Source organism: Bradyrhizobium diazoefficiens (assembly GCF_016612535.1).
GTDB classification, from domain to species: domain Bacteria; phylum Pseudomonadota; class Alphaproteobacteria; order Rhizobiales; family Xanthobacteraceae; genus Bradyrhizobium; species Bradyrhizobium diazoefficiens_C.
Genome location: NZ_JAENXS010000002.1, coordinates 1,181,361 through 1,405,505, shown reverse-complemented (window position 1 = coordinate 1,405,505; position 224,145 = coordinate 1,181,361). Strand labels below are relative to the sequence as shown.

General features: G+C 62.9%; 230 protein-coding genes, 2 pseudogenes and 1 riboswitch (2 of these 233 running past the window's edge). Of the genes and pseudogenes, 119 read left to right on the top strand and 113 right to left on the bottom strand.

Features of this window, described 5'->3' with window-relative positions:
• The 7 genes from JJE66_RS23620 to JJE66_RS23590 form a co-directional block, all read left to right on the top strand.
• Window positions 1-1,847 carry the 3' portion of an FdhF/YdeP family oxidoreductase gene (locus JJE66_RS23620; RefSeq protein WP_200516878.1) on the top strand. 475 nt of this gene lie to the left of the window's left edge, so only the last 1,847 of its 2,322 coding nucleotides appear in the window; its start codon lies beyond the left edge, outside the window; the stop codon is at window positions 1,845-1,847.
• 27 nt (window positions 1,848-1,874) lie between these two features.
• Entirely contained in the window at window positions 1,875-2,309 is a 435-nt protein-coding gene (locus JJE66_RS23615) for a PPC domain-containing DNA-binding protein (RefSeq protein WP_200516877.1), read from the top strand.
• Between the two features lie 14 nt (window positions 2,310-2,323).
• A complete protein-coding gene (locus JJE66_RS23610) occupies window positions 2,324-2,515 on the top strand; it encodes a hypothetical protein (protein WP_200516876.1) in 192 nt (63 codons plus the stop codon).
• Between the two features lie 14 nt (window positions 2,516-2,529).
• On the top strand, window positions 2,530-2,910 hold the full coding sequence (locus tag JJE66_RS23605) for a hypothetical protein (protein WP_246756519.1): 381 nt from the start codon (window positions 2,530-2,532) through the stop codon (window positions 2,908-2,910).
• A gap of 112 nt (window positions 2,911-3,022) precedes the next feature.
• A complete protein-coding gene (locus tag JJE66_RS23600) occupies window positions 3,023-3,748 on the top strand; it encodes a gluconate 2-dehydrogenase subunit 3 family protein (protein WP_200516875.1) in 726 nt (241 codons plus the stop codon).
• A gap of 9 nt (window positions 3,749-3,757) precedes the next feature.
• Window positions 3,758-5,536 (top strand): GMC family oxidoreductase, encoded by a 1,779-nt coding sequence (locus JJE66_RS23595; RefSeq protein ID WP_200516874.1) that lies wholly within the window; start codon window positions 3,758-3,760, stop codon window positions 5,534-5,536.
• The gene (locus JJE66_RS23590; protein WP_200516873.1) at window positions 5,529-6,758 is read left to right on the top strand and encodes a cytochrome c; all 1,230 of its coding nucleotides are present in this window, start codon (window positions 5,529-5,531) and stop codon (window positions 6,756-6,758) included. Before JJE66_RS23595 ends, JJE66_RS23590 begins: the two co-directional genes overlap by 8 nt.
• Before the next feature lie 3 nt (window positions 6,759-6,761).
• On the opposite strand, the gene JJE66_RS23585 is transcribed toward JJE66_RS23590, so the two are convergent.
• From JJE66_RS23585 to JJE66_RS23565, 5 genes are read right to left on the bottom strand one after another with little or no spacing between them, the layout of a single operon-like run.
• The gene (locus JJE66_RS23585; RefSeq protein ID WP_200516872.1) at window positions 6,762-7,037 is read right to left on the bottom strand and encodes a cytochrome C oxidase subunit IV family protein; all 276 of its coding nucleotides are present in this window, start codon (window positions 7,035-7,037) and stop codon (window positions 6,762-6,764) included.
• Window positions 7,034-7,678: a cytochrome c oxidase subunit 3 gene (locus JJE66_RS23580; RefSeq protein ID WP_200516871.1), complete on the bottom strand. Its 645-nt coding sequence runs from the start codon at window positions 7,676-7,678 to the stop codon at window positions 7,034-7,036. The genes JJE66_RS23585 and JJE66_RS23580 overlap by 4 nt, the downstream gene beginning before the upstream one ends.
• A complete protein-coding gene (gene ctaD / locus JJE66_RS23575) occupies window positions 7,671-9,278 on the bottom strand; it encodes a cytochrome c oxidase subunit I (protein WP_200516870.1) in 1,608 nt (535 codons plus the stop codon). Before ctaD (JJE66_RS23575) ends, JJE66_RS23580 begins: the two co-directional genes overlap by 8 nt.
• A complete protein-coding gene (gene coxB / locus JJE66_RS23570; RefSeq protein ID WP_200516869.1) occupies window positions 9,275-10,216 on the bottom strand; it encodes a cytochrome c oxidase subunit II in 942 nt (313 codons plus the stop codon). Before coxB (JJE66_RS23570) ends, ctaD (JJE66_RS23575) begins: the two co-directional genes overlap by 4 nt.
• A 26-nt stretch (window positions 10,217-10,242) precedes the next feature.
• Entirely contained in the window at window positions 10,243-10,596 is a 354-nt protein-coding gene (locus JJE66_RS23565; RefSeq protein ID WP_200516868.1) for a hypothetical protein, read from the bottom strand.
• 122 nt (window positions 10,597-10,718) lie between these two features.
• Between JJE66_RS23565 and JJE66_RS23560 the strand changes: the two genes are divergently transcribed.
• Genes JJE66_RS23560 through JJE66_RS23535 form a run of 6 tightly spaced genes read left to right on the top strand, consistent with a single transcriptional unit; the run spans window position 10,719 to window position 17,768 of the window.
• Window positions 10,719-11,375, top strand: a complete 657-nt coding sequence (locus JJE66_RS23560; protein WP_200516867.1) for a cytochrome c3 family protein — start codon at window positions 10,719-10,721, stop codon at window positions 11,373-11,375.
• Window positions 11,372-14,257, top strand: a complete 2,886-nt coding sequence (locus JJE66_RS23555) for a TAT-variant-translocated molybdopterin oxidoreductase (protein WP_200516866.1) — start codon at window positions 11,372-11,374, stop codon at window positions 14,255-14,257. Before JJE66_RS23560 ends, JJE66_RS23555 begins: the two co-directional genes overlap by 4 nt.
• The gene (gene nrfD / locus JJE66_RS23550) at window positions 14,254-15,609 is read left to right on the top strand and encodes an NrfD/PsrC family molybdoenzyme membrane anchor subunit (RefSeq protein ID WP_246756518.1); all 1,356 of its coding nucleotides are present in this window, start codon (window positions 14,254-14,256) and stop codon (window positions 15,607-15,609) included. Before JJE66_RS23555 ends, nrfD begins: the two co-directional genes overlap by 4 nt.
• Window positions 15,602-16,132, top strand: a complete 531-nt coding sequence (locus JJE66_RS23545; protein ID WP_200516865.1) for a DUF3341 domain-containing protein — start codon at window positions 15,602-15,604, stop codon at window positions 16,130-16,132. Before nrfD ends, JJE66_RS23545 begins: the two co-directional genes overlap by 8 nt.
• Window positions 16,129-16,659 (top strand): cytochrome c, encoded by a 531-nt coding sequence (locus JJE66_RS23540; protein WP_200516864.1) that lies wholly within the window; start codon window positions 16,129-16,131, stop codon window positions 16,657-16,659. The genes JJE66_RS23545 and JJE66_RS23540 overlap by 4 nt, the downstream gene beginning before the upstream one ends.
• Window positions 16,656-17,768, top strand: coding sequence for a hypothetical protein (locus tag JJE66_RS23535; RefSeq protein ID WP_200516863.1), 1,113 nt, complete (start codon window positions 16,656-16,658; stop codon window positions 17,766-17,768). The genes JJE66_RS23540 and JJE66_RS23535 overlap by 4 nt, the downstream gene beginning before the upstream one ends.
• Here JJE66_RS23535 and JJE66_RS23530 read toward each other — a convergent pair.
• Window positions 17,704-18,459: an SCO family protein gene (locus JJE66_RS23530; RefSeq protein WP_200516862.1), complete on the bottom strand. Its 756-nt coding sequence runs from the start codon at window positions 18,457-18,459 to the stop codon at window positions 17,704-17,706. The two genes, JJE66_RS23535 and JJE66_RS23530, sit on opposite strands and share 65 nt — an antisense overlap.
• A gap of 193 nt (window positions 18,460-18,652) precedes the next feature.
• Here JJE66_RS23530 and JJE66_RS23525 point away from each other — a divergent pair, with 193 nt between their 5' ends.
• The gene (locus JJE66_RS23525) at window positions 18,653-18,982 is read left to right on the top strand and encodes an isochorismatase family protein (RefSeq protein WP_246756517.1); all 330 of its coding nucleotides are present in this window, start codon (window positions 18,653-18,655) and stop codon (window positions 18,980-18,982) included.
• Here the strand turns inward: JJE66_RS23525 and JJE66_RS23520 are convergent, their stop codons facing one another.
• The 4 genes from JJE66_RS23520 to JJE66_RS23505 form a co-directional block, all read right to left on the bottom strand.
• A complete protein-coding gene (locus JJE66_RS23520; protein ID WP_200516861.1) occupies window positions 18,983-20,188 on the bottom strand; it encodes an oxalate decarboxylase family bicupin in 1,206 nt (401 codons plus the stop codon).
• A gap of 13 nt (window positions 20,189-20,201) precedes the next feature.
• Window positions 20,202-21,137 carry an NADP-dependent oxidoreductase gene (locus JJE66_RS23515; RefSeq protein WP_200516860.1) on the bottom strand — a complete coding sequence of 312 codons (936 nt, stop codon included), beginning with the start codon at window positions 21,135-21,137 and terminating at the stop codon, window positions 20,202-20,204.
• A 277-nt stretch (window positions 21,138-21,414) separates the two neighbouring features.
• On the bottom strand, window positions 21,415-23,652 hold the full coding sequence (locus JJE66_RS23510) for a carboxypeptidase-like regulatory domain-containing protein (RefSeq protein ID WP_200516859.1): 2,238 nt from the start codon (window positions 23,650-23,652) through the stop codon (window positions 21,415-21,417).
• A gap of 8 nt (window positions 23,653-23,660) precedes the next feature.
• Window positions 23,661-24,059, bottom strand: coding sequence for a cytochrome c family protein (locus JJE66_RS23505; protein ID WP_200516858.1), 399 nt, complete (start codon window positions 24,057-24,059; stop codon window positions 23,661-23,663).
• 159 nt (window positions 24,060-24,218) lie between these two features.
• Between JJE66_RS23505 and JJE66_RS23500 the strand changes: the two genes are divergently transcribed.
• On the top strand, window positions 24,219-24,905 hold the full coding sequence (locus JJE66_RS23500; RefSeq protein WP_200516857.1) for a hemerythrin domain-containing protein: 687 nt from the start codon (window positions 24,219-24,221) through the stop codon (window positions 24,903-24,905).
• 139 nt (window positions 24,906-25,044) lie between these two features.
• On the opposite strand, the gene JJE66_RS23495 is transcribed toward JJE66_RS23500, so the two are convergent.
• The 3 genes from JJE66_RS23495 to JJE66_RS23485 all read right to left on the bottom strand — a co-directional run bounded on the left by JJE66_RS23495 (window position 25,045) and on the right by JJE66_RS23485 (window position 27,384).
• Entirely contained in the window at window positions 25,045-25,233 is a 189-nt protein-coding gene (locus tag JJE66_RS23495; RefSeq protein WP_200516856.1) for a hypothetical protein, read from the bottom strand.
• A gap of 367 nt (window positions 25,234-25,600) precedes the next feature.
• Window positions 25,601-26,041 (bottom strand): CBS domain-containing protein, encoded by a 441-nt coding sequence (locus JJE66_RS23490; RefSeq protein ID WP_200468512.1) that lies wholly within the window; start codon window positions 26,039-26,041, stop codon window positions 25,601-25,603.
• A gap of 848 nt (window positions 26,042-26,889) precedes the next feature.
• Window positions 26,890-27,384 carry a hypothetical protein gene (locus JJE66_RS23485; RefSeq protein WP_200516855.1) on the bottom strand — a complete coding sequence of 165 codons (495 nt, stop codon included), beginning with the start codon at window positions 27,382-27,384 and terminating at the stop codon, window positions 26,890-26,892.
• A 21-nt stretch (window positions 27,385-27,405) separates the two neighbouring features.
• On the opposite strand from JJE66_RS23485, the gene JJE66_RS23480 reads away from it, so the two are divergent.
• From JJE66_RS23480 to JJE66_RS23465, 4 genes are all read left to right on the top strand, one after another.
• Window positions 27,406-28,482 (top strand): flavodoxin family protein, encoded by a 1,077-nt coding sequence (locus tag JJE66_RS23480; protein ID WP_200516854.1) that lies wholly within the window; start codon window positions 27,406-27,408, stop codon window positions 28,480-28,482.
• Between the two features lie 70 nt (window positions 28,483-28,552).
• Complete coding sequence (locus tag JJE66_RS23475; protein WP_200516853.1) at window positions 28,553-29,506, top strand: cation diffusion facilitator family transporter; 954 nt, start codon at window positions 28,553-28,555, stop codon at window positions 29,504-29,506.
• A gap of 116 nt (window positions 29,507-29,622) precedes the next feature.
• On the top strand, window positions 29,623-29,952 hold the full coding sequence (locus JJE66_RS23470; protein ID WP_200516852.1) for a four-helix bundle copper-binding protein: 330 nt from the start codon (window positions 29,623-29,625) through the stop codon (window positions 29,950-29,952).
• Window positions 29,953-29,962: 10 nt separating this feature from the next.
• Window positions 29,963-30,136, top strand: coding sequence for a hypothetical protein (locus JJE66_RS23465; RefSeq protein WP_200516851.1), 174 nt, complete (start codon window positions 29,963-29,965; stop codon window positions 30,134-30,136).
• Here the strand turns inward: JJE66_RS23465 and JJE66_RS23460 are convergent.
• Complete coding sequence (locus tag JJE66_RS23460; RefSeq protein ID WP_200516850.1) at window positions 30,099-30,866, bottom strand: DUF72 domain-containing protein; 768 nt, start codon at window positions 30,864-30,866, stop codon at window positions 30,099-30,101. The two genes, JJE66_RS23465 and JJE66_RS23460, sit on opposite strands and share 38 nt — an antisense overlap.
• A gap of 288 nt (window positions 30,867-31,154) precedes the next feature.
• Here JJE66_RS23460 and JJE66_RS23455 point away from each other — a divergent pair, with 288 nt between their 5' ends.
• Genes JJE66_RS23455 through JJE66_RS23445 form a run of 3 tightly spaced genes read left to right on the top strand, consistent with a single transcriptional unit; the run spans window position 31,155 to window position 35,289 of the window.
• A complete protein-coding gene (locus JJE66_RS23455; RefSeq protein WP_200516849.1) occupies window positions 31,155-32,549 on the top strand; it encodes a cytochrome c in 1,395 nt (464 codons plus the stop codon).
• Window positions 32,546-33,040: a (2Fe-2S)-binding protein gene (locus JJE66_RS23450; RefSeq protein WP_200516848.1), complete on the top strand. Its 495-nt coding sequence runs from the start codon at window positions 32,546-32,548 to the stop codon at window positions 33,038-33,040. The genes JJE66_RS23455 and JJE66_RS23450 overlap by 4 nt, the downstream gene beginning before the upstream one ends.
• Window positions 33,037-35,289, top strand: coding sequence for a molybdopterin cofactor-binding domain-containing protein (locus JJE66_RS23445; RefSeq protein WP_200516847.1), 2,253 nt, complete (start codon window positions 33,037-33,039; stop codon window positions 35,287-35,289). The genes JJE66_RS23450 and JJE66_RS23445 overlap by 4 nt, the downstream gene beginning before the upstream one ends.
• 93 nt (window positions 35,290-35,382) lie before the next feature.
• Here JJE66_RS23445 and JJE66_RS23440 read toward each other — a convergent pair whose 3' ends face one another.
• Window positions 35,383-36,123: a spermidine synthase gene (locus tag JJE66_RS23440; protein WP_200516846.1), complete on the bottom strand. Its 741-nt coding sequence runs from the start codon at window positions 36,121-36,123 to the stop codon at window positions 35,383-35,385.
• Window positions 36,124-36,362: 239 nt separating this feature from the next.
• Here JJE66_RS23440 and JJE66_RS38180 point away from each other — a divergent pair, with 239 nt between their 5' ends.
• Window positions 36,363-36,686, top strand: coding sequence for a helix-turn-helix transcriptional regulator (locus JJE66_RS38180; protein WP_246756516.1), 324 nt, complete (start codon window positions 36,363-36,365; stop codon window positions 36,684-36,686).
• A 139-nt stretch (window positions 36,687-36,825) separates the two neighbouring features.
• Here JJE66_RS38180 and JJE66_RS23435 read toward each other — a convergent pair whose 3' ends face one another.
• The 10 genes from JJE66_RS23435 to JJE66_RS23390 form a co-directional block, all read right to left on the bottom strand.
• Window positions 36,826-37,383: an NADH-quinone oxidoreductase subunit B family protein gene (locus JJE66_RS23435; RefSeq protein ID WP_200516845.1), complete on the bottom strand. Its 558-nt coding sequence runs from the start codon at window positions 37,381-37,383 to the stop codon at window positions 36,826-36,828.
• A 9-nt stretch (window positions 37,384-37,392) separates the two neighbouring features.
• Window positions 37,393-38,904 (bottom strand): NADH-quinone oxidoreductase subunit C, encoded by a 1,512-nt coding sequence (locus JJE66_RS23430; RefSeq protein WP_200516844.1) that lies wholly within the window; start codon window positions 38,902-38,904, stop codon window positions 37,393-37,395.
• Window positions 38,905-38,921: 17 nt separating this feature from the next.
• Window positions 38,922-40,373: a hydrogenase 4 subunit F gene (locus JJE66_RS23425; RefSeq protein WP_200516843.1), complete on the bottom strand. Its 1,452-nt coding sequence runs from the start codon at window positions 40,371-40,373 to the stop codon at window positions 38,922-38,924.
• Window positions 40,370-41,032, bottom strand: a complete 663-nt coding sequence (locus tag JJE66_RS23420; RefSeq protein ID WP_200518709.1) for a hydrogenase-4 component E — start codon at window positions 41,030-41,032, stop codon at window positions 40,370-40,372. The genes JJE66_RS23425 and JJE66_RS23420 overlap by 4 nt, the downstream gene beginning before the upstream one ends.
• Window positions 41,033-41,037: 5 nt before the next feature.
• Window positions 41,038-41,994, bottom strand: coding sequence for a respiratory chain complex I subunit 1 family protein (locus JJE66_RS23415; protein ID WP_200516842.1), 957 nt, complete (start codon window positions 41,992-41,994; stop codon window positions 41,038-41,040).
• Window positions 41,985-44,000, bottom strand: coding sequence for a hydrogenase 4 subunit B (hyfB, locus tag JJE66_RS23410; RefSeq protein WP_200518707.1), 2,016 nt, complete (start codon window positions 43,998-44,000; stop codon window positions 41,985-41,987). The genes JJE66_RS23415 and hyfB overlap by 10 nt, the downstream gene beginning before the upstream one ends.
• The gene (locus JJE66_RS23405) at window positions 44,000-44,320 is read right to left on the bottom strand and encodes a DNA-binding transcriptional regulator (protein WP_200516841.1); all 321 of its coding nucleotides are present in this window, start codon (window positions 44,318-44,320) and stop codon (window positions 44,000-44,002) included. Before JJE66_RS23405 ends, hyfB begins: the two co-directional genes overlap by 1 nt.
• A 687-nt stretch (window positions 44,321-45,007) precedes the next feature.
• The gene (locus JJE66_RS23400) at window positions 45,008-45,313 is read right to left on the bottom strand and encodes a hypothetical protein (RefSeq protein ID WP_200516840.1); all 306 of its coding nucleotides are present in this window, start codon (window positions 45,311-45,313) and stop codon (window positions 45,008-45,010) included.
• Window positions 45,314-45,532: 219 nt separating this feature from the next.
• Window positions 45,533-45,754 (bottom strand): pyocin activator PrtN family protein, encoded by a 222-nt coding sequence (locus tag JJE66_RS23395; protein ID WP_200516839.1) that lies wholly within the window; start codon window positions 45,752-45,754, stop codon window positions 45,533-45,535.
• Window positions 45,755-46,709: 955 nt separating this feature from the next.
• On the bottom strand, window positions 46,710-46,877 hold the full coding sequence (locus JJE66_RS23390) for a hypothetical protein (RefSeq protein ID WP_200516838.1): 168 nt from the start codon (window positions 46,875-46,877) through the stop codon (window positions 46,710-46,712).
• 170 nt (window positions 46,878-47,047) lie between these two features.
• Between JJE66_RS23390 and JJE66_RS23385 the strand changes: the two genes are divergently transcribed.
• Both JJE66_RS23385 and JJE66_RS23380 read left to right on the top strand, forming a co-directional pair.
• On the top strand, window positions 47,048-47,245 hold the full coding sequence (locus JJE66_RS23385; RefSeq protein WP_200516837.1) for a hypothetical protein: 198 nt from the start codon (window positions 47,048-47,050) through the stop codon (window positions 47,243-47,245).
• A gap of 459 nt (window positions 47,246-47,704) precedes the next feature.
• Entirely contained in the window at window positions 47,705-47,890 is a 186-nt protein-coding gene (locus JJE66_RS23380; protein WP_200516836.1) for a hypothetical protein, read from the top strand.
• 254 nt (window positions 47,891-48,144) lie between these two features.
• On the opposite strand, the gene JJE66_RS23375 is transcribed toward JJE66_RS23380, so the two are convergent.
• From JJE66_RS23375 to JJE66_RS23365, 3 genes are read right to left on the bottom strand one after another with little or no spacing between them, the layout of a single operon-like run.
• A complete protein-coding gene (locus JJE66_RS23375) occupies window positions 48,145-48,477 on the bottom strand; it encodes a response regulator (protein WP_311979949.1) in 333 nt (110 codons plus the stop codon).
• Window positions 48,478-48,512: 35 nt separating this feature from the next.
• On the bottom strand, window positions 48,513-51,656 hold the full coding sequence (locus tag JJE66_RS23370) for a CheR family methyltransferase (RefSeq protein WP_200516834.1): 3,144 nt from the start codon (window positions 51,654-51,656) through the stop codon (window positions 48,513-48,515).
• Window positions 51,653-51,886: a type II toxin-antitoxin system ParD family antitoxin gene (locus tag JJE66_RS23365; RefSeq protein ID WP_200516833.1), complete on the bottom strand. Its 234-nt coding sequence runs from the start codon at window positions 51,884-51,886 to the stop codon at window positions 51,653-51,655. The genes JJE66_RS23370 and JJE66_RS23365 overlap by 4 nt, the downstream gene beginning before the upstream one ends.
• 188 nt (window positions 51,887-52,074) lie before the next feature.
• On the opposite strand from JJE66_RS23365, the gene JJE66_RS38980 reads away from it, so the two are divergent.
• Window positions 52,075-52,572, top strand: a complete 498-nt coding sequence (locus JJE66_RS38980; protein WP_409362841.1) for a DUF6894 family protein — start codon at window positions 52,075-52,077, stop codon at window positions 52,570-52,572.
• On the opposite strand, the gene JJE66_RS23355 is transcribed toward JJE66_RS38980, so the two are convergent.
• Complete coding sequence (locus tag JJE66_RS23355) at window positions 52,569-53,522, bottom strand: Crp/Fnr family transcriptional regulator (RefSeq protein WP_311979948.1); 954 nt, start codon at window positions 53,520-53,522, stop codon at window positions 52,569-52,571. The two genes, JJE66_RS38980 and JJE66_RS23355, sit on opposite strands and share 4 nt — an antisense overlap.
• A gap of 236 nt (window positions 53,523-53,758) precedes the next feature.
• Between JJE66_RS23355 and JJE66_RS23350 the strand changes: the two genes are divergently transcribed.
• Entirely contained in the window at window positions 53,759-54,016 is a 258-nt protein-coding gene (locus tag JJE66_RS23350) for a DUF6894 family protein (protein WP_311979947.1), read from the top strand.
• Between the two features lie 334 nt (window positions 54,017-54,350).
• Here JJE66_RS23350 and JJE66_RS23345 read toward each other — a convergent pair whose 3' ends face one another.
• The 16 genes from JJE66_RS23345 to JJE66_RS23270 form a co-directional block, all read right to left on the bottom strand.
• Window positions 54,351-54,524, bottom strand: coding sequence for a hypothetical protein (locus tag JJE66_RS23345; protein WP_200516831.1), 174 nt, complete (start codon window positions 54,522-54,524; stop codon window positions 54,351-54,353).
• A gap of 335 nt (window positions 54,525-54,859) precedes the next feature.
• Complete coding sequence (locus tag JJE66_RS23340) at window positions 54,860-55,927, bottom strand: UDP-glucuronic acid decarboxylase family protein (protein WP_200516830.1); 1,068 nt, start codon at window positions 55,925-55,927, stop codon at window positions 54,860-54,862.
• Between the two features lie 11 nt (window positions 55,928-55,938).
• Window positions 55,939-57,063, bottom strand: coding sequence for a glycosyltransferase (locus tag JJE66_RS23335; RefSeq protein ID WP_200516829.1), 1,125 nt, complete (start codon window positions 57,061-57,063; stop codon window positions 55,939-55,941).
• On the bottom strand, window positions 57,060-58,148 hold the full coding sequence (locus JJE66_RS23330; RefSeq protein WP_200516828.1) for a glycosyltransferase: 1,089 nt from the start codon (window positions 58,146-58,148) through the stop codon (window positions 57,060-57,062). Before JJE66_RS23330 ends, JJE66_RS23335 begins: the two co-directional genes overlap by 4 nt.
• Window positions 58,145-59,275, bottom strand: a complete 1,131-nt coding sequence (locus JJE66_RS23325; RefSeq protein WP_200516827.1) for a glycosyltransferase — start codon at window positions 59,273-59,275, stop codon at window positions 58,145-58,147. Before JJE66_RS23325 ends, JJE66_RS23330 begins: the two co-directional genes overlap by 4 nt.
• Complete coding sequence (locus JJE66_RS23320; RefSeq protein ID WP_200516826.1) at window positions 59,272-60,372, bottom strand: glycosyltransferase family 4 protein; 1,101 nt, start codon at window positions 60,370-60,372, stop codon at window positions 59,272-59,274. The genes JJE66_RS23325 and JJE66_RS23320 overlap by 4 nt, the downstream gene beginning before the upstream one ends.
• Window positions 60,369-61,655 carry a TIGR04295 family B12-binding domain-containing radical SAM protein gene (locus JJE66_RS23315; protein WP_200516825.1) on the bottom strand — a complete coding sequence of 429 codons (1,287 nt, stop codon included), beginning with the start codon at window positions 61,653-61,655 and terminating at the stop codon, window positions 60,369-60,371. The genes JJE66_RS23320 and JJE66_RS23315 overlap by 4 nt, the downstream gene beginning before the upstream one ends.
• The gene (locus tag JJE66_RS23310) at window positions 61,652-62,716 is read right to left on the bottom strand and encodes a GDP-mannose 4,6-dehydratase (protein WP_200516824.1); all 1,065 of its coding nucleotides are present in this window, start codon (window positions 62,714-62,716) and stop codon (window positions 61,652-61,654) included. The genes JJE66_RS23315 and JJE66_RS23310 overlap by 4 nt, the downstream gene beginning before the upstream one ends.
• Window positions 62,716-63,828: an NAD-dependent epimerase/dehydratase family protein gene (locus tag JJE66_RS23305; RefSeq protein WP_200516823.1), complete on the bottom strand. Its 1,113-nt coding sequence runs from the start codon at window positions 63,826-63,828 to the stop codon at window positions 62,716-62,718. The genes JJE66_RS23310 and JJE66_RS23305 overlap by 1 nt, the downstream gene beginning before the upstream one ends.
• A 207-nt stretch (window positions 63,829-64,035) precedes the next feature.
• A complete protein-coding gene (locus JJE66_RS23300; RefSeq protein ID WP_200516822.1) occupies window positions 64,036-65,241 on the bottom strand; it encodes a phosphopentomutase in 1,206 nt (401 codons plus the stop codon).
• Window positions 65,229-66,182, bottom strand: coding sequence for a beta-xylosidase (locus JJE66_RS23295; RefSeq protein ID WP_200516821.1), 954 nt, complete (start codon window positions 66,180-66,182; stop codon window positions 65,229-65,231). The genes JJE66_RS23300 and JJE66_RS23295 overlap by 13 nt, the downstream gene beginning before the upstream one ends.
• Window positions 66,179-66,946 (bottom strand): TIGR04290 family methyltransferase, encoded by a 768-nt coding sequence (locus tag JJE66_RS23290; RefSeq protein ID WP_200516820.1) that lies wholly within the window; start codon window positions 66,944-66,946, stop codon window positions 66,179-66,181. The genes JJE66_RS23295 and JJE66_RS23290 overlap by 4 nt, the downstream gene beginning before the upstream one ends.
• Window positions 66,943-67,752 carry a nucleotidyltransferase family protein gene (locus JJE66_RS23285; RefSeq protein WP_200516819.1) on the bottom strand — a complete coding sequence of 270 codons (810 nt, stop codon included), beginning with the start codon at window positions 67,750-67,752 and terminating at the stop codon, window positions 66,943-66,945. Before JJE66_RS23285 ends, JJE66_RS23290 begins: the two co-directional genes overlap by 4 nt.
• Before the next feature lie 2 nt (window positions 67,753-67,754).
• On the bottom strand, window positions 67,755-68,858 hold the full coding sequence (locus JJE66_RS23280) for a glycosyltransferase (protein ID WP_200516818.1): 1,104 nt from the start codon (window positions 68,856-68,858) through the stop codon (window positions 67,755-67,757).
• Window positions 68,855-69,451 (bottom strand): histidine phosphatase family protein, encoded by a 597-nt coding sequence (locus JJE66_RS23275; RefSeq protein WP_200516817.1) that lies wholly within the window; start codon window positions 69,449-69,451, stop codon window positions 68,855-68,857. The genes JJE66_RS23280 and JJE66_RS23275 overlap by 4 nt, the downstream gene beginning before the upstream one ends.
• Window positions 69,451-70,551, bottom strand: coding sequence for an inositol-3-phosphate synthase (locus JJE66_RS23270; RefSeq protein WP_200516816.1), 1,101 nt, complete (start codon window positions 70,549-70,551; stop codon window positions 69,451-69,453). Before JJE66_RS23270 ends, JJE66_RS23275 begins: the two co-directional genes overlap by 1 nt.
• Before the next feature lie 329 nt (window positions 70,552-70,880).
• Here JJE66_RS23270 and JJE66_RS23265 point away from each other — a divergent pair, with 329 nt between their 5' ends.
• On the top strand, window positions 70,881-71,165 hold the full coding sequence (locus tag JJE66_RS23265; RefSeq protein WP_200516815.1) for a hypothetical protein: 285 nt from the start codon (window positions 70,881-70,883) through the stop codon (window positions 71,163-71,165).
• Window positions 71,166-71,329: 164 nt separating this feature from the next.
• Window positions 71,330-72,097 carry a hypothetical protein gene (locus tag JJE66_RS23260; protein WP_311979946.1) on the top strand — a complete coding sequence of 256 codons (768 nt, stop codon included), beginning with the start codon at window positions 71,330-71,332 and terminating at the stop codon, window positions 72,095-72,097.
• Between the two features lie 6 nt (window positions 72,098-72,103).
• On the opposite strand, the gene JJE66_RS23255 is transcribed toward JJE66_RS23260, so the two are convergent.
• The 3 genes from JJE66_RS23255 to JJE66_RS23245 form a co-directional block, all read right to left on the bottom strand.
• Window positions 72,104-72,946, bottom strand: a complete 843-nt coding sequence (locus JJE66_RS23255) for a Crp/Fnr family transcriptional regulator (protein ID WP_246756514.1) — start codon at window positions 72,944-72,946, stop codon at window positions 72,104-72,106.
• 374 nt (window positions 72,947-73,320) lie between these two features.
• Window positions 73,321-73,602 (bottom strand): hypothetical protein, encoded by a 282-nt coding sequence (locus tag JJE66_RS23250; protein ID WP_246756512.1) that lies wholly within the window; start codon window positions 73,600-73,602, stop codon window positions 73,321-73,323.
• 173 nt (window positions 73,603-73,775) lie between these two features.
• On the bottom strand, window positions 73,776-74,639 hold the full coding sequence (locus JJE66_RS23245; protein WP_200516813.1) for a formate/nitrite transporter family protein: 864 nt from the start codon (window positions 74,637-74,639) through the stop codon (window positions 73,776-73,778).
• A gap of 142 nt (window positions 74,640-74,781) precedes the next feature.
• Between JJE66_RS23245 and JJE66_RS23240 the strand changes: the two genes are divergently transcribed.
• Window positions 74,782-76,551 (top strand): SDR family oxidoreductase, encoded by a 1,770-nt coding sequence (locus JJE66_RS23240; protein ID WP_200516812.1) that lies wholly within the window; start codon window positions 74,782-74,784, stop codon window positions 76,549-76,551.
• Between the two features lie 11 nt (window positions 76,552-76,562).
• Here the strand turns inward: JJE66_RS23240 and JJE66_RS23235 are convergent, their stop codons facing one another.
• The 11 genes from JJE66_RS23235 to JJE66_RS38505 form a co-directional block, all read right to left on the bottom strand.
• Window positions 76,563-76,940 carry a cytochrome c family protein gene (locus tag JJE66_RS23235; protein ID WP_200516811.1) on the bottom strand — a complete coding sequence of 126 codons (378 nt, stop codon included), beginning with the start codon at window positions 76,938-76,940 and terminating at the stop codon, window positions 76,563-76,565.
• A 20-nt stretch (window positions 76,941-76,960) separates the two neighbouring features.
• A complete protein-coding gene (locus JJE66_RS23230) occupies window positions 76,961-77,596 on the bottom strand; it encodes a cytochrome c (protein ID WP_200518699.1) in 636 nt (211 codons plus the stop codon).
• On the bottom strand, window positions 77,596-78,432 hold the full coding sequence (locus JJE66_RS23225) for a substrate-binding domain-containing protein (protein ID WP_200516810.1): 837 nt from the start codon (window positions 78,430-78,432) through the stop codon (window positions 77,596-77,598). Before JJE66_RS23225 ends, JJE66_RS23230 begins: the two co-directional genes overlap by 1 nt.
• Entirely contained in the window at window positions 78,416-80,251 is a 1,836-nt protein-coding gene (locus tag JJE66_RS23220; protein ID WP_200516809.1) for a PQQ-dependent dehydrogenase, methanol/ethanol family, read from the bottom strand. The genes JJE66_RS23225 and JJE66_RS23220 overlap by 17 nt, the downstream gene beginning before the upstream one ends.
• 112 nt (window positions 80,252-80,363) lie before the next feature.
• Window positions 80,364-81,101: a heme-binding protein gene (locus JJE66_RS23215; RefSeq protein WP_246756641.1), complete on the bottom strand. Its 738-nt coding sequence runs from the start codon at window positions 81,099-81,101 to the stop codon at window positions 80,364-80,366.
• A 138-nt stretch (window positions 81,102-81,239) separates the two neighbouring features.
• On the bottom strand, window positions 81,240-82,151 hold the full coding sequence (locus tag JJE66_RS23210; RefSeq protein WP_200516807.1) for a cytochrome c oxidase assembly protein: 912 nt from the start codon (window positions 82,149-82,151) through the stop codon (window positions 81,240-81,242).
• Window positions 82,139-82,492 (bottom strand): hypothetical protein, encoded by a 354-nt coding sequence (locus tag JJE66_RS23205; protein ID WP_200516806.1) that lies wholly within the window; start codon window positions 82,490-82,492, stop codon window positions 82,139-82,141. The genes JJE66_RS23210 and JJE66_RS23205 overlap by 13 nt, the downstream gene beginning before the upstream one ends.
• Window positions 82,489-83,088: a cytochrome c oxidase subunit 3 gene (locus tag JJE66_RS23200; protein ID WP_200516805.1), complete on the bottom strand. Its 600-nt coding sequence runs from the start codon at window positions 83,086-83,088 to the stop codon at window positions 82,489-82,491. The genes JJE66_RS23205 and JJE66_RS23200 overlap by 4 nt, the downstream gene beginning before the upstream one ends.
• Window positions 83,085-84,998, bottom strand: coding sequence for a cytochrome c oxidase subunit I (gene ctaD, locus JJE66_RS23195; protein WP_200516804.1), 1,914 nt, complete (start codon window positions 84,996-84,998; stop codon window positions 83,085-83,087). Before ctaD (JJE66_RS23195) ends, JJE66_RS23200 begins: the two co-directional genes overlap by 4 nt.
• Window positions 84,995-85,978, bottom strand: a complete 984-nt coding sequence (gene coxB / locus JJE66_RS23190) for a cytochrome c oxidase subunit II (RefSeq protein WP_409362840.1) — start codon at window positions 85,976-85,978, stop codon at window positions 84,995-84,997. Before coxB (JJE66_RS23190) ends, ctaD (JJE66_RS23195) begins: the two co-directional genes overlap by 4 nt.
• Window positions 85,979-86,120: 142 nt before the next feature.
• A complete protein-coding gene (locus JJE66_RS38505; protein WP_283818513.1) occupies window positions 86,121-86,243 on the bottom strand; it encodes a hypothetical protein in 123 nt (40 codons plus the stop codon).
• Between the two features lie 140 nt (window positions 86,244-86,383).
• Here JJE66_RS38505 and JJE66_RS23185 point away from each other — a divergent pair, with 140 nt between their 5' ends.
• Window positions 86,384-87,241 (top strand): SDR family oxidoreductase, encoded by an 858-nt coding sequence (locus tag JJE66_RS23185; RefSeq protein WP_200516802.1) that lies wholly within the window; start codon window positions 86,384-86,386, stop codon window positions 87,239-87,241.
• A gap of 86 nt (window positions 87,242-87,327) precedes the next feature.
• On the opposite strand, the gene JJE66_RS23180 is transcribed toward JJE66_RS23185, so the two are convergent.
• Both JJE66_RS23180 and JJE66_RS23175 read right to left on the bottom strand, forming a co-directional pair.
• The gene (locus JJE66_RS23180) at window positions 87,328-88,602 is read right to left on the bottom strand and encodes a DUF892 family protein (RefSeq protein WP_200516801.1); all 1,275 of its coding nucleotides are present in this window, start codon (window positions 88,600-88,602) and stop codon (window positions 87,328-87,330) included.
• 70 nt (window positions 88,603-88,672) lie between these two features.
• The gene (locus JJE66_RS23175) at window positions 88,673-90,271 is read right to left on the bottom strand and encodes an alpha-amylase family glycosyl hydrolase (RefSeq protein ID WP_200516800.1); all 1,599 of its coding nucleotides are present in this window, start codon (window positions 90,269-90,271) and stop codon (window positions 88,673-88,675) included.
• A 192-nt stretch (window positions 90,272-90,463) separates the two neighbouring features.
• Between JJE66_RS23175 and JJE66_RS23170 the strand changes: the two genes are divergently transcribed.
• The 3 genes from JJE66_RS23170 to JJE66_RS38500 all read left to right on the top strand — a co-directional run bounded on the left by JJE66_RS23170 (window position 90,464) and on the right by JJE66_RS38500 (window position 92,155).
• Window positions 90,464-90,961 carry a ferritin-like domain-containing protein gene (locus JJE66_RS23170; RefSeq protein WP_200516799.1) on the top strand — a complete coding sequence of 166 codons (498 nt, stop codon included), beginning with the start codon at window positions 90,464-90,466 and terminating at the stop codon, window positions 90,959-90,961.
• 104 nt (window positions 90,962-91,065) lie between these two features.
• On the top strand, window positions 91,066-91,911 hold the full coding sequence (locus JJE66_RS23165) for an NAD(P)/FAD-dependent oxidoreductase (protein ID WP_246756640.1): 846 nt from the start codon (window positions 91,066-91,068) through the stop codon (window positions 91,909-91,911).
• A 109-nt stretch (window positions 91,912-92,020) separates the two neighbouring features.
• Complete coding sequence (locus JJE66_RS38500; RefSeq protein ID WP_283818512.1) at window positions 92,021-92,155, top strand: hypothetical protein; 135 nt, start codon at window positions 92,021-92,023, stop codon at window positions 92,153-92,155.
• A 794-nt stretch (window positions 92,156-92,949) separates the two neighbouring features.
• Here the strand turns inward: JJE66_RS38500 and JJE66_RS23160 are convergent.
• Both JJE66_RS23160 and JJE66_RS23155 read right to left on the bottom strand, forming a co-directional pair.
• Complete coding sequence (locus JJE66_RS23160) at window positions 92,950-93,249, bottom strand: hypothetical protein (RefSeq protein ID WP_200516797.1); 300 nt, start codon at window positions 93,247-93,249, stop codon at window positions 92,950-92,952.
• Window positions 93,250-93,339: 90 nt separating this feature from the next.
• A complete protein-coding gene (locus tag JJE66_RS23155) occupies window positions 93,340-93,507 on the bottom strand; it encodes a flavin reductase (protein WP_246756509.1) in 168 nt (55 codons plus the stop codon).
• Between JJE66_RS23155 and JJE66_RS23150 the strand changes: the two are divergent.
• The 3 genes and pseudogenes from JJE66_RS23150 to dusA all read left to right on the top strand — a co-directional run.
• Window positions 93,490-93,813 (top strand): annotated as a pseudogene (locus JJE66_RS23150) (acyl-CoA dehydrogenase family protein); the annotation flags it as partial. The gene JJE66_RS23155 and the pseudogene JJE66_RS23150 sit on opposite strands and share 18 nt — an antisense overlap.
• Window positions 93,814-93,857: 44 nt before the next feature.
• Window positions 93,858-95,054, top strand: a complete 1,197-nt coding sequence (locus JJE66_RS23145) for a CaiB/BaiF CoA-transferase family protein (RefSeq protein WP_200518687.1) — start codon at window positions 93,858-93,860, stop codon at window positions 95,052-95,054.
• Between the two features lie 653 nt (window positions 95,055-95,707).
• Window positions 95,708-96,694: a tRNA dihydrouridine(20/20a) synthase DusA gene (gene dusA / locus JJE66_RS23140; RefSeq protein WP_200516796.1), complete on the top strand. Its 987-nt coding sequence runs from the start codon at window positions 95,708-95,710 to the stop codon at window positions 96,692-96,694.
• 48 nt (window positions 96,695-96,742) lie between these two features.
• Here the strand turns inward: dusA and JJE66_RS23135 are convergent, their stop codons facing one another.
• From JJE66_RS23135 to JJE66_RS23110, 6 genes are all read right to left on the bottom strand, one after another.
• Window positions 96,743-97,408, bottom strand: a complete 666-nt coding sequence (locus JJE66_RS23135) for an outer membrane protein (RefSeq protein ID WP_200516795.1) — start codon at window positions 97,406-97,408, stop codon at window positions 96,743-96,745.
• 188 nt (window positions 97,409-97,596) lie between these two features.
• Window positions 97,597-98,151: a TIGR02281 family clan AA aspartic protease gene (locus tag JJE66_RS23130; RefSeq protein WP_200516794.1), complete on the bottom strand. Its 555-nt coding sequence runs from the start codon at window positions 98,149-98,151 to the stop codon at window positions 97,597-97,599.
• A 28-nt stretch (window positions 98,152-98,179) separates the two neighbouring features.
• On the bottom strand, window positions 98,180-98,383 hold the full coding sequence (locus tag JJE66_RS23125) for a DUF1289 domain-containing protein (protein ID WP_200516793.1): 204 nt from the start codon (window positions 98,381-98,383) through the stop codon (window positions 98,180-98,182).
• A gap of 44 nt (window positions 98,384-98,427) precedes the next feature.
• Window positions 98,428-100,023, bottom strand: a complete 1,596-nt coding sequence (locus tag JJE66_RS23120) for a HAMP domain-containing sensor histidine kinase (RefSeq protein WP_200516792.1) — start codon at window positions 100,021-100,023, stop codon at window positions 98,428-98,430.
• Between the two features lie 138 nt (window positions 100,024-100,161).
• Window positions 100,162-101,439 carry a sodium:proton antiporter NhaD gene (nhaD, locus tag JJE66_RS23115; protein WP_200516791.1) on the bottom strand — a complete coding sequence of 426 codons (1,278 nt, stop codon included), beginning with the start codon at window positions 101,437-101,439 and terminating at the stop codon, window positions 100,162-100,164.
• Window positions 101,440-101,461: 22 nt separating this feature from the next.
• Window positions 101,462-102,334, bottom strand: a complete 873-nt coding sequence (locus JJE66_RS23110; RefSeq protein ID WP_200516790.1) for an NAD(P)-dependent oxidoreductase — start codon at window positions 102,332-102,334, stop codon at window positions 101,462-101,464.
• Window positions 102,335-102,520: 186 nt separating this feature from the next.
• Here JJE66_RS23110 and JJE66_RS23105 point away from each other — a divergent pair, with 186 nt between their 5' ends.
• From JJE66_RS23105 to JJE66_RS23045, 13 genes are all read left to right on the top strand, one after another.
• The gene (locus JJE66_RS23105) at window positions 102,521-102,958 is read left to right on the top strand and encodes a VOC family protein (protein WP_200516789.1); all 438 of its coding nucleotides are present in this window, start codon (window positions 102,521-102,523) and stop codon (window positions 102,956-102,958) included.
• A 53-nt stretch (window positions 102,959-103,011) separates the two neighbouring features.
• Window positions 103,012-104,148 (top strand): Mrp/NBP35 family ATP-binding protein, encoded by a 1,137-nt coding sequence (locus JJE66_RS23100; RefSeq protein WP_200516788.1) that lies wholly within the window; start codon window positions 103,012-103,014, stop codon window positions 104,146-104,148.
• 194 nt (window positions 104,149-104,342) lie between these two features.
• Window positions 104,343-105,434, top strand: coding sequence for a TRAP transporter substrate-binding protein (locus JJE66_RS23095; protein ID WP_200516787.1), 1,092 nt, complete (start codon window positions 104,343-104,345; stop codon window positions 105,432-105,434).
• 258 nt (window positions 105,435-105,692) lie between these two features.
• A complete protein-coding gene (locus tag JJE66_RS23090) occupies window positions 105,693-106,076 on the top strand; it encodes a hypothetical protein (RefSeq protein WP_200516786.1) in 384 nt (127 codons plus the stop codon).
• A gap of 191 nt (window positions 106,077-106,267) precedes the next feature.
• A riboswitch (ZMP/ZTP riboswitch) is annotated at window positions 106,268-106,347 on the top strand.
• 37 nt (window positions 106,348-106,384) lie between these two features.
• Window positions 106,385-106,786, top strand: coding sequence for a dihydroneopterin aldolase (gene folB / locus JJE66_RS23085; protein WP_200516785.1), 402 nt, complete (start codon window positions 106,385-106,387; stop codon window positions 106,784-106,786).
• Between the two features lie 54 nt (window positions 106,787-106,840).
• Window positions 106,841-107,329 carry a GNAT family N-acetyltransferase gene (locus tag JJE66_RS23080; RefSeq protein ID WP_200516784.1) on the top strand — a complete coding sequence of 163 codons (489 nt, stop codon included), beginning with the start codon at window positions 106,841-106,843 and terminating at the stop codon, window positions 107,327-107,329.
• 47 nt (window positions 107,330-107,376) lie between these two features.
• Window positions 107,377-108,033, top strand: a complete 657-nt coding sequence (locus JJE66_RS23075; RefSeq protein ID WP_200516783.1) for a glutathione S-transferase family protein — start codon at window positions 107,377-107,379, stop codon at window positions 108,031-108,033.
• Window positions 108,034-108,212: 179 nt separating this feature from the next.
• Complete coding sequence (locus JJE66_RS23070) at window positions 108,213-108,710, top strand: GDSL-type esterase/lipase family protein (RefSeq protein ID WP_311979944.1); 498 nt, start codon at window positions 108,213-108,215, stop codon at window positions 108,708-108,710.
• 235 nt (window positions 108,711-108,945) lie between these two features.
• Window positions 108,946-109,941 (top strand): ABC transporter substrate-binding protein, encoded by a 996-nt coding sequence (locus tag JJE66_RS23065; protein ID WP_200516781.1) that lies wholly within the window; start codon window positions 108,946-108,948, stop codon window positions 109,939-109,941.
• A 796-nt stretch (window positions 109,942-110,737) separates the two neighbouring features.
• A complete protein-coding gene (locus JJE66_RS23060) occupies window positions 110,738-111,826 on the top strand; it encodes a TRAP transporter substrate-binding protein (protein WP_200516780.1) in 1,089 nt (362 codons plus the stop codon).
• Between the two features lie 313 nt (window positions 111,827-112,139).
• The gene (locus JJE66_RS23055; RefSeq protein ID WP_200516779.1) at window positions 112,140-112,703 is read left to right on the top strand and encodes a DinB family protein; all 564 of its coding nucleotides are present in this window, start codon (window positions 112,140-112,142) and stop codon (window positions 112,701-112,703) included.
• A 138-nt stretch (window positions 112,704-112,841) separates the two neighbouring features.
• Window positions 112,842-113,516: a response regulator transcription factor gene (locus JJE66_RS23050; RefSeq protein ID WP_200516778.1), complete on the top strand. Its 675-nt coding sequence runs from the start codon at window positions 112,842-112,844 to the stop codon at window positions 113,514-113,516.
• Between the two features lie 76 nt (window positions 113,517-113,592).
• On the top strand, window positions 113,593-114,903 hold the full coding sequence (locus JJE66_RS23045; protein ID WP_210349937.1) for an ATP-binding protein: 1,311 nt from the start codon (window positions 113,593-113,595) through the stop codon (window positions 114,901-114,903).
• Between the two features lie 4 nt (window positions 114,904-114,907).
• On the opposite strand, the gene JJE66_RS23040 is transcribed toward JJE66_RS23045, so the two are convergent.
• From JJE66_RS23040 to JJE66_RS23020, 5 genes are all read right to left on the bottom strand, one after another.
• Window positions 114,908-116,563, bottom strand: coding sequence for a TRAP transporter large permease subunit (locus JJE66_RS23040; RefSeq protein ID WP_200516776.1), 1,656 nt, complete (start codon window positions 116,561-116,563; stop codon window positions 114,908-114,910).
• A gap of 28 nt (window positions 116,564-116,591) precedes the next feature.
• A complete protein-coding gene (locus tag JJE66_RS23035) occupies window positions 116,592-117,173 on the bottom strand; it encodes a TRAP transporter small permease subunit (protein ID WP_200516775.1) in 582 nt (193 codons plus the stop codon).
• 176 nt (window positions 117,174-117,349) lie between these two features.
• Window positions 117,350-118,384, bottom strand: coding sequence for a GTP 3',8-cyclase MoaA (gene moaA / locus JJE66_RS23030; RefSeq protein ID WP_200516774.1), 1,035 nt, complete (start codon window positions 118,382-118,384; stop codon window positions 117,350-117,352).
• Window positions 118,385-118,503: 119 nt separating this feature from the next.
• A complete protein-coding gene (locus tag JJE66_RS23025) occupies window positions 118,504-119,004 on the bottom strand; it encodes a hypothetical protein (RefSeq protein WP_200516773.1) in 501 nt (166 codons plus the stop codon).
• Window positions 119,005-119,136: 132 nt separating this feature from the next.
• On the bottom strand, window positions 119,137-119,850 hold the full coding sequence (locus JJE66_RS23020) for an HAD-IA family hydrolase (protein ID WP_200516772.1): 714 nt from the start codon (window positions 119,848-119,850) through the stop codon (window positions 119,137-119,139).
• A gap of 159 nt (window positions 119,851-120,009) precedes the next feature.
• On the opposite strand from JJE66_RS23020, the gene rpiA reads away from it, so the two are divergent.
• From rpiA to gor, 3 genes are read left to right on the top strand one after another with little or no spacing between them, the layout of a single operon-like run.
• Entirely contained in the window at window positions 120,010-120,735 is a 726-nt protein-coding gene (gene rpiA / locus JJE66_RS23015; RefSeq protein ID WP_200516771.1) for a ribose-5-phosphate isomerase RpiA, read from the top strand.
• A gap of 2 nt (window positions 120,736-120,737) precedes the next feature.
• The gene (locus JJE66_RS23010; protein WP_200516770.1) at window positions 120,738-121,280 is read left to right on the top strand and encodes a DUF2059 domain-containing protein; all 543 of its coding nucleotides are present in this window, start codon (window positions 120,738-120,740) and stop codon (window positions 121,278-121,280) included.
• Window positions 121,281-121,337: 57 nt separating this feature from the next.
• Window positions 121,338-122,726 (top strand): glutathione-disulfide reductase, encoded by a 1,389-nt coding sequence (gene gor / locus JJE66_RS23005; RefSeq protein ID WP_200516769.1) that lies wholly within the window; start codon window positions 121,338-121,340, stop codon window positions 122,724-122,726.
• A 52-nt stretch (window positions 122,727-122,778) separates the two neighbouring features.
• On the opposite strand, the gene JJE66_RS23000 is transcribed toward gor, so the two are convergent.
• The 3 genes from JJE66_RS23000 to JJE66_RS22990 all read right to left on the bottom strand — a co-directional run bounded on the left by JJE66_RS23000 (window position 122,779) and on the right by JJE66_RS22990 (window position 126,397).
• Entirely contained in the window at window positions 122,779-124,422 is a 1,644-nt protein-coding gene (locus tag JJE66_RS23000; protein WP_200516768.1) for a porin, read from the bottom strand.
• A 227-nt stretch (window positions 124,423-124,649) separates the two neighbouring features.
• On the bottom strand, window positions 124,650-124,883 hold the full coding sequence (locus JJE66_RS22995; RefSeq protein WP_200516767.1) for a hypothetical protein: 234 nt from the start codon (window positions 124,881-124,883) through the stop codon (window positions 124,650-124,652).
• Window positions 124,884-125,257: 374 nt separating this feature from the next.
• The gene (locus JJE66_RS22990; protein WP_200516766.1) at window positions 125,258-126,397 is read right to left on the bottom strand and encodes a hypothetical protein; all 1,140 of its coding nucleotides are present in this window, start codon (window positions 126,395-126,397) and stop codon (window positions 125,258-125,260) included.
• A 321-nt stretch (window positions 126,398-126,718) separates the two neighbouring features.
• On the opposite strand from JJE66_RS22990, the gene JJE66_RS22985 reads away from it, so the two are divergent.
• From JJE66_RS22985 to JJE66_RS22955, 7 genes are all read left to right on the top strand, one after another.
• A complete protein-coding gene (locus tag JJE66_RS22985; RefSeq protein WP_246756507.1) occupies window positions 126,719-127,027 on the top strand; it encodes a hypothetical protein in 309 nt (102 codons plus the stop codon).
• Between the two features lie 500 nt (window positions 127,028-127,527).
• Entirely contained in the window at window positions 127,528-128,763 is a 1,236-nt protein-coding gene (gene nhaA / locus JJE66_RS22980) for a Na+/H+ antiporter NhaA (protein WP_200516765.1), read from the top strand.
• 90 nt (window positions 128,764-128,853) lie between these two features.
• Window positions 128,854-129,234, top strand: a complete 381-nt coding sequence (locus JJE66_RS22975; protein WP_200516764.1) for a nuclear transport factor 2 family protein — start codon at window positions 128,854-128,856, stop codon at window positions 129,232-129,234.
• 303 nt (window positions 129,235-129,537) lie between these two features.
• Complete coding sequence (locus tag JJE66_RS22970) at window positions 129,538-130,005, top strand: TerB family tellurite resistance protein (RefSeq protein WP_200516763.1); 468 nt, start codon at window positions 129,538-129,540, stop codon at window positions 130,003-130,005.
• Window positions 130,002-130,364 (top strand): hypothetical protein, encoded by a 363-nt coding sequence (locus JJE66_RS22965; RefSeq protein WP_200516762.1) that lies wholly within the window; start codon window positions 130,002-130,004, stop codon window positions 130,362-130,364. Before JJE66_RS22970 ends, JJE66_RS22965 begins: the two co-directional genes overlap by 4 nt.
• A complete protein-coding gene (locus tag JJE66_RS22960; protein ID WP_200516761.1) occupies window positions 130,361-130,996 on the top strand; it encodes a TerC family protein in 636 nt (211 codons plus the stop codon). The genes JJE66_RS22965 and JJE66_RS22960 overlap by 4 nt, the downstream gene beginning before the upstream one ends.
• A 33-nt stretch (window positions 130,997-131,029) precedes the next feature.
• The gene (locus tag JJE66_RS22955) at window positions 131,030-131,611 is read left to right on the top strand and encodes a TIGR00645 family protein (protein WP_200516760.1); all 582 of its coding nucleotides are present in this window, start codon (window positions 131,030-131,032) and stop codon (window positions 131,609-131,611) included.
• A gap of 24 nt (window positions 131,612-131,635) precedes the next feature.
• On the opposite strand, the gene JJE66_RS22950 is transcribed toward JJE66_RS22955, so the two are convergent.
• Complete coding sequence (locus JJE66_RS22950; RefSeq protein ID WP_200516759.1) at window positions 131,636-132,574, bottom strand: LysR family transcriptional regulator; 939 nt, start codon at window positions 132,572-132,574, stop codon at window positions 131,636-131,638.
• A gap of 160 nt (window positions 132,575-132,734) precedes the next feature.
• Between JJE66_RS22950 and JJE66_RS22945 the strand changes: the two genes are divergently transcribed.
• Window positions 132,735-133,313: a hypothetical protein gene (locus JJE66_RS22945; RefSeq protein ID WP_200516758.1), complete on the top strand. Its 579-nt coding sequence runs from the start codon at window positions 132,735-132,737 to the stop codon at window positions 133,311-133,313.
• Window positions 133,314-133,365: 52 nt separating this feature from the next.
• Here JJE66_RS22945 and JJE66_RS22940 read toward each other — a convergent pair whose 3' ends face one another.
• Window positions 133,366-133,812, bottom strand: coding sequence for a hypothetical protein (locus JJE66_RS22940; RefSeq protein ID WP_200516757.1), 447 nt, complete (start codon window positions 133,810-133,812; stop codon window positions 133,366-133,368).
• A 14-nt stretch (window positions 133,813-133,826) separates the two neighbouring features.
• Window positions 133,827-134,201, bottom strand: coding sequence for a winged helix-turn-helix domain-containing protein (locus JJE66_RS22935; RefSeq protein WP_200516756.1), 375 nt, complete (start codon window positions 134,199-134,201; stop codon window positions 133,827-133,829).
• A gap of 316 nt (window positions 134,202-134,517) precedes the next feature.
• Here JJE66_RS22935 and JJE66_RS22930 point away from each other — a divergent pair, with 316 nt between their 5' ends.
• Entirely contained in the window at window positions 134,518-134,781 is a 264-nt protein-coding gene (locus tag JJE66_RS22930) for a hypothetical protein (protein ID WP_200516755.1), read from the top strand.
• A 7-nt stretch (window positions 134,782-134,788) separates the two neighbouring features.
• Here JJE66_RS22930 and JJE66_RS22925 read toward each other — a convergent pair whose 3' ends face one another.
• The 3 genes from JJE66_RS22925 to JJE66_RS22915 form a co-directional block, all read right to left on the bottom strand.
• Entirely contained in the window at window positions 134,789-135,580 is a 792-nt protein-coding gene (locus JJE66_RS22925) for a hypothetical protein (protein WP_200516754.1), read from the bottom strand.
• Window positions 135,581-135,598: 18 nt separating this feature from the next.
• Complete coding sequence (locus tag JJE66_RS22920; protein WP_409362850.1) at window positions 135,599-135,937, bottom strand: hypothetical protein; 339 nt, start codon at window positions 135,935-135,937, stop codon at window positions 135,599-135,601.
• 126 nt (window positions 135,938-136,063) lie between these two features.
• On the bottom strand, window positions 136,064-136,813 hold the full coding sequence (locus tag JJE66_RS22915; RefSeq protein WP_200516753.1) for a hypothetical protein: 750 nt from the start codon (window positions 136,811-136,813) through the stop codon (window positions 136,064-136,066).
• A 236-nt stretch (window positions 136,814-137,049) separates the two neighbouring features.
• On the opposite strand from JJE66_RS22915, the gene JJE66_RS22910 reads away from it, so the two are divergent.
• Together JJE66_RS22910 and JJE66_RS22905 are read left to right on the top strand one after the other, a co-directional pair.
• Complete coding sequence (locus JJE66_RS22910) at window positions 137,050-137,712, top strand: response regulator transcription factor (RefSeq protein ID WP_200518683.1); 663 nt, start codon at window positions 137,050-137,052, stop codon at window positions 137,710-137,712.
• Entirely contained in the window at window positions 137,709-139,019 is a 1,311-nt protein-coding gene (locus JJE66_RS22905; protein ID WP_200516752.1) for an ATP-binding protein, read from the top strand. The genes JJE66_RS22910 and JJE66_RS22905 overlap by 4 nt, the downstream gene beginning before the upstream one ends.
• 3 nt (window positions 139,020-139,022) lie before the next feature.
• Here JJE66_RS22905 and JJE66_RS22900 read toward each other — a convergent pair whose 3' ends face one another.
• On the bottom strand, window positions 139,023-139,919 hold the full coding sequence (locus JJE66_RS22900; RefSeq protein WP_200516751.1) for an alpha/beta fold hydrolase: 897 nt from the start codon (window positions 139,917-139,919) through the stop codon (window positions 139,023-139,025).
• Between the two features lie 181 nt (window positions 139,920-140,100).
• Between JJE66_RS22900 and JJE66_RS22895 the strand changes: the two genes are divergently transcribed.
• The 3 genes from JJE66_RS22895 (at window position 140,101) to JJE66_RS22885 (ending at window position 143,837) form a co-directional block, all read left to right on the top strand.
• Window positions 140,101-141,489 (top strand): class II 3-deoxy-7-phosphoheptulonate synthase, encoded by a 1,389-nt coding sequence (locus tag JJE66_RS22895; protein WP_200516750.1) that lies wholly within the window; start codon window positions 140,101-140,103, stop codon window positions 141,487-141,489.
• Between the two features lie 4 nt (window positions 141,490-141,493).
• Window positions 141,494-141,847, top strand: a complete 354-nt coding sequence (locus tag JJE66_RS22890; RefSeq protein ID WP_200516749.1) for a diacylglycerol kinase — start codon at window positions 141,494-141,496, stop codon at window positions 141,845-141,847.
• Between the two features lie 232 nt (window positions 141,848-142,079).
• Complete coding sequence (locus JJE66_RS22885; protein WP_200516748.1) at window positions 142,080-143,837, top strand: NAD+ synthase; 1,758 nt, start codon at window positions 142,080-142,082, stop codon at window positions 143,835-143,837.
• 219 nt (window positions 143,838-144,056) lie between these two features.
• On the opposite strand, the gene JJE66_RS22880 is transcribed toward JJE66_RS22885, so the two are convergent.
• From JJE66_RS22880 to JJE66_RS22870, 3 genes are all read right to left on the bottom strand, one after another.
• A complete protein-coding gene (locus JJE66_RS22880) occupies window positions 144,057-145,028 on the bottom strand; it encodes an IS110 family transposase (protein ID WP_200513218.1) in 972 nt (323 codons plus the stop codon).
• Between the two features lie 330 nt (window positions 145,029-145,358).
• Window positions 145,359-146,525, bottom strand: a complete 1,167-nt coding sequence (locus JJE66_RS22875; RefSeq protein WP_200516747.1) for a DUF2865 domain-containing protein — start codon at window positions 146,523-146,525, stop codon at window positions 145,359-145,361.
• Window positions 146,526-146,666: 141 nt separating this feature from the next.
• Window positions 146,667-146,972 carry a hypothetical protein gene (locus tag JJE66_RS22870; protein WP_200516746.1) on the bottom strand — a complete coding sequence of 102 codons (306 nt, stop codon included), beginning with the start codon at window positions 146,970-146,972 and terminating at the stop codon, window positions 146,667-146,669.
• Between the two features lie 289 nt (window positions 146,973-147,261).
• Here JJE66_RS22870 and cysS point away from each other — a divergent pair, with 289 nt between their 5' ends.
• The 4 genes from cysS to JJE66_RS22850 are packed head-to-tail and all read left to right on the top strand — an operon-like array spanning window position 147,262 to window position 151,171.
• The gene (gene cysS, locus JJE66_RS22865; RefSeq protein ID WP_200516745.1) at window positions 147,262-148,659 is read left to right on the top strand and encodes a cysteine--tRNA ligase; all 1,398 of its coding nucleotides are present in this window, start codon (window positions 147,262-147,264) and stop codon (window positions 148,657-148,659) included.
• Window positions 148,659-149,150 (top strand): GNAT family N-acetyltransferase, encoded by a 492-nt coding sequence (locus tag JJE66_RS22860; RefSeq protein WP_200516744.1) that lies wholly within the window; start codon window positions 148,659-148,661, stop codon window positions 149,148-149,150. The genes cysS and JJE66_RS22860 overlap by 1 nt, the downstream gene beginning before the upstream one ends.
• Window positions 149,147-150,745, top strand: a complete 1,599-nt coding sequence (gene cimA / locus JJE66_RS22855; protein WP_200516743.1) for a citramalate synthase — start codon at window positions 149,147-149,149, stop codon at window positions 150,743-150,745. Before JJE66_RS22860 ends, cimA begins: the two co-directional genes overlap by 4 nt.
• 48 nt (window positions 150,746-150,793) lie before the next feature.
• A complete protein-coding gene (locus JJE66_RS22850) occupies window positions 150,794-151,171 on the top strand; it encodes a VOC family protein (protein WP_200516742.1) in 378 nt (125 codons plus the stop codon).
• On the opposite strand, the gene JJE66_RS22845 is transcribed toward JJE66_RS22850, so the two are convergent.
• A complete protein-coding gene (locus tag JJE66_RS22845) occupies window positions 151,172-151,777 on the bottom strand; it encodes a TIGR00730 family Rossman fold protein (RefSeq protein ID WP_200516741.1) in 606 nt (201 codons plus the stop codon). It lies immediately after the preceding gene.
• Window positions 151,778-151,978: 201 nt separating this feature from the next.
• On the opposite strand from JJE66_RS22845, the gene JJE66_RS22840 reads away from it, so the two are divergent.
• The 12 genes and pseudogenes from JJE66_RS22840 (at window position 151,979) to JJE66_RS22785 (ending at window position 166,131) form a co-directional block, all read left to right on the top strand.
• Complete coding sequence (locus JJE66_RS22840) at window positions 151,979-153,934, top strand: ABC transporter ATP-binding protein/permease (RefSeq protein ID WP_200516740.1); 1,956 nt, start codon at window positions 151,979-151,981, stop codon at window positions 153,932-153,934.
• Between the two features lie 57 nt (window positions 153,935-153,991).
• Window positions 153,992-154,717 (top strand): annotated as a pseudogene (locus tag JJE66_RS22835) (phosphatidylserine decarboxylase); the annotation flags it as partial.
• 77 nt (window positions 154,718-154,794) lie between these two features.
• Window positions 154,795-155,667: a phosphatidylcholine/phosphatidylserine synthase gene (locus JJE66_RS22830; protein ID WP_200516738.1), complete on the top strand. Its 873-nt coding sequence runs from the start codon at window positions 154,795-154,797 to the stop codon at window positions 155,665-155,667.
• 121 nt (window positions 155,668-155,788) lie between these two features.
• Window positions 155,789-156,508, top strand: coding sequence for an RraA family protein (locus JJE66_RS22825; RefSeq protein ID WP_200516737.1), 720 nt, complete (start codon window positions 155,789-155,791; stop codon window positions 156,506-156,508).
• Window positions 156,509-156,522: 14 nt separating this feature from the next.
• Window positions 156,523-157,347, top strand: a complete 825-nt coding sequence (locus JJE66_RS22820) for an SDR family NAD(P)-dependent oxidoreductase (RefSeq protein ID WP_200516736.1) — start codon at window positions 156,523-156,525, stop codon at window positions 157,345-157,347.
• Window positions 157,348-157,560: 213 nt separating this feature from the next.
• Window positions 157,561-158,334, top strand: a complete 774-nt coding sequence (locus JJE66_RS22815) for a motility protein A (RefSeq protein ID WP_200516735.1) — start codon at window positions 157,561-157,563, stop codon at window positions 158,332-158,334.
• Between the two features lie 23 nt (window positions 158,335-158,357).
• Window positions 158,358-159,185 (top strand): flagellar motor protein MotB, encoded by an 828-nt coding sequence (locus JJE66_RS22810; RefSeq protein ID WP_200516734.1) that lies wholly within the window; start codon window positions 158,358-158,360, stop codon window positions 159,183-159,185.
• Between the two features lie 173 nt (window positions 159,186-159,358).
• Window positions 159,359-161,257, top strand: coding sequence for a potassium transporter Kup (locus tag JJE66_RS22805; RefSeq protein ID WP_200516733.1), 1,899 nt, complete (start codon window positions 159,359-159,361; stop codon window positions 161,255-161,257).
• A gap of 141 nt (window positions 161,258-161,398) precedes the next feature.
• Complete coding sequence (locus JJE66_RS22800) at window positions 161,399-163,327, top strand: potassium transporter Kup (RefSeq protein WP_200516732.1); 1,929 nt, start codon at window positions 161,399-161,401, stop codon at window positions 163,325-163,327.
• Window positions 163,328-163,496: 169 nt separating this feature from the next.
• A complete protein-coding gene (locus tag JJE66_RS22795; RefSeq protein ID WP_200516731.1) occupies window positions 163,497-163,823 on the top strand; it encodes a rhodanese-like domain-containing protein in 327 nt (108 codons plus the stop codon).
• A 7-nt stretch (window positions 163,824-163,830) separates the two neighbouring features.
• Window positions 163,831-165,009 (top strand): aminotransferase, encoded by a 1,179-nt coding sequence (locus JJE66_RS22790; protein ID WP_200516730.1) that lies wholly within the window; start codon window positions 163,831-163,833, stop codon window positions 165,007-165,009.
• Window positions 165,010-165,015: 6 nt separating this feature from the next.
• Window positions 165,016-166,131: a polyamine ABC transporter substrate-binding protein gene (locus JJE66_RS22785; RefSeq protein WP_200516729.1), complete on the top strand. Its 1,116-nt coding sequence runs from the start codon at window positions 165,016-165,018 to the stop codon at window positions 166,129-166,131.
• Between the two features lie 345 nt (window positions 166,132-166,476).
• On the opposite strand, the gene JJE66_RS22780 is transcribed toward JJE66_RS22785, so the two are convergent.
• The 3 genes from JJE66_RS22780 to JJE66_RS22770 form a co-directional block, all read right to left on the bottom strand.
• Window positions 166,477-167,340, bottom strand: a complete 864-nt coding sequence (locus JJE66_RS22780) for an outer membrane beta-barrel protein (RefSeq protein ID WP_311979943.1) — start codon at window positions 167,338-167,340, stop codon at window positions 166,477-166,479.
• 81 nt (window positions 167,341-167,421) lie between these two features.
• Entirely contained in the window at window positions 167,422-167,841 is a 420-nt protein-coding gene (locus tag JJE66_RS22775) for a hypothetical protein (protein ID WP_200516728.1), read from the bottom strand.
• A 2-nt stretch (window positions 167,842-167,843) separates the two neighbouring features.
• A complete protein-coding gene (locus tag JJE66_RS22770; RefSeq protein WP_200516727.1) occupies window positions 167,844-168,845 on the bottom strand; it encodes a hypothetical protein in 1,002 nt (333 codons plus the stop codon).
• Window positions 168,846-169,282: 437 nt separating this feature from the next.
• Here JJE66_RS22770 and JJE66_RS22765 point away from each other — a divergent pair, with 437 nt between their 5' ends.
• Entirely contained in the window at window positions 169,283-173,488 is a 4,206-nt protein-coding gene (locus JJE66_RS22765; protein ID WP_200516726.1) for a winged helix-turn-helix domain-containing protein, read from the top strand.
• A gap of 317 nt (window positions 173,489-173,805) precedes the next feature.
• Here the strand turns inward: JJE66_RS22765 and JJE66_RS22760 are convergent, their stop codons facing one another.
• The 6 genes from JJE66_RS22760 to JJE66_RS22735 form a co-directional block, all read right to left on the bottom strand.
• Window positions 173,806-174,738, bottom strand: a complete 933-nt coding sequence (locus JJE66_RS22760; protein WP_200516725.1) for a lipid A biosynthesis lauroyl acyltransferase — start codon at window positions 174,736-174,738, stop codon at window positions 173,806-173,808.
• Between the two features lie 8 nt (window positions 174,739-174,746).
• On the bottom strand, window positions 174,747-176,024 hold the full coding sequence (locus JJE66_RS22755; RefSeq protein ID WP_200516724.1) for a beta-ketoacyl-ACP synthase: 1,278 nt from the start codon (window positions 176,022-176,024) through the stop codon (window positions 174,747-174,749).
• A 20-nt stretch (window positions 176,025-176,044) separates the two neighbouring features.
• Complete coding sequence (locus tag JJE66_RS22750; protein WP_200516723.1) at window positions 176,045-177,247, bottom strand: beta-ketoacyl-ACP synthase; 1,203 nt, start codon at window positions 177,245-177,247, stop codon at window positions 176,045-176,047.
• Window positions 177,244-177,714 carry a 3-hydroxyacyl-ACP dehydratase FabZ family protein gene (locus JJE66_RS22745; RefSeq protein ID WP_200516722.1) on the bottom strand — a complete coding sequence of 157 codons (471 nt, stop codon included), beginning with the start codon at window positions 177,712-177,714 and terminating at the stop codon, window positions 177,244-177,246. The genes JJE66_RS22750 and JJE66_RS22745 overlap by 4 nt, the downstream gene beginning before the upstream one ends.
• 10 nt (window positions 177,715-177,724) lie before the next feature.
• Window positions 177,725-178,012, bottom strand: coding sequence for an acyl carrier protein (locus JJE66_RS22740; RefSeq protein ID WP_007592476.1), 288 nt, complete (start codon window positions 178,010-178,012; stop codon window positions 177,725-177,727).
• A 248-nt stretch (window positions 178,013-178,260) separates the two neighbouring features.
• Entirely contained in the window at window positions 178,261-178,602 is a 342-nt protein-coding gene (locus JJE66_RS22735; RefSeq protein ID WP_200516721.1) for a hypothetical protein, read from the bottom strand.
• A gap of 315 nt (window positions 178,603-178,917) precedes the next feature.
• On the opposite strand from JJE66_RS22735, the gene JJE66_RS22730 reads away from it, so the two are divergent.
• Complete coding sequence (locus JJE66_RS22730; RefSeq protein ID WP_200516720.1) at window positions 178,918-179,544, top strand: ParB-like protein; 627 nt, start codon at window positions 178,918-178,920, stop codon at window positions 179,542-179,544.
• 15 nt (window positions 179,545-179,559) lie between these two features.
• Here the strand turns inward: JJE66_RS22730 and JJE66_RS22725 are convergent, their stop codons facing one another.
• A complete protein-coding gene (locus JJE66_RS22725; protein ID WP_200516719.1) occupies window positions 179,560-179,715 on the bottom strand; it encodes a hypothetical protein in 156 nt (51 codons plus the stop codon).
• Between the two features lie 276 nt (window positions 179,716-179,991).
• Here JJE66_RS22725 and JJE66_RS22720 point away from each other — a divergent pair, with 276 nt between their 5' ends.
• On the top strand, window positions 179,992-180,135 hold the full coding sequence (locus JJE66_RS22720) for a hypothetical protein (protein ID WP_200516718.1): 144 nt from the start codon (window positions 179,992-179,994) through the stop codon (window positions 180,133-180,135).
• A 3-nt stretch (window positions 180,136-180,138) separates the two neighbouring features.
• Here JJE66_RS22720 and JJE66_RS22715 read toward each other — a convergent pair whose 3' ends face one another.
• Entirely contained in the window at window positions 180,139-180,351 is a 213-nt protein-coding gene (locus tag JJE66_RS22715) for a hypothetical protein (protein WP_200516717.1), read from the bottom strand.
• Window positions 180,352-180,512: 161 nt separating this feature from the next.
• Between JJE66_RS22715 and JJE66_RS22710 the strand changes: the two genes are divergently transcribed.
• The gene (locus tag JJE66_RS22710; protein WP_200516716.1) at window positions 180,513-181,244 is read left to right on the top strand and encodes a Crp/Fnr family transcriptional regulator; all 732 of its coding nucleotides are present in this window, start codon (window positions 180,513-180,515) and stop codon (window positions 181,242-181,244) included.
• 267 nt (window positions 181,245-181,511) lie between these two features.
• The gene (locus JJE66_RS38175; RefSeq protein ID WP_246756506.1) at window positions 181,512-181,709 is read left to right on the top strand and encodes a hypothetical protein; all 198 of its coding nucleotides are present in this window, start codon (window positions 181,512-181,514) and stop codon (window positions 181,707-181,709) included.
• A gap of 66 nt (window positions 181,710-181,775) precedes the next feature.
• On the opposite strand, the gene JJE66_RS22705 is transcribed toward JJE66_RS38175, so the two are convergent.
• Entirely contained in the window at window positions 181,776-182,354 is a 579-nt protein-coding gene (locus JJE66_RS22705; protein ID WP_200516715.1) for a peroxidase-related enzyme, read from the bottom strand.
• Between the two features lie 105 nt (window positions 182,355-182,459).
• Window positions 182,460-184,199 (bottom strand): ATP-binding protein, encoded by a 1,740-nt coding sequence (locus JJE66_RS22700; protein WP_200516714.1) that lies wholly within the window; start codon window positions 184,197-184,199, stop codon window positions 182,460-182,462.
• A 479-nt stretch (window positions 184,200-184,678) separates the two neighbouring features.
• On the opposite strand from JJE66_RS22700, the gene JJE66_RS22695 reads away from it, so the two are divergent.
• Complete coding sequence (locus tag JJE66_RS22695) at window positions 184,679-185,647, top strand: catechol 2,3-dioxygenase (protein WP_200516713.1); 969 nt, start codon at window positions 184,679-184,681, stop codon at window positions 185,645-185,647.
• Here JJE66_RS22695 and JJE66_RS22690 read toward each other — a convergent pair.
• Together JJE66_RS22690 and JJE66_RS22685 are read right to left on the bottom strand one after the other, a co-directional pair.
• On the bottom strand, window positions 185,644-189,162 hold the full coding sequence (locus JJE66_RS22690) for a molybdopterin cofactor-binding domain-containing protein (RefSeq protein WP_200516712.1): 3,519 nt from the start codon (window positions 189,160-189,162) through the stop codon (window positions 185,644-185,646). The genes JJE66_RS22695 and JJE66_RS22690 overlap by 4 nt on opposite strands.
• A complete protein-coding gene (locus JJE66_RS22685; protein WP_200516711.1) occupies window positions 189,162-189,644 on the bottom strand; it encodes a (2Fe-2S)-binding protein in 483 nt (160 codons plus the stop codon). Before JJE66_RS22685 ends, JJE66_RS22690 begins: the two co-directional genes overlap by 1 nt.
• A 259-nt stretch (window positions 189,645-189,903) precedes the next feature.
• Here JJE66_RS22685 and JJE66_RS22680 point away from each other — a divergent pair, with 259 nt between their 5' ends.
• The 8 genes from JJE66_RS22680 to JJE66_RS22645 all read left to right on the top strand — a co-directional run bounded on the left by JJE66_RS22680 (window position 189,904) and on the right by JJE66_RS22645 (window position 198,096).
• Window positions 189,904-191,361 (top strand): 6-hydroxynicotinate reductase, encoded by a 1,458-nt coding sequence (locus JJE66_RS22680; protein ID WP_200518679.1) that lies wholly within the window; start codon window positions 189,904-189,906, stop codon window positions 191,359-191,361.
• A complete protein-coding gene (locus JJE66_RS22675; protein ID WP_200516710.1) occupies window positions 191,358-192,251 on the top strand; it encodes a UPF0280 family protein in 894 nt (297 codons plus the stop codon). The genes JJE66_RS22680 and JJE66_RS22675 overlap by 4 nt, the downstream gene beginning before the upstream one ends.
• Window positions 192,252-192,278: 27 nt before the next feature.
• A complete protein-coding gene (locus JJE66_RS22670; RefSeq protein WP_200516709.1) occupies window positions 192,279-192,863 on the top strand; it encodes an amino acid synthesis family protein in 585 nt (194 codons plus the stop codon).
• A gap of 31 nt (window positions 192,864-192,894) precedes the next feature.
• Window positions 192,895-194,097, top strand: coding sequence for an ABC transporter substrate-binding protein (locus JJE66_RS22665; protein WP_200516708.1), 1,203 nt, complete (start codon window positions 192,895-192,897; stop codon window positions 194,095-194,097).
• A gap of 150 nt (window positions 194,098-194,247) precedes the next feature.
• Window positions 194,248-196,137, top strand: a complete 1,890-nt coding sequence (locus JJE66_RS22660) for an ABC transporter permease (RefSeq protein WP_200516707.1) — start codon at window positions 194,248-194,250, stop codon at window positions 196,135-196,137.
• Window positions 196,134-196,925, top strand: a complete 792-nt coding sequence (locus JJE66_RS22655) for an ABC transporter ATP-binding protein (RefSeq protein WP_200516706.1) — start codon at window positions 196,134-196,136, stop codon at window positions 196,923-196,925. Before JJE66_RS22660 ends, JJE66_RS22655 begins: the two co-directional genes overlap by 4 nt.
• Window positions 196,922-197,626 (top strand): ABC transporter ATP-binding protein, encoded by a 705-nt coding sequence (locus JJE66_RS22650; RefSeq protein WP_200516705.1) that lies wholly within the window; start codon window positions 196,922-196,924, stop codon window positions 197,624-197,626. Before JJE66_RS22655 ends, JJE66_RS22650 begins: the two co-directional genes overlap by 4 nt.
• Window positions 197,627-197,640: 14 nt before the next feature.
• Window positions 197,641-198,096 carry a MarR family winged helix-turn-helix transcriptional regulator gene (locus JJE66_RS22645; protein WP_200516704.1) on the top strand — a complete coding sequence of 152 codons (456 nt, stop codon included), beginning with the start codon at window positions 197,641-197,643 and terminating at the stop codon, window positions 198,094-198,096.
• 165 nt (window positions 198,097-198,261) lie between these two features.
• Here JJE66_RS22645 and JJE66_RS22640 read toward each other — a convergent pair whose 3' ends face one another.
• Window positions 198,262-199,458, bottom strand: coding sequence for an amidohydrolase family protein (locus JJE66_RS22640; RefSeq protein WP_200516703.1), 1,197 nt, complete (start codon window positions 199,456-199,458; stop codon window positions 198,262-198,264).
• A gap of 157 nt (window positions 199,459-199,615) precedes the next feature.
• Here JJE66_RS22640 and JJE66_RS22635 point away from each other — a divergent pair, with 157 nt between their 5' ends.
• The 8 genes from JJE66_RS22635 (at window position 199,616) to JJE66_RS22600 (ending at window position 203,378) form a co-directional block, all read left to right on the top strand.
• The gene (locus JJE66_RS22635) at window positions 199,616-200,389 is read left to right on the top strand and encodes a ferredoxin--NADP reductase (RefSeq protein ID WP_200516702.1); all 774 of its coding nucleotides are present in this window, start codon (window positions 199,616-199,618) and stop codon (window positions 200,387-200,389) included.
• A gap of 94 nt (window positions 200,390-200,483) precedes the next feature.
• Window positions 200,484-200,807, top strand: coding sequence for a hypothetical protein (locus tag JJE66_RS22630; RefSeq protein ID WP_200516701.1), 324 nt, complete (start codon window positions 200,484-200,486; stop codon window positions 200,805-200,807).
• Between the two features lie 92 nt (window positions 200,808-200,899).
• Window positions 200,900-202,171, top strand: coding sequence for a cytochrome P450 (locus JJE66_RS22625; protein WP_200516700.1), 1,272 nt, complete (start codon window positions 200,900-200,902; stop codon window positions 202,169-202,171).
• Between the two features lie 147 nt (window positions 202,172-202,318).
• Entirely contained in the window at window positions 202,319-202,504 is a 186-nt protein-coding gene (locus tag JJE66_RS22620) for a hypothetical protein (protein WP_200516699.1), read from the top strand.
• Window positions 202,505-202,518: 14 nt separating this feature from the next.
• On the top strand, window positions 202,519-202,716 hold the full coding sequence (locus JJE66_RS22615) for a hypothetical protein (RefSeq protein ID WP_200516698.1): 198 nt from the start codon (window positions 202,519-202,521) through the stop codon (window positions 202,714-202,716).
• Window positions 202,717-202,722: 6 nt separating this feature from the next.
• Window positions 202,723-202,956 (top strand): hypothetical protein, encoded by a 234-nt coding sequence (locus JJE66_RS22610; RefSeq protein ID WP_200516697.1) that lies wholly within the window; start codon window positions 202,723-202,725, stop codon window positions 202,954-202,956.
• Window positions 202,953-203,117, top strand: a complete 165-nt coding sequence (locus JJE66_RS22605; RefSeq protein ID WP_200516696.1) for a hypothetical protein — start codon at window positions 202,953-202,955, stop codon at window positions 203,115-203,117. The genes JJE66_RS22610 and JJE66_RS22605 overlap by 4 nt, the downstream gene beginning before the upstream one ends.
• 30 nt (window positions 203,118-203,147) lie before the next feature.
• Window positions 203,148-203,378, top strand: a complete 231-nt coding sequence (locus JJE66_RS22600; RefSeq protein ID WP_200516695.1) for a hypothetical protein — start codon at window positions 203,148-203,150, stop codon at window positions 203,376-203,378.
• 60 nt (window positions 203,379-203,438) lie between these two features.
• On the opposite strand, the gene JJE66_RS22595 is transcribed toward JJE66_RS22600, so the two are convergent.
• Entirely contained in the window at window positions 203,439-204,689 is a 1,251-nt protein-coding gene (locus JJE66_RS22595; RefSeq protein ID WP_200516694.1) for a DUF763 domain-containing protein, read from the bottom strand.
• Between the two features lie 127 nt (window positions 204,690-204,816).
• Here JJE66_RS22595 and JJE66_RS22590 point away from each other — a divergent pair, with 127 nt between their 5' ends.
• Window positions 204,817-205,962 carry a mechanosensitive ion channel family protein gene (locus JJE66_RS22590; protein WP_200516693.1) on the top strand — a complete coding sequence of 382 codons (1,146 nt, stop codon included), beginning with the start codon at window positions 204,817-204,819 and terminating at the stop codon, window positions 205,960-205,962.
• An 8-nt stretch (window positions 205,963-205,970) separates the two neighbouring features.
• Here the strand turns inward: JJE66_RS22590 and JJE66_RS22585 are convergent, their stop codons facing one another.
• The gene (locus JJE66_RS22585) at window positions 205,971-206,765 is read right to left on the bottom strand and encodes an ABC transporter substrate-binding protein (protein ID WP_200516692.1); all 795 of its coding nucleotides are present in this window, start codon (window positions 206,763-206,765) and stop codon (window positions 205,971-205,973) included.
• 10 nt (window positions 206,766-206,775) lie between these two features.
• On the bottom strand, window positions 206,776-207,756 hold the full coding sequence (locus tag JJE66_RS22580) for a tripartite tricarboxylate transporter substrate binding protein (protein WP_200516691.1): 981 nt from the start codon (window positions 207,754-207,756) through the stop codon (window positions 206,776-206,778).
• A gap of 116 nt (window positions 207,757-207,872) precedes the next feature.
• Between JJE66_RS22580 and JJE66_RS22575 the strand changes: the two genes are divergently transcribed.
• The 8 genes from JJE66_RS22575 (at window position 207,873) to JJE66_RS22540 (ending at window position 215,071) form a co-directional block, all read left to right on the top strand.
• A complete protein-coding gene (locus JJE66_RS22575) occupies window positions 207,873-208,583 on the top strand; it encodes a TetR/AcrR family transcriptional regulator (protein WP_200516690.1) in 711 nt (236 codons plus the stop codon).
• Between the two features lie 73 nt (window positions 208,584-208,656).
• Entirely contained in the window at window positions 208,657-209,619 is a 963-nt protein-coding gene (locus JJE66_RS22570; protein ID WP_200516689.1) for an amidohydrolase, read from the top strand.
• Window positions 209,619-210,503 carry an amidohydrolase gene (locus JJE66_RS22565; RefSeq protein ID WP_200516688.1) on the top strand — a complete coding sequence of 295 codons (885 nt, stop codon included), beginning with the start codon at window positions 209,619-209,621 and terminating at the stop codon, window positions 210,501-210,503. Before JJE66_RS22570 ends, JJE66_RS22565 begins: the two co-directional genes overlap by 1 nt.
• The gene (gene dctA / locus JJE66_RS22560; RefSeq protein WP_200516687.1) at window positions 210,500-211,801 is read left to right on the top strand and encodes a C4-dicarboxylate transporter DctA; all 1,302 of its coding nucleotides are present in this window, start codon (window positions 210,500-210,502) and stop codon (window positions 211,799-211,801) included. Before JJE66_RS22565 ends, dctA begins: the two co-directional genes overlap by 4 nt.
• A 65-nt stretch (window positions 211,802-211,866) precedes the next feature.
• Window positions 211,867-212,580: a PIG-L deacetylase family protein gene (locus JJE66_RS22555; protein ID WP_200516686.1), complete on the top strand. Its 714-nt coding sequence runs from the start codon at window positions 211,867-211,869 to the stop codon at window positions 212,578-212,580.
• Window positions 212,577-213,260: a 4-carboxy-4-hydroxy-2-oxoadipate aldolase/oxaloacetate decarboxylase gene (locus JJE66_RS22550; RefSeq protein ID WP_200516685.1), complete on the top strand. Its 684-nt coding sequence runs from the start codon at window positions 212,577-212,579 to the stop codon at window positions 213,258-213,260. Before JJE66_RS22555 ends, JJE66_RS22550 begins: the two co-directional genes overlap by 4 nt.
• A gap of 24 nt (window positions 213,261-213,284) precedes the next feature.
• Window positions 213,285-214,154, top strand: coding sequence for a hypothetical protein (locus tag JJE66_RS22545; protein WP_200516684.1), 870 nt, complete (start codon window positions 213,285-213,287; stop codon window positions 214,152-214,154).
• On the top strand, window positions 214,154-215,071 hold the full coding sequence (locus tag JJE66_RS22540; RefSeq protein ID WP_200516683.1) for a DUF1932 domain-containing protein: 918 nt from the start codon (window positions 214,154-214,156) through the stop codon (window positions 215,069-215,071). The genes JJE66_RS22545 and JJE66_RS22540 overlap by 1 nt, the downstream gene beginning before the upstream one ends.
• A 6-nt stretch (window positions 215,072-215,077) precedes the next feature.
• On the opposite strand, the gene JJE66_RS22535 is transcribed toward JJE66_RS22540, so the two are convergent.
• The 4 genes from JJE66_RS22535 to JJE66_RS38170 form a co-directional block, all read right to left on the bottom strand.
• Complete coding sequence (locus JJE66_RS22535; RefSeq protein WP_200518677.1) at window positions 215,078-215,398, bottom strand: hypothetical protein; 321 nt, start codon at window positions 215,396-215,398, stop codon at window positions 215,078-215,080.
• 247 nt (window positions 215,399-215,645) lie between these two features.
• On the bottom strand, window positions 215,646-216,887 hold the full coding sequence (locus JJE66_RS22530) for an amidohydrolase family protein (RefSeq protein WP_200516682.1): 1,242 nt from the start codon (window positions 216,885-216,887) through the stop codon (window positions 215,646-215,648).
• 123 nt (window positions 216,888-217,010) lie between these two features.
• Entirely contained in the window at window positions 217,011-218,066 is a 1,056-nt protein-coding gene (locus tag JJE66_RS22525; RefSeq protein WP_311979942.1) for an MFS transporter, read from the bottom strand.
• An 11-nt stretch (window positions 218,067-218,077) separates the two neighbouring features.
• The gene (locus JJE66_RS38170) at window positions 218,078-218,278 is read right to left on the bottom strand and encodes a hypothetical protein (protein WP_246756505.1); all 201 of its coding nucleotides are present in this window, start codon (window positions 218,276-218,278) and stop codon (window positions 218,078-218,080) included.
• A gap of 91 nt (window positions 218,279-218,369) precedes the next feature.
• Between JJE66_RS38170 and JJE66_RS22520 the strand changes: the two genes are divergently transcribed.
• The 4 genes from JJE66_RS22520 to JJE66_RS22505 are packed head-to-tail and all read left to right on the top strand — an operon-like array spanning window position 218,370 to window position 221,960.
• Window positions 218,370-218,843 carry a MarR family winged helix-turn-helix transcriptional regulator gene (locus JJE66_RS22520; RefSeq protein WP_200518674.1) on the top strand — a complete coding sequence of 158 codons (474 nt, stop codon included), beginning with the start codon at window positions 218,370-218,372 and terminating at the stop codon, window positions 218,841-218,843.
• 2 nt (window positions 218,844-218,845) lie between these two features.
• Entirely contained in the window at window positions 218,846-220,894 is a 2,049-nt protein-coding gene (locus tag JJE66_RS22515; protein WP_200516681.1) for an FUSC family protein, read from the top strand.
• The gene (locus JJE66_RS22510) at window positions 220,891-221,097 is read left to right on the top strand and encodes a DUF1656 domain-containing protein (RefSeq protein ID WP_200516680.1); all 207 of its coding nucleotides are present in this window, start codon (window positions 220,891-220,893) and stop codon (window positions 221,095-221,097) included. The genes JJE66_RS22515 and JJE66_RS22510 overlap by 4 nt, the downstream gene beginning before the upstream one ends.
• Window positions 221,094-221,960, top strand: a complete 867-nt coding sequence (locus tag JJE66_RS22505) for an HlyD family secretion protein (protein ID WP_200516679.1) — start codon at window positions 221,094-221,096, stop codon at window positions 221,958-221,960. The genes JJE66_RS22510 and JJE66_RS22505 overlap by 4 nt, the downstream gene beginning before the upstream one ends.
• 16 nt (window positions 221,961-221,976) lie before the next feature.
• Here JJE66_RS22505 and JJE66_RS38680 read toward each other — a convergent pair whose 3' ends face one another.
• The gene (locus JJE66_RS38680; RefSeq protein ID WP_311979941.1) at window positions 221,977-222,174 is read right to left on the bottom strand and encodes an acyl-CoA dehydrogenase family protein; all 198 of its coding nucleotides are present in this window, start codon (window positions 222,172-222,174) and stop codon (window positions 221,977-221,979) included.
• Complete coding sequence (locus tag JJE66_RS22495) at window positions 222,171-223,796, bottom strand: long-chain fatty acid--CoA ligase (protein ID WP_200516678.1); 1,626 nt, start codon at window positions 223,794-223,796, stop codon at window positions 222,171-222,173. Before JJE66_RS22495 ends, JJE66_RS38680 begins: the two co-directional genes overlap by 4 nt.
• A gap of 202 nt (window positions 223,797-223,998) precedes the next feature.
• Here JJE66_RS22495 and JJE66_RS22490 point away from each other — a divergent pair, with 202 nt between their 5' ends.
• Window positions 223,999-224,145, top strand: partial view of an NAD(P)/FAD-dependent oxidoreductase gene (locus JJE66_RS22490; RefSeq protein ID WP_200516677.1) — the start only. It continues 1,707 nt past the right edge of the window; 147 of the gene's 1,854 nt are visible here — the first part of the coding sequence; its start codon is at window positions 223,999-224,001; its stop codon lies beyond the right edge, outside the window.

Below are 224,145 nucleotides of genomic sequence, written 5' to 3'. Positions count from 1 at the left end.
AGGCCAGCTACATGTACCAGCTGTTCGGCCGGATGTACGGCACCAACAATTTCCCCGACAGCTCCAACATGTGTCATGAGACCACTTCAGTGGCCCTGCCTCAAGTCATCGGGGTTCCGGTCGGCACCGTGCAGCTCAAGGATTTCAGCGACACCGATTGCATTTTCTTCTTTGGTCACAACACGACGACGAATGCACCACGGATGCTGCATCCGCTCCAGGAGGCAGCCCAGCGCGGCGTGCCCATCGTGACCTTCAACCCGCTCCGGGAGCGGGGCCTCGAGCGGTTCGTCAATCCGCAAAACCCGATGCAGATGATCACGGGCGGCACGCGCATCAGCACGCAATATCATCAGGTCCGCGTCGGCGGCGACGCCGCGGCGATCGCCGGGATTTGCAAGTCGGTGATCGAGTCGGACGATCTGGCACAGGCGAACGGCAGGCCGCGTGTGGTCGATGTCGAGTTCATCGCCCAGCATACAGCTGGCTACGAGGAGTTCGCCGCGTTCTGCCGCGCGCAGAACTGGAACGAAATCGAGCGCGCATCGGGCCTCTCGCGCATGGCGATGCTCGAGGCCGCCAATGTCTATATGGCTGCCAACGCTGTGATCGCCAACTACGGCATGGGCGTCACCCAGCACAAGCACGGAGTCGAGACGGCCAAGATGATCGTCAATCTACTGCTGCTCCGTGGCAACATCGGCAAACCTGGCGCGGGCATCTCGCCAATCCGCGGTCATTCCAATGTCCAGGGCCAACGTACGGTCGGGATCTCCGAGAAGACAAAGCTCGTGCCGCTCGACAGGCTCGCCGAACTCTACGGCTTTGAGCCGCCACGCTGGGATGGTCTTTCGACGGTGGATGCCTGCGAGGGCATCTTGAAGGGCGACGTCCGTGGCTTCATCAGTCTCGGCGGCAATTTCGTGCGCGCGATCCCGGAGCGATCGCTGATGGAGCCGGCCTGGTCTGGCCTGCGTCTGTCGGTGCAAATCGCGACCAAGCTCAACCGCAGCCACATCGTGCCGGGCGAGGTGACTTATCTCCTGCCATGTCTCGGCCGCATCGAGATCGACGAGCAGGCCAGCGGTGCGCAGGCCGTGTCGATGGAAGACTCAACCGCATGCATTCACGGCTCGCGCGGGCAGCGCAAGCCGGTGACCCAGCATGCCCTGTCGGAACCTGCGATCATCGCCGGACTTGCCAAAGCAACGCTGAAGGCAAACTCTAAAGTCGATTGGGACGGCTGGATCGCCGATTATTCGCGCGTGAGGGATGCCATTGAGCGCACCTATCCCGACCAGTTCAAGGATTTCAACAAGCGCATGTTCGAGCCCGGCGGATTTCCGCGGCCGCTGGCGGCGCGCGAGCGCAAGTGGAAGACGCCGAACGGCAAGGCCAACTTCACCGTGCCAAAGTCGGCGTTCGCGCCGCCAAAGGAGAGTGATGGCGTCTATGAGCTGATGACCATGCGCGCCGACGGGCAGTTCAACACGACGATCTACACCGAAGACGACCGCTTCCGCGGCATCGAAGGCAGCCGTTACGTCGTGCTGATGAATCCGGCTGATATGGAAGCGGACGGGCTGAAATCCGGAGACACCGTCACGTTGGTGACGGAGGCCAGTGACGGCGTCGAGCGCAGCCTGAGCGAGCTCCAGGTCGTGCCCTATGACATCCCGCGCCGGAGCATTGCCGGCTACTATCCCGAATGCAACGGGCTTATTCCCCTGTGGCATTACGCGGAAGGCAGCAAGGTGCCGGCGGCAAAGTCCGTTCCGGTGCGGCTCTTCAAGGATGTGCCGCCCGAGATCATCGAGGGCGGCGAGATGCCGATCTCGGCCAGCTAATAGACGTCACAACGGCGAGAGTCTGGGATGAAATCGAAAATGATCAACGACGGCGCGGAGCGGGTCTTTGTCCTGATTCTGGATCAGGGCGAGGAGGCCTTCAGGACTGTCGCCGAATTCGCCGATCGCGAGAAGGTCACTGGCGCCTCGGTCTCGGCGATCGGCGCCTTCTCGCAGGCGAAGGTCGGCTGGTTCGATTTCGCGGCCAAGAAGTACAAGCCGATCGAGGTCGGCGAGCAATGCGAGGTGCTGAGCCTGCTGGGCGATGTCGCGCAAGGCGACGACGGCAAGGCCAGCCTGCATCTTCACGCCGTGCTGGGTTTGCAGGACGGCACGCTGCGCGGTGGCCACCTTCTGTCCGGCTCGGTCCAACCCACGCTCGAGGTCACGATCACGGAGACCGTGGTTCACCTGCGCCGCAAGAAGCGGCCCGACCTTGGCATTGCGTTGATCAGCATCTAGCCAGGGGAGGCGACATGTACGCGCTTTTTGAAGGTGAAAGACAGATCGGCAGCCCGTTTGCCACGGAGAAGGAGGTCTGGGAGGCCGCGTTGATCGAAGGGCTTGTCACAGACGTTCCGGTTGCAGACGAGGAGGGCGGTCGGCTGCTGCCGGCCGGCTATCACGTCCAGGAGGTCGATGAGGGCGCCCGACCTTCGGGCGGATGAACTCGCGACCGACAATGGTCGCCAATGCCGCGTTGCGCAATGCGTTGCCGGAGCGCGATACCCGGAACGCCGGTCGTTGCTGGTCGTTGAAGAACCACACCAACATGGAGGCTTCAATGAAGACGTTGGGATTGATCGCCGGAACCGCGATGGTGATGGCCACCGCCCTGTCGCCTGCGCTCGCACGCGACTATTGCGATACGCATCGCTGCTATCACCGCGGCCCCGTGGGGGCCGCGGCCGATACCGCCGCCGGAATCGCCGGCGCGGCGATCGGGACCGCCGGTGCGATCGCCACCGCCCCGTTCCGGAACTCGTACGCCTATGATCGGTCGGACTGCCGTCCGGGAATGTGGTTCCGCGGTCCGGATGGGCGACGACACCGCTGCCGGTAGTGGCCCCTTGCTCGCGCGATTGTAATGTCACGCGTTCCGACCAAAGACGAGCGAGCGCATAGGAACATCCAAATCCGGCTCACGTTGGCGACACGGGGTAGATGGATGTTCCATGCAGCGCAGAACGTTTCTCGCACTCGCGGCCTGGCTTGTCGGAACCACCTCCCTGACGCGCGCGACCGTGATCCACAATCGTGTGCCGTGGGCGCCGCATCCGAACTCTGCGCCAGAGATGGTGCGGCCGGGTCCGTGGCAGTTCTTTACGCTTGATGAAGCTCGCGCGATGGAAGCGATCGTCGATCGCATTATCCCGCCCGACCCGGAGACGCCTGGCGGCAAGATCGCCGGCTGCGCCGTCTTCATCGATCGCCAGCTCAAGGGACCGTACGGCTCTAACCAGGGTCATTACACGCTTGGACCGCACACCAAAGGCACCCAGGAGCAAGGCCCGCAATCGGCGCTGACCCATTCCGAGCTCTATCGCAACGCGCTGGCTGCGCTCGACAAGCATTGCAAGTCGACCCAGGCTGGAAAATCCTTCGCGGAGCTCGATGCGGCCGCACAGGACGACGTGTTGCGGAAAATCGAGTCAGGCGAGGTCAAGTTCGAGACGGTCGATGCGAAGGGGTTCTTCTCCGCCCTGCTGAAGGACGTACCGGAAGGCTTCTTCGCTGATCCCGTTCACGGCGGCAACATCGACATGGTCGGATGGAAGATGATCGGCTTTCCCGGTATCCGCTACGACTATCGCGACTGGGTCAATCGCCACAACGAACGCTATCCGCATCCGCCCGTGAGCATCGCCGGGCGCGCGGATTGGACCCCTGCAAAATCGTGAGCGCCGCACATGGCCCGTAAGCTCCCGCGGAAGGACGTCGTCATCGTCGGGCTGGGCTGGACCGGCTCGATCATGGCCTACGAGCTCGCCGACGCCGGGCTCGACGTGATTGCGATCGAGCGCGGCCCGTGGCGCAATACGGCGACGGACTACCCGCCGGGTTACGCGGCTGATGAGCTGCGCTACCGCATCCGTCACGAGCTGTTCCTGAGCCCGAGCCAGACCACCTTCACCTTCCGCAACAAGATGAGCGAGGCCGCGCTGCCGATCAGAAGCTGGGGTGCGTTCATGCCGCCGAACGGCGTCGGCGGCGGCGGGGTGCACTGGAACGCGGAGACGTGGCGCTTCCTGCCGTCGGATTTCGTGCTGAAGACGCATCTGACCGAGCGTTACGGGGCAAACTTCCTGCCCGGGGACATGACCATCCAGGACTGGGGCGTGACCTATGACGAGCTCGAGCCGCATTACGATAAGTTCGAATATCTCTGTGGCACGTCCGGTCAGGCCGGCAATATCAACGGCACGATCATGGATGGCGGCAACCCGTTCGAGGGACCGCGCGCGCGGGCCTATCCGAATCCGCCGCAGGATCAGCCGTTCGGCCATACGCTGTTCGGCAAGGCGGCGCGCGATCTCGGCTACAAGCCGTTTCCGCAGCCCTCCGGTAATATGTCGCGGCCGTACCAGAATCCTCTCGGCGTTCGGCTCGGGCCATGTACCTATTGCGGGTTCTGCGAGTGGTTCGGTTGCGGCAACTATTCAAAGGCCTCGCCGCAGACCACGGTGCTGCCAGCGCTCGTTCGCAAACCCAACTTCACGGCCCGTGACAACAGCGAGGTCACGCGGATCAATCTCGACAGCTCCGGCAAGCGCGCCACCGGCGTGACCTTTGTCGATGCCGCGGGGGACGAGTGGGAGCAGCCCGCCGACCTCGTCGTGCTCTCGGCCTACACGATCTTCAATGTTCAACTCCTGCTGCTGTCAGGCATCGGCAAGGCCTATGATCCCGCGGCCAACACCGGCGTGATCGGCCGCAATTTCACCCACCAGACCATCTCCGACGTCGTCAGTTTCTTCGATCCGGCAAAATTTGTCTTCAATCCCTTCATCGCCTCCGGCGCGATCGGAATGTGCATCGACGAGTTCAACGGCGATAATTTTGACCATGGGCCGCATGGCTTCGTCGGCGGCGGCTACATGGGACATGTGCAGACTAACGGCCGGCCGATCGAAACCACGCCGGTGCCGCCGGGTACGCCGCTCTGGGGCGCGGCATGGAAAAAGGCCGTCAAGGAGAACTATCAGAGCGCGATCAAGCCCGGGACCGGCGTCCATGGCAGCATGTACAGCTACCGCGACGTCTATGTCGATCTCGACCCCACCTACAAAGATCGCTTCAACCGGCCGCTGGCGCGGATCACCATGGATTTCCACGACAACGAGATCAAGCAGAACAAATTCCTGACCGACAAGTTCGCCGAGATCTTTCAGGCAATGGGCGCAAAACAGGTCCACAAGGAATACCGCAAGGCGCCCTACGACATCACAAAATACCAGACGACGCATCTCTGCGGCGGCGCGATCATGGGAACGGATTCCAACACCAGCGCGCTCAACCGTTATCTCCAAAGCTGGGACGTACCGAACCTGTTCGTGCTGGGCGCCAGCGCGTTTCCGCAAAATGCCGGCTACAACCCGACCGGAACGGTTGCGGCGCTCGCCTATTGGACGGCCGATGCCATCCGCTCCAAATATCTCAGGAACCCCGGGCAGCTCATCAATGCGTAGAGTTGCGAAACTCGCTTTGGCGATGCTCACGCTGGCGGCCAGCGCGGGCGGGGCCGCGAGCGCAGACTTGCAAGACTTTGCGTCCGTCGAGCGCGGGCGGTATTTGGCCGCCGCTGCCGATTGCGGCAGCTGCCATACGATCCCGGGCAGCGATCATCCCTTCAGCGGCGGCCGTCCCATCGAGACACCGTTCGGCGTGCTGGTCGCGCCCAACATTACGCCCGATCGCGAGACCGGGATCGGCGCCTGGAGCGACGATGAATTTGACGCAGCCGTGCGCAAGGGCGTGCGCCGCGACGGCAAGCGGCTCTATCCGGCCATGCCGTTTCCTTATTTCGCACGAATGGCGCGAGAGGACGTCATGGACATCCGCGCTTATCTGTCGACCGTCGAGCCGGTTCACAATCCCGTCAGCGTCAACAAACTGCCGTTCCCGCTGAACCAGCGGATGGCGATGACAGTCTGGGACAGGCTCTATTTCATGCCGGGCGAGTTCAGGAAGCAGCCGGACAAGTCGAAAGAATGGAATCGCGGCGCCTATCTTGTCGAAGGCCCGGGTCATTGCGGCGCCTGCCATACACCGAAGACTGCTTTGGGCGGCGACAAGTCGGACAAGCCGCTGCAAGGCTATACGCTCCAGGGATGGGTCGCGCCTGATATCACCAGCGGGCAAGGTCCGCTCGCGGCCTGGTCAGCCGATGATATCGCGCAATACCTTAAGACGGGCCACAACCGGTTTGCGGCGGCGGCCGGACTGATGGGCGAAGTGGTCGACCTCTCGACATCGAAACTCAGTGACGACGACACCAAGGCGATAGCGGCCTATCTGAAGGATATATCCGGACCGAAGCCTGCGGCGGACAGTTCGGCGGATTCCCATGTCATGGCCGCGGGCAGCGCAATCTATCAGGATCTCTGCTCGGCCTGCCACAAATCGGACGGGACTGGCGTTCCCAACCTCATTCCAAACCTCGCCAACGCCGCGACGGTCAAGACTGACGATCCCACGACGGTGTTGCGCGTGGTCCTCCAGGGCGCGCAGAGCGTGGCAACCGACAAGGAGCCGACTGGCCCCGCTATGCCTGCCTTTGGTTGGCAATTGAACGACGCGCAGGTCGCGGCGGTCGCGACCTATGTCCGCAACCATTGGGGCAAGGCGCCGCCGGTCAGCGAGGACGAGGCGAAGAAGGAGCGCGCGCAACTCGACGCGAGAACCAACTGACCTTCACGTCCGCGTCAGGAAATCCATGGACCCCAGCCACAGCAGGATGCCGAGCCAGAATAGGCCTGCGCCCGCAAAAATGAGCGTGAGGCCGCTGCGATGTCGCAGTTCCATGAAGATGGCCGCGACCAGTCCCGCCTTGATCGTGCCGATGCCGAGCGCCACGACGGCGTTGGCGGCCCCAAGCGGGACGTAAGCCAGAGTCACGGTTAGCGCCAGCAAAACCAGCAGGCCAAGCCAGGCTCCGACGAGGGCAAATGGCGGCCGCCATTCCGTCATGACGAGGACCGTCCCGGCAGGTAGATCAGCGCGAACAGGAAGATCCAGACCACGTCGACGAAATGCCAGTACAGCGCCGCGCTGTGCAGCGCCGCATGATGGCGCGTCGTCGGTGCCCTCCGGCAGATGATCGCAAGCGTGATCAGCAGGCAGACCCCGATCAGCATGTGCAGGGCGTGGATCGCGGTGGCGACGAAGTAGAAGACAAAGAACAGCTGGACGCCGTTGGCCTTTGGGCCAGCGAACTGAAAGTCGATCCCGGGAACGAGATGTTCGTCATATTCCTTGCCGTATTCGATGCCCTTGAGCACGATGAAGACAAGGCCGAGACAGGCCGCTCCCACAAGCAGCCATGTGACGATCTTGGTGGTAGCGGGCGAGAAGATCTCGACGGCCCACGCCACTAGAAAGCTCGATGTCAGCAGGACGGCCGTATTGGTGGTTCCGATCACGATCTTGGTGTGCCGGCTGCCTGCGGCGAAGCCTTGCGGGAAGGCGTGCCGATAGACCAGATAAGCGAGGATCAGGCCACCGAACAGCAGTACTTCCGTGGCGATGAACACCCACATGCCGAGTTCGGCGGTGTGGTCGCGATGGGGGACAGATGCGTATTGGGGCGCGAATGCGGAGCTCTCAGGCATTTTGTGGCTCCGCCTGGAAATGCTCGTTGTATTGATACGGGGCGCGCGTCACCACGGGCTGGCTTGCAAAGTTGAACTCCGGTGGCGGCGAGGAAGTCTGCCATTCGAGCCCAGGCGCGTTCCAGGGGTTTGCCGGCGCGCGACGGCCAAAGAAGGCCGAGTAGCCGAGATAGAACAGCGGCATCAGATAGGCGACCGCGAGGATCGCAGCGCCTCCGGACGACAATACGTTCCAGACCTGAAATTCCGGGGGATAGACGTGGTAGCGACGCGGCATGCCTTCGGCGCCGAGGATGAATTGCGGAAAGAAAGTGAGGTTGAAGCCAAAGAAGATCAGCACGGCGGCGGTGCGCGCCCAATATTCGGAATAGAGCCGGCCGGTGATCTTCGGCCACCAGTAATGCAGGCCGCCGAAATAGGCCGTCACCATGCCGCCGACCATGATGTAGTGGAAATGCGCGACGACAAAGTAGGTGTCGGTCGCATGCACGTCGTAGGCGAGGCACGCCAGGAACAGGCCGGTGAGGCCGCCGATCGTGAACAGGCCGATGAAGGCCAGCGCATAGAGCATGGGCGCGTCGAAATGGATCGAGCCTTTGTGCAGGGTTGCGGTCCAGTTGAACACCTTGATCGCGGAGGGCACCGCGACGATGAAGCTCATGAAGGAGAATACGAGGCTCGCAATCAGCGACTGGCCGCTGACGAACATATGGTGGCCCCAAACCAGAAAGCCGACCGCCGCAATGGCCAGGCTGCACCATGCCACGAACTTGTAGCCGAACACCTGCTTGCGCGAGAAGCAGGAGACCAGCTCATTGATCACCCCCATGCCCGGCAGGATCATGATGTAGACTGCGGGATGCGAGTAAAACCAGAACAGGTGTTGAAACAGCAGCGGATCGCCGCCGATCCTGGGATCGAAGATGCCGACGCCGAAGAAACGTTCCGTCGCCATCAGCAGCAGCGTGATCGCGAGCACCGGTGTCGCCAGCACCAGGATGACCGATGTTGCGTACAGCGACCACAGGAACAACGGCAGGCGGTACCAGGTCAGTCCGGGCGCACGCAGGCGATGGATGGTGACGATGAAATTGAGGCCGGTCAGGATCGACGAGAAGCCGGCAATGAAAATGCCGGCGGCGGCGACGATCACATAGCTGTTGGAATACAGCGTCGAAAACGGCGTGTAGAAGGTCCAGCCGGTGTCGACACCACCGGCGAGGATCGCAAACAGCGTGATGCAGCCGCCGAGCATGAAGATGTACCAGCTCATCAGATTGAGCCGGGGGAAGGCCAGGTCTCGCGCGCCGATCATCAGCGGGACGACGAAATTGCCGAGCGTGTTGGGGATCGACGGGATCAGAAAGAACCACACCATGATGATGCCGTGCATGGTGAAGAGGCGGTTATAGACGTCGGAGCTGACGAGATCGGCCTGCGGCGTGGCGAGCTCGATCCGGATTGCGGTCGCAGCCGCGCCTCCGATGAAGAAAAAGAAGATCAGGCTCGCGAAATAGAGGATCGCGATCCTCTTGTGATCCGTCGTCAGGAACCAGGATCTCAGCGTGTAGTCGGTGGTGAGATAGTTCTTGTCGCTCATGATGGGTGCCCTGCGAGCGATTTGATGTAGATCACGAGCCGCAACAGCTGGTCCTCGCTGACCTTGCCCTCGAACGAGGGCATCAGCGGTTGATAGCTTGCGACCACCTGGCTGCGCGGCATCAGGATGGAATCCCGGATGTACTTGTCATCCGCGATCACGGTGGTGCCGTCCGAGAGCGGCACCGGCTTGCCGTAGACGCCTTCGAGCGGAGGCGCGCGGATCGTGCCGCCACCACCGTGACAACCGCTACAGCCGAGTTCGCGGAACAGCTGGCCGCCTTCGCTCGCGAGCGGACTCGACGGTGCCTGTTGCGTCAGCCAGTTGGAGAAATCGGCCGGCTCCATCGCGACGATCTCGCCGATCATGCCGGAGTGATCGGTGCCGCAATATTCGGCGCAAAACAAATGATAGTGGCCGGGCTTGTCGACTTCGATCTCGAGGTCCTGGTAGCGGCCTGGGACCACATCATGCTTCAGCCGAAGTGCGGGAATGAAGAAGCTGTGAATGACGTCCTGCGAGGCCATCACCAGGCGGACGGGGCGCTTGACCGGGATGTGCAGCGCGTCGATCTCGGACTGGCCGCCGGGATGCTGCGTCTTCCACATCCACTGCTTCGCCACGACGAACACATCGTTGTCGTCCGCGGGCGTGCGGTAGATCTGGAAATAGACGCTCGCGCCCCAGACGAAGAGGCCGAGGAAGCAAACGAACGAGGCGGCGGTCCAGCTTACTTCCCAGTGCCAGCTCTTCTTGACGCGATGGTCTCGATCGATCTGGTTTCCCGCGCGATAGCGGGCGCAAAACAGCACGAGCAGAAAAAACAGCAGCGCGAGCACCAGCGCGCTTGCGATCAAAAGGCCGGCGAACAACAGATCGACGTCGCCGCTATGCGGCGACAGGCCGGGACGCCAGAACGGGATCCACTGGCGCCACATCTAGGGCAACCTCGATCGGAGCGCGCTCATTGAGACGGCCATCCCGGCAGGCCTTTGCGCAGGAGAATATCGACCGCACGATCGATCGGGATGCGGACTTGTCCTCGACCGCGATCGGCCCAGCCGTAGCCGCGCTCGATTTGCGCTTCGCCCTGTCGTGTCGCCTGCAACGTGGCTTGAGGGTTGACCTCGAGCGGAGGTGCATTGGACCTTATCGCCGGACGGCTCGCGGGTGTGATGGGTTTGGTCGACGATGGAAACAGGATGGGCAGCACGAGCGGCGTCACTACGACGAAAGTTGCAAGACCTGCCGCGAGCCAGCCGACAAGTCGGATTCCGACGTCCGACCGCTCATAGTCGACGTGGTTGATGTCCGCCATCGGTGTGCTGTCCTCGGTCGCGGCAAGACAATGCGATCCTAAGGCTTGTGTTCCTACCTTAGGAACCAACGCCGGGCAACCAGATTGTCGACCGGACAGCTCGCTCTCAGGTCACGGCGAGAATGGCTCAAATATTCTCACCTGTGGCGGACACGTGGATTCGCCTGTTCCTGATCGGCGGCCTGTCGCTTGCCGGCGGCAGCATCGTGGCCGCTGTCGGCTTCGCGCATTCGACGTACATGACCGAGACCGACATACGTCCGCATCAGCCGGTGCCGTTCAGCCACCGCCACCATGCCGGGGAACTCGGTATCGACTGCCGCTATTGCCACAGCAATGTCGAGGCCGGCCTGCAAGCCGGCCTCCCGCCGACCGAGACCTGCATGACATGTCACTCCCAGATATGGACCAACGCGTCGATGCTGGAACCGGTGCGAAAGAGCCTTGCCGACAACGCGCCGATCCCATGGACGCGCGTCGCGAAACTGCCGGACTACGTGTTCTTCCGGCACGACATCCATATTGCCAAGGGCGTCGGCTGTGAAAACTGCCACGGCCGTATCGACCAGATGGCGCTGACCTATCGCGCCAAGGCGTTCACGATGCAGTTTTGCATCGATTGCCACCGCGATCCTGCACCTCATCTACGTCCACCGGACCACATCACAGATATGGCGTGGACGCCGCCCGCGGATGCGCGCAGGGAGGGCGACGCGATCGCTGCCCATGACGGCATTCGCTTCGGCGAGCTCACGTATTGCTACGTGTGTCACCGATGAAGCGCCGCATCGACCATCAACCGGCGGATGGACCGCGCGCGTGGGCAGGGATCGAAGAGCTGTCGGACGATCCCGGGTTTCAGGCCTTCATCGACGCGGAATATCCGGCGGTCCACGAATTCTCCAAGACCGCGCGTCGCGAATTCTTGAAGCTGATGGGCGCATCCTTTGCGCTGGCAGGGCTGACTGGGTGCGAGAAAAGCTCGTTCGTCACGGCGTTGCCTTATGTCGACCGGCCGGCGAGCGAAACCATCGGCTTGCCGCGCTATTATGCGACCGCGGTGCTGCTCGATGGTTACGCGCAGCCGGTGATCGCCACGGCCCATGCGGGGCGGCCGACCAAGCTCGACGGCAATCCGGGGCATCCGGCAACGCAGAGCCGCAGCGACATCTTCATGCAGAGCGCGGTGCTGCAACTCTATGATCCCGACCGTGCGGCCGCGCCGGCGCGACATGGCGAAGCGGTGAGCTGGGGCGACGTGGAGTCGGCGATCGGCGTGATGCGCGAGAACTGGCGCATCGACCAGGGCGAGGGCGTCAGGCTGCTGCTGGGGCCGACGACGTCGCCGACGTTGCTGCGCCAGATCGATGCGTTCCGGAAGCAATTTCCGAAAGCGCGCGTTCACGTCCATGCCGCCACGGGACGTGAGGCGAGAAGGCAGATCACGGCCGCAGTCTACGGGCAGCCCATCGATCTCCATTATGGACTTGCGGACTGCGATGTCGTTGTCGGCCTCGACGATGATTTTCTGGGACCGGGGCCTGATCAAGTGCGCAATGCGCTGGGTTGGGCGCAAGCGCGGCGGCGGTCCAGCGATCGGCCGGGCAATCGGCTGTTCATGGCGGAGAGTGTGCCGACGGCAACCGGTGCCCTGGCAGCGCATCGACTGATCGCTGACGCAAGGCGGATGCCTGTGATCGCGGAGGCGCTGGCAAACGCGATCGGTGTGGCCGGCGCCTCGAAGCCGGACGTGACCGGGGCGGAAGCGGACTGGATTGCGCGCGTGGTCGCGGCCTGCAAGGACCGGGCAGGGCGCGCGCTGTTCGTCTCGGGTTTGAGCGGCGGCGTGGCCGCGGCGGTCTGGGTTGCGCGGATCAACCAGCAGTTCGGCAATGCCGGTCAAACGCTGATGTTGACCGCGCCGGTCGCAGGGCCGGCTGATGCAGCAACGCTGGCCGACCTGGTGTCCGATATCAATGCCGAGCGCGTCAGCTCTCTCCTCGTGCTCGATTGCAATCCCGTCTACAGCGCACCCGGTGAGCTCAATGTTGGAGATGCCATCAAGCGCGTTCGATCCTCGCTTCATCTCGGCCTGCACCGCGACGAGACCGGCGCACTCTGCGAGTGGCAGCTTCCCCTTGCACATCCGCTGGAGAGCTGGAGCGACGCGCGCGCCGTCGATGGCACCGCGACGATCCTTCAGCCCGTTATCTCACCATTCTATGACGTCAGATCGGTGCATTACATCCTGGCGAGGCTGCTTGGTGAGGTTGATCAGACGCCGGACGCTGCAATTCGCGAAACCTGGCGGGCAAGCTTTGGCGACGCGTTCGAGGCGCGATGGAAGCAAGCGCTGCACGACGGCTTTATCGCGGGGGCGGCACCGTTCGTCACCGCGTCGCCCGCAAGCAACGCGATTGCGTCCCCAAACAAGACCGGGGGACTCGACATCGTGTTTCAGCCGGACCCGACGGTCTGGGATGGCCAATTCGCCAATGTCGGCTGGCTTCAGGAGCTTCCGAAGACGCTGACGACGGTGACCTGGAGCAACGTTATCGCGGTGAGCCCGGCGCTGGCAAAACGCTTCTCGGCGGCCAATGGCGATCATGTCGAGGTGACCGTCGGTGCGCGTCAGGTCGAGGGCCCGCTCTGGATCATGCCGGGCCAGGCCGACAATACGGTTGCGCTCTACCTTGGCTATGGCCGCACCCGCGCGGGACGGGTCGGCGACAATCTCGGCTACGACGCCTACCAGGTGCGGCCCCCGGCCGAACCGTGGCTGGCGCAGGGAAGCCTGCGCAAGCTCGAGACCCGCGAAGATCTCGCAGTGACCCAGCTGCATCATCGCCTCGACGGCTTTGATCTCGCCCGGGAGATCAGTCCAGGTCAGGTCGAGCGCGCCAAGCCCGAGCAGGCCAGTCTTTACGCGCCCTGGCCGTCGTCGAAGAACGCCTGGGGCATGGTGATCGATCTCGACAGCTGTATCGGTTGCAATGCCTGCGTGACGGCGTGCACGGCAGAGAACAACGTGCCCGTGGTCGGGGCGGATCAGGTCAGGGCCGGCCGAGAGATGCACTGGCTGCGGATCGCGCGCTACTACACCGGCGACGTCGCGGAGCCGCGCAGCTTTTTCGAGCCGGTGCCGTGCATGCATTGCGAGGACGCACCTTGCGAAATGGGCTGTCCGGTCAATGCGACCACGCACAGTCCTGAAGGCGTCAACCAAATGGTCTATAACCGCTGCATCGGCACGCGGACTTGCTCCAGTTACTGCCCCTACAAGGTGCGGCGCTTCAATTTCTACGACTATCGTCCGCCTGCCGATTCATCGGAGCATGCCGCTCATAATCCCGATGTCACCGTGCGCTCGCGCGGCGTCATGGAGAAGTGCACCTATTGCACCCAGCGCATCGAGGCGGCGCACGTTGCTGCGGACAAGGAGAACCGTCCGATACGTGACGGTGAGGTGGTCACCGCCTGCCAGCAGGCCTGTCCCACCACGGCGATCGTGTTCGGCGACATCAACGATCCGAATTCGGAGGTCTCGCGGCTCAAGCGCGACGGCCGGCATTACGTGCTGCTCGAGGAGCTAGGGACCCGGCCGCGTACGACTTACCTGGCCCGCTGGCGCGACGATGAAACGGAATCGAGGTCGGGATGAGCGAGCAATCCGAGATCCTGCCGACGCGCCAGAGCATGGGCGGCATCGCCGAGCAGCTCACTGGCATTCCCCTGCATTTTCCGGCCGACCGGCGCTGGGTGATCGCGATGACGGTCGCGAGCGCGCTGCTGTTGTTGCTGATAGTTTCGGTGGTCGAGCTGTTCACGCGCGGCGTTGGCATCTGGGGCATCAACATTCCCGTCAACTGGGCCTTCGCCATCCACAATTACGTCTGGTGGCTCGGCATCGGCCATGCCGGCACGCTGATCTCCGCGCTGCTGCTGCTCACCGGCAGCGAGTGGCGGAATTCGCTCAATCGTTTCGCCGAGACCATGACGCTGTTTGCGGTGGTCTGCGCCGGCATCTATCCGATTCTGCATCTCGGCCGGCCCTGGTACGTCTACTGGATGTTGCCCTATCCGGCGACGATGGGCGTGTGGCCGCAATTCCGCAGCCCTTTGGAATGGGACATCTGGGCGGTGCTGACCTATCTGACGGTCTCGCTGGCCTTCTGGTACACCGGTCTGATCCCTGATCTAGCCGCGGCACGTGATCGCGCAACGCGGCGCGGCTGGCAGATTTTCTTCGGCGTCGCGGCGCTCGGATGGCGCGGGTCGGCCAGGCACTGGCAGCGCTGGCAGCAGGCGTACCGTTTGACCGCTGGGCTCGCCGTGCCGCTGGTCGTCTCCGTTCACAGCGAGGTGTCGTTGTTGTTCGCGGCCGGGCAGATCCCGGGCTGGCACTCGACGATCTTCCCGCCATACTTTGTGCTGGGCGCGGCCTTCTCCGGCTTCGCGGTCGTCTCTATCATCGCAGTGTCGCTACGCTCCTGGTTCGGGCTGAAGAACCTTGTGACCGACGATCATCTCGATGTGCTGGGGGTGGTCCTGCTCGCGACCGGCCTGATGACGGGGTACGGCTACGTCTTCGAGGTGTTCGACGCGATTTATTCGGGTGAGCCTCACGAAATACAGACGCTGGTCGATCGTTTCGCCGGCGCCTACGCCTGGACCTATTGGGGCGCCGTCATCTTCAACTTCATCCCGCTGCAGGCGCTATGGCTACGCAGGGTACGGCGAAGCGGATGGATGCTGCTCTTGATCTCGGCGTCCGTCGTGGTCGGAATGTGGCTCGAGCGCTACATGATCCTGGTCACCAGCCTTTATCGCGACTTCCTGGTCTCGTCGTGGAGCCACTTCACGCCGACCTTCTGGGACTGGTCGACTTATTTCGGCACGATTGGGCTGTTCCTCGTGCCGTTCCTCATCGCCATCAGGCTCGTTCCCATGATCTCGATCTTCGAGAGCAAGGAGCTTCTCCATGAGGAGAAGGAGGAGCATCAGCATGGCTGAGCAGCTCTATGGCGCACTGGCGGAATTCAGCACCCCGGAGGACCTGCTGGCGGCAACTCGCAAGGCGAGGGAGGCCGGTTACCGCTATCTCGATGCCTTCACGCCGTTCCCGGTCGAGGGGTTGGATCGCATCTCGCGGTTTCCGCGGCCGACTATCTCATTCATCGGGCTCGGCGGCGCCATCGCGGGCGCAGGCACCGCGCTCGCCATGCAGTTCTTCACGAATTTCGACTACCCGCTCAATGTCGGGGGACGTCCGATCTATCCGGTCTCGGCCTTCGCGGTCGTGACTTTCGAGCTCACCATCCTGTTCTCCGCGCTCGCCATGCTGTTCGGGATGCTGTGGCAGAACTGGCTGCCGCGGCTCAGCTATCCCGTGTTCAACGGCGAGCGGTTTCACCGCGCCAGCAAGGACCGCTTCTTCCTGTGCGTGAGCGCGGAGGACGCCAGGTTCGACGCAAGCGAGACGCTGGCCTTTCTCAACGGGATCGGCGCGCTGTCCGTGGAGCTCGTGCCGGAATGAACTGGTGGCTGGCCCTCGTTGCGCTTGCCGGTCTGCTCGCCGGCTGTGACCAGAACATGGACGAGCAGCCGCGCTACAGCGAATACTCGCGCGCGCCGCTGTTCCGCGGCAGCGTGCTGCGGCGGCCGCCGGAAAACACGGTCGCTCGCGATGATTTGGAGCGGGAGAAGGCAAGCAACACGAAACCTGTGCTGTCGGCCGGGTTGCTGGCGCGGGGGCGCGAACGCTTCGGCATTTTCTGCTCGCCGTGCCACGGCGCTGGCGGCGACGGCACCGGTATGGTCGTCCAGCGCGGCATGCCGCGCCCGACGAGCTATCACGACGATCGGTTGCGCAGCGCGGAAGATCAATACTTCTTCGACGTCATCACCAACGGACATGGTGCGATGTATTCCTATGCGGCCCGCGTGCCGCCAGCAGATCGCTGGGCGATCGTTGCCTATATCCGCGCGCTTCAGCTCAGCCGTCAGGCTTCGCTCGACGACGTACCGGCGGACGAACGTGCCAGGCTGGAGAGCCAGCCATGACGAGTCGCAGCGCGAGGAGGGGGGTGGCGGCGGTGTCGGGTCTGGTCCTGATCGCCGGCTTCGTTATCGACGTCAGGTCGACCACGGCGGCCTATCTCGTCGCCTGGAGCGCCTGGGGCGCCATTCCGATCGGAGCGCTGATCGTCTTCATGACCAGCTATCTGGTACGCCGGCGCTGGACCGAGACGCTGCACACGGTTTTCGTCGCGACCACTGGCATCCTGCCCGTCGTCGCGCTGACCTTCATTCCCATCCTGCTGTTCACAAGGGAGATCTATCCGGCGATCGCGGACGGCTCCTCATTGCCGCCGTTCAAGGCGCGCTGGTTCATGCCGTGGTTCTTCCTGCTGCGGACCGCGCTCTATTTCCTGATCTGGATCGCGCTCGCCCAATGGCTCCGGCGCGCCTGGCGCAACGACGAGGCCATGGTGCGCGCCGCGTCGGTCGGATCGATCGTGTGGACTCTCACCGTCTCGTTCGCCGGGGTCGACTGGCTGGAATCGCTGGAACCGGAATTTCACTCCTCGATCTATGGTCTGATCTTTCTCAGCTTCCTGCTGGTCAACGGTACCGCGTTCGTCATCGCGGCCGGCCTGTTGTCGATGCGACAGATCGGCCCGAGCCGCGGCTATAGCGGCCTGTTGCTCTCGGCACTGCTGCTGTGGTGCTATCTCCACGCCATGCAGTACATCGTGATCTGGTCGGGCAATATCCCCAAGGAGGTCACCTGGTATCTGGCGCGATCGAAGAACGGCTGGCAGTTCGTCCTCGCCGCGCTCTCATTCGGGCAGTTCGTCTTTCCCTTCTGCGCGCTGCTCAGCAGCCGGGTGCGATCGGACCCGTATTGGCTGCTGGCGCTGTGCGGACTGACGCTGGCGATGCGCTGGCTCGAAGCCGCGATCCTCATCCTGCCGGCAATTCGTGGGCTGTCCGTGGCTATCACGGGCGCAATGCTGATTGCGGCCGGGCTCTGCCTCGGCACGATCTTCTGGCTGGCATTCGATGCGGTTCTCACGCGGTCCGAGGAGGGGGAACCTTTTGGCGCTATCTGGTGGCGTGCTCGCGCCGGAACAGAAGCCCGATCAGCAGGGCAAGGACGACGATGCTGACGGAGGACGTCGCGATCAGCAGCCGCCGCGCGGCGAGCGTATAGGTCCCGCTCGCGGGATCAAAGCCGTAGCAGAGTAGATGAATCTGGTCGCTCCAGCCGCCGACGTGACCTTGGCCCGCCTCGACCAGCGCAAGCCGCAGGCTGGCGGCATCGACCGCAAGGGCCGAGAGCGTGCGAGAAATCCGCCCGTCAGGCGTCACGACGAAGGCGGCGGCGGGGTGGGCAAATTGGTCATGCTCGCGATCGTAGACGGGCCGCACGCCGAATGCGTCGGTTAAGGCGCCAACATCCGGTGCAGCGGTCCTCAGGAACACGGTGTGTTCAGAGAGTCCGTTCCTTGGGCTCAGCTGCGCATTCTTCATGGCCAGCGCCTGGGCGGCGGTGTCCTTGGGATCGAAGCCGACAACGATGAGCCGAAAATCCTTGCCGGCATTGAGGCCGGTATCGGCCAGCGCGTTCGAGACGATTGAGATCGCCGGCCCGCACAGCGTTTCGCAGGTGTAGTCGGCCAGGATCCACACGGTCGGGACGGCCCCGAGCCAGCTCGCAAGCGGTGCCGCGCGATCGTTCGCATCGCTGAGACGCAGCTGCATGGGAAGCTGCGCGTTGACGTGTGGCGCGAGGGTAGTCTGTTCGAGCTGCGAAGTGGTGAGAGCTGCCTGTGCCGGCGATAGTGCGACCCAGGCCATGAGCGCGATGATCCATCCCGCGGCTGTCGCGCGGGGCCGCCTTGTGGAGGTGGCGAGCGAACGCTGGACCGGCAAATCGCGCCTCGGGGTTTCCTCTGATGCCCGGAACGAACATCCGCGCCCGATGATGGTTCCAAGCGATAATGGCATAGCCGGTCGGGATCGTCAGTCCTCCTGATCCGTTACCCGCTCTTTGAAGCCGTGCCGGAGCTCGCCCGCGGCATGCCGCCGGTTTGCCGACAAGCCGGCCTATTCGGCGTTCAGCAATCCGGCGCTCGCAAGTCTCCTTATCGAGCAGGGGATCGGCACGATGGTCATCACCGGCGCCGAGACCGACATCTGCGGTCTCTCGACGGTGCTGAGCGCGGTCGATCTCGGCTTCAGGGTCGTCATCGTCGAGGACGCGCTGTGCAGCTCGTCCGACGTCGGGCACGATGCCCTCATGACGATGTACCGCGCGCGCTTTCACGGGCAGGTCGATCCGGTGACCGCCGAGGAGCTGATGGACGTCTGGCGCAAGTGACTACACAACCGGCTGCTTGTCCTTGCGCAGTTTCTCGATCACGGCTCGATCGATGTTCAGATGCGCCGCAACGAGCTCGGGCGGGGTCAGCGCCATCCATTGCGCGAGCGAGACATCCATGAAGCGCGGCGATTTGAACAGTTCGAGAAAGCGCAGCGGCTCCTCGCCGGTGTTCTCGATGAAATGGCTCATCGACATCGGGACGTAACCGACGTCGCCGGCACGGTAGTCGAATGTCCGCGCCCGCGCCTCGGCTGCAAATACGGTCATCCGCGCCTGGCCTGCGATGTAATATTGCCATTCGTCGGCGTTCGGATGCCAGTGCAGCTCGCGCATGTGGCCGGGATTGACCTCCACCAGCGCCGCCGCAACGTCCGTCGAGATCTTGAAGTTGCGGGTGTCGGCGATGCGGACGTTGCCACCTGGCGATGACGCCGGCGGCTGCTGCGTCAGGTGGAACACCATATCGAGCGGTACGGCGCCGAGCGCGTCGTGCACCGCGTCTGCCTCGAGAGCCGGTGGCGGCGGCCCGGCCTGAAAGATGAAGCGCTCCTGCTTGGGAAGCTGACCGAGGGCCGTTGTATCGATGACAAGGTTCTTCGCCAGCACGCCGGGATCGTTGTGGGCGAACAAATCGGTGATCGCAAACGTGCTGTCCTCGGAGAACTCGCCGTCCGGAAACGCCAGCAGGAATTCGCAACCGTCGTCTGGCAGTCCCTGGATCGAGTGGGGAATGCCTGATGGAAAATACCAGAGATCGCCGGGGCCGATATCGGCGATGAAACTATGGCCGTCATTGTCGACGGCAGTGATGCGGGCCTTGCCGGCCAGCATGAAGGCCCATTCGGCCTGCTTGTGCCAATGCAGCTCGCGGACGCCGCCCGAGGTCAGGCGCATGTTCACGCCGGCCATCGTGGTCGAAACCGCCAGCTCTCGCTGCGTGACCTCGCGCGACCAGCCGCCGGTGCGGATCTTCATATGCGCATCCGCAAACGAGAACCGCAGGTTCGGCACCGAGCCATGGTCGGTCGACGGTGGCCGTAAGATGTCCGGGTTTTGCGACTCCCGCTCCGGGTTGCGAGGCCCGACGATGGTCGCGCCCTTGTCGCCGATCACCGGCTCGTTGCGCGGCTGCGCCGAGGCGGCTGCGGTGGCGCCAAGAGCGGCCGCGGCGGCCAGCAGGGATCGGCGGTTCGGTGTATTCATGAGGCGCTCCTGCTCATCCGCATGTCAGCACGACCTTGCCGGCGGTATGGCTGCGCTCCACAGTCGCCAGGGCCTGTCCTGCCTGCTCGAGCGGGAACGTGGCTTGAATGTGCGGCGTGAGCTTGCTGCTGTCGGCGAGCTTCCCGATCTCGGCCAGTTCCTCGCCGTCGGGCTCGACGGTGTAGCGCATGGCCGTCACGCCCAGCGATTTTGCGCGATCCTGCGAGGGCGCTGTCAACGTGGAGATCAGGCGACCACCCTTGTTGAGAAGCGCCCAGGAACGCTCGCGGGTCTCGCCGTCGATCAGGTCGAACACCATGTCGACATTCTTGGCGACTTCTTCGAAGCGCTGGGTCTTGTAGTCGATCACCACGTCAGCCCCGAGCGATCGCGCAAACTCGACATGTTCCGTCGAGACCGTCGTCAGCACGCGAGCGCCTTTTGCCTTGGCGAACTGAATCGCGAAATGGCCGACCCCGCCAGATCCGCCGTGGATCAGGACGGTCTCTCCGGCCTTGAGCTGGCCGTGTCGGAACAAGCCCTGATGCGCCGTCTGTCCTGCCAGCGGAATGGCGGCGGCATGAACGTGATCGAGCCGAGCGGGCTTGTGCGCGGCCCCGCGCTCGTCGAGGACCACCTGCTGGGCGTAGCCGCCGCCGAACACAGGAACCATGCCGAAGACCTCGTCGCCGACACGAAAGCGCGTCGCCTGCGCGCCGCATGTTGTGACGATTCCGCAGACGTCCCGGCCGGGCGTATAGGGCAAGCGGTCTTCCCGCACGGAAGGGTATTTGCCCGACCTTATCTTGAAATCGACGGGATTGACGCTTGCGGCCCGGACGGAGACCAGGATCTGGCCCGCGTCGGGACCTGATTGTTCGAGCCGGTCGACGCGTAGCATGTCATTGCCGCCGAACTGGTGAAATCGGATCTTGACGAGCTTTGCCATATCAGCTGACGCATCAGCACGAAGCGAGTTCCTATTGAAGAGACAGCCCCCGGTCCGGGCTCGCGATCAATTGAATGGTCTCCCAAGCATGTTTCGCGTGGCCGCGACGACCGCGGCGAAAACCGCGAGCGAAGATCTTTGAGGATCTGTGGAAGCTGATGATCCAGAAGTTCGGCCTTAACCTTTGGGACACGATGACCGACGGCGGCACACGTTCATCGAGCACGTAGACCCCCCTCCTACCCGGTTTTTCGCAAAGAGCCGACTGGGCTCACATCTAGTGCGCGAGCGGATTTGGACGAAGCTGGAATTGCACCACCAGCGGGCTCGACCGCGCATCATCGGTTGCTCCCGGCGCGCCCGGATGGGATGCATCGATGCCTTCGATGTGAACGGGCGTGCGATTGCCTGAGGTTACCCAGAGCGCGCGGCCCTTCCATCCCGCGGTTGGATCGTCGATCCGCCCATCGATCTGCTTGGCGAAGAAGCCCATGGGATAGGGCACTCGCAGCTCGACGATACGGCCATCCACCAGCGCGTGCAGGGAATCGGACTGATTGCCGGTAGCGATCGGTATGTTCGCCCCCAGCCCGAGGATATTGTGCTGATCGACCCAGGCGTAATACGGGTTCTCGGCCGCGCCGGTGTCGCCCTGCAGCGGCGGGCCCGGCAGCGGGTAGAAGCTCCAGCCTTCGGGACATTTGTCGCCCGTTTCGGCTCCCGGGCCGGTGAGAGGACCCTTGCATCTGCGCCGGTCGAAGCTGCCGATATGCCCGCTGTCGAGCGGCACCCAGACGACGCCATTGCGATCAACGTCCATGCCGCGAATACCGTAGCCGGGCAACGGCACCTTGTAGACTTCGGCGAGCGCCGTATCGGGTGGATTCGTTCCGGGATCGATGCGAACGATGTAGCCGGGATGCGGCAGGCTCGAGCCCCAGATCGAGCCGTCGAGCGGGCTTGCGGAAATGCCATAAAGGCCGAACGAAATGTGGGTATCCTTGCCGGGATCGGCCCGCTGGCCAGGCTCGTTGTAATCTTCATCGCGCCTGCCATTGCCGTTGGTGTCGACCACGAGCGCGCTCCAGCCCTGCGCCGCCGCCGCATCGCGCGTTTCCCAGAACTTCTTGGTATTCAACCAACCGACGACGGCGTTCTTGCCTTGCGTGTTATTGCTGAACCAGAGCGTGTTCGCATCGTCTTCGGCAAAGTTCAGGTGCTGGGTGCCGAAGCAGGTGTCGATGAACGTAAACTTCTCGCTGCGCGGATCGTAGACCGTCACTTGACGCGAGTTCTGATTGAAACCCTCTGGCTTCGTCGTCAGCGGATAAAGCTGCGCCGAACGGAGCGGCGAGCCTTTGCCGCAATAGGCGGGGATCTCCGCCGGCGGGCGAAGCTGGGCGGTGAAATAGATGCGGCCCTCCTGGTCCATCGCCGGCGAATGAGCATTGACTTGGCTGTCCCACACTTGCTCGCGACCGAAATAAGGTGAGGACGCGAACACCGGATTCGCCAGCGCCGAACTCGGCGTGTCCTCCCGCTCGCGGACCGGCACGGAGATGACTTTCTTGACGTTGTGGATCGGATCGAGCACCGGCATCGTGTTGCTGGAGAGTTCGGTCGCGCCATAGAGCGGGCCGTTCGCATTCACCGTCGGCTGACGCTTGTCGGTCGCCGCGAGGTCGTGCAGGTAGTGCTTTGGATCAAGCCAGTCACGCACCGTGAGGACAAGATTGCGCTCGATGCCTGTCGGCCGCGGCGGCGCGGACTTCGGGAGCTCGCCCGCCTTGACGCGGTCGGTCCAATCCGCGAGCGCGGCGAGATGGCCGCCGTCGGGAGCCAACAGGCGTCCCATGGTGCGAACCATGGTGGTGCCGCCAGGGCCCGATTGCAGGCGGCGCGCCCACGCGGCGATGCTGGACTGGAAATGCTCGAACGCCGGCGGCATTGTGCGCGTGGCATAATTGCCGATCTGATGACAATTGCCGCAGCCATTGGTCTTGATGACGTCGAGCCATTGATCGCGGGTCTTGAATTCGCGCGGCATGCCATTGCCGTTGGGGCCGGTGCCGGGAAATTTGTCCGGTCCGGGAGTCCTAAGCAGCGAGAACCAGTAGATTGCAGGATAGTATTGCGCCGCCGCAGCACGGTCCGGTGCGACCGCCGCCTCCAGGTTCAACCGCTGCCCTCTCTCACCGTCGACTTTCGGTGAATCGACAAGACCATAGCCGCGGACCCAGACCTGATAGCGCGCCGCAGGAAGATCGGGGATTATGAAACGGCCAAGATCGTCCGTCACGACGATCTTGGCGAAGCGCGTCCCGAGATCTCGGGTCTCGGCGATCACCCACACGCCGACTTCTGGTCCGTTCGCACTTGTGACCGCACCGCCGATGTCATGCGCGTCGATCTCGACGGGAGCCGGTTGGGCGGTCTCCTGGGCCGACACGGATGCCGGCCGCACGGACAATTGAACGAAAGCGACGGCTGCGAGCAACCCTACCGGCAGTCTCATGGGCGCCTCTATTTCTGGGCCGCCAAATAGGCGATGAGATCGTCAAGCTCGGAATCCGGAACGCCCTGGAACATGGACATCCTGTTGCCGGGAATCGTGAGAGCAGGGGCAATTGCGAAAGACGCGATGGCGTCGGGGCTCCAGGTCCAGATCGCCATGGTGATGAATTCCGGCGAGTACTCGTATCCCGGCACGGTGGCGGCCTTGCGCTCGGCAATGCCGAACAGATTGGGTCCGAAGCGATTTGGGTCGCCTTTGGCGATGGTGTGGCACAACGCGCATTCCCGCTCGAAAACCGCTGCCCCCGCCGCGGGATCGCCGGCGGCGAAAGCAAGTCCTGCGCCAAACGTCATTGCTGCCGCCAGCGAGGCCAGAACTCGCGTGAACGCGAGCAGCGACTGGCGCATGGGCGTCACTCCTTCTTTGATAGCGGCGACAACACTTCCCGGCAGGGTCGGTTCCTGACTCCCCGCGTCAGGAACTGCGCTGCATCGGGCCTGTTGGACTGCAACAGCCCGGCACGCGCCGTAGACGACGCGCTGGTGCCTTCAGCAAGGAGTTCGGCGATGAACCCCATTTTCGACCGTCGACATCTTGTTCATGCGACTTCGGGATTATTGATCGCGAGCGCCGCCGGTCCGAGCCGCGCGCACGCGGCGGAGACCGATCCGGCCACGGCGGTGACGCCATCCGAAGACCTGATGCGCGAGCACGGAGTGCTCAACCGCGTCCTGCTGGTCTACGAAGCGGGCTTGCAAAAGTTTGCACGCGGCGAGGATTTCGATGTGGCTATCCTGGCGCGCGCCGCTGGCATCATTCACGAATTCATCGAAGACTATCACGAGCGTAACGAGGAACAGCAGCTATTTCCCCGTTTTCGCAAAGCCGGGCAGATGGTCGAGCTCGTCAATGTACTCTACCAGCAGCATCAGGCTGGCCGCCGTCTCACCGATACAATTCTAGGCCTGGTGCCGCCAAGCCAGGTGCCGGGTGAAAGCCGGAGTCGCCTGATCGCGTGCATTCAAAGCTTCGTGTCTATGTACAGGCCGCACGAGGCGCGCGAGGACACGGAGCTCTTTCCAAAGCTGCGCGGCATCGTCTCCGCGCATGAGTTCGACGCCATGGCAGAGGACTTCGAGCGCGACGAACGGCGCAAATTCGGAGAGGACGGATTCGAGAGGTATGTGGCGAGAGTGACGGCGATCGAGCAGACATTCGGGATCCACGATCTTGCCCGCTTCACGCCCGCCTGAGTAGGTCGGGAGTGGGCTCACAGGGCTGCTCTGCTGAAAGCCCACTTCGGATGCCAAGGCTTCGGATGCCAAGGCTTCGCTGTCTCGGTTCAGGGCAGCGAGGCCTGAGACGCGTTCAAGGATGCTCGGTTGGCCCGCACTACCAATGGCCAATATCGACCCCGAAGCCGAAACGCGGGCCACCGTAGTATCTCGGACCCGCATAGACGCCGAAACCTGGGCCGCGCGGACCATAGTAATCGTCATAGTAATCACGCTCGATGTAGCGTGGGCCTCCGGTCCGATAGCAATTGCCGTAGTCGTCGCAAACCAGTCTCGCCTGCTGCACCCCGGTTGTTCCCTCCGTTATCTCGGACGAATGAACCAGAGGGGCAGCAAAGCTGCTTGTTCCCGTTGCGCACGCAACTGCCAGCACGGCTGACCATAGAACTCGGTTCATGTTGCCTACTTTCGCTAGGTGCGCGTGGACAACCCTCCAGCGCCTCATGGGTTTCCGACTTTCTCGCCCGCAAAAGAAGACCCCGCCACCACATGATGTGAATGACGGGGCTCGGGCTTTCGCTCTTCAAGGATTGCGCCTTTGAAAAGCTATTTGCTCTGTGTTGATAACATTGGTCCTTGGCAGTCGTTCCCCGAAAATTTTCAAGGTGTCAGCCCGCGGACTCCACTGCTGATCTTAAGCTCGACCTATTGCCTTAGCCGATGACCGAGCCCGCGTGTTGTCCGCCTGGCTGCGAGATTCCACACAGGGCCGTTGTTGCGCCGTCGCCTGCCTTGGAAACGGCAATATCGCCAAGCGCAATGATGCCGACCAACCGCTTGTCTCGATTGAGCACGGGCAACCGCCGCACCTGAATATCGGCCATGTTGCGGGTAATCTCATCGAGGTCCTGGTCTTCGAAGCAGTATTTGACATCGGTGGTCATGACATCGCGCACCAGCGCATCCGGACCTCGGCCCATCGCTACACCGCGTGTAGCAATATCGCGGTCGGATATCATTCCCACCAAACGGTCGTTGTCTGCCACGGGCAGGAGTCCAACATTGAGCGCCGTCATCGCCTCGGCCGCATCCCTGATGCTGTCTTGCGGAGTGCAGAGCTGAACGCTGGGAGTCATTGCATCGCAAACTCTCATTGAAGCCATCCTTTCACTGATTGGCCGCCAACCAAAATCGAAAGCAGAGGTTCCTTTTATGGCTCGAAATCACGATGTCGGGACTTCGGGCAATCGGCTGCAAGACCCAACACACGCTATTGCCCGCCCGGAAGGTCGAGGTGGTTCATGGCGGTACCAGCCGAGCCTTGTGCTGCAATCGCCGCGTGGTCCCCGATGTTCCCATTCGATCTAGAATCGAACGTCTCGGCGACAGGAACGTCGCTGCCAATGCAGCATTTCGTCCGGGGCAGTATTCAAAGGAGAAGGCACATGACCCCATTCAGCAGTCTTCGAGCAGCGGCTGTTTGCTGCGGACTGTTGATAGGTTCCACAATGGGCGCATCGGCGGCGGTGGTGTGCACCGGCGACGTTTGTTGGCACACTCACGAGCGATACGCTTATCCACCTGGTGCTGGCGTGATTATTCACGAGGACTCCTGGAGGGCTGGTCCGGGTATCACGTTCCGCGAGCACGAGGGGCGAGGCTACTGGCGCGGTGATGATTGGGTGGAGTGGTAGTCCGCTCGGGACCGTCCCGGCTCAAGCCGGGCCGGTCCTGACTTGCTGCGCGGGATCTGCATACCCGGTGCGATACCGCGCCCGGCGGTATCGGAATCTACCTCTTTGGCAGTTTTGGTTCGATTTTGGGCTACAAGACCTTGCGTTACCTGACGGACAAAACACGCTAGGCGTGGGGCAATGTGCGCGGCCAAAAATATTCCACTTTACCGAAATTCGGAAACGGCGTATGTGTCGCTTACTCCGGTCCAAGGAAGAGGGGCGATCGCGATCGTCACGAACGCGGGCTGGATTGCGGTGGGCGTGGGTCACATCGGCGCGAAGGGTTTTGCAGGGCGGGCAACCGTGAGCGAGGCTGTCGCGCGCACGACCGGTGTGATCGGCGTACGGCAAAATCGTGTGGTCCTGGCGCCCGGAGCCTGTGCGCCAAGTCTGTGGTGATGCGTGCTGTCCGACCGGACATGCGCATCAGTCATCCGCAAGGCGACGGGGGCAATAGTGCATCGCTCCCCGGGGAGATCACGACATAAGCCGTCAAACCACTGCGCAGGGAAGGCCGGATGTTTTGGCTTCACCTGTGTGCCGCTGTGCAGTTCTTCTATCTGCAATTTCGCACAGTGGACCGCGGGTGCCAGCCGGCACCCGGTCTTCCCTGCACCCTCTTTCAATTGAGGGTGAAGCATTGAGGTAAAGCTCGGGCGTGCCGCGCCGCGAGAACGCGAATTCGCGTCCTGATCGCGGAAGGGATCGGCGAAGATCGCGCCGAGGAACCGCACCGTGGTCTCTCGGGTTGGCACGATCATACCAATCTCACGAGGAGCAGCATGACGGAACCGGACGTTCGCAAAGGGATGCCGCCCGTCAAGCTGTCGCGCGAGGCATTCGAGCGGCGTTACAGAAGCCAGTTCATCGATCCCGCCTTTGCTTCCCTTAAGCGGGAGCTCGATGCGATCGTAGGCGCGGCCTGGGACGCTTACAGCCATTCGCGCAAGTCGCCAGTGACGCGGAAGGCGGGCCCTGGCTTCGCCGATCCCGACTACGATCTTGCCACGGATTGGCTGGCAACGCGCGCCGCCATTATCGAGGCGCAGCGGCGGCACGACGATGCCAGTAGCGTGCCGCGGATCCTCATCATCAACGGCTCAGCCCGCAGCGAGCACACCTGTCCCGGCGAGATGTCCAAGACCTGGCGCATGGTCAATCTGGCCGAGCCCGTTTTCGCCGAGATGGGTTTTGTCGTCGATATCCTGGATCTGTCGCGCCTCACGTCCGAGCTTGGCGTGAACATCCACCCTTGCAAATCCTGCGTCTCCACGGCCATGCCGCTGTGCCACTGGCCGTGCAGCTGCTATCCGAACTATTCACTCGGCCAGAGTAGCGACTGGATGAACGAGATCTACCCGCTCTGGGTCGGAGCGCACGGCATCCTGATCGTGACACCGGTGAACTGGTATCACGTGCCGGGCGGACTCAAGGCGATGATGGATCGTCTGGTCTGCGCCGACGGCGGTAATCCCGATCCGACATCGACGCACGGCAAGAAAGTCACCGAGGCCAAGGCACTGGAGCTGAAGGGCTGGCCCTATCCGCGCCATCTCGCCGGGCGCCATTTCGGGCTCGTCGTGCACGGCGACAGCGTCGGCGCTGAAGGCGTGCGTAGAACCTTGTCCGACTGGCTGACCGACATGCACCTGATCTCCGCCGGCCGCTTGGGCGAGATGGACGGCTATGTCGGCTACATGGAGCCGTACGCGACGTCGCATGACGATCTGGATGAAGACCGTGCATTCCAACAGCAGGTGCTGAATGCAGCCCGCGCGTTGGGCCACGCCGTGAAGCTGGCTCGGAGCGGGCGGCTCCAGCACCCCGGAGCCGGCCTGTCCGATCCAATTCCGAAGTGAGACCGCCGAACCGCTCGACGTCCGACCGGTGCGGATGGACTCGGCGATGTGAACAGAGAGTTTTGGTGAAATGGCCGCAGAAGGATCGTCGAAGACTATCGTCTATGCTGCGCTCGTCGGCAACAGCCTGGTTGCGGCCACCAAGATCGCAGCCGCCGCCTGGACCGGAAGCTCCGCGATGATGAGCGAGGCCGTGCATTCGGTGGTCGATACCACCAATGAGGTGCTGCTGCTCTATGGTTACTACCGCGCGAGCCGTCCGCCCGACGAATCCCATCCGCTCGGCTACGGGCGCGAACTCTATTTCTGGAGCTTCATCGTCGCGCTCCTGATCTTCGCGCTCGGCGCCGGCGTCTCGCTCTATCAGGGCGTCCTGCATGTGACTGCACCCGAGCCGATACAGGATCCCGTCATCAGCTTCGTCGTGCTCGGCCTATCGTTCGTGTTCGAGGGCGTCTCGTGGCTGTTTGCGTTGCGCCACTTCGGGTCGGAGCACGCCCGGCTTGGCTGGTACGAAGCCTTCGTGCGCAGCAAGGACCCTCCGGCCTTCATGGTGCTGCTGGAAGACAGCGCCGCGCTGGTCGGTATCGTGATTGCGGCTGCAACGACCGCCGCGGCGATGTTGCTGGCGCAGCCGGTCTGGGATGGCGTCGGCTCGATCCTGATCGGCCTCCTGCTCGGGGTTGCGTCCATCGGGCTCGCAAGAGAGAGCATGAGTCTCTTGATCGGCGAGCCCGCTCATACGGAACTGTCGCGCTCCATCCTCGATATCGCACGTCATTCGCCCGGCGTGCTTCGGGCCAACGGACTCCTGACCGTGCAACTATCGCCGGCCGAAGTCGTTGCCGCGCTGAGCGTCGAGTTCGCGGACGACAGGCGCGCTGATGACATCGAACAGTCCGTCATCTCGATCGAGAATGAGATCCGCAAGCGACATCCTAGCGTCGCAGCCTTGTTCATCAAGCCCCAGACCAACGCGCGCTACCGCGCCGTTCGTGCGCGGCGCCGGGGAACGAGGTCCTAGAGCGCTTTCAGAGGAGGAGATGAAGAGAACGCAACCAAGTCTGGCTCCAGGAACCAAGCGCTGCGCGTGGCTTTGGTTGGCGGGGCGTGTCTCCAGGACAATGGGAGTTACTATAGATGGCCCGTATCGAAGATATGACCCGTTGTATCGAGCTCTGCATGAGCTGTTATCAGGCCTGCCTCGGCACGGCCATGAACCACTGCCTTGAGACCGGCGGAAAGCATGTCGAGCCGAAGCATTTCCGCCTGATGATGGCGTGCGCCGAAATGTGCCGGACATCAGCGCACTTTATGCTCATCAACACCCCGCATCACAAGCATACCTGCGGCGAGTGTGCCGAGATCTGCGCCGAATGTGCGCAGGACTGCGAGCGCCTTGGCGGCATGGATGAATGCGTCGCGATGTGCCGATCGTGTGCCGAGTCCTGCCGCGCCATGGCGACCTGAGGGAAAGCCGATGCTGGAAGAAAAACTCAAGGAAGCAATTTTGGACGAGTTGATGCGTCAGGCGGCCAACCGGCCGCAATCGCTGAAGGTTGAAGGTTCCTCGGAGGAGCTGATCGTCAACGGAAAGGTCGATCTTGCCGATCTCGTCATGGTGATCGCCGGTTCGGTTGCGGGTGGTCCCTGAGCGTGGGCTCGAGCAACGCCTTCAGCTTCCGCGCATCGGCTGGCGCTGCGCTCTTCTGGTCGTTGTCGAAATAGACATAGACGTCGCAGCCCTGCCGCTTCCAGGATGTGATGCGCCTCGCCCATTGCGCGAGCGTGGGCTTGGTGTAGTGGCCGTGGTAACGCCCGCTTGGGCCGTGACCGCGCACATAGACGAAGTCGGCTGTGCGCTTCCAGGGCGCCGGTGCATCGTGATGATCTGACAGACAGAGCGAGATGTTCTCGTCCGCCAGCATCCGCAGGATGCGGGATTGATACCAGCTCGGATGCCGAAACTCGAAACTGTAGCGGCGCTTCTTCGACAGCAGCTTGAAGAAGGAGGCAAGCCTGTCGGCATTGGCTTCGAACTGCGGCGGCAGCTGGAACAGGATCGGACCAACCTTGCCGACAAGTAAGGAAGCGCGATCCTCCAGCAGCGCGAGGCTGTTTTCGCTGGCATCGGACAGACGCTTCCAATGCGTGATGAATTTGGACGCCTTCCAGGCGAAGATGAAGTCCTCGCCGGTCTGCTCCCGCCAAGCCTTCACCGCCTCGGGCGTCGGTGTGCGGTAGAAGACACCGTTCAGCTCGGTGGTCTCGAACTGGCTGGCGTAAAAACGAAGCTGCTGTTTCAGCGGCAAACCTTCCGGAAAAAAGGAGCCGCGCCAGGACTGGTAATGCCAGCCGGACGTGCCGATCAGGACGCGTGCCATGTTCGAATGCCGTCATGAACTGCGATCTTGTGAAGCCGTGAATCCAGCGGAGAACGCGTGGGTCGCAAATACGTTGCTTGCGACGTTGAAGACACTCCGTCCGATGTCGCAACGAAACCATCCCGGGGTTAATTTCGGTCGGCAACTATATGAACTGCATTGGGACTAAATGCGTTGTGGGACGTGCAATTCCAGCTTCGGTCCTGACGAGAAAAGCCGGTGGGACGCTGTGAGGAACTCGGGCGATCGGGCGCCGTTGTCAAATTCAGGCGCGGCGGACACGTGTGGATGGTCTTATCTCGGCTGATCGGCTTGGTGGTCTTGCTGGTCGTGCTCGTATCCGGCAGCTACGGCGTGTTCGCTTGGCATTCCGCGATCCCCGCGATCGATCCGCCAAAGGCATCCAGTTTCGATCCGGAGCTCGTGCGTCGCGGCGACGTGCTCGCGTCGATCGGCAACTGCAACACCTGCCATACGCGAGCCAACGGGCCGAGTTTCGCCGGTGGATTGCGGATTCCGACCCAGTTCGGGTCGATCTTTACGACCAACATTACACCTGACGCCGAGACCGGAATCGGCCGCTGGTCGGAGGCGGCGTTCGCGCGGGCCATGCACGATGGCGTCGACCGGGAAGGCCGACATCTCTATCCCGCGTTCCCTTACGATCACTTCACGCACGTCACCGGCGAAGATATCGGTGCGCTGTATGCCTATTTCATGACCCGTCAGCCGGTGCGCGCGGAGGCACCTCCCAACGATCTCCGGTTTCCCTTGAACTTGCGCTTTGCGGTCGCCGGCTGGAAGCTCCTGTTTTTCCGCCCGGGCGTATTTCAGCCAGACTCTCAGCGTGATGCGGCGTGGAATCGCGGCGCCTATCTCGTCGAGGGCCTTGCCCACTGCGGCAGTTGCCACACCCCGCGCAATACCCTCGGGGCTGAGCAGCGCAACAAACCCTACACTGGTGGTGAGGCCGAGGGCTGGACCGCCTACGCGCTGAACGCCAACTCGCCGTCTTCCGTCCCCTGGGACAAGGATGCTCTCTTTCACTATCTCCGCCACGGCTGGCATGCCGCGCACGGCGCCGCGCGCGGTCCCATGGCGCCGGTCATCGACAATCTCGGCGTGCTGCCCGACGACGACCTTGCGGCGATGGCCACGTACGTCGCCGACATCGCCGGCCCACCTTCGCTTGAGCGGGCGCAGCGAGGACGCGCAATCCTCAAATCCACGACCGAGGTTGGTCGCGGCGCGGGATCGACGAGCGGCGACACCGAGACCACGACACCGACGATGACGACCACGGGCGGTGCCATCTATACCGCGACCTGCGCACCATGCCACGAGAGTAGGCGCGCCGTGCCGTATGGCGGAATCGATCTGGCGCGGAGCACGGGGCCGAACGGCCCCACGGCCCGCAATCTGATCAATGTGGTGCTTTGGGGCCTGCCACCGTCCAATGGTCTGCGCAGCCCGATCATGCCGGGCTTCAGCGAGGCCATGAGCGACGAGCAACTCCGGGCTCTCGTGACCTATGTCCGGCAGCGGTTCAGTGACGGACCAGCCTGGACGAACATTGATCAGGACATCCGCGATGCGCGCACCGGCAAGTTCGACGTCGGCATCTATCCGGCGCCGAGCACCGATCCGGCTCTCGGCGTCGTCAGCCAGCGGGAGGTGCGATGATCAAGCTCATCGGCAACGGGCACGAGCACACGCTCGGTGCGGAGCCCGATACTCCTCTACTCTATATCCTGCGCGACCAGCTTGGGCTGAACGGCCCCAAATTCGGCTGTGGTCTTGGCCAATGCGGCGCATGTACGGTCTTGCTCAATGGCGAGGCGGTGTTTTCCTGTCTGACGCCGCTGCTGCTCGCTGCCGGCAAGGAGGTGACCACCGTCGAAGGCTTGGGCACAGAGGGCTCGCCAGGCCCGATGCAGCGTGCCTTCATCGAGGAACAGGCTGCGCAGTGCGGCTACTGCATTGCCGGCATGATGATGCGGGCGCAGGCACTCCTGAGAAAGAATTCCAGCCCGTCGGATGTTGACATCCGAACCGCGATGGAGCCGAACCTCTGCCGCTGCGGGACCCATATGCGCATCATGCGAGCCATCAAGCGCGCAGCAGCGCTGATGAAGACGGCGGACGCCGGCACAAGCGGGAGGGCGTCGCCATGACCGGCATGCCCGTCGTTCTTTCCCGTCGGCATGTTGTCGCCGGTGCCGGTGCGCTGATCGTCAGCTTCGCCGCGGCGCGGGTGCTGGCACAGGAGGACGGTGCGGCCCAGCATGTCCCGTCCGGTGCGCGCGTGCCACCGCCGGAGTCCTTACCCGGCAGCCTGAAGCATGCGCCGTTGCTCGACAGCTGGATCCGCATCGACGCCAACGGCGCGATCACGGTCTTCACCGGAAAGGCCGAACTCGGGCAGGGCATCAAGACCGCGCTGCTGCAGGTGGCGGCCGAACAGCTCGATGTGCCGCTTGCGGCTCTCGCCCTGCAGACCGCGGACACCGCGCTGACCGCGAACGAGGGATTTACGGCTGGCAGCCATTCCATGCAGGACAGCGGTACCGCCATCCTGCATGCGTCTGCCCAGGTCCGGATGCTCCTGATCGCCGAGGCCGGCCGGCGTTTGGGTCTGCCGGCAGATCAGCTCAAGACCAGTGGCGGGGCCGTGACAGCTCCGGATGGACGCAAGCTGTCCTACGGCGAGCTCGTAGCCGACCAGATGCTCCACGTTCGGGCGCAGCCGAACTCACCTTTGAAAGATCCAAGCACCTTCGCGGTGATGAACATCGCGGTGCGGCGCGTGGACATTCCGGCCAAAGTCACCGGCGGCGCCGCCTACGTTCAGGATATGCGACCACCCGATATGGTGCACGCGCGAATTATCCGGCCGCCGAGCTACGGAGCGCGGCTGGTTTCGATCGATACGAGCCAGGTCGAGAGGGCGCCCGGCGTGGTCAAGGTGGTGCGCGACGGCAATTTCCTCGCCGTCATCGCCAAAGGCGAGTATCAGGCGGTCAAGGCGATGCGGCGTCTCGCGGCCGCGGCGACGTGGGAGGAGCATGCCACCTTGCCGCGGCTCCCTGAGCTGCGTGACGCCATCACCTCGCTGCCGTCGCAGGATTTCGAGATCCTGAAGCAGGGGCAGCCGGGGGGCAGCGGCGGACGCAGGCTCGAGGCCAGGTTCACCCGGCCCTACCAGTCACATGGCTCGATCGGACCATCGTGTGCGGTGGCGCAGGCCAGCGGAGACGAGGTGACCGTCTGGACCCACACCCAGGGCGTCTTTCCTGACCGCGATGCTATCGCCGAGATGCTGCGCCTGCCGAAGGAGAACGTCCGCTGCATTCATGTCGAAGGCTCCGGCTGTTATGGACACAACGGCGCCGACGATGCGGCAGCGGATGCCGCGCTGATCGCGCGCGGCTATCCCGGTGTGCCGGTGCGTGTTCAGTGGATGCGCGAGCAGGAGCATGGCTGGGAGCCTTACGGCCCTGCCATGGTGACCCATCTCGCGGCCAGCCTCGGAGAAGACGGCGCGATCCGCGACTGGTATCACGAGGTCTGGAGCAACACGCATTCGATGCGGCCCGGCGGCGCGGGTTCGCTGCTGGCAGCTCAGCACCTCGCTGATGCGTTCGCCGTCCCCGCGCCGAAGCCGCTGCCCTTGCCCGAGGGAGGCGGCGACCGCAATGCGATCCCGCTCTACAAGTTTCCGAACGCACGCGTGGTGCACCACTTTTTGCCGACGATGCCGCTCCGGGTTTCCGCGTTGCGGGCGCTCGGCGCCTACATGAACGTGTTCTCGATCGAGAGCTTCATGGACGAGCTTGCCGAGGCGGCAGGTCAAGATCCGGTCCAATTCCGCCTGAAGCACCTGGAGGATCCGCGTGCGCGAGACGTCGTCGCAGCCGCCGCCGAGAAATTCCGCTGGAGCAGTTATCAAAGGAAAGCCGGTCGCGGCCGCGGCTTTGCATTCGCCCGCTACAAGAACCTCGCGGCCTATTGCGCGATTGCGGCTGAAGTCGAGGTCGACCGCGACTCCGGCCGCACGCGGCTCGCGCGCGCCGTTGCCGCAGTCGACAGCGGGCAAATAGTCAATCCCGACGGACTGGTCAACCAAGTCGAGGGAGCGATCCTGCAATCGGCGAGCTGGACGCTGTATGAAAGCGTCAGTTTCGACGACACGCGCATCACCAGCATCGACTGGTCCACATATCCGATCATGCGGTTCGCTCAGGTGCCGGACAGCATTGAGGTTCACCTCATCAACCGGCCGGGGCTGCCTTTCCTCGGAGCAGGCGAAACCGGCCAAGGCCCGGCGGCCGGGGCGGTCGCCAACGCGGTTGCGGACGCGATTGGCAAACGGATAAGGGACCTGCCGCTTAGCCGCGAGCGAATCAAGCAGGCATCGATATAGCGACGCGTGCGCCCTTCTCCCCCACGTTGGCCGGTCCGATTCTTGGCGAAGACGCAACTCCAACGCTGGTGATCCGGACTTCCTGCCTTTCGCTCATGAGGACCGACGCAGCGATCCAAGATCGTATTTGCGAAGCCTGGACCTGCGGACGACCCACTTTTCATCGGAGGCTTGCAGAATGCGCATCAGCGGCCCCGGTGCAGGCAACACCTTTTCGGGAAGGCAGGCGATAATGGCGTTTCGATCGCTGACTCCAGGCTCGTCCACGATCCATGAATGGAGTTCGTTCCCTGAAAGACGGGCGGTAATGCGGTCTGGATTCGGATCGATGTCATGCACGACCAGAGCGTTCATCACGACGCGCCCAGCTGGCGCCAACCGAGATCGAATTGCGTCGCAAGTCCATTCGTCGAATTCGGTCGCGAAAGAGAAGCCAGGGCCGCCCACGTCGATTGCGATCGCATCGTACGAGCTGCGGCAATCGCGAACGTAGCTTCGGAAGTCCGACGTGATGCAGACGATGTCGCCAGGCAGGCCGAAGAATCTACGCGCGATCGTGAACGAAAGCGGATTGATATCGACGACTGTCACATGCTTGCCGAGTCTTGTCAGGCGTGTCGCGAGATTTCCGCCGCCGCAGCCGAGTATCAAGACGTTGGCGGACCGATCGAGAAAGGTCTCCATGATGTTGATGTATGTAAACACACTCTCGCCGTTCGGCGTAGCCTGGCTTTGCCGCACGCCCTCTTCGGAATAGACGCGGGTGCCGTCGTGCGAGCACTCGACAACGTCGATCTGTCCATTTTTGCCTTGAAATCTACCGAGCAGGAGCATGCCCAGACCCACCTGTGAGGGCTACTAGGCCGTCGCCCGGCGCTTGTCGTAGCATAACTGCAAATACGGTAGAAAGTATGAGAAAGACAGCGATATGAGTGCTTATAACGTTATGACTAATGTTTAAGACATCTTGTCTAGTCCGTTTTGATATATTGCATATATGTTTCGATACTTGAGAACACGATTTAGATCGTATATACTACTCTTTACCGTCTCAAGGGCTGGCTTCTTTTCTGATGATCACCTCAAATCAACTTCGGGCCGCAAGGGCCCTTCTCAACATCGATCAGCGCAAGACGGCGGAGCTCGCGGACCTTTCGGTGCCTACAATTCAGCGGATGGAGGCGAGCGATGGTGTGATCAGGGGCAACGTGGACTCACTCATGAAGCTTGTTTCGGCGCTGGAGGGGGCCGGCATTGAGCTTATCGGGCCTGGCGGATCGAGTACGTCGGGCGGTCGGGGAGTTCGACTCAGGGAGCATATCGGAACCCCGAAGATGATCCGTCCCCGACAGCCTAAGGCCGGCGCGTCGCGGGCGGCCGTGGCAAGGACCCGATAGTCTGGAGAGTTTGACCAGCTGCAGAAAATTTGACCACGGCGGTGACGGCGCGACGCGCGGGTTGGATAGCGGCGGCGCGACAACCCCAGTTTCTCCGGAGCCAGCAGGGCGGGGCTGTTACGCACCGTATTCATGTGCCTCATTCATGTGCTTGGCCGCCACGGCTCGGTGTCGCGGCCTTGTTGGCCGCTTGATCGAGGAGAGACAAAAGTCCCTGCAAGATCGTTGCGGGTGCCGGCGGACAGCCAGGAATATGAAGGTCGACGGGAATAACCCGTGAGACGCCCCCGACCACTGCGTAGCTTCCGGCGAAACACCCGCCGTCGCGTGCACAATCTCCGACGGCTACAACCCATTTTGGATTGGGCATTGCGAGATAGGTGCGCTCCAACGCGTCGCTCATGTTCTTGGTCACGGGCCCGGTGACCATAAGCACGTCGGCGTGGCGCGGTGAGGCGACGAACCGAATGCCGAAGCGTTCGACGTCGTAATAGGCGTTGTTCAAAGCGTGAATTTCAAGCTCGCAGCCGTTGCAGGATCCTGCGTCGACCTCCCGTATCGAGAGACTTCTACCGAGCCGCGACCGCGCAGCATGCTTGACCGCGGCCGCGAGTTCTTCGACGGCAGTTTCGCTCTGGGAGGGCGCTTGCTCCGTAAGCGGACCTCTAAAGAGACTCTGAAAGAGAAGTTTGCGCATCGCCTCCCCCTAAAGGTCGTGTCCGGAATAGGAGCAATTGAACGATTTGTTGCAGAGTGGAAAATCGGCGACGATATTGTTCTCGATCACCGCCTCGAGCAGCGGCCATTGGAACCATGATGGGTCGCGTAGGTGGCATCGTTCTACTTGGCCATCCCGTAGGCGGAGCCAGACCAGGATGTCACCCCGGAATCCCTCGACGACAGCCATGCCCTCCCGTGGCTCCCGCCGATGCCCGGCAAGGGTGCCCGTTGGGCCCTCGGGAAGGCGGTCCAATATCTGGTCGATCAGTGAAACACTCTGCTCGACCTCGCGTATCCGGATCCAGACCCGGGCGTTGACATCGCCCTCGTTCAGAACCGGCGCGTCAAAGCTCAAGCTGTCGTATGGCGGATAGCCAAGGGCTTTGCGCGCGTCGAAGGCGCGCCCGGAGGCGCGGCCGACGTAACCTCCGGCGGCATATTGCCTGGCCAGCGCAGGTTTGAGCACGCCGGTATCGACCGTACGATCCTGGAGCGACGCGGTGTTGTCGTATAGTTCGAGCAAGGCCGGAAAACGCCGGCGGATGTTATCCAGCATCGACTGGATGGCCTCTATCCCTGGATCGTCGATGTCGCGGGTCACGCCGCCGGGTACAATGATATCCCGCATCAATCGATGGCCGAATACGTTACGGGATGCGCGCAGGACGCTCTCGCGCAGGACGCTGCAATGAGCGTGCATGAGTGCGAATGAGGCATCGTTGCAGATTGCGCCGATGTCGCCGAGATGGTTGGCGAGCCGCTCGAGTTCCGCCATCAGGGCGCGTAGCCACACGGCGCGATCCGGCACAATGAGTTCCAGAGCCGCCTCGGCCGCCCGCGAAAACGCGTAGGAATAGGAGGCGGTGCTGTCTCCCGATATGCGGCCCGCAAGCTGCGCGGCCCGTTCGAGACTAGCTCCAATCATCAACCCATCGACACCCTTGTGGGTATACCCAAGCCGCTGCTCCAACCGAACCACGGTCTCTCCACTGGCCGTGAAGCGGAAATGTCCGGGTTCGATGATGCCTGCATGCACCGGACCGACGGCGATCTGATGCAGGCCGTCGCCTTCCGCCGCCAAGAAACGGTATGGAGCCGCCATCGACAACGCCTTGACGCGATCTCCCAGCGGGAAGCGGATACCCCAACGGTCGTGATCGAGCCAGGGGCGGGCATCGGGCAAACCTTCGGCCGATAGTCCGAACAGATCGTGGATGGTGCGCTCCAGTCGAAGGGCCGGCCGGTGGTGCTTGGCAACCGAAGGATAGTTGCGTTCGGGGCAATCGAGGCTGACTATCGCGATGTCAGCCGTATCCCCGTCCATGATAGCCATGTGCACCGTAGACGGCTCACCCCAAAGGCCGAGCAGGCTCCAACGCCCATGGGCGAGTTCACTGGCTGCAAATTCCCACACCGAAGCATCGACCGTCGCACGCGGCCACGGGTGATGCTGCTCTATCGCGCGGCCCTCCAGGGTCAGATCAATCAGCGACGGCATATCTCGTTATCTCCAGACTATCCAAGCAGGCGGGCCACGTGCTGGAACCAGACCACGAGCGGCGCGGGAAGATAGATTCCCGCGCCGAAGACAAGCGCAAGATGCGCAAACATTGGCACGTAAGAGGCTTCCGCAGGCTTCTTGCTGCCGCGGGGTTCGCCGAATGCAACGCTGGTCAGGCGCAAAGTCAATGCGCCGAACGCAAGCAACAACCCGAACACCAGCGCGAGAGCGAGCAGCGGCTGCCGCGCAAAGGTTGAACTGACCACGAGAAATTCGCTCATGAAGATGCCAAGCGGCGGCAGTCCGGCAATCGCGACGACGCCTATGACCAGACCCCAGCCGAGCGCCGGATGAGTCACCGTCAGGCCCCGGATATTGGCGATCCTCTGCGTGCCTTTGATCTGCGAGATATGGCCGACCGCGTAGAAGATTGCCGACTTGGTCAGGCTGTGCATCACCATGTGCAGCAGCCCGGCAAAATTAGCGAGCGGGCCCCCCATTCCGAACGCAAAAACAATAATGCCCATATGTTCGATCGAGGAATAGGCGAACAGGCGTTTGATGTCGCGGCGGCGGTAGAGCATGAACGACGCGAAGACCAGCGAGAGCAGGCCCATCGTCACCATCAAGGGGCCGGGAGCGATCGCCGCTGGATTGGCGGTAAGCAATATCTTGAAGCGCAATAGCGCATAGAGCGCAACGTTCAGCAGCAGCCCCGACAATACCGCGGATATTGGCGTTGGACCTTCGGCGTGCGCATCAGGCAACCAGGCATGCAGCGGCGCGAGCCCAACCTTTGTCCCGTATCCGAGAAACAGGAAGATGAAAGCGACGTTAAGCAGGGCAGGATCAAAATTCGCTGCATGTTGGATCAACACCGTCCAAACCATGCCGTCCTGGCCCTCACCCACGATCGGACGCGCCGCCATATAGACCAGGATCGTGCCGAACAGCGCGAACGCTATTCCGACACTGCCCAGGATGAAATATTTCCACGCCGCCTCCAAAGCGGCGTGGGTGCGATAGATGCCGACCATCAGCACCGTCGTCAGGGTCGCGACTTCCACCGCCACCCACATCAGACCGATGTTGTTCGACGCGAAAGCGAGGTTCATGCCGAACATCATGGTCTGATACATGGCGTGGTAGAAACGCAGGTAGACCGGGGTCAAGCGCCCTGTTTCGATCTCGTGCGCAATGTAGCTCGCGCTGAAGACGCTGGTCGTGAAACCCACGAACGTATTGAGCACGATGAAGACGATGTTGAGATCGTCGATCTGCACGTACGGCCCGGGCTGCGGACGTTCGATCACGAACAGCGAAAGCGCCGAAAGAAATGTCGCCAGGCTCGCAACGACGTTTAACCGCGCTGTCAGCCGGTAGCCGGGCAACGCGGCGAGCAACACTGCCGAGCCGATCGGAATCAGCAGGACAGCCGTTACAGGATCGAAGGAGAATACGCTCATCGCCGCTCGCCCCGGAAGTCGTCGAGTGCGGAGACGTCCACGGAATCGAAGCGCTCGCGAATTCGGAATAGGAAGATGCCGATGACGATGAAGGCGATCAGGATCGAGAAGGCTACGCTGATCTCGACGACCAGCGGCATACCTTTGGCACCGGTAGCCGCCAGCACCAGTCCATTCTCAAGCGACATGAATCCAACGACCTGACTGACGGCATTGCGCCGCGTCACCATGACCAGCAGCCCGAGCAGCACGACCGACAGTGCGAAGGCGAGATCTTCGCGCGCGAGCGGGTCGGCATCGGCGGTGACCCGCAGCATCAGAACCATGGAGAGGGCAACCAGCCCCATCCCGGCCAGCATGGTCGGGCCGATCCCCACGGCCGACTCGATGTCCCGGTGAATCCCGAGCTGCTGGACGATGCGGTGCAGCGCCACCGGGATAACGATCGCCTTGAAGACGAGCGCAATCGCCGCGGTCACGTAGAGATGAGGCGCATTCTGGATATAAGCCTGCCAAGCGACGGAAAACGCGAGCACCAACGCGTGAAGCGCAAAGACGTTGAGCAGCGAATAAAGCCGGTCCTGGTACAGCATCATGAAGCTGATCAGGACCAGTCCGCCGGCGAGCGTGTGCGAGACGTCGAAGGAGAGGCTGTGCATCTGCATCAGAAACTCCTCGACACGAACAAGAGCAGCGTGCCGAGCAAGCCCAGCATAAGCGCGGCGCCGAGAAACTGAGGAACACGAAAAACTCTCATTTTCGCCGTCGCGGTTTCGAACAACGCAAGTAGAAATCCGGCAGCCGCGAGTTTGACGAGATAGGCGCCAGCGCCGATGGCATACGACAACGGGCCGGTGCCGAAGACGGCGATCTTCCAGGGCAGGAACACGCAGGCGATCAGCGAGATATAGAGCAACAGCTTCAGAAACGCACCGAATTCGATCATTGCGAGATGGCGCCCGGAGTATTCGAGAACCATCGCCTCATGCACCATGGTGAGCTCGAGATGTGTGGCCGGGTTGTCGACCGGGATTCGCGCGTTCTCGGCGAGCGCCACCATGATCAGCGCGATGAGCGCCATTCCCAGCGAGACCCGCAAGCCCACGTAGGACGAGGCCATGACATTTGCCACCGTCGAGAGTTGGGTCGAGCCGGCAACGAGCGCCAGGCAGAAAAAAATCAGCAGCATCGCCGGCTCGGCAAGCGCTGCGATCATGACTTCGCGGCTGGAGCCGATGCCGCCGAAACTGGTGCCGACATCCATCCCCGCGAGCGCCAGGAAAAAGCGTGCACTTCCCAACAGGGCAACGATGGCGATCAGGTCGGCGGTCCAATTGAACAAGAGACCGGTTGCAAAAGTCGGCACCAAAGCGGCGGCGACCCAGATCGCGGCAAAGGTCACATAGGGTGTGACGCGGAACAACCACGAGGCGTTCTCCGCCAGCACGACTTCCTTGCGGAGCAGCCGCAGCAGGTCGCGATAGGGTTGAAACACCGAAGCGCCTTTGCGACGCACCAGCCGAGCCTTGATCTTGCGCACGAAGCCGGTCAATAGCGGCGCAAGCAGCAGCACCAGCAGCATCTGCACACCCTGCACGACGATGTCCGAGATCACGACCATATCGCGAGCACCAGCAGCAGCGTGACGAGCGTGGCAAAGACGAGACTGAGATATCGCCGAATGGTCAGAAATTGCAGGCGATTGAGCTTTTCGGAAGACGCGCCGACCGCACCGGCGATAGGTTCGTACATTCTCTCCCAGATCAGATCGTGCAATTCGATCCTGAGCCGTGCCGGCCTGATGTCTCCGGGAGCGGGCATCTCGACATGATCGCGGGCGTGGAACACCAGCGTGCCGAAAACGCGTCGGATCGGTTGGGCGAAACTTGCGCCGGAATACTGAGCCGCAGGCGTCGGATCAGTAAAACCGCAGCCCCAGGCCGGTCCGCGCCGCAGCGCATGAGAGGCAAAGCGATGAATGAAAAACACGGCGAACGACGCGGATATCGCGATGAATACCATCACGAGCAACCCGTTGTATGAACTGCGGCTCTCCGCAATCGGGACGATCGAAAGCCAGGCTTCATTGGCCTGGATCGGCATGCGCCCGTCGAGGATCTGAACCGTGATCGGCGAAAGCGCATCGATCACGAACCCCGGCAGGATTCCGGCCAGCAAGCATAATGCGGCGAGGATGAACATTGCCGAAAGCGAGAAGCGGTCGACTTCATTCGCTGTTTCCGCTGCCGTGCTGCGTGGACGTCCAAGAAAGGCCACGCCATAGACCTTGACGAAGCAGGCGGCTGCCAGCGCGGCCGCTAGAGCCAATAAAGCTCCGACCGCGGGGACCGTGATCTTAAGCGCCCATTGCGGCAGATCCGGACTTTGCAGCACGGTCTGGAACATGAGCCATTCCGAAACGAAGCCGTTGAACGGCGGAAGCGCCGAGATCGCGACGCAACCAACCAAAACGGCGAAGCTTGAGAACGGCATGCGATGAATAAGACCGCCCAATTTGTCCATGTCGCGCTCGCCCGTCGAGGTGAGGACGGCGCCGGCCCCGAAGAACAGCAAGCTCTTGAAGAGCGAGTGGTTGAGAACGTGAAACAGCGCAGCGGTGAAGCCGAGTGCAGCCATTAACTTTAGGCCGTTGGCTTGGAAGGCCATCGCAAGGCCGAGACTCGCAAAAATCACGCCGACATTTTCAATCGTGCTGTAAGCGAGCAGCCGCTTCAGGTCTTGTTCCATCATCGCGTACAGGATCCCCATCACAGCGGTGATACCGCCGAGGGAGAGCACGATCACGCTCGCCCACCAGGTCGGTTGCCCCAGCAGATCGAACACGACGCGAATGAAACCGTAGATCGCGACCTTGGTCATGACGCCGCTCATCAGGGCCGAAACGTGGCTGGGTGCCGCAGGATGCGCGAGCGGCAGCCAAACGTGCAACGGCACGAGTCCAGCCTTTGACCCGGCTCCGAGCAACAGCAGGAACAACACCAGCGTGGCCGCATTGGGCGTATGTTGCGCGGCCCGAATGTCTGAAAATCCGTAGCCTCCGGCCGGTCCTGCCAACAGGCCGAAGGCCAGCAGCAATGCGAGCGTGCCGAAGCATGCCATCACCAGATAGACGTAGCCTGCCTTGGCGTTGCCCGTCTCACGGTGATGCGCCATGACGAGGGCCCAGGACGCGAGTGACATGAATTCCCAGCAAAGCAGGTAGGAAAACGCATCATCCGCCAGCACCACGAGATTCATGCCGGCCAGAAAGGCGGGGAAGAAGGGCAGTACGCGGTGCGGCACGGGTTCGTGTTGACCGTATCCGAGTCCGTATAGGCTCGCCATCGTCCCCCCCAAATTGACCACGACGAGGAAAAACGAGGCCAGGTTATCCAAACGGAAATGGGCGCCGAGCCAAGGGAGTCCGATCGGTAAGATGACGGTCGAGGTTTCCGGGCCGCCCCTGAGCAGCCAGCTTGCCGAACCCACCGTTGCGACAGCCGAAATCACGATCGCAATGCCGTAGATCACGACGGAGGCTTCCCGGGCGCGGCTCAAGACGATCGCCACGACGGCAAGCGCCAAAAACGCCGCGACGCATGACATTTGCAAAGCAGTAGCCGATATCATGCGGGGGTCTTCCCGCCGTCAGACTGCGCCTTGTCAGAACCGCCGGCCAGCAAACCCTTGCCTAGTCCGACCCTGACCGCCAGGCGCACCCCTCGGCCCTTTCCAGTGCTAGCAGCACCTTCGTCGATCATCTCGATTCCCGCCCTGTCGAATGCCGCGATCAACTTCATGAGCGAATCGACATTTCCCCTAACCATGGATTCGCTCGCCTCCATTCGCTGGATCGTAGGTACCGAGAGACCCGACAGGTCCGCGAACTGCCGTTGATCCATCCCCAATAGAATCCTCGCCGCTCGCAGTTGCGCCGAAGTGATCATCGGTACGGCCGCGCGCGCGCAAAAAAGCGAGTATCAAACATCATTCCTGCATCCTAATTAATGATGGTATTATGTCAATAAGTGATATATAAAATATCTATATTGCCGCCAGTTGTTTGTCCCTCAAGCGACAGGCGGTGGCTTGGGTCCCAGCCGGACAGGTGTCTACGGAGGAGCGTTCTGACCGTTTAGGCCATCGCCTGAAAAAGCAATTTGAGAAGATTGCACGTCGCGGCTTTGAACCTGTGGTGGGGCGTCGGTCGTCGCGGGGAGGGGGGAAGGGGGGAATTTCTGTGTTGTAATTGATTGAACGACGGCGTCCTTATTGGATCTAATGGGACGTCGGTTGCTGGAACTAGCTCAAACTTCCCCATGATGGATTGGAGCGGGAGTTCAAATATTCTAGTTGGTAGAAGGCACCAGAAGATCAAAGAGAATCTTACGACAGCCAATGTAAGTAGGCTTCTTTTGGCGAGATCAAGGAGAAGGCGTCCGCTCCTGAAATAGGCGGAGTCCGACGCTAGTAGGCTTGACATTAGCGAGAGGTGGTCGACCACGCGCGAAGCGAGTTCGTCCGTCGGAGATATTCGTTTGCGGAGCTTCCTCTCTCATTGACGCAGCACGAATGTCCTACGGGCGCATGATTGCAAAAAGATCCAAACTCGTGGGCTTCTGGAAGAGCCGGGTTCACATGAGGACGATCGAGCCCAGGGCGAAATTGCTGCCGCCGTCGGCGCGTCGGTAACGCGCGAGGCGAGCAGTCACTGCATCTTGGGTGTACGGCTGCAATTCGGCGGCGACAACTCGCGCGGCAAGTCGCCGCGCAGCGTCACCGGCGGAGTGGAAAGGTTGCGCCAATTGATGGCACGCTTGGCCAAGCGAATGGATTTCGAGTTCGATTGGCCGGGCGGCGCAGCCGAGCAAGGCCTCGATGCGTGGGAAAATTCCGAGATCCCCTCGGGTTGCACCTACCTCCTTCAGTTGGTCGCCCATGATACCGTCTCGACTTCGCTGTCCATTGCCGTGCTCGAGGGCGCCTCCACCGGCGTACGCAACGCGCGATCCGGAGCCCTGCGGCTTGACACCATCTATGACGGCGGACCAGCGGTGTGCCCGATTGCCTTCCAACCCGACGATGCCAGCGGCATCAGCCGCAGCGATCAGTTTACTTGGAGCTTTAGCTTGCGCGCGGGCGAAGGCGCGCAGCGGGTTTCAAGAAACTCGCTGAGGGCCCCAAAAAAGGAGAGGCGCTCGCTTCGTCAAGGCTGCCTGGCTTGCGTCAATTCGCACCAGAGGGATCGCTATTTCACCTGCGCTGATCTTCTGCACCAGCTTGGTGGTATTCAGATGTGAGAAGTAATCCCGACACACGTCTTCAATCGGGATGATGGCCTTGCTACCGTACTGCGCCGTCAAAAGGAATGGAGTGTTCATTGGGCTAGGTCTCAAGGAGCGCTCGGCGGGCGCGGCTCTTCGTATCGGCAAGTAGGCCGTATATGGCGCGGCTATCTTGGGCAACTTAGTGAGCGTTTATTCTTTGAGTTCGAACCTGCAAGCAGACCGTTATGAGCGGCAAGATAACGGGTCGGCTTTGTTGATTTTGCTGTATTTTCGTTCAGGTTTGGTCGCATTCATTGCGTTTCATTCAAGTCATTACTGGTGCGAAACTGGTGCGGTTCGCGAATTCACACCGCTACTGTTGCTGCCGCGCGAGGTACCCGTGCTTTGTTGACAGCCCCGACGTGGCGTTGACTTGGCGTGTCCGGCACATCTTGCCATAGCAGATAGGCCTACATGGCCTTCAACGGACGCGTGCCGCGGCTGGTGTTCGTGCGGCGCCTGTTCGAAGAGGTTGGCTCCCTCTCATTGCTTGAGGCCGCCCAATCCTGCGTGGATGTCGGTCGTCGACGAGAATTATCCCAACGCGAACCATGCCAATACCGCGATTATCGGAATAACCGCCAAACCGAATAGCGCCAAAGGTGAAGGTTCATTTCCTGTGCGGTCACTCATGCAGGCTCCTTCAGGAAAGCCCCCGCGGCGTGGCGCGGCGAAACCGGAGGGCTACTGGTCGATCATGTCGGCATTGGGTCGATAATTACTCCCGAGCGCGACCGTTCCCAATGGGCAGGCATCCCGGCCCCATAAACAGGTCTGTCGCCAATGTAACTTTTCGCGACCGCGGTCTCGGGTCGGCGCCTCGGCAGAGCTTTGGAAGACTTTGCCAAGCAACGATCGATTGTTGTTGCAGATTGTTCGACCTGAACTCAACGAAAGCGCGGCAGTATGGAGCCGCCGCAAAAAGACGCTCCGCGAAAAGCTTCACAGCATCTGCGAGCCACGCTAGCCAAATGAGGGCCAGCTAGGGCCCATCGGAAGTGGCACTGGGCTATAACACAGAAGGCGGTCGCTCCGATCTCTCAATGCGCTCCGCATCTTCATCAAATTGTTGCGCAAGAGTCTTCAAGGCCTTTGCGTCGTCGGGGCTGCCGATGGTGCCAGCAAGTCTCGCCGCCCGCCGTGCCTGCTGTCTGAGATCTTCGCTTTGCTTGCTCATGGCGTGCCTCTGTCAGGCACAATTAACCTAAGTTAAGTTCGTTCCAACTGTCGTGCCCGTAGTCATGCGGCGACGGCTTATCTTGCAACGCAGCATCGGTCAGCAATTAACCCGTGTGAAGGACGACCCGCCGAACATGTGGGATCGTGTCAGTTTCAGGGGGGCTGCCCATGCATGATCCCGATACGAGAGCGCTGCTGCGCACCATTTTGGACGAAGTTTGCCTGCATATCGACCGCTATCAGACCGCCACTCGCGCCCACGTGGCTGCGCAGATCTTGGCGGCAGCGGGCCGTGAGAGCACTCCGGAAAACATCAGGGAAGCGGGGCGGGACGCACTGAAGAGTGCGCCGACGATGTGGCGTTGACGGACGCAAGCGTTCGCATCGCTGTCCAGCCCGTCTTCACTTTGTCTCCTGCGTTCCTGCGAACAAATGCCGCCGAGGCGAAGATTGCGGATGCGTGCCTTCTACCCAGCCGCCATGCTCAAGGGCGGCTACCACATCCAATCGACCGAGATTGAAAAAACCGTCGACGGCTAAGGCATCGGCGGCAAACGTGGTGATGCGCAATCGGATTGACGAACCAAGGTTGTGTTCATCAGCGCCTGATCCGACATTGCGTTATCAATGCGCTTTCGAAGACTACGCCTTGTCCATTGGGCATAGTCATGAGGGTCGTTCGTTTCCGGCGCAGAATGAGTAAGCAGCCAGAACGGCAAACTTTAGCTGGAGAGTCGAGTATTTCGGACGACTTGACCTATGTTGTGGCCGTTCTGCCAAGGGGCGAAGTAGGATTGTCCCATTGGATCACAAAGGGAGCGCGCCATGCAGAAGCGGCGTCGTTTCAAACAGCAGTTTACGCTTCAGGATCGCTTGGCGGCGTGGTCGCAAGAGATTCTGGCACAGGCCGCCGCCCTGCCTCCGGGGCCCGAGCGGGACGCCCTCATCAAGAAGGCGCGGCAAGCGGAAGTCGCAAGTCGTGTGGATGATTGGGCGGCCGGTCCGACATGACCTGTCCCCAGTGCGGCAAACAGATGAAACCAGACGGCCGCATGTTCTTTTGTGAGCCATGCCGGCAATTCATTGTGGCTTTCGATAGAAGGATCTCCTTCTGCTGTGCTCAAGCGTATCCTCAGCCTCTTCAGGCGCCCGACTCCGGAGGAAGCCGCGCGGGATATCCTGCAACAGCTTCTCCTACATCTTAGCCAAGTAGAGCCTTGCAACGAGAGCAGCATGGGCGATGAGAGCGGCCGGTCAAGAAGAGCTTAGCGGAAGAGCTGCTCCAGTGCCGCCGTAAGAGCCTTTTGGTCGAACGGCTTCTCGCACCGCCCGTGAGATCGATAGGGGCCATCGAGGGCATCGGACGCGTACCCGGTCGCGAATACGAATGGGATCGAACGTCCGGTCAGCGCGTCGGCGACGGGGTAGGATCTACTTCCATGAAGATTGATGTCCAGAATGGCCGCGTCGATCTGGGACGCATCAGCTTCTATAAGCGCCAAGGCCTCTTCGACCCAACCTATCGGCCCGACGACGGTGGCGCCCGTCTCCTCCAGGAAGTCGACCAGAATTTGCGCGACAAGGTAATCGTCCTCCACGACGAGAATGCTACGGTCCCGAAGTGAGGCCTCCGTCACGCAGCTGGCTCCTGCTTCGCAATGATCTCTGCCGGCGGCAACGGCAGCTCGATATGGCACGAAACGCCATTGTCACCGAACGACAGTTGGGTTTTGGCCCGTAAGGTGAAGGCGAGCGCCTGTTCGATCAAGGTTCGCCCGAACCCTTTTCGGGTCGGTTTGGCCAGGTTCTTGACCCCACTCTCGATCCAATCCAGCAGCAGGGTTGGAGCGCTTTGGCCGTTGGTCTGGAGCCGCCACGACACACTGAGGTGTCCCTGATCATCCTTCAGGGCCCCATATTTGACAGCGTTGGTCGCGAGTTCATGCAGGGCGAGTGCGAAGGTCTGCACGAGTTCAAACCCCAGGGCGACGCACGGGCCGGAGACCGATACGTTTCGCTCGGCGGCGCCCACGGCTTGCAACTCCAGACGGATGAGATCGCCAAGCTCGATCTGGTCGATCGCGGCACCGCCCACGAGACTTTGAACGCGGCCGAGCGCCGCAAGCCTGGCGGAGAATCCTTCGAAGGATCCGCCCTTTCCGAGGCTCTGCTGAGCCAGCGATTGCACGATGGCAAGCAAATTGCGCGTGCGGTGCTGAAGCTCCGCGACAAGCATGCGCTGTTTCGCTTCCGAGCGCGTCAGGCTGGTCACATCCACGAAGGTGATCACAATCCCTTCTATCCTGTGATCGCTGTCCCGATAGGGTGCGAGCCGAACCAGGTAATTGGGGCCGTGCCCCTCGCTATCGATGCGTCGCTCGATCGGCTCTCCATCTGAAAAGACCTTGCGGATATGATCCGCAAAGCCTGCAAGGTCCAGTCGGCTCGAAAGATCGGTGATCGGTCTGCCGCGGTCGGTCGGCAATATGTTGAAGATTTTGCCGACGGCAGGCGTGAAGCTTCTGATGACGAGCTTTTTGTCGAGAAAGACAGTCGCGACGTCCGTGCTTTCAAACAAATTCTGTAGGTCGCTGTTGGCCCGATCGAGAGCGTCTATCTTGCCGTTGAGCTCGGCGTTGACCGTGTGCAGCTCTTCATTGACCGATTGCAGTTCCTCCTTGGAGGCCTCCAGTTCTTCATTGGTCGACTGCATCTCCTCGTTGACGGAAACCAACTCTTCGTTTGACGACTTCAATTCCTCGAGTGCCGTCTCATATTCTTCGATCATGGATTGAAGACGGTCGCGGGTCTCGCGAAGCTCGCGCTCGGTATGTATCGTTGCGCCGTCATGCCCGGCTTGCGCCTTGTTGATCGCTTCCTCGCGCGTCAGCAATGGTCCCTGATCCGAGAATAACACCAGGAAGAGCGGCTCCCCGGCGCTACGCTCACCCAACGGCTCGATCGTGAGATTGACGACCTGCACCCCGCCTTCGTCGATCTCCAGGGAGACACCGTTGCGGCTGGCCGCCCGGCCGGTCTCCAGGACTTCTCGAAACAGCGTGCGCAGATCGAGCCGCAGCCCCTTGCGAGCCATCGTCAGAAGCTGCCGCGTCGGCGCTCCCGCCGGCGCTTCCAGATACTTGCCCGTCCGATTCGAATAGTAGATGAGGTCACCGTCGCGATTGATGACGACGTGGGGCGGCGCAAAGCGGTCGACGACCTGCTCGTCGACCACTTGTCGTAACGCCAGCCCCGATAGCGCCGATCGACGCGGCGCAGAAGCCGACGTCTGACCTCCCCGGAAGCCGTGAAGGACGATTGGAAGCCGCACCGTCGAGGCACTGTCCGCGCGGCGACGGAAGATGCGGTGCCGCTTCTCGATCGGCGCGAACAGTTCAGCGAACTGGCTGACGTTCTCGGCCGTGCCCAGGAAGAGATACCCGTCGGGGCGAAGTGCATAGTGGAAGGTCGGGATCACCTGATTTTGCACATCGAGGCCGAAGTAGATCAGCAGGTTTCGGCAAGAAACGAGATCGATACGAGAGAACGGCGGGTCCCGGATCACGCTGTGGGGAGAGAATATGCAGAGTTCGCGCACATCCTTGGAAACCACGAAGCTGCCGCCATCCGAGATGAAGAAGCGTTTTCGGCGTTCGGGGGATACGGTGTCCAATAAGGCTTCAGGATAGCGGGCGGATCGCGCCACGGCGAGCGCCCGTTCGTCGATATCGGTCGCAAAGATCTGCACCCGGGGGACGGCGGACAGTTGATCCATGTGCTCCCGTGCCAGGATCGCGATCGAGAACACTTCTTCTCCTGTGGCACAGCCCGGAATCCAGATGCGGACGGTGTCGTCCGCGCCACGCCCTTCAAAAAGTTGGGGGATGACCGATGCCGCGAGCGCCTCAAACGCATCCTGGTCCCGGAAGAAATTGGTGACGTTGATGAGGAGGTCACGGAATAGGGCGCCGACCTCTTGTGGTTCCTGCCTCAAACGTTCGAGGTAGGCGTCGATGGTGTTGAGCTGGGTAACTTGCATTCGACGCAGCACGCGGCGGATGAATGTCTTGGGCTTGTAGCCGCTGAAATCGTGTCCGATCTGGTTGCGCAGGATTCCATAGATCTCCGGCAAAGACGGCCCGATCGCTTGATGCTCGAGGTCGTCGGGAGCATCGCCGGCCATCTGCTCGAGGAGTTCATTGGTCCGCACAAATTCGACCAGCTTGGCGCCCATCTCCTCGACGGGAATCGCAAAATCGATCAATCCGGAAGAAATTGCGGCATCGGGCATGTCGGGATGCTGCGGGCCAAAGCCGTCGGCTATCTGCGCGAACGTAACTCCCCCGCGCTCCTTGATCGCCTTGACCCCGAGGGTGCCATCAGCATCGCCGCCGGACAGGATGATGCCACCGGCAAGCTCACCGATGTCGACAGCCAACGAACTCATGAAAATGTCGATCGGCTTGCGTTCTCGCCGGCTGTTGTTCCGTCTGACCAAAAGCCTGCGGTTCTCGATCGTCATCACGACGTCGGCCGGCATGACATAGACTTGGTTGTTGTCGACGGCCATTCCATTCGTGGCGACGCTCACGGGAAGGTCGGTATAGCGCGCCAGGATGTCATGGAGCATGCTCTCCCTATCCGGGCTGAGATGAGTTACGATGATCAGCGCCACGCCGGGATCGTCCGGTAAGCCGCGAAAGAAGCCTTCCAGCGCTTCGAGCCCGCCTGCCGAGGCTCCCAGACAGATGATCGGAAACTCTGAGGCGGCAGTCACGATCTTGAACTCCCCACGCGCGTCGCAGGCTTGCCTGGTTTGCCGAGTGCCGGGGTGCGTCGACCAGGATTGCGCGCCCCAATGGAACTACGGCTCTCGCCTTCCAGCAGGCGCAACGCCGCCCTGACGACCTCGCTCGACGTGCGGAAACGGCCAGATGCGACCTGTCTTGCAATAAAGTCGCAGAGTTCGCCGGTCAGGGACACGTTAAGGCTGTGCTTGCTGGGCATCGGAGCTCCCGAGGTGGCGACTTTTGGCACCCTCGCAGCAAACTGGTGCTTGTCAAGAACCCACATTGGACAGCATCCGTTCCTGATCCATGGCCGGCGATGACGACGGCGGCGAAATAAGCTAGGGAGGATCAGGCAGACCTGTTCGCCGGCGAACTCCGGAAAGCTCTGAAGGGCGACCCTGCCCAATGAATAATTGGGGCCTATTGCCCTCCTCACGCGTTTGCCGTTTGCGCATCCGGATAACAATCGGGTTTATCCCGAGAAGGGTGGCCGAAATGCCCCTGTTCTTCTTCGATTTCACTTTTGACGGCGTCACTGACACCGACGATGTCGGGGTGCAGTACCCCTCCCTGGAAGCGGCTTACCTCGATAGCTGCAGGGCCGCCTTGGATATCTCCTTCGAGAAGCTCCAGACCCGTCGAGATGCTCACCTGGATTCGGTCGAGATACTGGACGGCAATCGCCAGTCTCTCATGCATGTCCCGTTCTCCGAAGTATTGCGACCCAAATCTCGAGTATCCCCGGCACAACGCGAATTCGGACAACTCATTCAATCCTGCCGTCAACACATGGCACGTGCTGAGCGGCTGCGGGCTGAAGTCGCCACAGAGCTGCAAAGCATCCAATTCATGACCGTCGTCCTGCGTGCGAACCTTGCCCGTTCGAGAATGAGCAAGTTCTAGCTACCAACGACTTGGAATTCTGGCTCGCTTTCGAGATATTCAGGGTCGAACTCTGCGAATTTGTAGAGCATTTGCTTGTTCCGGATGATCAGGCGCTCTCGGTTCAAGTCGATCAGGCCCGTCCCTCGCAGATGTTGCACAACACGATTGACATGGACCGGCGAAAGACCGAGCACGTCCGCCAACTCGGCTTGGGTCAACGGAAATTCTATCGCTTCGCCGTCACGAGCATATCTTTGAAGGCGATATGCGAATTCACACAGAGCGTGCGCCAGCCGGGGCTCCGCGGCTTTTCGCCCGAGGCCGATCAGCCGTTCCTGCTGGATTGACGCCTGCAGCGCGGTTTCCCGCCATAGCGCACGACTGATCGAGGGCCGCTGCGCCAGCAACGATCTCAGTTGTGGGACGGAGATCGAAAGCACCACCGAGGGGGTAAAGGTGCTGATTGTTGTTCGGGACCGACCAAGAAGGATGTCCCCGGGGTTGAGCCCGTCCCCCGGAAAAAATACCGAGACGATTTGCAGACGGCCATCTTCCAGGGTCCGACTCGCACGGACCGCACCGCTGCAGAGCATGTAAAAGTTGTCGGGCCGCTCACCTTCGGCCAACAGGATGTCGCCTCGTCCGAAGTATTTCGGTTGGGCGACGGAGACGAGCGCATGCTCATCCTCGGCCGAGAGAGCCAACCCGGGACCGAGAGGACCCGCCGCCGGAGGCCGGTCAGATGGAACAGCCGCTTTGTCAGTCTGCGTGTGCGGCGCCGAGTGCCGGATGGGAGTGGTGCGGTCCATCCAGATACGGAGATCTGCATGAAATTCCAGAAGCTTAGCTTCACTTAAAAGGAGGGTCTTGAGCCGACCTGTTTTTGAATCGCTGAGCTTGCGACGCTCTTGTGCCAGCGCCTGGAGCTCTTCCGGCCTGCGATTATGGATCGAGAGACGATGCAACACGGGATAAGGCCCTCCCGATGCTAACTCAGAAGGGGAACTCCGGTTCCACAGGTTTGGTCGAAGGCGGCGCCATTATTCCAGTTGATGGCGCTGCAGCAAGATTGCTGTTGCTGGCTGTTCAGGGCCTTGCCTCCCAAGACGCATGATTTGCCGCGATGATCATCGCGGTCGGTCCGGCAAAGCATAGGCCCTGACGTAATCACCGGGCTTGGTGCCGCGCGCCGGAACGAAGTCTCGTGAATCTGCGTTTCTGCGCGGAATTCAAGGAAATGGATGTGCCGCGCTATCATTTCGATCTGGTCGATTCAAAGACCGTTGCAGACGAGGGAGGCTCTGAATTGCCTGACGATATCGCGGCTTTGGACGTCGCCGAGGAGATCGCGAGGCGACTTCTTGTGGAGCGTCCCGAACTCAGGAATCGTCACTTCTCGATCCTGGTCACAAATCAGGAGGGTCAGGAGATCGGGAAGGTACCGCTGGACGTCCTGCACTGAAGCAGCAGCCTGACCATCAACGGCGTGCGTTTCCTGAATCCCGGGAGCGCAGCTCCTTTTTCTTTGGCGCAGCGGCCGCAATGAGCGCTGCCGAGTTGTGTCTCTAATCCTTTCGCGTCACCGTCGGATGCTTTCCTTCCGCTTTCGGCGCATGCCGGAAATAACGTGGCACCGGCGAGGGAGAAGTCTCGCCGGTGCCACGCACATGCGCGCGATCCGGGAGGAGAAGCGCGCGAACCGTGCTCCCGCTAGCGCTGCGGGGTCGTACCGTTGGAAGACGGAGTGGTCTCATTGCGCATGCCAGGTGAGCTGGATGCGCCTTGTCCGCCGCGCTCTACGTGGCTGATGCCGCCGCCGCCGGCTCCCGCTCCGCCTGCGCCGCTTCCGGCAGCTGCGCCACCAGCACCTGCTCCCGCGCCACCGCTACCTGCGCCAGCACTACCTGCGCCAGCACCACCAGCTCCTGCGCCGCCAGCTCCTGCGCCGCCGGCTCCACCGCCAGCGCCACCACCTCCGCCTTGTGCTAACGCAGCACCAACTGAAGCGCTGGCCAGCATCGCGGCCATGAACATTGTCACGATTGTCTTACGCATTTCGTTACTCCTTGAGGTTTCTATGATGAACAATTGCGTGCCGGAAACGCCGTTCCTATCCACGTTGGCCGCTCTTCTGGTTTTCGCAAGCGGCGATCGATTCGATTCGATGCGTCACCGCCGGTCTTGCGAAGGCACGGCGACTTCGTCGAAACGTGCTGCCAACGCCACAGCGAGACGTGGCCTGGTCGCATCACTGCACCAGAGCCGCCAGCAGGTCGATCCGGCGCGGTCCCTTGCAGTCGCGAGCTCACCCCTGATCGGCGATCGTCAGCCGGCCGCGCGCGCTATGACGTCCATTCCTCCGCGGTGCGATGGCCGGAACAAGCGTCGGCGCTTCCCCCGCGAGACGCATCGCGAAATAGGCGATCGTCGCCTTCAGCCCATCCTTGAGCGCCACGCGCGGACGCCATCCCAGCGCCCCGACAGCCGTGTCGATCACCGGTTTGCGACGCTTCGGATCGTCCTTGGGCAATGCCTCGAAGCGGAGCGGAGAGACCGATTCCGTATACGCCAGTACATCGCGTGCGATGGCCTCGATCGTGACCTCGTGCGGATTGCCGAGGTTGCAGGGCCCGGTGACTGACGATGGACTCTCCATGAGCAGCTGGAGGCCGCGCACGAGGTCATCGACAAAGCAGAAGCTCCTTGTCTGCGTGCCGCCTCCATAGATCGTGATCGGCTCTCCGCGCAGGGCCTGCACGATGAAGTTGGAGACGACGCGCCCATCGTTCTCTAGCATGCGGGGCCCGTATGTGTTGAAGATGCGCGCGATCTTAATCTCCACCCCGTACATGCGGTGGTAGTCGAACATCAGTGTTTCCGCTGCGCGCTTGCCCTCGTCGTAACAGGCGCGAGGCCCGATCGGGTTGACGTTGCCGAGGTAGGTCTCCGGCTGGGGATGGACCTCGGGATCGCCGTAGACCTCGCTTGTGGATGCCTGCAGCACCCGCGCGCCTTTCCTGCACGCCAGTTCGAGCATATTGATGGTGCCGAGCACGCACGTCTTCATCGTGCCGACCGGATCCTTCTGGTAATGCCGCGGCGATGCCGGACAGGCAAGGCTGTAGATCCGGTCGATATCGTCTTCGATCTCCAAGGGATCGCGCACATCGTGCTCGATGAAGCGGAAGTTCGGGTGATTGAGGAGTGGCCGGATGTTGTCGATGGTCCCCGTGAACAAATTGTCGAGGCAAATCACGGTGCTGCCACGTTGCAGAAGGGCATCACACAGGTGAGATCCAATGAAGCCGGCGCCGCCAGCGACCAGGACGGTCGGGGAGCGTTGGGACGCGTTGATGCGGGTCTGAACTGTCATCGTGCTGCCTTTCAGATCTGGGCGACCTGCATGGGACGGGAGGCGGGAAGTTGCGGGGTTTTTCGGCGGCGGTGCGCCAACGCCTCGGCGTAGTAGGTCTCCAATTGCCGGGCGCGATGGTCGGAGGTGTGGTCGGCCAAAACACGCCGCCGTGCGTTTTCCGCGATCGTGCGCCGTTGCTCCTCCGGCATGTCGCGCAGGATCTCCACGATATCGCGCGGGTTCGATGCGAGCAGGATTTCCCTGGAGGGCTCGAAAACGGTTTCGATGCCGGGCCACCGGTCCGAAATGACGGGCGTGCCGCACGCGGCGGCTTCGAACAGCCGAACGCTTGGCGAAAAGCCGAGCGCGCGCATGTCGGCACGGGTGGCATTCAGCGTGAAGCGTTGTTCTCCATAGAAGATCGGATGGTGCTTGGGCGAGAGATGCTCGATGCGCGCGACATTGGCCGGCCAAATCACGTCTGCGGGATATTGGGCGCCGGCAACGACGAATTGCTCCGAGGACAGGGTGCGCGCCGGGGACAGCAGAAATTGCTCCAGCACCGGCTGTCGGTCGTCGCTATACGTCCCGAGATAGCCGAGCGCCCATCTCGGCTCGATGCGTTGTGGCGCGTAGATGGCGGGGTCGGCACTGCAATATAGAACCCGCGCCAACGGGGAGCCATAGCTCTGCTCAATCATGCTGGGCACCGGACCGCCCGTAAAGGACAGATAGAGGTCGAAGCGCGGGATCATTGCCGCGGAGAGGTAATCCAGGCCCTCTTCAAGCTTCGCAAGCGTGACCGGCGTGTCGATGTCGTAGAAGGCGGTGAGGCCATGGGCATGAGTCGTGACCCATTCGGAGATCGCGATGCCATCGGGCACATAGGATCCGATGATCACCAGATCTGCGTCCTGGAGCAGCTTGCCGAAACGGCGCGGAATGTCTTTGATGGACTGATAGAGCTCGACGGTCCACGCGGACGGCTTGGTGAGATCGCGATGATCGCGATACCAGGGCACGTCGCGTTCCAGGAACGTGACGCGATGGCCGCGTCGTGCCAAAGCGCCGATCAAGGCGCGGTATGTCGTGGCGTGACCGTTGCCCCAGGATGAAGTGACGGATAGGCCGATGACGACGATGGAAAGATTCATTCTGCTGCCTCGACTCGCGAACTGCTTGCGACAAAGAGATTATTGAATTGGCGTGCGCGCTGCCGATAGGTGTGGTGGCTCAGGATGCGCGCACGGGCACGCCCGGCGATCGCACGGGCCATTTTGGGTCGAAGCGAGGCGAGATGCTCCGCGACCCCTGCACCATTTGCGGCGACCAGCACTTCGCGACCCGGCTCGAGAAAGTAGTCGATGCCGTCCCACTGATCGGTGATCAGGCAGGCGCCGGCGCCGATTGCCTCAAACACGCGCGTCGGAGGTGAGAAGCCATAGCGCGCCATGCTGTCACGATTGACGTTCAGCGTGGCAAGGCTTGAGCCGAAGAATGCGTTGTGGTCGCCGGTCCCGACATGTCCGATCTTGCGCAGATTGGAAGGCGTGTCCTTGGTCTCCCAACCCGAGCCACCAAGTACGAAAGTTTTCTCCGGCAATTGGCGGACAACGTCGAGAAAGAACCGTTCGACGCGCTGCTCGCGATCCGGCAAGCGGTTCGCCAGCAAGCCGAGATCGCAGGTGAAGCGATCATTTGGCGATACCTGAAAATGCGTGGCGGGATCGAGGGCATTGTAGATCGGCGTGCAGTCCCGCGCACCCATGACACGGTAGGCTGACACGACCGCGTCACCGCCGCCATACGTCAGAACCATGTCGTAGGAGGGGATCGCGCGTCGGAGATGATGGTCCGGATCGGCGGCCATCGCCTCGAGCGTCGCAGGCGCGTCGACGTCCCAGTAGACGCGCGTTGCCTTTGACGGGGTCTCGGCGACGCCATTCTCCAGCTCCTGATCGAATACCCCGACTCCGCTGGCCTTGATCAGCATGTCGGCCGAACGAGCGGCCGCCTCGAGCGAGCTGCGCCAGCCGTCCGGCGTCGCCGGGTAGACGACCACCCTGGCCCACTCGGGATCGTCGATGTCGCGATGGGCTTGGCGCTCGAAGGCGTCGGGCTCGAAGAAGGTGACATCGTGTCCGAGCGCCGCAATCTCCTTCAGCATGCCGCGGTAATAGGTGGCGGCGCCGTTCCAGTAAGACGAGACGAGGCTGGACCCGAAGAAGCAAATCTTCATGCGGAGGCTCCGATATGCTGCAGAGGCTGGGAGGAGCGGCCTGAGGTCCGGATGTCCTGAACGATGCCGACAAGCTGCTCAGCGCGATGACGGCAGGTATGGCGTTCCCTGATTGCGTGGAGTCCATTCGTGACCGTTTCGGACCACAGATCTCGGTCGTCGAGGAGAGCACGAAGCGCGCGCCGCATCTCGCTGCCGTCAGCGGCGCTGACATAGGTTCCTGCCGGAAACAGGCTTTCGGCGTCCGACCACGGCGCCGACACCAGCGGGATGCCGCAAGCCATCGCCTCGAAGACGCGAATGGTCGGAATGCCCGGAAGTGACCGGACGTAGGGGCCGCGAGGCACATGGACGGTCGCGCGCGCGGCTGCGAAGGCGACGGGAGCCCAATGTGCCGGCAGCCAGCCGCCGCAGCGAATGCCGGCGGCCTGGATGTTTTGGAGTGCCGCGTCGGAATAGCGGACGCCATAGACGCTGGCGCGCAGCTTCAGCTCGGCCACCGGCTCGACGAGAAACACGTTGAGCTCAGCGCTGCGTTCGCCGTCGCCCCAGTTGCCGATCCAGACGACATCGTCGGTGCGTTCGACCTGCGGCAGCGGATGATACAGGGCAATATCGGCGGCCTCATGCCAGGTGAAGGCCCGGTCGGCCCAGCCGAGTTTCAGATAGATCTGGCGAAGCACCTCACCGAACGCGAGCACGCCATCGAATCCGTCAAGGTCGAATTGTGCAAGCTCGTCCGGCGCGCTGACGGCGCGGTGATGGGTGTCGTGGAACAGCAGCGTAAAGCGAGCGCCATGTGCCCGTCTGGACCCGATATCTGCGATCAGATCGGGCGAATTCCATTCATGGACGATGACGAGATCTGCGCCCTGGAGGGCCTCGTCGAGATTGAGGCAGGCGTCGTATTGGCGAATTTGGATTCCTGGAAAGAGCGCGTGGATGTCTTCCATCGCCTGACTGCCGCCCTCTCGGATCGCATTCAGCCGGCTCCAGCCGTCGATCGGCTCGAACACCACGACCTCATGGCCAAGCGCATGAAGTTCGCGGACGTATCCGCGCAGGAAATGAGCGTTGCCGTTGTTCCAGCAGGAGGTAAACGCGTGGTAGAACAGGACGCATCTCATGCGCGAACCTCCGCTGGGGCGAACGCGTGATGGGATGCGAGCAGCCCCTCGTAGAGCCTGAGATAGGCGCTCGCCGTCCGCGTCGGCGAATAGGTGAGGGAATGCTCAAAGGCGGCACGTTGCAGCCGAGCACGCTCGCGATCGTCCTTGCAGACATCCGCGAGCGTTCGGTGCAGCGCCTTGCTGTCGGCGGGATCGACGAACAGCGCGGCCCCGCTCCACAACTCCCTGAACGTCGGAATGTCGGACAAGACAAGGGCGCATCCGGCAGCCGCGGCTTCGAGAACCGAAAGACCAAATGGTTCATAAAGCGCAGGACTGACGAAGATAGCCGCGTGTTGCAAGTGCGTGTGCATGATTTCGTGCGGCACATGTCCGAGCCAGACGACCGAAGCCGGGCAGGCGTCCGCCGGGCCGGCCACATGGACGGGCCATTCCAGGCCGGACGCCGCAGCAGCCAAAACTTCGATGTTCTTGGCGCGGTCCCAAATCCGCCCGGCCGCAAAGATCAAGTCTTGCTTTCGTCCGCGTGCGCCCCGTGGGGTGATACCATTCCAGATCACGGCGCCCTGAGATCGAGGCCGGTAGAGCTGCATGACAACATCGTGAAAGGACTGGCTCGGAGCAACCCAGGCCTGTGCTCGATCCAATGCAGCCGCCACTCGTTCGGTGTAGCTGCGCCATTTTGGTTCATCGAGCCAGGCCGTATCGCGGCAGGCCTGCGCCCAGGAGTTGACGCAGGAGTGTGCGACGACGACCACCGGCGCGCGCCAGGCAAAGGCTGCCTCGCGAAAGCTGTTGAGGTGAATGATTTCGGGCTTAAGCCTGGCTTCGAGATTCACAAGCACCCGCCGGGCGCGGGACAAATCCTGTCCTTCTGGATCCTGCCATTCGAGCGCAAGGTCCGTTTCGATCAGGCGTACCGGAGAACCAAGCAGCATCTCAGTCTGATCGGTCCGCGGGCGCGGGCCCATCGTGACCAGGGTGACATCCGCCCCTGCCGCGGCAAGACTAGAGGCAAGAGCGCAGGAATAAGTCCAAACGCCCCCGACCGTGTCAGTCGTCATCAGGATCCTGAGCTCCGCGCTACGGCTCATGGGGCCACCTGAAGTTCGAGCACATCGAGCGGGACCGGACGATCGCTCTGCACGTCGCTGAACTGGTCGAACATTGCGAGGTAATGCCGATGTGCGCGCTCCCACGCAAAATCATCGGCTTCGCCCCACAGCTTTCGGTAATCCGGAGAACCAGGATAGGGATAGAGGGGGACCGGATCATTGGCCCAGACGCCCGCATCCTGCATCGTGCGGCGCCAGCGCTGCACGACCGGATCATCGTCCTCGGGCACCTCGATCAAATTGGCCTGGACGAAAGGAACGTGGCGGCGCGCTTCGACAAGGCGATCGGCAAGCTGGTCCGTCGTCATTTTGCAGTTCTTGGCCAGGGCAGCGCGTCCTTCGACTGTCAGGCTCTCGATCCCCGCTTCAATCGAAACGCATCCGGCGCGGCCCAGCAGAACCAGCATGTCCGGCTTCCAGAGGTCGATGCGGGTCTGCACGCCGAACTTCAACCCACGCGTGGTCAGCCCTTCCAGCAATTCCGTGTTCGGAAGGAAGATCTCGTCGATGAAGTAAACATATTCGAGGCCGTGATGGCGCAGGCCGTCGATCTCTTCGAGGACGGCAGCGGCCGGCCGCTTGCGGTAGGCGTTGCGGAAATTCTCCTTAGCGCAGAATGTGCAGTTGTACGGACATCCTCGTGACGCTTCGAGTTCTGCGCCCGGCGCCTGCGGTTCGGCCTCGAAGCGGTGATGGTGGTGGTGATGGCGCCGGATCATCTCCTCGGGCCATTCGAGCGGCGGCTGATCCGAGAAAGCTACGGCTTGCGGACCGCCATTGACGCGGAGCGAGGCGCCATCGGCGAAGCAAAGGCCGGGGAAGTCCCGCTCGCCATTGGCGAGCCGCAGCAAGGAGGCCTCGCATTCGCCCATCACGACGATATCGACGCGAAGCTTGCGCAGTGCGGCCTTCGGCGTGGTCGAGCCATGGGGGCCCGCCGCGATCAGGAGCGGCGCGAGGCCGCGCACGGCCAGCGCAAGCTCCTGCGGGACGCGGAGTTCGGGTGGGGCGCAACGCCAGAACAGATAAGTCGGCGCCGTCGTGATCACGACCTGGTCGGGGCGGAATGCCAACAGTTCGGCTTCGATTTCGGCGAGAGACAGGTCGAACATGTGCGCGTCAAGCAACAGCGTCCTGTGTCCGGCCGCTTTCAAATAGTGATCGGATATCCCGAGCTCGAGCGGAAGGTGAGGGGACCGGCAGCCGAAATAGATGCTGCCGCCGAAATCCCAGTTGGGGTTGATGAGCGCAACGCGCGTCATGCCAGCGCCTCGCGATTGGTTCGTGATGGCCCGAAGCGTCCATCGAGCCAGGTGTGAAGCGATCGGAGGCCGTCTGCCAAAGACGTCTGAGGCGCCCAGCCGAGCGCGGTGGACAGAGCCCGCGTATCGGTGACATACCAGGGCTGGTCGCCTGGCCGCCAATCGCTGAAGCGGTACATCGGCCGACGGCCGGTCAGATCGGCAATGCGGTCGATCAATTCCAACAGGCTGATCGCATTTTCCGGGCCGCCGCCAAGGTTGAACACGCGTCCGCGGGCAAGCGCGATCCGGTCGAGCACGGCGAGCCAAGCGCCGACGGCGTCGGACACGTGCAGCGCGTCACGGACCTGATTCCCGTCGCCATAGATCGTCAGCTCGTTGCCGCGGATGGCGCTCAACAGGAAATGTGCGATCCAGCCCTGGTCTTCGGTACCGAATTGCCGCGGCCCATAGATGCAGCTCATGCGCATCACTGCAGTCTGGAGGCCGTAGACCCGGGCGTAATCGTGGACGTATTGATCCGCCGTTCCCTTGGAGCAGCCATAAGGACTGTAGAAATCAAGCGGCGTATTTTCCGAGATGCCCGCCGCGAGCAGATCGCTGGTCGGCGTGTAACGGCGGCCGGTGAGGGCGATCTCACCATCCTCGATCAGGCGTCCATAGACCTTGTTGGTCGAGGCAAAGACCACGGGCGCGGCTCTGTTGTGCAATCGAACGGCTTCGAGCACGTTCAACGTGCCGCGTGCGTTGATCTCGAAATCGGCGGCGGGATCGCTCACGCTGTCGGTAACCGCGACCTGGGCAGCCAGGTGCAACACGGCGCGCGCTTCGCGCACGGCGTCGATCACCGGGATCGGCTCGCGGATATCGGCCACGGTGATCGTGACCCGATCACCATGCCGGGACTTCAGCCACTGCGCGTTCTCCTGGACGCCGGCACGAGCAAGATTGTCCAGGATCAGCACGCGATCGCCGCGCTGCGCAAGACGGTCGGCGAGATTGCAGCCGATGAATCCGCAGCCCCCGGTGATCAGAACGGGCTTATTGTCTTGGTTACTCATCACGCGACCAACCCTCGTTGCTGCAGCTCCCCGGTGGCCCGCTCAGCTTGATCGTCGGCGATCTGGTCGGCGAGATATTCCGCCAGTTCTTCGAGTCCATCCTTGAAGGCGACGCGGGGCTCGAATCCGAGCACGTCGCGCGATTTTCCCATATCGGCGAAGCAATGCCGGATGTCCCCGGCGCGATACTTCCCCGTCAGCTCGGGCGCGATGTCACGGCGCCCCATGACTTCGGCGAGATCCTGCGCGACCGACAGAATGGTGCGGCTCTGCCCTGAGCCGACGTTGAAGACATCCTGAGCATGCTCGGCTTCCAGTGCCATGCGACAGGCGCGGGCGACGTCGTGCACATGGACGAAGTCGCGCCGTTGCCGGCCGTCCTCGAAGACGAGGGGAGGTCGGCCATTGAGCAGCCGCGCGGCAAAGATCGCGAGCACGCCGGTATACGGATTGGAGAGGGCCTGGCGGGGCCCGAACGCATTGAAGAATCGCAGCGCCATTGTCGGAATGCCATAGGCCTTGCCGGTGATCAGGCACATGCGCTCCTGCGCATATTTGTTGAGGGCGTAGATCGAGCTCAGCGAAGGTTGCTTCGTCTCCGGGGTCGCAATTGGGTCGAGAGGGTTACCTCCGGAATCGCGCAGCTCCCAATCACCGCGGCGAAGCTGCTCGATCGGCCGCTCCTCGCAGGTGATCACGCTCCGATCGGCGCTCCGGTAAAGTCCCTCGCCGTAAATGCTCATCGAGGACGCCACGACCAGGCGTTCGACAGGACGCTTGGAAAGCGCCTGCAACAGCACGGCTGTGCCGAGCTCGTTGGTCCTGACATAAGGTTCGATGTCGTACATGCTCTGACCGACGCCGACGGCGGAGGCGAGATGCAGGACCATGTCGGCGCCGCGTAATGCATGCTCGACGGCGACAGCGTCGGTGACGTCGCCGACCACGAGTTCTGCGTCGTCGGCAAGATAGGCGGGACGCTGACGGTTGCCGCCGTGAACCTGAGGCGAAAGATTGTCGAGAAGCCTGACTTCATAGCCGGCGGCGAGAAGGGCATCGGCGGCGTGAGAGCCGATGAATCCCGCACCTCCAGTGATCAATACTCGCGTCATTCGCCGCTCCGTTTCGTCCTGATCGATCCGGCGGGACCGATCGATGATGAGAATGGAAGCGCGCCCTGAAGTTCGGTCGGGCGACCCGCGCGCCAGTCACATTGGAGAAAGAAGCGGCGCAAGGTATGTTCGTTCCTCCGAAACGTACAAACGAAAATTTCTCTAACCTAGATCAATAACCTGAGTGAATCGACGGGCGCGTCTCGGCTAAAAATGTGCGCCGTGACGTGGCGAGGGCAGGCCGAGATGCCTCGCCACGGTCGCTCCGATATGCGCAAAGCCGGCGCGCCGGCCAACCGGAGGATTTGATTGCGCATTCCAGGCCAGAATGGGCACCTGCTCGCGGGTATGGTCGGTGCCGCTCCAGGTCGGGTCGCAGCCATGGTCGGCCGTGATGATCATGAAATCATCGTTGCGGAGGCGGTTCAGCAGCTCTGGAAGGCGCGCATCGAAGTCTTCGAGCGCGGCTGCATACCCGGCGACGTCGCGGCGATGGCCGTACAGTGTGTCGAAATCGATGAAGTTGGCGAACAGCAGCCCACCGTCGGCGAGAGAACCCAGCCCATCGAGCGTGGCGTCGAACAGTGCTTCGTTGCCATCGGCCCGCATGTTCCGCCCGGTCCCGCGATGGGCGAAAATGTCGTCGATCTTTCCGATTGTAACGACATCGCGTCCGGCATTTGCGGCGAAATCGAGAATGGTCGGCTCCGGGGGCGGCACGGAAAAATCTTTCCTGCGCGCGGTTCGCCTGAAGTTGTCGGCAGACGTGCCGACGAACGGCCGGGCGATGACGCGGCCGATGTTGAGGGGATCGATCAGGCGGCGCGCAACACCGCAGACCTCGTAGAGGCGTTCGAGCCCAAAGCTCTCCTCGTGGGCCGCGATCTGAAACACACTGTCCGCGGACGTATAGCAGATCGGCTCGCCGGTTCTGATATGATGCTCGCCGAACTCGGCGATGATTTCCGTGCCCGACGCATGGCAGCTTCCGAGCACACCGGGCAATCCAGCCCGCGCGCACAGCTCCTTCAGCAGGTGGTCCGGGAAGCACGGCACAGTCTGGGGAAAATAACCCCAGTCGAACGGCACCGGCACACCGGCAATTTCCCAATGGCCGGACGGCGTGTCCTTGCCTTTCGATATTTCGCTCGCGCAGCCAAATCGCGAATGCTTCGGCGGCGCCTCCAGTCCGGGCGGCACACGACCGGTGGCGAGACGGCAGGCTTCGCCAAGGCCAAGCGCAACCAGGTTGGGCAGCCGAAGCGGCCCCTGGCGCCGTGGGCTGTCGGCCTTACCCGCCATACATGCATCGGCGATGTGACCGACGGTGTCGGCCCCTTCGTCGCCGTAATGGGCGGCGTCGGGCGCGGCGCCGATGCCGACGGAATCCATTACCAGGATCAGAGCGCGCATGTCGGCTCGGGGCTGGTCAGGTGTGTGGACGTGGCGGCGGGCGCGAGCCCGGTTTTCGTGCAATAGCGCTCGACCATCTGCCCGCAGAAGTCGGCGAACTCGTTCACATCGAGGGGCGGGCTGGTGTGATGAGGCTCAATGCCCCGGTGCTCGGGCGTGAAACAGAAGGTTAGCGTCACCTGAAACTCGGCAAGTGCATCCATCTGGCGATCGAACCAGTCGAGCGCGTTCGGCCGGAAACTGTCGGCCCAGGACAGGCCAGTCCTGAGATGCTGCACGCCGAGTCGGCGCATCCAGCGCACGGCGTCGTGGAGGCGATGGTCCTCGAAGTGAAACCACTGGCACAGGCCCACCGCAGGCACATACTCGCCGAACAGAGTCGCCGCCGCTTTTGGCGTGCCGTCCTCGCGCAACAGCCCCATGTGGAAATGTCTGTAGTAGGAGGAGCCTTCAGCTTCCTTGTGTCGCGTGGTGGCCTCCCAGCTCGAGGGAAGATCGTAGAGGCTGTACCAGTGAATCCGTGGCGCGCGGCCGGTCAAGAGCTCTGCGGTCCGGGTCAATCCCCAGGCCTGCACCTCTTCGGCACCAAAGGACGAGACCCCCACCTCGGTCACCCAGACCGGCAGCGAGGTGACAGCCTTGATCTCCTTGATCTTGGCCGGCCATTCAGCGATCTGCCACAGGTTCCAGTCGAGGGGAAAACCGTGCACGGCCACTGCATCGACATGATCGAGCACGCCGCGGACCTGCATGTTACGAATGAAGGACGGATCAATCGGCGATATGCCGCCGAGCACACGCGGGAGCGTCGGATGCGCGCTGCGGATGGATTTTCCGGCAGCGAGCGCCAGGTCGGCGAACATCGCCCAATCCGGATCGATCAGGATATCCCAATGCGACTTGTTGTTCGGCTCGTTCCAGATCTTGGCCGCCTCGATCATCGGCTCGCCTCCCGCGAGGGATAGACCGGTCCTTCCGCCTGCGGCCTTTGCACCCGCTTGCAGAGATAGACTTCATCTTCCGGATGCGCCGCGATGGCAAAGCCGGCGCTGCGCAACATGGCTTCGGCGCAGGCGCGGTTCGGCACCCACCAATTGGTGGGATCGTCGGCATATTTGTTTTCGATGAAGTGCAGCTTTGGATAGCCCGGCGAGTCGAACTGACCGGTGGTCCAGAAGTCGTAGTTCTTGTCGACTGGATCCACGCGACTCTCACCGCGCTGCATGGACTGGAACAGGAGCAGATCGCCAGCTGCGTGTTCATGAATCAGGTCGAGTGCCAGCAGCGGGTGCCGCAGATGGTAGAGTACGCCCATGAAGATCACGAGATCGAACTTTTCGCGCAGCTGTCCGACATCATAGGCTGACATCTTGCGGAATTCGATCTTGAGGCCGTTGACCTCGGCTGCGAAGCGGGCCTGCGCCAGATATTCCTCGTCGGTGTCGAGGCCGATGACGCGCTCGGCGCCACGCCGTTTCATCTCCATGGCGTAGAACCCGGCATTGCAGCCGATATCGAGGACGGTCTTGCCGTCCAGACGGTCCGGAATGATTCCGGCAAAGCGCCGCCATTTGACATTGGGATAGTCGCCGAGAAAGTGCGAAGGCGCGGTCCGCACGCCGTTCAGATCGAGGTTGTGAAACCAGGGCCCGAGCGCATCGACGCGCTGGCGGATTTCCTCGCGGGAGAGGGCGCTCTGATTCATGCAGTCGCTCCGTTAGTCATGGCCGCGGCTGGCCGGACTGCTTCCGATGATCCGCCGGCCAATAATCGTGAACGCCCGTTTGCAGTCGAGCTTTCAGCCAGCAAAGCCATTGCCGTGCGATAGCCTCCGATAGTGCCGACATCGACATAGGATTCGCCGGCCTTGACCCCAAGTCCCTGGCCGCCGCCCGCGATGTAGGCGTTGACGAGTGTCCCGAAATATTCATCGCGCCGATCGCGCGTCATCCACAGCGACTGCAGTTCGCGAAATCCGCGCGCCGACATCTTGAAGGCGCCCCAGATCCATTTGGACGCCGCGCCGCGCTGCTTGACCTGGATCTCCTTCACGCGATCGCCGTCGAGCACGACGGCATCGAACAACTCGGGATGCTCGACCGGAAACAGCAGAAACGAAAGGTCGGCGCCGGGCAACGTCTGCAACGCCGCCTTGGGGAACCACACTGTATCCGGAAGGCCGACAATGACGTCTTCGTCATGGCCGACCACCGTCCTCGCCCTGAACACCGCATCGCACAGACCCGAAGCGTCGGGCTGAACCACATAGGCGAGCTGAGCGCTGCCATAGTGATCCCCGAAATATTCGAGGATGTCGGATTTGCCGGGCGAGATCACGAAGCAGATCTTGTCGGCACCGCCAAGGATCAGGCGCTCCAGCAGATATTCCGCGACCGCGCAGGGCCGATCGGTGCCGTCGTCGCGGCGGCTTCCGACCGGAAGCAATTCCTTGGAAAAGGCGAGCGGCTGGATTCGGCTGCCGCGGCCCGCGGCCGGAACGATGCCCCACATGGTCAAGCCTCCTCTGGTTGCTGGTGGCGCCCGCTGACCGATGCAGCCTGCTCGAGCAGCAGGATCAATTCACCAGCGCGCTTGTCGGATGTGTGCTGATCCATGGTCCGCTCATATGCGCGCCGGGCAATGCGTTGGAGCTCGGCGTCGGCCATCGTCAACGCGGCGAGTGTATCGTTCTCGTTCCGCGTGGTCAGGATCTCCCGTCCGGGCGTAAAGAATTCCTCGATCCCCGGCCACTCATCGCTCAGCAAGGGGACACCGCAGGCCGCAGCCTCGAACAGCCGCCCGGACGGACACCAGCCCATTTCCGCCATGGCCCGGCGCGTCACGTTGAGTGTGAGCCGCGACGATGCAAAAAACGCGGCGTGTTCCAATGGAGGCAGGTGCTGCACGAAGTAGATGTTGGAAGACCAGGGGAAATTCTCCGGATATTGCGCTCCCCCGATCAGGAAGCGAAGATCCTGCCGGGACCGTGCGGGGGCAACGAAGAATTTTTCGAGCGCAGGCTGACGATCCTCGGAATACGTGCCGAGATAGGACAGATCCGCGCGATAGTGCGACTGAGGCGGGACCGGTCGATGGATGTCGGTGTCGACATGGCCATACAGCGGCCGGACTTTGCAGGCGCCGAGCCGATCGCGAAATTCATTGGCGATGTGCTGGCCGCCGGTGAAGCTCAGGACCAGCGCGAAATCGCGCAGGCCGCGCCCTCCGATATAGGGCACGGCTTCGCCGGCCTTGAGCCGAGCGCAGGTGATCGGCGTGTCGAGATCGTAGAACACCGGCATCGCGCGGGATTCTGCGAGGATCAGCTCGGTCGCGGCGATCGCGTCCGGACAATAGGAGGTCACGATCGCGACATCCGCGTCACGAAGCTCGCTGCGGGCCAGGGAGCGTACATCTTCCCAATTCGAGAACAGTCGCAGATGACCGCCCGCCAGTTCATGCAAGTCCCGGGCGCCGGCGTAATAGGGCACGTCGCGTTCGAAGAAGACGATGCTGTGCCCGCATCGCGCAAGATGCTTGCAGAGGCCGCGCCACAGAGTCGCATGCCCGTTGCCCCAGGAGGAGGAGATTGTCAGGCCAAAAATGACGATCTTCACGCTGGCACCCGCTGGTTAATTCGCGTGATCGTGATTCCGCGGTTGTCGACGTTGAGGGTGCTGACGCTGCCTGGATCGATTTCGATCGAGAGAAAAGCGTCGAGCTCCATGCGGGAATAATGAAGGAGCGCTGCGCGGATCGGCTCGGCGTGACTGACGGCAATGACGGTGTCGCTGTTGCGATCGCTGCGCAGTTGCTCGAGATGGGCCACGACGCGCTTCTGGAGCGACCGCATGCTCTCGCCGCCGGGCGGCCGGCTCCGCCCGCGCTGCCTGTTCCAGCGCGACCAGCGCGGGTCCTGGCAGAGATATTCGAAAGAGAACCCGGTCCATTCCCCATAGTCGATCTCGTTGAGCGCCGGGACGATCTCGACTGGCAGGCCGAAGCGTGCCGCCAGAATGCAGGCCGACTGCATGCACCGCCGCTGCGGGCTCGACTGAATCACGGTCGGGTGCGGAGTGATCGTATCGGCACAACGCGCGATTTCGTTGCAGCCGATAACATCGATCTCAACGCCTTTCATCCGGCCACACAGCGTGCGGCCGAGCAGAGCATGGTGCCCATGACGAATGAGATGGATGGTCTTCGTCATCAGCTATATGCCTTGTCTTCGATGAAAGCTCGCGTCCGGCGTCCCGCCTCCTCGTCCGTGAACTGCTGCGGCGGCGACTTCATGAAGTAGCTCGAGGGGCCGGTCAGCGCGCCGGCTTGCCCACGATCCATGGCGAGCTTGGCGCAGCGAACCGCATCGATCACGACTCCTGCCGAGTTCGGGGAATCCCAGACTTCGAGCTTGACTTCCGCGCTCAGAGGAACGCCGCCGAATGTCGTGCCCTCCAGCCGGATGAAGGCGAGCTTGCGATCGGTCAGCCACGGCACGTGGTCGCTCGGGCCGACGTGAATGTTATCGGCTTCCATGGGCACGTCGAACTGGCTGGTGACGGCCTGTGTCTTTGAGAGTTTCTTCGAGGCCAGCCGCTCCCGCTCGAGCATGTTCTTGAAATCGGTGTTGCCGCCGACGTTGAGCTGGTAGGTTCGGTCAAGCCGCACGCCGCGGTCGCGGAAAAGGTTGGCGAGGACGCGATGCAGAATGGTGGCGCCGACCTGGCTCTTGATGTCATCGCCGACGATCGGCAAGCCGGCATTTTCGAACCGCCGCCGCCACTCCGGATTTGAGGCGATAAAGACGGGAATGCAGTTGACATAACCGCAGCCGGCCTCGATTGCGCGCGCAGCGTACCATTCGCTGGCGCGTTGCGAGCCGACGGGGAGATAGGATACCAGCACGTCCGTGCGCGAGGTCGCGAGCACCTCCGAGACGTCGGCTTCTGGTACATCGGCAATCGGAATGTCGTCTGCGAGGTAATGGCCGATACCGTCCATGACCGGGCCGCGCTCGACGATGACGCCAGTCTGCGCGACGTCGGAGAAGCGATGCGTGTTGTTCGGCTTGGCAAAAATGGCATCGGCGACATCGCGCCCGACCTTGCCGGCGTGGACGTCAAAGGCCGATGCAATCTGGATGTCGCTGATGTGATAGCCGCCGAGATCGACGTTCATCAATCCGGGCACGGGCGCGTTGGACTCCGCGTTGCGGTAATAGGTGAGCCCCTGGACCAAGGAACTCGCGCAATTGCCGACACCAACGATGCCGACGCGCACGCGCCGCCTGTCCTGAAGACGAGAATGCATGGATTGAAGCCCTCCGGAAAACGCGCGGTGTCAACGTAAGTACCTCGGCGAACGTGGGGAGGGTATGTTCGTTCCTGCGTTCGAAGCGCCGTTGCCTGCGCTTGGTCGATTCTGGCCGACAAAATGCCGTGCGCTTAACCTGCGATAGAATCTCAGGCCGGTTGGAGGGAACGAAGACCTTCCATGATGAAGATGAAGAAGATGATGCTGGTGCCCCGTGCCAGCTATTGAGGCCCCGAAGAACAAATCTTGCCGGCGAGCGTTCACGGCAAACAATCCGATGGTCCGGCGATATGATCGCCCGGGCTCGGAGGCAAACGAGGTGCCAAATGACAAAGACGCAAGACAGCGAAGCCCGGCAGACCACCAGTCACGATGCGATCCGGAAATGGGCGGAGGAACGCGGTGGAAAGCCTGCAACGGTCAAGGCTACGGAGGAGGATGGGCATGCCGGTATCCTGCGCATCGATTTCGATCCGCCGGATGAGGGGCTCGACCGGATCAGCTGGGACGAGTTCTTCGAGAAATTTGATGAGACCGGCCTGGCCTTTCTCCACCAGGACCACACCAAGGACGGCAAGATGAGCCGCTTTCACAAATTTGTGCGGCGCTAGCCGGATCGCCGAAGAAGATGGCGAGCGACTGGGTTGACGCCATGCGTGCGGGCGATTTCGAGCGTGCTTGGGCGATCAATGATCGTGATCTGTCGATGCTTGCGCATCCACCCAAGCACACAGGTCCGCGTCACCTTCAGCGGATCTGGCGTGGCGAGGACCTGATGGATAAGAAGGTGCTGGTGCGCTGCTATCACGGGCTTGGCGATACCATCCAGTTCCTCCGTTTCCTGCAGCCGCTTCGCGATCTCGCGCGCAGCGTCAGCGTCTGGTGCCAGGGCGAACTTCTGCCTCTAGTGGAGCGGGCGGCAGGTGTCGATCGTGCCGTGGCGCTTCACGACGGCACGCCTGAGGTCGATTTCGAGGTCGATATCGAGATCATGGAGGTGCCTCACGCCATCAAGGCGAGGCGCGATCATGTCGAGATGCGCGCTCCCTATGTGACGCTTGCGCGGGAGACCCAGCCTGAACCCCCCCGATGCGGCAGTCTGGCCGTGGGTCTGGTCTGGGAAGTCGGCAACTGGGACAAGCGACGGACCATTCCGGCGCCGCTGTTGCGTCGCCTCGCCGGCAGAGGCGTGTCGCTCTACTCGCTTCAACGCGGATCCGGGACGGAGGGTGCGTTCGAGATCGGTGCGCGAGACGTCAGCACGCCCGACATCGTTGCGCTCGCTCAACTCATCCGGCAGCTCGATCTCGTCGTCTGCGTCGACACGATGGTCGCGCACCTTGCAGGAGCGCTCGGATGTGAGGCATGGGTCTTGCTGCACGCCGATTGCGATTGGCGCTGGCCATCGGCCGGGTCCCGCTCGTTCTGGTACCCGAGCCTGCGGCTGTTTCATCAGCAAACGGCCGGCGATTGGCAAGAGGTCATTGCACAGGTGCGCGATGCGCTGCTGGTCAGGAGCGCGCTACGGCAAAGCGCCGTTTGAACACCGTCAGGCGACCTCGACGTTCGCATTGACTGGCCCGAGATGCGCCGGTCGCGAATTGCCGTGGCTGGACCGCATCCCCAGATAGGCCGGATCGAATCTGGCAAGCCTGACCAGGCCCGGCCAGTCCGTAATCGTCATCGTCTTGCCCTGCCATTGCAGCAAATTGCATCGGCGCAATTCCTGGATCGTGCGGTTGGCGTGAACAGGGGAGATACTGCATGCCGCAGCCAAGTCGGACTGGGTGAATGGAGACGACAATCTGAAATCGTTGGCGAGACCGACATTTTGCAGGCGCGTTGTGATCTCGCACAGCAGATGCGCCACGCGGGTCAATGCATCCCGGCTGCCAAGGTTGATGGTCCAGTTGCGCTGGATGGCGTGATCCGTGAGCAGCATAAGCACCAATGCGCGTGACATGGCCGGCGAGCGCGTGGACAGTTCGTGAAGGAAGCGGTGCGGCACGAGGACTACGATCGCGGGACCGAGCGCGATCAAATTGCCGTTGACGCGTGGGCGGTAAAGCGTGTGCAGATCGGCGATATCGCCGGGAACGGAGATCGATGAAATCTGCCCCTCTGTGCTGTCCGCGTCCTGCCAGGACAGATATCCCTGGAGCAGGAGGCAGCATTGGGCGGCATCGTCGCCATGCCTCAGAACGGCTTGACGGGTGCCGAGATGGGCAATTGTGCTCGGCATATCGGCGAGAAGGTCGAGGTCGTCGGCCGTAAGGGTGGTGAGACTCGCCAGCCGGTTGGCCAGCTTAGAGAACGCAAAACCTGCCTGCATTGGTCGTCCGATGGCATTGCCCCGTGATCCTTTGTGGCTGAGAAAACCGGCAGAAAACAATAAACTATGATAAGGTTGGCTCCGGTTCGTACGTTGGTGCGTCGAAAGTTGCGGCTCGACGTACGACAGCGTTCCTATTCGTCTGCATGCTGGCGTTATTACGGAGGAACCGGCGAACGTCGCTCCTTCCGGACGACAAAGCTGCGCCGGATTCACATAAATTAATGCGGTGGGCTTCGCGGAACCTCAAAATCGCGTTGGCAAAGGGGGCTGCGATGGATCGCATCGAGGGGGTCTTTATTGGGACGGCAGTCACGAGTTTTCTGGTCATGCTCGGAGCAATCGTATGGATGGCGCTTGGGCTGACGCCAGGTTAGCCTCGTCCAGAGGCTGGGCCTGCGCGAGCGGCAATTCGGCGCGTAGAGGGGGCACCGCTATTGCCGCCGCTCCGGAGAGTTAGTCTTTGGAGCCGTACTTCCCGAAGTAGCACCGGGGCCGTTGGGCGGCACAGGGGCGGATTTGGCCGGCGCGCTTGCGCCGCCGCCATTGTTGTCCGAAGGCGTGTTCAGGCTCGAGGCGCCGGCGCCCGCTGCGCCGCCGGTTCCGGAGGAGTTGATGCTTGAACCGGTGCGGGAAGCGCCTGTGCCGCTCTGGGCGTGCGCCGTCGAAATCGTCATCAGCGCCGCACCGAGCGCGATCGTTACAAGATTCTTCATCTCAGTTCCTCCGCTCAAGGTGCGGCCATCATCGCCCGCACCTCGCCAGATCAACCTTGGCGCGCGCGGAAGGTGCCTAATGAGGCCATTGGAACCGCTGCATGGCTTGCGATTCATGGCTTGCGATTGCCCGCCCAAGGGACCGCGCGAGGGGTGCCATCATGTCGACCGGGCTAGTCCTCGGGCTTGTCGAGCTCCGCGGCGACCTGGCCGTAGTTCAACAGCGCGACCAAAGTCGTCCCGCCCAAAATGTTGCCCAGCAGCGTCGGCACGAAGAAGTCGTGGACGTATTGGCCGAACGAGGCCTGCCCGCCTTCCACCAGGAATGCGCACTCGACCGAGCCGGCGACGATGTGCGCGAATTCGCCGAGCGCAACCACATAGGTCATGACCACGATGATGTGCGCGCGCGATCCCTTCGCTGCAGGCAGTAGCCACGTCATCAACGCGATCACCCAGCCGGCAAACACGGCGCGGACGAAGGTTGCCGAAAACGTGCCTTCGATCGTGTGGCGGCCGAGTTCAAGAAACGCAGAGGTGATCCTGGGTTCGAAAATGTCGGTGCGCGCAAGGACGGATCCGATCGCCCAGGTTCCAGCGATGTTGGAGGCAAGCACCAGCGTCCACAGTCTAAGGACCTTCATCAGCATGGAAAAAGTGCGGTGATGCAGCAGCGGCAGGATCGGCGTCAGCGTGTTCTCGGTGAAAAGCTGCTGTCGCCCCAGCACCACGACGAGGAAGCCGACGGTGTAGCCGAGCGGTACAACCAGTCGGCGCGTCGCGTCGGCGGAAATCGCGGCATGCAACTCGCCCTGGACCACGAGCGAGAGGCCCATCGAAAGCCCCGCTGCAAGGCCGGACATGAGAATGGCCCACCAGTGCCGCTGAAGCTCCTGCTCACCCTCCGCACGGATGGTCTCATGAATCAGCGCGGCGCTGGGCCTGCTCTGGGACGCTATTTCCTCAGTCTGCTGCGGCGAGACGTTATCGAGCTCCGAAGCTGCGTTGAATGAGGCGGGATCGCTCGGCTTGTCCACGTGTTGCGCTCAAGGAAGGTTGGTCGCCGGCCCAAACCTTTGGATGGCGATCCGTTCCTCGCATCGGCTGTATCAAGCCAGAGTCTCAGGAACGAGCGCCGCCTTGGCGGCTTGAGCAAAGTCCATGTGATGGAAGATGCTCATGCAAAATGCCGATGTCGGATTGTCGACTGTCAGTCTGTCGCGGGTCTCGGATGATATCTGGATCGTCGACGACGCGCCGATCAACGCAGCCGGTCTGGAGCTGCCGGTGCGGATGACCGTCATTCGGCTTTCGAATGGCGACCTCGTGCTCCACTCGCCGGTAAGATACTCGCCCGTTCTGCGCGATGAGCTGGAGCGCCTAGGCCCTATACGATACCTGCTCGCGCCCAATATCGCACACTGGATGTTCCTGTCCGATTGGCAACGGGAGGTGCCCCAGGCTGCAACATTCGCCGCGCGTGGCCTTTCGGCGCGCAAGCAGGTTCGCGCAGCAGGAATTCGCATCGACCGCGAGCTTGGAGATACGACGCCTGCCGAATGGACCGCCGATCTCGAAACCGTGTCGGTGAATGCCCCGATGTTCTCCGAGGTGGAGGTGTTCGACAAGCGGAGCCGAACCCTTGTGCTGACCGATCTCGTGCAGAATCTTGATCCCGACCATCTCAGCGGCTCGGCCGAGACCGCGGCAAAGTTGCTTGGCATTGCCAAGCCGGGCGGCAAGGCGCCGATTTATCTCCGTCTCCTGCTGCGCCTCGGAGGTCGTTCGGTTCGGGCCGCCGCCGAGCGGCTCGTGCGGCTGGGCCCGGAGCGCGTCATCTTCGCGCATGGCGACTGGTTCGAATCGGACGGGAGCGAGCGCCTGCGGAGATCCCTGCGCTGGCTCGTTCCCATGGACACCTCTGGACCTGAGCAGCGGCAAATGATGGGCACGCGCGTCGTCATAACAGGCGCCTCCAGTGGAATCGGCCGCGCCGCGGCGCTGTCCTTCGCGCGTAACGGCGCAAGCGTGGTCCTGGCGGCACGTCGCGGTGAAGTCCTGAAGCATCTCGCTGCCGAATGCCAGGCGCTCGGAGGCCGGGCGCTGGCCGTCCCGACCGATGTCACCGATGCGGAGGCGATGCAGCGTTTGGCGAGGCAGGCCGAAGACGCCTTCGGCGGCATCGATGTGTGGATCAACAACGCCGGAACGGGTGTTTTCGGTGCCTATCAGGATGCGGACATGGCGCTTCATCGCCGAACCATCGAAGTCAATTTGCTCGGCACGATGCACGGCGCTTTCGCGGTGCTTCCGGTCTTTCTCCGCCAGAACGGCGGCATCCTGATCAATAACATCTCCCTCGGCGGCTGGGCGCCGACGCCGTTTGCAGCAGCCTACACGGCCAGCAAGTTCGGCCTGCGTGGCTTCACCGCAAGTTTGCGCCAGGAACTGAGCGCGCATCCCGGCATTCACGTTTGTGGCGTCTTCCCGGCCATGGTCGATACGCCAGGCTTCGTCCACGGCGCCAACATGTCCGGGCGGACGCTCGATCCGGGCCCGCTGCTCTACCAGGCTGACGATGTTGCCGAGACCTTCCTCAGGTTGGTGCGCGCGCCTCGTGACGAGGTCGCAGTCGGCTGGCCAGCGCGCGCCGGACAATTGGCCTATGCGATTGCTCCGCGGACCATCGAGAATATTCTTGGAGCCGCATTCCGCTTCCTCCTGTCGCGCGCTCGCCCGGCAAGAAGTAGCGAGGGCATGATGATCGAGGCGGGGCCTGATGGCACATCTGTCGATGGCGGCTGGCTGGCGCGCAAGCAGCTCCCGCCCGCCGGTGTCGTCAGCAAGGGAATTGCGGTGTTCGGGCTCGCTGCTTGCCTGGCATTTGCGTTGTCCATGGCCAGTCGTTCGCCCCCACGGAGCGCGAAGACAAGGCGTCAGCGGGCCTGAATTCCTGATGTCTACTTCAGCGTATAGAGGAACGCCGCGATGTCGCGCGCGTCCTTCTGCGGAATTCCTATTGTCGGCATTGCGTTGCCCGGCAATGCTCGCTGCGGATTTTCGATCCAGTCGGCCATGTTATCCGGCGAATTCCGGATGTATCCCGCGATATAGGTGCGCGTGCCGATCCGATGGAGAGGCGGCCCGACATTGCCGTTCGCGCCGGCAATGCCGGGAATATCGTGGCAGGCGCCGCATTGATAGTGTCTGACGAGATCAGCGCCGCGACGGACATCACCGGTGAAGTTGTCCGGGCCTGCAGCCTCGCCTTCCTCGCAGGCGGCGGTGGCCATCGCCAGCAGCGAGGCGATCAGCAATCGTGTAACCGAACTCATCATCGGCTGCTCCGCTTCGCCGATCAGGGTTTTTGGCCGAATTTGAAAGGCTTGGTGGCGGACCAGGGATCGGTCGTCGACACCTGCTCGGTCGGGACCTGCTCGACCTCGGGAGACAGCGGGTTCGCCGAGAAGGTGCGGCCCCATTGATGGCTCGGCTCGTTGCTGATCTTGCCGATGTAGGTGACGAGGTCCCAAATCACGCTGTCGGGCAGCACGCCGCCCCAGGCTGGCATTCCGTTCGGCCGGCCCTGGTAGATCGAGAGAAAGATGTTTTCGGGCTGCGACCCATAGATGAAGGTGTTGTTGCTCAGCGCCGGGCCCATGCCCCCGCCGCCGTTGGCCGCATGGCAGCCGACGCAGTTGAAGTTGACATAGTACGTCATCCCGCGCTGCTCTGCGTTGGGATCGCCTTGCACCGGGTTCTTGATCTGCGGCGGATCCGGCTGCGCTCCGGGGAACAAATGGCTGACCGGGACCTGCATGAAGACACCGGGCCTGCCGTTGCCAACAGTGCCGCCGAAGTTCGAGCGCGGCGCGAGTGTCGGCATCTTGGCCTCCTGCGACTGCGGCAGAGTCTGCTGGGCAAGCGCGATGCCGTTCGGCGCAGCCGCCAGCAGTAAGGAAATCACACTCGTACGCAACGCTGGAGCAGACATCACTGATGCCCTCCTGAAGTCGCGACGGGCTGATCGACCAGCGGCACGCCGTAATTTCGCAACAGCGACGTGATGTCGGACCGATGCTCGTCAATGAAGCTATTCAGCCGGTCGCGCAGGCCGTCGTCGCCTTTGCGTACGCCCATTGCAATGGCGAACTGGAATTGCTGGGGTGCAAAGCGCTCGGTGTCCCGAATCGGCGTGACCGTCAGCGGCACGGGTGAGCGCTGCGCGAAATAGCCGGCCAGCGGACCCCAGGCTGCGGCGACATCGATGTCGCCATTCTCGACCGCCTCGATCAGGCGCGCCGGCGGATCGGCCTGACGATAGTCGCCGTAGATCGAGTAGCCGCGGACATTGTCGACGATGCCCTCTTCGCCGAGCGCTTGCGCGGGCGGCGGGTTATTGCCGTCGTCGCCGATCAGATGCACACCGATCACAAGCTGATGCAGGCGCGAATCGAGCAGCGAAGAAAGATCGAGATGCTGATCTTGCCGCGTGACGAAGACATAGGTCGAGCGATAATACGGCTTCGTCGTTTCCACGAGATCGTAGTCGGACGGCACGCCCATCACGACGTCGCATTTTCCGGCTTTCAGTGTGTTGCGGATGAAGCCGCGCCGCTGCGCCCACCAGGTGTAGGACACTTGCTCGCCGAGGTATTCGCCGACCATCGCTGCGAGCCTGTTCTCGAATCCCGCCCCCGCGCTGTTCGAGAACGGCAGGTTGTTCGGATCGGCGCAGACGCGGAGTGCGCTGGCCGACGCTGTCGCGGCATTGATCCCAAGCCCGATCACGATTCCGAAGGCGATACCGGATCTATTTCGAAGGCGCATGGCTAGTGTCCTCACCGCTCGCTCCACCCACCTTGAAAACCAGCAGCTCGCTCCCGCCGGCGGTGTAGAACGGCAGATCCTGCGTCGCGCCTGTAAAGCCCAGCGCGGCATTGCGCACGCGCTGATCGACCTCGGCATTGGCCACCACCCCGGGCCAGCCGCCGACACCGGACAGAATCGCGATGTATTGCTGCCCATCGGTGCCGCGATAAGAAATCGGCTGGCCGATGAATCCGGAGCCCGCCCGGAACTGCCACAGCAGATGGCCATCCTTGGCGTCCACCGCCTTGAACAGGCGATCCATGGTGCCGTAGAACGCGACATCGCCGGCCGTGACCAGCGCGCCGCTCCAGACCGGCAGCTTCTCGTGGATCTCCCAGACTTTCTTGCGCGCGACCGGATCCCACGCCATGAACTCGCCGCGATAGCCGCCGGGGCCGGCATACATGTCGACGTCTGCGCCGACATAGGGCGTGCCGGCGATGTAACCGACCTGCGAGGCCTTGAAGTCCATGCAAAGGTGTTGGTGCGGCACATAGAGGAGCTTGGTGCGTGGTGACCATGCTGTCGGTTGCCAATCCTTGGCGCCCGGTGCGGCGGGGCAGATGTTCTCCACGGTCTTGCCCACGAGCGGCGTCTTCTCCTCGTTCGGGATGATCTTACCGGTCGTCAGATCGACGCCCTTGTAGGAGTTGACGAATTCATAGGCGTCCGCCGAGATCACCTCGCCGGTCGCGCGGTCCATGACGTACATATAGCCGTTGCGGCCGGGATGGATCAGGACCTTCCGGGTCTGTCCATTGAGCTCGAGGTCGAGCAGCACATTCTCGTTGATCTCGTCGTGATCGAACAAATCGTGCGGGTTGATCTGGTAGGCCCATTTGGCGCGGCCGGTGTCGGGGTCGCGGGCAAAGATCGTTGTGCTCCAGAGATTGTCGCCGCTGCGCTGGTTGGCATTCCATGGACTCGGATTGGCCGTGCCGTAGTAGATCAGGTTCAGATCAGAATCGTAGGAAATCCAGCCCCACATTGTGCCGCCCCCGACCTGCCAGCGGTCGGCGGGCCAGCTCTTCACGCCGAGATCCTTGCCCTTGAGACTGTCGTAGAACGGTTTGAAGTCGTCGCCGATCAGCACGTCTTTGTCCGGACCGGTTGCATACGCCCGCCAGGAAATGGCGCCGGTGTTCTCGTCAAGCGCGGTGACCCAGCCGCGTACGCCCATCTCGCCCCCGCTATTGCCGACGAGGACCTTTCCCTTCACCACGACGGGAGCCATCGTGATGGTCTCGCCCTTGTTGATTTCGCCGAGCTTCGTGTGCCAGAGCTCCTTGCCGGACTTGGCATCTATCGCGACGGTATGATTATCGAGCGTGTTGAGGAAGACCTTGCCGTTGTCGAAGGCGAGCCCGCGATTGACGACGTCGCAGCAGGCGACGCCCGCGGCAGCCGGCTCCGGCTTCGGTGCATATGACCATTTCAGTTCGCCGGTGGTGGCATCGAGCGCGAAGACACGGTTGGGGTAGGGGCCTGCATAGGGACCAACCACATACAGGGTGCCGTCCACCACCAGAGGCGCCGCCTCCTGGCCACGATCGACGCCGACCGAGAACGTCCACGCAAGCTGGAGGCGCGATGCATTGGCTGTGTTGATCTGGTCGAGGTCGCTGTAGCGCGTGTTGGCGTAGTCGCGCGCCGCCATCGGCCATTGACCTGGGTCCTTCATACGGCTCACCAGATCGGTCTGAGCCGAGACTGACGACAGCAACGCACAGGACGCGCAGATTACGCTCAGAACCTGGGTAAGGCCACGCACGAACATTGGTAAAAAATCTCCCCAGCAATGATCGGGCCGTGCTGCGTCGCCGGCCGATTTACGAACGTACAAACGTTGCGTCGCGGCTTGGTTCCAAAAGGCTGCTGTAGACAGAGCGTTATCTCACGACATTGCCCGACACGCCCGCGCCAAGATCGACCGCGATCTGATCCTCCTTGCCGTTACACTTGGGGTGACCAAATCCCGACGGGCTTTTGCCGTCCGGGCCGATGTCATAGATGATGGCGTCCTTCATGTTCGGGCTGACGCCGGCTGGCACGTGGTCAAGTCCGAGCTGGTGACGTATGCGCCACGCGACGTTGTGATCGGCGCAGGAACTGTCCCCACTGACGCCCAGCGCACCGGCGATGCCGTTGCCATCATACAGCGCCAGCCCACCGCCGAAGACGATTACGCCGCCCACAGGCTTGCCGACCATCGGGTCCTGCGCCGTCCCGTATTCGCCCGGGCTGCCGGCGTAAAGAACCTCTGGAGATGGAGGGTTGCTGAGACCCGCGCCGAACAGGAATCCGCCAGGTTGCGCGCCGGCGTAGAGATTGGCCGTGGCCATCGCCTTGTCCTTCAGGCTGAACGCATTCGCCGTGTTCGCCTTCTCAGCTGCGATCGCTCGGCTGCCAAGCCATTGATCGTCGGCCTTGCTGCCGCTGTAAGCGACCGCGCAGACGACACCCTGTCGATTAACGACAGCGCCCCACTCGTTATTGTCCAATCCGCCGTTGCTCGGGCCGCCGCCCGGCTTGGCGCTCTTCTTGAGGATGTCGGCGAGTTTGTCATGATCGACCGGACACGACGTTGCCGGCCGGGGCTGGTCCTGCGCGTTTAAGGCCGCGGGCATCGACAATGCTGCGGCCAGGATTGCCGTTGCCGCCGTGACGGACCGTTTGTTCATGTCGCCTCCTTGGAATGCCCCAGTTAGCAGGCGAACGTTCGAATTGAAGATGAGGTTCCTATTCGGGATCGCTCAGCCCGGATCTCAAACAAGCAACGGGTAGGAGTGGCCATTGTTCGCAGTCAGCCAACGGTGGGCAAAGAACAACCCGGCGCCCGTGTAGAGTATGCCCATGGGCACCCACATCAGGATTCCGGCGAGTTGCTGGTCCTCGAGCGCCGAGAGGCCGAATTCGCCGGCGAATGCGCTTTGGCCGGGAATCCAGACGCGTGGCGACACCGTCAGCAGGGCCCCGAGCACACCGGAATGCAGAATCGTGATGAACAGGCAGGCAACCGCGATGCCGTCGCGAACTCGTGTGCTACGACCCCGTCCGCGGCCGTGCAGCAGCACCCACCAGAACAACAGGGCGCTTACAAAGAAGCTGATGTGCTGGAGACGATGGATGGTGGTATTCTCGAGCGCCCACGCATAAAGCGGCGGGGCATGCCAGACCCAGAGCGCTACGCCGTGAAGAATGGTCGCGCTCATCGGGTGGCTCACAAAGCGCCATGGCGCCGCCAGTATCGGCAAATTGAGAATGCGGCCGGCCGCCGGTCGAAACGAGGCAGGCAGGCTCCACAGCATCGGGCCGTTGATCCGGGCGAACGCCATTAAAGGCGCCGCGACCACCATCAGCAGCTCGTGCTCGACCATGTGCGCTGCGAACAGCCGCTCGCCGAGCCAGTGCAGCGGAGAGGTCACGGCCAGCGCGGCGGTCAGCCATCCGGTCCAGAACGCGGCGACCTGGCGGAAGCTGACGCCGCGGCCTCCGCCCGCATGCCGCCACAGCCGCTGCGTGCCAATGTAGAAACCGATGCCGACGGCATAAAGCGGGGCCAACAGCCAGGGATCGTAGCTCCACAGCGATCCCGGATCGACATCGGATATTCCATGCGCCTGCGCCGGCTGCGCGAGCAGGGCTAGCAGCAATGCCAAAAGCTTCAGCGCAGGCATGGGCTGATCATCAGTGATGCGACGAGCTGGTTCGCAATCACCAGCGCAAACAAAACGCCGGAGCCGACGCCGAGCCACGCCATGAACGTCCGGGGGCCGCCGCCTTGCGCGTCGGTCCATTCAGCCCCGGCGCTGCGCCGCACCGCGCGGGCGGAAATGGCCGTGCCCGCGAGTGCGACAATCGCCAGAACGGCGCTCAGAACCGCACCGCTCATCCTGGTGTTCTCGCAGGAGAAATGCGCAAAAACATAGACGCCCTGCAAATTGATGGCCCAGGTGAGGGGCCCGAGCGCAACACCGGCCCAATAGACTAATTTGTACTGTCCATCGCTTGCGGTCATAGGCGCGGCACCCAATCGAGCAAGGCATAAAGCGGCAGCCACGCGAGCACGACGAAGTTCCAGTAGAACACGTTGTCCGTCACGTCGCTGAATCGGCGCGGTTTTGCATGCCGCGTGAACATCAGTACGGCTAGCACGACCGTGTCGCCGACGTCGGTGGCGAGGTGGGTCGTGTGCAGTCCCAGGATGAGCCACACGATCGAACCGTAGGCCGAATTGTCCCAGCGCGTATTGAGATGGGCGAACTCGAAGCCGCGCAGAACAAGGAGCGCGATGCCGATCAGGGACATCACGACGAGGCCGGTCCGCACCTTCGCAAGGTCCTGGCGGTATGCGGCACGGTTGGTGATCTCGTTCGGAATGATGCTCAGGAGATAGACCACGGCCTCGGTCGTGCCCGGCCACAGGTCGGGCGGCGCGGCGCCGATCGGCCAATTCGGGTCGATGGCGTAGAGATAGAGATAGGTGCCAACGGCAATGGCAAAGCCCATGCCTTCCAGCGCCATGAAACCCATGGCGCCCCACCAAGGTCCGCTGCGCGGACCGTAGCCATAAGTCGGCAGCTCGGCGACGTTACGGACGATGGTCTGTCTCACTCCTCGTCCTCCTTGCTGCCGCTCGGCCAGAACCAGCCGATCAAGGTCACGGCCATCGGCGGCGTGCCCCAGAGCACCGCCCAGGGGGTGAAGATCGAGCCGATGAAGAATACGGTCGTTGCGATGGCCGTGAGCAGCGGCCAGATGCTCGGTTCGGACGAGGCCTCGCGGGTCTGCGGCTCCGCTTCCGCGAGCGAGGTCAACAGCACTTCGCGCCGCTCTGCGCTGAGCCCGGCGATCACCGGCAGGCTCTCGCTGTCGGCCCACAGCGGATCGCGGTGCTTGACGACCGGAATGCGGTCGAAATTCTGCGGCGGAGGCGGCGACGAGGTCGCCCATTCCAGCGTCGAGCCATTCCAGGGATTGTCGCCAGCCAGCGCACCCTTGCGCAGGCTGTAGACCACATTCACCAGAAGCAGCGCAAAGCTGAGCGCGAACACAAAGGCCCCAATGCTGGACAACAGATTCAAATGTGCCCAATCCATGTCGGCGGTGTAAGTATAAACCCGGCGCGGCATTCCGATCAGGCCGAGAAAATGCATCGGAAAGAACGCAACGTTGAAGCCGATGAAGGCGAGCCAGAAATTCCAGCGCCCCAGTCTTTCGCTCAGCATGCGTCCGGCGATCTTCGGAAACCAGTAGTAGACGGCGCCGATCAACGGAAAGACGGCGCCGCCGATCAGGACATAGTGGAAGTGAGCGACGACGAAATAGGTGTCATGCACCTGCGTGTCGATCGGCACCGAGGCGACCATGACGCCGGACAACCCGCCGATCACGAAGATCACGATGAATCCGATCACGAACAAGAGCGGCGTCCGGTACACCGGCCGACCGTCCCAGAGCGTCGCGAGCCAGCAGAAGATCTGCAGGCCACTGGGCACCGCGATCAACATGCTGGAGGCCGTGAACAGGCCGGCGCCGAGCTGGGGCAGGCCCGTCACGAACATGTGGTGGACCCAAAGACCGAACGACAGGAAACCGGTGCCGATCAGCGAGAGAATGACCACGGGATAGCCGATCACCGGCCGACGCGCGAAAGTGGCGAGGATCGTCGAAGCCATGCCCGTGCCCGGGATAAAGATGATGTAGACCTCGGGATGACCGAAGAACCAGAACAGATGCTGCCAGAGCAGGGGATGCCCGCCCGAAGAGGCATCATAGAAGCGGGTGTTGACGAGGCGGTCCAGGATCAGCGACGTCGATGCCACCATGATCGATGGCATCGCGAACATCACCAGGAAGCTCGTGACCAGCATCGCCCAGACGAACAGGGGAATACGGTCGAGCGTCATTCCGGGCGCCCGCAGCTTGAACACGGTCACGACGATCTCCACGGCAACTGCGAGCGCCGCGACTTCGGTGAAGGTGATCATCTGCGCCCAGACGTCGGCGCGCTTGGTCGGCGTGAACTGCAGGCTGGAGAGCGGAACGTAGGAGAACCAGCCGACATCGGGGCCGACATTGAACAGGAAGGAGATCCAGAGAAAGCAGCCGCCGAACAGGAACATCCAATAACTGAAGGCATTCAGGCGAGGAAAGGCGATGTTGCGCGTGCCCACCATCAAAGGCACGAGATAGACCGCAAACGCTTCCATGACCGGCACGGCGAACAGAAACATCATCGTCGAGCCGTGCATCGTGAAGATCTGGTTGTACTTGTCGGCCGAAAGAAACGTCTGCTCAGGCCCGGCAAGCTGAACGCGCATCAGCATCGCAAGAATGCCGCCGAGTAGCAGGAACGCGAATGCGGTCAGGATATAGCGACGCCCCACGATCTTATGGTCCACCGACATGAGGGCACCGACGAGTCCGGAAGGCGTACGCCACACCCGCTCGAGCTGCCCCGAAAGCTGAAGGCCGTTCAGGACGTCATCCCGCAACTCATTTGATTCAGCGGTCACGCTCACTTGAGCTGCTCCAGATAGTGAATGATCGCGATGAGCTCGTCAGATTGCAGCGGCATCTTCGGCATGAGATTGCCGGGCTTGATGTGCTGGGGATCCGAGATCCATGCGCCCAGCGTCGCCGGAGTGTTCGGCAGCGTTCCCGCAGCGATCGTTCTGCGGCCGCCGACGTGGGTGAGATCCGGGCCGAGCTGTCCCCCGGCCAGCGTGCCGCTGACGTTGTGGCACAAGGCACATCCGCGTGCCCGGAACAGAGCCTCGCCCTGCTTGCCGAGCTGATCCGCAGGGCTTTCCGCGCTCTGGTTTTCGTGCTCGCGCCAGCGACCGAACTCATCGGGCGGCAGAGCGATCACGTCAAACGCCATGTGGGCATGCTGCAGCCCGCAGAACTCGGCGCACTGCCCCCGGTACATGCCGGCGTTCTTGGCGGTGAATTGCAGCTCATTCTTCTGCCCGGGAATGAGGTCCATCTTCCCGGTCAGGCTCGGCACCCAGAAGCTGTGGATCACGTCGGCGGATTCCAGTTCGACTTTCACCGGCTGACCGGTCGGGATCCGGATCTCGTTCGCTGTCACGAAGTTCTGATGCGGGCTGTCGGCTTCATAACGGACTTCCCACCACCATTGATGGCCGACGATCTTCAAGGTGAGCGCGTTCTCGTCTTTGGCGAAGACCGTGCGTTGTCCGGCATAGCTGACGAAGGAGAGGCCGAGCACGATGACAGTGGTCGCAATCCCAAGCGCCAGGATGACGCGCCCGGTGCGTTCTTCGAAGGTCTGGTGGAGATCGAGCGGTTGATCGGCCGCACGCTTCCGTCGCAACATTCCTATGCCGAGAGCAATCACGACAGCGGTCCAGACGACCGCCGCCACAGCGACAAAAATGAACAGCGTGTGTCTGATCTGGTCGGACTGCAGCCCCTGTGGATCGAGCGCCGACTGCCGGCCGGCGCAGGCAGCAAGCGGCCAAGTCGCAAGTAGCACCAGAGCCGATCGCGCGCATACGGGCATTGAGTTCGCCAAACACCTCGTCAACGTTTGCGGAACCGGCCACGGGTACAAAGGTTCCTAATTCGGTCCGCCGACGAGGTCCGATGAGGCGTGGCTTTCAGGTGCCTGCCACCGTTTAGAGCGGCCATCCCTTGGCGGCGATTACGATGGCGACGTCACCCGCCGCCATCAACAGCAGGACGATCACCACAGCTGCGATTGCGCCCGGTTGCGCAAGGGCGCGCAATTCCCGAAACATGCTGTCTGCTCCGTCTGGCCGCGCTTCGGCGTTTCGACCTGTGGTCGGAGAATGTGGCCGCGAGCGAGAGGTTCCTGCTGCGCCGGCCCAGGAACGCTGCCGGCTACGCCCGGTTAACGGCTAAACCTCGGGAGACTGTTATGAGCGATTATCCCAAGCCGCCTTATCCGGCGCAAAAGCAACCGATGCCGGGCTCGACCCGCGTCATGAATCCGCGGCCGGACCATGGCGAGGAAAGTTATCGCGGCTCTGGACGCCTCGTCGGCAGGAAAGCGATCATCACAGGCGGCGACAGCGGCATCGGCCGGGCCGTCGCCATCGCCTATGCGCGCGAGGGGGCCGACCTCGTCATCGCCTATCTCGACGAGGACGAAGACGCCGCCGAGGTCAAGGCCTTGGTGGAAAGAGAAGGCCGCAAGGCCGTGCTGATGGCCGGCGACATCCGCAATCCCGAGCATTGTCGCTCCATCGTCCGTCGCGCCGTCGAGGAGCTTGGCGGGCTCGATATCCTCGTCAACAACGCGGCTCATCAGGCGACGTTCTCGGATATCGGCGACATCAGTGATGAAGAATGGCAGCGCACGTTCGAAACGAACATCCATGCCATGTTCTATCTCACCAAGGCGGCGGTCGCCCACATGAAGCCGGGAAGCGCTATCATCAACACGGCTTCCGTGAACTCCGACATGCCCAATCCCATCCTGCTTGCCTACGCCACGACGAAGGGTGCCATTCAGAACTTTACGGGTGGGCTTGCCCAGATGCTGGCCGAAAAAGGGATTCGGGCGAACGCGGTCGCTCCGGGTCCGATCTGGACGCCGCTGATACCCTCGACCATGCCCGAACATACCGTGAAAAACTTCGGTCAGCAGGTGCCGCTAAAGCGCGCGGGGCAGCCGGCCGAACTCGCAACAGCCTATGTGATGCTGGCGGATCCACTATCCAGCTATACGTCGGGGACGACAGTTGCGGTCACCGGCGGCAAGCCGTTCATTTAGGGCGGGTTTCTGTCGTAGACACGGCGAACAAATAGGGGCCGACAGCTGAGCCGGCCCCTGAAGCCATGTGATCCTTGGCGCGGGATCTAGGATTCGGCCTGTTCGAGTGTTGCCGGCATCTTCGCCACCGACATCAGCGAGCGTGCGACCTGATTGAGCAGGAGGTCGGCGTTTTCTTCCTCAGCGAGAGATTTGGACAGCAAGGCCACGACCGCGCTGTGCCGCAGCTGCTGCGCCAGATTGCGCGCGGTCGTGTACCCGGCCATTTCGTAGTGCTCGACGCGTTGGGCGGCCGAGATCAGCGCCAGGTCGGCAGCCGCATCTTCCTTCTCCTCGCCCTCCGCCATCACTTCCTGGCCTTCCTCTATCAGGCCCATCATGCCCTTGCAGGGCTTGGCGCGGGCGGTCTCGCCGAGGAGTTCGAAGCATTCATCAAGGCGCTCGATCTGTGCTTCGGTCTCGCCCAGATGTTGCTCGAACAGTTCGCGCAACTGATCGAAGCGCGCGGCCTGAGCCATCTTGGGCAGCGCCTTGGTCAACTGTTTCTCGGCTTGCAGGATATCTCGCAACTCGTGCAACAGAAGATCGGTGAGTCCGGCCTCGTCCACCGGCGGTGAACTCTCGGTGACGATCGCTGTCGCTGCGCCGGGCTCGCCGCTTTGTAGCGCCGGAGACTCCGTAAACACCCATTCACCACCCTCATTCCACGGCCCACGTGTGTCGATCTCCCCATGGTCGCCGGTTCCGGTGGAATCGTTGAAAAACTGATTGACGAGGCCGGGCGTCGGCGCGATCCGGCCGATGCTGAATGCGGGCTTGGAAAGACTCTCGAGAGCCGCCGCGAACGCCTTCATGTGCGTGATCTCGCGCGTCATCAGGAATTGGAGAGCATCCTTCGAGCCCGCGTCGTCGCAGAAATTGATCAGCCGCTCATAGACGATTTTCGCGCGCGCCTCGGCCGCGATATTGCTGCGAAGATCGACGTCGAGCTCGCCGGTAATTTTGAGGTAATCCGCCGTCCAGGGATTGCCCTGCGAGTTGAACAGGTTGACCCCACCGCCTCCCGCGATGGCGATGAGCGGATCCGCTTCGGCAGCCTGACGGTCGAATTTCGACGGCGCCAGGTGCATTCGCGCGAGGCAGCCGACCACCTCCAGATGGCTGAGTTCCTCGGTGCCGATGTCCATCAGCAGATCCTTGCGGTCCGGATCCTCGCAATTGAGACCCTGGATGGAATATTGCATTGCGGCTGCAAGCTCGCCGTTCGCGCCGCCGAACTGCTCTAAGAGCATATTGCCGAAGCGCGGGTCGGGCTCGTCGACGCGGACAGTGAACATCAGCTTCTTGACGTGATGATACATGTGAGATCTCGGGGGTTGGAGGTGACGAGGCGACAACCGAGCCCGTGAGCGTTCGTTCCTAGATAGCTCATCATCTCTCGATTTCGATGATCACGCCTTCATTGCCTCGAAGAAGGACCGAACCGTGCAGATGCGTCTCGGCTCGCCGGTCCAGATGCGTCGACAGCAGCACGCGGCCAACACCGCTCCATTCCCATTTCCGCGGCTCGGCCGTCAGGTTGAGCGCGATCGTCAATTCGCTCTCATCCAACGCCCGCTTGAATGCCAGGACCTCGTTGCGCGCCCGGATCGGCTGGTGCTCACCTTGCTGCAGACAAGGATGCGCACGTCGCAATCCGATGAGCTGGCGGAACAATTGCAGGATCGAACGTTCGTCGCCTTTCTGCCGGGCGACGTTGCGCGAGCCGTCCGGTTCGAGCGGGAGCCAGGGCTCGCCCGTTGTAAAGCCGCCTTTGGGGCCGTCATCCCACCGCATTGGTGCGCGTTCGGGATCGCGGCAAAGGCCATAACCCTTGACCAGCTTCTCGAATGGATCGTGGACGCGATCGGGTGGAATGGGAACGCGTTCCCGGCCGATCTCATCGCCCATGTAGAGGAAGGGCGTGCCCTTGAGGGTCATCACCAACATGGCCAGAATGCGCATCTGCTCCTGGCCGATCTTGCTGGCGATGCGCTGCTTGTCATGTCCTCCGATCACCCATACGGGCCATGCGCCTCGAGGCAGGGCGTTGAAATAGGCATCTATGGTGGCCTGCAACGAAAATGCATCCCACTGCGAGTCGAGCAGCGCAAAGTTCAGCGGCAAGTGCAGCCGTGGCCGTTCGGTGCCGTAGAAGTGGCCGATCCGGTCGGTCTTGCCCTGAACCTCACCGCATAACAGCCGCCCGTCATACTCGTCGAGGATTTCGCGGATGAACTCGATGCATTGCATCGTCTGCGGCCGGTCGTCGGTGAACACGGGGGTGAAGCGTTGTGGCGGCGGCTTGCCCTTGCTGTCCGGATTGGGGGGATTGTCGCGGAGCAGCTGGTCCTTGATCAGGACCGCGCTGGCGTCGACGCGGAAGCCGTTCACGCCGCGATCCAGCCAGAACCGCATGACGCCGGCGATTGCGGCGCGAACCTGCGGATTGCGCCAGTTCAGGTCGGGTTGCTGCACCAGAAACGAGTGGTAGTAGTATTGCTTCCTTGCCTCGCACCATTCCCAGGCACTGCCGCCGAAACGGCTTAGCCAATTGTTCGGCGGGCCGCCGCTCTCAGCCGGCTCGGCCCAGATGTACCAGTCCGCCTTGGCGTTATCGCGCGAACGGCTGCTTTCGTCGAACCAGGCGTGATCGCGCGATGTGTGATTTGGCACAAGATCAAGAATAAGCTTGAGTCCAATCTCATGCAGCTTCGCGACGAGGCGATCGAAATCGTCAAGGCTGCCGAAGGCGGGATCGATAGCGCAGTAATCGGAGATGTCATAGCCCAAGTCGCGAAAGGGGCTCCTGTAGATCGGCGTCAGCCAGACCGCGTCGACGCCGAGCCATTTCAGGTAATCGATGCGCGACAGCAGGCCGGCCAGATCACCCTTTCCGTCTCCATCGGTGTCCTGAAATGAGATGAGTGCAATCTCGTAAATGGTGGCGGATTTCCACCATGCATCTGTAGTTTTGGTGGCGGCAGTCATAACGCTCAGCTCGTGCTCCGATGGCTTTCCAAGCCTGTCGTCAGGCGATTGTTCCTGCCGCTGAGCACCGGTGATGCGTCCGGCGGATCGCTTCGAACGCAGAGAAAGGTACGGCGGATTTGCTAGGAACTATCGATGTGGCGGCAAGTTGGCGCCGGCGGAACGAACCCCAACAGAACGAGGAATACGACAATGACGAACGCTGCCAAGGACACCTTCGTCGCCGGGCTCCGCAACGCTCACGCGATGGAAACACAGGCCAGAGAGCTTATGGAAAGGCAATCCGAGCGGCTCGACCAGTATCCCGAAGTCAAGGCAAAGATCACGGCCCATCTGCAAGAGACCAACGAACAACTCCGGCGGCTGGAGCAATGTCTGGAGGCATGCGGCGAGAGCACCTCGAGCCTGAAGGACACGACGCAATCGGTCATGGCCAATGCCCAGGCGATGATGCACGCGATGGCCAGCGACGAAATCCTCAAGAATACATTCGCCAACAATGCTTTCGAAAACTTCGAGATCGCGGCCTACAAGTCGCTGGTCGCCCTGTGCGGTCCTGCCGGTGTCGAGCAGGCCAGAGCGCCGCTGGAGACGTCGCTGAAGGAAGAGCAGCGCATGGCCCAATGGATCGACGCGAACGTCGAGAAGGTGACGATGGAATATCTCGAGCGCCAGCGCCAGGCAGCTTGAGCCGTGTCCTCGTCGCGAAATTCTCTCCTCGCGCAGGCTGGCGGCACAGGGAATGTCCCGTGCCGCTAGACTGCGTCGTGATCGGGGGCGGGCCGGCTGGCCTGATGGCCGCGATTTACCTTGCCCGCTTCCGGCGCAGCGTACGCGTCGTGGATGCCGGCATGAGCCGGGCTGCGCTGATTCCCCGCAGTCACAACATCCCGGGCTTTGCCCACGGCCTGTCCGGACCTGAATTCATCGTTCGGATGTCTGATCAGCTGGTCGGACTCGAGGTTCCCGTCATCAAGGGGGAAGCCAGGGTGCTGACGAGGACGGAGGGCGGATTTCGCATAGATTCGAGTGACGGTGAAATCCATGCGGCGACAGTTGTGCTGGCGTCAGGAATAGTCGACATCCATCCGCCGTTCGAGGATTGGCGTACCGCTCTCGCGGCAGGTTTATTGCGCTATTGTCCGGTTTGCGATGCCTTCGAGGCCATGGGCCAAAGCATCGGCGTGGTCGGTGAATTGCGGCACGCCGCTCCCAAGGCGCTGTTCTTGCGCAGCTATACGAAAGATGTGACGTTGCTCGCCACGCGGGAAGACCCGGACGATGACGCGAGAGCATCCTTGGCGGAAGCAAAGGTCAAGGTTCTTACGGCACGCGACCTCCGCCTCAGGCGCAGCGGCAACAGGGTGGAGGCGGTGTTCAACGACAATGAAACTGCCGCGTTCGACGTGCTCTATCCCGCCATGGGAGCAGAGGTCCGCTCGTACCTTGCGCTGTCTCTGGGGGCTGCGCACAATGAAGAGGGCTATCTGAGGGTCGACGATCGCCAGCAAACGTCGATCAAGGGCCTCTACGGCATCGGCGACGTCGTAAGCGATTTGCACCAGATTTCCGTTGCGGTCGGGCATGCCGCGGTCGCCGCCTGCGCCATCAACAGCGCTTTGCCGCGCGCTTTCGCGTAGAGAATGGCGAGTGATGCGCCCTGGTGCTCAGCCGCTTGAGGCGGAGCGGACCACGTCGGCAACGGTGATCTTGCCCAGCGCGTGTTGCGCGACCGCCCGGAGCTGCTCGATGCTGGTGTTTGATCCGGACGCAGGCGCAAATCAGTCTCTCCGCAACGGGCCGCCGCGTTTCGTGATCGCCGCCATTGGGCAGGCCGACATTCAAAAGGCCTCCCCAACTACGCTCACGTTGCGGCGCATATGACCTGCCCTCGCATCGTTGGATCAACGCCGACTTCACTGCCAAAGCTGAACCCTGATTTCGGTTGAATATGCGTCGTTCTTGGCGTTTCCTTTGTGTCGCTCGCGTTGCCGAGAGGACAGAGAGAAGGATGACTCCAGCAGCAAACGCCAATTTTTGAGGAACTGCGTGAACGCCGCGGCACATGTGCTCTCGGATTTTCGAGTGCACCATGTGTGCAGAACGTAGATTTGGTATTTTGACTTCAAACCGGGGGATATGATTCTAGAAAGACAAAATATATCAAAGCTCTGCTCGCGCTTGATTTTCCAATCGGTCCGTTCCTTTACAGGGCCGATGAGAAGGAAAATAGTTCAAAGAAAAATAGTTCAAGGAAAGGAGTGCTTTACGCTGGAAATTTTCTTGCGCCCCATGATGGATTGGAGCGAGAGTTTAAGTCTTTAAATTGGTTAGAGGGCGTCGTGTCCAAGACGTGTGCACGAGGGAGATCAAAAAAATTTTGCAGCCGCTAACGTGAGCAGGCCCCTCGAGTGGGAAGCGACGACCACCGCAAAGACTCGGTAGGTAGCGAGAGATGCGCCAGCGACTTACGACGAACAGCCTCAATCGTCAGAGGTGAAAGGCGTCGATCCGTCATCGGCACTGTATGCAGCGCCTTCGCTCAAGAACGAGGAATTCCTGGAGCGAGTTGCCGTTACGCTGTGCTTCCGGAAGCGCACCCACCCCGTTGTGCCAGTAACGCGCCGCTCCGCAGTCATCGCAAATTCGAATGCGCCCCGATCGGCTTGCCGCAACTATTAGCGTTCTCTTTCAACAGGGGCACGGATAGCATTTGTATTCACGTCGATCCAACCGTACTCACGGGCCTTCGCGACCATTTCAGCGTAGCCACGCTCCCAAGTCTCGTCATCCGGGCGACCGGGTAGCACAGGGACGAGATCGATGGGAACGAGCGCGTTGTCGGCATCGACGAAGGTCATACGCTCCATTAATGGAGAACTGGCTTCGGGCTTGCCTTTCAGCACCAGCTTGAACCTTCGGAAATCAAACGGTTCCGCCAGCCGCACTCCACCTTCAGCCGAGCATTCAACGATCATGACTTGGTTCGAACCTTGTGGTCTCGCTCGGGAAGAGGGGGACGTAGGTAATCGTCCGAGGTGAGCGCGCTACGGATTAGCGTTGCGCACTCAGCACCGCGGGAACGAGCGCAGCTCTCCTTGATCGTTGACCAGAGGGGCGCCTTTAGCTCCGCGCGTCGCAACGATTCTGCCAATGAAGAGCCCATGCGTGCCGACCATCAGATGTTGGTACAGCACGCATTCCAGCGCGCCAATGGCGGCTTTCAGCTTGTGCAAGCGATGATCGCCGACTGTCAGACCGAGATATACGCCGCGCGATCGATGGTTCTCGAGACGGCGCGCAAGCGCGACCGCGGCGAGGATGTCGTGCTCGAAGCCTCGATGTGCAAATACTTCGCCAGCGAAATGTCCGGGCGCGTGGCGGACCGTTGTGTCCAGATGTTCGGCGGTGCCGGATATGTCGCCGATCACTCGTCGATCGAACGCTGGTACCGAGACGTGCGATTGTTCCGTCTGTACGAAGGCACCAGCCAGATCCATCAACTCAATATTGCGCGGCTTCTCCTGCAAGACGCAACGTGAGATGGCGCCTGAAGATCGAACCGAAATTCTGCGAGGAAGATGAAATGGGCGGACCGCTCGAGGGGCTAAGAGTTCTGGATATTGCGACCATTGTGGCCGCGCCGTTCGCCGCCACGCTGCTTGCGGATTACGGAGCCGACGTCCTCAAGATCGAAATGCCGGGCGAGGGCGACGGCGTGAGGTTCTTTCCGCCGTTCAAGGATGGCAAGCCATTGTGGTGGAAAGCGCTGAACCGCAACAAGAAGTTCGCAACGCTCGATCTTCGGAAGCCGGCAGGGCTTGCGCTGTTCAAGCGATTGCTTCCGCAGTTCGACGTGCTGATCGAGAACTTCCGCCCGGGGACGCTCGACCGCTGGGGACTGTCGAAGGAGGTATTGTGGGCGATCCAGCCGCGCCTGGTCATCCTGCGTGCGACGGCGTTCGGGCAGGATGGACCCTATCGCGACAAACCCGGGTTCGCGCGCATCTTCGAGGCGATGGGGGGCTTGACCTACATCACGGGCGAGGCGGACGGAGAGCCGATGCATCCCGGTTATCCGATCGGAGATTCGATCGGCGGCCTGTTCGGCGCTGTTGGCGTGCTAGCTGCCCTGTGGAAGAGAGCGCGTGATCCCGATGCTCCCGGAGAAGAAATCGACCTGGCCCTGACCGAAGCGGTGTTTCGCCTGCTCGACGTACTGCCGATCGAGTTCGATCAGCTTGGCGTGACGCGAAGTCGCATCGGCAACGGTAACGGCTATTCGGCGCCAGCTGCCGTCTACCGCACGAAGGACGACCGCTGGGTCACTCTGGCCGGTTCGACTAACGCGCTCTACGCCGCCAACTGTCGAGCGATAGGAAGGCCGGAGCTGATCGATGATCCGCATTTTGCCAACAACGCGGCGCGCGTCCAGCACGCGGAAGAACTGAACGGTATTTTTTCGACTTGGTGCGGCAATCATGCCCTCGAGGAGGTGCTCGCCGCATTTGCGGCCAAACAGGGGACGCTCGCACCGATCTACTCGATTGAGCAGATCGCTTCTGACCCGCAAGCCAAGGCCCGCGACATGATGGTCCGCGTCCCGGATCGGGATTTTGGTTCTGTAGCGATGGCCAACATCGTACCGAAATTCAGCGTCGATCGGACCAAGTTGCGGCACTCGGCGGGAGAGGTCGGTCAGGACAATGAAGAAATCTATCGTGGTTCGCTCGGACTTTCAGAGATCGAGATCGAGTGTCTCCGGCGAGACAAGGTGATCTAACTTGGGTGGCGATCAGTCGCGCAAGAAGGCTGCGTCCGGCAACGAGACAGAGTGTTCGCGATGTCGCGACCGGACGTTATCTCGGCGAAGGTTTCGATGATTCCCGCCTCGACACCCTTTTTCTTACGATGCCAATTGCCTGGAAAGGTACCTCGCTCAGTATGCCGGCCGGTTGCATCGTCTCAACGGCGTCAAGCGCGAGGTGACGATTTATGATTATGCTGACATGAGAGTGCCGGTCCTGGCCCGCATGGCTGCGAAACGCCGTCTTGGCCATCAGGCGATAGGTTACAAGGTGTTGGGTGCGCTTGATCTGTTTTCTGATTGGGCGGTTACGCCGAACGACCTCACATAAGCCTCGCGCGGATCGCTGACGGGGCAGCCGTCTGCGTCACGACAGTGCCATTTTCGTTCAAGTTCGACGAACCGACGTAGTTGGGCGTAGCCAAAACCCTTTGTCGAGGAGCGGTACTGCACGGGCATTTTGGTACTGCCGTGCAGTACCGGGGATGGTCGAAATAAGCGAAAATAATCGAGTGATCAGATCAAGCTGTTGAAAAGAAAGGATAATGCTTTAGCTCTAACGCTTCAAACTGTCCGTCGGACCAAAATCGACTGGACCGAAAGTGGTTATAAATCTAAATGAAAACAATATGTTAGACCGCCGCTTCAGCATTGCACCCATGATGGATTGGACCGACCGGCACTGCCGGGTGTTCCACCGACACCTGACGCGGCGGGGTTTGCTCTACACGGAGATGCTGACCACCGGCGCCATCATTCATGGCGACCGGGAGCGTTTGCTCGGCTTCGACGCGACCGAGCATCCAGTGGCGCTACAGCTTGGCGGCTCGGATCCGCCGGACCTCGCTGAAGCTGCGCGGATCGGCGAGGACTTTGGCTATGATGAGATCAATCTCAATGTCGGCTGCCCGTCCGATCGTGTGAAGGACGGTCGCTTCGGCGCCTGCCTGATGGCGGAGCCCGAGCTCGTGGCGAGATGTGTCGCGGTGATGAAGCGCGCAGTCTCAATTCCCGTCACGGTGAAATGCCGCATTGGCATCGACGACCAGGATCCCGAACTCGCGCTCGACAAATTGGCGCACGCGGTGGTCGCTGCAGGCTGCGACGCGCTGATCGTGCACGCGCGGAAGGCCTGGCTGAATGGCCTGTCGCCGAAGGAGAACCGCGACATTCCGCCGCTCGACTATGATCGCGTCTATCGACTCAAGCGCGCGATGCCGGATGTGCCCGTGATCATCAACGGCGGCATCCTGGGTCTGGACGAGGCGAAAGCACACCTTGCGCATGTCGACGGTGTGATGCTCGGCCGCGCCGCCTATCAGGAGCCGTGGCGGCTGCTCTCCGTCGATCGCGACATGTTTGGCGAAGCGGCGCCGCATGCGACCATGCAGGACGCGCTCGAAGCGATGATGCCCTATATCGAGGCTCAGCTCGCACGCGGCGCGCGGCTGCACGCCATCACACGCCACTTCGTCGGTGCGTTCCACGCCGTGCCCGGCGCGCGCGCCTTCCGACGCCATCTCGCCGAGCACGGTGTGAAGCCGGGCGCCGGCGTCGACATCTTGCGTGATGCGATCGCGCATGTTGGTGCACGCGCGCCGGCGGAGGCTGCCTAGTCAGGAGAAAGAGCCGGATCGCAGAACCCGACTCTTTCTTGATCACGCTCAGCGGAACAGGTCGAAATGGTAGTTCACGCCGACGCGGAAGCTGTGGAATTTTGCAGCGTTCCAGTCTGGCAGGTCGTTGTGCTTGAACTCGGTGTAGAGATACTCGGCCTTGGCCGACCATTTCGGCAGGAACGCCCATTCCACGCCGCCGCCCGCACTCCAGCCCATCTTCATCTTGTTGATCGGGCCATCCTTCAATTCGCCGGTGGCAAGACCTGCGGTCCCGAAGAACAGCAACCGTGAATCCATCGTCGCGATCCCGGCGCGGGCGCGACCGGTCATGTACCAGGGCAGACTCACTGCGGCGCTGTTGAATGCGTCGTGGTTCTTGATATCTCCGCCCTCGAAATCGTTCTCGATGCCGACCACGAACATCGGCGAGAGCTGGTAATTGTAGCCGACCTGGAGGCCACCGAAGGCACCCTTGACCTTGCCGCCGCTCGTCCCGACGAGGTTGTTGAAGGCATCGTCGCCGCTCTCGGCGTAGCCGGCGTTGAGACCGGCATAGAGGCCGGTCCAGGAATAGGCCGGCTGCGGCGCCGTGTAGACGGGTGCCGCATAGCGGGGCGACAGGTCCGCAGCGCTGGCGCCGCCTGCGGCGAGTGCCACCGCGATGAAGGGCAGGGCGTACACCGTGCGGCGTAAGGCGGCTCTGGCAGTCATGATTCTCATTCTCCCACTTGGCCGCCCCCATCACGGAGCAGCACGTCTTCCAACCCCGATCCGGGAATGTATCCGTTATAAACCGACTGGACGGTTTGTAAATGCCGGAAAAGCCACATCCGCGTTCGTTTGCGACGCTGCGAAGCGTTGGGGCGACGACGGCTGGCTATGCGAAGTGGCCGTGCCCCTTAATCGACCGCAGTGTGCGCGCGGCGATGGCTGCTTTGCAACTCGGGATAGCCGGTGAGCATCAGCGTATCGGACCGCACGCCCCAGCTCTCGAGGCGATCGAGGAAGCTCATGCCGAGCAAATTAGTCTTCATCAGGCCGCGCGGCACGACGAGGGCCGGCACCGATTTCTCGACGAGATGGCCGACGGCGAGGCGGTCGATCGTGAGCCGCGCCGCCTTGGTGTGGCCGCCGGCGGTTTCGAGATCGACGTCATATTCGAGCATATCGAGCGGCAGCCCGATCGCCTTCGCTGTTTCCCAGGTCAGCACCACGGAGGTGGCGCCGGTGTCGATCACCATCGGCGCGGCGATGCCGTTGATCTTGGCGCGCAGCGCGAACTCGCCGCTCTGGCCGCGCTGGATCTGCACGGCGGGCGCGGGTGAGGTGGCCTGCCCGCGGAACATGTGCGAAACCTTGTGGCTCGCGCGCGCGATCTGGTCGGGATCGCCATAGGCGACCACGGCGCCTGCCGTGCCTGCGAGCAAGATGAGAACGAGCAGGAAGCGGATCATCTCGCGCCTCCGGCGGTACGCAGGCGGGTCAGCAGCGCTTCGACGATCCCGCATTCGGCTGCAAACCGGCGTCGGCCATACGCGCCGGCAACAGCGCCATCAGTGCGAGACGTTCCGCACTCTCCATGGTGTGCCAGCGCGCGACTTCCGGCAGCGTTCGGCCGCAGCCGAAGCACAGCTTGGTCTCGGGATCGATCATGCAGACGGCGACGCACGGCGTTTCTTTGCTCATCTCGGCATAGTGAAGGATTGGCGGGCATGTCGGCAAGCATGTGTTTAGGAGCCTGTGCCTGCGCTCATGATCGGCTTGTGACGCGGCCTGCGCTTCTCGTCGGGCATCAAGGAACTGTCCGGCTGCAGCGGCGGCGCATCCTCCGACAGCGGCGCCAGCGCGCTCATGACGCGCTCCGGCGGGAAGGTGACGATCACCTCGGTGCCAATGCGCAGCTTGGACTTCAGCGTAAACGTGCCGCCGTGCAGGTCGATCAGGTTTTTCGCAATCGGCAGGCCGAGGCCGGCGCCCTGTTCGGCTGATTTGATCGAGTTGGAGCCCTGGCCGAACGAGGCGAGCACGACGGGGATTTCGTCCTCGGGGATTCCGGAGCCGGAATCCTTCACCGAGAGATACTGCCCGCCTGAGGCGGTCCAGCCGACCTTGAGCCAGATCTCGCCGCCTTGCGGGGTGAACTTGATCGAGTTGGAGAGCAGGTTGAGCACGACCTGCCGGATCGCGCGCTCGTCGGCCCAGAGCCGCGGCATCGCCTGCTCGAACACCTCGTGGATGGTGATGCCGCGGCTCGAGGCGCGCAGCTTCATCAGATGGTGGCAGTCGGCGACGATGCCGACCAGCGACACCGCTTCCTCATTCAATTCGTAGCGGCCGGCCTCGATCCGCGACAGATCGAGGATCTCGTTGATGAGGTTGAGCAGGTGCACGCCCGAATTATGGATATCGCCGGAATATTCCTTGTAGACTGGCACCGCATGCGCGCCAAAGATCTCGCTCTTCATCACCTCGGAGAAGCCGAGGATGGCGTTGAGCGGCGTGCGCAGCTCATGGCTCATCTGCGCGAGGAAGCGCGATTTGGCGACGTTGGCGGATTCGGCGCGGTGGCGCGCTTCATCCGAGATCGCCTTGGCCTGTTCGAGTTCGCCGATCAGCGCGTCCTTCTCGGCGCGAGCCTCGAGCGTGGCGAAAGTCGAGGAGTGCAGGCGATGCGCCAGCAGCGCGAAATAGCCTTCGGCCGCAAGCGCAAGTGCGGCCAGGATGTAATTGTCGAGCGATCCGCTCATCGCAAAGCTCAGCGCCATGCCGACGGCGACCGGCGCGGTGGCGGCGAGTGCTGCGATTGGCAGATTGGCGGCAAGCATGCTCGACACTGCGATCACCAGCAGCATCAGGAACATCATCAGCGTTTCCGTGACCATGTCGAGCACGGGATGAATCAGGATCGCCATCCAGCACAGGCCGTAGAGCAGATCGAGCACGACAAAGCGCGTCCGCCAGGCGCGCGTAGCTGTGGGCGAGGTGGGTTCGGTCAGGAAGCGCTGGCAGCTGCGGATCATCGCGCCATGGATGCAGAGCATGCCGGCGGTCCAGGCCGCGGCCGGAATCGGCTGCATCCACAGCCCGAACAGCACGCCGGTCGTGATCACCAGCAGCATCACGACATAAGAGGCCGACAGTCGCGTCTGGGCATATTGGCGCAGCATCTCGGCGTCGAAGGCCGGCCGGGTTCCGCTGGTCGACGTTAACTTATCACGCGCCTCGCGCACCCGCTGCGCCGCAGCCCTTCGGCTGCTCGCCGACGGAGCGCTGACTGGCTCGGCCGGAAGCTGCACAACTTCAGGCTTTTCAGCGGGGTTACTCATCAAGCAACAACGATTCCTGCCCACGTCGGACGCGGGCCTTCTGCATTGTCTATCTCTGGCAAGAAATCCTTAAGAGGTGACTTAAGGAGCTAAAGAATTACGTTAACGGTGCGTTAATTCAAATCCGGCAGACGCCGCTCAATGCAGCCACGCGTGCTGCGCAACGTAGACCACCGCGCCCGCCAGGTAGCCCGCTAGCGTAGGCACCGCGATACGGCGGGCGTACCAGAGGAACTCGATGCGCTCGAGCCCCATGGCGGCGACGCCGGCGGCGGAGCCGATGATCAGGATCGATCCGCCGGTGCCGGCGCAATAGGCGATGAATTCCCAGAGGAAGCTGTCGGCCGGATAATGCGCGAGGTCGTACATGCCCATGGTCGCGGCGACCAGCGGCACGTTGTCGATGACGGCGCTGAGCAGGCCGAGCACGACGACGATGGCGTCCTGGCGGCCGATGGCGGCGTCCAGCCATCTGGCCAGCGTTGCCAGCAGGCCGGCATGCTCGAGGCTGGCGACCGCAAGCAGAATGCCGACGAAGAACACGATCGAGCCCATGTCGATCTGGGTCAGCGCGTGCGCAAGCGACAGCGGCTGGCGGACATGCTCGTCCTTGTCGCGATGTACGACCTCGCCGACGAGCCAGACGATGCCGAGCCCGAACAGCACGCCCATGAAAGGCGGCAGATGCGTCACTGTCTTGAACGCAGGCACTGCGATCAGCACGCCGAGCCCGAGATAGAACATCAGGTTTCGTTCGAACCGGTCGACGGTCAGCCCCCCGTTGTCCCTCGGCGGTGCCGCGATGGTCTTGCCCTTCAGCGAAAGACTGATGAAGGCGAGCGGCACCAGCAGATTGACCAGCGAAGGCAGGAACACCGAGCCCATGATCTTCAGCGGCGAGATTTGGCCGCCGATCCACAGCATGGTCGTGGTGACGTCACCGATCACGGTCCATGCTCCGCCGGCATTGGCGGCGATGACGATGACGGAGGCGAACAGCAGGCGGTCCTCGCGCCGGGCGATCAGTCGCTGGATCAGCGAGACCATGACGATCGTCGTCGTCAAATTGTCCAGGATCGCGCTGAGGAAGAACGCGACGAACCCGACCAGCCACATCAGCTTGATCTGGCTCGTCGTGCTGATGCGGGAGGTGATGACTTCGAAACCGTCGTGGGCGTCGATCACCTCGACGATGGTCATCGCGCCAATCAGGAAGAACACGATTTGCGCGGTGGAGGCGACCGACTCGTCGAGCTGACGGCCGACCAGCGCGTGGTCGCCTGTCGCGAGCGCGTAGACGGTCCAGAGCAGGCCCGCAGCCAACAGCGCGGACGCGCTCTTGTTGACCCCGATCGGATGCTCGAGCGCGATGGCCGCATAGGCGAGAACGAAGATGGCGGCGATCGCGATCAGCAAGACAGGTCCGGAATGTTCGAGATCAGCGATTCAGGCGCGCGAGCAGGCTCGACGTATCCCAGCGCTTGCCGCCCATCTTCTCGACCTCGGCATAGAACTGGTCGACCAGCGCGGTCACAGGGAGATTGGCGCCGTTGCGACGGGCTTCGGCCAGCGAGATCGAGAGATCCTTGCGCATCCATTCCACCGCGAAGCCGAAATCGTACTTGTCCTCGTTCATGGTCTTGTAGCGGTTCTCCATCTGCCAGGACTGCGCCGCGCCCTTGGAGATGGTTTCGATCACGGCCGCCACGTCGAGGCCCGACCTCTTGGCGAAGTGGATCCCCTCGGAGAGGCCCTGCACGAGGCCGGCGATGCAGATCTGGTTGACCATCTTGGTCAGCTGGCCCGAGCCGGCGGGCCCGAGCAGTTTGCACATCCGCGCATAGGCGCCCGTGATGATCGGCTCGGCGCCGGCATAAGCATCTGCGGCGCCGCCGCACATCACGGTCAGGACGCCGTTCTCGGCGCCGGCCTGGCCGCCGGAGACCGGCGCGTCGATGAATTTGAAGCCCGCTTTGGTCGCGGCGGCATCGAGCTCGCGGGCGACCTCGGCGGAAGCGGTGGTGTGATCGACGAAGGTCGCGCCCTTCTTTATGCCGGCGAAGGCGCCGTCAGCGCCGATCGTGACCGCGCGCAGATCATTGTCGTTGCCGACGCAGCACATCACGAAGTCCTGGCCCTCGGCTGCGGCCTTCGGGATCGCTGCGGTCTTGCCGCCGAACTTGTCCGCCCATTCCTTCGCCTTGGCCGCCGTGCGGTTGTAGACGGTGACCTCATGGCCCCCTTTTTTCACGAGGTGTCCGGCCATGGGGAAGCCCATCACGCCGAGACCGAGGAAAGCGACTTTAGCCATGTGTGGTACCTTGTCCGTAGATTGGGTTTTTACGGTTCTTGCCGGGCGAGGGGGCGCCCGGTTCCGCCATTGAGGCGGATCGGAGGCGCACCATAAACCGTTAAGCCGGGAGGGCAACGGCTTCGTTTAGCCGCCCCCTGTGCTAGGATGGCGGGACCAAGGACTTCGAAAAAAGGGAGCGAAAGCATGGGCGGCGTGAGCGTTGGCGTCCTCGATCATTTCAACATCCGGACCCGAAAACTGGCCGAGACGGTCCACTTCTACGAGGATGTGCTGGGCCTGGAAAAAGGCGCCCGGCCGAATTTCGCCTTCCCGGGGGCCTGGATGTACAGCGAGGGCAAACCGGTGGTGCACCTCGTCGATATTTCGCCGACCTCGGAGCCGCAAAAGCCGGATTCCGGCGTGGTCCACCACGTCGCCTTCGTCAGCCGCGGCTTCGACGGCATGAAGCAGCGCCTCGCCTCCAAGGGCATGAAATTCGAGTCCCGCCAGGTGCCCGGCGGCGAGCTCTGGCAGATCTTCGTTTACGACCCCAATGGGGTCATGATCGAGCTTAATTACGAGGCGGCCCAGGAGCTGGGGGCGGCGCCCGCCGAGATGGCAGACGATATCGGCAAGCAGTAGCCTTTTGGCCGTATCCGCTCTAATGGGGCATCTTGAACTTTAGGAGATGCGCTTTGAGCGTGACGCAGCAACAGGTTCTCGACAGCCTCGCCAAAATCAAGTCGCCCCGCGGGGTCGCGCTCACCCATGCCAATGTGCTGAGCGCGATCAGTGCGTCCGGCGGCAAGGTGTTCTTCTCGATCAATGTCGATGCCGCAGAGGCGCGCGCCTGGGAATCCGTCCGGGCCGAGGCCGAAGCTGCCGTGCGCGCCATTCCCGGCGTGACCACCGTGATGGTGGCGCTGACCGCAGAGCGCAAGGCCGGCGCTGCACCTCCGCCGCCGCCAACCCCGAGCCGCGGCACGCCGGGCGTGCAGCCGGTCCATGCCCACAAGCCGCCGCAGGGCGGCGGGTCGCCGATGGCGCGGCAGTCCGAGATTCCGGGCGTCGCCGCCGTGATCGCGGTGGCCTCGGGCAAGGGCGGCGTCGGCAAATCGACCACCGCGCTCAATCTCGCATTGGGCTTGCGCGACCTCGGCCTCAGGGTCGGGCTGCTCGATGCCGACATCTACGGCCCGTCGGTACCGCGCTTGACGGGGCTGCACGAGAAGCCGGAGCTGGACGGCGAGCGCAAGATGATTCCGCTCAAGCGTTTCGGCCTCGCCATCATGTCGATCGGCTTCCTGGTCGAGGAAGAGACCGCGATGATCTGGCGCGGGCCGATGGTGATGTCGGCAGTGACGCAGATGCTGCGCGACGTCGCATGGGGCAGTCTCGACGTACTCGTCGTCGACATGCCGCCGGGCACGGGCGACGCCCAGCTGACGCTGGCGCAGAATGTGCCGCTGAAGGGGGCCGTGATCGTCTCGACCCCGCAGGACCTGTCCCTGATCGACGCGCGGCGCGGGCTTGCCATGTTCAAGAAGGTCAACGTGCCCGTGCTCGGCATCGTCGAGAACATGAGCTACTTCCAGTGCCCGCATTGCGGCACGAAATCGGACATCTTCGGCCACGGTGGAGCGCGCCACGAGGCCGAGAAGCTCGGAGTACCGTTCCTGGGCGAAATTCCGTTGCACATGGTGATTCGCGCCACATCGGACGCCGGCAATCCTGTCGTGGACAGTGAGCCGGAGGGCCCGCATGCGGCGATCTATCGCGCCATTGCGGGACAGGTTCGGGACCAGCTCAAGGGCGTTATCGCCGCGGCTTGAACGCGCCCCTGGGGACATGCGACTTTCGTAGAGCCCCGTCATGCCATTGTCGCGTTCCTCGCGCGGGGCTTCCGTGTTAAAGGCCCTCCGCGGTCAAGCCCCTTCGGTTCGACGCGACCCAAACGCGTCGCCGAATTCAGCGGCGGCAAAAAGAGAAGTTGAGGGGAAACGCCCCAACAAGGAGAGACCTGAAGATGAAGCGTCGTGATTTCCTGAAAGTGTCGGCAGCAGGCGCGGCGGCGACCGCCGCGGTGGCCTCGCCGGCGATCGCGCAGTCCTCGCCCGAGGTGAAGTGGCGCATGACGTCGAGCTTCCCGAAGTCGCTCGACACCATCTATGGCGGCGGCGAGCAGGTGGCGAAGTACGTCGCCGAGATGACCGACAACAAGTTCCAGATCCAGGTATTCGCCGCCGGCGAAATCGTCCCCGGCCTGCAGGCGCTCGATGCGACCTCCAGCGGCACGGTCGAGATGAGCCACACCGTCTCGTACTATTATGTCGGCAAGGATCCGACCTGGGCGATTTACGCCTCGGTGCCGTTCGGCCTCAATGCGCGCCAGCAGAACTCCTGGTGGTACCAGGGCGGCGGCATGGAGCTCGGCAATGAGTTCTTCAAGAAGGCGAACGTGATCGGCTTCCCCTGCGGCAATACCGGCACCCAGATGGGTGGTTGGTTCCGCAAGGAGATCAAGACCGTCGCCGACCTCTCCGGCCTCAAGATGCGCATCGGCGGCATCGCCGGCCAGGTGCTCCAGAAGGTCGGCGTGGTGCCGCAGCAGCTCGCCGGCGGCGACATCTATCCGGCGCTGGAAAAGGGCACCATCGACGCGGCCGAATGGGTCGGCCCCTACGATGACGAGAAGCTCGGCTTCGCCAAGGTTGCGAAGTACTACTACTATCCCGGTTTCTGGGAAGGCGGCCCGACCGTCCACGCCTTCGCCAACCTCGACAAGTGGAACGCGCTGCCGAAGAACTACCAGGCGATCCTCACCAACGCGACGGCCAACGCCAACAGTTGGATGGCCGCGCGCTACGACATGCAGAACCCGGGGGCGCTGAAGCGTCTGGTCGCCGGCGGCACCCAGCTCCGTCCGTTCACCAACGAAGTGTTGGAGGCCTGCCTCAAGGCGACCAACGAACTGTGGGCGGAGATCTCGGCCAAGAACGCCGACTTCAAGAAGTCGATCGATGCCATGCAGGCCTACCGCTCCGACGAGTATCTGTGGTGGCAGGTCGCCGAATACACCTACGACAGCTTCATGATCCGCTCGCGCACCCGCGGCTGATCTTCGAGCAAGTCGCCAAGATCAAATGGCCCAGCCTCGCTCGCGAGGCCGGGCTTTTTCTTTGCCGCGACCGCGGTGGTAACAGCGCCGACCAAGAATCGGCAAAACAACCCCATGCACAGTAGAAGTCCGTTGAGGGGGATGGAGTTGGGCTCGGTCGAGCTCCGAAGTCGTTTGACACGTCGGGCAAAACAGTGGCACAAAGCCATCATCGCTTAATCCGAATTGTCCGCCGCGGCGCCGATCGCTGGAGGAACGATGAGCCTCGATCCCGATGACGTTCAAAGCGCGCTGCGCAAGGCATGGTCGCTGTCGACGGCCAGCCAATGGACGGCGGCCAATCCAGCGGCAGGGCAATGCAACGTCACCTCGCTGCTCGTTTACGAACTCTTCGGCGGCGAGTTGCTGAAGACGCCGCTGCCGGCCGGCGACCATTTCTACAATCGGATCGGAGGCCGGAGATATGACTTCACGGCGAGCCAGTTCGATCAGCCAATCGATTACGTAGATCTTCCGGTCAATCGAGCCGAGGCGGAGCTAGGAGCCACGCACAATGAACTGGCTGAACTCAGAGCCGCTTTTCAGAGGCACTGTCCAAGTCAGACTAATATTGCGTCTCCCTTGTTTTTCGGAGCTCAATAACCGCCTGTTTTTGGCGAGGCGAGCAGGAAGATTGGCACGTGTCGCGGCAGCAATTTCGACGCAAGAGTCGTTTGGGGCAATTGGCCCGGAACAACTCATGCCGCGGGGAGGGTCGTGCCGCTACGAGCGGAAGAAGATTCGCAATCGTAGCGCAAGATTGTTGATTGTAAGCACCATTGCTGCTAGTGGTTGTGTTCTCGCGTGACTGGCGACGTCGGATGGAGCACCATCGGGAAGCGCGGGAGAACAGCCGCTCGCCTGGGCAATTGGGAGTATCCCAATCGTGACGCTTTTATGCGGAGCCGCCCATGCAGACGTCGATCAAGATCACCGGTCTTCAGACTTACGGCTACCACGGCCTGTTCGAGGAAGAGCGAACTCTCGGACAAAAGTTCAGCTTTGACATTTCGGCTACGCTGCGGGAGGTGCGGACCCACCTCAGTGATGATCTCGATTCATCCGTGAGATATGACGCTGTCGTAGATGAGGCGGTGCAGATTGCAGCGTCGGCCAAGTTTCAGACGCTCGAAGCTCTCGGCGAGACGATCGCCGCCAACCTGCTGCGACGCTTTACCGTGATGGACAGCGTGACGGTTGCTGTAGCAAAATCCAGCCCGTCGATTGCGCACTCTATAAAACAGGTCGGCGTCCAGGTCAGGCTGCGCCGCGGCGAGCTTTCGCCACGCCAGAACGAGATCGCTGGCGCCTGACGGCCTCCTCATCCGCCTGTTACGCCACGGACGGTGACGAAGAGAGGAGAAATCATGGATTGGATCATTCGGCCATTCAGAGCTGCCGACGCGCCGCGAGCCAGGCGGCTCATCGAGTCTGTGTGGCATGAACATTTTCATCACCACCCGGATCCCTCTGTCCGAGACTTTATCTATTCGCGCCTCAGGGATGTCGACCATGCGGAAAGCGTCTACGGTCATCGCGCCATCTTTTTGTGTGCGATTGCCCGAGATGACGTCGTCGGCACCGGTGCGATAAAACGTGTCGACGATCGAGCATGTGAAATGACCCGCATGTTTGTTGCGCCGGAGTATCGAGGCCGTGGGATCGGACGCGCGATCGCAGATGATTTGATCGGATTTGCCCGGAAGACGGGCTACGATCAGATCAGCTTGTCCAGCAACAACGCTTTACTCGCCTCGCACCGTCTCTACGAAAAGCTTGGCTTCCAGCCCGCATCACCCTGGGAGCCGGGCGGCGAGGCTCACTCGCGCTACTATGTTCTCCAGATATCACATTAGGAGGACGTGAAATCCTGGGCCTGGTCGAATGACGGAGGTATCGTGCGATGATCGTGCTGCATGGCTATCAATACAGCGTCTATCTGCGAATTGTTCGTATGGTGCTGGCCGAAAAGGGCGTGCCGTACAGCCGTGTGGAGGTGAACCCATTCGCATCGGACATGCCAAAGGAATACCTTGAGCTGCATCCTTTTCGGCGGGTCCCGACCCTCGTTCACGACGACTATCTGCTTTACGAGACGCAGGCGATCACCCGGTATGTCGACGAAGCATTTCCTGGACCGTCGCTTCAGCCAAAACATGCGCGCCACAGAGGCCGCATGACGCAGATCGTTTCGATCATAGATTCCTACGGCTATCTGCCGATGGTGAGGCAGGTGTTCTCGCAGCGCGTTTTCGGACCTCGAATCGGACGCCTCGCCGACGAGGCCCAGGTTCGCTCGGGCCTCGAAGGCTCCTCCCGCGTCCTGGCCGCACTCGAATCCATTGCGGCGCCGGACGGTCCCATTGCAGGCGGCGGCGAATGGTCGCTTGCCGACTTTCACTTGGCGCCGATGATGGCATATCTAACGGCGGCGCCCGAGGGAGAACCGTTGGTAGCAGAATGTGGAAAACTGGCAGCATGGTGGGAGCTCGTTCGCAAGCGAACCAGCTTCCGTGAGACCGATCCGGGTCTCCCGACTGGAGAGAAACCGATCGGGTGACATAACCGCTTCGCGCCGGACAAACTGGAACGTGAAAGTGCCGTCTAGGCAATTGCCTTTGACATCGGATAGCGATGTCCGAAATCCCTTCACATCGGGCGACACCTCCGCGTTTCCAAATTGGAGTCATCGGTGATAAGCATGCGGCGGAAATATCATGCCTGTCGGGGAGCGCAAAAGTGGTCGCGAAGCTTGGCCAGATCATTCTTCTCGGTGCATTCGGGTTGTTCTCCGCGCTTGGCACCGCCCACGCTGCAACCGTTGTGGCCCTTGGGGCCAGCAACACCTTCGGTAAGGGTGTATCGCGTAGCCAATCCTATCCCGCACAGCTTGAAACGCTTCTTCGTGCGAAGGGGCTTAACGTCCGTGTTATCAATGCCGGCATCAACGGTGACACGACGGGAAGCATGCTGGCCCGGCTGGATCGCGTGGTTCCGAAGGGAACGAGCGTTGTGATCCTTCAGCCCGGCGGAAACGACCGGAGAAAGCTGGCCCCCGACAACACCCCTGCCATCCAAAGTCGGCTCGGCGCGATGGGAATCAAGGTCGTCATGCTCCCGAATGGGATGCTGCACGGACTCCCGCATCAACCTGATGGGCAACATCTCACGCCGGAGGGCTATCACACGCTGGCAGAGGAGCTGGTTGGCCAAGTCGCCGCGGCACTGGGTAAATAGCGTCAAACGCGCCTGTTAAGGTCAAAAAGCTCAAGTCGGAACAGGCCCCATCCTCGACGTTTAGCGCTGGCTAGGCTTATGCTGATGGCCCCTTAGCGGACATTTCCGCTCTCGGGCCGACATCGCCTTTTGACCCAGATCGGAATTGACAGCATGAGATATCTCGTCCTCCCAGCTTCTCACGGAGAGCGATTTTAGATAGCGTGTAGCTGTTCCTCTGATCCCCGGAGCGCTCATGCAACGCCGCCGATTTCTCAAAGTCTATTTGGGGGCAACTGCGATGGCCGCAGGATTAGCGGGGAGAACCTGGGCGCAATCGCGCCCCCGCCGCGTAGGCGTTCTCGTCGCGCGACCTGAAGCCAGCCCAGAGGGCAAGGACCAGCAGGCTGCCTTCGAAAGCGGACTGGCAGAGCTGGGGTGGAAACCCGGTCAGAATGTCGAAATTCATTTTCGCTGGGAGACACCCGATGCGGCCAAGAGGCAAGCGTTCGTTCGAGAACTTGTAACGTTTAAGCCCGACGTGCTTGTCATAAATTCGACGCCTTATCTTCGGATCACGCAAAAGGAGGCTGGGTCCATCCCGATCGTGTTCGTTGCGATCGCTGATCCGGTTGCCCAAGGTTTTGTCAGGAGTCTGTCTCGCCCAGGCGGAACAATGACCGGCTTTGGAGTTGAAGAGCCCGGTATGGGCTCGAAATGGATGGAATTGCTGAAAGAGTGCGCGCCCGACACTCGCTCGGTGACCGCGGTCTACAACCCAAATACCGCGCCGATGGCGCCTTTGTTTTTTCCATCGATCGAGGCCGTCAAGTCGCCAGGCTTATTTGATCTGATCCGCGCACCGGTAAAGACTGAAGACGAGCTGGAGAATGCCATCGTTTCTACCGCTGGCCGGCCGGGCCCTGGTTTGATCTTCCTGCCGGACAGCTATTTGGCGTCCCGCGCGGACACGATAGTTGCGTCGGTTGCTAAGCACAGGGTACCGGCTGTCTATTCAATTTCAGCCTTTGCGCGAAATGGGGGATTGATCGCTTTGGGTATTGAGCGCGCAGACATTTTCCGTCGCGCGGCGTCTTATGTCGATCGCATATTGAAGGGTGAAAAACCGTCTGACCTTCCAGTCCAAATGCCAGATAAGTTCGAACTGATCCTGAACTTAAAAACTGCCCGATCGCTTGGACTCGCTATTCCGGCAACATTGGTGGCACGGGCCGACGAAGTAATCGAATGACCGCTTCCGCCTCTGGCCCTTAGCTGTCCACCAGCTCAAGCGTCGTGATGTCGGCTTCTGGGCTGAGAGCGAGCCAAAGGTAAGACGGCGCGGCGAGGCCCGTTGTTGGTCCACATCGGACATCTCCATGTTCAATTCCGTCAGCGAACCGCGTTCATTGACCTAGCCTTTTGATGCAAATCGGTTGGCCATTCGGGACAGGGGTGCAATCCCAATCCGGACCGAAGCCGTTATTCGTCTTAGAATTTGGAAACCAATAGAAGCCGAAAGCGATAAGCCACAGCAGAACGACGATAAATAGGATACCCATCACATCACCGCGCCTTGGATACGGCAGTGGCCATCTCATGACAGAGTCTCAGCCTCCGTCGCGCTTTTCGCATGCAATCTGCGGCGCCATGATGACAACCTATAGGCGAGGTGCTCCTCCGCGTCACTTAAACGCTTAATTCAAATCGTTCTGGTTATTGGCGAGAGTCGCCTGTTGACCCTTTTCGGGCATAGAGCCACGTCCACGTAAGTCCGCTGTTCGCGCCAAATCGGATGTTTGCCGCTCGCATCGGCCCCGACCAGATCGCAGCCGTGTACTCCCGACCTAGACAGCTCCTTGACCCGCTGGGTACCCGCCGCAAATCCCTCGAGAAAGCCGGAAGACCGCACAGTCCGGCCCCAGAGACGGCCGGGTTTTTTCTTTGCCGCAGTGCGATGAAGATGGAATTCGGTCCAGCCTTGCGCCATGCTGGTTCCAGGCCTCGGCAAGAAGGCCCACAATCACCATCCATCAGGGCAGGAAATCATGAAGAGACGAGACTTCATCAAGGTCACAGGACTTGGTGCGGCCGGTGCCGCCACGCTCGCGGCTCCCGCGATCGCGCAGTCGATGCCGGAAATCAAATGGCGCATGCCGACGAGCTGGCCGAAATCGCTCGACACGCTCTATGGCGGCGCCGAGATGATGGCCAAGGCCGTCGCGGAAGCGACCGACAACAAATTCCAGATCCAGACATTTGCCGGCGGTGAAATCGTCCCCGGACTGCAAGTGCTCGACGCCGTGCAGAACGGCACCTGCGAAATCGGCCACACCGCTTCGTACTATTACTTCGGCAAGGATCCGACCTTCACCTTCGGCTCGTCGGTGCCGTTCGGGCCCAACATGCGCATCAACCAGGCCTGGTACATGCTGGGTGGCGGCAAGGAGGTCCTCAACGAGTTCTACAAGAGCTACAACGTCACCTCGCTGCTTGCCGGCAATACCGGCTGTCAGATGGGCGGCTGGTTCCGCAAGGAGATCAAGACGGTCGACGACCTCAAGGGGATGAAATTCCGCATCGGCGGCTTCGCCGGGAAGGTGCTTCAGAAGCTCGGCGCGGTCCCGCAGCAGATCGCCGGCGGCGACATCTATCCGGCGCTGGAAAAAGGCACGATCGACGGCGCGGAGTGGGTCGGACCGTATGACGACGAGAAGCTCGGCTTCTACAAAGTTGCGCCGCATTACTACTATCCAGGATGGTGGGAAGGCGGCCCCATATTGCTTACGCTCGTCAATCTCGACAAGTGGAACGCCCTGCCGAAATACTATCAGAGCGCGCTCGAGCAGGCCGGCCACCTAGCCAACAACTGGATGATGGCGAAATATGATCAGGCCAATCCGCAGGCGCTGCGCCGGCTGCTCGCAGGCGGTACAAAGCTGCACGCCTTCCCGCCCGAGGTCATGGAGGCCTCCTTCAAGGCCGCCAAGGAGCTTCACAGCGAGATTGCCGCCACCAACCCGAACTTCAAGAAAGTCTATGAGTCGCTGACGAACTTCTCGAGCAACGATTACTCGTGGTTCCAGGTTGCCGAGCTCAGCTACGACAGCTTCATGGCGCGTCACGCGCAGAGCTGATCGCACGGCGCGTCGCGGTCAAGCAGCCCGGTCTCGCAAAGCGCGAGGCCGGGCCTTTTTGCGGGCGATCGTGTTTGAGATCAGCCGGGATTTGTGGACGCAAAGGTGGCGCTCCCTGCTGCCGTTGCATGCGCTGAACAAAATCCGAAAAACGACCTCACGCAGAGTAGAAACTCGGCGGCATTGTGGCCACTGCATCCCATTCAACCGTTTGACCCGTTGGGCAGAACAGTGCCAAAAACGGTCATCGCATCATCCGAAATGTGCGGCTCGGTACCGATCCTTGGGTCGCCGGTCGAGGAAGGTAATCGCAATGAGTGTCGGGCTTGTTCAGACCGAGCGTGCCTTCGCCTATAACAATGCGTGGGCAAACCACCGTCTGCTGGGCGCGTGCGCCGAACTGACTCAAGACGAATTTGAGGCCAAGCGCACGGGCTTCTTCCCGAGTTTGCAGGCAACGCTGAACCACATTTACGTCATCGATCGTTTTTACGTTGATGCACTCGAGGGCGGATGGCTCGGGCCCACGGCTTGGGAAAATCCAATTCCGTTTCCAGCGCTTGCAGAGCTTTCGAAGGCTCAGAAGTCGATGGATAAGCGTTTGATCGATCTCTGCAGCGAGCTGACACTCGTCGCGCTGAGCGGCGAGGTGCAGATCAATCGAGGCACGTATGTCCAGGTCGAGCGACGCGATCGCCTGCTGATGCACCTGTTTCAGCACCAGATTCACCACCGTGGACAGGCGCATGCGATGCTGTCAGGCACCCGCATCAAGCCGCCGCAACTCGATGAGTTCTTCTCAATGGCGGACGCGCCGTTGCGGGCATCGGAGCTTGCCGAGCTCGGCTGGACGGAAGAAGCCGTGTGGCTGCCTTGATTGGCTTACACGAGCCTGACAGCAGGGAACGACTGGCTTTCCCGGTGCTTTTTCGCTGGCCGAGGCCCCCGGAATGGTGGAAGAGAGCGAAGATGCGGCGCGAGCCGTAATTGCACCGGACCATCCGGCGGGAATGCGATGCGCCTTCTGATCGTCGAGGACAATGCCGAGCTGTCGCGGCTCGTGGCCAGCGGACTGGCAGCCGCGGGCTATGAGAGCGATATCGTGAGCAGCGCGACCGAGGCGCGCGAGGCCGTGCACAATGTCAGCTATGCCGCCATGATCCTCGACCTCGGTCTGCCCGACGGCGACGGGCTGTCGGTGCTGCGCGAGCTGCGGCGCCAGATGGAGCCGCTGCCGGTGCTGGTGCTGACCGCGCGCGGCGGCTTGCAGGACCGCGTCACGGGCTTACGCAGCGGCGCCGACGATTATCTTGCAAAGCCGTTCGCGATGGAGGAGCTGGTGGCGCGGCTGGAGGCGATCCTGCGCCGTCCCGGCCAGTTGCTCGGCCGCTCGCTGCGGCTCGCCAATCTCATCTACGACACCGAGAGCCGCCAGATCTTCGTCGACGACAAGCCGCGCATCATCTCGTCGCGCGAGACCTCGGTGCTGGAGATCCTGCTGCGCCGGCAGGGGCGGGTGGTGCCGAAGAAGAACGTCGAGGACCACATTTTCGGGCTCGAGGGCGAGGTCGCCTCCAATGCGGTCGAGGTGTACGTCTCCCGGCTGCGCAAGCAGCTCGCCGAACACGGCGCCAAGGTCGTGATCCATACTATCCGTGGCGTCGGCTACATGATGGCCGAGGAGAAGTAGCGTGGCCCAGGTTGGATTTCGCGCCAGGGCATTCGCCAGGCCGACGTTCAAATCGCTGATCTCGCGCATCGTGTTCATGCACATCGTCGCGGTCGCGATGGTCGCGATCTTCCTGCCGCTGGTCCTGTTCTGGCTGCTCAACTCCGAGATCGACCAGCTGCATCGCGCCGCGATGCGAGCCCAGGCCGAGACGCTCGCCGAGCGTATCGCCGTCCAGCCCGACGGCAAGGTGACGTTCAACCTGCCCGACAGCCTTCGCGGCCTCTATTCGGAAGCCTATGGCCGCTACCAGTACGACATCCGCGATGCCGACGGCCGCCTGCTGTTCTCGTCGCACAAGAAGACCGGCGGCGTCGAATCCGGATCGATTTCCGGCGCCGACGTGACCCAGACGATCGACGGCACCACCGTTCACATTCAAGTGGCGGAAGATCTGTCCCATCGCGACGTCATTACCGACGACATCGTGTCCAATTTTTTCCGCCGGGTCGGGTGGATCACCATCCCCATTCTTCTGATCCTGCTCGCGATCGATATCATCATCTTCCGCCGCGCGATCGCACCGCTCTGGATGGCCTCGGAGGAGGCCAGCAATATCGGCCCGGCGCGCACCGATATCCGCCTGCCGACGGAGCATATCCCGCGCGAGATCATGCCGCTGGTCACCGCCGTCAACAGGGCGCTCGATCGCCTCGAGGACGGCTTTCGCGTGCAGCGGCAGTTCACGGCGGACGCCGCCCATCAATTGCGCACGCCGCTTGCGATCCTGCGCACGCGGATCGAGACGCTCGGCGACCGTGCGGCGAGGCAGGCGCTGCATGATGACATCGAGGGCATGAGCCGGATCGTCGCCCAGTTGCTGGAGATCGCCGAACTCGACACGCTGGTGCTCGATCCAGGCGAAACCGCTGACCTACGCACCGTGTGCGCCGAGGTGGTCGGTGCGATCGCGCCGTTGGCGATCGCCCAGCACAAGGATATCGCGCTGAGGGGGAGCGACGGGCCGGTGATGATCCACGGCAATTCCGAGATGCTTCAGCGCGCGATCTTCAACCTCGCCGAAAACGCCATCAAATTCACCGCGAAGGAGACCTCGGTCGAGGTCGAGGTCGGCGAGGACGGTTCGGTGCGCGTGCGCGATTGCGGTCCGGGCGTTGCGGAAAGTGAACGCGAGCTGATCTTCCAGCGCTTCTGGCGCCGCGATCGCCAGCGCTCCGACGGCGCGGGCCTGGGGCTTTCGATCGTGCGCGGGGTGGCCCGCGATCACGCGGCCACGGTTGCGGTCGACAATCTCCCCGGCGGCGGCGCCGAGTTCACGCTGCGGTTCAGGCTGGTTCGGGATGCGTCCCGAGCCGTCCACCAGGCCACCCCGGGGTCTGCGGATTGAGCCGCTACTGCTTCGGCGGCCCAAAATCCAGCGGGGGCAGCTCGATTTGCGGCACCTCGATCTTGATGGTGTTGGGATCGATGTTCGACTGCACGCCCTTGTAGTGCATCACCATCGACGGGAAGGTGATGACCAGCAACACCATGACGACCTGAATGACCACGAACGGGACCGCGCCCCAATAGATCTGCCCGGTCGTGACCGGCTCCATGCGTTTCTTGGTGACGCGGTCGATATAGGACTCCTTCGGAGCGACCGAGCGCAGATAGAACAAGGCGAAGCCGAACGGTGGATGCATGAACGAGGTCTGCATGTTGACGCCGAGGATGACGCCGAACCAGATCAGGTCGATGCCGAGATGCTCGGCCGCGGGCCCGAGCAGCGGGATCACGATGAAGGCGAGCTCGAAGAAGTCGAGGAAGAACGCCAGCACGAACACGAAAGCGTTGACGAAGATCAGGAAGCCGATCTGGCCGCCGGGCAGCGAGGTGAGCAGGTGCTCGACCCAGACATGGCCGTTGACGCCGTAGAACGTCAGCGAGAACACGCGCGCGCCGACCAGGATGAAGACGACGAACGCGGACAGCTTCGCGGTCGATTCCACGGCCTGGCGGATCAGGTCCCAGCTCAGGCGTCGCTTCATGGCGCCGAGAATGAGGGCGCCGGCCGCGCCCATGGCGCCGCCTTCGGTCGGTGTCGCGAGGCCGATGAAGATGGTGCCGAGCACGAGGAAGATGAGGAACAGCGGCGGCACCATCACGAAGGTGGTCTGCTGCGCCATCTTCGAGAGGAAACGAAAGCCGAGGAACCGGGCGATGATCCAGTTCAAGACGGCGACGAAGAAGGCGAACAGGATTCCGAAGAACATGCTGAGCACGACGAAATCGGCGCCGTGCGTCTCCGAACCGCGCATCATCAACCAGCCGAACACACAGCTCGCCAGGAACAACACGCCCAGCGAGCGCAGGCCACGGTCGCCATTCTCCTCGCGGAAGCCGATCGCTTCCTTCGGCAGGCCGGGGGCGGCCTTCGGGAAGATCAGGGTGACGAGGAACGCGTAGCCTGCATAGAGCCCGGAGAGCACCAAACCCGGAATGAATGCGCCTTCGTACATGTCGCCGACGGACTTGCCGAGCTGGTCGGCCATCACGATCAGAACGAGCGAGGGCGGGATGATCTGCGCCAGCGTGCCGGACGCCGCGATGATGCCGGTGGCCATGCGGCGGTCGTAGCCGTAGCGCAGCATGATCGGCAGCGAGATCAGGCCCATCGAGATCACGGAGGCCGCGACCACACCGGTCGTCGCCGCAAGCAGCGCGCCGACGAACACGACCGCATAGGCGAGGCCGCCGCGGATGGTGCCGAACAGCTGGCCGATGGTGTCGAGCAGGTCTTCGGCCATGCCGGATCGCTCGAGCACCAGACCCATGAAGGTGAAGAACGGAATCGCCAGCAGCGTATCGTTGTTCATCACGCCGTAGACGCGCTCGGGCAGGGCTTGCAGGAAGTCCGGGCGGAATTCACCGAGCTGGATTCCGATCACTGCGAAGATGAGGCCGACGGCGCCGAGCGAAAACGCTGCGGGATAGCCGAGCAGCAGCACGACGACCAGCGACGCAAACATGATCGGCGCCATATTGGCGATAATAAACGCGGTCATAGATTCCCCCGAAAAACGCCGCTGGCGGTCACTTCTTTTCGATCGCTTCGACGAGGTGCTCGACCTCGGCTTCGATCGCCTTCACCTGCGACTCGTGAGCGTCGGGAATCAGCCCGCGCATCACCGCGATCCGTTTGATCAGTTCGGAAACGGCTTGAACCAGCAGGAAGGCGAAGGCGATCATGATCAGCGACTTCGCCGGCCATTGCGGCAGGCCGCCGGCATTGCCGGATTGCTCGTTGATCTGGAACGAGCGCTCGAAGAACGGTACGCCGGTAATGATCATCACGATCGTCAGCGGCAGCAGGAAAAACGCGTGGCCGATGACATCGATGATGTTGCGCACCTTCTTCGGCATCATGGTGTTGAAAATGTCGATCCGGATGTGCTCGTTGTCGAGCAGGGTCCATGGCGCGCAGAGCAGGAAGACAACGCTGAAAAGCACCCACTGCAGCTCGAGCCAGGAATTGGATGACGTATCGAACGCCTTGCGAACGATCGCGTTGACGGCCGAGACGATCACGGCGACCAGGATCAGCCATGCCAGACGCTTGCCCGTCCAACGTGTGAACGCGTCTATCCCACGGCTCAGCTTTAGGAGCGCTTGCAACGATAGGTCCTCCCCCGATTTTGCCCTAACCGTCTTGGGTCTGCGCCGACGAGGCGCGTCGGCTTGTCCCGCCGCGATGGCTTAAGGCTGCCGCACAAAACCAGCGGCGATGCCGCCAGTCAATCGGAAGTTTATTGATAGTTAAGGGGAATAGCGCCGCAGGCGGCCTGTTACCACTAGCCGCCGGTGACGCTCATGTGCCTGGAGACGCTGGGGCGGTCGTGGCGGCGGTCGATGATGAAATCGTGGCCCTTGGGCTTCAGCCCGATGGCGCGGTCGATGCTCGCGGCAAGCAGCGTGTCGTCGCTGGATGCACGTAGAGGTTTGCGCAAATCGGAGGCATCCTCGTGGCCGAGGCAGGTGTGCAGCGTGCCCGTGCAGGTGATGCGCACCCGGTTGCAGGATTCGCAAAAATTATGGGTCATCGGCGTGATGAAGCCGAGCTTGCCGCCGGTCTCGGCCACGCTGACATAGCGCGCCGGCCCGCCGGTGCTCTCGGCCAGATCCGTCAGCGTGAATTGCTGGGCGAGCCGCGCGCGCACCAGCGACAGCGGCAGATACTGGTCGATGCGGCCCGAGCCGATCTCGCCCATCGGCATCACCTCGATCAGCGTCAGCCCCATGCCCTTGCCATGGGCCCAGCGCAAGAGATCGGGGAGCTCGTCCTCGTTGAGGTTCTTCAGCGCCACCGCGTTGATCTTCACGGCAAGGCCAGCAGCGCGCGCCGCCTCGATGCCTTCCAGCACCTTGTCGATCTCGCCCCAGCGCGTGATCTCGCGAAATTTCCGGGGATCGAGCGTATCGAGCGAGACGTTGATGCGGCGGACGCCGCAATCGGCAAGCTCCTGCGCGTGCTTTGCGAGCTGCGTTCCGTTGGTGGTGAGCGTCAGCTCGTTCAGCGCACCGCTGGTCAGATGGCGCGACAGCGAGCGCACCAGCGACATCACGTTGCGCCGGACCAGCGGCTCGCCGCCGGTGAGCCGCAGCTTCTTCACGCCCTTGGCGATGAAGGCCGAGCAGAGCCGGTCGAGTTCCTCGAGCGTCAGCAAATCGGCCTTGGGCAGGAACGTCATGTCTTCCGACATGCAATAGAAGCAGCGCAGGTCGCAGCGGTCGGTGACGGAGACGCGCAAGTAGGAGATGGTCCGCCCGAACGGATCGGTCATCGCGCTCGACAGCGCCGCGCGAGGGCTCGCAGAAAGTCCGTTCATACCAAATGCCTTGTCACTTACGGCAACGGGCGCACCTTTGCTTCAGCGGTGCTGTAGACGCAATCTAAGCATCGGACGCGGCTAGGACAATCGGGTGGTATACGTAGATTAAGAGTTGATCAACGCTTGCCCGCGTTCGGATCGGGGAACGGCGAACCGCCTGCGGGCGGTGCAGCATCGGCCGGCGCCTCGGCTGGCGCGGCTGCGGCCGGTTTCGGCTTCTTCGGCCGGTGCGGCTTCTTCTTCACCGGCTTGGGCGGCACCGCCGGCTGCAGTTCCGCAAACACCGGATTCGGATCGGTGGTCACCGAGGCGGGTGTGGTGAAATCGCCGGGGGTCTTGATCACGTTCACCGGCACGCTGGCCGGCTGGTATTTATTGAGAGCGTAGTTGACCGTGAAGGGGGCGTCGGGGGCAGGAACCGAAACCGAGCAGGGGGTCTTGCAGCCCGGTCCGAGGGAAGTGTTTGCGTCGGCGCTGGGCGGATTGGATTCCAGCCGGACCTGGACGGTCGGCGGAGCCGATTTGAACATGTTCCAAGACATCGAGGAGCAGCCACCAAGGCTTGTTGCCCCCACGAGGCTCACTCCCGCTAACGCAATCGCGATGACACGACGCATGACCATCCACTTCTAGTGCGACGAACCGCCACATTCCCCGGGCCGACCTTAGAAGCGTCGTTTTCCGCAGGCAACCGGCGGGCGGCGCATAGTTAATAGATGGTTAACGCAGAGTTCCGGGGGATAACCGAGCTATATCAGTAGCTTGCCAGGAGAATACGCCGTCATCAGGCTGTGGGCGGCAGCCGGCAGGTCACGCATGTGATGGATCAGCCGGTCCGGCTTCAGATCCGCGATGGGAACATCCGTGTAGCCGAAGCTGACCCCGATCACGGGCACCCCGGCGCGCCGGGCCACCCCGACATCGGTTCCGGCGTCCCCGACCATGATGCTGGCCTTCACCTCTCCGCCGGCCCGCGCCACGGTTTGGCGGAAAATGGTCGGGTCTGGCTTCTGGACCCCAAACGTGTCCGCGCCGCAGATCGCCGCGAACCACCGGCTCAGGTCGAGCTGGTCCAGAAGCCGCTTCGACAACCATTCCAGCTTGTTGGTGCAGACCGCAAGCCGATGGCCCTGCGCCGCAAACAGGTCGAGCGCGTCCAGGAGTCCCTCGAAGGGGCGGGATTCGACGGCGATGTGGTCGGCGTAATAGGCGATGAAATCCGCCGTCATCCGATTCATGTCGGCGACGCTGACGGTGCGGCCCTCCGCCTCCAGACCCCGCTCGATCAGCTTGCGGGCGCCAGCGCCGATCATGTTGCGGGCGGAAGCCATCGGCATCGGCGGCAGGCCTTCGCGGTCGAGCACGTAATTGAGCGCGGTGATCAGGTCGGGCGCCGTATCTACAAGCGTACCGTCGAGATCGAAGACGAGGGTGTAGGGAGAGGTCTTGCCAGGGAGGGTCATGGCCCAGCGCTACCGGCCCGGCCGTATCCGCGCAAGGGGCGGGGCCATAAGATCAGCTTATGGGCCTGTTCCCAGACCCTGTTCTCCGGCGGAAAACGAGGCTACATAGGCCGCCGCAAGATACCGGCGGCACACCTGAATCCTGAGGCGGGCGTAAACGTGGATATGGACAAGTTGAAACGGCAGGCTGCGGCACGTGCCCTGGAAGAGGTGCGTGACGGCATGCAGCTCGGCCTCGGCACCGGCTCGACCGCCAAGCATTTCGTCGAGCTGCTGGGCGAGCGCGTGCGTGCAGGCCTGAAGGTGATCGGCGTGCCGACCTCGGAAGTGACGCACGCCGACGCGATGCGATGCGGCGTGCCGCTGACCACGCTGGATGAGATCGACCATCTCGACATCACCATCGACGGCGCCGACGAGATCGATCCCGAACTCAATCTGATCAAGGGCGGCGGCGGCGCACTGCTGCGCGAGAAGATCGTGGCGGCGGCTTCGGATCGCATGATCGTGATTGCCGACGACACCAAATGGGTGCCGACGCTCGGCCGCTTTCCGCTTCCGGTCGAGGTCGTCCCGTTCGGGTTCGGGGCGACCCGCCGCGCCATCGAGAAGGCATTTGCGGAATGCGGCGTTTCCGGGCAAATGGCGGTTCGCAAGGTCAAAGGCGGGGACAAGGATGGCCACGTTTTCGTCACCGATGGCGGCCACTGGATCGTCGATGCCCATCTCGGACATATCGTGGATCCGCCCAGCCTAGCCAAGGCGTTGAGCGCGATCCCCGGCGTGGTCGAACATGGGTTGTTTATCGGCTTGGCCAGTTCCGCTGTTCTGGCGGGTGGCGAGGGAATTCGCGTGATTGAACGGCGAAAGCCGAAAGGAGACTAGGAATGAAGAGCGTCTTGAAATTCTTGCCGGTCGCGACCCTCGCTGTGGGACTGGCCCTGTTGGCCGCTCCGGCCATCGCGCAGCAGGCGGCGCCGCCCAAGGCCTCGCCGGCCGCGCCGCCCAAATCCACTCCGGCGGCGATCGCTGCGGCCAAGGAGATTTTGCAGATCAAGAATGCCAGTGCGATGTATGCCGGCGCCGTCCCCGGCCTGGTCGAGAAGACCAAGATCGCGCTGACGCAGCAGAACCTCAACTACCAAAAGGACCTCAACGAGGTCGCGCCGATCGTCGCCCAGGAGCTCCAGGGCCGTCAGAACGAGATCGGCGAGGGCATGGCGCAGATCTATGCCAGCGAGTTTACCGAGCAGGAGCTCAAGGATCTCGTCACCTTCTACAAGTCGCCGCTCGGACAGAAGCTGATCTCCGCGGAGCCGCGCGCCATCGGTCTCAGCATGGCCTTCATGAACTCCTGGGCCCAGAACTTCGCCGAGACCGTGATGGGTGCCTTCCGTGCCGAGATGCGCAAGCGTGGCAAGGAAATCTGACAGACACTATCTGACAGGGGATCGCTGATCGGGCCCTGAAAGAGGTCGGAGTGGACAATGGCTGAATTCGACGTCGACCTCTTTGTCATCGGTGGCGGTTCGGGCGGCGTGCGTGCCGCCCGCATCGCGGCCGGCTACGGCGCCCGCGTCATGATCGCGGAAGAGTACCGCATGGGCGGGACCTGCGTGATCCGCGGCTGCGTGCCCAAGAAGCTGTTCGTGATCGGCTCGCATTTTCGTCACGAGCTCGAGGACGCCGCCGGCTTCGGCTGGACCGTGCCGCCCGCGACCTTTGACTGGCCGACGCTGATCGCCAACAAGGACAAGGAGATCGCGCGGCTGGAAGCGGCCTACACCACCAATATCGAGAAGTCCGGCGCGCGGATCGTCAAGAGCCGTGCGGTGATCGAGGACAAGCACACGGTCCGCCTGCTCGAGAACGACAGGAAGATCACCGCGAAATACATTCTCATCGCGACCGGCGGCGCGCCCAACCATGGCGCGGCGATCCCCGGCATCGAGCATGTGATCTCATCCAACGAAGCATTTCACCTGAAGACGCTGCCGAAGCGGATCGTGATCCAGGGCGGCGGCTACATCGCGCTGGAATTCGCCGGCATCTTTGCCGGCTTCGGCTCCGACGTCACCGTGATCTATCGCGGCGACAACATTCTTCGCGGGTTCGACGAGGACGTCCGCGCGCATGCCCGCAGCGAGATGGAGAAGCAGGGCATCACCATCCTCACCGGCTGCACAGTGAACAAGGTCGATCGCCACGGCGAAGAATTCACCACGCATCTGTCGAACGGTTCGAGCCTCGCTTCCGACCAGGTGATGTTTGCGATCGGCCGTCATCCGGCCGTGGCCAATCTCGGCCTGGAGAAGGCCGGCGTCGCCATCAACCCGAACAACGGCGGCATCGCGGTCGATCATTTCTCGAAGAGCTCGGTCGACAGCATCTACGCGATCGGCGATGTCACCCATCGCCACAATCTGACGCCGGTCGCAATCCGCGAGGGCCATGCCTTTGCCGACACCGTGTTCGGCAAGCGCGAGGTGCAGGTCGATCATTCGTATATCCCGACCGCGGTGTTCTCGCAGCCGGAGATCGGCACCGTTGGTCTGACTGAAACCGAAGCGCGCGCGCAATTCAGTCACGTCGATATCTACAAGACCACGTTTCGCCCGATCAAGGCGACGATGTCCGGCCGTGACACCCGCGTGCTGATGAAGCTCGTCGTCGACGGCTCGACCGATCGCGTGCTGGGCTGCCACATCGTCGGTGACGCCGCCGCCGAGACCACGCAGGTGGTCGCGATTGCCGTGAAGATGAAGGCGACGAAAGCGGATTTCGACTCCACGATCGCGCTGCATCCGACCGCAGCCGAAGAACTCGTCACGATGCGCACACCGACCGCGCGCCACGTGCGCCAGGCGGCGGAGTAGGGCGGCAAACGACGGGGAGCCGCGACCGGCTCCCCGCAATCTTCGCTCCTGGTCAGAAGTCGAACGTCATGCCCGTTGTGACGGCTTCGGCCTTGTTGCCGGCAACGACGTTGTTGTTGGCGTCGCGCCCGCAAACGCCGTAGCCGTGTCCGCTGACACCGAGGCAGTAATGTGCGCCCGGTCCGTTGCGCAGATAGCTGCCCACCATGTACCAGCTCACGAACGGGCTGAAGTGATACTTCACACCGAGCGCGTACTGGTCGGCACTGGAGTCCACAGTGTTCAGCGCAAAGTCGGCGGCACCGGCCGGAGCGGAGACCGCGACCCCGGCGGTGGGATAGGCGTTGATGACGCCCGTGCCCGGCGAACCCGGCGAGGCATTGGCGTGAGCCCAGGATGCGCTGACATCCCATTTGTCGACCGTCTGGGTCGCGCTCAGGAAGTAGCCGTCGCGCGAACGCTCGTTGAAGGCGGCAACCGTATGCTCGCGGCGCATGATCTCGTAGATGCCGTAGAGCTGCAACGTGCCGATCATGTCGTTGAACCGGTAGCCCGCACCGACCTTTGCGGCCCATTCATTGGCGATGCCGACCGCGCCTGCCGGAACGGTGAGAACGCCGCCATTGCTCAGCGGTGTCACGGCCTCGTCGCCGGTTCGATTGGTGCCCTGATGCAGTTCGTAAGCGGCGACCCCCGTGAACCCAGCCTGGTTGTAAGTCAACGATGCACTGTAGAGATTGCCGTACGAGCCGTCGGTGCAGCCTTCCGGCGCAGATGTGAGCGGGAAGCCCGAGCCGCTGCCGCGCGACGATGTGGCGGGACAGTTGAAATCGCCGAGTGCAAAGTCGCTGTTGTCCTTCGCCGTGTTTTGTCCGGGCGAGAGCATGATGGAGGCCTGGAAGCCGTTCCACACCGGCGATTCATACCAGATCGCATGCGCGGCGCGCCAATCGAACTCGGCGCGGAGGTCGCCGCCCGTGTTGCCCATGATCGAGTTGTAATCGCCGAGCGTGGCCGAGAATGGATCGAACTTTGAAGTCGCTTTCTTGTAGGGCGTGTCGGCCTTGCCGGCCTTGATCGTGCCCCAGGGGCTTTCCATGCCGAGGAAGCTGTCGCGCGTACCGAATGCCGCGCGTTCGGTCGGAACGGCTGCGACCTCGACGAGGGACTCGAATTGCGCGATGGCCGCCCATCCAGGATAGCCATAGGGATCGAGGTTGTGGCGCGCACGAACACCGAAATAGGTGAGGTTGCTGGAGACGCCGAGCTTGGTGCCCTGGTCGTAGACGCCGGAGTTGAAGATGTCGCCCGAGAGATCGACATGGCCGTAGAGAGTCACGGTGGTGTTGTCGACGAACGCATTGCCTCCGGGGGCCTTGCTGTAGAGCGGAGCGCCGCCGAGACTGACGACGGTGTGCTCCGGCGCAGGCGCCGGCGACGGCGCGACCGCCGCGTGCAGAACAGGATTGCCTTTGGGTGAGGCCGGCGTGACCGCCGTCACCGCAGCTTTGGACTCTCCGATGTGACTGAAGCGCTGGCGAAGCTGCGCGTTTTCTTTCGCGAGTTTTGCGTTGCTGCGCTCGAGTGCATCGAGACGTGCGACGACGTCGTCGATGGTTGCTGCTCGCAGTGGTTGATTGAGAGCCGTTGCGCATAGGGCCGCGAAGCCCGTTCCGAGCAGAAAGGCCTTCCTCATGTCGTTTCCCCTTTATGACCGCGGACCGTCTAGCGGGCCCGGGATAAAGAGGAAGTTATTGTATGCCAGATACCATATACAATCGCGAGTGTGACGCTCTGTGCGCTTTCCTGGTGAATGTGTCCAATCAGCAACTATTCCTGAAAAAACGTGTCGCGCGGCGATCTGCCGCATTGCGGTGCCCAGTGACATTTTTCTCGAAAGACGATTAGATTCCGTGACTTGCTTCAATCGCCCCACGGCGTTTCGCCGCGTCCGAGACGGCTGGCGATGTCGGTCTGGAACATCGGCGGTCCGAACGCGAACCACTCATCGTCGATCTGGTAAACCAGCAGCCGTCTGTTCTCGCCGCAAAATCTCGTCAGCCAGTCCAATGCCTTCTTCTTCGGCTGCTTGCCAACGGGCACCACGACGTCGACCGGCAGGCCGCGCCAGACGAAATTGGCGGCCAGCATGATCATGTCGGATTGATCCGGCCGCATCCAATCCGGCAGCGGGCTGGATGCGACTAGCCAGCCGCAGATGAATTCGCGGCATGGATGCTGGGGGCGTTCCGGATAGATCGAGCATCGGTGTGCGATGCTGAACGGGCACGGTTGCCCTTTGTGCACCTTGTGTCCGCGAACCTCGATCTGCAGCCAGCCATCGCAGCAGGCGGTGCAGCTTCCGCAAGTTCTGGTGATTTCGGGGCTCACTGGTGAAGCTGGTGCTCCAGGCGCATCTCGATCGCCTCTGAACTACCAGCACCATTCGCGGGCGGGCAAGACCTCCATAGCAAGACCTCCGTAGCAAGACCTATAGCGGAACAGGAGCGGCGTCAGCGCAGCGCTCGCGCTTAGCCGTACAAATATCCGACCGGCTTGCCTTCAGTACGCAAGGGACGAACGTCCTTCTGGGTGATGATCTGACCGGCGAGGCCGTCGATCTCGTCGCGCTGCGTCGGTGTCCAGCTGCGAAGCTCGTTCATGCCCTTGAGCAGGCCGAGGCGAAGGACCTGGGTGTTTTCGCCAACGCCAATCAGGCTGATCGATTCCTTGCCCGCGGTTACCACATCACCGGCAGAGAGTTCAAAGCTCTCGCCGGACTTCTTCTTGAATTCGGCCGTGCCGCGAATGACGCGATAGATCACGACCTCGCCCTTGGCAAAACAGCTGGGGTCAGCAGCGATCGACGTGCTCTTCGGCAGCAGCGACTGGCCGCGCGGGTCGGTCGCGATGACGTGCCCGGTGACGAGATGACCGCTCGGAATCTCGATGCCGATGTCGCGCAGGTAGATTGGCATTGCCGATTTGACGGGACTGTCGACGAGCGGCTTGAACAGTGCATCGAGTGCTAGCGGATCCTGAAGCCAGAAGCCTGCCTCTGCCGGCCGGTCGTGCAGCGGATGGCTCCAGGCCACGCGCGGCGTCTCGGCCTCATTGATCTGGTCCGGGCCGACAATGGTCGGATTCGGAAAGGTCATCGGATCGGTGATGAAGGCTTCGAGGAATTTGCCGGAATAGCCCATTGAGATCGGATCCGGCACCACCGTCTGCGGCGTCTTCAAATTCTCTTCGGTCGACAGGCCCGACCAGGTGTAGAACAGCTGGCGATGCACGATCGCGCTTTGCAGCATCACCGCGCCGGGGCCGACATTGTAGAAGCGCCCATCGTAATCGAAGGTGAACGCGCCCGAGGTGACCAGCACGAGCTGAAAGCCACCCGGCGGCAGATGAAGATGAAAGTCGGTGGGGCCGGTGTCGGGAAGGTAGATCGGCAGATTGGTCGCGACTTCGTGGAGGAGGAAGGTCTCGTTGTTGGCGTGGAAGCCTTCGTTGGCGCGGTTGTAGAGGGCTTGCGGCCGGTAGGTCGCTTGGTATTTCGCATTCCGGTCGCGGTCGATCGCGACGAAGTCCTGGCTGTTGAGGCGAAGCGGCGCACCATTCGGATGGGTGAGGCCAGTGATTTTGAGATCGCCCGCAGCATGCACATTCATGACGTTCTCCGGTCTGGGCCGTTCTTTGCCTGGCAACTCACTGCGAATTTTGGGCCAGTTCGGTTGCGGAGCAGCAAGCGGCCCCGGCGGCTCGACGCGGAGAGCCCGTTCGGGAAGAAATCAGGTGGTCGCGCCGGAGGTTAGATCGCCCGCTGGCTCTGACAGTCCGACGTTTCGCCGGAGCACCGCGCTTGCGGGATGGCGACGTGACTTGTCTAACTTGTCAGCAAGCCATGCCAGCGCGCGTGCAGTTGCGCCGATCCGCCGATTGACAATGTGTTCATGTTTTGTTCTTATGCTGCGACCGAGATGGAGGCAGCCATGGACAACCGCATCAACGACATTCGCAGAACCATCAGAGCGCTCCGCGTCAGCATGCGCGAAGCGGAAGCAATCATGCATGAGCAGATCAACCGCGACGAGGACTGCAGCTTCGTGGCGCAGGAAGTCCTCAAGATGCGCGCGGTCATGAGTCGGCTCGTGAAAGAGCGAACTGCGCTGGGCGATCACGAGCCGATCGTTGTGAGCAGCTTCTTCATCCCGAGGCGCCGGTCGACACGAAAGCCGCTCGCTGCTCCTGCTCCGACCGTCGCTTCCGTGTTCCGTCCACGCCTGGTGGCGAGGGTCTGACGCGGAGGGTGGCTCAATCAAAGGAGTGAAGCGCGGCCCGATCCGGCTTGCCGGCCGGGCTGTCCGCCCACTTCGCCACCTCCATGGTCCGCACGTCAACTCGGCGCTATGCGATCCTTCGCGGACGGGAGCGGGTTCCGCGTCGAATCCGCTCGAAATTGCACGGCGATTCGAAATTGCGAGGCCGAACGGAACAATCTGGACGCCTCGTCGAAGCCGTTGCGCATGAAACATCCGCTCGCCGCAGGCGAACGGATGGCAGTTTCTGACCCGTCACCGCGGTGTTGGTGGCGGCGCGCGCGTGGTTTCCCGTCGGCAATGTGTCGTGAGGACCACTAACGATCTTTGCTGCGTCAGGGTTCCGACTGTCGTTCGATGCCGATGCGCGGGGCAGGGGTTGCGTTAATCTCATCGCATTGTAAAACAGCGCCGGGTGCTCGCTGCGTGTGGCAGCGACAGGTCAAGCGATGGTCGGGCCGCCACGCAGGATGCGTGTGCCCATGAATGATCAACTGCCCGGCAGGCACCTGCCCAAATCCCCGTTTTTCGTCGCGCGGGCGCTCACCACGCTCCGGCATTTCCTGCATGTCGAGGCCATGAGCGGCGTCGTGCTGTTGGCGACAGCTGTTGCCGCACTGCTCTGGGCCAACTCGCCCTTCGCCCATTCTTATCACGACGTCTGGAACCTGCCGATTCCGCTTCGCCTCGGCGAGTTCAGCTTCGTAAGACCGCTGCATTTCTGGATCAACGACGCGCTGATGACGGTGTTCTTCCTGGTCGTCGGCATGGAGGTCCGTCGCGAAATGCACGAAGGCGCGCTCAGCAGATTCGATCAGGCCATTCTGCCGGTGCTGGCGGCTGTCGGCGGTGTCGCCGTGCCCGCGTTGATCTACCTGACCTTCAACAACGTCGCGGGGCGCGACCAAGGCTGGGCGATACCAACTGCGACGGATATTGCCTTTGCGGTGGGCGTGCTCGCGCTGTTGGGACGAGCGATCCCCGCCAATATCCGGGTGTTTCTGCTCGCCTTGGCCATCATCGACGATATCATCGCAGTTCTCATCATCGCGCTGTTCTACAGCAGCGGACTCGATCTCAACGGTTTCATCGTCGCATCGTTCGGTGTTCTCATGGCGCTGGGATTTCAGCGCCTCGGCTTCGGCTCCGCGTTTGCTTACGTCCTGCCGGCCCTCATTGTCTGGGCGGGGTTCCTCATCGCCGGCGTGCATCCGACGCTTGCGGGTGTCGTGCTCGGCTTGATCACGCCGGTCCGCTCCGCGAAGCCCGAGATCGTGCCGCCCGTCATTCGCGTGGAGACGGCACTGCATCCCTGGGTCGCCTACGCAATCATGCCGCTGTTCGCGCTGGCCAATGCCGGTGTCGACCTCAGGAGCACGGAATTCACCGGGGGCGCCCAGTTTGTGATGCTCGGCATCGGGCTTGCGCTCTGCGCGGGAAAGCCGATCGGCGTGATCGGTGCGACCTGGCTCGCGGTGCGCACCGGTTGGTGCCGGCTGGCACCGGGCGTGTCATGGGGCGGCGTCTGCCTCATCGGGCTCCTGGCCGGCATCGGTTTCACCATGTCGATCTTCATCGCCATGCTCGCGTTCACCGACGACAGACTGCTGGACGCCGCGAAGTTCGGCGTGCTGCTCGGCTCGCTGATCTCGGTGACGCTCGGCCTCGGATGGGGGGCGGAATATGCCCACCGGCTGCACAGACAGCTCGACAGCTAATCCCGTTCGCCGAGCGTTTCGACGTAGGCCTTGCCGTAGGGATAGAATTGCGCTTCCGAGGAGCAGAAGCCGCAAGGACGGGAGACCGCGATGGATGATCAGGTGAAGCTGGCGGCGCTCCAGCGCCATTGGGACGCTTCGGACGGGAACGATTTCGAGGCCGAGCATGACATCTATTGCGAGGACGCCGTGCTCGACTATCCGCAGTCCGGCGAGCGCATCCGCGGCCGCCGGAACATTCAGGAGAGTCGCTTCGTGCAGCCCAACAAGAAACGGTTCACGGTCCGGCGGATCATCGGCGGCGGCGATCTCTGGGTGAGCGAATTCGTGCTGACCTATGACGGTGTACCGTCCTACGTCGTCAGCATCATGGAATTCCGGGACGGACTGGTGGCGCACGAGACGCAGTATTTCGGCAATAGGTTCGACCCGTCACCGTCGCGTGCGCATCTTGTGGAGCGAGCGGGGTAGAGACGCGCTAAGTAATCCACTGTCATTCCCCGCGAAGGAATACGGCAACACGGAACCGATGCGGCGGCTGGTCGCACTGCCGTCGACTTGATTTCGATGGACCCCTCTTTATCTCTCGGGGAACAAGAATCCGGGCCCCTCTGGCGAGGACGTCGACGATGTCGGCAAAACCTCGCGATGTCGGATGACCTGTCCCGCGCGAATGCGATGGATCGGCCGATTGTCGGGCCTTCTCTGTTCCCTCCGACCCAATCGTCCGCATCGCAACTCCGCGCGGCATTTTCGCCAAGTCGAGGAGCAACGATGTCTGACGCCAATGATTCCAATCCGGTCGAAATCGAGATCACCGAGCCGTCCAGCCTCAACGAGCAGGCGGCGGTGGCGCTGGTGATCGCCGGTGCGCTTGTCGCCGTGGCCGACCGCCGCGTTTCGCCGGTCGAGCGCGACGAGGTGATCTGCTTTATCCGGGATCGCAAACTGGCGCCGCACATCAGCGCCGACCGGCTGTTCGCCATGTTCGACGAACTGGCCGAACGGCTCGAAGAGCCCGACTTCGCCAATGTGGTGATCGACACGCTGCGGCCGGTCTCGGACCTGCCGCTGTCGTCCCATCTCATCGAGCTGTCGGAGCGCGTCGCGGCCGTGGACGAGGATGTGCATCCGCACGAGGTGCAGGCGATCAAGCTGTTGCGCCTGCTGACACTGGTTCTGCCGCGCGCGAAACCGGTCGGGCCGGCTGTAGTCGGCGCGGCCGCGAGGGAACGAGCATGAGCGCTGCTTCGGACGAGCAAACGACGAGATCCGAGGGTGCCACCGGCCGGCCTGCCGGTGGTGACCCGCGCCTCGATGCGCTCGTCCATCGGTTGCCGCCGCGCCTTGCCGGCACCGTCAATTATCTCCTGCAACCGTCCAGCCGTTGGGTCCGGATTCCCTCGGGCGCGCTGCTCGTCGTCGGCGGCGTGCTGTCCTTCCTGCCGGTGCTCGGCATCTGGATGCTACCGCTGGGCCTCGCGCTGCTCGCCGAGGATGTGCCGGCGTTGCGTGCGTCGCGTTCAAAGGTGTTCGACTGGATCGAGCGCCGCAAGCCGCATTGGCTGGACCCATCCGCGCCGAAAAATGATCAATCATGATTGAATTCATCACCGCCGACGCGCTGACCGCGCTGCTTCAGGTGGTTCTGATCGACCTGGTGCTTGCCGGCGACAATGCCGTCGTCATCGGTCTCGCAGCGGCGGGCCTTCCGGCCGGGCAGCGCCGGCGCGCCATCGTCGTCGGCATCGTTGCCGCGACCGCGTTGCGTATCGTCTTTGCCGGCGTCGCGACCCAGCTGCTTCAGGTGATCGGCCTGCTGCTCGCCGGTGGCGTGCTGCTGCTCTGGGTGTGCTGGAAGATGTGGCGCGAGCTGCGCGCGCAGGCTGCGCAGGCGGGCGAGCTTGCCTTCAGCCATGGCGGCGGTGCCGCCATATCGGCGCCGCGCAAGACGTTCGGCCAGGCGGCAGCGCAGATCGTCGCGGCCGATGTCTCGATGTCGCTCGACAACGTGCTCGCGGTCGCGGGTGCGGCGCGCGAGCATCCCTATATCCTGGCGTTCGGTCTGCTGCTGTCGGTCGCGCTGATGGGCATCGCCGCCGATCTGCTCGGCCGGGTGCTGCAGAAGCAGCGCTGGGTCGGCTATGTCGGTCTCGCCATCATCGTCTACGTCGCCTTCGAGATGATCTACCGCGGCTCGCTCGAGCTCGCGCCGGTCATCGCAAGTCTCTAAGGCGCGTGTCCCGTCTGCAATTCGGAGTGATCAATGGCTTCTGAACCCACAGCACTTTCGGCCGTGCCTTCGCCGCGGCCGCAAATCGGACCGTTCGCGCAGCTGATCTTCGGCTCGCGCTGGCTGCAACTGCCGCTCTATGTCGGCCTCATCATCGCACAGGGCGTCTACGTGCTGCTGTTCCTGAAGGAGCTCTGGCACCTCGTCGCGCACTCGTTCGACGCCAGCGAGCAGCAGATCATGCTGATCGTGCTCGGACTGATCGACGTCGTCATGATCTCCAACCTGCTGGTGATGGTGATCGTCGGCGGTTACGAGACATTCGTCTCCAGGCTGAACCTGAGCGGCCATCCCGACGAGCCGGAATGGCTCAGCCACGTCAACGCGAGCGTGCTCAAGATCAAGCTTGCGATGGCGATCATCGGCATTTCGTCGATCTCGCTGCTCCGGACCTTCATCGAGGCCGGCAATCTCGGCACCACGCGCAGCAATTTCACCGAGACCGGCGTGATGTGGCAGGTCGCGATCCACCTGACCTTCATCATCTCCGCGATCGGGATCGCCTGGGTCGATCGCCTCAGCGGGAGCGGTCACCGCAAAGTGGGTCACGGCTGAGGGCAAGCCGGCTTCGCAGGGACCTTACGAACCCTGCGGATACGCCGCATTCTCCCGCCGCTCGCGTTCGCCCAATTCGCGGACGATCTCCTGGAGGAAGGACTCGATGAAGGCGGGCAGGGTGCGCTCGGCGCGGACGTAGATGCCGAGGTCGGACCACACCGGGCTGCCGGCATTGTCGAGCGGCAGGAAGACGAGTTGGCTGTCGCGTGACAGCCGGCCGATGCCGATCTGGGTCTGGAAGGCAACGCCGACGCCGCGCGCGGCAAGCTCGCGCATCAGGTCGATCGAGTTGGCCTGGATGGCAGGCTCCGGCGTCTCGGAGAGCTGCGCAATCAACGGCTGGAGCAGATGGTAGATCGACAGCTCCGGCAGCGCCTGGATGACCGGGAAGGCGAGACATTGCTCAAGCGTGACCGTCTTGCGGCGCGCCAGCGGATGTTCGCGCGCAACGAGCGCGCCGAGGCGAAACCGTTTCAAGGCAACCTGCCGCAGGTCGGGTGGATGCCTGAGCGCGATGGCGATGCCGATATCGGCCTCGCCCCGGCGCAGGGCTTCGAGCACGTCGGAGGACCCCATCACCTCGGCGGTGAAGCTGACACGCCGGGCCCGGCCACGGTGCGAGGCAATCAAATCCGGCAACACCGATTCCGTGAGCGACTCGATGCAGGCAATGCTGACATTGCCGTGCCAGGCACCGGACAGGGATTGGACGTCGGACCGGAAGCGGTCGAGGTCCTGGAGCACGTTCATGACGTGGCGGGCGAGCATCTCGCCGACCGTCGTCAAGGTCAGGCCGCGTACATTCCGCTCGAATAGAGGCGATCCAACCTCTTGTTCAAGCTTGAGAATCTGGCGGCTGACGGCGGACGAGGCGACCTTGAGATCGCGCGCTGCGGCGCGGATCGAGCCGGTGCGGCGGACGGCATGGAAGTACTGGATCGAAGGTGAGTGAAAGCGCATGGAACCCCCACCGGCACTATAGCTGTTGCCGAAACGGCAGCAATATGTACGAATTTCTCTGTCTTTTGAGAGCGCCGATTTCACCCTAGTGTCATGTGGTGATGGGCCTGTCGGGCCCGCGCGGCGACGCGCCCGCGACGATGCGGCAGGGGATTTTGGGGTGAACGAGACTATCGCTTGCGAGCTTGAGCACGGGCGGGATGCCCATCTCGTCGACCGTCGCCGCGCGGCCGCCTATGTCGGCGTGACCGCCGGCCGCTTCGAGCAGCTGGTGCGCGACAATGTCGTGCCGCCGCCGGTCATGGTGGACAACAAGCGGCGCTGGCGGGTCGCGTTGCTCGACGTCGCCAGGGAGGCGGTCGGCAGCAGCATGCCGTCCCTGCCGCCGGCCATCGCCGATGCCGCCACCGAGACGCGCTCCTGCGATCGTGACGCCGTGCCGTCCTCGCCCGAACTGCCCGATCAGGCCTGGTTCGAGCAGCGCGCGAGCTTCGTGCAACGCGTGCGCCGGTCGCTGCTCTCGGGCAACGAGATCCGCCTGTTGCGCGAGTTCAAGGTGCTCAAGCAGAACCAGATCAGCATGTACGGTTATTATGGCAGCTTCGAAGCCCTGATGGTGCGCGGCTACATCCTCGAGACCGACCGCAAGCCGCCATCGAGCCGACCGCTCGTGACCTATCGCCTGACCACGCAGGGCGAGCAGGTGATATCCGCGCTGAAGGACGAACTGGTCTTCTGACCGGCTACTTGAGCACCTCGTAAATGCCGCTGGCGATGAGGTGCTTGTAGGCTTAATCAGCCTTCGATCGTTCAATTTCGCTCAGATAAGCGGCCCACTCAAATTCAAAGGGCCCGAGGCCGAACTTTGAGGCGGCATCAGATCCATTTTCATACGCGAAATCAGACCACTGCACGCCGCGTTCGGTCCGTGAAAGACGAGTGGTAATGGCGCCACAAGCGAAGTCGCCACACTCCGGGCAAACAAACAGAGCTACACGGTGGCCGCCGGCAGGGACATCCGAAGTCAACATAGCAGCCGTTCTTCCGTTGACCCCTCGAGCTATCTCTCGTTCGAACTGCGGGTTCGAGAGAGAGCCACACATGTCGTATTCGAGGGCTTGGGTGGCTTCGAAGAGAGACACTCCATTGACGATGAAATCAAACGAGTGCCGCTCGAGCTTCTGCGGATTTGCGCTACCGATCCGATGAAGGGGGACAAGCCTTATCTGATCCGTCATCTCAGCCCGTCTGCTCACGATTTGCGCGAGCGAGCGATATCGCTCTTGAGCGCTGCCAGATCCTTGTGCACCGCGCGCGCGGCGTCGCGCTCGATCTTTCGGTAGCGCGCGACAAGTTTCTCGCCGAACGGCGTCAGCATTGCGCCGCCGCCGTTCTTGCCGCCGGCCTGCGGTTCGACTGCGACCTGTCCGCAGATGCGGTTGATCTCGTCGACGAGATCCCAGGCGCGCTTGTAGGACATGTCCATGGCGCGGCCGGCCGCGGAGATCGAACCGTGCTCGCGGATCTGCTCCAAAAGCTCGATCTTGCCGGGTCCGATCCGATCCTTGCTGTCGAGGTCGATCCGAAGGCTCAATTGGGGAAGCGATTTGACGCTCGCGCGCGGCATGATCGGGTCTCTTCGACAATACTTCGGAGACTGCCATTCTTGCCCGCTGCGGACAAGGTGAGGGCACCGGATATCCGGGATGCGTCTCTCGACAATTTCGAGGATGCGCTGCATCGCCCGACGGCAAAGAAGGCACATTTGCAACCAAGAAATATTCCTCCGTGAGGAGGAGCCGCGACATCGGTAAGCTCGAGATCGATAAAATTGTCTGCAATCCGTTCGGCGGCGGCAAACCCTGCGGACAAGAACTGCTGCGCCTTAAACCAGGGCTTTGGAACCAGCGTGCATCCTCGCGGCAAAAGGGTGGGGCATCAGCATGTCAGTTCTCAGAGAGATCGTCGCGGCGGTCGCGGGAGTCTACGCGCTCCTGTTCGTGTGCGACGCGTTGTTCGGCGTCGGCGAGGCGCGCTTTGACGACGCCTATTACAGCGCCAGCTTCTACGCGCCGCGGCCGAAGGAATTCCGTTTCGCCGGCGATACGCCGCCGGCGGTGCGCGTCAGCGATGCCTTCGCGCAGTTCTCGGCGATGGAGTCCAAGCCGAACAAGCGCTACTCGTCGCTGACGACGATCATTCGCTAGTTGATTCTCAGGTTTGTTCTGCCGCTTGGCGGCCGCCGTGATGCCGTCCCGCGCGCTGCGGGATCAGCAGCAGGCAAACCAGCATGAACGCAGCGATCACGGCCGAGGCGAGCGGGCGGCTCAGGGCCAGCCCGCCGTGGTCGAGCGGCTTGTCGAGGAAGTCGCCGACGGTGGCGCCAAGCGGCCGGGTCAGGATGAAGGCTGCCCAGAACAGCGTGACGCGGGAGACGCGGGTCCAAAAGTAAAGCGCGGCAATGACGGCGAGCCCGGCCGCGAAGATCAGCGCGCCGCCGCGGTAGCCCATATCGCCGGTGTCGGCGAGCCAGTCCCCGAGCGCAGTGCCGAGCGTCTGCGAAAAGGTGATCGCGCCCCAATAAAAAGCCTCGACGCGGGGCGTGCTGACGCTGTTGACCGAGATCGTCCCCTCGGCGCGATACCAGAGCCCGAGTACCAGCACGAGGCAGGTCAGCAGCAACGTCGAGCCGCCGGTGTAGCCGATCCCGAGCGAGCGGTCGGCGAAGTCGGCCATCGTCGTGCCGAAGGTGGTCGATGCGACGATGGTCGCCCAGTACAGCGCCGGATGGAATTTGCGGGCACGGATTTGCAGTGCGACCAGGACGATCATCGCTGCTAGGAACAGGCACGTGCCGGCGAGGTACCCCCAGTTCAGCGTCATCGTCACTGTGTCGCCGCCGGTCTCGCCCAAGGTCGTGGCGGCGATCTTGATGATCCAGAACCCGAGCGTGATTTCGGGGACCTTGCTGTCGCTGATGGAGCTGCTCTTTGTGTAGTCTTGCATCGTGTCCTATCCTCCGCCTTACGCCTTGGTGACGCTATCCATAATCGCGAGCAGATCGGCGATGGCCTGCTTGCATTTCGCCGCATCCGGCGTGCCGGCTCGCAACGCCTCCAGCGCGCGATCGATCGCCTTGTCGACGCTGTGCCAGTCGGCGGCCGCCCGCGGCTTCAATCCGGCCTCGGCCTCGTCCCATTTGGTTTCGAGGTCCTTGATCCTTGTCTTGGCCTCGGGCAGGTCGCCCTTGTCGATCAGCGCGGCGACATCGACGACGATGCTGCGGAACGGCGAGAGATCACCGAGCTTCGCGGTCGCGGCCTCCGCCAGCGGCACGAAAGTAATGTGCTGGCTCGCATTCATCCGTGGCTCGCCGGAAAAAGTTGTCACCAGGCAAACGGCGATGGCGGGAATGAGTTTCATCATGTGGTGTCTCCATGTGGGGCTCCCGCGTCCAAGCAGGGAGCGGTGAGGGCTTTGCGATTGGAGCTATTGCGCGGGATCGGCCCCATGCGTGCCATCGCCTTCGAACGTGGTCCAGGCGACGAGGCCGACGATCACGGTCAGGAAAACGATGCTGGTCTGGATGGTGCCGAGGCCCAGGCCGCCATAGTCGCGCGACTGCGACAGCAGATCGCCGAGCGAGGCGCCGAGCGGCCGCGTCAAGATGTAGGCGAGCCAGAAGGTGAGGACGGGATGGCCGTCGATGGAGAAGGCGAACGCCACGGCGACGATCAGCATGCCGAAGACGACGACGCCGAGCTGGAAGCCAAGCCCGAGCGCTTCCGTCGCGAGGTCGCCGGCCGCCGTGCCGAGCGCGAAGGTGAACAGGATCGCCGTCCAGTAGAATAGCTCGCGCCGCGCCGTGACGATGCTGTGGATCGACAGCGTGCGCTCGGCGCCGTACCAGATGACGAAAGTTGCCGTGAGCGCGCAGGCGAACGCTGCGGTACTGACATAGAGGCTGATTTCGAGCTTGTCGGTCAACAGATCCGTGAGCTGCGTTCCGACGATGCTGACGAGGACGACGGTGAGCCAGTAGATCCAGGGCACGTAAGCGCGGCGGCTTAGTTGCATCAGGAGCGCGGCAACCAGCAGGCTGCTCATGCAGATCGCGGTCAGGCTGGCGCCGAGGCCGACATGCACCGCGAGATAGTCGGCGCCGGTTTCGCCGACCGTGGTCGAGAGAATCTTGATGGCCCAGAAGATCGCGGTGATCTCCGGAACCTTGTTCAGCATCCGTCTTGCGCCAACACTTGTGCCAAGGCCTGAATATTGCGACACGCCCAAATCTCCCGAAGCAGCGATGCCAAACCGTCGCGCAGCCGACTTAGGCCCGGCTTAGGGATGAGAAAGTTCGAAGCAGCGCGGCCTTCGCCGCAATTTGGGCCCGCTGGGGCTCCCTAACTCTGCGCTAAGTCGGAATGGTCATGATTTTGACGGCCGGATGGCGCGGCCGTTTTGAGGATCGCGTTTTGCGGGTTCTGCTGATCGAGGACGACAGGATGGTTGGCGCTGCCATCGAGCAGGCGCTGAAGGATGCCGCCTACGCAGTCGACTGGGTCCGGGACAGTGAGACGGCGCTGCTTGCCGCCGCAAGCGAGTCCTACGAAGTGCTGCTGCTCGATCTCGGCCTGCCGAACGCGGATGGCCGTGACATCCTGCGGCGGTTGCGCGCGGATGGTCGCAAGCTTCCGATCATCATCGTGACCGCACGCGATGCGATCGACGACAGGATCGAGGGCCTCGATCTCGGCGCCGATGATTACCTCGTCAAGCCGTTCGAGATCCGCGAGCTGCTGGCCCGGATGCGCGCGGTGCTGCGGCGTGAAGGCAGTGGTGGATCTGCTCTGCTTGGTAACGGCAAGCTCAGCCTCGACCCGGCGACACGCGAGGCCTCGCTGTCTGGCCGAACGGCGATCCTGACTGCGCGCGAGTTCGCCCTGCTCCAGGCCTTGCTGACGCGTCCCGGCACCATCTTGTCGAGGGGCGAGCTCGAGCGGCAGCTTTATGGCTGGAACGAGGAGGTCGAGAGCAACGCGGTCGAATTCCTGATCCACGCCATCCGCAGGAAGCTCGGTGCGGAGGCGATCCGTAACGTGCGCGGGATGGGGTGGATGGTGGATCGCCCGTCATGATCAGGTCGTTGCGCGGCCGGTTGTTCATCAGCTTGACGGCGGTCGTCCTGCTGACCGGCCTCGTGGGAGGCGTCTTTGCGCACCGTTGGGCATTCGACGAAGCCATCGAGACGCAGGATTCGGTGCTGATCCAGATCGCGGGCCTGGTTCAGAGCGGTGGTCTTACGGGCGCTCAGGACCTCCATGGGGTCGACGAAGACGCCGAGGTCTGGCTGATCGAACTCGGGAGGACGCCGCAGGGCACGCCCGAGGAACGCCAGCTGTGGCGACTTCAGGATGGGATGCGCGATGCAACGCGAAAGGGAAAACCGGTCCGCTTGGTGCTGCGGACGCGGTCCGACGGCAGCCGCTTTGCGGTTGCGCAGAGCACGGGGGTTCGGGACGAGATCGCGAGCGACATGGCGTTCCGCACCGTGCTTCCGATTGGGGCGCTGATTCCTTGCCTCATGCTGGTGATCGCCTTTGTCATTGCACGATCGCTGCGTCCGATGGTGCGCCTGGCGGACGAACTCGATGCCAGGCCGGCTGACGACATGACCGCGCTCCCGCTTCGCGAGCTTCCGAGCGAACTCAATCCATTCGTGTCCTCGATCAACAGCTTGTTGCGGCGGGTGCATGACATGATGGAGCAGCAGCGCAGGTTCATCGCCGATGCCGCGCACGAATTGCGAACGCCGCTCACGGCACTGAGCCTGCAGGCCGAGAATCTCGATCAGGTCGAGCTGCCGCCGGCAGCGCGCGAGCGGCTCGCGGCGCTTCGGCAGGGCATGCGCCGCAGCAAACACCTTCTGGAGCAGCTGCTGGCGCTGGCACGTCAGGACGCAACGTCGCCCGATCGTGCGCGATGGGAGGTCGTGGAGCTCGATCGCGCGGCGAGAGGGGTTATCGCCGATCTCTTGCAGGAGGCGATCGGCCGCGGCGTCGATCTCGGCTTCGAACGAGCCGAGTCTGTTCCGGTGCGCGGCGAGTTCGTCATGTTCACCGCCATGATCCGTAATCTCATCGACAACGCGCTTCGGTTCACGCCGGAGGGTGGCAGGATTGATGTGGCGATTTACCACGAGGGCACGATGGCCGTGCTTCAAATCGAGGACACCGGGCCCGGCCTTGCCGCCGACGAGATCGGCCGGATTTTCGAGCCGTTCTTCCGGGGTCAACGTCCGGAAGGTGACGGTGTTGGTCTCGGCCTCGCGATCGTGAAGCGGATCGTTGATCGGTTTGGCGGCTCGATTGAAGCCGCCAATGTCACCGACCCCGGGCGAAGCGGATTGCACGTTGTCGTCAAATTGCCAGTGGCGATCGCCTGACCCTCACTCCCCCTGAATCCACTCCGCCACGCCGCGCCACAGCGTGTCGCGGTGCTCCGGGCGGAAGAAGCCGAAATGGCCGATCGCCTTTGCTCCGATGTCGGACGGTTTCACGGTCAGCACCTCTGGCTTGATCGCGGTGAAGCCGGACGTGAGCAGTTCGACCGCCGGCCGCGTTGCCCAGGGATCGTCGGAGAAGCAGAGCGCGCGAAGCTCGCCCTTGAATTTGGCAAAATTCTCCAGCGCCGGCAGTTTGGAATCGAAGAGATAGCGCGGGCTGGAGACCCAATCGGCCCATTGCAGGAAGACGCCCTTGGGCAGATCCTCGCCGATGCCGACCCAGCCCGGCGCGTAGCCGAGCGCGTGGACCAGCGGCACGCCGACGAAATTCATGAAAGCGAAGACGCGGTATTTCTCCGGCGAGGTCATCAGCCGCCAGGTCGCGGCCTGCGAGGCCAGGAATGCGGCGCGCGAAATCTCGCTGTTGTTTTCGATCAGCCCGAGCGCCTGGCCGCCGAAGGAATGGCCGACATAGGCAAGGGGCAGGCCCTGATAGCGCTCGCGCATCCAGCGCACCGCGGCGGTAACGTCTTGCGCAGCCCAGTCCGACATCGAAGCTTTGAAGCCGACCAGCGACTTCGGCTGGTTGTAGCCGACCATCGCCGGCTGCCGGGAGTCGCCGATGCCGCGATAGTCGTAGGTCATGACCGCGCAGCCGCGATGGGCGAGATAGGAGGCAAAGGCGCGATAGATTTTTCGCGGGACAGCGGTCGCTGAATTGATCAGGACGGCATGGCGCTTGGCGCCGCGCGGCAGGAACAGGTTGCCGGTCAGCGGATACCCGTCGGTCGCCGGGAAGCTGATCTCGTCGATGAAAACATCGTCCAGTGCCGCGTCCATGGGTGGAAGCTGTCTTGCCGGTTTCCTCTGCCACCCCTAGCAAATGCGAATTCAGCTTTTCCCGCAAGGGTTTGCAATGCGAAATGGATTTACAACTGGCGGCGCGGGGCCAGCCTGTGTATAACGCGGCCCTCGCAACCCACAGATCAGGTTGCACTTTTTGCTTCACGGAGAGATTGCAATGTCCGAGCGGTGGACGCCCGAGTCCTGGCGCAGCAAGCCGGTGCTACAGGTGCCCGACTATCCCGATGCCAAGGCCTTGGCCGACGTCGAGGCACAGCTTGCGACCTTTCCGCCGCTGGTGTTCGCGGGCGAGGCGCGCAACCTGAAGAAGGCCTTGGCGCGCGTGGCCTCGGGCGACGCCTTCCTGCTCCAGGGCGGCGACTGCGCGGAGAGCTTTGCCGAGCACGGCGCGAACAACATCCGCGACTTCTTCCGCGTGCTGCTCCAGATGGCGGTGGTGCTGACCTATGCCGGCGCGGTGCCAGTGGTGAAGGTCGGCCGCGTCGCCGGCCAGTTCGCCAAGCCGCGGTCGTCGCCGACCGAAAAGATCGACGGCGTCGAGCTGCCGAGCTATCGCGGCGACATCGTCAACGACATCGCCTTCACCAAGGAAGCACGCGTGCCGGATCCGCAGCGGCAGCTGATGGCCTATCGCCAGTCGGCCGCGACGCTGAATCTGCTCCGTGCGTTCGCGACCGGCGGCTACGCCAATCTCGGCAGCGTGCATCAATGGATGCTCGGCTTTCTCAAGGATTCGCCGCAGTCGCGCCGCTACAAGGAATTGGCCGATCGTATCTCGGACGCGCTCAACTTCATGCGCGCCTGCGGCCTCGATCTGGAGGCCCATCCGGAGCTGCGCGCCACTGATTTCTACACCAGCCATGAGGCGTTGCTGCTCGGCTACGAGCAGGCCATGACCCGCGTCGATTCCACCACCGGCGACTGGTACGCGACCTCGGGCCACATGATCTGGATCGGTGATCGCACCCGCCAGCTCGACCACGCCCATGTCGAGTATTTCCGCGGCATCAAGAACCCGATCGGCCTGAAGTGCGGCCCGTCGCTCAAACCCGACGAGCTGTTGAAGCTGATCGACGTACTCAACCCCGACAACGAGCCGGGCCGGTTGACGCTGATCAACCGCTTCGGCTCCGACAAGATCGCCGACCATCTGCCGGGCCTGATCCGCGCGGTGAAGCGCGAGGGCAGGGTCGTGGTCTGGTCGTGTGATCCCATGCACGGCAATACCATCACCTCGACGTCAGGCTACAAGACGCGGCCGTTCGACCGCGTCCTGTCGGAGGTGAAGTCGTTCTTCACCATCCACGCCGCCGAAGGGACGCACGCCGGCGGCGTGCACCTGGAGATGACGGGGCAGGACGTCACCGAATGTATCGGCGGTGCCCGCGCCATCACCGACGAGGATCTCAACGACCGCTACCACACGGTCTGCGACCCCCGTCTCAACGCCGAGCAATCCATCGACATGGCTTTCCTGGTCGCCGAACTGCTGAAGCAGGAGCGTGCCGGCAAGGTTAGGCCGATGCCGGCCGCAGCGGGGCTTTGAGACCTTGCTGCGCATCTGGAAGGCCACGATCAATTCCCGCAACGGTATGGCCTTTGCGTTCCGCTCGGAACAGGCCATCCGCGAAGAGATTTTCGCGCTCATCTTGTCGTTGCCGCTCGCCTGGTTCATCGGCTCGACGGCGACGCGAGCGGTCGAGCTGGTTTGCGCGGTCGCCTTCGTGCTGGTGGTTGAGCTGCTCAACACCGCGATCGAGAAGCTCGCCGACCGCCTGACCATGGATCACGACAAGCAGATCGGGCGGGTCAAGGACATGGGCTCGGCCGCCGTCGGCGTCGCGCTGCTGATGGCCGGGGCATTCTGGATCCTCGCCGTCGTCGAGCGATTGGGGTTTCTCTAGAGCGCGGAGATTATCGATTGAGCGTCGGTGCCCGAGGCTCCTTCACCTCTCCTCAACGAGGAGAGGTCGATTTGCGTCTCGCGATGCGCGGCATCGTCGAGCGCAAATCGGGTGAGGGGGCTCAGATCCCACGAGATACCGTAACCCCTCACCCGGATTGCTCTGGACGATGCTTCGCATCGCCAGGTGCAATCCGACCTCTCCCTTCGGGAGAGGTGACGGAGAGCGCTCGATGACCGAACGTCTCAACGCATTCGCGGTCACGCTCGCCCAGCTCAATCCGACCATGGGCGATATCGACGGCAATGCTGCCAAAGTGCGCGCTGCGCGGGCGCAGGCTATCGCCGACGGCGCCGATCTCGTGCTGTTTCCGGAATTGTTCATCGCCGGTTATCCGCCGGAAGATTTGGTGCAGAAGCCTTCCTTCCAAGCCGCCTGCCGCGCCATGATCGAGGCGCTCGCGCGCGAGACCGCCGACGGCGGCCCCGCCATGCTGGTCGGCACCCCCTGGGTCGAGGACGGCAGGCTCTACAATGCCTGTGCGCTGCTCGATGGCGGGCGCATTGCGGCGCTGCGCTTCAAGTGCAATCTGCCGAATTACGGCGTGTTCGACGAGAAGCGGCTGTTTGCACGCGGGCCCGCGTCAGGGCCCGTCACAGTGCGCGGTGTGCGCATCGGCGTGCCGATCTGCGAGGATATCTGGCTGGAAGAGTCCGAGGACTATGAGAACGTGGTCGAGACGCTCGCCGAGACCGGCGCCGAGATCATTCTGGTGCCGAACGGCTCGCCCTACGCTCGCGACAAGACCGACGTGCGCCTGTCGGTCGCGGTCGCGCGCGTCACCGAGAGCGGCTTGCCGCTGGTCTATCTCAACCAGGTCTGCGGCCAGGACGAGCTGGTGTTCGACGGCGCTTCCTTTGCGCTCAACGGCGATCTCTCGCTCGCCGCGCAATTGCCGGCGTTCGAGGAGAACGTCACCACGCTGCGTTTCACCAGGAACGGCGGCGATTGGCGTTGCACGGGTCCGATCGTGGAGCAGCCCGAGGGCGACAAGGCCGATTATGCGGCCTGCGTGCTGGGCTTGCGCGACTACGTCACCAAGAACGGTTTTCCCGGCGTGCTGCTCGGCATCTCCGGCGGGATCGATTCCGCGCTATGCGCAGCGATTGCGGTCGATGCGCTCGGCGCTGACCAGGTGCACGGCGTCATGCTGCCTTATCGTTACACGGCGCCACACTCGATTGCGGATGCCGGCGAGCTCGCCGGCCATCTCGGCATCCGTTACGAGGTGTTGCCGATCGCGGCAGCTGTGACCGGCTTCGAGACCATTCTGTCCGGCGTCTTCAAGAACCTGCCGCCTGACATCACCGAGGAAAATCTCCAGGCCCGCACCCGCGGCACACTTCTGATGGCGATCTCCAACAAGACCGGGCTGATGGTGGCGACGACAGGCAACAAGTCGGAGATGTCGGTCGGCTATGCCACGCTCTATGGCGACATGAACGGCGGCTTCAATCCGATCAAGGATATCTACAAGACGCAGGTGTTCCGGCTGGCGACGCTACGGAATACCTGGAAGCCCGACGGCGCCCTCGGACCCGCAGGCGAGGTGATCCCGTCCGACATCATCACGCGGCCGCCGACGGCCGAATTGCGCGAGAACCAGACCGATCAGGATTCGCTGCCGGCCTACGAGGTACTCGATGCCATTCTCGAGCGTCTGGTCGAACGCGAGGAGCCGCTCGACCAGATCATCGCTGCGGGCTTCGACCGCGAGACGGTGACCCGCATCGACCATCTCCTCAACGTCGCCGAGTACAAGCGCCGCCAGGCCGCGCCCGGCGTGAAGGTGACGCGGAGAAATTTCGGCCGCGATCGCCGCTATCCCATCACCAACCGCTTTCGCGATGAGGGCAAGCCGCTCACCGCGCCGGACGAGACGCTTGTCGCGCGCGGCAGCCGCGCCTCGATCGACGCGTTCGAGGGCTAGACTAGGGCTGTTGAGTTAAGAGTAGCAACCATTAAGTATGGCGTCCCGATAGCCTTGAGGCTGACGCCGCGCGCCGCGGCCGTCAAGGCGTGGCCTGGCGGCAGTTGATGTGAGGTGAGACGCGCGCGACGGCCATCCTTGACGGCCGCGGTGCGCGGCGTCGTCTTGACGGCAGGTCGGGACGAAGAAACGGTCGCCTGGTCGAACCAAGAAACGCGATCAGGTGACGGACACACTCACGGTTTTGGGCGGTTCAGCGACCCACGGTGTTCCGCGGGCGACGACGGCGTTGATGATGACGATCAGCTTTCTGGCACAGGCGACGAGCGCGCGCTTGTGGCCCTTGCCGGCGGCGATCAGCCGGCTGTACAGGGCCATGAGCTGCGGGTTCCAGCGGAAGGAGGCCGGAAGAGCTGCGGTGTAGAGTGCCTGACGCAAGCGCTGGCGTCCGCCGTCAATTCGACGGGCGCCGATATGCTTGCCGCTGTCGTCATCGTAAGGCGCAAGTCCGGTGAGGGCTGCGGCTTGCTCGCGGGTGATCCGACCGATCTCGGGCATCCTGATCAAGATGGCAACCGCGGTCGGCAAGCCGCTGCCGCCAACGCTGTAGATCAGATCGAGACGTGCGGCGAGATCGCGATGCTTGCGGATCGCTGCCACCAAGGCCTTGAACTCGGCTCGTCTGTGCTTGGCCAACAGAGCAATCTGCTCCTTCCAGAACTTCTGGATACGCTCGTCACGGCAGCTCTCCAGCCGATTTTTGAGCTTTGCGATGTCCTCCTTGATCTGGTCGATCATCGTCAGATGCACGGCAAAGGGCTGCAGCCGGGGGTCTGGAGCGGGATGGATGTTCTTGACCGCGGCGGTGCAGGCCGCAATCAACGCAGCATCGATCTTGTCGTTCTTGGCCCGTTGCAAATGGAACGTGGCATAGGCACGGACCTGGATCGGCTGAAATACGATGACGACAAACCGCTTGCGTCGCAGTTCGGCAACCGCCGCCTGCTCATAACCACCGCTCGCCTCGATCCCAACCCTCTTGACCTTGTGGCGCTTCAGCCACTCCACCAACTCCTGGTGACCTTCCGCCGTGTTCTTGACCTGCAGCTCCTCCGAACTGCCATCGAGCGCCACGTCGAGCTTGTCTTTGCTAGTATCGATTCCGGCACAGATCGTGTTACGTTTGGCCATCTTCCTCGACCCTCCCTTGTGATGCGAACCTGAAGTTCGTTCAACCATGCGGGTCCCGATGAAGTGCCGACCGCGATCTTGCTACGAAACGCAGCTCTCAGGGGCTTCGGTGGGCATCGATCCGATCGATCGGCGGCCCAGCCCGGGTGGCCACCCGGGCTGGGCCATTCCTCACGGAACCAGCCCATCATAGCCCGGCCCGCCAATACAAGGGTGGGCAAAGCGAAGCGTGCCCACCACTTCTTTCCCGATCGCGGCGAGACGGTGGGCACAGCGCTACGCGCTTTTGCCCACCCTACAGTCGCTTCGCGACATCGTGCTTGGAGCAGCCTATTTCTGCTGCGGCAGGAAGGTCGGGCCGACCGAGCGGATCGGCTTGTTCTCCGACGTGGTGGTGGTGCTCGCGTCCGCAGGAGGTGCCGCGGCCGGAGCGGTGGCCGTCGTCGGCGCCGGAGTTGCACCCTTCCTGGCATTCGCAGGCGCGCCCTTGGTGAGCTGCCGCTGCTGCATCTTCCTGGCGCTCTCCTCGGTGACGATGATGTCCCCCTGCTGCTCGACCGCCGCCTTGTCGTCGGCCGATTTCAGCGCGTCGGCCCAGCTCTGGCCCGCCGCCTTGCAGGAGCAGGACGGATTGAACTCGCTGCGGAATTTGAACGCGGTCGGCAGCGACGTGTAGGGCTGACCGCTGACGGAGACCGCGGAGTTCATGTCCTCGCCAGGATTGCGGTAGGCATAGAGGGAAGCTTCAGCCGCCGGACAAAGCGCCTTGCAGGTCTTCTCGTCGTCGGCGAAGCGTCCCGGCACGGTGGCAAACGAGATCGGGAAATAGGCGCCGTCGCAAGTGCGCACGCACACGGTGCGATAGGTGCCGGATTGCGGGCCGAGATCGGCGGGCGGTGCGCCCGGCGGATTGTTGGCGTTGTTGCCGCCGAACAGATTGCTCAGGAAGTTGCCGCCCTGCGACTGCGCGGCATTGGCGTATTGCGGGCCGCAATTGTTCTGCGCGAGCGCAATCAGCACCGAGCGGCGCTGGCTGTCGCGCTCGGGGCTGCCGCCGGGGCCGCCGTCGCGCAGGCGTTCGAGATTGCCGGTGATCTGGTCCAGATTGGCGCGCATCTGCTGGATTTGGGTGTTGACCGGACTGCATTGCGCCGACCGGCCGTTGAACAGCGAGAAGAAGCCGGAGGAATCGCAGCCCATGCGCTTGGCCTGCATGGTGACGCGATCGAGCTCGGCCTGCTGGCGGCTCTGGGAATCCTGGTAGCGGCGGATCTGGTCGTCGCGCGCGGGATCGCCGCTGGCGCCACCGTTGAGCGCAGCGAGCTGTCCTTCCAGCCGGGAGCACATCGGGTTCGGCCCGAGCCCGCCCTGTGCGGGTGGAGGCGGCGGACCGGCCTGTGCAAAGGCGTCAGTGGCGAGCACGACGCTGAGAAGCACGGCGCAGGCAAGGAGAGAGCGGGGACGGGACAGAGACAAAAATTCAGGCATATCCGCCATTCTAGCGAGGTCACGGCCCGAAGTGACTTTCCAATGCGATTTGGGGGGCCGAACGCGCCCTCCAATAGCCGCTTCCTGCGGCATCGTCACGTCGTTTCAGGGCCGAAGATGGGTCCTAAGGTCCGCCAGTTCCGAGCGAATTCAGCGCTGGCAGGTGATTGCGACATATTCGTCGCAATGGCCTTGGGAGCAGTTTGCGCCGGATTTGGGGACAGAGCCGGTAATTTCGTCGGGATCGACCCGGCGGTAGGCGGAGGCCTGCGCAAAGTCTCGTGACTGGCAGTAGGTGCGGGCGACCTGCGCGCCGCATTTCTCGCCCTTGGCCAGGCACTGATCGACGCCATAGCCGTTCGCCTGGTTGGCGATGATGAACACGCGGGTCTCGGCGAAAGCGCTGGATGCCGAAAGGATGGAGGCGCAGGAAATGAGCGCGAGCAATGATCGCATGAAAACACCGGGGCAAAATGAAGGAACCGCCGGTTCCAAAATGGGCTCAAATAGTTAAGGATCATGAACCATCTTAACGAGCGGCGCGCTTTGCGGAGATAAAACGGCATTTTCGCGGCTCTCTTGACGCAAGCCCCCTTCGTGGCCCATATGTTCCGCATGAACGGTCTCCTCGCCATGTGTGGCATTTGCCGCGAGATTACGAGCTAGCGATTCGCTGGCTGGAGCCGTCTTTTCTCAAAACCATTGAGAGCCCTGGACGCCCGGCCAACAGCCGATGGGTATCCATATGGAATTGCGTCTTTACGATACGCTCGCCCGAGAAAAACGCACCTTCGTGCCGCTCGATGCGAACAATGTCCGCATGTATGTCTGCGGACCGACCGTCTACGACTTCGCCCATATCGGCAATGCGCGGCCGGTGATCGTGTTCGACGTGCTGTTTCGGCTGCTCCGCCATCTCTATGGCGAGGCGCACGTGAAGTATGTCCGCAACATCACCGACGTCGACGACAAGATCAACGACCGTGCCGCGCGCGATTTTCCCGGCTTGCCGCTGAACGAGGCGATCCGCAAGGTCACCGAGCAGACGGGACAACAGTTTCACGCCGACGTCGATGCGCTGGGCGCGCTCCGGCCGAGCGTCGAGCCGCGCGCGACCGAGCACATCGGCGAGATGCGCGAGATCATCGAAAGGCTCATTGCCGGTGGCTTTGCCTATGCCGCCGAGGACCACGTGCTGTTCTCGCCACAGGCGATGAACGCGGCCAATTCCGATCTGCCGCGCTATGGCGCGCTGTCGAAACGTTCGCTGGACGAGATGATCGCCGGCGCGCGCGTCGACGTGGCGCCCTACAAGCGCGACGCGACCGATTTCGTGCTGTGGAAGCCGTCGAAGCCGGGCGAGCCGTCATGGCCGTCGCCGGCCGGCATCGCCGCGCAGGGGCGGCCCGGCTGGCACATCGAGTGCTCAGCCATGGCCTGGAAGCATCTTGGCGAGCAGTTCGACATTCATGGCGGCGGCATCGATCTCGTGTTTCCGCATCACGAGAACGAGGTGGCGCAGACCTGCTGCGCCTTCCACCAGCAGCGCATGGCGAACTACTGGATGCACAACGGTTTCCTGCAGGTCGAGAGCGAGAAGATGTCGAAAAGCCTCGGCAACTTCGTGACCATCCACGAGCTACTCACGGACTGGCCGGGCGAGGTGCTGCGCCTCAACATGCTGAAGACGCATTACACCTCGCCGATCGACTGGACCATGAAGTCGCTGGAGGAGAGCGCCAAGACGCTGAACGACTGGTATCGCTTTACGGCTGACGTCGATCCGTCCAAGCCGGCTGTGCCCGTGGTCGAAGCTCTGCTCGACGACCTCAACACGCCGCAGGCGATCGCGGCGCTGCATGGTGTGCGCAATTCGTCCGATGCGGCCGGTCTTTCGGCTTCGCTGCGTCTGCTCGGTTTCCTGTCCGAGAGCGTCGCGCAGTGGGAAGGCCGGAAGCAGCAGGCGAGCGGCGTCGATGCTGGCGAGATCGACCGCCTGATTGCGGAGCGAACGGCTGCGCGGGCGCGAAAAGACTTCAAAGAGTCCGATCGCATCCGTGATGAGCTCGCCGCCAAGGGCGTCGTGATCAAGGACGGCAAGGATTCCGACGGCAAGCCAATGACGACCTGGGAGCTTGCGTGATGGCGCAAGCGCATCCCAAGCCGGGCTTGCGGCCGTTTTTGCCGGCCGACGTTCCGATGTTGGCCGCGATCTTCGCCGCCAGCATCGGTGAGCTCACGGGCGACGACTACAGCGAGGCGCAGCAGGAAGCCTGGATGGCGGCGGCCGAAAGCGAAGAATTCGGCAAGCGGCTCGCGTCTGACCTGACGCTGATCGCCACGCTGGAGGGCTCGCCCGTCGGCTTTGCATCGTTGCGCGGCAAGGATCACATCCGCATGCTTTATGTGCATCCGGCCGTGGTCGGGCAGGGCCTGGCGACGGCGCTCGTCGATGCGCTGGAAAAGCTTGCCGGCAGCCGCGGCGCGGAAAAGCTGACCGTCGACGCCAGCGATACCGCGCAAGGCTTTTTCGCCAAGCGCGGCTATATCGCCATGCAGCGCAACAGCGTCACCATCAACGACGAGTGGCTCGCCAACACCACCATGCAGAAGACGCTCGGAGCACCGCAATGAGCAAGGAGCGCCTCTATCTGTTCGACACCACGCTGCGCGACGGCGCGCAGACCAATGGCGTCGATTTCACGCTGACCGACAAGCAGGTCATCGCCGGGATGCTCGACGAGCTCGGCATCGACTATGTCGAGGGCGGCTATCCCGGTGCCAATCCGCTCGACACCGAGTTTTTCGGTAGCAAGCCGAAGCTCAACCATACGCGCTTCACCGCCTTCGGCATGACGCGGCGGGCAGGGCGCTCAGTCTCCAACGATCCTGGCGTCGCCGGGCTCCTGGAAGCGAAAGCGGATGCGATCTGCTTCGTGGCGAAGTCCTCCGCGTATCAGGTGCGCGTCGCGCTGGAGACGACGAAGGAGGAAAACCTCGCCTCGATCCGGGACAGCGTCGCGGCCGCAAAGGCTGCCGGCCGCGAAGTCATGCTCGACTGCGAACATTTTTTCGACGGCTACAAGGAAGATGCGAGCTTCGCGCTCGCCTGCGCCAAGGCCGCCTATGAGGCCGGCGCGCGCTGGGTCGTGCTGTGCGACACCAATGGCGGCACCATGCCGAACGAGGTCGAGGCCATCGTCACCGAAGTGACAAAACACATCCCCGGCGATTATCTCGGCATCCACGCCCATAACGACACCGAGCAGGCGGTGGCGAATTCGCTCGCCGCGGTGCGCGCCGGTGCGCGGCAGATCCAGGGCACGCTGAACGGCCTCGGCGAGCGCTGTGGCAACGCCAATCTCTGCTCGCTGATCCCGACCTTGAAGCTGAAGCAGGAGTTCGCGGACGCTTTCGAGATCAGCATTACGCCGGAAAAGCTCGCCACCCTCGTCAAGGTCTCGCGCACGCTCGACGACATGCTCAACCGCGTGCCGAACCGGCATGCGGCCTATGTCGGCGAGAGCGCCTTCGTCACCAAGACCGGCATCCACGCCTCCGCCGTGATGAAGGATCCGCAGACCTATGAGCATGTGTTGCCGGAGACGGTGGGCAATCACCGCAAGGTGCTGGTGTCCGATCAGGCCGGCCGTTCCAACGTCATGGCCGAGCTCGACCGCGCCGGCATCGCCTATGAGAAGAGCGATCCGAAGCTGACGCGGCTGGTCGAGGAATTGAAGGAGCGCGAGGCTGAGGGCTATGCCTATGAATCGGCCAACGCCTCGTTCGATCTTCTCGCGCGCCGCACGCTCGGCAAGGTGCCGCATTATTTCGAAGTCGAGCAGTTCGACGTCAATGTCGAGCAGCGCTACAACGCACTCGGGGACCGGGTCACCGTTGCGCTCGCCGTGGTCAAGGTCGACGTCGCCGGCGAGCATCTGATCTCGGCGGCCGAGGGCAACGGCCCCGTCAACGCGCTCGACGTCGCGCTCCGCAAGGATCTCGGCAAGTATCAGAAGTACATCGAGGGCCTGACCTTGATCGACTACCGCGTCCGCATCCTCAATGGCGGTACCGGCGCGGTCACGCGCGTCTTGATCGAGAGCGAGGACGAGAACGGCGAGCGCTGGACCACGGTCGGCGTGTCCCCGAACATCATCGACGCCTCGTTCCAGGCGCTGATGGATTCGGTGATCTACAAGCTCGTGAAGTCGGGCGCGCCGGCGTAAGGACCCACGATCGCTGCCATACCCCGCGAAAGCGGATGGGGGTATTATATGATCGACCACATCTCCGTCGGCGTCAGCGAGCTCGAACGCGCCGCAAAGTTCTACGAGGCCACGCTCGCCGCCCTCGGGCTCACCCGTCTGGTCACGCGGCCGCGAACGGTCGGCTTCGGCAAGGCCTATCCGGAGTTCTGGATCAATCTGCGCGAGGGCATGCAGCGCGTGCAGCCGGAGAGCGGTGTGCACATCTGCCTGCGGGCAAAGTCAATCAGCGAGGTCGACGCATTTCATGCCGCCGCGCTTGCAACTGGCGGCGCATCCGATGGCGCGCCGGGTATCCGCCCGCACGATCGCGTGCGCTATTACGCGGCCTTCGTCGTCGATCCCGATGGCAATCGGATCGAGGCGGTGACGTTTCCGCAGGAGTGATTACAGCTTGCGCGCGATTTCCGGGGCGAGCTGCTTTTCCGCCTCGGCGATCTGCGCCACGGCGGACTTCAGCTTCGGCAGGATATCCTCGACGCGATCGGCCTTGATGATATCGACCGACAAGCCGGCGCGGATGAATTCGGTCTGGCGCATGTGCGACAGCAACGAGAACAGCGGCTCCCAGAAATTGTCGATATTGGCGAGCAGCACCGGCTTGGCGTGGCGGCCGAGCTGCTTCCAGGTCAACTGCTCGACCAGCTCCTCCAGCGTGCCGACGCCGCCCGGCAGGGCCACGAAGGCGTCGGAGCGCTCGAACATCAGCCGCTTGCGTTCGTGCATGTCGGGGGTGACGATCATCTCCTGCACACGGGTCAGCGCATTCTCGCGCTTCCGGAGGAATTCGGGAATGATGCCGGTGACGGTGCCGCCGTGATCGAGCACAGAGGTGGCGACCGAGCCCATCAGGCCGAGCGAGCCGCCGCCGTAGACCAGGCGGATGTTGTTCTCGGCGAGGGCCTTGCCGAACGCCTTGGCGCCTTCGGTGAAGTGGGGGTTGGTTCCGGGACCGGAGCCGCAATAGACACAGACGGTTTTGATCGTGCTCATTGGTGCCATGATGCATTGCAGCGAAGGGGCGTCAAGCCCAATCGGTGATTCGGACCATCCGCAAATCTACCGGTAAATGGCGACGAACAATCGAAGATTCGCCATCTGGCGGGGTGCGCTGGCCCGCGGAAGCTTCTATATGACGAGCGAAAACAGTTAATCGCAACGCGCCCGCATCCGGCGGGCCTTCCAGGCTTCCTGATGAACCCACCTCATTCGCCAGATGTCCCCGACGTGCCGGAGCCTACCAGCGGACCGCTGGAGCGGGCGACCCTGATGGGCACGCTGGCGCATCTGTGGCCCTATATCTGGCCCGGCGACCGCTTCGACCTGAAGATGCGGGTGGTCTGGTCGATGGTGCTGCTGCTCGCGGCCAAGCTGATCACGCTCACGGTTCCCTTCAGCTTCAAATGGGCGACGGATGCGCTGACTGGCGCCAACACTGCGCCGGTGCAGCCCGACAATTGGCACCTCTGGGTGATCGCGTCGCCTCTGCTTCTGACTGCGAGCTACGGCGCGATGCGCATCGTGATGGCGGTGCTGACGCAATGGCGTGACGGCATCTTTGCCCGCGTCGCCATGCATGCGGTGCGCAAGCTCGCCACCATCACCTTCATTCACATGCACGAGCTCTCGCTGCGCTTTCACCTCGAGCGCAAGACCGGCGGCCTGACGCGTGTGCTCGAGCGCGGGCGCGAGGGCATCGAGGTCATCGTGCGCATGGTGATCCTGCAGCTGATCCCGACCATCGTCGAGGTCTCGCTGTTGCTGGCGGTGCTGCTCTGGCAGTTCGACTGGCGCTACGTGCTCGCGACGCTCATCACCGTCGCAGTCTACATGTACTACACCTACATCGCGACCGAGTGGCGGATCGGCATCCGCCGCAAGATGAACGATTCCGACACCGAGGCGAACACCAAGGCGATCGACTCGCTGCTCAATTACGAGACCGTCAAATATTTTACCGCCGAGGCGCGCGAGGCGGAGCGCTATGACCGTTCGGTCGCGCGCTACGAAGAATCGAGTGTGAAGGCCTATACCTCGCTCGCCGTGCTCAACACCGGGCAAGCCGTGATCTTCACGCTGGGGCTGACCGCGACCATGCTGATGTGCGCGAACGGGGTGCGCAACGGCACCAACACGGTCGGCGATTTCGTGCTGGTCAACGCCATGATGATCCAGCTCTACCAGCCGCTGAACTTCATGGGCATGGTCTATCGCGAGATCAAGCAGGCGATCATCGACATCGAGAAGATGTTCGGCGTGCTCGGCCGCGAGGCCGAGATCGAGGACGCTCCGGATGCGAAGCCGCTGGTGGTCTCCGCCGGCAGGGTGCGGTTCGAGGACGTGCGCTTTGCCTATGAGCCGACGCGGCCGATCCTGAAAGGTATCAGCTTCGAGGTGCCGGCCGGCAAGACGGTCGCGATCGTCGGCCCGTCCGGCGCCGGCAAGTCGACGATCTCGCGGCTGTTGTTCCGCCTCTACGACATCTCCGGCGGCAAGATCCTGATCGACGACCAGGACATCCGCGAGGTCACGCAAGGCAGCTTGCGCGCTTCGATCGGCATGGTGCCGCAGGATACCGTGCTGTTCAACGACACCATCCGCTACAACATCCGCTATGGCCGCTGGGACGCTGGCGATGCCGAGGTCGAGGAAGCGGCGCGACTGGCGCAGATCGATCATTTCATCCGCCTGTCGCCGAAGGGCTATGAGACTCAGGTCGGCGAGCGTGGCCTGAAACTGTCGGGCGGCGAGAAGCAGCGTGTCGCGATCGCGCGCACCGTGTTGAAGGCGCCGCCGATCCTGGTGCTGGACGAGGCGACCTCGGCGCTCGACACCCACACCGAGCACGAGATCCAGGGGGCGCTCGACCGCGTGGCCAAGAACCGCACCTCGCTGGTGATCGCGCACCGGCTCTCGACCATCGTCGGGGCCGACGAGATCATCGTGCTCGACCAGGGCCGTATCGCCGAGCGCGGCACCCATGCCAGCCTGCTCGCGCAGGGTGGTCTCTATGCCAGCATGTGGAACAGGCAGCGCGAGGCCGAGGCCGCGCGCGAGAAACTCGCCAGGATGGCCGACTCGCGCGAGGCCCCCAATCGGGAGCCGCCGCCGGTCGAGGACGTCCTCACGGCGCAGGCGGCCGCGGAGTGAGCTTGTCTCCGGTCCCAACTCTAGCCTAAACAACTCCACCGCGCGAGACGACCCGCGCCAACAACCCCTGAGCGGCAGATAGCGATGTCCATTCTCGATTCGATCCAGCGTCAGATCCCGCCGATCCACAAGGAGGGCTATCCCTTCATCGGAGGCTTTGCGCTGGCCAGCCTCGTCCTGTTCTGGCTGTGGTCACCGCTCGGGTGGATCGGCACGATTCTGACGGTGTGGTGCGCACTGTTCTTCCGCGACCCGGTGCGGGTCACGCCGGTGCGTGACGGGCTCGTGGTGTCGCCGGCCGACGGCCGGGTCTCGATGATCACGATGGCGCTGCCGCCCGCCGAGCTCGGACTCGGCGACCGGCCGCTGCCGCGCATCTCGGTGTTCATGAGTGTGTTCAACTGCCATGTGAACCGCAGCCCGGTGGCAGGCAGGGTGGACCGCATCGCGTATCGGCCGGGTCTGTTCATCAACGCCGAGCTCGACAAGGCGAGCGAGGACAACGAGCGCAATTCGCTGGTGATCTCGACGCCGCAAGGTCGCATCGGCGTGATCCAGATCGCGGGGCTCATAGCCAAGCGCATCGTCTGCTTCGTCAAGGAAGGGCAGGCGGTCGGCGCCGGCGAGCGGTTCGGTCTGATCCGCTTCGGCTCGCGGCTCGACGTCTATCTGCCGGTCGGCACCAAGGCGCTGGTCTCGGAAGGCCAGACCGCAATCGCCGGCGAGACGATCCTGGCCGACCTTGCCGGAGACGACCCGGCCCGCGCGTACCGGGCCAATTAACCATTAAGTCGAGGTTCCGCCGCAATGGCGGAGGGGAAGACGGCTTGCTATATCTCGCTGTGAGGTAAGGACGAGCCATGACGCCTTATGATTTGAGAGATCCCGACATTCGCCGCCGGCGGTTCCGTCCGATCCCGGTGCGGATGCTGGTGCCGAACGTCATCACGCTGCTGGCGATCTGCGCCGGGTTGACAGCGATCCGGTTGTCGATCGAAGGGCGGATGACGCTTGCGGTCTACGCCATCGTGTTCGCAGCCGCGCTCGACGGCATCGACGGCCGCGTTGCGCGGCTGATCAAGGGCCAGTCCAAATTCGGCGCCGAGCTCGACAGCCTCGCCGACTTCGTCAATTTCGGCGTCGCCCCCGGCCTGATGCTGTATTTCTGGCAGCTGCACGAGCTCGGCAATGCCGGCTGGATCGCAGCGATGGTGTTTGCGATCTCCATGTGCCTGCGGCTCGCGCGCTTCAATGCCACGCTGGACGATCCGAACAAGCCGGCCTTCGCCGCCAATTTCTTCACCGGCATGCCGGCGCCGGCCGGCGCGATTACCGTGATGCTGCCGATCTATGCCGCGTTCCTGGATCTGGGGCGCTGGCCTGCGGCCCTGACGGCCGGCTACACGCTGCTGATTGCCTTCCTGATGGTGTCGCGGCTACCGGTGTTCTCCGGCAAGAGCATGCGCATGCGGGTGCCTCCGGAGCTGGTGCTGCCCGCCTTCGTCGCGGTGGTCTTCTTCATCGCGCTTCTGATCAGCTATCCCTGGTACGTGCTCTCGATCGGTACAGTGCTGTATCTGTTGTGCCTGCCGCTCGGCTACAAATCCTATCGCGATCAGGCGCGCGCGCTCGAAGCCACGGCGCCCGCGAGCGGCGACGTGCCGTCGCCACCCTCGGCGCCGACATTGGCGAATTTGTCCGAGCCGCCGCAAGACGATCGCCGGCTGCACTGAGCGGCTGCCTGCGGATATCTGCCATGAGAGCTTCCTGAGTTGGGTTGAGACCCGATCTCGGCTATATCGCCCTGTGCCGGCGGCATCGCCTTAATCAGCCGCCAATCTGGGAGAGAACGCCGTGACCGATTCCGCGACCGGGCCGCTGCCCGCTTCCGTCCTCGAAGCGCTGGGCCGCTATGATACGCCGACGATCTGCAATGCCATGGAGATCGTGGCGCCCGAGCGCCGGCTGATCGGCTACACCACCAAGCCGTTGGTCTGCCCGTTCCCCGATCTGCCGCCGATGGTCGGCTATGCCCGCACGGTTGCGATCCGCTCGGTGTTGAAGTCGTCGCTTCCGGCTGAAGAGCAGTCGAAGCGCCGCATCGACTATTACGAATATGTCGGCACCGGCTTTGGGCCGCGCATCTCGGTGATCCAGGACTTAGACGGCCCCGACGTCGGCTATGGCGCGTTCTGGGGCGAGGTGCAGAGCAACGTGCACAAGGCGCTGGGCTGCCTCGGCGTCGTCACCGACGGTTCGATCCGCGACACGCCGCAATGGGCCCCCGGCTTCCAGGCGCTGGCCGGCTCGATCGGCCCGTCGCATGCCTGGGTGCATGCCGAGAGTTTTGGCGGCCAGGTGCGCGTCGCCGGCATGACCGTGAAGTCGGACGATCTGATCCATGCCGACCGGCACGGCGCCATCGTGATCCCGCTCGACGTCGCCGCAAGGCTGCCCGAGGCCGCGGAGCTCTGCGGCCGCCGCGAGGCGCCGATCCTCGAGATCGCGCGCAGCCCCGACTTCTCGCTGGAGAAGCTCAAGGCCGCGCTGAAGCGCTCGGCGGAGATCCACTGAGGGGAGAATACACCATGGACATGCGCGGCAAGACGGTGCTCATCACGGGCTCGACTGATGGCGTTGGGCGCTATGTCGCAAGCCGCCTTGCCGCCGAGGGCGCGCGCGTCCTGATTCATGGCCGCGACGCCGCGCGGGCGAAAACGCTGATCGACGGGATCGTGAAGGCCGGCCACAACGCGCCGACCTTCTATCAAGCCGATCTGTCGTCCATGGCAGGCACACGCGAGCTTGCCGCCGCCGTGCTCCACGATCACAAGCGCCTCGACGTCTTCGTCAGCAATGCCGGCATCGGCTCGCAGAACGACGGACCGCAACGCCAGGAGAGTCGCGACGGTCATGAGCTGCGCTTTGCCGTGAACTATCTCTCCGGCTTCCTGCTCGCGCATTTGTTGCTGCCGCTGCTGGAGGCGGCCGCGCCCTCACGCATCGTCAATGTCGCCTCCCTCGGCCAGCATCCTATCGATTTCGACGACGTCATGATTACGAAGGGCTATAGCGGCTCGCGCGCCTATGCGCAGAGCAAGCTGTCGCAGATCATGTTCACGATCGATCTCGCCGCGGAGCTGAAGGACGCCGGCATCACCGTGAATTCGCTGCATCCGGCGACCTATATGAACACCACGATGGTGCGCGCCGGCGGTATCACGCCGATGTCGACCGTGGAGCAGGGTGGTGCTGCGATCCTGCATCTGGTCGAAGGCGACGACGTCGCGGGCAAGAGCGGTCTGTTCTTCAACGGCATGAATGAGGCGCGCGCCAATCCGCAGGCCTATGATGTCGACGCACGCAAGCGCCTGCGCGCGCTCAGCCTCGAGCTGACAGGACTTTCGTCCTGACGCGCCTCATTTATGGTTAGCAAAGCGTTGAGATTGATGTCGTGAGACGGCAAAGCCGCCGTCCTTTCGGCACACCACGCCGCTCCGTCGCACCAGCTGAACTTAACCTTTACGCGGCTTTAAGGGCGCCGCTCTAGGGTTTCCAACGCGGTTCGGGGTTGGACCGCGCCACCGGCCAGGATGGCCGTTGTTGCGTTCGCTTTGGAGACTCCCATGGATATTATGACGGGCGCCGGCCTCGTGGCGGGCCTGATCGTCATCGCGACGATGGTGTTTCTGGGCGGCGATCTGCACATGTTCATCAGCGATCATGCGGCGATTATCATCTTCGGAGGATCGTCCGCAGCGACCATGATCCGCTTTCCGCTCTCGGTGCTGGCGCACGGCCTGCCGCTCGGCCTCAAGTTCGCCTTCACGATGAGCCGACTGTCGGCGCACGATCTGGTCGACGAACTCGCCCGCATCGCTGAGATCGCCCGCAAGCAGGGCCCGGTCGGCCTGGAGAAGGTCGAGACCGACGAGCCCTTCCTCGCCAAGGGCATCCGCTACGTCGCCGACGGCTACGACCTCGATTTTATCAGGGACAATCTGGAACGCGACCGTGACAATTTCCTGTTGCATCTCAACGAAGGCAGCAAGATCTACCGCGCCGTCGGCGACTGCGCGCCTGCGTTCGGCATGATCGGAACGCTGATCGGCATGGTGCAGATGTTCTCGAACATGTCGGATCCCTCGAAGCTCGGCCCGTTCATGGCGACCGCCCTGCTGGCAACTCTCTACGGTGCGTTGGTCGCGAACCTGCTCTGCCTGCCGATCGCCGACAAGCTGCACGGCAAGCTGATCGACGAGGAGACCAATCGCACGCTGATCATCGACGGCATTCTGATGATTCGCGACTCCAAGAGCCCGACTTTGGTGCGCGAAATGCTGTTGGCCTATCTGCCCGAGAAGCATCGCCACGCCGAAGGCGAGCCGGTTCCGGCGTAACGCCGGACGCCGGGATCTGACCCATGGCAAAGAAAAAACGCGAAGAAGCACACGGCGGCCATGGCTGGTTCGTGACGTTTGCCGATCTGATGGCCTTGCTGTTGGCGTTCTTCGTGATGCTGGTCGCGTTCTCCACCCAGGACGCAGAAAAGTTGAAGATCGTCGCCGGCTCCATGCGCGACGCCTTCGGCGTCCAGACCGAAGCGCGCTATTCCGGCATCATCGAATCCGATGGGCTGCCGACACGCGCGCGGCTGAAGAACGTCGACCACATCCAGCCCGAAGAATCCTCCAACACGCCGACGCCGGACCAGGAGGATCGCGACCGCACGTCGGGCGCGAAGCTGAAGGTTGATCGCAATTTTGCGCTCGCCGCCGCCTCTCTGCGCCAGGCCTTGCAGGACATGCCGGAACTGACCGAGATGTCCAAGCACATCATGTTCGAGGAGACCAAGCAGGGCCTCAACCTCGAGATCGTCGACCAGGACGGCCGCTCGATGTTCGCTGACGGCTCCAAAGTGCCCTATGACCGCACCCGCCGCCTGATCGAGAAGCTCGCGATCCCGCTCAAGGCGACCCCCTTGCGCGTCTCCATCGCCGGCCACACCGCGGCCGGCTTCGTGCCGACCCGCAGCGATTACGGCGCCTTCGACCTGTCCGCCGACCGCGCCAACGCCGTGCGCCAGATCCTCGAGCGCGAGGGGCTGCCACCGGCCCACGTCTTCGCCGTCTCCGGTAAGGCCGACACCCAGCCGCTCTTTCCCGACGATCCATCGCTCGCTGCCAACCGCCGCGTGACCATCACCCTGATGCGTGAAGATCCGCCGTTGCCGCCGAACTTGAAGCCGTAAATCCCTTGCGCTACCATTTTACCTGAGACCTATCGTCGCGACGGCGACGAACGTGGCCGCACCGTCACAGCTTCTCGCTTGGCACCTGCTATGGTGGCGTGCCGATTGACAGGCGCGCCGGAAGCGTCGAAAGGCGCCGGATCAATTCCAGGGACGAAGCGTTCTCCACCCTCATGACGGCGAGCATCACATCGACCGAGACCCAGGAAGGGCCGGTCACCTCCGGTTTTTGGGCCCTTACGCTCGGGAGCATCGGCGTCGTTTTCGGCGATATCGGGACCTCGCCGCTCTACGCCTTCCACGAGGCGGTCAGGGGCGCGGCGCATGGCGCGCCGGTGACGCGGATTATGGTGCTCGGCGTGCTGTCGCTGATCCTGTGGGCGCTGCTGATCGTCGTCACCGCCAAATACGTGCTGCTGCTCCTGCGCGCCGACAATAACGGGGAGGGCGGCACGCTCTCCTTGATGGCGCTCGGCCAGCGCGCGCTGGGCCGACGGAGCTGGTTCCTGCTCGCGCTGGGGGTGGTCGGCGCCTCCATGTTCATCGGTGATTCCATGATCACGCCCGCGATCTCGGTGCTGTCGGCGGTCGACGGCCTCAAGCTCGCGACGCCCGCGTTCGAGCACTATGTCGTGCCGCTCACGGTGCTGATTCTGGTGCTGCTGTTCGCAGTCCAGAGCAAGGGGACTGCGCTGGTGGCGTCGGCCTTCGGGCCAGTGATGGTGATCTGGTTTACCGTGCTGGCGGTGCTGGGCGTCATTCACATCGCCGACGATCCGTCGGTGCTGGCCGCGATCAATCCCTATTATGCACTGCAATTCCTGCTGTCGCACGGCACGATCGGCCTGGTGACGCTCGGTGCCGTCTTCCTCGCCGTGACCGGCGGCGAGGCGCTCTATGCCGACCTCGGCCATTTCGGCCGCAAGCCGATCCAGTCGGCCTGGATGTTCTTCGTGCTGCCGTCGCTGCTGATCAATTATTTCGGGCAGGGCGCGCTGGTGCTGTCCGACCCAAGCGCGATCGAGCACTCCTTCTATCGCATGGTGCCTGAACATCTGTTGCTGCCACTGATCGGCCTCGCGACCGCGGCGACCGTGATCGCGAGCCAGGCGGTGATCACCGGCGCCTATTCGCTGGTCTATCAGGCGGTGCAGCTCGGCCTCTTGCCACGGTTCGAGGTGCGCTACACCTCCGAGACCCATGCCGGCCAGATCTATCTGCCACGCGTCAACCGGCTGCTGCTGATTGGGGTGATGCTGCTGGTGCTGTTGTTCCACACGCCGAGCAATCTGGCGTCGGCCTATGGCATTGCGGTCTCCACCACCATGGTCGCCGACGGCATCATGGGCTTCGTCGTGATCTGGAAATTGTGGAACTGGCGCGCGGCAACCGCCGCGGCCGTCATCATGCCCTTCGTCCTGGTCGACATGAGCTTCTTCAGCGCCAACCTGCTCAAGCTGCTCGAGGGTGCCTGGGTGCCGCTGCTGTTTGGAGCTGCGATGGCGGGGACGATCTGGACCTGGCGGCGCGGCTCGGGAATCCTGATCCAGAAGACGCGACGGATCGAAGTGCCGCTGGACGATCTGATCCGCAGTCTGGAGAAGCGGCCGCCGCATATCGTCAAGGGCACGGCGGTGTTTTTGACCAGCGATCCGGCCTTCGTGCCGACCGCGCTGTTGCACAATCTCAAGCACAACAAGGTCCTGCACGAGCACAATGTGATCCTAACCATCGAAACCGCGCACACGCCGCGTGTCGATCTGTCCGACCGCTTCCGGATGGAGAAGATCAGTGAGAAGTTCTCAAAGGTCCGCTTGCGCTTCGGCTTCATGGAGCAACCGAACGTGCCCAAGGCGCTCGCGATCGCGCGCAAGCAGGGCTGGCAGTTCGACATCATGTCGACCTCGTTCTTCGTGTCGCGGCGGTCGCTGAAGGCCTCGGCGCAATCGGGCATGCCGCTCTGGCAGGACCATCTGTTCATCGCGCTCAGCCGGTCCGCCAACGATGCCACCGACTATTTCCAGATTCCGACGGGGCGGGTGGTTGAAGTTGGGACCCAAGTCACTATTTGAACGCAATCGGTGGACCCATGCAAAATTTGCATACCGAGGGCCCAAAATCGGGCTAGGCTATGTCAGCAGCGCAGGACTATAAGCCGCGCGCTCTTCCGCCGTTGTGCAGTGAAGCATTTTTAGAGGCCTCCAGGCTCTCCCATGACAAGTGACGTAGTAGTTACCGCCCCGGAAACGGCGGCGGCCAATGGGCATGGCGATGCCCACACCACCGCAGGTTTCGGCGCGTTGACGCTCGGCAGCATCGGCGTGGTCTATGGTGATATCGGCACCAGCCCGCTCTACGCGTTCCGCGAGGCGGTGATGGCAGCATCAGGCGCGGAGGGCGCGCCGACGCCCGCGGCCGTCCTCGGCGTGGTCTCGCTAATCCTGTGGGCGCTGATCGTCGTGGTGACGCTCAAATATGTCGTGATCCTGCTGCGCGCCGACAACAATGGCGAGGGCGGCACGCTAGCCCTGATGGCGCTGGCCCAGCGCGCGGTCGGCACCGGCGGGGCGACCATCGTCCTGCTCGGTATCATTTCCGGCGCCTTGTTCTACGGCGATGCCGTGATTACGCCGGCACTGTCGGTGCTGTCGGCCGTGGAAGGCATGAAGGACGTCACCGCGACGTTCGAGCCTTACGTCGTGCCCCTGACGGTGGTGATCCTGGTCGGCCTGTTCGCCGTGCAATCGCGTGGTACCGCCCGCGTCGCAGCCTTCTTCGGCCCGGTGATGTGTGTCTGGTTCGCCGTGATCGCGGTGGTGGCGATCCATCCGATCATTGCGCAGCCGCAGGTGCTGCTGGCGCTGAACCCGCTCTACGCCGTGTCCTTCATGCTCCACCACGGCATCATCGGCTTCGTGACGTTGGGCGCGGTGTTCCTGGCGGTCACCGGTGCGGAGGCGCTCTATGCCGATCTCGGCCATTTCGGCAAGCGGCCGATCCAGACCGCCTGGTTGTTCATCGTGCTGCCCTCGCTGGCGCTGAACTATCTCGGGCAGGGCGCACTCGTGCTCGGCGATCCCGGCGCGATCGAGAGCCCGTTCTTCCAGCTGTTTCCGCAAGGCCTTGTCCGCGGCGCCATGGTCGTGTTGGCCACCGCGGCGACCGTCATCGCGAGCCAGGCCGTCATCACCGGCGCCTATTCGCTGACGCGCCAGGCGATCCAGCTCGGGCTTCTCCCGCGCTTCGAAATTCGCCATACCTCCGAAGCCCATTCCGGCCAGATCTTCATCCCGCGCATCAACCAGCTGCTGCTGGTCGCCGTTGTGCTATTGGTGCTGCTATTCCGCTCCTCCAGCGCGCTGGCGTCGGCCTATGGCATCTCCGTCACCGGGACCATGGTGGTCACGGCGATGATGGGCTTTGTGGTGATCTGGAAGGTCTGGAAGTGGTCGCCGTTTACTGCGGCCGCCCTGATCCTGCCGTTCCTGTTCCTCGACCTGACCTTCCTCGCAGCCAACCTGCTCAAGGTGTTCGAGGGCGGCTGGGTGCCGCTCGCGCTCGGTTCGCTCATGATCCTCATGATGTACACGTGGCGGCGCGGCAGCCGGCTCTTGTTCGAGAAGTCGCGCAAGCTCGAATTCCCGCTCGCCGACCTCGTGGCGATGCTCGAGAAGCGGCCGCCGCAACGGGTGCCTGGCACCGCGGTATTCCTGACCAGCGATCCCCTGAGCGCGCCGACCGCGCTGATGCATAGTCTGAAACACTACAAAGTGCTGCACGAGAAGAACGTCATTCTCACCATCGAGACGGCGCAGACCCCGCGGATCGATCCGGCTGAGCGCGTCAAGCTGGAGCAGATCAGCCCGACCTTCTCCAAGGTGACGCTGAAGTTCGGCTTCATGGAATCGCCCAACGTGCCGAAGGCACTGGCGATCGCCCGCAAGCTCGGCTGGCAATTCGACATCATGTCGACCTCGTTCTTCCTGTCGCGCAGGGCGCTGAAGCCCGCCGCCCATTCCGGCATGCCGCGCTGGCAGGACCGCCTGTTCATCTCGCTCAGCCGCTCCGCCAACGACGCCACCGACTATTTCCAGATCCCGAGCGGCCGCGTGGTCGAGGTCGGCACGCAAGTGACGATCTAAGTCACGATTTAGGCTGCTCCCAAAGCTGTACTTCAAGTCGCTGCGATTTAGCTTTAACTTGCGGCACGCAGCTCAAGCCTTTGTAGCGCTTGATTTTCGTGAGCCGAGAGGCGAGGTTGCCGCCCGCCGGGATCGCCCCGGCAAGCGGGTCGCGACGTTGGAGGATGATGTGGCAAATCAAGTACAGGATCTGACCCCGGACGAGGTCTCCAAGGGTGTTGCGGAAGGACGCTATCTGCTGGTCGATGTCCGCGAGCCGAACGAGGTCGAGGCCGAGGCCTATCCTTACGGCATCGTCGTGCCGCTCTCGACCTTCGATCCCAAGGCGATCCCGGATCCGCAAGGCAAGGAGGTCGTGTTCGCCTGCCGCTCGGGCAAGCGCTCGGTGACCGCCTCGCTCGCAGCCCAGGCGGCAGGCTTGCCTTACGACAAGCATCTGGCCGGCGGCATGCTCGGCTGGAAGGCGGCGGGACTTCCCAGCAAGGTTGGTGGCTAACGTCGCGATGACCAAGAGCTCTTCGCTGAACAAGGTCTTCGCCGACCTTCCCGTCACCATCTTCGAAGCGATGTCGCAGGCCGCGCGCGACAACAACGCCATCAATCTCGGCCAGGGCTTTCCCGACGATCCCGGTCCGGAGGACATCCGCCGCGCGGCGGCCGACGCCTCCCTGAACGGCTACAACCAGTACCCGTCGATGATGGGCATCCCGGAACTGCGCCAGGCGATCGCGACCCATTACGGCCACTGGCACGGCCTCAAGCTCGATCCGATGAGCGAGGTGATGGTGACCTCCGGCGGCACCGAGGCGCTGACTTCGGCGATTCTCGCGGTGGTGCAGCCCGGCGACGAGGTCGTCTGCTTCCAGCCGGTCTATGATTCCTATCTGCCGATCATCCGCCAGGCCGGCGGCATTCCGCGCCTGGTGCGGCTCGAACCGCCGCACTGGCGGCTGAACGAGGACATGCTGAAAAGCGTCTTCAATTCAAAGACCAAGGCGGTGCTCTTCAACAATCCCCTGAATCCCTCCGCGGTGGTCTATCCGCGCGAGGACCTCGAACTTTTGGCGCGCTACTGCCAGGAGTTCGACGTCATCGCGATCACCGACGAGGTCTGGGAGCACGTCACCTTCGACGCGCACAAGCACATCCCGCTGATCACGATCCCCGGCATGCGCGAGCGCACCATCAAGGCCGGCTCGGCCGGCAAGATCTTCTCGCTCACGGGCTGGAAGATCGGCTTCGTCTGCGCCGCGCCGCCGCTGCTGCGCGTGGCCGCCAAGGTGCACCAGTTCCTGACCTTCACCACGGCGCCCAACCTGCAGGCCGCCGTCGCCTACGGCCTCGGCAAGCCCGACGAGTACTTTCTGTCAATGCGCAAGGATCTGACGCGGAGCAGGGACCGCCTCACCAAGGGGCTGGAGAGCCTCGGCTTCCCCGTGCTGAAGTCGCAGGGCACCTACTTCCTCACGGTGGACCTGTCGCCGCTCGGGCTGAACGAGAGCGATGCCGAGTTCTGCTGGCGGATCGTCAGGGATTACAAGGTCGCGGCGATCCCGGTCTCGGCCTTCTACGAGCAGGACCCCGTGACCTCGGTGGTCCGCTTCTGCTTTGCCAAGAAAGACCAGACACTGGACATCGCACTGGAGCGGCTGTCGGACGCCATACGCGGACGCAAGAGGTAGACAGAGATGACGAAGAACGTCAGCCGCTCTCGCTTTGGCCTTGGTCTTGCGATCGCCGCGGCGCTGACGTGCCTCTCGCAAGGGGCGGGCGCCGGGGAGCGCGTCGTCAACTTCTACAACTGGTCGAACTACATGGCGCCTGATGTCCTTGAGGCCTTCACCAAGGAGACCGGCATCAAGGTGGTCTACGATACCTTCGACGCCAACGAGACGCTGGAGACGCGGCTGATGGCCGGCAAGTCCGGCTACGACGTCGTGGTGCCCACGGCCTATTTCCTCCAGCGCCAGATCAAGGCGAACATCTTCCAGAAACTCGACAAGTCGAAACTGCCGAATTTGGCCAACGCGTGGCCGATGGTGACCAAGAATCTCGCGACTTACGATCCCGGCAACGATTTTGCCGTGAACTACATGTGGGGCACGACGGGCATCGGCTACAACGTCGCCAAGGTGAAGCAGATTTTGGGCGCGGACGCCAAGATCGACAGCTGGGACATCGTCTTCAAGCCCGAGAACCTCGCCAAGTTCAAAGACTGTGGCGTCCACATGCTCGACTCCGCCGACGACATTTTTCCGGCGGCGCTGAGCTATCTCGGGCTCGATCCGAACTCGACCAAGCAGGCCGATCTGGAAAAGGCCGCCGATGTCGTCGCCAAGGTCCGCCCCTCCGTGCGAAAATTTCACTCGTCCGAATATCTGAGCGCGCTTGCCACCGGCGAGATCTGCTTCGTGGTCGGCTGGTCCGGCGATATCATGCAGGCCCGCGCCCGCGCGGCTGAAGCCAAGAGTGGCATCGAGATCGGTTACACGATCCCGAAGGAGGGCGCGCAGATGTTCTTCGACAATCTCGCGATCCCTGCGGATGCCAAGAACGTCAGGGAAGCCTACGAGCTGATCAACTATCTCTACCGTCCCGACGTCGCCGCCAAGAACTCGGATTATTTGTCCTATGCCAACGGCAACCTCGCCAGCCAGAAGCTGGTCGATCCAAAGATTCTGAACGACAAGAACATCTATCCGGACGAGGCGACGCTCTCGAAATTGTTCGTCATCACCGCCCGCGACCCGGCGACGCAGCGGATCATCAACCGGCTGTGGACCAAGGTGAAGACGGGGCGGTAAAGGGGCTGCGGGCACAGTCCGCATCAGTCCCAAAACTCAGTTTCTGAAGAACAACCTCATGCACAGTAGAACAACTACCGGCGCGTTGCCGGCGGTGGCGGTGCTTAAGTCGCGATGCGATCTGGTTGAATCGATCCGCAAGCGCAAGAAGTTCGGAGCACTCGGCCGCAGCAAGCAATGAGCCGCCCGGTCGCTGGACGGACCTGATTTCGTCAGGCGCCGAAGGCGTTTGACTCGTCGGGCAAAACAGGAGCAGAAAAGTATCCTGCCGCTCACCCGAACCAAGCCCGACAGCCGTTGTGGGCACTACTGTTGTCGATTGCGCCCTAAATCGCCGCGTGCCTGTCAGTTAAAGCGGTAGTTCACGCCGACGCGTATGATATGGCCGTCGAAGCGTGAGCTTGTCTGTCCGGTTGCGGTGGCCCAAGGGGTGGTGACGTTGACGTTTTGGGTGAGCGAAATCGGCGCCGAGACGGTGCCGAGATCGTAATACAGGTATTCGGCTTTGGCGCTCCAATGTGAGCCGAGCATCCATTCGAGGCCGCCGCCCAGCGTCCAGCCGGCGACCGTTTTGGAGGCGCTTCCCGTGCCAAAAATCGGCGGCACGATCGTCGTCGTCCAACCCGGGAACATCTGCTGAAGGCTGAATGATGAGCTGACGTTCGCACCGCCATAGGCGAGGCCACCGGTGATGTAAGTCAAAAGGCTTGGAGTGGCGAGATAGCCGATGCGCCCTCGCACGGTCCCCAAATAGTCGAGGCGTTGCGAAAACGAGGCGGTCGACGAGTAGCTGTTGGCTGGAAAACCAAAGGGAGCAAAAGACGTCGTCGAAGAAGCGCTTGCCGTTCGCCTGGAGGAAGAGAGCGCCTGCATATCTGCTTCAAAGCCCAGGACGTAGGCCGGCGCGAATTGGAAATCATAGCCGAGCTGGCCGCCACCGACGAACCCGCTGCCTGAACTGCTGGCATTCGATGCGATCGCTGCGGCGAGCGCATTCGCCGTTGCTGGCGCCCCCGCCAGCAAACCTGCGGGATTGGACCAAAATGGCGTTCCCGTGGTGTTGAGTGAGGAGTCGCCGAACGCGACGCCAGCGTTCAGGCCCGCATAGAAACCGGTCCATGTTGCCGCAGGAGCCGCGACATAGGCCGGCGCCTTTCTGTACGGCAAGTCGGCCGCAAGCGTCGACACGATTGAGAACGCCAGCGTCACTGACGCCAAGCAGAAGGTACGACCTCTCATGAGACTTCCTCGCATTTCAAAGAGGGACAACGAACGGGAACGGTGAAACTTTCAGGAATTGGCCGGTTCAAAAATGCAGAGGATTGCTGGTTTCTCACCGGGATCGAAACAGACGTGCCACCGGCTATCGAGCGAGGGCCGGCGTGCACTCCGCGAAGGTACGAAGACCGTGGCGCCATCGTCGGTCGTCATGACAAGGCCGTCGCCAAGCGCTTTCAGCTCCGAAACCGGGTGGCAATCCCCATCGTGGCAGCAGTCGCGCGGATACCAGCTCGTTGTCGCGCTATCCGGCCCGACGTGAACGTGCGCTGTTGCGGGAAGACCGGTGGCCACAGCAAAGGCTGCAAACGCTCCGAGGCGCAATCCCCGACTCAGATACGGAGAAATACCGCATCGACCGCGCCAGATGACGGGCAGGCGGATGACGACGAGCAACAGCCGAAGCAAACGGACCACATGCTGATGCGCCATTTTCAGTCGCTCCCCTCGACCGCGGCGCCAGACGGCGCGAGCGGCCGGGCGCCAAAACGGATCAGCGAGGGTATTTCGTGCAGGCGCAACGCCTGGCGCATTAGCAAAGGCAACATGAAAATGGGAAACACGCTCATCGCGAGAAACAGCTCGATGCCCGGATGAGACGCGAGGAATGGAGTGGCTGCGGCCCACACCAGCGTGACGTTGCGGTTACCGCTCGCCAAGCCAACGGTCAGGCTGCGGCAGGTCCCCAAACGGAAAAACAATCCGGCGCTGACAAGCTGAAAAAAGACATTCAAGGCAAATGCAAGAAGCAGCAATTCAGCAGCCTGACCGGGAGCGGCCCAGATGCGTCTGTCCATTCCGTGCATCGCGCCGATCGCGACGACGATAAGGCCGACCACGGAAATCCCCGTCATCGCGTGGGGATTTTTCTGGATCCAGCCGCTGGCATACCGTCGCAACAACCAGGAGCAAACTGCCGCGCCGCCGACGATCAGTGCGAGCCGCAGGGACATGGCGATGACATCGATGTCCAGCTCGGCTCCCGCCATCAACTTCGCCAGCGGCGGCAGATAGAATGGCGACAGGATCGTCGCCGCTACCGTCGCGATCAGCGCAAGCGATGCACTCAGTCCGAGCATGGCCGCTATCGCGGCGGCGCTTCCAACCGGCGGCGCCAACATGGTCAGGATGATTCCAGCATCGACATCAGGCGAAAAGCTCGTCCATCGTACGAACAGATAGGTGACGACAGGAACGCCAAAGGTGGTCCAAGAAAGCACCGTGAGCATGCGCTTTCTGTCTCGCGCTTCGAGCTGAAAGGCTTCACGGTCCACTTTCAGGAACGCGCCGAGCGTAAAGATGAAGACCGCGATGCCCATGATCGGACGCATCACGTCAGCCAGCGTCGGGAGCATTAGCCCAAGCATGACGCCCACACACAGCAGAAGCGGTCCATGACGGCCGGCGGCCGCCAGGCAGGCTAAGGCCTTCGACATTTGCGTCTCTCCTCAATGTATTGAAGCCGCTGATTGGTCACGATCAGCAGCGCTGGTCGTGTTTGCAACGCGCTGTAGCTGGCAGAGAAGGTCGGCTGACCTGATGGTCTAATGCCTTCTGCGAAACCTGGGATATGACTAAATTTCATTCAGGGCTGATGCAAAAAGAGACGTCCGAAAAACTTGTTAGTCGTGTCCGAGACGCAACTTTGGCCGATTCAGTTTTCTGGGTTGTTTCTGCAGTGTAACCGTGTCGTAACGGCCATCGTCGCCATCGGTATTATTGGAATTGCAACGAATAGTTTTTAGTTTTGTGATCCACTTAACAATTGTGCGCATACGTATTTTGCTAAGATAATAGTGAAATCCCTTTTGGCCCGCCTAATAGCTATCATGTGCGTTCTTGCCGATGGCAGCGCCCTTCGGAGACCGCGGACATGGCTCGGCTGACGGGCGACTCGGCCGGCAAGGCTGCGAAGCAGACGCTGTTGGTTGTCGGCGGTGATCTCGCGTTGAGAGCCGCGCTGGCGCAGAACCTCATCAAGCGCGGCTATGCTGTCGAACTCGCGGTCGAACCGGGTCGGGCCCGTGCCATCGCGGATGGAGGAGCGATTGCGCTCAGTCTCATTCTAGCCGAGCGCATCTGTCGGGAAACCCTGGAGCTCGCACGCGAACTGGCGAACGGCGCCGGTATTGTGCTGATGGCAACGGACCGCTGTGAAGCGGCGCCGGTATTGGAAGGCATTGAGATCGTCGAAACACTCGTCCCCGAAGAGATCGTCTCCCGCGTCCAGGCAGCGCTGCTCAGATCAAGCAGTCCCGCAAGCAACAACCGGCCGGCGCCAACCGTCCTGGTGATCGCCGGGTTTCAGCTTGACTTGTCAGGTCATGCCTTGCGCGACCCACTTGGCAAGGAGGTGACGCTGACCGCGGGTGAATTCTCGTTGCTGTCGACATTTGCAAGCTACCCGGGTCGGGTCCTATCGCGCGATCAGTTGCGAGCCTCGCTCAGTGGTGGCGGTGTCGAGGTTTATGACCGCAGCGTCGACGTCATGGTCTCGCGCTTGAGACGGAAGATCGAGCCCGATCCCAGGCATCCTTCTCTCATCATCACGATTCCGGGTGCCGGCTACAAACTCGCGGTCACAGTGGAAGATCGTCCGTCGGCACTGCCACACTCGCGCGCGGCCCCGATCGACCCAGTTCGGCCATCGATCGGCGTGCTGCCGTTCTCTCCGATCTCTAGCGATGCAAATGTCGGGCAATTCGCCGATGGCCTTGCAGAGGACGTCATCACGGCGCTGTCGAGCAGTGCGGACCTGGCAGTGCTGTCGCGCCATTCCACATTTGCGTACAAAGGCAAGGCGATCGACATCCGCCACGCCGGGCAAGCGCTCGGCGCCAGATATCTGGTCGAAGGCAGCGTGCGGATCGTAGGCGAACGGCTGCGCGTGGCGGCACAGCTCGTCGATGCAGGCGATGGCAGCCATCTCTGGGCGGAGCGTTTCGACTGCGGCTCCGGAGACGACATGCTGCAGGCCCAGGATCGCCTCGCCCAGGAGATCGTCCGGGCCGTTCGCTTCAGGCTACTCGGCGAGCGGATGTTGCCTGGCTTGGATCGGGTCGCGCGGCGATTGATTACGGTCATGGTCTGCCGTTTGGCTGGTGTCATCGCGTGGTCCGACCAGGCCGATGCGGAATCGGCCTATCGACTGATCGAGAGCTACCAGCGTTGCTGTACCGATGCGATAGCAAGGTCCGGAGGAGTCGTTGCTCTGCGCTCGGCGGATGTTGTGGAGGCGCATTTCGGCTTGCCACCCACTGTTGAGCGCGGCGCCGAATGTGCCCTGAGCACGGCTATCGAGATCCGAGACGCTTGCGGCAGCATCGATGGTGCTGCAGATGGTCGCGTGCAGGTGCAGGCCGGGATCGCAACCGGCACCGCGATCGTTGGCGCGCTTGGCGAAAATGTCGATGAGCGACGTCACAGCGCGATCGGGCAGCCCGTTGATTCTGCGAGACACCTGTCCAGCGCTGCTGCGGCCGGCGAAATCATCATCTGCATTCGCACGCGCGAGCTGGTCGGCGGGCTCTTCGATGTTCGTGAGCATGAGCATGCTGGATCGGAGGTATTCAGAGTCGTCGGAGCCGCGCCGGTAGAGACCCGCTTTTCCGGGCTGCGCGAACATGCAGTCGCGCCGCTGGTCGGGCGTGCCGAGGAACGAGCGCGACTGCTTCGGCACTGGTGCGAGGCTCGGGCGGGCATCGGTCAGACTGCCTTCATCGCCGGCGAGGCGGGTTTAGGCAAGTCGCGGCTGCTTGTAGCCTTACGTGAAGACATCCAGCATGAGCCGCATGGCTTTCTCCACTTTGCGTGTGCGCCTCATCGAAGCGATACAGCGCTGTTTCCGATCATCGAACATATCGAGCGTGCAGCCGGACTTCAATACGGCGACGATGCAGACCAGAAGCTCGCCAAAGTCAGCCAGTTGCTGCAACGGCCGGACCAAGACCAGGAGGAGGTGCGCTGGTTCGCGGCGGAGCTGATGTCGCTGCCGTGCAAGGTGCCGACCTTTGCCGCATCGCTCACACCGCCTCAGCGCAAACAGAAGATATTCGATGTATTGCTTCGTTATCTCGAAGCTCAGTCTAGAGCGCACCCGATCCTTATCGAATTCGAAGACGTCCACTGGGCGGACTCGACGACAGTCGAACTGCTCACTCTGTTGATTGATCGCTTGCCTGGCATGCCCGCAATGGCGGCGGTCACGGCCCGGCTTGAATTCAATGCTCCCTGGCCGGATCCCGAGCACGGGACTGAGATCAAGCTGACACGTCTGACCCGTGAAGAAGCGACGACGCTTGCAGGCTGGGTTGCCCGCGATCATTCGGCGAGCGCAGGGGATCTCGAACGCATCGCGGATCGCACGGACGGTGTTCCTCTGTTCATCGAGGAGTTGACGAAGAGCATCATCGAGGGGGCCGGCACTGCTTCGGCCAGTTCGATCCCGCTCACGCTGGAGTCCTCGCTCATCGCTCGCCTGGATCGCGTGGCGTCCGCCGGCGACGTTGCCGCTGCGGGAGCCGCGATCGGGCGAGTGTTCTCGCACGAGTTGCTCAGCGAAATCAGTTATTTACCTGCCGGGACGCTCAACGACAGGCTGGACAAGCTGCTGGCCGCCGGGCTGCTCTTCCGCCGCGGGGTACCGCCGGATGCTACATACACTTTCAAACACGCCCTGGTGCGGGACGCAGTTTACCAGCGCCTGAGCGCGGATGTGCGCCGAAAGTTACACGCGCGCATTGCGCGGGCGACCGAGAGCAAATTCCCCGAGCTGGCGCACAGTCAGCCTGAGTTCGTTGCGCTGCATGCCATCGAAGGGCAACTGTTCGACACTGCGGTTGAATATGCATTCAAGGCCGGCAAGCACGCGGTGGCGATTGGCGCGATGCGCGAGAGCGTGCGGCAGCTGCGCCTTGCCCTTGCGGCTCTAGAACGTCTGCCCAAGCACCGCAAGCACGCGGAGCTTGAGGTCGACATCCTCCTGGTGCTGCTCACGGCGCTTGTGTCGGCTCGCGGCTATACCGATCCGGAGACGCAGGAAACTTATGCGCGCGCCAACGCGCGCTGTCACGAGCTCGGCACGAAATCGCGGCTGGAGGTGATCGAACACGGTATATACCGCCAGTACTTGGTCGGGGCCAATTATGTGAGCGCACTGCGTGTTGCTCAGGACGCGCGGGCCGGCGGGCGCTCCGGCTGGGAACTCGGCATCGGCATCGTCCGGTTGCACCAAGGCGAACTGGCAAGCGCTATGGATCCATTGGAGCGCGCCTGGGTGGCGATCGACGGAGCCGCCCGCACGGAAAACCTGGAAGAGGTGCGTCTGACGGGGGCCCCGGCGTATTTGGCACTTTGCCATGCACTGCGTGGCGAGCACCGGCAGGCCCAAGCGCTGCTTGCCGAAACGCTTGCAATTTCAGAACGGCTGGCCAGCCCGATCGCGCGCGCCTCCGCCCTGAGCGCAACGGCCCGGGTAAGCTGGCTCCTTGGCGCCAACGCTCAAAACCTTGAATTTGCAACCGAGCTCGGCGACTTGTGTCGGGAGCGCGATTTCCGTTACTGGCTTGCCGCCGCCGAATGCTATTTGAGCTGGCATGCGGCCCAGCAGGGCAGGTCGATCGAGGCTGTGGCTCGCATCGAACGCGCGCTCGACGCATACCGCGCGACCGCTGCCCGCTGGCTATATCCGTTCTTCGTTGCTATGAGCGCCGAGATCGATCGCGCCGATGGTCGATCTACGGACGCCTTGCGCAGGACCGAGGAGGCGCTCAGCGAACGAGCGGTGACGGGAGAATTCTGGTACGACGGAGGACTGCTGGCGCTGAAGGGAAAGCTGTTGCGCGATCTGGGCGATGTCGGCGGAGCGGAGAGATGCTTGCTGGCGGCGCTTGCTACCATCGAGCATCAGGGCTCCCATCTGTTTGCGCCTGCTATTGCAGTCGAACTTGCAGCGCTGTGGGAGGCGCAGCATCGAAAAGCCGAGGCCGAGCTTCTGCTGCGCAGATTTCCGAATCTGCGGGCAGACGGAGCAAAGCCAGATCAGCGGCAACGCCCGGCCAAGCCGTACCAGGACAAATGAACCTTCTGACTTCCGAGATCAGACAGAGCGGTAGGAAGGAATGCGGTGCGCGGACGCAAGAAGTAGAAGATGAACGTCAGCCGCCGCCCTGCTTATTCTGCTTACCTTCGACAAAGATTCCGGAGAGTTGGCGAGAGCGTCGTCGCTTCCGAATGCCTGCGGGATCGTCCTGCTACGTATCGTTCCGCGTCCACCTCAGCGGGCGGGCAAGCGATCGCTGACCTAATTCTTGCCCCTGACGATTGGGCGGGCCATTTTTCGGTGATCGAACCCGGCCGAGTCCGGAGGCATCTGCTGAGACCATAGCACCGGAATGCCTACCGCCACCTGCGATGCAGCCACAGCCACTGCTCCGGATGTTCGCGTACCCAGCTCTCCACCACGCTGGTGATCGCCTGCGTCGTGGCCTGGATGTCGATCTTGCCGTCGGCATCGCGTACCGGCGGGACCTCCTCGGTGAGCTCGGCGGCGAAGCGGCCGCCGGGCTTGCGGATGACGCGGACGCCGTGGATCGGGCATTCGACCTGGCGGAGCAGGCGGGCCAGCATCGGATTGGCGCGGGTCTTGCGGCCGAAGAAGGTGACTTCGACGCCGCCGGTGAGATACTGGTCGACCAGCATGGCGACGTGCTTGCCGTCCTTCAGCGCCTGCGCGAGCCGCAGCGGCGCGTCGCGCCCCGCCGGGATCAGCGTGCCCATGTTGACCTGGCGCATCTCCTGGATGATGCGGTCGGCCGAGGCAATGTTGGGCCGGCGGTAGAGGATCGCGGCATCGAGCCCATGGGCGACGGCGGCGAGCGCCGGCAATTCCCAATTGGCGAGATGCGAGGCGAAGATCAGTGCCGGCTTGCGGTCGTCGCGGATCTGGTCGAACAGCTCGATGCTGCGTGCCGGGAGTTCGATCCGGCTGTTCTCGGGATGCGCGCGGTCGTAATCCCAGACGTGGTCCATATGGGCGAATTCGGCGCCGACACGGCCCAGATTGTCCCACACGCCCATCAGGATGGTTTCGATCTCTTCCGGCGACTTCTGTGGGAACGCCGCGGTGAGGTTGGCGCGGCCGATGCGATGTTCGCGCAGGCGCGGGCCGATCAACTTCACGGCGCGCGCGAAGAAATCCGAGGTCTTGGCCGGATCGAAATAGCGCGTGGTGCGCAGCATGCCGACGGTGGCCGCACCGATCAGGCCGCCGCCGATCGATTTGGCGGCCTCCCGCGCGCGGGCCTTGGTGCTCGCAGGAAGCAGCGCCATCCGTCCGGTCAGGCCGGTTCGCGGGTCAGGATCAGCGAGGCGTTCTGGCCGCCGAAGCCGAACGAGTTCGACATCACGGCGGTGACGCGGGCGTCGCGCGCCTTGTTGCCGACCACGTCGAACAGGATCGTGGGATCCGGATTGTCGTAGTTGATGGTCGGCGGAATGCGCTGATGCTCGAGCGTCAGCAGCGAGAAGATCGCCTCGACGGCCCCTGCGGCCGAGATGGTGTGGCCGACCATCGACTTGTTGGAGGTGACCGGGATCTTCGAGACGAGATCGCCGAACACGGCCGATGTCGTGTTGTACTCCATCTTGTCGTTTTCGGGCGTCGCGGTGCCGTGGGCGTTGATGTGGTCGATCTGGTCCGGCGTCATGCCGGCATCGGCCAGCGTCTTGTTCATGCAGCCGATGATCGGCTTCCCATCAGGTGACGAGCGGGTGCGGTGGAAGGAATCGGTGAGCTCGCCGCAGCCGGCGATCACGCCGAGAATTTTTGCGCCGCGCGCGGTGGCCGCCTCGTAGCTCTCGAGCACGAGGGCGCCGGCGCCTTCGGCCATGACAAAACCGTCGCGGTTCTTGGAGAAGGGGCGGGAGGCCGCCTGCGGCGGATCGTTCTGGGTCGATAGCGCTGAGAGCAGCGAGAAGCGCACCAGCGCTTCCGGATTTACGGTGCCGTCGGTGGCCACGCACAGCGCGGCATCGGTCTCGCCGCGGCGGATCGCCTCGACGCCGAGCTGGATCGAGGTGGCTCCGGACGCGCAGGCCGTCGACAGCGAGATCGGCGAGCCCTTGGTGCCGAAGGTCTCGGCGAGGTGGGCCGCAACCGAGCCGAACATGAAGCGGTGATGATAGGCGCTGTACTTGCCGCCGCCGGAGATACGCAGGAGATCGTCGTAGTTGAAGTCGGGCTTGCCGACGGCGCGGCCGAGCTCACGGCGCTGCGGCCATTCGACCTCGACCGGCGCGACCGCCAGGAAGAGCGGGCCCGGGAAATCACCTTTGGCGCCGATGCCGGCCTGCTCCAGCGCTTCCTGGGTGACCAGCTCGGCCATGCGTTCGGAGAGGCCGGTGGACGAGAACGGATCGACCCTGACGAAATCGACGGTGCCGGCCATCGTGGTCTTCAGGCCATCGACCGGAAAGCGCGTGATGGTGCGAATGCCGGATTCGCCCGCAACGAGTTTCGACCAATTGTCGGCCTTGCCGGCGCCGAGCGAGGTCGTGATGCCCATGCCGGTGACGACGACGACGGGACGCCCGAGTTTGTCGCGTGGTGCAGTCATGGATCCCCCAAACGAATGAGCTAAACTGCCTCCACCAGCGCCATGCCTTCGCCGCGCCAGTGTCCGGCCCCCACCACCACGATCTGGGTGGGCGCGCCCTGCATTTCAATCTCGGTCCCGGTGGAATCGTTCGGCGGGAACAGCGCGCCGCGCGAGATCGCGAGAGCTGCGAGCGCAATGCCGAGCGGGAATTGCGTTTCCATGGTGTGCCCGAACATCGTACCGGTCGCGCGCACCGGGAAGTCGGTGTGGCCCTTCAGGAAGCCGCGCTCCTCCGACGTCGCCGGCTCCGCGCCGGTCGCGCCCGAGATGATCGCGCCCTTGCCCTCGCGCTTGGGCAGCTTGGCCCACAGCTTCTCCAGCGTCGCTTCCATGTCGCCGGACTGCTTGCGCCGGGCCAGATCGGTCACCACGCTCGACAGCTTTGCGAACGGTTTGGCGCCGCGCGCTTCCGCATGCGCCTTGGATTCCAGCACCAGGAAGGCGCCGGCCGAGCCGAGCGCGAAGCCGGAATGGTCCTTGCGCGCCCACACGGGGGCAAACTTGTCCTTCAGATTGAAGTCGCCGAATTCGTAGAGGACCATCAGGTCCTTGCGCTCGCCATTGTGCGAGCCACCGACCAGCGCAATGTCGCTCTCGCCCGAGGCGATGCGCGACAGCGCGATGCGGGCGGCATCGGCGCCCGCGACCTCTTCGCCCATGAAGGTGCGCGAGGTGCCGCCGAGACCGTTGACGATGGCGATGTTGCCGGCGAGCAGATTGGAGAGCTGGGCCAGGAATAGCGTCGGCCTGAGATCGCTCATCAGCCGCTCGTTGAGGAAGCCGGGTGCGTTGGCACCCTTGGCTTCGGCGGTGAGTACGCCGGTGTCGACATTGAGATCGCGCTCGCCGCCGCCGGCGGCGACCACCATGTCGATCTTCGACAGGATGTCCTTGTTGCCCTTGATGCCGGCCGACTCGAGCGCCAGGCCCGCGGCATAGACGCCGATGCGCTGCCAGGCTTCCATCTGGCGCTGGTCGCCCTTCTTCGGGATCTGGCTGTCGAAGGTAACAGGCAGCAGCGGGTGCACGATGAAGGGCGCAAAGCCCTTTTCGTCGACATTGATGCGATTCTCCTGAAGCGCATTCCAGTTGGCGTCGAGCCCCTCGCCGAGCGAGGTGGCAAGACCAATGCCGGTGATCCAGACTTCCGTCTGGCCGGATTTCGAAGCGGTGTCAGTCATGGCGATACGGCCTGTTGCGGAAAGCCGACGCGCTTGGCGACCGCATCCATGTATCCGCGCATATCCGAATTGGGGAAGGGGATCAGCGTGAAGGTGAGCATCGAGTTCGCGCGCAGCTTGCCGCCGACCCGGATCTTGGCCTCGGTCATGGCATAGCCCGAGCCCTCATGGGCCACGCTCGCCTCGAGGGTCATGAGGTCGCCCGGAAACACCGAGCCGCGTACCTTGGCTTCCTTCACGGCGGCCAGGATCGGCATGCGCTCGAACTTCAAGACGCCAAGCAGGAGAAAGCCCGAGGCCTGCGCCATCGATTCGATCAGGAGCACGCCGGGCATCAAGGGATAGCCCGGGAAGTGCCCTTCGAAGACGGTGCTCTCCTTGGGAACCTGGGCCTCGACAACGATCTTTTTCGCGTCGACCTCGAGGTCGACGATGCGATCGATCATCTGGAAATATTCGAGTTGCATGGCCGCCCGATTAGGCGCTCGCGCCCTTGGCGGCAACCAGTTCGTCGATGCGCGCGCACAGGTTTTTCAGCACGAAATACTGCTCGGTGGTCGCCTTGCCGTCGTTGACTTCCTGGGTCCACTTTTCCAGCGGTAGCTTGATGCCGAACTGCTTGTCGATCGCGAACGCGATGTCCAGGAAATCGAGGCTGTCGATGCCGAGGTCATCGATGGCATGGCTATCCGGCGTGATCGTGTCGCGCGGGATGTCGCAGGTTTCAGCGATGATCGTAGCGACCTGATCGAATGTGGAGGACATCACTAAGCCTTTGATATATTGCGGATATTTTTCAGATATTCCAGAGTGGCAAGGTGGGTGGGCATCGCGCCCCGAATGACGCCCTCAACCCCCCCTCTGGCCGGGTTGAAAGCCCGTATATCGGAGCGCCGCCCTGAGTTCAATGGAGCCGGACAAGGCGCAGGGACAGGGCTGGGGCTGCCGGCCCGGGACGGCTTCGGCCCGGGGATAGGCCCCGCAGGAAGGAGGACGCCGGCGGCCCGCCGGGCCTAGATGTGCGGGGTCGTGATCTTGACGCAGTCCCGCCGGCCCATCAGCACGCAATCCTGGGTCCGGCGCAAGTCGGCGATGCTGACGGCAAGCCAGATCCCGATCGCGGTCAGCGCGATGGTGAAGGCCAGCGCCGCGATGTTGGCGAGCATGCGATGGCGGAAGTCTTCCGGCTCCTCGCGCGGCTGCTCGTAGCGGGACAGGTCGAGCGGTTCGGGGGCGGCGTGCAGCTTCTGTACGATGCCGCTGCCCCGGTGGATCACCGGGGAGGGCGTCGTGCGCGGCCTGAACTGGAGCACCCGGTGCTCGTCATCCGAGGTTATGGGCCGCTGGGATTTCATGGCGCGGGGATCACTCCGAAGCAGCAAATTTTAGATAGCATACGGGGCACAAGCGTTGCAGAAAATCTTCTCAACGCGCACGTGCATTGCGCATTCCAATTGTCTTTCCTGATCATTTCTTGAGCTCTTCCTTGCGCGCCGCGAACGCTCGTCGGAGCGGGTTGTCATCCCGGCGTCAGGGACGTACGGGTTGCGCTGCAACAACAGCCGGGACGATGGCGCCGCTTGTCCCGAACGCATGTTGCCGCCGCAACGCCCATGGCATAATCGGGAACCCTGTTCACCCGTTGCAACCAGATGAGAGGCCGTTCGATCATGACCACCAACGCGCGTGAGCCGAGAGTGCACCCGGTGCCGATCCTGTCGCTCCGCCCGACGCAGATGACGGTCGGCATGCGCGAGGTCAAGGAGAAGCGCAAGCGCTGGCGCGAGCACGGTAAGAAGAAGCAGTCCGAGCTGCTCGGCAGCCACATGATCCCCGTCGTCTTCGGACCGGACGCGCGCTACTACGTGATCGACCATCATCATCTCGGCCGCGCGCTGCACGACGAGGGCATCAAGGAGGTGCTGGTCACCGTAGTCGGCGATCTCCGCATGGTCGATCGCGAGGCGTTCTGGGGCGTGATGGACAACAAGCGCTGGGTCTATCCCTACGACGCCAAGGGCGAGCGGCGTCCGTTCCGCGATCTGCCGAAATCGGTCGTCGATCTCAAGGATGATCCCTACCGCAGCCTCGCCGGCGAGCTCCGCCGTATGGGCGGCTTCGCCAAGGACACCACGCCGTTCTCCGAATTCCTCTGGGCCGACTTTCTGCGCCGCAAGCTGACGCGCAAGGCGGTCGATGCCAATTTCGACAAGGCGCTGGAGAAAGCGCTGGCCGCGGCCAAGAGCAAGGATGCGGTCTATCTGCCCGGCTGGTGCGGGCCGGCGTCGGATGACTAGGCGCGGGCGCTCGCATCAATCGCGCTGGAAGATCTTGGCGCCGGGATAAACACGCCTGGCGTATGTCACGACCAGTGCGCGATCCTGGGTTTCCAGGAAGGGTGTTCGGATCCGACTCGACCCGACGATGAGGTGCCACAGACCGTTGAGCCTTTGGATGATGATTTTCATCTGACCGTTCCTCGAGGACTCCGCAATCGAGCAAATGCTGCTTGTCACGGCTGCCTTGCGATTCATGATCCTGATCGCGGGTGTGAAATTCCCCGATACGGCGCGCACGCGATGCAAGACGACGGCGACTATCATGAGTTGTTTACGGCCTGCAGCATTGCGAGCCGGATCTCATCACAGCCGCTTGAGCGAAATCATTTTCCGCACCCACGAAGTGGTCCTGAAACAAAGCCGGCCCATCTATTGGGCGTAGTCGAGCTCACACAGGAGGCAGCCATGCGCCGTCTCGTTTTCGTAATTGCCTTGCTCGCGGTCGCCTCAGCAGGAATTTCGGCGTCATTTGCCGCGGTTCACCAGGCCAGGACACTGACATTTGCCGAGCGCTTCGCGCCGGCGCTTCCGTTGATGGTCAAGCGCTAGGCTCTAGCGCCACCATTTCGGATTTTGCAGGCCGGGCGAGGAGAGCCAACGCTCCATCTCCGCGGCGGCCTCGCCGTTGCGAACCTTCTGCAACTGCATGTGGCGCTCGGCACCCGCCGGCAGCCTTCTGGCCGTGTCACGGGCTTCCTGCGTGAATTTGTTCAGGCGTTCCTGGAGGGACAGGGCCGGTCGCGTGCGGTTGCGCTTCTTGGTCATGGTTTGCCCTTTCGAGCGCCAAAACAAGCACGCACAGGCGAGCCACGTCCTTAACTTTTGTTGGAACCGCCGGCCGATCGCGGGCTTTTCAAGATGGCGCCCCCGCGAGTCCCACTGCTCGCAATTCGGTACGTCCATTCTCGAGACGGGAGCGAGCTCCAGTGCCCGGCGTTGCAATCCGCGCGGCGCTCATCAAGCGCCTGCGCATCTCTTCCGCGATCGCGGAAGAGGACATCAAGGAGATCGAAGCCTTGCCGATCTCGGTGCGACAGTACCCCGCCGAAACGGCGGTGGTGCGCGACGGTGAGCGCGCGACCGACTGCTGCCTGATCGCGGACGGGTTCTGCGCACGCTCCAAGACGATCGCGAGCGGCAAGCGGCAGATATTGTCGCTGCACATCCCCGGCGAAATCCCCGATCTGATGAGCCTGTTCCTGCACGTGATGGACCACGATCTGTCGACGCTGACGCCGGCGACGCTCGGCTTCATCAGCCACGAGACGCTGCAGAAGCTGCACCGCCGCAGGCCGATCGTCGCCGAGATGTTCTGGCGCGACACGCTGATCGACGCCGCGATGTTCCGCGAATGGATCGTCAATGTCGGTCAGCGTCCGGCGCCCGCACGGCTCGCCCACGTCATGATCGAATTGCGCGAACGCCTGAGGATCATCGGGGGCGTCGACGGGACCAGCTTCGAGATGCCGCTGACCCAGGAGGAGATCGGCGAGGCGATGGGGATCACCGCCGTGCACGCCAACCGCGTGATCAGGCAGTTGCGCGAGGAGGGCATCGTCGAGCTACATCGCGGACGCGTCACGGTGCTCGACGAGCGGAGATTTTTGGAGCTCGCGGATTTCGACGGCCGCTATCTGCGCCAGTCGCCAACGCTTTAAACCGCGCCGATGCCGCGATACCATTTCGACATCCACGAGGACAGCCGTCTCATCCCGGACCATGCAAAACCCGTCGGCAATGGGAAGCAGTTCACCTAGGCAGCCAAGGCTAAGACGGTTGCCTGGATTGGAACGTTCGGACCTTGGGTCGATTGGTAGTCATTGGCTCAGCTTCAAGCAACGCGGTCGCCTTTCCGGAGTTGTCGCTGCGGAGCTGAATCGCTCAACTCGAAACTCAGGCATCTCCAACCACGACAGGAGTTCACAATGAGCGGAGGAGACGACATTCACGCCACGCGGAGGACCGAGCCAAATGGAGTCGAGCCGTCGTTCTCCGAAGATGATCTTCAGCGCGCGCAGCTTGGTCCGCGCGGTGTTCCCGGTCAGCCCGACCCCGCCAGGATGACTCGACAGCGCGCCAAGAAAACGCCAGTCGAGGGTGATTTCGACGGACACACGTCTTGAATGCTTGGGCGAACATCGGGACGCCGGGGCGCAGCAGGATAGTCGAGCTCGGTCACCGCTGTTCAGTCACTTCTTCGGCAGGCGTCCCATCAGATAGAACTCCTCATTCGGCCGCATGCCGGTGAAATTCGCCAACCTGTTCGACAGCGCGAAGAAGGCCGAGATCGCCGCGATGTCCCAGATGTCGTCGTCGCTGAAGCCGTGTGGGGCGAGGGCGGCGAAATCCTCCTCAGCGATCCCTTGCGCGTCGGCCGAGATCTTCATCGCGAAATCGAGCATCGCCGTCTCGCGCGGTGTGATGTCGGCCTTGCGGTAGTTGATGGCGACCTGGTCGGCGATCAGCGGGTTCTTGGCCCGGATGCGCAGGATCGCGCCATGGGCGATGACGCAATATTGGCACTGGTTGGCCGCCGAGGTCGTCACTACGATCATCTCGCGCTCCGCCTTGGTGAGCCCGCCGTCCTTCTCCATCAGCGCGTCGTGATAGGCGAAGAAGGCGCGGAATTCGTCCGGACGATAGGCGAGCGTCAGGAACACGTTCGGCACAAAACCGCTCTTTTCCTGCACGGCGAGCAGGCGCGTGCGGATGTCGTCGGGCAGGGTATCAATTGCGGGGGCGGGAAAGCGTTGCGCGGGCTTTGTCATGAGCATGGATTCCGGCTAAGGGGCCGGCAACCATAGTCGATGCGGGCGGTCGCCTCAACGTGCCTCGATATGTCCGGGCGCGCGTGCCCCGGACTCCAAGGTGTTTTACCGCAGCGGCTTCTTCAACAGCGAAAAGCGATCCGGATCGAGTCCCATCGAGGGCTGCAGCATCGGCGCCTCAGTGGGCGCGAGCGTCTTGGCGGGTGGCGCCTGGAAGACCGGGTCGTTCGGGACGTCGCGCTGCGAGGTCGCGCCGCGCCAACGCTCGAGCACGGCGCCGACGAAATGCATGTCGTGACCCGAGGTGACTGAAGGCACGCTCGAGATGGTGGCTTCACCGCGCGGCAGTTGATGCGGCGGCACCTCCTTGAAGCGCAGCCGCGTCGGCAATGCGACACCTTCGCCGAACGCCAGCACCTCGCGGGTGCCGAGCGAGGGTACGAAGGACAGCAGGTTCGCAGCCGCATCCGACACCGCGGCGCGCAGCAGCGCCTGGTCGCGGTCGTTGGCAAGACGCATCGTGAACAGCGTGTTGCACTGGGAGATGATGGTGGCGTCGAGCTCGGCCGGGCGCTGCGTGATGAGGCCGAGATAGACACCGTATTTGCGGCCTTCCTTGGCGATGCGCGAGACTGCCTTGCGGGTCGGCCCGAAGCCGACATTGCGGTCGGCGGAGGCGTAACGGTGCGCTTCTTCGCAGACGAACAGCATCGGGGACACGCCGTCGCTCCACAGGCCGAAATCGAAGGCCATGCGGCACAGCACCGAGACGACGGAATCGATGACCTCGGCCGGGAAGCCGGCGAGCTGCATCACCGTCATCGGCTTGCCATTGGCGGGCAGGCGGAACAGATGGCTGATGACCTCGGCCATGGTATCGCCCCCGACATTGGCATTATCGAACATGAAGGCGTAGCGCGGATCGTTGCGGACTGCCTCGATGCGCGAGATCAGCTTGTGATAGATGATGCGCGAGGAGCGGTTTTCCAGCTTGCCCATGCGCTCGTCGATCAGCGAGATCAAATCGACCAGGCGGTACGGCACCGGCGTGTCGACGGTGAAGCCGATCTGCTTGGGATCGATGCGCTTGAGGCCGAGACGATCGGTGTTTTGGTACTGGGTGTAGATGCCCTTGGCGATCGGGATGACCTCGGCGAGGACGTCGAGCTCCTCGGGCACGCCGGCCCGGCCGCCGAACAGCACGTCGACGATTTCCTCGAAATTGAACAGCCAGAACGGCAGCTTCAGGTTCCGCGGGTTGAGCACCAGCGCGCGGTCGCCGAAGCAGCGGCCATATTCGTTGTGGACGTCGAGCAGGAAGATGCGCAGGTTCGGCCGCGCTTTCAGGATCTCGTTGAGCAGCAGCGAGACGCCGGTCGATTTGCCGACGCCGGTCGATCCCAGTACCGCAAAATGCTTCGACAGCATTTCCTCGATGTCGACATAGGCGACGACCGAGCGGTCCTGCTGGAGGAAGCCGACATTGATCTGGTCCGACCCGGTCGGCGCGTAGATCGTGCGGAGTTCCTGGCTGGTGATCAGGTCGACGGAATCTCCAATCGTCGGATAATTGGTGACGCCGCGCTGGAATTTGGCCTTGTCGGCGGCGTTGAGAATTTCGCCGAGCAGGTCGACTGAGGCGATGGCGATCAGATTGTCGGTGCTCGAGAGGTTCTCGCAGGACACCTCGGTGATCATCGCGACGATGACCGAGCTGGCGCAGCGGATGCTGACGAAGCGGCCGACGGTGGCCCGAACTTCCGAGACCGGCATCTGGCTTTCCGCCAGCAGCCCGACCCGGGCGAGCGATCCCCGTACCGAAATCACGCGTCCAAAGGATGTCACGATGAATGAACCTGAGAAGTCCGAGGAGTTTGACTCTGACTATGCGCGGCTCTGGCTGCACAAACGGTTAAACGGCTGGCGCGGGCGCTTTGTTAAATCCGCGACAATTCGGCCATTAGGTTTGTTCCTAATGCATATTTGCGGGCGGAATCAGCCTAAAAATGGCGCTTTTCCAAGCCCGTGAGCTCAAATCGAATTAAGGAAGATTTTACCATTCGGGCAGTCCGTCCGCCGTTTGCAGGATGGCCATTCGCAGCGGGGAGCCGCGCCGATCGCGAAACGGCACGTTTTGGTTTGTTGACGAGACCTAATCATTTGTACATTAGTACAAATGAGCCTGCGACCGTCGCCGTCCGGGCGCGCCCAGTCACATTTGCGCCCTGCGCCGGATTGCGCGATTCCGTGGAAGGGATCGCACGCCAACTTTGCCAGTGATGCCTTGCCAATAACGACCTGCTAGCCAAGTTTTGGAGGAAACCATGCAGCCCGAACCGATCCTCGATCTCGCCCATCTCGGCCACATGGAACTGCTGACGCCGAAGCCCGACGAGAGCCTGAAATTCTTCGTCGACGTCATGGGCATGACCGTCAGTGGCCAAAAGGGCGAATCGGTCTATTTGCGCGGCTGGGACGACTACGAGCGCTACTCGCTGAAGCTGACGGCGTCGAAGACGTCAGGCATGGAGCATATGGCGCTGCGCGCACGCAGCCAGCAGGCGCTGGAGCGCCGTGTCGCCGCGTTGAAGGGCTCCGGCTTCGACATCGGCTGGATCGACGGCGACATGGGGCAGGGGCCGACGTTCCGCTGCAGGGATCCCGACGGCCACATCGTCGAGCTCTATTACGAGACCGAATGGTATCAGGCACCGCCGGAGCTGAAGCCGGCGCTGAAGAACCAGGCGCAGCGCTTTCCCGCGCGCGGCGTCAATGTCCGCCGTCTCGACCACCTCAACTGTCTCGCCGTCGATATCAAAGCCAACCGCGAGTTCTTCGAGACCTATCTCGGCTGCCGCCTGACCGAGCAGATCGTGCTCAATGACGGCCGCGAAGCCGCGATGTGGCTGACCATGTCGAACAAGAGCTATGACTTCGCCTATTCGCTCGACCACTCCGGCACGCCCGGGCGCTTCCACCACGTCACCTACGCCCTCGACAGCCGCGAGGAGATTCTGCGCGCTGCCGACATCTTCCTGGAAAACGGCATCCACATTGAAACCGGTCCGCACAAGCACGCGATCCAGCAGACCTTCTTCCTCTATGTCTACGAGCCCGGCGGCAACCGCGTCGAAGTCGCCAATGCCGGCGCGCGCCTCATCCTTGCGCCAGACTGGAAGCCGATCGTGTGGACCGAGGACGAGCGCAAGAAGGGCCAGGCCTGGGGCCTGAAGACGATCGAGTCCTTCCACACCCATGGCACGCCGCCGGTGGAGGCGAAGAAGCACGATTAGTGGGTTGAGTTGCGCACGCGCGCGACCGTCTCGTGCACGCCGGTCCATGCCGGCTTGTCGGGCGCAAACTGCCTGCGCAGGAACGTCACGAGTTCCTCGACCTGCGCGTCGCTCATGCTGCCCTTGAAGGCCGGCATATAACCGAGGTCGCTCGACACAGGCTCGGTGATGCCGTGCAGGATCACCTGCACGAGATTGTCGGCTGTTGCGCTATGCAGATTGCTGTTGAGCGCGAGCGAGGGCCGGCTGCCGAACAATGGCAGGCCGCCGACCTCGTGACAGACGGCGCAGGCGCCCTGATAGAGCCGCGCCCCGGTGGACGAGGCGACGGTGACTTGGGTTGCGCTCTCGAGCCCCGCTGCCAATGCGGGCGCGTCGGCCGCAGTGTCGTTGAAGGAGCCGAGATAGATCGCCATCGCGTGGATGTCCCGATCGGGCAGGGCTTTGAGGTCCCGGACGATCGGTGCCATCGGGCCAGCTGCTACGCCGTGGTAGCGCGAATGGCCGGTGCGCAAATAGGCGAAAAGCTCGTCCTCGCTCCACGGGACTGGCGCGTGCGAGAGCGAGGTCAACGGCGGCGCTTCCCAGCCCTCAGCGGAGCCGCCGGCGAGATAGGCCTGGTGCTGCTCGGCACCGAGCGCGTTGCGCGGCGAATGGCAGGCGCTGCAATGACCGAGACTCTCGACGAGATAGGCGCCGCGATTCCAGGCCTCGGATTTCGTGGGCTCGGGCTTGAGCTCTTTCGCTTGATGGAACAGCGCATTCCAGCCCGCAAGCAGCGGGCGGAGATTGAACGGGAAGGCCAGCGCGTTCGCGGGCGCCGTTGCGCGCACCGAGGGCTGCGCCATGAGGTAGGCGTAGAGCGCCTGCATATCGGCATCATCAGTCCTCGAAAAATGCGTGTAGGGGAAGGCGGGATAGAGCTGCCGTCCGTCGCGATGCAGCCCGTCGCGCATCGCGCGCTCGAAGGCGGAATAGGACCAGGCGCCGATACCGGTCTCGACATCGGGCGTAATATTGGTCGTGTAGATCGTGCCGAACGGCGTCTCCAGCGCACGGCCTCCGGCATTGAGCGCGCCCGTGAGGCTGGTGTGGCACTCCGCGCAATTGCCGAGCGCGGCGAGCTGCTCGCCGCGTGCGATCGTCGCGGCGGAATAGACGGATGCCTCGGGCCGCGGGATCGGCGCAATCGCCCGGCCCGGCAGCAGCGCGGCGCCGACGCCGATCGCAGCGGTGCAGACGGCTGCGATCGTCGCGAAGATACCGGCGCGCTTGGCGAACGGATTTTGCCAGATGTGGGACGGAGGCGGCGTCGCCGGTGCGGGCAGGGCCTGCGGCGTGATCGATGCGTCACCGCGCAATCCCCTCAGGATTCGTTCCGGCGTGAACGGCGGCTCGCGAAAGCGCACGCCGGTCGCATCGAAAATCGCATTGGCGATGGCCGCAGCACTCGGGACTGAGGCGGACTCGCCGACGCCGAGCGGCGGCTGGTCCGGCCGCGGCAGCAACAACACATCGATCTTGGGCACGTCGGGAAAAGGGATGATCGGATAGGCGCCCCATTCGCGCGCTGCCACCGCGCCGCGCTCGAACGAAACCTCTTCCATCAGCGCGCGGCTGGTCGACTGGATGACGTTGCCATGGATCTGGTGGCGCACGCCGTCCGGGTTGATCATCAATCCTGAGTCCTGCCCCGCAACCACGCGCGTGACACGGACGTCGCCGGTGGTCTTGTCGACCGCAACGTCGGCCACCCACGCCGACCATGCCGCGCCGAAACCGGGAAACTTGCTGTGGACGTAGAGCGCGTAAGCAAAACCGCGCCCGTGCACGACATCGCCGTCTTTCTCTTCGCGCACCGGCCGCGGCGTCCAGCCCGCACGCTCGGCGACCGCGTTGACGAGATCGACGGCGCGCTGATCTTTTAGATAGCGCAGGCGATATTCGATCGGGTCGATTCCGGCCTCGGTGGCGGCCTCGTCAATATAGGACTCATGCGCAAACGTGTTCGGCAGTGCCGAGACGCCGCGAAACCAGGACGCGCGCACGATCGGTGCCATGTCATGCGCGACCACGCGCATGTGCTCGTAATCGTAAGGTGGGATCGCGGTGCGGTCGCCCATCTGGAGCACGGCGGGCTCGGGAGAGATGCGACCGGTGAGCAGGAGTGCGAGCGTCGGCGCGGCGTTCGAGGGGTAGCGTGTGGCGAGATCGTAGCCGGCGATGCCGCCGTCGGCGTCCAGGCCGCCGTTGACGTCGATGAGCTGCGCGGTGCCCTTGGGCTCCCAGGCGTGCTCCTGCTCCCGTGTCAGCTGCACCCGCACGGGCCGGCCGACCGCACGCGACAGCAGCAGCGCGTCGGCGCTGACGTCATCGGCGCAGTTGCGGCCATAGCAGCCGGCGGTCTCCAACCGGATCACCTCGATCTCGCTCTCGGGACGTTCGATCAGAAGCGCGAGATCGCTGCGCAGCACGTGCGGGTTCTGCGTGCCGGACCACACGCGGATGTCGCCATCCTGGAAATCGGCGACCGCGCAGGACGGGCCGATCGAGGCGTGCATCTGATAGGGCCAGACGTAAGTGCGCTGCATCGGCTTGGCCGCGCCCGCAAGCGCGGCCTCGACATCGCCCTTGTCGATCAGCATGCGCGGCGTCGACGGATTGGCGCGCAGCGCGGTCTCGACATCGGCGAGGTCGGTCAGATCAGGCGTCGGCTTCCAGCTCACCGCAAGCTGTTCCGCCGCGCGAACCGCATGCTCCTCGCGCTCGGCGACCACACCGACGAAATCGCCGATGCGGACGACGGCAACGAGGCCGGGAACGTCGCGGACCGAAGATTCGTCAACCGCGATCAGGCTGGTGCCGACGAACGGGCCGGCGTCGACGCCGGCATAGGGCGGACGCACCACGCGGCCGTGCAGCATGCCGGGCAGGCGCATGTCGTGGACGAAGGTCAGCTCGCCGGTGGCCTTCGCAGGGAGGTCGACGCGCGGCATCGACTGGCCGACGATGGCGTAGTCGCCGACGGCCTTGACTGCGACGTCATTGGCAAGCTCGAGGCAAATGGTCTCGCTGCCGATCAAATCGCCATAGCTGACGCTGCGATTATGGCCGCGGACAAGGCCGTCTTCGATCCTGAGATCGGCGGCCGGCAACTCCAGTCGCTCCGCCGCGCGTGCGATCAAAAAGTGCCGCGCTTGCGCGGCGGCCTTGCGCAGGGGAACGGCGGTGATCTGGATGGTCTCGCTGGCAATCGTCGCGCCCTGGTTCGGCACGATGGCGGTGTCGCCGAGCACGACGACGACACGGGCAAAGGACACGTCCAACTCTTCGGCGACGATCTGGCCGAGCGCGGTGCGGATGCCGGTGCCGAGATCGACATGGCCGTTATAGGCCGTGACCGACCCGTCCGCAGTGATCCGCACGAAGGTTTCGGAGGTGATCTCGTCCACCGTGCGGACGACGACGAGCGAACCCGATTGCCGCTCAGCTCCATTCGAAACAGGAGAGGCCATCAATCACCGGCCTCGGCAAGCTGGCCCGCAGCGCGCATCACGGCGCGCAGGATTTCGACATGCGTGCCGCAGCGGCAGAGATTGTAGCGCAGCGCCGCGAGCGCCTCCTGCTCGGTCGGTTGCGGGTTGATCGTGAGCAGCGCCTTGGTGGTCATGATCATGCCATTGAGGCAGTAGCCGCATTGCGCGGCCTGCTCGTCGATGAAGGCCTGCTGCACGACATCGGGCTTGTCGCGCGTGCCGAGGCCTTCGAGTGTCACAATGTCGCGCTCGGTGCAGCCGCTGATTGGAATCACGCATGAACGTGCAGCCAAGCCGTCGATCAGGACAGTGCAGGTGCCGCATTCGCCTAAGCCGCAACCAAATTTGGGGCCGTTGAGTCCGAGATCGTTGCGCAGCACATAGAGCAGCGGCGTCTGGCGCTCTGCCATGACGTCGTGGATCCTGCCGTTCACGGTGAGGCGGATCGGTGCCTGCGTCATCCTCGTTGCCAAACCCTGTGATCGCGAAAATTCCAGATTGCTCGAAATCTACGTCGCGACGATACCGTTTGTACACAAACGTGCAAGTCGCCATGCCGCAGTGCAGCGCAAGTGCCCGCTTTGTGGACAGAGACGGGAGGCAAATGAGGTTTTATTCGGCAGGCGCATGTTTCGCGCGCGGCGCCGCTTGACAGCTATCGGGAGCGCGCGCAACATCGTTCGTATACGAATGATAACCGCAGTGTCCGCTGGCTTTGACATGGTGATGGAAACAACAAGCGCCGCCACCGACAAGATCCGCTGCGATGCCTGTCCGGTGATGTGCTACATCAAGCCGGGCGCGGCGGGCGCCTGCGACCGCTATGCCAACGATGATGGCAAGCTCGTTCGCGTCGATCCGCACATCATCCTTGAGCGCACGGTGTCGCACGGCGGCAAGCTGGTGCCGTTCAGTCGTACCGAGGATTGGGACGGCAAGATCGTCTATGAGCCTTCGACCTTTGTGACCGCGATCGGCGCGGGAACCACCTATCCCGATTACAAGCCGGCGCCGTTCATCGTCTCGTCCGAGGTCGACGGCGTCGACATGGTGACCGTCGTCACCGAAGGCATCTTCTCCTATTGCGGCATCAAGGTGAAGATCGACACCGACCGCTATCTCGGGCCGGAAACCGCGACCGTGCGTGCGCAGGGCGAGGCGGTCGGCCACGTCACGACCAGCGAATACGGCTCGCAGATGCTGTCGCTCGGCGGCGTGCATCATCTCACCGGCGGCTCCAAGAAGGAGGGGCGCGTCACCTGCGACACGCTGATGGACCTCGCCAATTGCAAGGCGGTCGAGCTCACCATCGACGGCGGCGCGAGCGTGGTGGTGCAGGCCGGCCAGCCGCCGATCGTCAATGGCGCCAAGGAAGAGCGCATGCGCGTCGGCTGCGGCTCGGCGACGATCGGCATGTTCGCCAAGCAATGGCACGGCAAGGTCGACGAGGTCGTCGTGGTCGACGACCACATCACCGGCGTGCTCAGCGAACATCAGGCAGGCAAGCTGCTCGACATCGCCGATACCGGCATCAAGATGAAGGGGCGGCGCTCGACGCCCGGCCGTTATTTCCAGGTTGCCGATCCCGGCACCGGGTGGGGCGGCACCAACATCTCCGATCCGCTGGCAATCCTCGGACCGTTCGATGCCAAGGCGGCCAAGGCTGGCCTCTCGATGCTGATGGTCTCCACCACCGGCGAGCATTCCTCTTACTATGTGCTCAACGAAGCCCTGAAGCCGGTCGAAACGGAGATGCCGGCCGACTTGAAATTCTCGGTCGAGCGCATCCAGGAAAATTGCGAGCCGGCTCTGTGCACGGTGCTGTTCATGGCCGGTGCCGGCGGCTCGCTGCGCGCAGGTGTCACCGACAATCCGGTGCGGCTGACGCGATCGGTGAAGGACGCGCTGACGCGTGTGACCAGCGGCGGTGCGGCGGTCTATGTCTGGCCGGGCGGCGGCATCACCTATATGGTCGATGTGACGCAGATGCCGGCCGGTGCGTTCGGTTATGTGCCGACACCGGCGCTGGTGGCGCCGATCGAGTTCACGATGAAGATGTCCGACTATGCCGCACTCGGCGGGCACATGGATTACGTGAAGCCACTCTCCGAGGTCAGGGGCGGCGACGATGTCCGTCAGCTGCCCTGGCAAAATCCCATCCCGGGACATCGCGCATGAGGCTTCCGCAAATTGCATTGCTGTCTGATGGCCGGCGGCTGCATTTGCAGGATGGACCGATTGATCTGATCATTGAGGCGAGGGGGCCCGCACACGAACTGCGGGCGGCTTATGCGGCCGCGGCGCGCCGCTTCACCGGTCTGCTCGACGAGCTCTGCGCGGAACTGCCGGAGCTGCGGGCGGCTGCTGGGAGGCGGACTTCGCTGAGGGGCGCGGTCGCGCGTCGCATGCATGCCGCCGTCGCGCCCTACGCCTCCGATTGTTTCATCACACCGATGGCCGCGGTCGCCGGTAGCGTGGCTGAAGAGATTCTCGGTGCGATGCTGGACGCTGCGTCGCTCGACCGGATTTATGTCAACAACGGCGGCGATATCGCGCTGCATCTCGGGCGAGGCGAGCATTTTTCGGTCGGCCTGATCGATCGGCCGGACCGCGGCGGTGTGATGCGCGCCATGAGAATCGATGCGAATGATCCGGTTCGCGGCATCGCCACCAGCGGCCGCCACGGCCGCAGCTTTTCGCTCGGCATTGCGGATGCGGTGACGGTGCTGGCTGCGACCGCATCACAGGCCGATGCGGCGGCGACGATCATTGCAAATGCCGTCGATCTGCCCGGGCATCCCGCCATCATCCGGCAGCCCGCCAACGAGCTTCAACCCGACAGCGATCTCGGCGCGCGTCTCGTCACGCGTGACGTCAGTGAACTGTCGCGAAGCGAGATCGCGGCGGCGCTCGAATCTGGCGCGGAATGTGCACGGCAATTGTTCGATCGCGGACTGATCGAGGGTGCCGTGCTGCAGCTTTGCGGTGATATGCTTGTCATCGGACCGAAAGATATTGAACGGCGGCGATCGCGCCCGGCTGTGCTGGAGAATGCGGTTCATGCCTGAATTGGGAAGTGACTTAAGGAAACAATCATGAGCGCGATCATCCGCAAGATCGTCACCGTCGTCGAAGAGACGCAAATGGAGATGGGCCGCCAGGTCTCGCCGCCGACCCGGCGCGCGGCTGCGATCGCCGTGATCGAGAATCCCTTCGCCGGAAAATACGTCGAGGATCTCTCGCCACTGGTCGCGATCGGCGAGGAGCTCGGCGAGCTCTTGTCGAAGCGCGCGGTGGCCGCGCTCGGCATCGACGGCTCCAAGGCGCAGAGCTATGGCAAGGCCGCGGCCGTCGGCGAGAACGGCGAGCTGGAGCATGCCGCCGCGATCCTGCACCCCAAGATGGGTGCGCCGGTACGCAAGGTGCTGAGCAAGGGCGCGGCGCTGATCCCGTCGTCGAAGAAGCGCAGCGGTCCCGGCACGACGCTCGACATTCCGCTCGGGCACAAGGATGCGGCCTTCGTGCGCAGTCACTTCGACGGCATGGAAGTGCAAATCAACGATGCGCCGCGCGCCAACGAGATCATGGTCGCGGTCGCCGTCACCGACAGCGGCCGTCCGCTGCCACGCGTCGGCGGGCTAACGGTTGCCGAAGTCAAGGGCGAAGACGGTTTGAGATAGAAGACGCTAGAGTTCAAAACTGGAGGTTGGGATGCGAGCAAGAAACTATTTCGTCGGCGCGGCCTTCGCGCTTCTGGCGGGCGGCATGGCTCATTCGGCCATGGCGCAGGACATCAAGATCGGCGAGATCAACAGCTATTCGCTGCTGCCCGCCTTCACCGAGCCCTATCGCAAGGGCTGGCAGCTCGCGGTCGAGGAGATCAACGCGGCCGGTGGCATCAACGGCAAGAAGCTCGTCGTCATCTCCAAGGACGACGGCGGCAAGCCGGCAGACGCGCAAACCGCGGCCAACGAACTCGTCTCGAGCGATGGCGTCGCGATGTTGGCCGGCACGTTCCTGTCCAATATCGGTCTTGCGGTCAGCGACTTCGCCAACCAGAAGAAGGTATTCTTCCTCGCGGCCGAGCCTCTGACCGACGCGATCACGTGGGCCAAGGGCAACAAGTACACGTTCCGTCTGCGCCCGTCGAACTACATGCAGGCTGCAATGCTCGCGGAGGCCGCGGCCAAATTGCCGGCCAAACGCTGGGCGACGATCGCGCCGAATTATGAATACGGCCAGTCGGCGGTTGCCGTCTTCAAGAAGCTGATGTCGGAGAAGCGGCCCGATATCCAGTGGGTCGACGAGCAGTGGCCGCCTTTCGGCAAGATCGACGCGGGTCCGGTGGTGCAGGCGCTCGCCGCGGCCAATCCGGAGGCGATCCTGAACGTCACCTTCGGTGCGGACCTCGTCAAGTTCGTGCGCGAGGGTAACACTCGCGGTCTGTTCAAGGGACGCGAGGTCGTTTCCTTCCTGACTGGCGAGCCGGAATATCTGGATCCGCTCAAGGACGAGACGCCCGAAGGCTGGATCGTCACCGGTTATCCCTGGTACTCGATCAAGACGCCCGAGCATGATGCGTTCCTCAAGGCTTACCAAGCCAAATACAACGACTATCCGCGCCTCGGCTCGATCGTCGGTTACCAGACCATCAAGTCGGCGGCCGCCATCCTCGCGAAGGCCGGCTCGACCGATACGGATAAGCTGATTGCCGCCGCGGAGGGGCTGTCGGTGCCGTCGCCGCTCGGTGAGATCACCTTCCGCAAGATCGACCACCAGTCGACGCTCGGTGCTTATGTCGGCAAGACCGCGCTGAAGGACGGCAAGGGCGTGATGGTCGACTCCGTCTACAAGAAGGGCTCGGACTATCTGCCGAGCGACGCCGAAGTCGAGAAGCTTAGGCCGAAGGATTGATCTCCGCTGCCGTAGGGTGGGTTAGCCGAAGGCGTAACCCACCACTTTCGGTGCCACACGAGAAAAGGTGGTGGGTTACGCCCAGCGAACTGCGCTTCGCGCATTCGCAAGGCTAACCCACCCTACGACACCATCTAACTCGGACCGCCGATGGCCTTTTACGTCGTACAGTTTCTGACCGGACTTGCCAGCGCGGCGTCCCTGTTCCTGGTGGCCTCGGGCCTGTCGATCATCTTTGGCGTGACGCGGATCGTGAACTTCGCGCATGGCGCCTTCTACATGATCGGCGCCTACATCGCCTTCACGCTGACGGAGCGCCTGTCGGGTGCCTTCGGCTTCTGGGGCGCGATCGTCATGGCGTCCGTTGCCGTGGCGCTGATCGGCGTGCTGGTCGAGATGGTGTTGCTTCGCCGCATCTATCATGCACCGGAGTTGTTCCAGCTGCTGGCGACTTTCGGCCTGACCCTGATGGTCGAGGATCTCGTGGTCTTGATCTGGGGGCCCGATGATCTCGTCGGCCGCCGCGCCCCGGGCTTCAGGGGCGCGATCGATTTCTTCGGCCAGAACATCCCGAGCTATGATCTGTTTCTGATCGTGCTCAGCCCTGTCGTGCTCGGCATTCTCTGGCTGCTGTTCCAGCGCACGCGCTGGGGCGTGCTGGTGCGGGCGGCGACGCAGGACCGCGACATGGTCGCAGCGCTCGGCGTCAACCAGAAATGGCTGTTCACGAGCGTGTTTGCGGTCGGCGTATTCCTCGCCGCGCTCGGGGGAGCTCTCCAGATTCCGCGCGACGCCGTGCATCACGCAATGGATTTGCGGATCATCGTCGAGGTTTTCGTCGTGGTCGTGATCGGCGGCCTCGGCAGCATCATCGGCGCCTTCGTCGCGGCCGTGCTGGTGTCCGAGCTCAACGCCTTCGGCATTCTGATTTTTCCGAAGATTTCCATCATCCTGGTCTTCCTGGTGATGGCGGCCGTGCTGATCGTGCGGCCCTGGGGCTTGTTCGGTAAGCCCGAGGCGCCCGCGCGCAAGACGCCGGGCCTTACCGTCAATCCCTGGCGGCCGCTGACGTCGAATGAGCGGCTGGCGGCGCTGGCAGCGCTCGTCATCGCGGCGACGCTGCCGCTGTTCGCGGGCAATTATGCGCTGACTGTCGGCTCGGAGATCGCGATCTTCGTGATCTTCGCCGTCAGCCTGCACTTCCTGATGTCGGTCGGCGGGCTCGCATCCTTCGGCCACGCCGCTTATTTCGGCCTCGGCGCCTATGGCGTCGCCTTCCTCGCCAAGATGGCGGGGTTGCCGATGATCGTCTGCCTGCTGCTCGGACCGCTGCTCGGCTGCATGGGTGCTGCCGTGTTCGGCTTCTTCGCCGTGCAGCTCTCCGGCGTCTATTTCGCCATGCTGACGCTTGCCTTCGCGCAGATCGTCTGGTCGATCGCCTTCCAGTGGGTGAGCGTGACCGGCGGCGATAACGGCATTTTAGGCGTGTGGCCGGAAAAATGGGCGGCAAGCCCGTCGCACTTCTATTGGCTCGCGCTCGGTGTCGCAGCGGTGGTGACGATCGCCTTGCGGATCGCGGTGTTCTCGCCGTTCGGCTACGCGCTCCGCGCCACGCGTGACTCGGTGCTGCGCAGCGAGGCGGTCGGTATCAACGCCAAGCGAATCCAATGGACGGCTTTTGTGATCGCGGGCACGACCGCCGGCATCGGCGGCGCGCTCTTCGCCTACCTCAAGGGCAGCGTCTTCCCGGACAATCTCGGCATCTCGCTCTCCGTCGATGCGCTGGTCATGGTGCTGCTCGGTGGCGTCGAGACGGTGTCGGGCGCGGTGATCGGCGCCATCGTCTACAAGGCGCTCAGCATCTGGCTCATCAGCCAGACCGATCTGTCGAAACTGGTGCTCGGCGGCTTCATCGTGTTGATCGTCGTGGTCTTTCCCAAGGGCATCGTGGGCATGCTGGAGATGCTGGCGCAGCGGCGCAGGAAGGCCTCGCCGCCGGGATCCTCCCTGCTTGCCAAGCCGATCGAGTCCGCCGAATGAGCGTCGCACCTCCACTTCTCGCGGTCGAAGGCCTGACCAAATCCTACGGCGGCATTCACGCCGTGCGCGGCGTCTCGTTCTCGCTGCGCGCCGGCGAAATTCTGGCGCTGATCGGTCCGAACGGCGCGGGCAAGAGCACCTGCTTCGACATGCTCAACGGCCAGAACAAGCCTGATACGGGCCATGTTCGATTGCTCGGCGAAGAGACGACCGGCAAGAAGCCGCGTGAGATCTGGCGGCTCGGCGTCGGACGCACGTTCCAGATCACCGCGACGTTCGCCACCATGACCGTGCGCGAGAACGTGCAGGTGGCGCTGATCTCGCATGAGAAGCAGCTGTTCAATCTTTGGGGCTCGGCGCCGAAGTTTGATCGCGGCGAAGCCGGGCGACTGCTCGAGCTGGTCGGCATGGGCGGCTATGCGGATCGTCCCTGCGGCGAGCTTGCCTATGGCGATCTCAAGCGGCTCGAGCTTGCGGTGGCGCTCGCCAACCAGCCGAGACTGCTGCTGATGGACGAGCCGACCGCCGGCATGGCGCCGCGCGAGCGTGTCGAGCTGATGCGGCTCACCGCACAAATCGCGCGGGAGAAATCGATCGGCGTGCTCTTCACCGAGCACGATATGGACGTGGTGTTCGAGCATGCCGACCGCATCATCGTGCTCAACCGCGGCACGCTGATTGCCGAGGGCTCGCCGACCGAGGTGCGCGGCAATCCGCAGGTGCAGGCGATCTATCTCGGCGAGGGCCTGCTTTACGATGCCGGGCATCGTAAGGGGGCGTCGGCATGAAGCTCACCGTGCAGGACCTCAACAGCCACTACGGCCCGGCGCACATCCTGTTCGACATCGGTTTCGAGGTCGGCGAGGGCGAGGTGGTCGCGCTGCTCGGCCGCAACGGTGCCGGCAAATCGACGACGTTCCGCTCGATCGTGGGCCTCGTCGCGCAACGAACCGGCCGCATCATGTTCGAAGGCAAGGACGTGTCGGTACGTCCGACCCATGAGATCGTACGCGAGGGGCTCGGCTATGTGCCTGAGGAACGACGCATCTTCACCGATCTAACGGTGGAGGAGAATCTCGAGGTCGGCCGCCAGCCGAAGCGCCCGAATGCACCGTACTGGACGCGCGACAAGCTGTTCACGCTGTTTCCCAATCTCGGCGAGATGAAGGGACGGCCGGGCGGCCGCATGAGCGGGGGCGAGCAGCAGATGCTGACGATCGCGCGCACGCTGATGGGCAATCCGTCGCTGGTGCTGCTGGATGAGCCCTCGGAAGGCCTGTCACCGAAGATCGTGGAGCAGATGGTCGATGCCATCCTGACCATGAAGAAGGAGGGCGTCAGCATCGTCGTCTCCGAGCAGAATCTGCACTTCGCGCGGTTGATCTCCGATCGCGCCTATATCATCGAGCGTGGCCGCATCTGTTTCGGCGGGACCATGGCCGAGCTCGACGCGCGTCCGGATATCCGCGACGCGCATCTGTCGTTGTGAGGGGCGGGGAGCGGATGGCGAGAAGCGTCGCGGCGAAGAAGAGCGTGAAGCAGGGCAAGCCGCCTTACGTGCTCGACGAGCAGGTCGGCTTCATCCTGCGCCAGGTCTGGCAACGCCACAGCTCGATCTTCTCGCGCGACATCGGCACCAACCTGACGCCGACGCAATGGGCGGCGCTGTCGAAACTCGCCGAGACCGGGCCGTGCTCGCAGAACCAGCTCGGGCGGTTGACGTCGATGGATGTCGCCACCATCAAGGGCGTGATCGACCGGCTGACGGCGCGCGGTCTGACCGAGACGAGCCAGGACCCGGAGGACGGACGGCGGCTCCTGGTCAGCCTGACGCGCGCCGGCCAGCAGCTTGCCGAGAAGCTGGCGCCGAACGCGCTTGCCATCACCCGCGAAACACTCGCTCCGCTCGATGCCAGGGAGCGCGAGACGCTGATGGCGCTGTTGAACAAGCTGCGGTGAAGTCGGTGTCGTAGGGTGGGTTAGCGCCGGGCTGCGCGAAGCGCAGTCCCTTGGCGTAACCCACCATGCTTCCGCGATTGCCGAGCGAAGTTGGCGGGTTACGCCGGCGGACTGCGCTTCGCGCAGCCGCAGGGCTAACATACCCTACAGCAGCGGAGTATGTCGCTACTTCGCCACCACCTCCGGCACCCTGCCAGCCGGCGGCGTGTTCCGGCTGCGTTGCGTCCGCACGATACCGTCGATGATGGTCATGCCGATGCCGGGGAGGTCGCCAAGCTGGACGCTCTCCAGAATGGACTTGCCGGGCGAGTGCTGCGCCTTGTCCATGATGACGAAATCGGCGGCACGGCCGACCTCGATCAAGCCGCAGTCGAGTGCGCGCATCCGCGCGGTGTTGCCGGTGGCGAGGCAGAACGCGATCTCGGCCGGTAGCTCGCCGATCGAGGACAGCATCGAGACCATGCGCAAAATTCCGAGCGGCTGCACGCCGGAGCCGGCCGGCCCGTCGGTGCCGAGAATGACGCGGTGCAAATCGCCCATTTCGCGCGCGATGCGCAACGTGTAGAGCGCCGAGCGCTCATTGCCGTTATGAACGATCTCGAGCCCGCGCTTGCAGCCCTCGCAAATGCAGCGGATCTGGTCGTCGGGCAACGCGGTGTGGCCGCCGTTGATGTGGCCTACGACGTCGGTGTCGGCCTCCAGCACCACGTCCTTGTCGATCAGGCCAGAGCCGGGGATCGAGGGGCCGCCGGTGTGGATGGTGCTCTGGATGCCGTATTTGCGGGCCCAGCCCACCATCCTGCGTGCAGTCGGGCCGTCCTTGACGCCACCGAGGCCGACCTCGCCGAGTAGCTTGACGCCGGCGGCGGCCAATTCCTTGAAGTCTTCTTCGACCATCTCGCATTCGATCACGGGCGCGCCGGCATGAACCTTCACGCCACCCGGACGCAAATTCCAGAACGCGCGCTGGGCGAAGATCGCCATCGCCTTCAGGCCAACGACGTCGCGGGGGCGGCCGGGCATGTGCACTTCGCCGGCCGAGATCATGGTGGTGATGCCGCCATGGAGGGAGCTGTCGATCCAGTTGATCTGGTTCTGCCGCGGCGTCCAGTCGCCCGCAACAGGGTGGACGTGGCTGTCGATCAGCCCGGGAGTGACGGTGGTGCCGTTGGCATCGACGACGGTGGTCGCGCCTTCGGTGTCGAGATCCCCAAGGCGGCCAATCGCGGTGATCTTGCCGTTCTCGGCGACGATGGTGTCGCCGTCCAGGATCGGCTTTTCCAGCGCGCCGGACAGGATCAGGCCGATATTGCGGATCACGAGCTTCGAGGGTCCGGTGGCCTGGGGGGCGTCATGCGCCATGGAAGGGGTCCTTGTCCTTTACTGCAACGCTTTCGATCTTGGGCAGCCTTGACCACGGGATCAAGCGGGATTATTCATTAGTATACGAATGATCGTATACAAACGACGCATAGCTGCCGGCCTCGGAACCGTGAATTGACGCGACAGGGAAGCTGAGATGAGCAATTTCAATCAGGAAAGCGTTTTGAGCGTCCACCACTGGACCGACACGCTGTTCTCCTTCAAGACCACCCGCAGCCCCACCTTCCGTTTCCGTAACGGTGAATTCACCATGATCGGGCTCAAGGTCGGCGAGAAGCCGCTGCTGCGGGCCTACAGCGTCGCCAGCGCCAATTACGAGGAGACGCTGGAGTTCTTCTCGATCAAGGTGCCGGACGGCCCGCTGACCTCGCGGCTCCAGCATCTGAAGGAAGGCGACGAGATCATCGTCAGCGGCAAGGCCACCGGCACGCTGGTGATCGACAATCTGGAAGAGGGGCGCAACCTCTATCTCATCGGCACCGGCACCGGGCTCGCGCCGTTCCTCAGCGTGATCAAGGATCCCGAGACCTATGAGCGTTTCGAGAAGGTGGTGCTGCTGCACGGCTGCCGGCGGGTGAAGGAGCTCGCCTACGGCGAGATGATCACCGAGACCTTGCCGAAAGATGAACTGCTTGGCGAGTACATCAGCAACCAGCTGATCTATTACCCGACCGTGACCCGCGACCCCTTCCGCAACCGCGGCCGCATCACCGACCTCATCACGTCGGGCAAGCTGTTTGCCGATATCGGCCTGCCGGCGCTGGAAGCGGCCCATGACCGCGTCATGATCTGCGGCAGCCCGGCGCTGGTCACCGATACCCGCGTGCTCCTGGGCGAGCGCGGCTTTGTCGAGGGCAATCACGGTGAGCCGGCCCAGTTCGTGGTCGAGAAGGCCTTCGCTGAGCGCTAAGCCCGGAATAGACCGCATTTTCGCCGCCGCGTGGGCATTGCGGCGCCGATTCGGCGCTTGATACACTGTGGGAGCGAATCAGCGGAGTTCCCACATGGTTGCGGACAGCGACAGCAACATCGCCTGGCACCGGGTTCAGTTGAAGAAGAATCGCGCCGAGTTGAAGGCGCTGGAAACCGCGCGCTTCACGATGGGCGAGATCGCGTCCTCGAAGCGCGAAGGCCAGACTCAGAAGACGATCGGGGACCTCAAGCGCAAGATTGCCCAGTCTGAACGGGCGATTGCGGACCACGACAAGCGCACACGCCGTCCACTCGGCACCGATCTGCAAAGCCTCAGCAATGGCAGCTGGAGCCATTGGGACGCCTACACGCAGCAGCACCGCAAGGCCGGCCCGCGCACACCGGGGCGGGGTTAATCCCGCTACGCGAGAAAGCCGGTTCCCGCTCTTGCGCCTGCCGTCTCGCGCACCATCTCGTCGAGGCGCCACCAATCATTCCGGTGATCCCAATGGCACCGCGCCTCGATTTCACCAGCGAGGCCTTCTTTCGTGATCCGCCGAAGGTCATCGCGACCCTGCGGGCCTCAGGTCCCGTTGTGGCGACGCGCTTTCCTCTCATCGGCGATGTCTGGATCACCACCACGCATGACGCCACCGCGCAGGTGCTGAAGGACGGCACGATCTTCACGTTGCGCAAGGAAGATGGCGACGTTGCCGGCCTGCGCTGGTGGATGCCGAAGCTGATCAGGACCATCGCCAATAACATGCTGACGATGGACGAGCCGGATCACTCGCGGCTGCGCAGCATCGTGGACGAAGCCTTTCGCCGCCGTGCCATCGTCGCGATGGAGCCGCGCATCCGCGCCATTGCCGACGGTCTGGCCGATCAGCTGTTCGCGAGCGGAAGCCCGACCGATCTCGTCGCGCGCTATGCGCGGATCTTGCCGCTGTCGGTGATCTCGGAGTTGCTTGGCTTGCCGATGGCCGACCGCCCGCGCTTTATCGCGTGGGCCAATGCGATGTCCTCGCTGACGAACATCATCAGCTTCTTTCGCCTGCTGTTCGCATTCCGCAAGATGCGAGGCTATCTCGAAGAGCAATTGCAGATCGCGCGCAATCGGGGCGGCGAAGGCCTGATCGCCGAATTGGTTCAGGTCGAACGCGAGGGCGGCAAGATTACGCCGAACGAAATGGTCTCGATGGTGTTCCTGCTGCTCGCGGCAGGCTCGGAGACCACCACGCATCTCATCAGCGGCTCGATTTACGAGCTGCTCAGGAATCCGGACCTGCGTGACTGGCTGGAAGAAGACTGGAGCCGTGTCGGGCTCGCCGTCGAGGAGTTTCTGCGTTTCGTCTCACCGGTGCAGTTTTCCAAACCGCGCTATGTGCGGCGGGACGTCGAGCTCGATGGCGTACGCCTGAAGAAGGGTGATCGCGTAATGGTCATGCTCGCCGCGGCGAACATGGACCCGGCGGTGCACGACCGGCCCGAGCAGCTCGATCTCGAGCGCAAGCCGAACCGCCACATTTCCTTCGGCACTGGAATCCATTTCTGTCTCGGCCACCAACTGGCGCGGATCGAAGGGGCCTGCGCGCTCGAGGCGCTGTTCACCCGCTGGCCGCGGCTTGGTCTTGCGGTCGATCCATCGCAGATTCATTGGCGCAGGCGACCGGGCCTCCGCGCGATTGCGAAACTTCCCGTGATGGCAGAGACAGGCGGAACATACGATGTGGCTGCGCCGCTCGCGAGAGGCGATCGTTCCCCTGCTCAGGTGAACTGACGCGGTCCTGCGAAACATTACGGTACGCGACCTGCCAGGAACGAGGCGCGGTGACGTCGGTTGTCAGTAAGACCTCGCGGCGATGATGGCCGGCACGAGTTCCGCCACCGGCACCGCAGGCCTTCACACTTCTCAGGAGGCAGCATCATGACCAGCAAAATGCCACCTGTTCCGCCGGACAATCAAAGCCGAAAGGGAACTGGTGACGACAAGCAAATGTCGGCCGACAAGGCACCACACGGCCGGCAACGCGTGGAGAACCCGAACGAGCAGGGACAACAGGGCAACATCAGGCAGAACACGACCAATCAAGGCTATCAACAAGATCGCTGAGGAGGGCCGCATCCATGTCGACATCCACGAAGACACCTAACAGCATTCGTCAGGGCGGGCCCGGCGCGTCGCACGAGAACGCGAAGGCGCCGCTCGAAGTCAAGAAGCCGCCGCCTGACGATCCGCAGCGCAGTCACAGCCGTGTCTCCGGCGGTGGAGGCGAACGTGATTCCCGTCACAGGCACGATCCCGCAGACAAGGGTGGAGGCTGATCGATCATGAGCAGCAAGCACGCGAAACTGAACGCCCCGACAAGCAAGGATCTTCGCCAGAACCCGCTCATCGGCGGGTCCAAAGGCGCGAACATGGCGGCCGCGTCCCCCGACGATGTCGAGGATGCGCTCGGCGAGAACACGATCGAAGGCGATCTGGAGAACGACGTAAACTTCGCCGGCGGCATCGACAAGGACGTGGCGCATAGCGGAGCCCCTCGCAGAGGACGAAGACCATGATGCAGGGCAAAAAGACGCACGAACAACAGCGGCGTATTCTCGAACGCAAGCCGGATTTCCCTAACGCACGAGAACTGGATGAGGCTTTGCGCTCCCAGGACGATACGCCGCGTCGCGCCGGCGCTCCGACCGAGCAGGGCGGTCGCCTATCGCAGGAATGACTAGCGGATAATTGCAAGAGGAGAAACCGAATGCCAGTTGGGAATGGCAGCAAGACCCACTTCAGATCGGGCATGCATGGCAAAGGCAACGGCACCGGCGCTTTCGCTAAAATCTCCAAAGAGAAGATTGGCGACAACATGGTGCTGTCCAACCGGGACAAGGCTCAACATTCCGACTTGCGCGGCATGGACGGAAAATCAATCCAGACGGAGCAGTATCAGGACCATTCCGCCAACCGGCTGGGACATGACGACGACTAAGACCTGAGAACCACGACGCCGATCGTATCCTCCCTCGACCGACTCGCTGCGGACCGGTGTTCAGCTGGTCCGCTTTTTTGCGGAAGCCAGATCGCGCTCCCAGCCGAACACGGATCGGCCGTCGAGTTCCGGCGAGGCCGCGCGCTCGCCGGCAATATAGGCCTCGACCGACGGGCCGCTTGCGGTCCGTTCAAGCCGTCGTGCCTGATCGTCAAGGCGCTTGATCGCCTGCATTTCTTCCTCGCGGCCGAGTTTTGCACTTTGGATCGCGCCCTTCAGCACGCGGATGGTCTCGTCATAGACCTTGATCGGAACGGGGTAGGGATGGCGATCCTTGCCGCCATGGGCGAGCGAGAAACGCGCGGGATCCTTGAAGCGATAGGGCGCGCCGTGCACGATCTCGGCGACCATCGCGAGTGAGCGCACGGTACGCGCGCCGACGCCGGGCGTCAGCAACAGCTCCGGGAAATCGACCGGGCCGCGCTCGGCGGCAGCTAGCAGCGTGCCATGCAGGCGGCGCGCGAACACGTCTTTCGGCCGGACATCATGATGCGCGGGCATGATCAGGTGGGGCAGCATCGCTTGCGCTGGCTCGGGCGCAGTCCCGGTGAGCCGCTCGAATTCAGAGAGGATGCGATCGGGGCCGAAATCGCTCAACAGCTCGAGCTGCGCGTTGCGCGAGACGTCGGCGCGATGGTCGGTAAGATTGACGATCTCGCCCTGCTGCGGGCCGTCGATCGCGCTGTGGGGCGTATCGACAAAACTCTTCAGCGCCTCGGAATGCCAGTGATAGCGCCGGGCCTGCCGCTTGTCGCCGTTCATCCCCTGCTGCACGACGGTCCACTTGCCGTCGGCGGTGACGAAGAAGCCGTGCAGATAGAGATCAAAACCGTCCTGCACGGCGGCGCTGTCGACCTTGGCCACCAATCGGCTGGCGCGCGTGAGCTTTGCGCCATCGAAGCCGACGCGGTTGCCGAGTTGCAACAGCTCGTCCGGAGTCTTGCGCGAATGCTGGCCGCGGCCGCCGCAGACATAGATTCCGAGTTCGTCCTGGAGCGGGCCGAGCCCGCGCTTGAGTGCCCCGATCACGGAAGTGGTGATGCCGGAGGAGTGCCAGTCCATCCCCATCACGGCGCCGAACGATTGGAACCAGAACGGATGCGAGAGCCGCTGGAGGAACGCGTCGCGTCCGTAATGAACCACGATCGCCTGCGTCACGATCGCGCCGAGCGAAGCCATGCGGCTCGCAAGCCAATGCGGAACCCGGCCGGTGTGGAGGGGCAGGTCGGCGCTGCCGGTACGTCGAGTCATGATTGCCTAGACATAGCGCAGTTCGAAGATGGTTGCATCAGCGGGATGCTGCATTGCACTGAGCGGGGGAGCGAAGCCGCCGTGAACACGTTGAGGGCTGACGCGAACGTAATTCTTAGGGACGTGAATGAATTCGCAAGCGATTATGGCCGACATCGACAGGATGTTCGGGTGGATACCGTCATGGTTTATCGGCCTTGGCCTTATTGCCGGAGCAATCTTGCTCGCCCTGTCCGTCTACCGCGTCGGCGTGTGGCTGCTCTGTCGCGCCTTCGGAACCCGCCTGCCTCTCATCGCCGTATTCATCGATCGAACCTCCGGCCCGGCCCAGCTGGCGTTATGTCTTGCTGCCGTCGCGCTGGTGCTGCCGCTTGCGCCGCTCGACGATACGATCCGAACGCCGCTCATGCGCCTGTTCGTCGTCGCCTTTATCGCGCTGATCGGCTGGATCTCGATTCGGATCGTCGACATGAGCGCGGCGCGGTACTTGCAGAATTTCCGCGATGTCACCGAAAACTTCATTGCGCGCAAGCATGTCACCCAGGTGCGCGTGTTCAAGCGCGTGACCGACACCATCATCGTGATCATCACGGTGTCGACGGCGCTGATGACGTTCGACTCGGTCAGGCAATATGGCGTCAGCCTGTTCGCCTCCGCTGGCGCCGCCGGTATCATCGTCGGTCTTGCCGCGCGGCCGCTGCTCAGCAATCTGATCGCGGGTTTGCAGATTGCCATCACCCAGCCGATCCGCATCGAAGATGCCGTCATCATCGAGAACGAGTGGGGTTGGGTCGAGGACATCGCCGCGACCTATGTCGTGATCCGGCTGTGGGACTGGCGCCGCATGGTGGTGCCGCTGTCCTACTTCATCGAAAAGCCGTTCCAGAACTGGACGCGCGATACCGCGTCCCTGATCGGCGTGATTGCCCTGCACGTCGACTACCGCGCCGACGTGCCCCGCATCCGGCGCTGGCTCGAAGGGGCAGTGAAGGAGTCAAAGCTCTGGGATGGCGCGGTGGTCAATCTACAGGTGATCGATGCGGATTCGCGTACCATCGAGCTTCGTGCGCTGGTCAGCGCGCGGAATGCGCCGCAATCCTGGGATCTGCGCTGCGAGATGCGGGAAAAGCTGATCGCCTTCATCCGCGATGAGATGCCGGAAGCGCTGCCGCGCGAACGCGCGATCCTGATCCCGTCGGGAGGCGGCGATGACATCGACGTCCTGCGGCGCTCCGATGCGCCGGAGAAGATGCGGGCAAACGCACGGAATTGAAATGGCGGCTAGTGAGTCTTGGCCGCGCCGCGTAAGCCAGCTTGCTGCTGGATCGTATCCAGCGCGCCGGAGGACTGTTCTTCAGCGACAAATCGGTTGAGTAGCGGGAGTGCGTCCTCGCGACCTTTCGGGATCGCGATGGCCATATGCTCGGCACCCCAATTGCCGTCGAGAATCCGCGAGCCCGGCATCTGGTCGGACATCTCGAACAGCGTCGGCTTGTTGGTGGCGTAGAGATCAATCTCGCCGCGGCTGAACATGCCGACAGCGACCTTGACGCTTTCGGCGGGAACGATGGTCGCGTTCTTGAACTTGGCTGGTAGCGTACGCTCGGAGGTCGAGCCCTTGGTGACACCGATCTTCACCCCTAGCTTGTCGATATCCTCGATCTTGCCGATCGGCGAATTCACTGGGACGAGATAACCGAGCTCGATTGCCAGCACCGGCTGGCTGAAGCTGACGTCGTTGGCGCGGGCCGGCGTGGCGTTGGTCACGGTGAAATCGACCTGGCCGTCGTGGATCGCGGTGACGATATCGGCGACGCGCTGAAACCTGACATAGTCGATGCCGACGCCGAGCCGTTTTGCCAGCTCGCCGCCGAGATCGTAGGCGAGGCCGTGCGGCTTGCCGGCCGCATCTGTCACCATCGAGGTCGGGCTGCCGGGATAGATGCCGACGCGCAAAGTGCCGCTCGGCGCCAGGAGTTTCGCTTCGCCATCGGCGCGTGCGGGTGCGCCGAGCAGGACGGTGACGGCGATGGCGAGCAGGGCGGTGCGCGCAAGGCGCCTGGAAGCGGTTCTCATCTGGAGAGCCTCACTGCGCGCGGATGCCGGCGGCCTTCAGCACCGGCTCCCATTTGGTCGCCTCGGCGTGCATATAGGCGTCAAAATCCTTGGCGGAGGAGCCGACCGGGGCTGCGCCGATCTTGCCGAGTGTGGAGAGCACGTTCGGATCCTGCAGCGCCGCCTTCAAATCGGTCTCGAGTTTCGCGACGATCTCCGGCGGCATCTTGGCTGGACCGAGAACGCCCCACCAGACCGAGACGTCGTAGCCAGGCACGCCGGACTCGGCGATGGTCGGGACGTCAGGCAGCACCTTTGAGCGCTTGGCCGAGGTGACGGCGAGCGCGCGCACCGGGCCGCCGTCGAGCTGACCGATCGCCTCCGCGAGCGGATTGATGCTGAGCGGAATCTCGCCCGCGATCACGGCCGTCAGCGCCGGCGCGCCGCCCTTGTAGGGGATCGCGACGATCTTGGTGCCGGACATGTGTTTCAAGAGCTCGCCGGCGAGATGCGCCGAGGTGCCGTTGCCGGACATGCCGTAGGAGAGCTTGTCCGGCTCCTTCTTCGCTGCGGCCAGGAGATCGCCGAGCGTCTTGTACGGGCTGTCCTTGGCCACCACGATCGCGAGCGGTGAGGAGGCCACTTCGCTGATCGCGGTAAAATCCTTGAAGGTGTCGTAAGGCACGCTCGGATAGATGAACTGGTTCAGCGGATGTCCGCTCGCGACCAGGATCAGCGTGTAGCCATCGGGCGCGGCCTGCGTCAGCGCCTGCGAGGCGACAATGCCGCCGGCGCCCGGACGGTTGTCGATCACGGGTTGCTGTCCCCAGGTCTCGGCCAGCGCCTGGCCGAGCGTGCGCGCGAGCACATCGACCGCGCCGCCGGCCGCGTAGGGCACGAGGATGTGGACCGGCTTGCTTGGATAGTTCTCGGCGGGCTGCGCCGCACTCGCCGTCAGTAGCAGACCGGCGCCGAGCATCAGGCGGCCGATCTTCGTGTTCAAACCCAGCATTATCCAGCACTCCTTGAAGGCGTTCGCGTCCCGACCCGCGGTCTTCAGGGCCGTTCCGGACGCTGCCATCGTTTTTGTTGACGAGACCTGATCTTTTGTACGATAGTACAAATCACATGGTACGCAAGTCCACCAGCAAGGAAACGGCCCGCAAGCCGAATATGCGCGAGGCGATCCTCGCCGCGGCCGAGGAGCTGTTCGCCACCAACGGCTTCAACGCCGTCTCGGTGCGGGACATCGCCCAGGCCGCCGGGGCCAATCCGGGCAGCGTGACCTATCATTTCAAGACCAAGGACGGTCTGCTGCTGGAGATTTACCGGCGGCATTGCGGGCCGATGAACTTGCGTCGCTCCGAGCTGCTCGCCGCCGCCAAGCGGGTGCGTGATCTTCAGGACCGGCTGGAAGCAATCGTGCGGGCCTATGTGCTGCCGGCCTTCACCTCGGGCAGCGATCTCGCAGGCGGTGGGGCGCGCTTCACGCGACTCCGCGCCGTGATGTCGGCCGAGGGCAACGAAGTCGCGCGAAAAATCATCGCGCAGACGTTCGACGATACCAGTCACGCCTTCATCGATGCGATCCACGACAGCCTGCCGCACATTCCGCGCACCGACATCGTCTGGCGCAGCCACTTCCTGCTCGGCGCACTCTATTATTCACTGGTGACACCGGATCGTGTCTCGCGGCTGTCACGCGGCGAGGCTGATGGCAGCGATGCCGCCAGCGCCATCGAGCAGTTGGTGCAGGCTACCGTAGCTGCGTTCCAGGCGCCGGCCTTGGATCAGGCCGCGCCGGCGCGGCGACGAGCTGTTTCAACCAGTAAGACCTGACAGAAATCGCGCGGGGAGAGGCGCGGCATCGTGCCTCCGCTCGCAAGCGGACATGTGACGGGGTGTTGAGGAAATGAACAGGCGAGAGTGCTTGCATCTTTTGACCGGGTTGACCGGCGCGGTGGTCGCGAACAACGCGCGTGCGCAAGGGGCCGAGCCCAAGGTCCAGATACCGACGATCGCGCCGCCAGACCCAAATCCCAAGGCACCGTCGTTCAAGCTGCCGCCCAAATCCTGCGACAGCCACACCCACATCTTCGGGCCGGCGTCCCGCTATCCCTTTTCCGAGAAGCGCCCGTACAACACAGCTGACGCTCCGCTGGAAACGTTCTGCAGCGTGCATGAGAAGATCGGCGTCGAGCGCTGCGTCATCGTGAATGCCACCGTGCACGGCACCGACAACCGCGTCGTCACCGACGCCATCGCGCAGAGCGAGGGCGCCTACAAGGGCATCGCCAACGTCAATGACGAGATGACCGAGAAGGAGCTGGCAGCGCTCGACAAGAGCGGCATCTGCGGCTGCCGCTTCGCGTTCCTCAAGCGCCTCGGCGGCGTCGGCGATATGAACAAGTTCCAGCGCATCGTACATCGCGTCGCCGAACTCGGCTGGCATATCGACGTCTATTTCGAGCCCGGTACGGTCGCCGAATTCGCGCCGATCCTGACTGCGCTGCCGACCCCCTACGTGATCGACCACATGGGTACGGTGCAGGCGGGGAAGGGGCTCGATGATCCCGGCTTCACCGCCTTGCTCGACCTTCAGAAGAAAGACGAGAAGTGCTGGGTCAAGATCACCGGCCTCGAGCGCGCTTCCGCCGTCGGCAAGCCGTTCCACGACGCCGTGCCGTTCGCGAAGGCGCTGATCGACAATTCGCCCGATCGCGTGATCTGGGGGACCGACTGGCCGCATCCCAACGTCAAGTTCATGCCGAATGACGGCGAGATCGTCGACTTGATTCCCCTTTATGCGCCAGATTCGAAGGTCCAGCAGAAGCTGCTGGTCGACAATCCCGCGCGCCTGTTCAAATTCAGCTGATGACGATGATGTACACGCCGACCATTCCACCGCCCGATCCGAACACGCGCACGCCAAAGTTCAAGCTGCCAAAGCTGTCGTGCGACGCGCATTGCCACATCTTCGGACCCGGCGCAAAATACCCCTACGCGCCGGATCGTTCTTATACGCCGCCGGACGCTCCGCTCGAAGATTTCAAGCTGTTGCACGCCAAGCTCGGCGTGGAGCGCGCTGTCATCGTCAACGCCAGCGTGCACGGCATCGATAATACGGTCGCGCTCGATGCCATCGCTCAGAGCAACGGCGCTTATCGTGCGGTCGCCAATATCGACGATACCATCACCGAGCGCGGGCTCCAGGTGCTGCACGAGGGCGGCTTCCGCGGCTGCCGCTTCAATTTCGTCCGCCATCTCGGTGGCGTTCCCGACAAGAGCGTGTTCAGCCGCGTCATCGCGATGGTCGCGCCGCTCGGCTGGCACATCGATTTGCATTTCGATGCGATCGATCTGCCCGAATATGCCGACATGTTGGCCAGGCTGCCGCTGAGCTATACCATCGACCACATGGGGCGGGTGAAAGCTTCCGAAGGGCTCGACCAGCTGCCGTTCAAGATCCTGATCGAGCTGATGCAGCGTGACGAGAAATGCTGGGTCAAGATCTGCGGCTCTGAGCGCGTGTCCTCAGCCGGTCCGCCGTTCACGGACGCGGTACCCTTTGCGCGCAAGATCGTCGAGACCGCGCCCGACCGGATCATCTGGGGCACCGACTGGCCGCATCCCAACGTCAAGGCAATGCCGAATGACGGCGACCTCGTGGACCTGATTCCGCTGTTTGCACCGGAGCCGGAGTTCCAGCAGAAGATTCTGGTCGACAATCCCGCGCGCTTGTTTGGGTTCGACGAATGACCGCGATGGCGATCGACAAGCCGCGCGGGCGGGTCTGGTGGAAAGAGCTCTGGATCCAGGTGCTCATCGCCATGGCCGCCGGCATCGCGCTTGGGATCATCAATCCCGAAGCGGGCGCCAAGATGCAGCCGTTAGGCGACGCCTTCATCAAGGCGATCCGGATGCTGATTGCGCCGATCATCTTCTGCACCGTCGTGCACGGCATCGCGCACATGGCCGACATGGCGCGGGTCGGGCGCGTCGCGATCAAGGCCATCGTCTATTTCGAGATCATGACCACGATAGCGCTGATCATCGGTCTCGTCGCGGTGAATGTGCTCAGGCCCGGCGCCGGCATGAACATCGATCCCGCCAGCATCAATGCCAGCACGATCGAGCCCTACGTCAAGCAGACCGCCGTCATCGGCTTCGTGCCGTTCCTGACGAACATCGTGCCCGCGACGTTCATCGGCGCCTTCGCGGAGGGCAATATCCTCCAGGTGCTTTTCATCGCGGTGCTCTGCGGCTTCGCGCTGGTGCAGCTCGGCGAGCGCGCCGCGCCGCTGGTCAGCCTGATCGACATCGCCGCGAAAATGGTGTTCGCCGTGGTCGGCTTCGTGATGTGGGCGGCGCCGATCGGTGCGTTTGGGGCGATTGCGTTCACGGTCGGCAAGTTCGGCGTCGGCTCGCTGGCTTCGCTCGGCAAGCTGCTGGGCGGCTTCTATCTCACCTGCGTGATCTTCATCATCGTGGCGCTCGGTCCGGTGGCGCGGTTGTGCGGCTTCTCGCTGCTCAAGCTGATCCGCTACATCTGGGAAGAGCTGCTGATCTGCATCGCCACGACGTCGTCGGAAACAGTGTTGCCGCGGATGCTGACCAAGCTGGAGAGGGCTGGCTGCGAGAAGAGTGTGGTCGGCTTGGTCATTCCGACTGGCTATTCCTTCAATCTCGACGGCACCTGTCTGTATCTCGCTGCCGCCTCGGTGTTCCTGGCGCAGGCGACCAACACGCCGCTCGGCCTCGCTGCACAAATCGAACTGCTGTTGATCCTGCTCGTGACGTCCAAGGGCGCGGCGGGAATCGCGGGCGCCGCCTTTGTCGTGCTGGCGGCAACGCTATCGGCCACGGGCACGATTCCGGTGACGAGCGTCGCGCTGGTGCTCGGCATCCATCGCCTGATGTCGCAGGGGCTGACGCCGACCAATCTGATTGGGAACGCGGTGGCGACCATCGCGATTGCCAAATGGGAAGGCGCGCTCGACGGCGAGCGCCTGAAGCGCGTGCTCGACGGCGAGGAGCCCGCGGCTGGCGCTACCTGACAAATTGGCTTCCTGCATGACGCAGGCAGCCTATGATGTTGACGAACGAAAGAGGGAGTTCTCCCATGAAAACAGGTCTCGTGGTCACCGCCCATCCCGGCGATTTCGTCTGGCGCGCTGGCGGCGCCATCGCGTTGCATGCGAAGAAGGGCTATCGCATGAAGATCGTCTGCATGTCCTTCGGCGAGCGTGGTGAGAGCCAGTTCGCCTGGAAGGAAAAGGGCGCGACGCTGGAATCGGTCAAGGCGGGCCGCAAAGACGAGGCGGAGCGGGCAGCAAAATTGCTCGGCGCCGAAATCGAGTTCTTCGACTGCGGCGACTATCCGCTGAAGCTGACGGAAGCGCACTTCGACCGCATGGTCGATATCTACCGCGAGCTCAATCCGAGCTTCGTGCTGACGCACGCGCTGGAAGATCCCTATAATTTCGACCATCCGAACGCCGCACATTTCGCCCAGGAGACCCGTGTGGTCGCGCAGGCCATGGGTCACAAGCCCGGCGCGCAGTATCAATATTCGGCGCCGCCGGTATTCCTGTTCGAGCCGCATCAACCCGAGCAGTGCAATTACAAGCCGGACCTCCTCCTCAAGATCGATGAGGTCTGGAAGGAGAAGTACGAGGCGTTCCAGATCCTCGCTGCGCAAAAGCATCTCTGGGGCTATTACGAGCGCGTCGCACTCAACCGCGGCATCCAGGGCAGCCGCAACACCGGCGTTCCCATGACTTATGGCGAAGCCTATCAGCGCCTGTTCCCGACGGTTGCGGAGGTGTTGGCATGAAGCCGGTCGTCGTTCGCAACATCAAGCGTGCCGATCCCGCCGGAATGGCGGAGTACGGCGTCTCGACCGTGCACGAGGCCTATGGCCGCGTCGGCCTGATGAAGCCGTATCTGCGCCCTGTTTGGTCGGGCGCGGCGATCGCGGGTCCCGCCGTCACCGTGCTGGCGCAGCCCGGGGACAATTGGATGATCCATGTTGCCGTCGAGCAGTGCAGGAAGGGCGATATCCTTGTCGTCGGCTGCACCACCGACAACACCGACGGCATGTTCGGCGAGTTGCTGGCGACCTCGCTGAGGGCACGCGGCGTGCAGGGGCTGATCATCGACGCCGGCTGCCGCGACGTCAAAGCGCTGCACGCGATGAACTTTCCGGTATGGTCGCGCGCCATCTCGGCCAAGGGCACGGTGAAGGCCACGCTCGGCTCGGTCAACGTCCCGGTCGTCTGCGCCGGCGTCAACGTCGATCCCGGCGACATCATCGTCGCCGATGACGACGGCGTCGTGGTGGTGCCGAAGCGCCACGCCGCCGAGGTCGCCGAGAAGGCGAAGAAGCGCAACGCCGACGAAGGCGGCAAGCGCAAGCGGCTGGCCTCGGGCGAACTCGGCCTCGACATGTACAGCATGCGCGAGGCGCTGGCGAAGGCCGGGCTTGTCTACGTCGACAATCCCGAGGACGTTTGAAGCGAAGACAAGCGGAGCGGGCGGATGGATCGTCTGAAGTTGAAGGCCGTGCTCGGCAGTCACCCGCATGTCCAGGCGGTGAAGAGCGGCGCGCTCCGCTCCGATCTCTTCGAGCTCGATTTCATCGAGTACACGCCGACCAACACGGCGTTCAAGCCAATGGTGCGCGAGCAGGCTTTCGACGTCTGCGAGATGGCGATCGTCACCTATCTGATGGCGATGGCGCACGGCAAGCCGCTGGTGCTGCTGCCGGCAACGATGATGGGCCGCTTCCAGCATTCCTATGCGCTCTATAATCCCGCGCAGGGAACGCTCGGGCCCTCCGATCTCGAAGGCAAGCGTGTCGGCATCCGCTCCTTCACGACGACGACGGGCGCCTGGATCAGGGGTATTCTCGCCAACGACTACGGCGTCAATCTCGACAGGATCCACTGGGTCACGTTCGAAGATCCGCACGTCGCCGAATATATCGACACCACCGAACGCGCGCCAAAGGACAAGAAGATCCTGCAAATGCTGCTTGACGGCGAACTCGACGCCGTCCTCGGCGAGATCTCTGATAATCCCAAGCTGAAATCGCTGTTCCCCGATCCGGCTGCGGAAGCCGCCAGATGGTACGCCCGCCGCGGCGTCGTGCCGGTCAATCATCTCGTGGTCGTGACTGAGCAGCTTGCACAATCGCGCCCCGATGTGGTTACGGGTGTCTATGATCTGCTCAAGCGAAACAAGGAACAGGCGGGACCTGCGGCAACGCCCGACCTCGTTCCATTCGGGATTGAGGCGAACAGGATGCCGCTGGAGCTGATCGTCGATTACGCCTTCCAGCAGGCGCTGATCCCGCGCCGCTATGCGGTCGAGGAGCTCTTCGACGCGACGACACGAGGACTAAACTGATGGCAGGCGATCCGAGGCGATGGCAGATCGGGCTGGTTGGCTATGGTGAGGTCGGCCGAATCCTGGCCGAGGATTTGCGCCAGCAGGACATCAAGGTCGCAGCCTATGACATCAAGCTCGGTGGCGAGCAGGGCGGTCCGCTGAAAGAGCATGCAGCGAAATACGGTGTGGCGCTGGCAGCGTCTCACGCTGAGCTGACAGCAAAATCGGATTTCATCATCTCTGCGGTCACCGCGAGCCAGGCCGTTCCGGTCGCGGAGGCCTGCGCGTCCGCGATCAACCAGGGCACCTGGTTTCTCGATTTCAATTCGGCCTCTCCCGGCGCCAAGCAGCGCGCGGCAGCGCTGATCGACGGCGCCGCGGGACGCTATGTCGAGGGTGCCGTGATGACTTCGGTGCCACCTTATCGCATCAAGGTGCCGTTGCTGCTCGGTGGCCCCGGGGCGAGGGAGCTCGAGCCGCTGTTGAATACGATCGGCTTTGCGGCGAAGGTTGCGAGCGACAAGCTCGGCGTCTCCTCGGCGGTGAAGATGTGCCGCAGCATCATGATCAAGGGCCTGGAGGCCATGGTCATCGAAAGCTTCACCACCGCGCGTGCCTATGGCGTCGAGGATGCGGTGCTGGCGTCGCTCACGGAAACCTTTCCTGCCATCAATTGGGAAAAGCAGGGCGCTTATTTTTTCCAGCGCGTGATCGAGCATGGCCGCCGCCGTGCCGAGGAGGTGCGCGAGGTCGCCGAAACTGTGCGCGAGGCGGGGCTGACGCCGTGGTCGGCGCAGGGCACGGCCGAGCGGCAGGCCTGGGTGGCCGATCTCGCCGACGAAGGCCTGTTCGGCACGAAGGGAGCGAGGGAGTTCGCCCGCAGCGCCGATTGGCGTACCGAGGCGGATCGTATCCTGGCGAAGATCAAGCGCTAAACGCGCTCAGCTCAAGATCCTGCCGCCGTCGCGATAGCCCGAGAGTTCGTCGCGGGCGCGCTCGATGAGATCAATCAGACTCTTGGCTTCGCGGACGACCTGATCCTTTGCACGTTCGGTGCGGAACTCGGCGAGAATCATGCGAATGCACTTGTCGGCGGTATCGAGCGTCCACTGCATGCGGGCCAACTCGTCCTGCGTGCGGATTGCCGACATATCGAGGCCTGACAGAACTTCGCCGATGCCGGTCAGTCGCTTGACGGCTGTCTCGGCGGGCGTCCTGGCCCTCATCGATTGATAATCGATGCTGTTGAATGCGCTGAACAGATCCATACTTCCCCATCGAACGCAGATGATCAGTGCAAGATCTTAGTAAGCTTGCCTCTCCCTTTCCGCAACGCGTTGGGCTACGGACCGGGATTCTACCGGCCTCGGATTGGGGGAAGATCGATGGTAAGTCGGACCGTATCGGTCAGATGATCGCTGATTTTTCCGGACCATCTTACCGCTGGATGCGACGAGCCGCGTTCCCTACGGCTTCCTCCGCAGGTCGGCTTGCGAAAGATCGAGACGCTCAATTCCGGGGGGTGAAGAGCGTCGGTCGCCGACGTTCAAATGTCTGCCGGCCGTTCTTGAAGCCCATCACGATATCCGGCAGCTCAGCGATGGCGAAGCGGCTGTCGCGGATGTCGAGCACGACGAGATCGGCGGGATTGCCAACCTTGATGCCGTAGTCGTCCAGGTTCATCAGCCGCGCCGGCAGTTCGGTGACGAGATCGAGGCAGGTATCGAACTCGCCGACCGAGGCGTGGGCGACATTGGCGTAGAAATTTGCCATCCGCAGCAGCGAGGCGTCGCCAAAGGGCGTGAAGGGGTTGAGCACGTTGTTGGTCGCAACCGAGCACAATACGCCGCTCTCGACAAGCTTGTGTGCGAGCGTCAGCCCGCGCGGTGCGTTGTGGCTGGCGTCGCGTCCCATCAGGTAGAGATCGGTCGCCGGCAGCACGGTGACGGCGATGCCAGTCCTCGCCAGTTGCGCGGTGGTCGCCTTCAGCCGCTCCGGCGGCAAGGCCGAGAGCTTTGTGGCATGCCCGATCGCGACGCGCCCCCCGTAGTTGCGCTGCTCGGTCTGCCGGCAGACTTCGTCGAGATGCGACCAGGAGGGATCGAGATCGAAGTCGAGATGAAGGTCGACGTCGAGATCGAATTGCTGGGCGAGGTCGAAGATGCGTGCGAGATGCGCGTTCGGATCGGTGTCGGTATAGGGGCAGCCGCCGATCGCCTCGGCGCCGTCGCGCAAAGCCTGGACCAGCAGCTCCTCGGCTCCGGGATCGTTGGTCAGGCCTTCCTGCGGGAAGACGCAGACTGAGAGATCGATCGCCCAGGCATAGTCGCGCTTGAGTGCCTTGACCGCCTCGAAGCTTCGCAAGCCGATGCGCGGGTCAATTTCGACATGGGTCCGCATGCGCGTCGTGCCATGCAGGATGGCGCGCTCGAGCACCCTGGCGCCGCGCGCATAGACATCGTCGATGCCGAAATTCCGCTTCATCGCCGAGACGGCGCGGATGGCATCGCCGAGCGTGCCGTGGATGTGTCCGCAACGTTCGAGCAGGCAGGCCTTGTCGAGATGGATGTGGGTGTCGACGAAGCCGGGCAGCGCCAGCCGTCCCCCGACATCGATTTCGACGCCCTCGCAGGCAAGCCTGGGTTCGATCGCGGCGATACGTCCGCCTTTCACGCCGATATCGACGGGTGTAGCGGATGATCGCAGCAGGGTATTGCGGAAGATCAGGTCGAAGGCGGTCTGGGTGGTCATGGCTTCGGGATTCAGATGCTGTAAACGAGCGCAAGCCGGAGCCGGCATTTCCGGATCATTTCAATTCTGCCATCAATCGCCATCGTGGTCGAGCGATTCCAGTCGCAGCGCGCGCCACGGGAGCTATAGTGCCAAACGGACCTTGGAGAGAGACGCGATCATGGCTACGGAGATTTCGGCCACCAGCCTGTTTCGTAACCCCGATCGCGGAATCAGCGACGCCGCGATCGCGGCCATGACGAGGGCCCAGGCCACGAACAGACGATGGCCGATCAGCGCGCCGCTGATGAGCGGAGCGCTGATATTCGCGCCCGACATCAGCGACTGGTTGAGGCCCATGATCATGCCCTGGCGGTTGATCGCGGTGCTCCGCGATAATTCTGCCGTCAGTGTGCTGCGGGCGAACATGGTGCCGACGATGATCAGCGTCAGGTAGAGCGCGAGCAGACTGATATTAGCGCCGCCCGCGAGGCCCGCGAATCCAAGTCCCATGCCGGCGAACGCCGCCATGACGATGCTGCGGTCGGAGGCGATGAGGTTCGCGCGCGTAATCAGAAGTCCCTGGACCACCATGTTGATGAAGCCGGCATAGGCAAACATCCAGCCGAGCTCGCGCGCGCCGAAGGGACGTCCGTCCCAGGAGAACCGCGCCGACAGGAATAGGCCGATCTGCGACAGGAACATCGAGTTGACGAAGAAGAACACGATCAGCAGGCCAAGCAATCGCCAGGCGTAGCGCATGCCGAACAGGCTGCGCATCAGCGTCGGCTCCGGCACGCGATGCTGATAGAGCGGCTCGGCCGCCGGGTGGTCCGGCGGGAGCAAGGCGATCGTGGCCAATATGCTGACCAGCGAGAGGGCGGCTGCGGCCCACACCGGTGCGGTCTGGCCGTAATGAACGAGGAAACTCGATAGCGCAGGCCCGAGCAACAGCCCGGTTCCGATCGCGCCGCTGGTCATGCCGAGCGCCTGCTTGCGTGTCGCCGGGGCGCTGTGCTCAGCGGCATAGGCGTGAGCAACGGAGATGTTGCCCGATGTCAGGCCATCGATGATGCGCGCCAGGAACACCAGCATCAGGTTGCCGGCAAGCGCAAGCAGCACAAATCCGATCAGGGTGCCGATCTGGCTAACCACCAGCACCTTCCGCCGCCCATAGCGGTCGGAGAGGATGCCGACCACGGGACCGGCAATCAGCTGGCGGCATAGACCGAGATCAGCGCGCCGATCAGGAACGGCGTGGCGCCGAGCCGCTGTGAGTAGAACGGAAGCAACGGCAGGATGATCCCCATGCCGGTCGCGTCCACGTCGACGACGACGAAGGTCGGGACGAGCGTCAACGCGCTTTCGCCCACGATCGCCTCTCGCGCTTCGGTCGTGGAACCCGAGCCCATCTTGCGTTGTCCTCGGTCGCTTTTTCGTGATCATGGGAATATCCCGGGTTATATAGTTGCAGACTAATAGTTCGTGTCCTATCTATTTTGCATGGCACCCTCGCAAGGCTTTATTCACGGCGAAATCGGCCGGCTCATCACGCGCCTGGCCCGCATCTGGCGGCGCGAGTCGGATCAGGCGCTGTCCGATCACGGCCTGTCCTATGCGACGGCGATCCCGCTGCTGGTGCTGTCGCGGCAGGGCGAGAACGTGCGGCAGGGCGTGCTTGCCGACGAGCTCGGCATCGAAGGGCCGTCGCTGGTCCGGCTGATCGACCTGCTCCAGGCGGAGGGCCTGGTGGAGCGCCGCGAGGATCCGATCGACCGGCGTGCCAAAACGCTCCACCTGACCAAAGCGGGCGAAGCCAAGGTCGAGGAAACCAACCGCGTGCTGCGGCGCGTGCGGGCGAGCCTGCTGAAGGATATCGGCGCGGACGAACTTGCGATAACTTTCGAGACGCTCCAGCGCATCGAGCGGCGGGCGAGCCGTCTGCTCGAAGCAAAGGCGTTCCCGGAGACGAAATAGTCATGCGCGCGGAAGAGCCGTTTCTGGTCCGCCACGCGGACCTCATTTTCGCTTTGAAGACGTTTGCCGCGTCGATGCTCGCGCTCGTCATTGCGCTCGCCATGGACCTGCCGCGGCCCTATTGGGCGATGGCGACGGTCTACATCACCTCGCAGCCCCTCGCGGGCGCCACCAGCTCGAAGGCGTTCTTCCGCGTCATGGGCACGTTGGTCGGTGCGATCATGACGGTGGCGCTGGTACCGAACCTGATCAACGCGCCCGAGCTGTTGTGCCTCGCCATCGCGCTCTGGGTCGGGCTCTGCCTGTACTTGTCACTGCTGGACGGCACGCCGCGCAGCTACGTCTTCATGCTGGCCGGATATACAGTCGCGTTGATCAGCTTCCCTTCCGTGTCCGAGCCCGGCGCGATCTTCGACACTGCGGTGGCAAGGCTAGAGGAGATCTCGCTCGGCATCATCTGCGCCAGTCTAGTCTCCACCATCGTGTTCCCGCGCAGCGTCGCGCCGGCGGTCGCCGGTCGCGTCGATAGTTGGTTATCCGATGCCCGCCGCCTCAGCCAGGTCGTGCTGCTGCGCGAGGGCACCAACGAAACCCGCCGCGGCAAGCGCCTCAAGCTCGCGACCGACATCGTCGAGATCGACACGCTCTCCACCCATCTTGCCTATGACCGGCTCACCGATCGCGACGTAGTGAGCGGCCTCGGCGAAATCCGGTTGCGGATGCTGATGTTGCTGCCGGTGATCGCCTCGCTCGAGGATCGTCTGGCTGCACTGGGAGAGGAGGGGCTGCGGCGGCAACCCGAGCTGAAGCGGCTCCTCGAGGATCTCGCGCAATGGATCGTCAGCGACGTCAGCGCGCGGCGGCCGGCCGAGCGGATCCGCGCCATGATCGCCGAACGGCAGTCGGAGCTCGGTGACAGCGCGTCCTGGGAACGGATCATCACCACGAGCCTGCTGTCGCGGCTGCGCGAGCTGGTCGACCTCTCCCGCGATTGCCGTGCATTGACCGAGGCCATTGCCGGGAACCGCGGCGTCTCGACCCTCGAGCTAGCCTTCCGCTCCGAGGCCGGCGCCGCCCCGGTGCGTCATCGCGACCGCTGGCTTGCGCTGTGGTCGGCGGCTGGCGCGGCCGTGGCGATCCTGATCTGCTGCGCGTTCTGGATCGGCACAGGCTGGCCGGATGGCGCCTCGGCGCCGATGATGGCGGCGGTGGCCTGTTCATTCTTCGCCGCGCAGGACGAGCCGGCGCGTTTCATCCGCAGTTTCGGCCTGTGGTCGCTGGTCGCCATCGTGGTGGTCGCGGTCTATCTGTTCGCGCTGGTGCCCGCGATCTCCCATATCGAGGTTCTCGTCGTCGCGCTGGCGCCAACGTTCCTGCTCTATGGTTTCCTGATCGCGCGGCCGGCAACGGCGGGCCCCGGCATGGCGCTCGCGGCCAACACCGCGACATTGCTCGCGCTGCAATCGACCTACAGCGCGGATTTTGCGTCCTACGCTAATTCCGCCGTCGCCTTCTTCGTCGGCGTCCTCATCGCCGAGCTGGTGACGCGGATCGCGCGCGGGGTGGGCGCGGAATGGATCGCCAATCGCCTGGTGCTGTCGAGCTGGATCACGATCGCGGTCGCCGCCGAACGGCGCGGGAAGCGCGACCGTGCGGAGTTCGCGGGCCTCATGTTGCACCGTCTCGGGCTTCTGGTGCAGCGCATCGCCTTCCTCTCGGAGAGTGATCGGCGCGATGCCGACAGCCTCGTTCAGCTCCGCATCGGCATCAACATCATCGACCTACGCCGCGCGCGTTACGGGCTTGCCGCTTCGACCATCTCCGTCATCGACGATATGCTCGACCAGCTTGCCGCCGCCTGCCGCAATTATGCGGGCGGCGGAATGCCGCACGAGCTTCTGACCGGCGTCGATCGGGCATTGGCTCAGGCGGTGAAGGACCCCAATGACAGCGCGCGCGAAGACGCCCTGATCGGCCTCGTCGGTATCAGGCGCGGTTTGTTCCCGGATGCGCCGGCCTATCGGCCGCGCACAGAGAGTGTCGCGGCATGAGATATGTGATCGACATCTACGGCGTGCTCGTGCCGTCGCTCCTGCTGTGGATCATCGTCGCCTACGTGCTGAGCGCGTTTCTCCGCCGGCTGATGCAGCGTTTCGACCTCTACCGGCTGGTCTGGCACCGCGCGCTGTTCGATTTCGCAATTTTCGTCTGCCTGCTCGGTGGCGTCGTCTATCTCTCGGAGTATCTCTCATGAAAGGGAATTTCGCTTGGCTCGGCCGTATCGCGCTGACCGTCCTTGCCGTCGTCGCCGCGCTCGGCGTCGGCCGCGCGCTTTGGGTCTATTATATGGAATCGCCCTGGACGCGTGACGGCCGCGTCCGCGCCGACGTGGTGCAGGTCGCGCCCGACGTCTCCGGCTTCGTCACCGACGTGCTGGTCAAGGACAATCAGAAGGTTCATCGCGGCGATGTCCTGTTCCGGATCGATCGCGAGCGCTTCGCGCTGGCGCTGCGGCAGGCCGATGCTTCGGTGGCTGGTCACCAGGCCACGCTAGATCAGGCCAATGCCGATTTGAAGCGCTACAGCGCACTGACGACGGACGCGGTGTCGCAGCAGAAGCAGGAGCAGGTACTGGCAACCCAGCTCCAGGCCAAGGCGGCCTTTGATGCGGCCGTCGCCGACCGCGCGGTCGCCCAGCTCAATCTCGATCGCAGCGAGGTCCGGGCTTCCGTGAACGGCGTGATCACCAACATGGATCTGCGGCCCGGCGCTTACGTCACCGCCGGTAGGGGCGTGATGGCGCTGGTCGACAGTGATACGCTGCATGTGGAAGGCTATTTCGAAGAGACGAAACTCGCGCGCATCCGCCTGGGCGACAAGGTGCAGGTTCGCCTGATGGGCGAGAAGGGCACGCTGTCGGGCCGCGTCGAGAGCATCGCCGCCGGCATCGAGGACCGCGACCGTGCCGAGGGCGCGAGCCTGCTTGCCAACGTCAATCCGACCTTCAGCTGGGTGAGGCTCGCCCAGCGCGTGCCGGTGCGCATCGCGCTGGATCCGGTGCCCGAGGGAATGTCGCTGGTCGCCGGTCGTTCGGCGACCGTGGAGGTGTTGAACTAGCTCGTTGCTTACGCTTCTACGGGTTCGAATATTTCTTCAGCTCGAATCGCGCGATCTGGTTCCGGTGCACCTCGTCTGGCCCATCCGCAAGCCGCAGCAGCCGCGCGGTGGCGTAGGCCTGCATCAGGCCAAAATCGTTCGAGGTGCCGCCGTCGCCATGGGCTGATCGAACGCGTCTGCGCGCTCGACGCGCAATGAGAGGTGCCGAGATCACCCGACGCGATACTCCCTGAATTTCTCGCGCAGCGCCGATTTGAGCACCTTGCCGGTGCCGGTCATCGGGAATTCGTCCAGGAATTCGACCGCATCCGGCATCCACCAGCTCGCGATTTTTGGGCGCATATGGTCGAGCAGGGTCTTGCCGTCGACGGTCGCGCCCTTCTTGCGGACGACGAGGAGGAGCGGGCGCTCCTGCCATTTGTCATGGGCGATGGCGACCACCGCGGCTTGCAGCACGTCGGGATGCGATAATGCGATGTCCTCGAGCTGGATCGAGGAAATCCATTCGCCGCCCGACTTGATCACGTCCTTGGAGCGGTCGGTGAGGGTCACGTGGCCCTGAGGGTCGATCTTGGCCATGTCGCCTGTGATCAGCCAGCCGTCGCGATCGAGGCCCTCGTCGAGCTTCATGTAACCGGAAGCGACCCACGGCCCCCGGGCGCGCAAATGGCCGACGCTCTTGCCGTCGCGCGGCAGTTCGTTGCCGCCGTCGTCGACGATACGCAAATCCGTGCCGAAGCAGGCGCGTCCCGACACCATGCGCCGGTCGAATTTGTCCTTGTCGCCGAGATGCTCGGAGCCGGGCCGCAAACCCGGCATCGAACAACCGAGCGCCTCCGTCATGCCCCAGGCCTGGATGTAGTCGACATTGTAGTCGCGCTTGAGCTTTTCGACCATGGCACGTGGTGGCGCTGAGCCCGACGACAGCGTTGCGCGCAGCGTCGAAAATGTCCTTCCGGTGCGGCCGAGCCAGTCGAGCAGGATCAGCCAGAAACTCGGCACGCCCGCCGACAGCGTCACCTTCTCGCCTTCGAGCAGCTCGTAGAGCTTGTCGGGCTCGTAATTGCGGCCGGGCAGCACCAGCTTCGAGCCGGTGTAGGGCGCGGTGAACGGCATGTTCCAGCCGTTGCCGTGGAACAGCGGCGCCATCGGCATCATCACCTCGCGCACGCCTTCGACATGTCCGGTCAGGAAGTCGAAGCTGCAGCACGTCATGGTCTGGAGAATGGCGGCGCGGTGCGAATAGATCACGCCCTTGGGATTGCCCGTCGTGCCCGAGGTGTAACAGATGGTGGAGGCGGATTTTTCGTCGAACAGAGGCCAGGCGAAGCCGGCGTCATTCTCCTTGTCGAGCAGCTCTTCGTAGCAATGCATGTTGGCAAGTTTCGTCTCGGGCATGCGTTCTCGCGACGACATCATGACAAAGGCTTCGATCGTCTTCAGCTGTGGTGCGATCGCCTCGACGATCGGCAACGTGGCGCGGTCGACGAAGAGGATGCGGTCTTCGGCGTGGTTGATGATGTAGACGAGCTGCTCGGGAAACAGCCGCGGATTGACGGTGTGCAGCACATAGCCCATGCCCGGCGCTGCGTAGAACATCTCGAAATGACGATGCGTATTCCAGGCCAGCGTGCCGACGCGGTCGCCTTGCTTCATGCCGAGCCGGTTGAGCGCCAGCGCCATGCGCTTGATGCGCGGATGGGCCTCGGCATAGGTGTAACGATGGATATCGCCCTCGATCTCGCGCGCGACGATCTCCGCCTCGCCGTGATAGTCGGCGGCATACTGGATCAGGCCGCTGATCAGCAGCGGTATGTCCATCATCAATCCCTGCATCGTCCCCTCCGAAAAAGCCAAGTCGTTAAGATCAAGTCGTTAAGATCATGTCGTTGCATGATGCGCTCGCGCTTGCGTGCAGGGTAGCGGAAGGCCACGCGACGTACACGCAAAAAAGGTGGACGCGATTGCGTGCATCATTTTTTCAGGGCTAACTGGCGCGAGCTGCAGGCCGAAGCAGCGCCCGCATTGGAGGAGATCGATGTCAGCGGAAAGACACAAGACCGGCGCAGCCGGCGCGCCTAGCATCGACATCCAGGCCTTGCGTGCGCGCTATCGCGACGAGCGCGACCTGCGTCTGCGCTCCGAGGGCAAAGCGCAGTATGTCGAGGTGAGCGGCGGCTTTGCC

Bases quoted from the DNA above. Each gene is read 5' to 3' on its own strand.
- JJE66_RS23290 (WP_200516820.1), bottom strand. From the start codon at position 66,946: ATGAATCAGAGCGCCCTCTCCCGCGAGGAAATCCGCCAGCGCGTCGAT.
- JJE66_RS22745 (WP_200516722.1), bottom strand. From the start codon at position 177,714: ATGCAACTCGAATATTTCCAGATGATCGATCGCATCGTCGACCTCGAG.
- JJE66_RS23250 (WP_246756512.1), bottom strand. From the start codon at position 73,602: ATGAAGAATCTTGTAACGATCGCGCTCGGTGCGGCGCTGATGACGATT.
- JJE66_RS23310 (WP_200516824.1), bottom strand. From the start codon at position 62,716: ATGAGTAACCAAGACAATAAGCCCGTTCTGATCACCGGGGGCTGCGGA.
- JJE66_RS23285 (WP_200516819.1), bottom strand. From the start codon at position 67,752: ATGTGGGGCATCGTTCCGGCCGCGGGCCGCGGCAGCCGAATCCAGCCG.
- JJE66_RS23275 (WP_200516817.1), bottom strand. From the start codon at position 69,451: ATGACGAAGACCATCCATCTCATTCGTCATGGGCACCATGCTCTGCTC.
- JJE66_RS22515 (WP_200516681.1), top strand. From the start codon at position 218,846: ATGCGCGCGGAAGAGCCGTTTCTGGTCCGCCACGCGGACCTCATTTTC.
- JJE66_RS23415 (WP_200516842.1), bottom strand. From the start codon at position 41,994: ATGGTCGTGATCTCGGACATCGTCGTGCAGGGTGTGCAGATGCTGCTG.
- JJE66_RS23520 (WP_200516861.1), bottom strand. From the start codon at position 20,188: ATGAATACACCGAACCGCCGATCCCTGCTGGCCGCCGCGGCCGCTCTT.
- JJE66_RS23480 (WP_200516854.1), top strand. From the start codon at position 27,406: ATGACGGAACCGGACGTTCGCAAAGGGATGCCGCCCGTCAAGCTGTCG.
- JJE66_RS22800 (WP_200516732.1), top strand. From the start codon at position 161,399: ATGACAAGTGACGTAGTAGTTACCGCCCCGGAAACGGCGGCGGCCAAT.
- JJE66_RS22545 (WP_200516684.1), top strand. From the start codon at position 213,285: ATGGATCGTCTGAAGTTGAAGGCCGTGCTCGGCAGTCACCCGCATGTC.
- JJE66_RS23020 (WP_200516772.1), bottom strand. From the start codon at position 119,850: ATGACCCTCCCTGGCAAGACCTCTCCCTACACCCTCGTCTTCGATCTC.
- JJE66_RS23000 (WP_200516768.1), bottom strand. From the start codon at position 124,422: ATGAGGAAGGCCTTTCTGCTCGGAACGGGCTTCGCGGCCCTATGCGCA.
- JJE66_RS22900 (WP_200516751.1), bottom strand. From the start codon at position 139,919: ATGGACGCGGCACTGGACGATGTTTTCATCGACGAGATCAGCTTCCCG.
- JJE66_RS23405 (WP_200516841.1), bottom strand. From the start codon at position 44,320: ATGATCACTTCGGCGCAACTGCGAGCGGCGAGGATTCTATTGGGGATG.
- JJE66_RS22760 (WP_200516725.1), bottom strand. From the start codon at position 174,738: ATGGCGCTGCTTCCTGCGAGCACCAAGGCCCGCGCGCGGGAGGCCGCC.
- JJE66_RS23305 (WP_200516823.1), bottom strand. From the start codon at position 63,828: ATGACGCGAGTATTGATCACTGGAGGTGCGGGATTCATCGGCTCTCAC.
- JJE66_RS22645 (WP_200516704.1), top strand. From the start codon at position 197,641: ATGGCGAGAAGCGTCGCGGCGAAGAAGAGCGTGAAGCAGGGCAAGCCG.
- JJE66_RS23295 (WP_200516821.1), bottom strand. From the start codon at position 66,182: ATGATCGAGGCGGCCAAGATCTGGAACGAGCCGAACAACAAGTCGCAT.
- JJE66_RS22995 (WP_200516767.1), bottom strand. From the start codon at position 124,883: ATGATCATGCTGGCCGCCAATTTCGTCTGGCGCGGCCTGCCGGTCGAC.
- JJE66_RS23045 (WP_210349937.1), top strand. From the start codon at position 113,593: ATGCACATCGTCGCGGTCGCGATGGTCGCGATCTTCCTGCCGCTGGTC.
- JJE66_RS22615 (WP_200516698.1), top strand. From the start codon at position 202,519: ATGTCGACATCCACGAAGACACCTAACAGCATTCGTCAGGGCGGGCCC.
- JJE66_RS22930 (WP_200516755.1), top strand. From the start codon at position 134,518: ATGTCAGTTCTCAGAGAGATCGTCGCGGCGGTCGCGGGAGTCTACGCG.
- JJE66_RS23185 (WP_200516802.1), top strand. From the start codon at position 86,384: ATGAGCGATTATCCCAAGCCGCCTTATCCGGCGCAAAAGCAACCGATG.
- JJE66_RS23065 (WP_200516781.1), top strand. From the start codon at position 108,946: ATGCAACGCCGCCGATTTCTCAAAGTCTATTTGGGGGCAACTGCGATG.
- JJE66_RS23510 (WP_200516859.1), bottom strand. From the start codon at position 23,652: ATGAGACTGCCGGTAGGGTTGCTCGCAGCCGTCGCTTTCGTTCAATTG.
- JJE66_RS23210 (WP_200516807.1), bottom strand. From the start codon at position 82,151: ATGCCTGCGCTGAAGCTTTTGGCATTGCTGCTAGCCCTGCTCGCGCAG.
- JJE66_RS23135 (WP_200516795.1), bottom strand. From the start codon at position 97,408: ATGACTGCCAGAGCCGCCTTACGCCGCACGGTGTACGCCCTGCCCTTC.
- JJE66_RS38180 (WP_246756516.1), top strand. From the start codon at position 36,363: ATGATCACCTCAAATCAACTTCGGGCCGCAAGGGCCCTTCTCAACATC.
- JJE66_RS23325 (WP_200516827.1), bottom strand. From the start codon at position 59,275: ATGAGATGCGTCCTGTTCTACCACGCGTTTACCTCCTGCTGGAACAAC.
- JJE66_RS23110 (WP_200516790.1), bottom strand. From the start codon at position 102,334: ATGGCTAAAGTCGCTTTCCTCGGTCTCGGCGTGATGGGCTTCCCCATG.
- JJE66_RS23615 (WP_200516877.1), top strand. From the start codon at position 1,875: ATGAAATCGAAAATGATCAACGACGGCGCGGAGCGGGTCTTTGTCCTG.
- JJE66_RS23225 (WP_200516810.1), bottom strand. From the start codon at position 78,432: ATGCGCCTTCGAAATAGATCCGGTATCGCCTTCGGAATCGTGATCGGG.
- JJE66_RS22630 (WP_200516701.1), top strand. From the start codon at position 200,484: ATGGTTGCGGACAGCGACAGCAACATCGCCTGGCACCGGGTTCAGTTG.
- folB (WP_200516785.1), top strand. From the start codon at position 106,385: ATGCAGACGTCGATCAAGATCACCGGTCTTCAGACTTACGGCTACCAC.
- JJE66_RS38500 (WP_283818512.1), top strand. From the start codon at position 92,021: ATGCTGGTGTTTGATCCGGACGCAGGCGCAAATCAGTCTCTCCGCAAC.
- JJE66_RS22685 (WP_200516711.1), bottom strand. From the start codon at position 189,644: ATGACGCAGGCACCGATCCGCCTCACCGTGAACGGCAGGATCCACGAC.
- JJE66_RS23605 (WP_246756519.1), top strand. From the start codon at position 2,530: ATGGTCGCCAATGCCGCGTTGCGCAATGCGTTGCCGGAGCGCGATACC.
- JJE66_RS22870 (WP_200516746.1), bottom strand. From the start codon at position 146,972: ATGCGATCATTGCTCGCGCTCATTTCCTGCGCCTCCATCCTTTCGGCA.
- JJE66_RS23600 (WP_200516875.1), top strand. From the start codon at position 3,023: ATGCAGCGCAGAACGTTTCTCGCACTCGCGGCCTGGCTTGTCGGAACC.
- JJE66_RS23105 (WP_200516789.1), top strand. From the start codon at position 102,521: ATGGGCGGCGTGAGCGTTGGCGTCCTCGATCATTTCAACATCCGGACC.
- JJE66_RS23050 (WP_200516778.1), top strand. From the start codon at position 112,842: ATGCGCCTTCTGATCGTCGAGGACAATGCCGAGCTGTCGCGGCTCGTG.
- JJE66_RS22650 (WP_200516705.1), top strand. From the start codon at position 196,922: ATGAAGCTCACCGTGCAGGACCTCAACAGCCACTACGGCCCGGCGCAC.
- JJE66_RS22850 (WP_200516742.1), top strand. From the start codon at position 150,794: ATGATCGACCACATCTCCGTCGGCGTCAGCGAGCTCGAACGCGCCGCA.
- JJE66_RS23435 (WP_200516845.1), bottom strand. From the start codon at position 37,383: ATGCGCAAACTTCTCTTTCAGAGTCTCTTTAGAGGTCCGCTTACGGAG.
- JJE66_RS22880 (WP_200513218.1), bottom strand. From the start codon at position 145,028: ATGGCCAAACGTAACACGATCTGTGCCGGAATCGATACTAGCAAAGAC.
- JJE66_RS23530 (WP_200516862.1), bottom strand. From the start codon at position 18,459: ATGGCCTGGGTCGCACTATCGCCGGCACAGGCAGCTCTCACCACTTCG.
- JJE66_RS23380 (WP_200516836.1), top strand. From the start codon at position 47,705: ATGCAGAAGCGGCGTCGTTTCAAACAGCAGTTTACGCTTCAGGATCGC.
- JJE66_RS22510 (WP_200516680.1), top strand. From the start codon at position 220,891: ATGAGATATGTGATCGACATCTACGGCGTGCTCGTGCCGTCGCTCCTG.
- JJE66_RS23265 (WP_200516815.1), top strand. From the start codon at position 70,881: ATGACAAAGACGCAAGACAGCGAAGCCCGGCAGACCACCAGTCACGAT.
- JJE66_RS23545 (WP_200516865.1), top strand. From the start codon at position 15,602: ATGGCTGAGCAGCTCTATGGCGCACTGGCGGAATTCAGCACCCCGGAG.
- JJE66_RS23585 (WP_200516872.1), bottom strand. From the start codon at position 7,037: ATGACGGAATGGCGGCCGCCATTTGCCCTCGTCGGAGCCTGGCTTGGC.
- JJE66_RS22600 (WP_200516695.1), top strand. From the start codon at position 203,148: ATGCCAGTTGGGAATGGCAGCAAGACCCACTTCAGATCGGGCATGCAT.
- JJE66_RS22875 (WP_200516747.1), bottom strand. From the start codon at position 146,525: ATGGCGGATATGCCTGAATTTTTGTCTCTGTCCCGTCCCCGCTCTCTC.
- coxB (WP_200516869.1), bottom strand. From the start codon at position 10,216: ATGTGGCGCCAGTGGATCCCGTTCTGGCGTCCCGGCCTGTCGCCGCAT.
- JJE66_RS22820 (WP_200516736.1), top strand. From the start codon at position 156,523: ATGGACATGCGCGGCAAGACGGTGCTCATCACGGGCTCGACTGATGGC.
- JJE66_RS22755 (WP_200516724.1), bottom strand. From the start codon at position 176,024: ATGACTGCACCACGCGACAAACTCGGGCGTCCCGTCGTCGTCGTCACC.
- cimA (WP_200516743.1), top strand. From the start codon at position 149,147: ATGAGCAAGGAGCGCCTCTATCTGTTCGACACCACGCTGCGCGACGGC.
- JJE66_RS22655 (WP_200516706.1), top strand. From the start codon at position 196,134: ATGAGCGTCGCACCTCCACTTCTCGCGGTCGAAGGCCTGACCAAATCC.
- JJE66_RS22965 (WP_200516762.1), top strand. From the start codon at position 130,002: ATGAGCGCTGCTTCGGACGAGCAAACGACGAGATCCGAGGGTGCCACC.
- JJE66_RS22640 (WP_200516703.1), bottom strand. From the start codon at position 199,458: ATGGCGCATGACGCCCCCCAGGCCACCGGACCCTCGAAGCTCGTGATC.
- JJE66_RS23215 (WP_246756641.1), bottom strand. From the start codon at position 81,101: ATGCCCGCGGCCTTAAACGCGCAGGACCAGCCCCGGCCGGCAACGTCG.
- JJE66_RS22940 (WP_200516757.1), bottom strand. From the start codon at position 133,812: ATGACGGATCAGATAAGGCTTGTCCCCCTTCATCGGATCGGTAGCGCA.
- nhaA (WP_200516765.1), top strand. From the start codon at position 127,528: ATGAATGATCAACTGCCCGGCAGGCACCTGCCCAAATCCCCGTTTTTC.
- JJE66_RS23565 (WP_200516868.1), bottom strand. From the start codon at position 10,596: ATGGCGGACATCAACCACGTCGACTATGAGCGGTCGGACGTCGGAATC.
- JJE66_RS22505 (WP_200516679.1), top strand. From the start codon at position 221,094: ATGAAAGGGAATTTCGCTTGGCTCGGCCGTATCGCGCTGACCGTCCTT.
- JJE66_RS23395 (WP_200516839.1), bottom strand. From the start codon at position 45,754: ATGAACACTCCATTCCTTTTGACGGCGCAGTACGGTAGCAAGGCCATC.
- JJE66_RS22925 (WP_200516754.1), bottom strand. From the start codon at position 135,580: ATGCAAGACTACACAAAGAGCAGCTCCATCAGCGACAGCAAGGTCCCC.
- JJE66_RS22975 (WP_200516764.1), top strand. From the start codon at position 128,854: ATGGATGATCAGGTGAAGCTGGCGGCGCTCCAGCGCCATTGGGACGCT.
- JJE66_RS23540 (WP_200516864.1), top strand. From the start codon at position 16,129: ATGAACTGGTGGCTGGCCCTCGTTGCGCTTGCCGGTCTGCTCGCCGGC.
- dctA (WP_200516687.1), top strand. From the start codon at position 210,500: ATGACCGCGATGGCGATCGACAAGCCGCGCGGGCGGGTCTGGTGGAAA.
- JJE66_RS23465 (WP_200516851.1), top strand. From the start codon at position 29,963: ATGCTGGAAGAAAAACTCAAGGAAGCAATTTTGGACGAGTTGATGCGT.
- JJE66_RS22860 (WP_200516744.1), top strand. From the start codon at position 148,659: ATGGCGCAAGCGCATCCCAAGCCGGGCTTGCGGCCGTTTTTGCCGGCC.
- JJE66_RS22635 (WP_200516702.1), top strand. From the start codon at position 199,616: ATGAGCAATTTCAATCAGGAAAGCGTTTTGAGCGTCCACCACTGGACC.
- JJE66_RS22750 (WP_200516723.1), bottom strand. From the start codon at position 177,247: ATGACTGACACCGCTTCGAAATCCGGCCAGACGGAAGTCTGGATCACC.
- JJE66_RS23260 (WP_311979946.1), top strand. From the start codon at position 71,330: ATGGATAAGAAGGTGCTGGTGCGCTGCTATCACGGGCTTGGCGATACC.
- JJE66_RS23425 (WP_200516843.1), bottom strand. From the start codon at position 40,373: ATGAGCGTATTCTCCTTCGATCCTGTAACGGCTGTCCTGCTGATTCCG.
- JJE66_RS23230 (WP_200518699.1), bottom strand. From the start codon at position 77,596: ATGTCTGCTCCAGCGTTGCGTACGAGTGTGATTTCCTTACTGCTGGCG.
- JJE66_RS23330 (WP_200516828.1), bottom strand. From the start codon at position 58,148: ATGAAGATTTGCTTCTTCGGGTCCAGCCTCGTCTCGTCTTACTGGAAC.
- JJE66_RS23160 (WP_200516797.1), bottom strand. From the start codon at position 93,249: ATGATCGTTGAATGCTCGGCTGAAGGTGGAGTGCGGCTGGCGGAACCG.
- JJE66_RS23090 (WP_200516786.1), top strand. From the start codon at position 105,693: ATGAGCCTCGATCCCGATGACGTTCAAAGCGCGCTGCGCAAGGCATGG.
- JJE66_RS22730 (WP_200516720.1), top strand. From the start codon at position 178,918: ATGACCACCAACGCGCGTGAGCCGAGAGTGCACCCGGTGCCGATCCTG.
- JJE66_RS23555 (WP_200516866.1), top strand. From the start codon at position 11,372: ATGAAGCGCCGCATCGACCATCAACCGGCGGATGGACCGCGCGCGTGG.
- JJE66_RS23080 (WP_200516784.1), top strand. From the start codon at position 106,841: ATGGATTGGATCATTCGGCCATTCAGAGCTGCCGACGCGCCGCGAGCC.
- JJE66_RS23175 (WP_200516800.1), bottom strand. From the start codon at position 90,271: ATGACTGCCGCCACCAAAACTACAGATGCATGGTGGAAATCCGCCACC.
- JJE66_RS23205 (WP_200516806.1), bottom strand. From the start codon at position 82,492: ATGACCGCAAGCGATGGACAGTACAAATTAGTCTATTGGGCCGGTGTT.
- JJE66_RS23125 (WP_200516793.1), bottom strand. From the start codon at position 98,383: ATGAGCAAAGAAACGCCGTGCGTCGCCGTCTGCATGATCGATCCCGAG.
- JJE66_RS23335 (WP_200516829.1), bottom strand. From the start codon at position 57,063: ATGAATCTTTCCATCGTCGTCATCGGCCTATCCGTCACTTCATCCTGG.
- JJE66_RS23170 (WP_200516799.1), top strand. From the start codon at position 90,464: ATGACGAACGCTGCCAAGGACACCTTCGTCGCCGGGCTCCGCAACGCT.
- JJE66_RS22725 (WP_200516719.1), bottom strand. From the start codon at position 179,715: ATGAAAATCATCATCCAAAGGCTCAACGGTCTGTGGCACCTCATCGTC.
- JJE66_RS22815 (WP_200516735.1), top strand. From the start codon at position 157,561: ATGGATATTATGACGGGCGCCGGCCTCGTGGCGGGCCTGATCGTCATC.
- JJE66_RS23595 (WP_200516874.1), top strand. From the start codon at position 3,758: ATGGCCCGTAAGCTCCCGCGGAAGGACGTCGTCATCGTCGGGCTGGGC.
- JJE66_RS38980 (WP_409362841.1), top strand. From the start codon at position 52,075: ATGAATAATTGGGGCCTATTGCCCTCCTCACGCGTTTGCCGTTTGCGC.
- JJE66_RS22595 (WP_200516694.1), bottom strand. From the start codon at position 204,689: ATGACTCGACGTACCGGCAGCGCCGACCTGCCCCTCCACACCGGCCGG.
- JJE66_RS22885 (WP_200516748.1), top strand. From the start codon at position 142,080: ATGACCGAACGTCTCAACGCATTCGCGGTCACGCTCGCCCAGCTCAAT.
- JJE66_RS22895 (WP_200516750.1), top strand. From the start codon at position 140,101: ATGTCCGAGCGGTGGACGCCCGAGTCCTGGCGCAGCAAGCCGGTGCTA.
- JJE66_RS22715 (WP_200516717.1), bottom strand. From the start codon at position 180,351: ATGACCAAGAAGCGCAACCGCACGCGACCGGCCCTGTCCCTCCAGGAA.
- JJE66_RS23270 (WP_200516816.1), bottom strand. From the start codon at position 70,551: ATGCATTCTCGTCTTCAGGACAGGCGGCGCGTGCGCGTCGGCATCGTT.
- JJE66_RS22580 (WP_200516691.1), bottom strand. From the start codon at position 207,756: ATGCTGGGTTTGAACACGAAGATCGGCCGCCTGATGCTCGGCGCCGGT.
- dusA (WP_200516796.1), top strand. From the start codon at position 95,708: ATGTTAGACCGCCGCTTCAGCATTGCACCCATGATGGATTGGACCGAC.
- JJE66_RS22565 (WP_200516688.1), top strand. From the start codon at position 209,619: ATGACGATGATGTACACGCCGACCATTCCACCGCCCGATCCGAACACG.
- JJE66_RS22770 (WP_200516727.1), bottom strand. From the start codon at position 168,845: ATGTCGAAGGCCTTAGCCTGCCTGGCGGCCGCCGGCCGTCATGGACCG.
- moaA (WP_200516774.1), bottom strand. From the start codon at position 118,384: ATGAACGGACTTTCTGCGAGCCCTCGCGCGGCGCTGTCGAGCGCGATG.
- JJE66_RS23485 (WP_200516855.1), bottom strand. From the start codon at position 27,384: ATGATCGTGCCAACCCGAGAGACCACGGTGCGGTTCCTCGGCGCGATC.
- JJE66_RS23365 (WP_200516833.1), bottom strand. From the start codon at position 51,886: ATGCCCAGCAAGCACAGCCTTAACGTGTCCCTGACCGGCGAACTCTGC.
- JJE66_RS22935 (WP_200516756.1), bottom strand. From the start codon at position 134,201: ATGCCGCGCGCGAGCGTCAAATCGCTTCCCCAATTGAGCCTTCGGATC.
- JJE66_RS22915 (WP_200516753.1), bottom strand. From the start codon at position 136,813: ATGCTGAACAAGGTTCCGGAGATCACCGCGATCTTCTGGGCCATCAAG.
- JJE66_RS22765 (WP_200516726.1), top strand. From the start codon at position 169,283: ATGGCTCGGCTGACGGGCGACTCGGCCGGCAAGGCTGCGAAGCAGACG.
- JJE66_RS22960 (WP_200516761.1), top strand. From the start codon at position 130,361: ATGATTGAATTCATCACCGCCGACGCGCTGACCGCGCTGCTTCAGGTG.
- JJE66_RS38175 (WP_246756506.1), top strand. From the start codon at position 181,512: ATGAGCGGAGGAGACGACATTCACGCCACGCGGAGGACCGAGCCAAAT.
- JJE66_RS23400 (WP_200516840.1), bottom strand. From the start codon at position 45,313: ATGGGCGACCAACTGAAGGAGGTAGGTGCAACCCGAGGGGATCTCGGA.
- JJE66_RS23300 (WP_200516822.1), bottom strand. From the start codon at position 65,241: ATGCGCGCTCTGATCCTGGTAATGGATTCCGTCGGCATCGGCGCCGCG.
- JJE66_RS23220 (WP_200516809.1), bottom strand. From the start codon at position 80,251: ATGTTCGTGCGTGGCCTTACCCAGGTTCTGAGCGTAATCTGCGCGTCC.
- JJE66_RS23180 (WP_200516801.1), bottom strand. From the start codon at position 88,602: ATGTATCATCACGTCAAGAAGCTGATGTTCACTGTCCGCGTCGACGAG.
- JJE66_RS23560 (WP_200516867.1), top strand. From the start codon at position 10,719: ATGGCTCAAATATTCTCACCTGTGGCGGACACGTGGATTCGCCTGTTC.
- gor (WP_200516769.1), top strand. From the start codon at position 121,338: ATGGCTGAATTCGACGTCGACCTCTTTGTCATCGGTGGCGGTTCGGGC.
- JJE66_RS22920 (WP_409362850.1), bottom strand. From the start codon at position 135,937: ATGAATGCGAGCCAGCACATTACTTTCGTGCCGCTGGCGGAGGCCGCG.
- JJE66_RS23340 (WP_200516830.1), bottom strand. From the start codon at position 55,927: ATGACAGTTCAGACCCGCATCAACGCGTCCCAACGCTCCCCGACCGTC.
- JJE66_RS23515 (WP_200516860.1), bottom strand. From the start codon at position 21,137: ATGGCAAAGCTCGTCAAGATCCGATTTCACCAGTTCGGCGGCAATGAC.
- JJE66_RS38505 (WP_283818513.1), bottom strand. From the start codon at position 86,243: ATGTTTCGGGAATTGCGCGCCCTTGCGCAACCGGGCGCAATCGCAGCT.
- JJE66_RS22830 (WP_200516738.1), top strand. From the start codon at position 154,795: ATGACGCCTTATGATTTGAGAGATCCCGACATTCGCCGCCGGCGGTTC.
- JJE66_RS23445 (WP_200516847.1), top strand. From the start codon at position 33,037: ATGACCGGCATGCCCGTCGTTCTTTCCCGTCGGCATGTTGTCGCCGGT.
- JJE66_RS23505 (WP_200516858.1), bottom strand. From the start codon at position 24,059: ATGCGCCAGTCGCTGCTCGCGTTCACGCGAGTTCTGGCCTCGCTGGCG.
- JJE66_RS23590 (WP_200516873.1), top strand. From the start codon at position 5,529: ATGCGTAGAGTTGCGAAACTCGCTTTGGCGATGCTCACGCTGGCGGCC.
- JJE66_RS23385 (WP_200516837.1), top strand. From the start codon at position 47,048: ATGCATGATCCCGATACGAGAGCGCTGCTGCGCACCATTTTGGACGAA.
- JJE66_RS22705 (WP_200516715.1), bottom strand. From the start codon at position 182,354: ATGACAAAGCCCGCGCAACGCTTTCCCGCCCCCGCAATTGATACCCTG.
- JJE66_RS22540 (WP_200516683.1), top strand. From the start codon at position 214,154: ATGGCAGGCGATCCGAGGCGATGGCAGATCGGGCTGGTTGGCTATGGT.
- JJE66_RS22575 (WP_200516690.1), top strand. From the start codon at position 207,873: ATGGTACGCAAGTCCACCAGCAAGGAAACGGCCCGCAAGCCGAATATG.
- JJE66_RS23315 (WP_200516825.1), bottom strand. From the start codon at position 61,655: ATGACGCGCGTTGCGCTCATCAACCCCAACTGGGATTTCGGCGGCAGC.
- JJE66_RS38170 (WP_246756505.1), bottom strand. From the start codon at position 218,278: ATGGGCTCGGGTTCCACGACCGAAGCGCGAGAGGCGATCGTGGGCGAA.
- JJE66_RS23470 (WP_200516852.1), top strand. From the start codon at position 29,623: ATGGCCCGTATCGAAGATATGACCCGTTGTATCGAGCTCTGCATGAGC.
- JJE66_RS23535 (WP_200516863.1), top strand. From the start codon at position 16,656: ATGACGAGTCGCAGCGCGAGGAGGGGGGTGGCGGCGGTGTCGGGTCTG.
- JJE66_RS22530 (WP_200516682.1), bottom strand. From the start codon at position 216,887: ATGACCACCCAGACCGCCTTCGACCTGATCTTCCGCAATACCCTGCTG.
- JJE66_RS22675 (WP_200516710.1), top strand. From the start codon at position 191,358: ATGAGGCTTCCGCAAATTGCATTGCTGTCTGATGGCCGGCGGCTGCAT.
- JJE66_RS22605 (WP_200516696.1), top strand. From the start codon at position 202,953: ATGATGCAGGGCAAAAAGACGCACGAACAACAGCGGCGTATTCTCGAA.
- nrfD (WP_246756518.1), top strand. From the start codon at position 14,254: ATGAGCGAGCAATCCGAGATCCTGCCGACGCGCCAGAGCATGGGCGGC.
- JJE66_RS23455 (WP_200516849.1), top strand. From the start codon at position 31,155: ATGGTCTTATCTCGGCTGATCGGCTTGGTGGTCTTGCTGGTCGTGCTC.
- JJE66_RS22520 (WP_200518674.1), top strand. From the start codon at position 218,370: ATGGCACCCTCGCAAGGCTTTATTCACGGCGAAATCGGCCGGCTCATC.
- JJE66_RS22590 (WP_200516693.1), top strand. From the start codon at position 204,817: ATGAATTCGCAAGCGATTATGGCCGACATCGACAGGATGTTCGGGTGG.
- JJE66_RS22690 (WP_200516712.1), bottom strand. From the start codon at position 189,162: ATGGCCTCTCCTGTTTCGAATGGAGCTGAGCGGCAATCGGGTTCGCTC.
- JJE66_RS23120 (WP_200516792.1), bottom strand. From the start codon at position 100,023: ATGAGTAACCCCGCTGAAAAGCCTGAAGTTGTGCAGCTTCCGGCCGAG.
- JJE66_RS22905 (WP_200516752.1), top strand. From the start codon at position 137,709: ATGATCAGGTCGTTGCGCGGCCGGTTGTTCATCAGCTTGACGGCGGTC.
- JJE66_RS22785 (WP_200516729.1), top strand. From the start codon at position 165,016: ATGACGAAGAACGTCAGCCGCTCTCGCTTTGGCCTTGGTCTTGCGATC.
- JJE66_RS22620 (WP_200516699.1), top strand. From the start codon at position 202,319: ATGACCAGCAAAATGCCACCTGTTCCGCCGGACAATCAAAGCCGAAAG.
- JJE66_RS22950 (WP_200516759.1), bottom strand. From the start codon at position 132,574: ATGCGCTTTCACTCACCTTCGATCCAGTACTTCCATGCCGTCCGCCGC.
- JJE66_RS23490 (WP_200468512.1), bottom strand. From the start codon at position 26,041: ATGAGAGTTTGCGATGCAATGACTCCCAGCGTTCAGCTCTGCACTCCG.
- JJE66_RS23440 (WP_200516846.1), bottom strand. From the start codon at position 36,123: ATGCTCCTGCTCGGTAGATTTCAAGGCAAAAATGGACAGATCGACGTT.
- JJE66_RS23010 (WP_200516770.1), top strand. From the start codon at position 120,738: ATGAAGAGCGTCTTGAAATTCTTGCCGGTCGCGACCCTCGCTGTGGGA.
- JJE66_RS23450 (WP_200516848.1), top strand. From the start codon at position 32,546: ATGATCAAGCTCATCGGCAACGGGCACGAGCACACGCTCGGTGCGGAG.
- JJE66_RS22955 (WP_200516760.1), top strand. From the start codon at position 131,030: ATGGCTTCTGAACCCACAGCACTTTCGGCCGTGCCTTCGCCGCGGCCG.
- JJE66_RS22970 (WP_200516763.1), top strand. From the start codon at position 129,538: ATGTCTGACGCCAATGATTCCAATCCGGTCGAAATCGAGATCACCGAG.
- JJE66_RS23610 (WP_200516876.1), top strand. From the start codon at position 2,324: ATGTACGCGCTTTTTGAAGGTGAAAGACAGATCGGCAGCCCGTTTGCC.
- JJE66_RS22570 (WP_200516689.1), top strand. From the start codon at position 208,657: ATGAACAGGCGAGAGTGCTTGCATCTTTTGACCGGGTTGACCGGCGCG.
- JJE66_RS22670 (WP_200516709.1), top strand. From the start codon at position 192,279: ATGAGCGCGATCATCCGCAAGATCGTCACCGTCGTCGAAGAGACGCAA.
- JJE66_RS22660 (WP_200516707.1), top strand. From the start codon at position 194,248: ATGGCCTTTTACGTCGTACAGTTTCTGACCGGACTTGCCAGCGCGGCG.
- JJE66_RS22695 (WP_200516713.1), top strand. From the start codon at position 184,679: ATGCAGCCCGAACCGATCCTCGATCTCGCCCATCTCGGCCACATGGAA.
- JJE66_RS22625 (WP_200516700.1), top strand. From the start codon at position 200,900: ATGGCACCGCGCCTCGATTTCACCAGCGAGGCCTTCTTTCGTGATCCG.
- JJE66_RS23130 (WP_200516794.1), bottom strand. From the start codon at position 98,151: ATGATCCGCTTCCTGCTCGTTCTCATCTTGCTCGCAGGCACGGCAGGC.
- JJE66_RS22555 (WP_200516686.1), top strand. From the start codon at position 211,867: ATGAAAACAGGTCTCGTGGTCACCGCCCATCCCGGCGATTTCGTCTGG.
- JJE66_RS23025 (WP_200516773.1), bottom strand. From the start codon at position 119,004: ATGCGTCGTGTCATCGCGATTGCGTTAGCGGGAGTGAGCCTCGTGGGG.
- JJE66_RS23055 (WP_200516779.1), top strand. From the start codon at position 112,140: ATGAGTGTCGGGCTTGTTCAGACCGAGCGTGCCTTCGCCTATAACAAT.
- ctaD (WP_200516870.1), bottom strand. From the start codon at position 9,278: ATGAGCGACAAGAACTATCTCACCACCGACTACACGCTGAGATCCTGG.
- JJE66_RS23165 (WP_246756640.1), top strand. From the start codon at position 91,066: ATGGCCGCGATTTACCTTGCCCGCTTCCGGCGCAGCGTACGCGTCGTG.
- JJE66_RS22495 (WP_200516678.1), bottom strand. From the start codon at position 223,796: ATGCAGGGATTGATGATGGACATACCGCTGCTGATCAGCGGCCTGATC.
- JJE66_RS22985 (WP_246756507.1), top strand. From the start codon at position 126,719: ATGGACAACCGCATCAACGACATTCGCAGAACCATCAGAGCGCTCCGC.
- JJE66_RS23390 (WP_200516838.1), bottom strand. From the start codon at position 46,877: ATGAGCAAGCAAAGCGAAGATCTCAGACAGCAGGCACGGCGGGCGGCG.
- JJE66_RS22990 (WP_200516766.1), bottom strand. From the start codon at position 126,397: ATGAATGTGCATGCTGCGGGCGATCTCAAAATCACTGGCCTCACCCAT.
- JJE66_RS22680 (WP_200518679.1), top strand. From the start codon at position 189,904: ATGGTGATGGAAACAACAAGCGCCGCCACCGACAAGATCCGCTGCGAT.
- JJE66_RS23145 (WP_200518687.1), top strand. From the start codon at position 93,858: ATGGGCGGACCGCTCGAGGGGCTAAGAGTTCTGGATATTGCGACCATT.
- JJE66_RS23420 (WP_200518709.1), bottom strand. From the start codon at position 41,032: ATGCACAGCCTCTCCTTCGACGTCTCGCACACGCTCGCCGGCGGACTG.
- JJE66_RS23095 (WP_200516787.1), top strand. From the start codon at position 104,343: ATGAAGCGTCGTGATTTCCTGAAAGTGTCGGCAGCAGGCGCGGCGGCG.
- JJE66_RS22550 (WP_200516685.1), top strand. From the start codon at position 212,577: ATGAAGCCGGTCGTCGTTCGCAACATCAAGCGTGCCGATCCCGCCGGA.
- JJE66_RS23040 (WP_200516776.1), bottom strand. From the start codon at position 116,563: ATGACCGCGTTTATTATCGCCAATATGGCGCCGATCATGTTTGCGTCG.
- JJE66_RS22740 (WP_007592476.1), bottom strand. From the start codon at position 178,012: ATGTCCTCCACATTCGATCAGGTCGCTACGATCATCGCTGAAACCTGC.
- JJE66_RS22610 (WP_200516697.1), top strand. From the start codon at position 202,723: ATGAGCAGCAAGCACGCGAAACTGAACGCCCCGACAAGCAAGGATCTT.
- JJE66_RS23580 (WP_200516871.1), bottom strand. From the start codon at position 7,678: ATGCCTGAGAGCTCCGCATTCGCGCCCCAATACGCATCTGTCCCCCAT.
- JJE66_RS22735 (WP_200516721.1), bottom strand. From the start codon at position 178,602: ATGAAATCCCAGCGGCCCATAACCTCGGATGACGAGCACCGGGTGCTC.
- JJE66_RS22720 (WP_200516718.1), top strand. From the start codon at position 179,992: ATGCGCCGTCTCGTTTTCGTAATTGCCTTGCTCGCGGTCGCCTCAGCA.
- JJE66_RS23475 (WP_200516853.1), top strand. From the start codon at position 28,553: ATGGCCGCAGAAGGATCGTCGAAGACTATCGTCTATGCTGCGCTCGTC.
- JJE66_RS22840 (WP_200516740.1), top strand. From the start codon at position 151,979: ATGAACCCACCTCATTCGCCAGATGTCCCCGACGTGCCGGAGCCTACC.
- JJE66_RS22845 (WP_200516741.1), bottom strand. From the start codon at position 151,777: ATGAGCACGATCAAAACCGTCTGTGTCTATTGCGGCTCCGGTCCCGGA.
- JJE66_RS22585 (WP_200516692.1), bottom strand. From the start codon at position 206,765: ATGAGAACCGCTTCCAGGCGCCTTGCGCGCACCGCCCTGCTCGCCATC.
- JJE66_RS22790 (WP_200516730.1), top strand. From the start codon at position 163,831: ATGACCAAGAGCTCTTCGCTGAACAAGGTCTTCGCCGACCTTCCCGTC.
- JJE66_RS23060 (WP_200516780.1), top strand. From the start codon at position 110,738: ATGAAGAGACGAGACTTCATCAAGGTCACAGGACTTGGTGCGGCCGGT.
- JJE66_RS23075 (WP_200516783.1), top strand. From the start codon at position 107,377: ATGATCGTGCTGCATGGCTATCAATACAGCGTCTATCTGCGAATTGTT.
- JJE66_RS22805 (WP_200516733.1), top strand. From the start codon at position 159,359: ATGACGGCGAGCATCACATCGACCGAGACCCAGGAAGGGCCGGTCACC.
- cysS (WP_200516745.1), top strand. From the start codon at position 147,262: ATGGAATTGCGTCTTTACGATACGCTCGCCCGAGAAAAACGCACCTTC.
- JJE66_RS22775 (WP_200516728.1), bottom strand. From the start codon at position 167,841: ATGGCGCATCAGCATGTGGTCCGTTTGCTTCGGCTGTTGCTCGTCGTC.
- JJE66_RS23240 (WP_200516812.1), top strand. From the start codon at position 74,782: ATGCAAAATGCCGATGTCGGATTGTCGACTGTCAGTCTGTCGCGGGTC.
- JJE66_RS23500 (WP_200516857.1), top strand. From the start codon at position 24,219: ATGAACCCCATTTTCGACCGTCGACATCTTGTTCATGCGACTTCGGGA.
- JJE66_RS22810 (WP_200516734.1), top strand. From the start codon at position 158,358: ATGGCAAAGAAAAAACGCGAAGAAGCACACGGCGGCCATGGCTGGTTC.
- JJE66_RS23235 (WP_200516811.1), bottom strand. From the start codon at position 76,940: ATGATGAGTTCGGTTACACGATTGCTGATCGCCTCGCTGCTGGCGATG.
- JJE66_RS23460 (WP_200516850.1), bottom strand. From the start codon at position 30,866: ATGGCACGCGTCCTGATCGGCACGTCCGGCTGGCATTACCAGTCCTGG.
- JJE66_RS22665 (WP_200516708.1), top strand. From the start codon at position 192,895: ATGCGAGCAAGAAACTATTTCGTCGGCGCGGCCTTCGCGCTTCTGGCG.
- JJE66_RS23430 (WP_200516844.1), bottom strand. From the start codon at position 38,904: ATGCCGTCGCTGATTGATCTGACCCTGGAGGGCCGCGCGATAGAGCAG.
- JJE66_RS23320 (WP_200516826.1), bottom strand. From the start codon at position 60,372: ATGAGCCGTAGCGCGGAGCTCAGGATCCTGATGACGACTGACACGGTC.